The 173,343-nt window shown below is 46.7% G+C and carries 151 protein-coding genes and 1 tRNA gene; 96 read left to right on the forward strand and 56 right to left on the reverse strand.

Annotated features, from left to right (window positions below; genetic code table 11):
* The first annotated feature begins 82 nt into the window (after positions 1-82).
* Both coaD and KDM90_RS12175 read left to right on the forward strand, forming a co-directional pair.
* The gene (gene coaD / locus KDM90_RS12170; RefSeq protein ID WP_212675897.1) at positions 83-568 is read left to right on the forward strand and encodes a pantetheine-phosphate adenylyltransferase; all 486 of its coding nucleotides are present in this window, start codon (positions 83-85) and stop codon (positions 566-568) included.
* A 123-nt stretch (positions 569-691) separates the two neighbouring features.
* Positions 692-952, forward strand: coding sequence for a YfhL family 4Fe-4S dicluster ferredoxin (locus KDM90_RS12175; RefSeq protein ID WP_212675898.1), 261 nt, complete (start codon positions 692-694; stop codon positions 950-952).
* A 10-nt stretch (positions 953-962) separates the two neighbouring features.
* Here the strand turns inward: KDM90_RS12175 and KDM90_RS12180 are convergent, their stop codons facing one another.
* Positions 963-2,141, reverse strand: coding sequence for a GGDEF domain-containing protein (locus KDM90_RS12180; RefSeq protein WP_230409775.1), 1,179 nt, complete (start codon positions 2,139-2,141; stop codon positions 963-965).
* 175 nt (positions 2,142-2,316) lie between these two features.
* On the opposite strand from KDM90_RS12180, the gene KDM90_RS12185 reads away from it, so the two are divergent.
* Positions 2,317-3,102 (forward strand): hypothetical protein, encoded by a 786-nt coding sequence (locus KDM90_RS12185; protein ID WP_212675899.1) that lies wholly within the window; start codon positions 2,317-2,319, stop codon positions 3,100-3,102.
* Between the two features lie 138 nt (positions 3,103-3,240).
* Positions 3,241-5,946, forward strand: a complete 2,706-nt coding sequence (locus KDM90_RS12190; protein ID WP_212675900.1) for a DUF4214 domain-containing protein — start codon at positions 3,241-3,243, stop codon at positions 5,944-5,946.
* A 67-nt stretch (positions 5,947-6,013) separates the two neighbouring features.
* Here the strand turns inward: KDM90_RS12190 and ychF are convergent, their stop codons facing one another.
* Together ychF and KDM90_RS12200 are read right to left on the reverse strand one after the other, a co-directional pair.
* Positions 6,014-7,105, reverse strand: coding sequence for a redox-regulated ATPase YchF (gene ychF, locus KDM90_RS12195; protein ID WP_212675901.1), 1,092 nt, complete (start codon positions 7,103-7,105; stop codon positions 6,014-6,016).
* A gap of 138 nt (positions 7,106-7,243) precedes the next feature.
* A complete protein-coding gene (locus KDM90_RS12200; protein ID WP_212675902.1) occupies positions 7,244-8,641 on the reverse strand; it encodes an MATE family efflux transporter in 1,398 nt (465 codons plus the stop codon).
* A gap of 195 nt (positions 8,642-8,836) precedes the next feature.
* Between KDM90_RS12200 and KDM90_RS12205 the strand changes: the two genes are divergently transcribed.
* The 3 genes from KDM90_RS12205 to KDM90_RS12215 all read left to right on the forward strand — a co-directional run bounded on the left by KDM90_RS12205 (position 8,837) and on the right by KDM90_RS12215 (position 10,569).
* Positions 8,837-9,745, forward strand: a complete 909-nt coding sequence (locus KDM90_RS12205) for an SPFH domain-containing protein (RefSeq protein WP_212675903.1) — start codon at positions 8,837-8,839, stop codon at positions 9,743-9,745.
* Positions 9,746-9,891: 146 nt separating this feature from the next.
* A complete protein-coding gene (locus tag KDM90_RS12210; RefSeq protein ID WP_212675904.1) occupies positions 9,892-10,374 on the forward strand; it encodes an SH2 domain-containing protein in 483 nt (160 codons plus the stop codon).
* Between the two features lie 6 nt (positions 10,375-10,380).
* Positions 10,381-10,569, forward strand: coding sequence for a type II toxin-antitoxin system antitoxin (locus KDM90_RS12215; RefSeq protein ID WP_212675905.1), 189 nt, complete (start codon positions 10,381-10,383; stop codon positions 10,567-10,569).
* 50 nt (positions 10,570-10,619) lie between these two features.
* Here the strand turns inward: KDM90_RS12215 and pth are convergent, their stop codons facing one another.
* Complete coding sequence (pth, locus tag KDM90_RS12220; protein ID WP_212675906.1) at positions 10,620-11,198, reverse strand: aminoacyl-tRNA hydrolase; 579 nt, start codon at positions 11,196-11,198, stop codon at positions 10,620-10,622.
* Positions 11,199-11,414: 216 nt separating this feature from the next.
* Positions 11,415-14,282, reverse strand: coding sequence for an excinuclease ABC subunit UvrA (gene uvrA, locus KDM90_RS12225; RefSeq protein ID WP_212676183.1), 2,868 nt, complete (start codon positions 14,280-14,282; stop codon positions 11,415-11,417).
* 360 nt (positions 14,283-14,642) lie between these two features.
* On the opposite strand from uvrA, the gene KDM90_RS12230 reads away from it, so the two are divergent.
* Both KDM90_RS12230 and ssb read left to right on the forward strand, forming a co-directional pair.
* Positions 14,643-15,890 (forward strand): MFS transporter, encoded by a 1,248-nt coding sequence (locus tag KDM90_RS12230; RefSeq protein ID WP_438947435.1) that lies wholly within the window; start codon positions 14,643-14,645, stop codon positions 15,888-15,890.
* 118 nt (positions 15,891-16,008) lie between these two features.
* On the forward strand, positions 16,009-16,515 hold the full coding sequence (gene ssb / locus KDM90_RS12235; protein WP_212675907.1) for a single-stranded DNA-binding protein: 507 nt from the start codon (positions 16,009-16,011) through the stop codon (positions 16,513-16,515).
* A gap of 97 nt (positions 16,516-16,612) precedes the next feature.
* Here the strand turns inward: ssb and KDM90_RS12240 are convergent, their stop codons facing one another.
* Positions 16,613-17,032, reverse strand: coding sequence for a hypothetical protein (locus KDM90_RS12240; RefSeq protein WP_212675908.1), 420 nt, complete (start codon positions 17,030-17,032; stop codon positions 16,613-16,615).
* Positions 17,033-17,434: 402 nt separating this feature from the next.
* Complete coding sequence (locus KDM90_RS12245; protein WP_212675909.1) at positions 17,435-17,872, reverse strand: Lrp/AsnC family transcriptional regulator; 438 nt, start codon at positions 17,870-17,872, stop codon at positions 17,435-17,437.
* Between the two features lie 264 nt (positions 17,873-18,136).
* Here KDM90_RS12245 and KDM90_RS12250 point away from each other — a divergent pair, with 264 nt between their 5' ends.
* Both KDM90_RS12250 and KDM90_RS12255 read left to right on the forward strand, forming a co-directional pair.
* Complete coding sequence (locus tag KDM90_RS12250) at positions 18,137-19,249, forward strand: ornithine cyclodeaminase (protein ID WP_212675910.1); 1,113 nt, start codon at positions 18,137-18,139, stop codon at positions 19,247-19,249.
* A 218-nt stretch (positions 19,250-19,467) separates the two neighbouring features.
* Positions 19,468-19,794, forward strand: a complete 327-nt coding sequence (locus KDM90_RS12255) for a hypothetical protein (protein ID WP_212675911.1) — start codon at positions 19,468-19,470, stop codon at positions 19,792-19,794.
* A gap of 183 nt (positions 19,795-19,977) precedes the next feature.
* Here KDM90_RS12255 and KDM90_RS12260 read toward each other — a convergent pair whose 3' ends face one another.
* Complete coding sequence (locus tag KDM90_RS12260; RefSeq protein ID WP_212675912.1) at positions 19,978-21,171, reverse strand: tetratricopeptide repeat protein; 1,194 nt, start codon at positions 21,169-21,171, stop codon at positions 19,978-19,980.
* A gap of 209 nt (positions 21,172-21,380) precedes the next feature.
* Between KDM90_RS12260 and KDM90_RS12265 the strand changes: the two genes are divergently transcribed.
* Positions 21,381-23,450, forward strand: coding sequence for an esterase-like activity of phytase family protein (locus KDM90_RS12265; RefSeq protein WP_212675913.1), 2,070 nt, complete (start codon positions 21,381-21,383; stop codon positions 23,448-23,450).
* Positions 23,451-23,511: 61 nt separating this feature from the next.
* On the opposite strand, the gene KDM90_RS12270 is transcribed toward KDM90_RS12265, so the two are convergent.
* Entirely contained in the window at positions 23,512-24,150 is a 639-nt protein-coding gene (locus KDM90_RS12270) for an NAD(P)-dependent oxidoreductase (protein ID WP_212675914.1), read from the reverse strand.
* 184 nt (positions 24,151-24,334) lie between these two features.
* On the opposite strand from KDM90_RS12270, the gene KDM90_RS12275 reads away from it, so the two are divergent.
* Positions 24,335-25,243, forward strand: coding sequence for a LysR family transcriptional regulator (locus tag KDM90_RS12275; RefSeq protein ID WP_212675915.1), 909 nt, complete (start codon positions 24,335-24,337; stop codon positions 25,241-25,243).
* Between the two features lie 21 nt (positions 25,244-25,264).
* Here KDM90_RS12275 and KDM90_RS12280 read toward each other — a convergent pair whose 3' ends face one another.
* Positions 25,265-26,305 carry a DUF475 domain-containing protein gene (locus KDM90_RS12280; RefSeq protein ID WP_212675916.1) on the reverse strand — a complete coding sequence of 347 codons (1,041 nt, stop codon included), beginning with the start codon at positions 26,303-26,305 and terminating at the stop codon, positions 25,265-25,267.
* Between the two features lie 355 nt (positions 26,306-26,660).
* On the opposite strand from KDM90_RS12280, the gene KDM90_RS12285 reads away from it, so the two are divergent.
* The gene (locus KDM90_RS12285) at positions 26,661-27,014 is read left to right on the forward strand and encodes a hypothetical protein (protein ID WP_212675917.1); all 354 of its coding nucleotides are present in this window, start codon (positions 26,661-26,663) and stop codon (positions 27,012-27,014) included.
* 48 nt (positions 27,015-27,062) lie between these two features.
* On the opposite strand, the gene KDM90_RS12290 is transcribed toward KDM90_RS12285, so the two are convergent.
* Complete coding sequence (locus tag KDM90_RS12290) at positions 27,063-28,610, reverse strand: DUF4214 domain-containing protein (RefSeq protein WP_212675918.1); 1,548 nt, start codon at positions 28,608-28,610, stop codon at positions 27,063-27,065.
* Between the two features lie 179 nt (positions 28,611-28,789).
* Between KDM90_RS12290 and KDM90_RS12295 the strand changes: the two genes are divergently transcribed.
* The gene (locus KDM90_RS12295) at positions 28,790-29,488 is read left to right on the forward strand and encodes a transposase (RefSeq protein WP_212675919.1); all 699 of its coding nucleotides are present in this window, start codon (positions 28,790-28,792) and stop codon (positions 29,486-29,488) included.
* A 177-nt stretch (positions 29,489-29,665) separates the two neighbouring features.
* Here KDM90_RS12295 and KDM90_RS12300 read toward each other — a convergent pair whose 3' ends face one another.
* Both KDM90_RS12300 and KDM90_RS12305 read right to left on the reverse strand, forming a co-directional pair.
* The gene (locus KDM90_RS12300) at positions 29,666-30,241 is read right to left on the reverse strand and encodes a lipid-binding SYLF domain-containing protein (protein WP_212675920.1); all 576 of its coding nucleotides are present in this window, start codon (positions 30,239-30,241) and stop codon (positions 29,666-29,668) included.
* A gap of 218 nt (positions 30,242-30,459) precedes the next feature.
* Complete coding sequence (locus KDM90_RS12305; RefSeq protein WP_212675921.1) at positions 30,460-31,158, reverse strand: hypothetical protein; 699 nt, start codon at positions 31,156-31,158, stop codon at positions 30,460-30,462.
* A gap of 329 nt (positions 31,159-31,487) precedes the next feature.
* On the opposite strand from KDM90_RS12305, the gene KDM90_RS12310 reads away from it, so the two are divergent.
* Complete coding sequence (locus KDM90_RS12310; protein ID WP_212675922.1) at positions 31,488-31,907, forward strand: hypothetical protein; 420 nt, start codon at positions 31,488-31,490, stop codon at positions 31,905-31,907.
* Positions 31,908-31,961: 54 nt separating this feature from the next.
* On the opposite strand, the gene KDM90_RS12315 is transcribed toward KDM90_RS12310, so the two are convergent.
* On the reverse strand, positions 31,962-32,879 hold the full coding sequence (locus KDM90_RS12315) for a LysR family transcriptional regulator (protein ID WP_212675923.1): 918 nt from the start codon (positions 32,877-32,879) through the stop codon (positions 31,962-31,964).
* A gap of 170 nt (positions 32,880-33,049) precedes the next feature.
* On the opposite strand from KDM90_RS12315, the gene KDM90_RS12320 reads away from it, so the two are divergent.
* Complete coding sequence (locus KDM90_RS12320; protein ID WP_212675924.1) at positions 33,050-33,829, forward strand: SDR family NAD(P)-dependent oxidoreductase; 780 nt, start codon at positions 33,050-33,052, stop codon at positions 33,827-33,829.
* A gap of 62 nt (positions 33,830-33,891) precedes the next feature.
* Here KDM90_RS12320 and KDM90_RS12325 read toward each other — a convergent pair whose 3' ends face one another.
* The 8 genes from KDM90_RS12325 to KDM90_RS12360 all read right to left on the reverse strand — a co-directional run bounded on the left by KDM90_RS12325 (position 33,892) and on the right by KDM90_RS12360 (position 41,224).
* Positions 33,892-34,458: a YdeI/OmpD-associated family protein gene (locus tag KDM90_RS12325; RefSeq protein ID WP_212675925.1), complete on the reverse strand. Its 567-nt coding sequence runs from the start codon at positions 34,456-34,458 to the stop codon at positions 33,892-33,894.
* Positions 34,459-34,470: 12 nt separating this feature from the next.
* Positions 34,471-35,370, reverse strand: a complete 900-nt coding sequence (locus tag KDM90_RS12330) for a MipA/OmpV family protein (RefSeq protein ID WP_212675926.1) — start codon at positions 35,368-35,370, stop codon at positions 34,471-34,473.
* Between the two features lie 184 nt (positions 35,371-35,554).
* Positions 35,555-36,100 carry a DUF4256 domain-containing protein gene (locus tag KDM90_RS12335; protein WP_212675927.1) on the reverse strand — a complete coding sequence of 182 codons (546 nt, stop codon included), beginning with the start codon at positions 36,098-36,100 and terminating at the stop codon, positions 35,555-35,557.
* Between the two features lie 350 nt (positions 36,101-36,450).
* Entirely contained in the window at positions 36,451-37,572 is a 1,122-nt protein-coding gene (locus KDM90_RS12340; RefSeq protein ID WP_212675928.1) for a DUF4214 domain-containing protein, read from the reverse strand.
* Positions 37,573-37,852: 280 nt separating this feature from the next.
* Complete coding sequence (locus KDM90_RS12345) at positions 37,853-38,194, reverse strand: YciI family protein (protein ID WP_212675929.1); 342 nt, start codon at positions 38,192-38,194, stop codon at positions 37,853-37,855.
* A 115-nt stretch (positions 38,195-38,309) separates the two neighbouring features.
* Positions 38,310-39,125, reverse strand: a complete 816-nt coding sequence (locus KDM90_RS12350) for a carboxylesterase family protein (RefSeq protein WP_212675930.1) — start codon at positions 39,123-39,125, stop codon at positions 38,310-38,312.
* A 419-nt stretch (positions 39,126-39,544) separates the two neighbouring features.
* Entirely contained in the window at positions 39,545-40,192 is a 648-nt protein-coding gene (locus tag KDM90_RS12355; protein ID WP_212675931.1) for a hypothetical protein, read from the reverse strand.
* Positions 40,193-40,393: 201 nt separating this feature from the next.
* Positions 40,394-41,224: a hypothetical protein gene (locus tag KDM90_RS12360; protein WP_212675932.1), complete on the reverse strand. Its 831-nt coding sequence runs from the start codon at positions 41,222-41,224 to the stop codon at positions 40,394-40,396.
* Positions 41,225-41,781: 557 nt separating this feature from the next.
* Here KDM90_RS12360 and KDM90_RS12365 point away from each other — a divergent pair.
* From KDM90_RS12365 to KDM90_RS12375, 3 genes are all read left to right on the forward strand, one after another.
* Positions 41,782-46,464, forward strand: a complete 4,683-nt coding sequence (locus tag KDM90_RS12365) for a glutamate synthase-related protein (protein WP_212675933.1) — start codon at positions 41,782-41,784, stop codon at positions 46,462-46,464.
* 249 nt (positions 46,465-46,713) lie between these two features.
* Complete coding sequence (locus KDM90_RS12370; protein ID WP_212675934.1) at positions 46,714-48,177, forward strand: glutamate synthase subunit beta; 1,464 nt, start codon at positions 46,714-46,716, stop codon at positions 48,175-48,177.
* Between the two features lie 439 nt (positions 48,178-48,616).
* Positions 48,617-50,584 (forward strand): methyl-accepting chemotaxis protein, encoded by a 1,968-nt coding sequence (locus KDM90_RS12375; protein ID WP_212675935.1) that lies wholly within the window; start codon positions 48,617-48,619, stop codon positions 50,582-50,584.
* A gap of 153 nt (positions 50,585-50,737) precedes the next feature.
* Here the strand turns inward: KDM90_RS12375 and KDM90_RS12380 are convergent, their stop codons facing one another.
* A complete protein-coding gene (locus KDM90_RS12380) occupies positions 50,738-54,712 on the reverse strand; it encodes an ATP-binding protein (protein ID WP_212675936.1) in 3,975 nt (1,324 codons plus the stop codon).
* A gap of 452 nt (positions 54,713-55,164) precedes the next feature.
* Here KDM90_RS12380 and KDM90_RS12385 point away from each other — a divergent pair, with 452 nt between their 5' ends.
* A complete protein-coding gene (locus KDM90_RS12385) occupies positions 55,165-55,644 on the forward strand; it encodes a hypothetical protein (protein WP_212675937.1) in 480 nt (159 codons plus the stop codon).
* Positions 55,645-55,729: 85 nt separating this feature from the next.
* Here the strand turns inward: KDM90_RS12385 and lpdA are convergent, their stop codons facing one another.
* The 5 genes from lpdA to KDM90_RS12410 all read right to left on the reverse strand — a co-directional run bounded on the left by lpdA (position 55,730) and on the right by KDM90_RS12410 (position 62,232).
* Positions 55,730-57,139, reverse strand: coding sequence for a dihydrolipoyl dehydrogenase (gene lpdA / locus KDM90_RS12390; protein ID WP_212676185.1), 1,410 nt, complete (start codon positions 57,137-57,139; stop codon positions 55,730-55,732).
* 213 nt (positions 57,140-57,352) lie between these two features.
* Positions 57,353-58,654, reverse strand: a complete 1,302-nt coding sequence (locus KDM90_RS12395; RefSeq protein ID WP_212675938.1) for a dihydrolipoamide acetyltransferase family protein — start codon at positions 58,652-58,654, stop codon at positions 57,353-57,355.
* A 1-nt stretch (position 58,655) separates the two neighbouring features.
* Positions 58,656-59,693, reverse strand: coding sequence for an alpha-ketoacid dehydrogenase subunit beta (locus KDM90_RS12400; RefSeq protein WP_212675939.1), 1,038 nt, complete (start codon positions 59,691-59,693; stop codon positions 58,656-58,658).
* Positions 59,694-59,717: 24 nt separating this feature from the next.
* Entirely contained in the window at positions 59,718-60,950 is a 1,233-nt protein-coding gene (locus tag KDM90_RS12405; RefSeq protein ID WP_212675940.1) for a 3-methyl-2-oxobutanoate dehydrogenase (2-methylpropanoyl-transferring) subunit alpha, read from the reverse strand.
* A 490-nt stretch (positions 60,951-61,440) separates the two neighbouring features.
* Positions 61,441-62,232 carry a substrate-binding periplasmic protein gene (locus tag KDM90_RS12410; protein ID WP_212675941.1) on the reverse strand — a complete coding sequence of 264 codons (792 nt, stop codon included), beginning with the start codon at positions 62,230-62,232 and terminating at the stop codon, positions 61,441-61,443.
* 293 nt (positions 62,233-62,525) lie between these two features.
* On the opposite strand from KDM90_RS12410, the gene KDM90_RS12415 reads away from it, so the two are divergent.
* From KDM90_RS12415 to tatC, 25 genes are all read left to right on the forward strand, one after another.
* Positions 62,526-62,825 carry a helix-hairpin-helix domain-containing protein gene (locus tag KDM90_RS12415; RefSeq protein ID WP_212675942.1) on the forward strand — a complete coding sequence of 100 codons (300 nt, stop codon included), beginning with the start codon at positions 62,526-62,528 and terminating at the stop codon, positions 62,823-62,825.
* A 419-nt stretch (positions 62,826-63,244) separates the two neighbouring features.
* A complete protein-coding gene (locus tag KDM90_RS12420; protein ID WP_212675943.1) occupies positions 63,245-64,060 on the forward strand; it encodes an ABC transporter ATP-binding protein in 816 nt (271 codons plus the stop codon).
* A complete protein-coding gene (mlaE, locus tag KDM90_RS12425; RefSeq protein WP_212675944.1) occupies positions 64,057-64,836 on the forward strand; it encodes a lipid asymmetry maintenance ABC transporter permease subunit MlaE in 780 nt (259 codons plus the stop codon). Before KDM90_RS12420 ends, mlaE begins: the two co-directional genes overlap by 4 nt.
* 73 nt (positions 64,837-64,909) lie before the next feature.
* Complete coding sequence (mlaD, locus tag KDM90_RS12430) at positions 64,910-65,383, forward strand: outer membrane lipid asymmetry maintenance protein MlaD (protein ID WP_212676186.1); 474 nt, start codon at positions 64,910-64,912, stop codon at positions 65,381-65,383.
* Positions 65,380-66,171 carry an MlaA family lipoprotein gene (locus KDM90_RS12435; RefSeq protein ID WP_230409777.1) on the forward strand — a complete coding sequence of 264 codons (792 nt, stop codon included), beginning with the start codon at positions 65,380-65,382 and terminating at the stop codon, positions 66,169-66,171. Before mlaD ends, KDM90_RS12435 begins: the two co-directional genes overlap by 4 nt.
* A 171-nt stretch (positions 66,172-66,342) precedes the next feature.
* Complete coding sequence (locus KDM90_RS12440) at positions 66,343-66,969, forward strand: MlaC/ttg2D family ABC transporter substrate-binding protein (RefSeq protein ID WP_212675945.1); 627 nt, start codon at positions 66,343-66,345, stop codon at positions 66,967-66,969.
* 22 nt (positions 66,970-66,991) lie between these two features.
* Positions 66,992-67,276 carry an STAS domain-containing protein gene (locus tag KDM90_RS12445; protein WP_212675946.1) on the forward strand — a complete coding sequence of 95 codons (285 nt, stop codon included), beginning with the start codon at positions 66,992-66,994 and terminating at the stop codon, positions 67,274-67,276.
* Positions 67,277-67,455: 179 nt separating this feature from the next.
* Positions 67,456-68,385 carry an ABC transporter ATP-binding protein gene (locus KDM90_RS12450; RefSeq protein ID WP_212675947.1) on the forward strand — a complete coding sequence of 310 codons (930 nt, stop codon included), beginning with the start codon at positions 67,456-67,458 and terminating at the stop codon, positions 68,383-68,385.
* A complete protein-coding gene (locus KDM90_RS12455; RefSeq protein ID WP_212675948.1) occupies positions 68,382-69,134 on the forward strand; it encodes an ABC transporter permease in 753 nt (250 codons plus the stop codon). The genes KDM90_RS12450 and KDM90_RS12455 overlap by 4 nt, the downstream gene beginning before the upstream one ends.
* Positions 69,135-69,198: 64 nt before the next feature.
* Positions 69,199-69,432, forward strand: a complete 234-nt coding sequence (locus tag KDM90_RS12460) for a BolA family protein (protein WP_189346221.1) — start codon at positions 69,199-69,201, stop codon at positions 69,430-69,432.
* A 2-nt stretch (positions 69,433-69,434) separates the two neighbouring features.
* Positions 69,435-70,685: a UDP-N-acetylglucosamine 1-carboxyvinyltransferase gene (murA, locus tag KDM90_RS12465; RefSeq protein ID WP_212675949.1), complete on the forward strand. Its 1,251-nt coding sequence runs from the start codon at positions 69,435-69,437 to the stop codon at positions 70,683-70,685.
* A gap of 43 nt (positions 70,686-70,728) precedes the next feature.
* Entirely contained in the window at positions 70,729-71,382 is a 654-nt protein-coding gene (hisG, locus tag KDM90_RS12470; RefSeq protein ID WP_212675950.1) for an ATP phosphoribosyltransferase, read from the forward strand.
* The gene (gene hisD, locus KDM90_RS12475; RefSeq protein ID WP_212675951.1) at positions 71,382-72,704 is read left to right on the forward strand and encodes a histidinol dehydrogenase; all 1,323 of its coding nucleotides are present in this window, start codon (positions 71,382-71,384) and stop codon (positions 72,702-72,704) included. Before hisG ends, hisD begins: the two co-directional genes overlap by 1 nt.
* A gap of 130 nt (positions 72,705-72,834) precedes the next feature.
* A complete protein-coding gene (locus KDM90_RS12480) occupies positions 72,835-73,758 on the forward strand; it encodes a DNA-methyltransferase (RefSeq protein WP_212675952.1) in 924 nt (307 codons plus the stop codon).
* A 43-nt stretch (positions 73,759-73,801) separates the two neighbouring features.
* Positions 73,802-74,896, forward strand: coding sequence for a histidinol-phosphate transaminase (hisC, locus tag KDM90_RS12485; RefSeq protein WP_212675953.1), 1,095 nt, complete (start codon positions 73,802-73,804; stop codon positions 74,894-74,896).
* 91 nt (positions 74,897-74,987) lie between these two features.
* The gene (gene hisB / locus KDM90_RS12490; protein ID WP_189346215.1) at positions 74,988-75,578 is read left to right on the forward strand and encodes an imidazoleglycerol-phosphate dehydratase HisB; all 591 of its coding nucleotides are present in this window, start codon (positions 74,988-74,990) and stop codon (positions 75,576-75,578) included.
* Positions 75,579-75,656: 78 nt separating this feature from the next.
* Positions 75,657-76,295 carry an imidazole glycerol phosphate synthase subunit HisH gene (gene hisH / locus KDM90_RS12495; protein WP_212675954.1) on the forward strand — a complete coding sequence of 213 codons (639 nt, stop codon included), beginning with the start codon at positions 75,657-75,659 and terminating at the stop codon, positions 76,293-76,295.
* Positions 76,296-76,428: 133 nt separating this feature from the next.
* On the forward strand, positions 76,429-77,220 hold the full coding sequence (gene hisA / locus KDM90_RS12500; RefSeq protein WP_212675955.1) for a 1-(5-phosphoribosyl)-5-[(5-phosphoribosylamino)methylideneamino]imidazole-4-carboxamide isomerase: 792 nt from the start codon (positions 76,429-76,431) through the stop codon (positions 77,218-77,220).
* Positions 77,217-77,981, forward strand: a complete 765-nt coding sequence (hisF, locus tag KDM90_RS12505) for an imidazole glycerol phosphate synthase subunit HisF (protein ID WP_186921823.1) — start codon at positions 77,217-77,219, stop codon at positions 77,979-77,981. Before hisA ends, hisF begins: the two co-directional genes overlap by 4 nt.
* Positions 77,978-78,376 carry a phosphoribosyl-AMP cyclohydrolase gene (gene hisI, locus KDM90_RS12510; protein ID WP_212675956.1) on the forward strand — a complete coding sequence of 133 codons (399 nt, stop codon included), beginning with the start codon at positions 77,978-77,980 and terminating at the stop codon, positions 78,374-78,376. The genes hisF and hisI overlap by 4 nt, the downstream gene beginning before the upstream one ends.
* 12 nt (positions 78,377-78,388) lie before the next feature.
* Positions 78,389-78,736, forward strand: coding sequence for a phosphoribosyl-ATP diphosphatase (locus tag KDM90_RS12515; RefSeq protein ID WP_212675957.1), 348 nt, complete (start codon positions 78,389-78,391; stop codon positions 78,734-78,736).
* A gap of 44 nt (positions 78,737-78,780) precedes the next feature.
* Positions 78,781-79,137, forward strand: coding sequence for a histidine triad nucleotide-binding protein (locus tag KDM90_RS12520; RefSeq protein ID WP_212675958.1), 357 nt, complete (start codon positions 78,781-78,783; stop codon positions 79,135-79,137).
* Positions 79,138-79,184: 47 nt separating this feature from the next.
* Positions 79,185-79,394: a Sec-independent protein translocase subunit TatA gene (gene tatA / locus KDM90_RS12525; RefSeq protein ID WP_212676188.1), complete on the forward strand. Its 210-nt coding sequence runs from the start codon at positions 79,185-79,187 to the stop codon at positions 79,392-79,394.
* 26 nt (positions 79,395-79,420) lie between these two features.
* Positions 79,421-79,924 carry a Sec-independent protein translocase protein TatB gene (tatB, locus tag KDM90_RS12530; RefSeq protein ID WP_212675959.1) on the forward strand — a complete coding sequence of 168 codons (504 nt, stop codon included), beginning with the start codon at positions 79,421-79,423 and terminating at the stop codon, positions 79,922-79,924.
* Positions 79,925-79,966: 42 nt separating this feature from the next.
* The gene (tatC, locus tag KDM90_RS12535) at positions 79,967-80,722 is read left to right on the forward strand and encodes a twin-arginine translocase subunit TatC (protein ID WP_230409779.1); all 756 of its coding nucleotides are present in this window, start codon (positions 79,967-79,969) and stop codon (positions 80,720-80,722) included.
* An 8-nt stretch (positions 80,723-80,730) separates the two neighbouring features.
* Here the strand turns inward: tatC and KDM90_RS12540 are convergent, their stop codons facing one another.
* On the reverse strand, positions 80,731-81,408 hold the full coding sequence (locus KDM90_RS12540; RefSeq protein WP_212675960.1) for a DUF2461 domain-containing protein: 678 nt from the start codon (positions 81,406-81,408) through the stop codon (positions 80,731-80,733).
* A gap of 32 nt (positions 81,409-81,440) precedes the next feature.
* Positions 81,441-82,607, reverse strand: coding sequence for a S1C family serine protease (locus KDM90_RS12545; protein WP_329605328.1), 1,167 nt, complete (start codon positions 82,605-82,607; stop codon positions 81,441-81,443).
* A gap of 9 nt (positions 82,608-82,616) precedes the next feature.
* Between KDM90_RS12545 and KDM90_RS12550 the strand changes: the two genes are divergently transcribed.
* Positions 82,617-83,384 carry a Nif3-like dinuclear metal center hexameric protein gene (locus tag KDM90_RS12550; RefSeq protein WP_212675962.1) on the forward strand — a complete coding sequence of 256 codons (768 nt, stop codon included), beginning with the start codon at positions 82,617-82,619 and terminating at the stop codon, positions 83,382-83,384.
* A 59-nt stretch (positions 83,385-83,443) separates the two neighbouring features.
* Here the strand turns inward: KDM90_RS12550 and mscL are convergent, their stop codons facing one another.
* A complete protein-coding gene (mscL, locus tag KDM90_RS12555) occupies positions 83,444-83,875 on the reverse strand; it encodes a large conductance mechanosensitive channel protein MscL (protein WP_212675963.1) in 432 nt (143 codons plus the stop codon).
* Positions 83,876-84,266: 391 nt separating this feature from the next.
* On the opposite strand from mscL, the gene petA reads away from it, so the two are divergent.
* The 6 genes from petA to KDM90_RS12585 all read left to right on the forward strand — a co-directional run bounded on the left by petA (position 84,267) and on the right by KDM90_RS12585 (position 88,483).
* Positions 84,267-84,881 (forward strand): ubiquinol-cytochrome c reductase iron-sulfur subunit, encoded by a 615-nt coding sequence (gene petA, locus KDM90_RS12560; protein ID WP_212675964.1) that lies wholly within the window; start codon positions 84,267-84,269, stop codon positions 84,879-84,881.
* A complete protein-coding gene (locus KDM90_RS12565; RefSeq protein WP_212676190.1) occupies positions 84,881-86,293 on the forward strand; it encodes a cytochrome b in 1,413 nt (470 codons plus the stop codon). Before petA ends, KDM90_RS12565 begins: the two co-directional genes overlap by 1 nt.
* A gap of 25 nt (positions 86,294-86,318) precedes the next feature.
* Complete coding sequence (locus KDM90_RS12570; protein ID WP_212675965.1) at positions 86,319-87,083, forward strand: cytochrome c1; 765 nt, start codon at positions 86,319-86,321, stop codon at positions 87,081-87,083.
* 102 nt (positions 87,084-87,185) lie between these two features.
* On the forward strand, positions 87,186-87,797 hold the full coding sequence (locus KDM90_RS12575; RefSeq protein ID WP_212675966.1) for a glutathione S-transferase N-terminal domain-containing protein: 612 nt from the start codon (positions 87,186-87,188) through the stop codon (positions 87,795-87,797).
* 70 nt (positions 87,798-87,867) lie between these two features.
* Positions 87,868-88,338: a ClpXP protease specificity-enhancing factor gene (locus KDM90_RS12580; protein ID WP_212675967.1), complete on the forward strand. Its 471-nt coding sequence runs from the start codon at positions 87,868-87,870 to the stop codon at positions 88,336-88,338.
* Between the two features lie 69 nt (positions 88,339-88,407).
* Positions 88,408-88,483, forward strand: a tRNA-Thr gene (locus KDM90_RS12585).
* 125 nt (positions 88,484-88,608) lie between these two features.
* Here KDM90_RS12585 and KDM90_RS12590 read toward each other — a convergent pair.
* The 3 genes from KDM90_RS12590 to grxD all read right to left on the reverse strand — a co-directional run bounded on the left by KDM90_RS12590 (position 88,609) and on the right by grxD (position 90,725).
* A complete protein-coding gene (locus KDM90_RS12590) occupies positions 88,609-89,451 on the reverse strand; it encodes a PhzF family phenazine biosynthesis protein (RefSeq protein WP_212675968.1) in 843 nt (280 codons plus the stop codon).
* Between the two features lie 366 nt (positions 89,452-89,817).
* Positions 89,818-90,405, reverse strand: a complete 588-nt coding sequence (locus KDM90_RS12595) for a UbiX family flavin prenyltransferase (RefSeq protein ID WP_212675969.1) — start codon at positions 90,403-90,405, stop codon at positions 89,818-89,820.
* Positions 90,406-90,413: 8 nt separating this feature from the next.
* Positions 90,414-90,725 carry a Grx4 family monothiol glutaredoxin gene (gene grxD, locus KDM90_RS12600; RefSeq protein ID WP_212675970.1) on the reverse strand — a complete coding sequence of 104 codons (312 nt, stop codon included), beginning with the start codon at positions 90,723-90,725 and terminating at the stop codon, positions 90,414-90,416.
* Positions 90,726-90,984: 259 nt separating this feature from the next.
* Here grxD and KDM90_RS12605 point away from each other — a divergent pair, with 259 nt between their 5' ends.
* Both KDM90_RS12605 and KDM90_RS12610 read left to right on the forward strand, forming a co-directional pair.
* The gene (locus tag KDM90_RS12605) at positions 90,985-91,410 is read left to right on the forward strand and encodes a DUF2141 domain-containing protein (RefSeq protein WP_212675971.1); all 426 of its coding nucleotides are present in this window, start codon (positions 90,985-90,987) and stop codon (positions 91,408-91,410) included.
* 9 nt (positions 91,411-91,419) lie between these two features.
* On the forward strand, positions 91,420-92,928 hold the full coding sequence (locus KDM90_RS12610; RefSeq protein WP_212675972.1) for a carotenoid oxygenase family protein: 1,509 nt from the start codon (positions 91,420-91,422) through the stop codon (positions 92,926-92,928).
* A gap of 57 nt (positions 92,929-92,985) precedes the next feature.
* Here KDM90_RS12610 and KDM90_RS12615 read toward each other — a convergent pair whose 3' ends face one another.
* Positions 92,986-95,343: a Tex family protein gene (locus KDM90_RS12615; RefSeq protein WP_212675973.1), complete on the reverse strand. Its 2,358-nt coding sequence runs from the start codon at positions 95,341-95,343 to the stop codon at positions 92,986-92,988.
* Positions 95,344-95,618: 275 nt separating this feature from the next.
* Entirely contained in the window at positions 95,619-97,799 is a 2,181-nt protein-coding gene (locus KDM90_RS12620) for a coiled-coil domain-containing protein (RefSeq protein ID WP_212675974.1), read from the reverse strand.
* 683 nt (positions 97,800-98,482) lie between these two features.
* Between KDM90_RS12620 and KDM90_RS12625 the strand changes: the two genes are divergently transcribed.
* The 16 genes from KDM90_RS12625 to KDM90_RS12700 all read left to right on the forward strand — a co-directional run bounded on the left by KDM90_RS12625 (position 98,483) and on the right by KDM90_RS12700 (position 116,768).
* Positions 98,483-99,283, forward strand: coding sequence for a type II secretion system protein (locus KDM90_RS12625; protein ID WP_212675975.1), 801 nt, complete (start codon positions 98,483-98,485; stop codon positions 99,281-99,283).
* A gap of 18 nt (positions 99,284-99,301) precedes the next feature.
* Positions 99,302-100,153 carry a pilus assembly FimT family protein gene (locus tag KDM90_RS12630; RefSeq protein WP_212675976.1) on the forward strand — a complete coding sequence of 284 codons (852 nt, stop codon included), beginning with the start codon at positions 99,302-99,304 and terminating at the stop codon, positions 100,151-100,153.
* Positions 100,150-100,659: a hypothetical protein gene (locus tag KDM90_RS12635; RefSeq protein ID WP_212675977.1), complete on the forward strand. Its 510-nt coding sequence runs from the start codon at positions 100,150-100,152 to the stop codon at positions 100,657-100,659. Before KDM90_RS12630 ends, KDM90_RS12635 begins: the two co-directional genes overlap by 4 nt.
* On the forward strand, positions 100,656-101,960 hold the full coding sequence (locus KDM90_RS12640; protein WP_212675978.1) for a hypothetical protein: 1,305 nt from the start codon (positions 100,656-100,658) through the stop codon (positions 101,958-101,960). The genes KDM90_RS12635 and KDM90_RS12640 overlap by 4 nt, the downstream gene beginning before the upstream one ends.
* On the forward strand, positions 101,957-102,502 hold the full coding sequence (locus KDM90_RS12645; protein ID WP_212675979.1) for a hypothetical protein: 546 nt from the start codon (positions 101,957-101,959) through the stop codon (positions 102,500-102,502). Before KDM90_RS12640 ends, KDM90_RS12645 begins: the two co-directional genes overlap by 4 nt.
* A 19-nt stretch (positions 102,503-102,521) precedes the next feature.
* A complete protein-coding gene (locus KDM90_RS12650) occupies positions 102,522-103,142 on the forward strand; it encodes a hypothetical protein (RefSeq protein WP_212675980.1) in 621 nt (206 codons plus the stop codon).
* Positions 103,139-103,870 (forward strand): type II secretion system protein, encoded by a 732-nt coding sequence (locus KDM90_RS12655; protein ID WP_212675981.1) that lies wholly within the window; start codon positions 103,139-103,141, stop codon positions 103,868-103,870. The genes KDM90_RS12650 and KDM90_RS12655 overlap by 4 nt, the downstream gene beginning before the upstream one ends.
* A 108-nt stretch (positions 103,871-103,978) precedes the next feature.
* Positions 103,979-105,712, forward strand: a complete 1,734-nt coding sequence (mshL, locus tag KDM90_RS12660) for a pilus (MSHA type) biogenesis protein MshL (protein WP_212675982.1) — start codon at positions 103,979-103,981, stop codon at positions 105,710-105,712.
* Entirely contained in the window at positions 105,709-106,776 is a 1,068-nt protein-coding gene (locus KDM90_RS12665; RefSeq protein WP_212675983.1) for a tetratricopeptide repeat protein, read from the forward strand. Before mshL ends, KDM90_RS12665 begins: the two co-directional genes overlap by 4 nt.
* A complete protein-coding gene (locus KDM90_RS12670) occupies positions 106,773-108,317 on the forward strand; it encodes an ExeA family protein (protein ID WP_212675984.1) in 1,545 nt (514 codons plus the stop codon). Before KDM90_RS12665 ends, KDM90_RS12670 begins: the two co-directional genes overlap by 4 nt.
* A gap of 122 nt (positions 108,318-108,439) precedes the next feature.
* Positions 108,440-110,128 (forward strand): GspE/PulE family protein, encoded by a 1,689-nt coding sequence (locus KDM90_RS12675; RefSeq protein ID WP_230409781.1) that lies wholly within the window; start codon positions 108,440-108,442, stop codon positions 110,126-110,128.
* An 8-nt stretch (positions 110,129-110,136) separates the two neighbouring features.
* Positions 110,137-111,387, forward strand: a complete 1,251-nt coding sequence (locus tag KDM90_RS12680; protein ID WP_212675985.1) for a type II secretion system F family protein — start codon at positions 110,137-110,139, stop codon at positions 111,385-111,387.
* Between the two features lie 8 nt (positions 111,388-111,395).
* Positions 111,396-113,654 (forward strand): type II secretion system protein, encoded by a 2,259-nt coding sequence (locus KDM90_RS12685; RefSeq protein WP_212675986.1) that lies wholly within the window; start codon positions 111,396-111,398, stop codon positions 113,652-113,654.
* Positions 113,651-114,808 carry a type II secretion system protein gene (locus KDM90_RS12690; RefSeq protein WP_212675987.1) on the forward strand — a complete coding sequence of 386 codons (1,158 nt, stop codon included), beginning with the start codon at positions 113,651-113,653 and terminating at the stop codon, positions 114,806-114,808. The genes KDM90_RS12685 and KDM90_RS12690 overlap by 4 nt, the downstream gene beginning before the upstream one ends.
* The gene (locus KDM90_RS12695) at positions 114,805-116,022 is read left to right on the forward strand and encodes a type II secretion system protein (protein ID WP_212675988.1); all 1,218 of its coding nucleotides are present in this window, start codon (positions 114,805-114,807) and stop codon (positions 116,020-116,022) included. Before KDM90_RS12690 ends, KDM90_RS12695 begins: the two co-directional genes overlap by 4 nt.
* A gap of 11 nt (positions 116,023-116,033) precedes the next feature.
* On the forward strand, positions 116,034-116,768 hold the full coding sequence (locus KDM90_RS12700) for a type II secretion system protein (protein WP_230409782.1): 735 nt from the start codon (positions 116,034-116,036) through the stop codon (positions 116,766-116,768).
* A 45-nt stretch (positions 116,769-116,813) separates the two neighbouring features.
* On the opposite strand, the gene KDM90_RS12705 is transcribed toward KDM90_RS12700, so the two are convergent.
* The 3 genes from KDM90_RS12705 to KDM90_RS12715 are packed head-to-tail and all read right to left on the reverse strand — an operon-like array spanning position 116,814 to position 118,569.
* Positions 116,814-117,248 (reverse strand): GNAT family N-acetyltransferase, encoded by a 435-nt coding sequence (locus tag KDM90_RS12705; protein ID WP_212675989.1) that lies wholly within the window; start codon positions 117,246-117,248, stop codon positions 116,814-116,816.
* Positions 117,245-118,087 carry a peptide chain release factor N(5)-glutamine methyltransferase gene (prmC, locus tag KDM90_RS12710; protein WP_212675990.1) on the reverse strand — a complete coding sequence of 281 codons (843 nt, stop codon included), beginning with the start codon at positions 118,085-118,087 and terminating at the stop codon, positions 117,245-117,247. Before prmC ends, KDM90_RS12705 begins: the two co-directional genes overlap by 4 nt.
* On the reverse strand, positions 118,084-118,569 hold the full coding sequence (locus tag KDM90_RS12715) for a disulfide bond formation protein B (protein WP_212675991.1): 486 nt from the start codon (positions 118,567-118,569) through the stop codon (positions 118,084-118,086). The genes prmC and KDM90_RS12715 overlap by 4 nt, the downstream gene beginning before the upstream one ends.
* A gap of 411 nt (positions 118,570-118,980) precedes the next feature.
* On the opposite strand from KDM90_RS12715, the gene KDM90_RS12720 reads away from it, so the two are divergent.
* Together KDM90_RS12720 and KDM90_RS12725 are read left to right on the forward strand one after the other, a co-directional pair.
* On the forward strand, positions 118,981-121,062 hold the full coding sequence (locus tag KDM90_RS12720) for a molybdopterin-containing oxidoreductase family protein (protein ID WP_212675992.1): 2,082 nt from the start codon (positions 118,981-118,983) through the stop codon (positions 121,060-121,062).
* Between the two features lie 325 nt (positions 121,063-121,387).
* On the forward strand, positions 121,388-123,079 hold the full coding sequence (locus KDM90_RS12725) for a long-chain-fatty-acid--CoA ligase (protein WP_212675993.1): 1,692 nt from the start codon (positions 121,388-121,390) through the stop codon (positions 123,077-123,079).
* Positions 123,080-123,196: 117 nt separating this feature from the next.
* Here the strand turns inward: KDM90_RS12725 and KDM90_RS12730 are convergent, their stop codons facing one another.
* Together KDM90_RS12730 and KDM90_RS12735 are read right to left on the reverse strand one after the other, a co-directional pair.
* Positions 123,197-123,904 carry a substrate-binding periplasmic protein gene (locus KDM90_RS12730; RefSeq protein WP_212675994.1) on the reverse strand — a complete coding sequence of 236 codons (708 nt, stop codon included), beginning with the start codon at positions 123,902-123,904 and terminating at the stop codon, positions 123,197-123,199.
* A 189-nt stretch (positions 123,905-124,093) separates the two neighbouring features.
* The gene (locus KDM90_RS12735) at positions 124,094-124,522 is read right to left on the reverse strand and encodes an acyl-CoA thioesterase (protein WP_212675995.1); all 429 of its coding nucleotides are present in this window, start codon (positions 124,520-124,522) and stop codon (positions 124,094-124,096) included.
* 148 nt (positions 124,523-124,670) lie between these two features.
* Between KDM90_RS12735 and KDM90_RS12740 the strand changes: the two genes are divergently transcribed.
* The 3 genes from KDM90_RS12740 to KDM90_RS12750 all read left to right on the forward strand — a co-directional run bounded on the left by KDM90_RS12740 (position 124,671) and on the right by KDM90_RS12750 (position 128,060).
* Positions 124,671-126,539, forward strand: coding sequence for an ABCB family ABC transporter ATP-binding protein/permease (locus KDM90_RS12740; RefSeq protein WP_212675996.1), 1,869 nt, complete (start codon positions 124,671-124,673; stop codon positions 126,537-126,539).
* A 29-nt stretch (positions 126,540-126,568) separates the two neighbouring features.
* Positions 126,569-127,528 carry a LysR family transcriptional regulator gene (locus KDM90_RS12745; protein WP_212675997.1) on the forward strand — a complete coding sequence of 320 codons (960 nt, stop codon included), beginning with the start codon at positions 126,569-126,571 and terminating at the stop codon, positions 127,526-127,528.
* 178 nt (positions 127,529-127,706) lie between these two features.
* Positions 127,707-128,060: a CZB domain-containing protein gene (locus KDM90_RS12750; protein ID WP_212675998.1), complete on the forward strand. Its 354-nt coding sequence runs from the start codon at positions 127,707-127,709 to the stop codon at positions 128,058-128,060.
* A gap of 190 nt (positions 128,061-128,250) precedes the next feature.
* Here the strand turns inward: KDM90_RS12750 and KDM90_RS12755 are convergent, their stop codons facing one another.
* Entirely contained in the window at positions 128,251-129,153 is a 903-nt protein-coding gene (locus tag KDM90_RS12755) for a dienelactone hydrolase family protein (RefSeq protein ID WP_212675999.1), read from the reverse strand.
* A 393-nt stretch (positions 129,154-129,546) separates the two neighbouring features.
* On the opposite strand from KDM90_RS12755, the gene KDM90_RS12760 reads away from it, so the two are divergent.
* On the forward strand, positions 129,547-129,933 hold the full coding sequence (locus tag KDM90_RS12760) for a VOC family protein (RefSeq protein ID WP_212676000.1): 387 nt from the start codon (positions 129,547-129,549) through the stop codon (positions 129,931-129,933).
* A 134-nt stretch (positions 129,934-130,067) separates the two neighbouring features.
* Here KDM90_RS12760 and KDM90_RS12765 read toward each other — a convergent pair whose 3' ends face one another.
* The gene (locus tag KDM90_RS12765) at positions 130,068-131,978 is read right to left on the reverse strand and encodes a phytase (RefSeq protein ID WP_212676001.1); all 1,911 of its coding nucleotides are present in this window, start codon (positions 131,976-131,978) and stop codon (positions 130,068-130,070) included.
* An 83-nt stretch (positions 131,979-132,061) separates the two neighbouring features.
* The gene (locus tag KDM90_RS12770; RefSeq protein ID WP_212676002.1) at positions 132,062-134,647 is read right to left on the reverse strand and encodes a TonB-dependent receptor; all 2,586 of its coding nucleotides are present in this window, start codon (positions 134,645-134,647) and stop codon (positions 132,062-132,064) included.
* Positions 134,648-135,101: 454 nt separating this feature from the next.
* Here KDM90_RS12770 and KDM90_RS12775 point away from each other — a divergent pair, with 454 nt between their 5' ends.
* Entirely contained in the window at positions 135,102-136,025 is a 924-nt protein-coding gene (locus KDM90_RS12775; protein WP_212676003.1) for a GGDEF domain-containing protein, read from the forward strand.
* A gap of 15 nt (positions 136,026-136,040) precedes the next feature.
* Positions 136,041-137,060 carry an AraC family transcriptional regulator gene (locus KDM90_RS12780; protein WP_212676004.1) on the forward strand — a complete coding sequence of 340 codons (1,020 nt, stop codon included), beginning with the start codon at positions 136,041-136,043 and terminating at the stop codon, positions 137,058-137,060.
* Positions 137,061-137,085: 25 nt separating this feature from the next.
* Here KDM90_RS12780 and KDM90_RS12785 read toward each other — a convergent pair whose 3' ends face one another.
* Entirely contained in the window at positions 137,086-140,859 is a 3,774-nt protein-coding gene (locus KDM90_RS12785; protein WP_212676005.1) for a P-loop NTPase family protein, read from the reverse strand.
* A gap of 290 nt (positions 140,860-141,149) precedes the next feature.
* Here KDM90_RS12785 and KDM90_RS12790 point away from each other — a divergent pair, with 290 nt between their 5' ends.
* From KDM90_RS12790 to KDM90_RS12815, 6 genes are all read left to right on the forward strand, one after another.
* Complete coding sequence (locus tag KDM90_RS12790; protein WP_212676006.1) at positions 141,150-142,157, forward strand: sulfate ABC transporter substrate-binding protein; 1,008 nt, start codon at positions 141,150-141,152, stop codon at positions 142,155-142,157.
* A gap of 412 nt (positions 142,158-142,569) precedes the next feature.
* Positions 142,570-143,439, forward strand: a complete 870-nt coding sequence (locus tag KDM90_RS12795) for an EAL domain-containing protein (RefSeq protein ID WP_212676007.1) — start codon at positions 142,570-142,572, stop codon at positions 143,437-143,439.
* A gap of 140 nt (positions 143,440-143,579) precedes the next feature.
* Positions 143,580-144,434, forward strand: a complete 855-nt coding sequence (gene cysT / locus KDM90_RS12800; protein ID WP_212676008.1) for a sulfate ABC transporter permease subunit CysT — start codon at positions 143,580-143,582, stop codon at positions 144,432-144,434.
* Positions 144,434-145,330: a sulfate ABC transporter permease subunit CysW gene (gene cysW / locus KDM90_RS12805; RefSeq protein ID WP_212676009.1), complete on the forward strand. Its 897-nt coding sequence runs from the start codon at positions 144,434-144,436 to the stop codon at positions 145,328-145,330. The genes cysT and cysW overlap by 1 nt, the downstream gene beginning before the upstream one ends.
* 81 nt (positions 145,331-145,411) lie before the next feature.
* Positions 145,412-146,482, forward strand: a complete 1,071-nt coding sequence (locus KDM90_RS12810) for a sulfate/molybdate ABC transporter ATP-binding protein (protein WP_212676010.1) — start codon at positions 145,412-145,414, stop codon at positions 146,480-146,482.
* Positions 146,483-146,490: 8 nt separating this feature from the next.
* Positions 146,491-147,432 carry a CysB family HTH-type transcriptional regulator gene (locus KDM90_RS12815; RefSeq protein WP_212676011.1) on the forward strand — a complete coding sequence of 314 codons (942 nt, stop codon included), beginning with the start codon at positions 146,491-146,493 and terminating at the stop codon, positions 147,430-147,432.
* Between the two features lie 67 nt (positions 147,433-147,499).
* Here KDM90_RS12815 and dxs read toward each other — a convergent pair whose 3' ends face one another.
* Genes dxs through KDM90_RS12830 form a run of 3 tightly spaced genes read right to left on the reverse strand, consistent with a single transcriptional unit; the run spans position 147,500 to position 150,500 of the window.
* A complete protein-coding gene (gene dxs, locus KDM90_RS12820) occupies positions 147,500-149,353 on the reverse strand; it encodes a 1-deoxy-D-xylulose-5-phosphate synthase (RefSeq protein WP_212676012.1) in 1,854 nt (617 codons plus the stop codon).
* A 2-nt stretch (positions 149,354-149,355) separates the two neighbouring features.
* Positions 149,356-150,243: a polyprenyl synthetase family protein gene (locus KDM90_RS12825; protein WP_212676013.1), complete on the reverse strand. Its 888-nt coding sequence runs from the start codon at positions 150,241-150,243 to the stop codon at positions 149,356-149,358.
* Positions 150,240-150,500 carry an exodeoxyribonuclease VII small subunit gene (locus KDM90_RS12830; protein WP_212676014.1) on the reverse strand — a complete coding sequence of 87 codons (261 nt, stop codon included), beginning with the start codon at positions 150,498-150,500 and terminating at the stop codon, positions 150,240-150,242. The genes KDM90_RS12825 and KDM90_RS12830 overlap by 4 nt, the downstream gene beginning before the upstream one ends.
* Before the next feature lie 413 nt (positions 150,501-150,913).
* Here KDM90_RS12830 and KDM90_RS12835 point away from each other — a divergent pair, with 413 nt between their 5' ends.
* Positions 150,914-153,358 (forward strand): DUF1631 family protein, encoded by a 2,445-nt coding sequence (locus KDM90_RS12835; RefSeq protein ID WP_212676015.1) that lies wholly within the window; start codon positions 150,914-150,916, stop codon positions 153,356-153,358.
* Positions 153,359-153,446: 88 nt separating this feature from the next.
* Here KDM90_RS12835 and KDM90_RS12840 read toward each other — a convergent pair whose 3' ends face one another.
* A complete protein-coding gene (locus KDM90_RS12840; protein ID WP_212676016.1) occupies positions 153,447-156,077 on the reverse strand; it encodes a spermine/spermidine synthase domain-containing protein in 2,631 nt (876 codons plus the stop codon).
* A 526-nt stretch (positions 156,078-156,603) separates the two neighbouring features.
* Here KDM90_RS12840 and KDM90_RS12845 point away from each other — a divergent pair.
* The 4 genes from KDM90_RS12845 to KDM90_RS12860 all read left to right on the forward strand — a co-directional run bounded on the left by KDM90_RS12845 (position 156,604) and on the right by KDM90_RS12860 (position 161,017).
* Positions 156,604-157,890, forward strand: a complete 1,287-nt coding sequence (locus KDM90_RS12845) for a Glu/Leu/Phe/Val family dehydrogenase (protein WP_212676017.1) — start codon at positions 156,604-156,606, stop codon at positions 157,888-157,890.
* Positions 157,891-158,194: 304 nt separating this feature from the next.
* Positions 158,195-159,073 (forward strand): amino acid ABC transporter substrate-binding protein, encoded by an 879-nt coding sequence (locus KDM90_RS12850; RefSeq protein WP_212676018.1) that lies wholly within the window; start codon positions 158,195-158,197, stop codon positions 159,071-159,073.
* A 90-nt stretch (positions 159,074-159,163) separates the two neighbouring features.
* Complete coding sequence (gene pyrC, locus KDM90_RS12855) at positions 159,164-160,213, forward strand: dihydroorotase (protein ID WP_212676019.1); 1,050 nt, start codon at positions 159,164-159,166, stop codon at positions 160,211-160,213.
* 6 nt (positions 160,214-160,219) lie between these two features.
* Positions 160,220-161,017 (forward strand): DUF3025 domain-containing protein, encoded by a 798-nt coding sequence (locus tag KDM90_RS12860; RefSeq protein WP_212676020.1) that lies wholly within the window; start codon positions 160,220-160,222, stop codon positions 161,015-161,017.
* Between the two features lie 265 nt (positions 161,018-161,282).
* Here the strand turns inward: KDM90_RS12860 and KDM90_RS12865 are convergent, their stop codons facing one another.
* From KDM90_RS12865 to KDM90_RS12885, 5 genes are all read right to left on the reverse strand, one after another.
* Positions 161,283-161,528, reverse strand: coding sequence for a YdcH family protein (locus tag KDM90_RS12865; protein WP_212676021.1), 246 nt, complete (start codon positions 161,526-161,528; stop codon positions 161,283-161,285).
* A gap of 87 nt (positions 161,529-161,615) precedes the next feature.
* Complete coding sequence (locus tag KDM90_RS12870) at positions 161,616-162,494, reverse strand: MurR/RpiR family transcriptional regulator (RefSeq protein ID WP_212676022.1); 879 nt, start codon at positions 162,492-162,494, stop codon at positions 161,616-161,618.
* Between the two features lie 450 nt (positions 162,495-162,944).
* Positions 162,945-163,391 carry a DUF2147 domain-containing protein gene (locus tag KDM90_RS12875; protein WP_212676023.1) on the reverse strand — a complete coding sequence of 149 codons (447 nt, stop codon included), beginning with the start codon at positions 163,389-163,391 and terminating at the stop codon, positions 162,945-162,947.
* Positions 163,392-163,776: 385 nt separating this feature from the next.
* Entirely contained in the window at positions 163,777-164,730 is a 954-nt protein-coding gene (locus tag KDM90_RS12880) for an SRPBCC family protein (protein ID WP_212676024.1), read from the reverse strand.
* Positions 164,711-165,073 carry an ArsR/SmtB family transcription factor gene (locus KDM90_RS12885; RefSeq protein ID WP_230409784.1) on the reverse strand — a complete coding sequence of 121 codons (363 nt, stop codon included), beginning with the start codon at positions 165,071-165,073 and terminating at the stop codon, positions 164,711-164,713. The genes KDM90_RS12880 and KDM90_RS12885 overlap by 20 nt, the downstream gene beginning before the upstream one ends.
* A gap of 291 nt (positions 165,074-165,364) precedes the next feature.
* On the opposite strand from KDM90_RS12885, the gene KDM90_RS12890 reads away from it, so the two are divergent.
* Positions 165,365-165,844, forward strand: a complete 480-nt coding sequence (locus tag KDM90_RS12890; protein ID WP_212676025.1) for a VOC family protein — start codon at positions 165,365-165,367, stop codon at positions 165,842-165,844.
* A gap of 100 nt (positions 165,845-165,944) precedes the next feature.
* On the opposite strand, the gene KDM90_RS12895 is transcribed toward KDM90_RS12890, so the two are convergent.
* On the reverse strand, positions 165,945-167,501 hold the full coding sequence (locus tag KDM90_RS12895; protein WP_212676026.1) for a tetratricopeptide repeat protein: 1,557 nt from the start codon (positions 167,499-167,501) through the stop codon (positions 165,945-165,947).
* Between the two features lie 307 nt (positions 167,502-167,808).
* On the opposite strand from KDM90_RS12895, the gene KDM90_RS12900 reads away from it, so the two are divergent.
* Positions 167,809-168,888: a potassium channel family protein gene (locus tag KDM90_RS12900; protein WP_212676027.1), complete on the forward strand. Its 1,080-nt coding sequence runs from the start codon at positions 167,809-167,811 to the stop codon at positions 168,886-168,888.
* 222 nt (positions 168,889-169,110) lie between these two features.
* On the opposite strand, the gene KDM90_RS12905 is transcribed toward KDM90_RS12900, so the two are convergent.
* A complete protein-coding gene (locus tag KDM90_RS12905) occupies positions 169,111-169,647 on the reverse strand; it encodes a DUF2058 domain-containing protein (RefSeq protein ID WP_212676028.1) in 537 nt (178 codons plus the stop codon).
* Positions 169,648-169,920: 273 nt separating this feature from the next.
* Here KDM90_RS12905 and KDM90_RS12910 point away from each other — a divergent pair, with 273 nt between their 5' ends.
* The 4 genes from KDM90_RS12910 to KDM90_RS12925 form a co-directional block, all read left to right on the forward strand.
* The gene (locus tag KDM90_RS12910) at positions 169,921-170,157 is read left to right on the forward strand and encodes a type II toxin-antitoxin system Phd/YefM family antitoxin (RefSeq protein WP_212676029.1); all 237 of its coding nucleotides are present in this window, start codon (positions 169,921-169,923) and stop codon (positions 170,155-170,157) included.
* Positions 170,157-170,534 carry a type II toxin-antitoxin system VapC family toxin gene (locus tag KDM90_RS12915; protein WP_212676030.1) on the forward strand — a complete coding sequence of 126 codons (378 nt, stop codon included), beginning with the start codon at positions 170,157-170,159 and terminating at the stop codon, positions 170,532-170,534. The genes KDM90_RS12910 and KDM90_RS12915 overlap by 1 nt, the downstream gene beginning before the upstream one ends.
* Before the next feature lie 166 nt (positions 170,535-170,700).
* Entirely contained in the window at positions 170,701-171,666 is a 966-nt protein-coding gene (locus KDM90_RS12920) for an acyl-CoA desaturase (protein ID WP_212676031.1), read from the forward strand.
* A gap of 223 nt (positions 171,667-171,889) precedes the next feature.
* Positions 171,890-173,343, forward strand: a 1,454-nt coding sequence (locus KDM90_RS12925) for a hypothetical protein (RefSeq protein WP_438947436.1), incomplete at its 3' end; no start/stop codon positions are given.

Here is a 173,343-nt window from a genome sequence, read left to right on the forward strand (position 1 = left end):
ACTTGGCAATGAAAAGCCAAATTAAAATTGCTATTGTAATAATATAATAATCGCTAACCACTCCACACCAAGGGAAACGCAAATGGTCACAGCTGTCTATCCGGGAACCTTTGATCCGCTCACACGTGGCCATGAAGACTTAGTTCGCCGAGCTTCAGGCTTATTTGATACTTTAATTGTCGGTGTTGCTGACAGCAAAAACAAGAAACCTTTTTTTTCTTTAGAAGAGCGTTTGAGTATTGCTAACGAGGTGCTTGGACATTATCCGAACGTCAGAGTGGAGAGTTTTTCCGGTTTGTTGAAAGACTTTGTTAGGAAGAATGACGCCCGCGTAATCGTTCGAGGCTTGCGTGCAGTATCTGATTTTGAATATGAATTCCAGATGGCTGGTATGAATCGTTATTTGTTGCCGGATGTCGAAACAATGTTTTTGACACCTTCTGATCAGTACCAGTTTATTTCCGGTACGATTGTTCGTGAGATCGCACAATTTGGCGGTGATGTATCGAAGTTTGTTTTTCCCTCTGTCGACGCGTGGTTGAAAAAGAAAATCGCTGAACAACGATAATCGTGGCGAAAAGTGAAGAGCATTGATTGAAAGTTCTTCGAATCGACGAACGTCGGACTCTTAATTGTATTGAATCGCTGCGTCGATTAAACGCAAGCAACAAAGCTACAAGCAGACATAAATATGGCCTTATTGATTACAGATGACTGCATCAATTGTGATGTGTGTGAACCGGAATGCCCAAATGAAGCAATCTATATGGGGCCGGAGATTTACGAAATTGATCCGAATAAATGTACGGAGTGTGTGGGCCATTACGATGTGCCGCAATGTCAACAAGTTTGTCCAGTCAGTTGTATCCCGTTCAATCCAGCATGGCGTGAAAGCAAAGAGCAGTTAATGGCAAAATATGAAGCTTTACAAGCGGCCGCAAAGAAAAACTGATACCCAGTTTTTAGCCTGCAGATTCTCTGACGCAATTACGTCCTTGTTCTTTGGCCTCGTAAAGTGCTCGGTCTGCGCGCAGCAGTAATGCTTTTGCAGCACTCTCTATTTCTCCGAGATTATGGTCATCTGATAGTGTCGCCATACCAATTGAAATGGTGACATCACATGCTCCGCTTTGGTGCAGTAAGAATGGCTTACTTGCAATACTGTTGCGAATGCGCTCTGCTACCAGCACAGCGTTCCTATGTGTTGTGTTGACTAAGAGCACAACGAACTCTTCCCCACCAAAACGACCAATCGTATCGCTAAGGCGTAATTCTGCTTTGATCCGTTTCGCCACTTCTCTTAAGACATCGTCACCGCCTTGGTGTCCGTGCTGATCATTGATGTTCTTAAAGAAGTCGATATCGAGATACATGCATGCAATTCCATAATGCTGACGTCGTGCCCGACCAATTTCTTCGAGAATCCGATGTTCAACATGGCGTCGATTGCTTACGTTGGTGAGTGCGTCCGTAAGGCCAATTTGGGTTAGGCGTTCACTATTAATGACGTTCTCGAGACAAATTGCGATGATCGAAGCGAGCCGTTCAACGAAGTCAGTTGCCATGTCAACGGAAAATCGCAAGGGATCCTCGCTACCGAGATTGAGGCTCCCAAGTAATTTACTTTGTCGTATCAGGGGAATGATCGCCATGCTAGTTGGTGCTTCGAAACACACTTGAAACATGTCTCCATGTAAGGTCTGATCGTAGTGGCCAAGAACGGGTTTTTTCAACGGCTGTCCGTTAATCCGTAAATCTGCCTCAGACTCAGCGAAGAGCAGAAAGGGAAATTCGTCCCGGTCAATCTTCAAATCCGCCAACATTTCTTGCAAATTATGCTGCGTATTGACGAGGCATAACGTGACTTGATCCAGTTCACAAATATCGGCAAGCGTGACAAAGATGTGCTGGATTAACTCGCGAAAGCTATGAGAACCAATCAACTGTAAATCGAGAGATTGATGTCGATTGAGTATTTCTTGATTCTGTCGCGCCTCACTCAAGAGGTCGAGTAACTGCGCACGGACGCTTTGCAATTCTTGCTGCAAGGCCTCGACTGTGTGGCGATTGCCGGAGTTTGGTAGCTTATCCATAGCGTGATCGAGCGCGTGAGTAATGGGTGGATATTTTAATAATGTCATTACTGTATCATAGCGTTTGCGCTGCAAGCGTGAACTCACAGTGTTTAACAAGTGATGCATTATTGATTTTGCTGACTTAGTCAGCGACCTGTCGCAGACTTGCGACAAAAAATTAATATTGAGCATCAATTCGACTTAATAGGCTCAATCCTTTCTGCCTCTTGCGAGACTGCATATGAAGAAGTTTGCTTTAGTTGTTTGGTTCTCAGCTGTTTGTGTTTTTACCTCTGTTAAAGCACAAAGTACATCGACAGAAGTCGTGGATGTTGCTCCTCAATCGGTGGAAATCAATAGCGTCAAAGACCCAGATTGGAAATCCTATTCAGTCATGTTGAAGGGGCTTGATGCATTTGAAAAATATCATACGCTAGCGCCCGATGCCGTCGCAAAATTTGTTTTAAAGCCGCGAAAGGCTGAGTTAAATTTAGAAGGTTTACGCTTACGCCTCGCGAGTGACGAATACACGAGAGCGATCCCAATTCTTGCCGATGGAAGTTTTGTTTTGCCGCGCGACGAAATGGCATTGCAACAGAACGCCGAGTTAATGTTGAATCGCGGTAAAAATTTGTATCGATGGTGGCCAAGAGTCGAAACGCCCGGACTTAATACAAATCACCGCCGATTAGGCGATCTACGCCTAGAATGTGAAATGTTCTGGGCGATTCATTATGACGATCTCCCTTTTTTTGCGAGAAATGCTGTGCGCTTGCTTGGTGGTCCGTGTCGCACAAAAAAAATCACCTTTAGTTTTCCAGCGCAACTACGTGATTTAGAGTTTGCTGAACTAGTTGATGGTGAAAAACGCATCATTCTTCCAGTCGACTCAGAGAAGTCTACCTACACTTTATCTCTATTGAATCCAGACTTTAGCGATAACGCGATGATTGAATTGCGATATGCGCGAAAGAATGCAGAACTTAAGCGAAATGATCATGGACTCGATGTCCAGTTGAAATGGTAGTACCGGAGGGTATTCGTTTTAGTAGATGTTAAATGACTTTCTTGTTATCAGAAAGACGGCTCTGATACTCCTTTATAATGTAAATCAATTAATCAATTAATTAATCAATCGATAGCCTATCAAACCTAGAAAATTATTATGACCACTCATGTTTTGGATTCGAATCGAGCCGCGTTGACCCAGATCTCTTTTCAAAGAGGTGATGTATTTCAATTTAAAGGTCTAGCTTACTATCTTTATTTTAATTTCAATGACTTGAAAAATGGCGTCTTTAAAATTGACTACGGCCTCGCCATCGCTGGTGAAATAAAGTTTTTTGAATTGCAAATTCTAGGAAGCAATCTGAAATATGATGACCTAAGTGATTTGCATTGGATGACCGACGATGGTGCAAACTACGTGTTCGCAAAGACCAATCAAATTCTTGGTGGCGGGGATGGAATAGATTTTTTATATGCGAGTCAATCAGGAAACGTCTTGTCAGGTGGGACAGGCGATGATTGGATAAACGGCTCCAATGGCCCAGACGTTTTACATGGCGACGCTGGGAATGATGATTTGTTTGGAGGCAAAGGCGATGATCTTTTGTATGGTGACGTCGGCAACGATCACTTAATTGATGCTGAGGGAAACAACGCCTTGTACGGAGGTGACGGCGATGACATTTTGAGCATTTTCGGGGCGCACGGCGACAATCTACTTGAAGGGCAGGAGGGAAATGATCAGCTATTTGCTGGCGAAGGGAAAGACACACTTCGAGGTGGACTGGGCGATGACCTATTGAGTGGCAATGGCAACGATCGTTTAGAGGGCGAAGAGGGCAATGACAGTCTACGAGGCGGGTCATACCAGGATGGTGGCAGCGGTGATGATACTTTGGATGCACAAGGTTCCGAGGGTGCCGTCATCATGATCGGCGATCAGGGGAACGATACCGTGCGAGGCGGCTTTGGCGACGACACGTTGTTAGGCGGTAAGGGGGATGACTGGCTTGTTGGGCGTGCAGGCAATAATTCTATGGAAGGAGGGGAAGGAAATGATCTTATTCAGATTAATTTTTTCCCTATCTTTGGATCGTTACAAAACAAAGCTGGAAATAGCATAGGAAGTGGCGGCGAAGGCGACGATAATTTGATTTTTGCTGGCGGCGATGATCTGATTAGTGGCGATAACGGATCCGATGCACTGTTCGGGAATAGTGGACGGGATACCTTGGATGGTGGAACTGGCGAAGATTTTTTGTTTGGTGGTTTGGGCAACGATCAATTAAATGCTGGTGCCGATGATGACTTCATCGCGGGAAGCGCGAATCCTTTAATGCGGATCGTATTGGGAGAAGATCCACTTCAGTTCTTTGCGTTTGACTACGACCAAGATGGAAATCTAATAAGTGATTCTGTAGGTGCACAGACCTTGGGCGGCGGCGATGATGTGATTGATGGCGGCGCAGGGTTTGACACCCTGTTTTACTCTGGGGAACGCTCTCAATATGCAATTCAAATGGTTGGACGGGTTTTACACATTACCGATCAAAGTGGTAAGTCGGGGACTGATCAGATCACGAATGTCGAAATGTTTGTCTTTGGCGAGCAAGCATTTGTATTTGATCTCAATTCAGCGGCTGCAGACACATATCGACTTTATCAGGCTGCATTTGGTCGTACACCCGATACGGATGGTCTGAGTTATTGGTACAAGGAGATGCAGGAGCATCACGCAACACTGCACGATGTCGCGCAGAATTTTGTTAGCTCGTTAGAATTTCAACGAGTTTACGGCTCTGCACCCGTTATCGAGCGAGTCCTACAAGGATTTTATCAACACATTTTGGGACGAACCCCTGACCTTGAGGGTTACACGTATTGGCACGATGAATATGTCATGGGAAGAATTGATCTTGCTGGCATTTTGGCGAATTTTTCTGACAGTCCCGAGAACCGTGAACTGACTGCTTTTGCTATTCAGCAAGGTGTTCCATTGCATATTGACTTAGGTGAGCGGTATGACAAGACGAATCGTTTTGTCTACGGAGACGAAAACAGTAATAGCTTATCGGGAACGGTCGGAAATGACCATCTGTTTGGTTTGCAAGGGCAGGACCAATTGTTGGGTGGTGCTGGGGATGACATCTTGTTTGGTGCTGAGGGTAATGATGAATTATTCGGTGGAATGGGTAACGATTTTTTGTTTGGCGGTCTAGGGGAAAATCAAATTGATGGAGGGACTGGTATCGATACCGCCTACTTCGGGAGCGCGATATTTGAACAAAACCCTAGTCGAGATAATTTTGCATTTGAAAAGGTAAATGGCGTTCTGACAGTGACTAATATTCATAACGGCGAAAGTATCGATCATTTACTTAATGTTGAGCGCCTAGCCTTCATGACCTATATCGAAGCTGGCGATACTTCGCGTTGGGGGGCTCGTGTGATAGCTTTTGATTTTGACGGTAGCGCGGGGGAAATTTTTAAACTCTATGAAGCAGCGGCCGGTAATGACTTGGCCTCGGAAATAGAAGCATTTCGACTGGGTGAACTGATTGCGTTGCGCGATCAAGGGCAAAGTTTGCAGTCAATTGCGGAGCAATTATTAACTTCCTCTTTATTTAGTTCGACCTACTCGGATATTCATAATTCAGAATTATTTGTGCAGCAGTTGTATCAAAATTCTTTGGGGCGTGCCCCAGATCAAGAGGGATTGAATTATTGGAAAGGACAATTGAATAGTGGAAAAATGTCACCCGCAGATTTATTGGTCACGATTTCTCAGGGACAGGAGTTTCATTTGAAAATTGTTGGAAGTATGCTCAATGGGATTGAATATTGGGGCGTACTGCCAATTTGATGAATCCAAATAGAAAAAGGACACCGGCAGTGTCCTTTTTTCTCGAGAATTCTTGAGACGACTTGGTTTAGACGTTGAACAAGAAATTGAGTACATCACCGTCTTTGACGACATATTCCTTACCTTCGGCGCGCATCTTTCCAGCTTCTTTGGCCCCAGCTTCGCCTTTGTGAGCGATGTAGTCTTCAAAAGCGATTGTTTGTGCTCGAATAAAGCCGCGTTCGAAATCGGTGTGGATAACGCCTGCAGCTTGCGGCGCGGTATCGCCGATATGAATAGTCCACGCACGGACTTCTTTCACGCCCGCAGTGAAATATGTTTGTAGCCCTAGGAGCTTGAACGCTGCACGGATCAAGCGGTCTAGACCAGGCTCTTCCATGCCCATGTCTGCGAGGAAGTCCGCTTTGTCCGCGTCGTCTAAGTCTGCAATTTCAGACTCGATTGCGGCGCAAATGGCAACGATAGGTGCATTTTGTTTTGCAGCAAATTCTGTCAATTGATCTAGTAATGGATTATTGCTGAAACCATCGTCTGAGACGTTGGCGACATACATCGCTGGTTTCGCAGTGATCAGACACATAGGCTTGATTAATGCCATTTCTTCTTTGTCTAAACCCATAGCGCGAATTGGCACAGCGTCGTTTAAGCCCGGCATAATCTTCTCTAACAAGGTCACTAGCTTGAGTGCATCCTTGTCGCCTGAGCGGGCTTTTTTGTTTTCACGGTGAATTGCTTTTTCAACGGAACCCATATCCGCCAAGCAGAGCTCAGTTTGAATCACTTCAATATCATCCAAGGGACTAACTTTGCCGGCGACGTGAATCACATTGTCATCTTCAAAGCAGCGTACGACATTCACAATCGCGTCGGTTTCGCGGATATGTGCCAAAAATTGATTGCCTAATCCTTCACCTTTAGAGGCTCCAGCAACTAAGCCAGCGATATCGACAAATTCGACGATCGCATTTTGTACTCTCTCTGGTTTAACGATTTCAGACAATTGCTTCAAACGAGGATCTGGTACTTCGACGACGCCGACATTGGGTTCGATCGTACAAAATGGATAGTTTTCTGCCGGGATGCCTGCTTTGGTCAAGGCATTGAAAAGTGTAGATTTGCCGACGTTAGGCAGGCCGACGATACCGCATTGAAGACTCATGATGAACTTTGCTTAGAAATGAATGCACGCAAAACTGGCGTGAATAGGTAAAGATGATGCAGACGAAGTCGCTATTTTACACTATGTGATCTTAAAGTCGTTTTATTCTTGCTTAATTGGCACGATATCGCTATTTTTCTATGAGATGGATTTACGCTCTTGACTGAGATGATAAGCAATTCGGGTACTGGAAAGTCGATGTAAGAAAATACCTAGTAGAACAGCAGCGACGGTGAGTCCGAGCACCAGTCCTATCCAAAATCCGTTCGCTTCCATCGGTTGACTTGGATGCCAAGGCATCCACTCCGGTGCGAGTCCTAGTGCACAACCGATAGGAAGGGCAAAACCATAAAATGCCATGATATGGATGAACATGGGAACGCGAGTAACCTTGTAACCACGCAGCGCGCAGGAAAAAGTGACTTGCGCAGCGTCAGAAAGTTGGAAAATCGCCGCCAAAAGTAATAAGTCCGCTGCAACCTGCTGAACCGCAGGATCGGAGGTGTAGGCAGCAGCAACTTGGTATCTCAGCAGTGTCATTGCACTTGCAGAGATGACCGCAAAAACAAGGGAGATCCCAACACCAGTCCAAGAGACAAACCGCGCTCGAACTACATCGCCTTCGCCTAAAGTTTGGCTAACCCTAGTCGTTAGCGCAATCCCCAAGCTCATTGGGACCATAAAAATAAGCGATGAGAAATTCAATGCGATTTGATTGGCGGAGATCGCGACCACACCAAATCTGGCAACCAGTAGACCCACTGCGCAAAACGCAGAAACTTCAGCAAAATAGGTGACCCCAATCGGCAAGCCGATTTTTAACATCGCGCGGATTTCACTCCATTTTGGAGCTTCGCGGTGAGTGAACGGAAAAGTTTGCCGATAGACTGGTGCGCGATGTATCCACCATAGCATCGCACCGAGCATCAACCACATCGCAAAACCCGTCGCGAGCGCGCACCCAGTTGATCCCAGTTGCGGCAAACCGAATTTGCCATAAATGAATAGATAATTCACGATCACATTGAAAGCCAAGCCGAGAATGGCGATTACCATGACTGGCTTGGTCTCATTCAGGCTAGTGGTGTAACTATACAATGCCCGATACATGGCGAAAGCCGGCATGCCAATACTAATGATGCGCACAAATTCTGTGGCTTTCTGTTGTACATGGGACTCTAGTTGCAGATAGTTGAATACGATGGTGGAAAAATTAAGGAGTGCACAAGCAATCAGGCCTACTCCAAACGCCATCCACATGGACTGGCGCATGATATGCGGGATTTTATCAAATGCACCTGCTCCGACCTCGTGGGCGACGACCGCATTGATGGCAATCATCACCCCCATTACGGTGACTAAAATAATCGACCAAAGTGATGCCCCTAGTGCAACCGCTGCCAAGTCATCTGCACTGAGGTGACCTGTCATGGCAACATCGGCAACTGACATTCCCACTGTGGCTAATTGTCCTATTAATACCGGCCACGCAATTTGCCAGAGTTTTGCAAGCTCGCTTCGTATTTTTGTTTTCATGGAGTCGTGGGAATCGCGGTCTTTTTTACTTTGAGGCATCTTACCTGAACTGCCAAATTTGTTGGTTGTCGCTATTTGAAAAATTTTTATAAATGCACTTGACAATTGAAAGGAGTGATCCTAAAGTGATATCACTTTGATTTCATTTGTTTCACCCTTGTGCAGTCGACTTACAAAGTTATAAAGGAGAATTTGATGATTGTTGAAAATCAGGATTTAACGAAAAAGCGCATTCAGGAACGCCAGTTGAAATCGATGGACGGTTATCTGATGTTGGTGTGTGGCTTGGCATTGCATGCGCTGGGGATTATCTTATTGGTTACTGGAACTGAACCAAGTGTTTTGGGGGTGAGCGCAAAACTCATTTTAAATGTCATCGGTACGATGATTTTTGCGGGTCTCTACATGCTGCAGCCGAACGAGGCAGCATTACTCTCTCTATTTGGACAATACAAGGGCACGGATCGTAGTGAAGGCCTGCGTTGGGCAAATTTTCTATATACAAAAAGAAAGGTCAGTTTGCGCGCTCGTACGCTCAATACGCCACCTTTGAAGGTTAATGATAAAAGGGGAAATCCTGTCGAAATTGGGGCTGCTATTGTTTGGCGAGTTGAAGAGACTGCACTGGCAATTTTCAATGTGGATGATTTTGAGCGATTTGTGCATGTCCAAGCAGAGGCAGCGCTACGTCATTTAGCCGCTCAATATGCGTATGACGATGGTGAAGACTTAACTGAGGGCGAGACTACGCTACGATCGGGAATGGAAGTCGTTGCGAGTGCCATGCGTCAAGAGTTACATAATCGCTTTGTCGCCGCTGGAATTGATGTGGAGGACGCCAAATTAACTCACTTGGCTTATGCCCAAGAAATTGCGCAAGTGATGCTCCGCCGGCAACAAGCTGAAGCAATCATCAGTGCCCGTAAGAAAATTGTGCATGGCGCAGTCAGCATGGTCGAGGAAGCGCTGCAAGGCTTATCAGAACGGAAAATTGTTGAACTCGATGACGAAAGAAAAGCTGCTATGGTCAGCAATCTGTTGGTTGTTTTATGTTCCGACAAAGAGACGCAGCCTGTCGTCAACACAGGCACCTTGTACAATTAATCTTGATCTCGAAGAAGGGGGGATGCAATGGCGACAGTCATGGTAATGATTGCGATCGTTGTGATTGGGGCAAAGTCGCAGAGTAAACTTCGCAAGTTAGCGCGCATGAACGCTCAGGCAGCGTTGAAAATCGAGGAGAGTAAAAAATGACACGAGCCCACTTTCAATCACGTCAGTGGATGACAGTACTTTGGATTCTATTGCCGATGAGTACTCTAGCGGTTGCGCTGTTTGGAATAGGGGCGGATAAGGGGCAAAGTGCGCATACTTTTTGGAATGTGCTCGGTATTATGTTGGTCGTCAATTTGATAGTCTTATCAATGTTCGCACACTTGAGTATTGTTCTGAACGCGCGAGGCTTATATTGGCGCTTTGGAGTACTACCTTGGCCTAGGTGGGAGCTTGCTGGCGCGGAAATTGCCTTCGCGGAAGTTTGTCAAAGCAAATGGTATGAGGGGAAAGGCATACGGTTGACAGCCGAAGGTATGCTCTATAATGCTGCGGGAAACGGTGCTGTTAGAGTTCATAAGAAAGATGGCAAATCTTTTCGACTAGGCTGTAATAATCCACAGCAATTATCGACGCAAATTAATATTTTATGCGGTGCTCCTACCGCGAGCGCAAAGTAATACAACATGGCGAGCCCGGGTAAAAAATCTTTTCCACTGCGTATCGATCCAGTCTTATGGGCTGAGATTGAGCGTTTGGCAGCGCAGGAATTGCGTAGTGCCAATGCGCAGGTGGAATATTTGTTACGAGAGGCCTTGTTGCAACGAGGTCGAAAGCTCCCGCGTAGCGAAGATGAAAACTCAGATGTCAGGTGAGTCCAAGAACTAATTCAACAGATTGTTGGCGCGTTCTTTTAGTTTCTTAGTTATTTCGCAATGGTATGCAATTTCGTCATCGCATCGGCGAACTCGCCTTTAATCAGCATCGGAATGATGTCTACCCCACGCTCGATCGATTCATCAATCAAGGGCTGCTCTTCTTTGCGCGGCCTATGCAAAACAAAATCCGCAACCCCTTGCTGCAAATTCAAAGTACGTGGATGACCAATGCCGATCCGCATGCGCCAATAGTCCTGTGTGCCCAGCGCCGCCGTGATATCTTTCAGGCCATTATGTCCACCCGAGGAACCACCTTTTTTTAGTTTAGCTAAACCCGGTGCGATATCGAGTTCGTCATGCACGACTAAAACTTGTTCTGGCGTGATTTTATAAAAGCGACAGATTGCACCAACTGATTGTCCAGAGCGATTCATAAAAGTCTGTGGCTCTAATAGCCAAACCTCTTCACCCGCGATGCGAGTCTTAGCGATCAAGGCGTTGAAGTTTTTGTCGCGTTGCAAGCTACTACCCGCAAGTTGATCGATCAGCCAAAAACCTGCGTTGTGGCGGGTTTGTTCATATTCAGGGCCGGGATTTCCTAGGCCTACGATTAGTTTGATGCTCATAATAATTTGACTGAATTTTTATATTGGAACTCCCTTCTCCCGCAAGCGGGAGAAGGGGCGGGGATGAGGGTACTCGAATTACAGCAAACGCTGATCTCTTTCCTTATGCTGATTTTTTGATAGATACTTGGCATAGGCATTCGAACTATCTGAACTTCCCTCATCCCAACCCTCTCCCGCATACGGGAGAGGGAGTTTTATACATTGTTAGGGATTTTACTTCTTCTTCAACAGCGGCAACAAATAATGCCCAGTCACGCTATGCTCATTCGCCGCCACGTCTTCCGGTGTGCCACTCGCAATAATTCGTCCACCGCCAGCACCGCCTTCTGGTCCCATATCCACAATCCAATCCGCGGTTTTAATCACATCGAGATTGTGTTCAATGATCACCACGGTATTGCCCTGATCGCGCAGGCGATGAATGACTTTTAACAGCAGAGCGATATCGTGGAAATGCAAACCTGTGGTTGGCTCATCCAAAATGTACAAAGTGCGTCCTGTATCACGCTTCGATAGTTCTAAGGATAATTTCACGCGCTGTGCTTCACCGCCAGAGAGCGTCGTCGCACTTTGTCCGAGGCGGATATAGCCTAGGCCAACATCCAACAGGGTTTGCAATTTGCGGGCGATTAATGGCACTGGTTTGAAGAATTCATGTGCATCTTCCACTGTCATTTCTAAAATCTCGTGGATGTTTTTACCCTTGTATTGGACTTCTAAAGTTTCTCGGTTGTAGCGTTTACCATGACAGACATCGCAAGGCACATACACGTCAGGTAAGAAGTGCATTTCGACTTTGATCACGCCATCACCTTGGCAAGCTTCGCAGCGTCCACCTTTGACGTTGAACGAAAAACGTCCGGCGCTGTAGCCGCGTTCTTTGGCAACAGGTACGGTCGCAAACAAATCGCGTATCGGTGTGAATAGACCTGTATAAGTCGCAGGATTCGAGCGCGGTGTACGACCAATAGGCGCTTGGTCAACTGAGATGACTTTGTCGAAGTGTTCAAGACCGCTGATGCTTTCAAATGCTGCGGGTTCCGTTTGCGAACCATACAGATGGCGTGATGCTGCCAGATACAAAGTATCGTTGACCAAGGTCGATTTACCCGAGCCAGACACACCCGTCACACAAGTGAGCAGACCGACAGGCAATTTCATCGTGACTTTTTTCAGATTATTACCTGTGGCACCAGCGATTACGAATTGCTTTTCGTGATTAAACGCCGTGCGTTTCTTCGGGACTTCAATTGCTAAGTCGCCCGACAAATATTGCGCGGTTAAAGAGCGCTTACTTTGCATGATATCGTCAAGTGAACCTTGGGCGATCACTTCCCCGCCATGCACACCTGCACCAATTCCCATATCGACAATAAAGTCAGCACAACGAATCGCGTCTTCATCGTGTTCTACAACGAGCACACTATTGCCGATATCGCGCAAATGTTTGAGCGTGCCGATCAAGCGGTCATTGTCGCGTTGGTGCAGGCCAATGGATGGTTCGTCCAACACATACATCACACCGGTTAAGCCCGAGCCAATTTGTGAGGCAAGACGAATCCGTTGCGCTTCACCACCCGACAAAGTATCGGCACTGCGATCGAGCGACAAATAATCGAGACCGACGTTATTTAAGAAAGTGAGGCGAGAGCTGATTTCTTTAATGATGCGATCGGCGATGTCGCGTTTGGCGCCTGTTAATTTGAGCTTGCCAAAAAATTCCATACCCTCACGCAAAGGCATCGCACTGATTTCATAAATCGCACGCTCTTGTTTGCCCGTGCCAACTTTCACATAGCGCGCTTCCACGCGCAAACGTGCGCCGTGACAGGATGGACATTCTTTTTCATTGATGAACTTTGCCAATTCTTCTTTGACTGCCATCGAATCCGTTTCGCGATAGCGTCTTTGCAGATTGGTGACGACGCCTTCAAAGCTATGTTCTTTGATGACGGTGCGACCTTTTTCATTCACGTAAGTAAAAGGAATACTTTGTTTGCCAGAGCCATACAAGACCACTTGCTGCGCCGCTTCTGGTAATTGTTCAAACGGCAGATCAAGATCGAAATCATAGAAGGCCGCTAGATTCGACAACATCTGGAAATAAAATTGATTACGTCTATCCCAGCCTTTGACCGCACCACTCGCTAAAGACAAATTCGGAAAAGCGACGATGCGCTTAGGGTCAAAGAATTCGATGTGACCAAGACCATCACATTCAGGGCAAGCGCCCATAGGATTGTTGAAAGAGAACAGGCGAGGTTCTAGTTCTTGTAAGCTATAACCGCAAGTCGGGCAGGCAAATTTATTCGAGAATAATTGCTCGTGTCCGCTATCCATATCAACGACCAAGGCGCGTCCTTCGGCGATACGCAAGCAGGTTTCGAATGATTCGGCTAAACGTTGTTTGATTTCGGCTTTGACTTTGACGCGATCCACCACCACGTCAATCGTGTGCTTTTCTGTCTTCTTGAGTTTAGGTAAATCATCGACATCGTAGATCTTCGCAGCATGCGTGCCACTTTGCACACGGAAGCGCACAAAACCTTGCGCCTGCATTTGCTCAAATAAATCAACGTGTTCACCTTTCCGATTCGAGACTACGGGTGCCAAAATCATCAGCTTGCTGTCTTCTGGCATCGCCAACACTGCATCGACCATTTGCGATACAGATTGCGCTGCAAGAGGGTTTTCTGGATGATCGGGGCAATAGGGTGTACCAACGCGCGCATATAGCAAACGTAAGTAGTCGTGAATCTCTGTCACCGTGCCGACCGTCGAACGTGGATTATGTGAAGTCGCTTTTTGTTCAATCGAAATCGCGGGGGATAAACCTTCGATCAAATCGACATCGGGCTTCTCCATCAATTGCAAAAACTGACGTGCATAGGCGGATAAGGATTCCACATAACGGCGCTGACCTTCCGCATATAAAGTATCGAAAGCCAGTGAGGATTTGCCAGAGCCTGACAAGCCTGTGATCACCACCAGCTTATTACGTGGCAAATCGAGATTAATATTTTTCAGATTATGTGTACGCGCACCACGAACCCGGATCGCATCCTTTTTGGGGAGCGGCATGTCCGTTGCATCAAATTCGATTTCTGCTGGTGCGGACTGTAAGGATTTCTTAGTTTTGCTAGTGGTCATGAAACAGTTCCTGCGTATGAAGGGGTTCTAAGTGCAATAAAGAAAAGAATTTTGATTCAATTCACGATATTTTTCGTTTTTTAAATGAAATTTAATCTCGGTCAATTGAACTAATGTAATTCTGAGCCGCATTTCGAAATGAAAAGCGAGCAACCTGATACTATAGCGGGTTTTCAAAAATAAGCGCGAGTGTTGAATTAAATTGTCCCGAGAATCATTGTTGTGGGCGCAAACACTCAGTTTTTGCCGTAAAAATTTTGTTGTAAAAGTCTTATGAATAGCGCAACACGTATGAGCTCACAACCGCTCACCTCATCATCAGCGTCAAACAAGATGTTGCCTTCCGAAATCCGGGCGGGCACCTCTTTGGCATCGATTTTTGCGCTGCGCATGTTTGGTTTGTTTTTGATACTGCCAATTTTCGCGATTCATGCCAAAACCCTGCCGGATGGTGACAATGTTGCCTTGGTCGGTATGGCGATGGGAATTTATGGTTTAACTCAAGCTTGTCTACAGATTTTGTTCGGCATCGCTTCCGATAAATATGGTCGCAAACCTGTGATTGTTGTTGGCCTGATTTTATTTGCGCTAGGTGCTGTGATCGCTGCGATGTCGCATACGGTGATGGGCATCTTGATTGGACGCGCAGTTCAGGGCGCAGGTGCGATTTCTGCGGCGATTACCGCCTTGCTGGCAGACACAACGCGAGAAGAACACCGCACGAAAGCGATGGCGATGGTGGGCGGTTCTATCGGTATTAGTTTTGCCCTATCTTTAGTGTTGGCGCCAGTTTTGTATCAACGCATAGGCATGGATGGCATTTTTATTTTGACGGCGATCATGGCGATTGCCGCGATAGCCGTTGTGATATGGATTACGCCAGATGCACCTTCATTGCCTGTCGTGAAAGTGCCACTCATTGAAGTAGTGAAAAATCCGGAATTGATGCGTTTGAACTTAGGTGTATTCGTATTGCACTTAAGTCAGGTTGCCATGTTTGTCGTCGTTCCCTCGGCCTTGGTGCAATATGCACACTTACCGCTTGATAAGCATTGGGAAGTTTATTTGCCCGTGGTATTTGGCTCCTTCTTCGTCATGTTATTCGCGATTATGCGTGGCGAACGTAGTGGCAAAATGAAACAGGTTTTTGTCTGGTCGATCGCATTGTTGATGCTGGTGCAATTGGGTTTTTGGGGTTTCCTAGAAAACGCAACGATGCTGATTGCGATGCTATTTGTTTTCTTCCTTGCATTTAATATCTTGGAAGCAAGTCAGCCCTCTTTAGTTTCTCGTCTAGCGCCACCTTCCGCCAAAGGCGCCGCTCTGGGTGTATACAACACTTTGCAAGCGTTGGGCTTGGCCTGTGGCGGCTTTGTCGGCGGTTGGATGAAGCAGCACATCAGCGCTAGTTCCGTCTTCATATTTACTGCAGTTTTATCCCTGATCTGGCTTATAATCGCAAGCCGGATGCCGGAATTGCCGAAGCGCGCCAGCAAACCGAATTCTGCCAATGCGAATGATGCAGCCTCTGCCGCTTAATTAGCAAAGTCGGAAAAGCAGTAAGCAAAATTGTCCTCCTAAAAGGAAAGCATTTTTGATCTATTGAAACATGTGAGTTACGTTGATAAATTATTTTTGAGTGTAGGAGACATACAAAATGGCATCACTAAATAAAGTTCTGATTATTGGTAATCTTGGACGTGATCCAGAAACCCGCTACATGCCAAGTGGCGATGCAATGACTACCATTGCGGTAGCAACCACAGAATCGTGGAAAGACAAACAAACCGGTGAAAAGAAAGAAGCGACCGAATGGCATCGCGTCACTTTCTTTGGCAAATTAGCCGAGATCGCTGGTCAATACCTGAAAAAAGGTTCACAGGTTTACATTGAAGGTAGCTTGCGTACTCGCAAATACACCGACAAAGACGGTGTAGAAAAATACGCAACCGACATTCGTGCTGACGAAATGAAAATGCTAGGCAGTCGCCAGGGTATGGGCGGTGGTGGCGGCGCACCGATGGATGATGATGGCTACGGCGGCAGTGCTCCAGCTCCACGTCAACAGCAACAATACAGCGCACCAGTGCAGCAACCGCGTCAAGCACCAGCTCAGCGTCCTGCGCCGAATTTCTCTGATATGGATGATGATATTCCGTTCTGATGTTTCGAATCGAATACTCAACAAAAGAAAAAGCCCGCAATCTGCGGGCTTTTTCTTTTGTTGCATTGCATGCCATGCTATCGCGAACCCGTAGCGCTTAACTATTTCCAAATTTATTGGTCTCAACATTAAATACCGTATCAGGAATTCGCATCTCGGGCGCAATCGTATCCGGTGGTGCCTCGGGAGCGATAGTATTCATCCACATATCCATTTTGCTATTTGCCATGATGCCGCTATCTGCTTGTAAGCGGTCGTTGTGTGGTTGTAGTGCACGACGTTCGAGCCGACGCAATTCCTCGTCAGCGGAGACGGGGTGGCGAGTCACATCGCGCGCCGACGGTGTGTGTGGTTTCAGTAGGCGTTCACGCCTTTGTTTTTCGGCGAATTCTTTCAATTCCTTTTGTTTCCTTGCTTCAATACGGTCAAGACTCGCTTGGATTTCGGGCGTTCTTTTGATATTTCTTTTTGTGTCACTGGTGGCGCCGAAGCCGAATAATTTGAGTAGAAAATTCACAATGTTTCCCCAATTTGGTTTCGCTCGGATAGGAAAGGCCAATCGCTTACGATGCACATCTTCTTTCCAATGCCTAGCGTGTAAATATAAGTTTTGTTTTTACACGCAGCAATAAGTGTGCCCAATCCGAAATGGATTGGCGGTACGGTTTTGGGACGTCGAAAACGTCGCCATCTGACCAATTTGTTATTGTATAAATCGCAAATAGATTAATCGAGAAATTGTTTTTTTGATGATCTTCTTAGGCGGATGTATATGCAGACAGAGTACGTAATTTTTGAGAAAAGACAATTGCATTTTGTTATGAACCGACAAGCAACGCGGCTGTAGACAAAGAAAGCGCAATATTCGACAGCAAATTCGCCCAAGTCTTAGCGAACGGTTTTGGAAGTTTGTGAACCACTATGAGGTCTTGCTTGAGGTGCGGTAGGTTTGCAAATGAATGCTGGTCTCCGTATTTTGAATCGCTTTTATTAGGCGAATTCGCTCGAGCACGGAAGATAGTTCCGAAAGATTTGCGGCACGCAAACTTGCGAGTAAATCCCAACGCCCATTGGTGTCATGGATTTCTTCAATGCCCGGTTCGCCAAGCAGTGCGGCAATGACCGCGCGCGTCTCATTCCCCTCGACCGCAATGCTGATCCATGCATGAATTTCGTTTTGTTGTGCATCAGGGCGGAGACGCACGGTATAACCAACAATGATGCCCTCATCCTCTAATTTGGTAATGCGGTTATTCACCGTTCCGCGGGAGACTTTGAGTTTATGTGCCAGCGTTGCAATGCTCATGCGTGCATCGGTGCGCAGTAGGCTGATAAGTTGTTGATCTAGGGCATCCATTTGTACATTTCGGTAATTTAAGCTGTCATTTTGTCAGAAAATTGATGAATTTGGTACATTTTTGCTGATTCTGTTTAACATCGACATCACGTAAGATTCTCCCATCCACTTTTTAAAGAACTTACGCAAAGTTGTTACGGCGAGATTCATCTGGGTCGGAGCTTGCGATCCACAACAAGGATGAAATGCTTTTGTATGACTCAGCTGGTTGTAGAAATTTTACGCAAGTTCTCATGAATGAGCTCAAATCAATCGGAGACTATAATGAGTACCAATCAAATCAATTTGGCACCACGCAAAGCGGTGACCCAGTATTTAAGCGCAGAACGTGTTGCTGAAATTATTACGAAGCGTGGCATCGGTGCTTGTATTACCGGTGTTGCTTCGTATATCAATCAGGATTTTTTGCGTTGGAATTCATTCGATAAATGTGCCCGCGTCGCGAATCACTCTGACGTTGGTGTTATCGAGTTGATGCCGATTGCCGATGATAAGTCTTACGCGTTCAAATATGTCAACGGCCATCCAAGCAATTATCGTTTTAATTTGCCAACGGTGATGGCGTTTGGTGTTTTGGCTGACGTGGAAACAGGTATTCCAGAATTAGTCAGCGAATTAACTTTAACGACCGCAATTCGCACCGCCGCTATGTCTGCTGTTGCGGCTCGCGCTTTGGCTCGCGAAAATTGTAAAACAATGGCAATCATTGGCAATGGCGCTCAAAGTGAATTTCAAGCTTTGGCCTTCCACTTTTTGCTCGGTGTGGAATCCTTCCATTTGTATGATATCGATAGTGCCGCAACGGCCAAGTTGGAAGCAAATTTGGCGAAGTTTGGCCTCAAAACTAAGCGTTTCAGCAACACGAAAGATGCGGTGAAAGGCGTGGACATTATCACCACAGTGACAGCCGATAAAACCAATGCAACAATCATTACTCCAGACATGATTGAGCCTGGAATGCATATCAATGGCGTTGGCGGTGATTGTCCAGGGAAAACAGAATTGCACGCGGATGTGTTGCGTATGGGGCCGGTCTTCTGTGAATTTGAACCACAATCTCGGGTTGAAGGCGACATGCAACAAATGCCAGCCGAATTTCCAGTGACTGAGCTCTGGACCGTATTATCAGGAAAGGTTGTGGGACGTAGCAATGCTGAACAAGTGACCATTTTTGATTCAGTCGGTTTTGCATTGGAAGATTATTCGGCTCTGCGCTTTATGCGGGATGTTGCGGTGGAAATGGGAATGAGCGAAACTTTGTCTCTTATTCCAGCGATGGACAATCCAAAAAATCTGTTTGGGTTCATAGGTGAAAGTAGCGCATTGCCAACACCATCTCAGTCGGTCACACGAAGTAGCCCAGTCTTTGCTGCTTAAAAAATTAACTTAAATGAAATTGAATGGCCCGAAAGACAAAATTTCGGGCTATTTTTTTGGGAAAAAATAAAAAAGATTCTGATTTTTGTGAAAAAAACCTGAATTTGTAAGTATTTGTGTCAACCGGATTTGGCGTGCCCACGTTTTTTGCCTAACAGCATCTTTGTCGCCTTGAACTAGGCAAATAGAAAGACAAAGGCATTTAGGGAGTTATAAAAATGATCTACGAAATTTTAGTCCGCCCGTCTTACAATAAATTAATGACATCTGATCATCTGATTTGGATTGAAAGTAGTATGCCGACGCGATTCTTTGAACAATGGTTACGCGATCACGCTTTGCTGGACGGTTCAGGACGCTCCCCTATCGTACGTTGGGGCATCGTGCAAACACAACGTCCCGCACATTTTCAATTAGCAACCCAAGAGACAGCCATCACAGATCGCATCGCAGAATTGATGAGTGGTGCGACTCATCTGACTGATTTGCCTGTCGTGGCGCGGGATGTGAAATTGGCAAAAACACCCGTTTTCTTGGCTGCTTAATCTCAAGGCGATTAGCCAAAAGTGAACGCAAGGATCTTTTTGTGTTCGATGCTAGGAGATTAGGCGCTGCGTAGATTCTTGATAATGACGTAGCCAATTGAATCCGAAATGAATTAAAAAGGCTGCAGGCGTCATGCTTGCGGCTTTTTTTTTAGGCTCGTCGGATTCGCTGAGTGTTCGTACTTATAATTGCTTTCGTAACGAATGTAGTCGGTTCAATTTCGCTGTATAGAGGTCGCGGTCTAGTGAGCTTGTGCTAGTGTCACGTGCGATTTCGAATTCTCGATTTGCCGCGTCCCATTCGCCAGCACGTAGATATGTTACACCGAGCCAGAAATGAAATTCATGATAATCCGGTGCGCGATCGAGCTCTTGCCGAAAATAACGCTTTGCCGTTTCAAGATTACCCTCTTGCAGTGCCTTTTGTCCCAACTGAAAATACTGAAAAGGCGCGACGCTTTGGATCGAATCTAAACGCGTTTGTGTTTGACGAGCATCAGCGTCGCGCCCAAGTGACTGCAATGTGAGAACCAAATTAGCGAGAGCCCCCTGATGGTTGGGGACATGCATTAAAACATGGTCTAAGGTCTGTAACGCTAGCTCAAAGTGCAAAGTACGCATATAGACGACCGCAAGAGTGTTGTAGGCAGTGATAAAGCTCGGATCTGCAAGGATTGAAGCACGCGCGTACCAATAAGCCAGATCGTTTTGTCGTCGTGTAAGCGCCTCTGCTGCACGGTTATTGAAGAACATCGCAATCACCGTACTTTCACTAATTTCGACACTTTGGACTTTGGCGGCGGCCTCCTGCGGTAAGAAATCGATCACCATACTATCGAATGCATTGCTCTCGGATGTGGGACTGAGATGTTTGCGCCCAATCACGATGTTCACATGATCGCTCGCCACATAAAGGCCACCCGCTCGACTCCATTCTTGCTCGGTGAGTACCTTACGGTAACTGACCGAAAGTCCCATTTGTTTTGCGAATGCTGCGGTCATTACGACGAGCGAGAGGCAATTTCCGGATCGCGCCGCAAAGGTCTCGGCCGCATCCCTTGTATAGCTACCGTCATATTTCAGTTGCAATTTGCTCTCACTGTACAACGCAGCATAGAGGGCACGCTGATCACTGTGAATCTTCTGTTTTTGCCGAATCTCGTTTTGAACGTATTGTTGCATTGTTTTACTTGCCGCAAAAATCTGTTTTGCGTCGATCACTTCGTCATCTGATTGAAACCACGCATCTCGGAAAACGTGTTGATTCACCTTCACTTGATCGAGCGCTGCACATCCCACGAGTTGCCATAAGACGATAAGTAAAACGAGTCGGATTCGAGTTTTTTCCAGAATTGTCGTGGGAAACAGAGTTTGCATTCTTAGTTCCTCATTGCGCGCATGGATCAATTTTTCTCATCCATGCAATTCGTCGATGGCGAGGGTGAATTAATACATCGATTGGGAGTTTGCAGTCCCAAGACAGTCAAATGACTCGCACTTACGCTGTCATGTCTTCGTCATATTGGCTCGCTATATTTCGGGGCTACACAAGCCAAGCAGGACGTATCTTGAATATAGAGGGAAACATGAAACAATACAAAAGAATTTTGAAGGCGAGCGTCTGTAGTGCTGCGCTAATACTCACTGCATGTGGCGGGAGTGATCGTGTCGAACAAAAAAATGTGCCGACGCCAGTGAGTGGCGTTTTTCTTGACGCAGCGGTTGAAGGATTGGATTATTCCAGCGCCACAACTGCAAAACAGGTCACGGCTGCGAATGGTGGGTTTGCCTGTTATTCCAATGAATTAGTGAGCTTTAGCTTGGGCGGTATCCAATTTGGAAACGCGACTTGCGCAACTTTGATTACCCCTTTTAATCTCGCGGGAACAGAAGTGAGTAAAGATGACAAAGTCGTCAATCGATTGATTGCGCTACAAACTTTCGATTCGGATTACGATCCCTCCAATGGCATTCAATTGAATAGTGCATTGAAAACCGCTCTAGCTGGTCAGAGCTTGGATTTCTCTGCAAGTGCTGCGAACTTCAATTTAGCAATGAATAGCCTCCTCGCGAAACTGCCAGCACCCTATTCGACTCGTAGCGTCGATGCTGATCGTCGTACTTTAGCGAAAGAACATTTTGAAGATACGCTGGCGAGCAAGGCTGGTATTTCCGTCTCCGAATTATTTACACAAAACAATGCTCTTGGTGCGGTGACGGTGAGCGTGACACGCTATCAAATTCAAGCGGCAGATCAGTTTTATGTGCCTTACGAAGGGCTCTCCACTGCCATCAAAACTGACTTTCCTAAAGGATTCTTGCCATCTTATGGTTCGGGTTTGAGTTTTAAGGGAAAAGCAGCGGACGGCAGTCTCGAATTTTATGGTCTTACAGACCGTGGGCCGAATGGTGATGGACCTAAGGTTCCGAATGGGATGATGACGGCAGGCGCAACCGGAACAAGTGATGGCAAATTTTTTCCAGCACCAAGTTTTACCCCATCATTTGGAGTCATCAGCGTGGGGAAAAATGGGGCGATTTTGAAATCGAGTACCCCTATTAAGTTTAGCGCAACACAATTGGCATCGGGTTTATCGATCGCCCCTGGTAAAATCGGCTCTTCTGGTGAGGTTCCGTTAACCGATGCCGCCAAATTTGAGGCGAACTCAAAAACAATCTTTAGTGACTATGGTATCGATACTGAAGCCGTAGTTTGGGATGCCACACGCAATGTCCTGTGGGTTTCCGATGAGTACGGTCCCTTTATTTTGAAAATTGATCCAGCGACTGGGATTATTCAGAAAAAATATCAACCGGGCACAGGCGCTGCTGATTTGCCCGCAGTTCTCCTAAAACGACGTGCAAATCGAGGAATGGAGGGGCTCAGTATTGAGTTGGCCAGTGGAAAATTGCATGGTTTTATTCAGAGTCCTTTGGACGATGGTAAAGCACAATATGTTGTTCCGGGAGCGACCGTAGCGACCAGCGAAAGTATCAAAGATTATGCAAAATTTAATCGGTGGGTTGAATTTGATCCAAGCACAGAAAAGACCCGTCTATTTGCTTATCCCATCGATGCAGCGATGTACTCTGGTGGAAAAACTGGTGGTGCCAAATTGGGCGATGTCGTCTCTTTAGGGAACGATAAATTTATCGTGATCGAACAAGGTGCGGGTGTCGATGGTAAGGTATTCAATCGTCTCATGTTGGTACAAATCCCTGCCGATGTGACCGACATTGCAATGGTTGGTACTGATTTAGAAAAAAGTAGCATGACTGGTAGCGCAGTGAACGCTGCGAACTATGCGACCATTGTGCCGCTCAAAAAGACTGTGTTGTTCGATTTAAATAGTGCAGGTTGGTTGGCGGAAAAGGCGGAAGGCTTGGCCTTGGTTGATGAGAACACGCTGGCCTTAGTGAATGATGATGATTTTGGTTTAAAGACGATTGTGCAAACCAATACTGGTGCGGTTGTGGATGGTGCAGATATCACGAAATGCACAGTGGATCTGAATGGTGCAATCACGGCGACTTCAGGAACTGGATGCGCAGCGGGAAACACAGCGCGTGTCGCACGGGGCGCAGATACGGAGCGCCCTAATCGACTATGGCTAATCAAGTTTGCAAAAAAGCTAAATGATTTTCTTGTGCCTTAATTGTCGCATTGAAAGCCGCGTTCCACTATTTTGATGGAACGCGGTTGTGGGTCTTGCAGTATCAATTTGCGATAGAAAAGCGTTGGCAAATGTGCTGAGGTTGTTCCAACTCATCGACCATTGCTTGCGCATAGTCTTCAACGGAAATTCGGCTTTCTCCTTGAGCATCGCTGAGGAGTTGATCTTTACCTAGTCTAAATTTGCCTGTGTGTTGACCAGGTGCAATCACTGCTGCCGGGCTCAGCATGCTCCATTGAATGTTGGTCTCCTCCCTGAGCAAGTTCAATGCTTGTCGTGCACCTTCCGCCGTGGCTTTGTATTCAGCGGGAAAATGCGGCGTATCAATTAGCTGTAGACCAGGCGCGACTTCAAGTGAGCCCGCACCGCCAACGACGAGCAAACGTTGAACACCTGCCGCCTTACTCGCGGCAAGCACATTCTTAAAACCGTTGAGGTAGTAATGTAATGTGTCGCTTTGGGCATGGCCACTAAACGCGCTGATGATTGCATCGTGTCCAATAACTTGCGCACGGAGTTGTTCCAAATTCTGTACGTCGCTTGCGATCGCTAACAACTGTGGATGACTTGCCAGCTTTTCGGGGTGGCCAACCAAGGCTGATACTTGGTGTCCTCGCTTGAGTAATTCTTGACGAATTGCAGAGCCGATAAACCCTGAAGCGCCAATAAGTGCAATTTTCATAAAAATCCTTTGATATGGTTTGTTGAGTCAATACTAAATAAGAGAAATCTGACTGCTGTAATTTCTTGATTCGAAAAGGCAGTCACGCATTGCAGTATGCATGGGTTTATTGACTCAATAAATCGATGAATCTAGAATTCATTGTTCTGAATTTCTTAACAATTGCGTTGTCTGGAGTGTTGTCATGGCAAGCCTTGATCAAATCGACATGAACGCTTTGCGTATCTTCGACACTGTCGTGGCGGCCGGCAGTTTTACTGCTGCCGCGAATCGACTGGATGTCGCCAAAGCAAAAATTAGTGTGCAAATCGCACGTCTGGAACAGCAACTCGGAACCGCATTGTTTGTGCGGACAACTCGACGGATGAATTTAACTGAGAGCGGAAAGGCCCTGTACGCACATTGTCAGATTTATTTGCCGGCACTGGATGAAACTTTAAGTCAGCTTGCGAATCGTACTCAGCATGAGACTTTGCAAGGTGTTTTGCGCGTGTCGGCGAGCGTTAATCATGCGAGCCAATCAGTCGCCCCCGCTCTAGCAAAGTTTTCGATTCAACATCCGCAATTAAAAATTGATCTCCGTACCAATGACAGGATTAGCGATTTAGTCGCAGATGGAATCGATATAGCATTCAGAATGGGCTGGCTAAGAGACTCTTCACAACGTGCGATGAAACTTGGTGAGTTCCAACAATGGCTGATGGCTGCGCCATCTTATCTTGAGCGTTGCGGAACACCTAAATCACCACAGGAGTTGCGCGAGCACGAATGGATTGCCTTGTCGCTGTTACCGTCGGCTCTGACATGGAAATTCATCGATCAACAGGGGCAAAGCCAATTGGTGCACATGAAATCGCGCTTACAGGTGGATGCGCCAAGCACTTTATTGGCATTGCTCGTGCAAGGAGCCGGTGTTTCGGTCATGGACGAGATGAGTGCGCAGGCTGTGATCACCTCTGGAAAACTACAACGCTTATTGCCGGAATGGCGCCTAAACCCAGGTGGTATTTATGCTGTCTTGCCACCTGGACGTCATGTGCCAACTAATGTCAGAGCGTTCATCGATTTTTATCGGCAATTCCTCGGAATTTAGCGCGGGCTGTTTGAACGAAAGTCAATTTAAGTGGGTCGTAGCTTGCTTGTGTTTGATAGACGACCATAGAGAGGCTGCAATGAATGCAACACCAATTAAACCGGTGACGATTTCAGGAATATGAAATTGCATACTTGCGAACATGATGAGTGCCAAAATCCCAATTGCATAATGTGCACCGTGTTCGAGATAAACATATTCTTCCAACGTACCTTGGCGTACCAAATAGATAGTGAGCGAGCGTACAAATAGCGCGCCGATTGCTAAGCCTAACATGATGATGACAACGTCACTTGTAATCGCAAACGCACCGATCACACCATCGAATGAGAATGAAGCATCGAGTACTTCTAAATATAGAAAACCTCCTATGCCGCCACTTTTGACAATGGCACCGACATTCACATCGGTCGCTTCCTCTTTTTCTAAGAGCCCACTTATAAAATCGACTGCGACATAAGTGATCACTCCCCAAATACCAGAGAGCAGAACAGCATAGGCGCGCCCTTCTTCAACCAAGCGGGTACTCGCCACGACCACGAGTAATGCAATCAACACAGGAATAGAACTAATTGTTCCAAAGTGTGCAATGCGCTTTTCGATTCCGCCTAGCCAATGAAACTGCTTGTCCGCATCGAATAAAAAATTCAGAAAAACCAAGAGTAAAAATATGCCACCAAATGCAGCCACTTCGGCATGGTGGCGTATCAAGTGCGTCGAAAATTCTTGTGGTTTGTCGATTGCAAGTGTCCATACTTGCGTGACGTCGAGATCCGCCGCAAACGCGACGATAACCAGCGGGAAAATTAAGCGCATGCCAAATACGGCGACAATAATGCCGACCGTCAAAAACAGTTTTTGCCAAAAAGCATCCCAACTTTTTAGGACAGACGCGTTCACAACGGCATTATCGAAAGAAAGTGAAATCTCTAAGATCGCGAGAATCAAAGCAATGCCAGTCGCGCTCAGTGCAGCGTTGACCCCGCCATGACTAAATCCCCAATAGGCAGCGATGCAAAGGCAAATAAAGGAAATCAAAAAAGAAAAACGAAAATGCTGCATATTTAACCCAAAAAAATGCGAGAAGGCTGGAGGGTGCCATAGCTTCGCCTATGTAAGCAAGTGAGTTTGAACCTAGTATTGTCGCTGCGGCGCATCGATTGTACACAGTCGCTAGCAAAATATGAAAGTGCGACCACTCCTTATTTGGGGTTGAGTAAGGTTTGGGATTTGAACCATCCCTCTTTTACCGTGACTTTGCGGATGAAGGCAGCTAGTTAAGAGAGCCATCGCGTTTCACATGAATTTCACTGTCACCTCACGCTAACTTCACTGACGTAATTTACATTGACGGTTCTTTCTTTTTGTTATTCTGATACTTTCTTTTTGTTATTCTGATAGATAGGCTTTGTCAATTATGCAAACTCATTTTCTCTTAATTAACCCGCCTCAGACTTGCATTGGTCGTCGCTTCCCGCAAGAATCGATACTGCCCTTTGCGATGCAGGAGCTTAGTAAGGCCCTACTAAACGCAGGCTTTTCAGTTGAGTTATTGGATGCCGAGTCAGATCGTCTGTCTCTATTCAAGATAGTACAAGCGACTCGTCGATACGCGCCTCAATGCGTCTTGATTGGATATAAGGACGTGTCATCAGCGAACCCCATTGGTTCGATGCTATGCACGATGCTGCGGGCCATTTTGCCGCGTTTGCCTGTGATTGTGGACGTAGGCAATTGGCACAATCTAGATGTGTCATCGACCTCTTGCTGACAATCGGCGGTTTCCTAAAGAGCTTGTGTCCGCCGATTGTGGATGACCCTACTTAGTAATTGATACCTTTGTCGCTACGGTGAGGGCATCATCGGCCTCGATTTTGGCGATGAGTCCCCGTGCGCTACTATCGGCAATATGCCAAGTATAACTCACGGTATCGATACCATTACTGGTGTTGATGTGTTTAATTTTGCAAGTCGAAAAATTACCTGCTGGAACACTAATTGTCTCAGTGCCGAGAAAGACTAACGTTTCTGTAGAACTTGACTGCGAGACGTTGGTCGATCCTTCCATTTCCTGTTTTACCGTATAGGTTTGGGTGTACGCTTGGTTCAATGCTAAGGCAAATGGAAAGACTTCGGGCGGTGTCATGGTATTTGTTACGACATAGTTCATATTACCGAACTTGGTCGACAAAATACTTCCATAAGTAGTGACCGCTGCATCGCTCACTGAAATATAGCTTTTTACTTGACTCTTGATGCCTGCTGAGGGACCTGTCAGCATTAAGGTGTCCGCGACAAATTCTAGAGCGCTATATCCTTTAAAATTGGTTGTCCCATTGAGCGAATAGCTTACCGCATAACTTTCACTGAGCCCGCTTGGCCTCATGGTTGTCGTCATTTCGGTGTAATGTTTGACGCCTTGTTTGAACAGTTCGAGATTAAAACAGTTTCTTGAATCACCTTGGCCACTTCCTGTGTCGTCGATCGGAGGCGTCGTCGAAAGCAAGTTAAAACTGATGTCTTTCACGTTGATATACGATTTTGCAGCGGTCATATCATCGGGTTTGACCAAGGCGGCGATCGCTATTCCTTTGCTGACGGTGTCAGTTGGACTGACATATCCTAGTCCCTGTTCTACTGCGAAATACGTACCCACGGTTATCTTATTGTCGAGTAATTGCGGCACCCAGCCCCAAGTTGGATTGCCTGCAAAACTGTGCGCGGATTCCAACATGGTATTGACTAGGATACCTTTGCTCTTGCGACCTGAGTCCAGCTCAGCTGCCCAATAGTTGACTTCTTCATTCGAAGGGGCACTACTGCCGGTTCGACCTAATACATTCTTGTAGATAATTTTGACAAATTCTGAGCTACTCATATTGCTTGAGTAGCCAGTGAGGTCCGGGTATTGAACCGCCGCATTGTAAAAATTATTAGCGAGCTGATTGCTCGTCATGCCATTTTTGATTTCCGACATCCAGTAAACCATGCCATCCGCGTCTGGAACGCGATTGAAAAAGGCGACATACAATTCAATCAAATTGCGAGCACTCGTCGCGGGCATCGTACGATAAATATCAGCGACTTCTAAATTCAAAGTCATGTCGGTGAATTTCAAATGGGCATTTTTTGCGACAACCGTGCTATTTGCGCCACCATTGATTTCTTTGACTTCAAATCCTGAAGTGGTGCGCTTGACTGTGTAATTGTTTCTCGCACCAGCAAAGGTAATTGCCGTACTTGCTGGAGCGGCTTGCATCGCAGAGCTTGCATTTCCAGTGTCGGTTTGACCGCCGCATGCACAAAGTGTCGCAGCCAGGATGCTAAGGCTAATACTGTGGGTGAATTTGCGATGCGGTTTGAACATAGTGAGATTCCCGTAAAAGAGTGATGTTGTTTAAATTAAAACCATGATTGTAATGGAATGATGGTGTTAATATGTCAATTAATTGTACGAATTATATGTAAGAAAATGTAAGTAAAGCTCGGCCATGGATGCAACGCATCCACTACAATGTCCCTAATTTAAACATCATTGCTTTTATTATGGCCAGACTGCCTCGCCTTGTTATTCCTCAGCAAGTTCATCACATCACGCAAGCGGGTATCGATGGCAAGATTATTTTTGTCGATAATGCGGATTACATTGCTTTCACTGACTGGTTAAGAAGCGCAGCGAAACAGTTTGGCATTCAGATCCATGCCTATGTGATCTTGCCTGACAGGCTGCATTTGCTAGCCACTCCCAGTGATGAAGTGGGACTAGGAAAAATGATGCAGTGGCTGGGTCGTTACTATGTCCCGTATTTCAATGCGAAGTACAAGCGCAGCGGCTTACTTTGGCAAGGTCGGTTCAAAGCGACCGTATTGGAGGCTGAAAACTATTTTCTGCCCTGTTCTGTGATGATAGAAGAAATGCCTGTTCGCGCTGGTTTGGTGCACGAGGCATCAGCTTACTTGTGGTCCAGTTGCCAACATCATTTAGGTGCGCGAATTGATCCTATTGTTGCCGATCACGCGATGTATTGGGGAATGGGGAATACACCTTTTCAACGTGAGGCGGCCTATCGTCAATTACTAGACAAAGGATTGTCCGCAAATGAAATGACTACGATACAACAAGCCACCAACAAAGCTTGGGTTTTAGGTTCTGATTCGTATAAAAATCAAATGGCGAAATTAACAGAGAGACGGGTTGAGCCGATGCGGCGCGGGCGCCCACGGAAAGCTCTTCGTCCAGAGTAAAAAGAAGAATCGGTGAGTGGACTTTCCAATCTGGCTTGGGTTTGGTTAGCCGGGGTGAAATTTTAAGCATTCTCAGGATAAAAAAATCCCCGGCGAATTCGTCGGGGATCACTGAGCGTCACTTTATTATCCGTGGATTTTTTGCTGTGCTTGGCGCTTAGTCGAGCTTGATGGAGTTCAATTAAGCTCATCGTCTTTATAAAATTTTGTTCCTTTGACGGTTGCTTGCAAGGCCAATCCTGCTTCAGTAATTTGGTAAATGGTAATCCCCGCGATAGTGACTTCACCACCTACCGCAGCGCCTTTGTCGCCTGCTTTGGCAGCAGCATCTGCGTGCGCGCCAAATTCCCAGCCTGAATTCACAAATTGATCAAACGCTTCTTTAGTATGAAAAACGAAGATAGTTCGAACATCTTTGACCCCAGCACCCAAGCCCACGCCTGCTTCGGCCATACGCATATACACTTGTTTACCATTCTTATCTTTTGCCACGCCGTATCCACCGCTAAAACTCGCGATGAGAAGATTCACATTGGCTGTGCTAAAGACGGCGGTGCCGTATCCGGCGGCAACTTTGGCTTTGGCATCGGCACGCGTCTTATATAAGGTAGCAAGAGCATTGTCGCGCATGGATTGGACTGCTTGGCGTTTTTCGCTAGGTGTATTGCCTTGGGTGGTCGCGCAACCTGCGAGTAGCCCCCAACTTAGAACAGCGACAAACAAGGAACGATGAATTGTGGCGAATCGGCGCATAGATTTATTTCCAAGGTGAGGGTGGATTGATTTGAGTCCATCTGTATCAATGAAGTACAGGCTATTAAGTGTACACGAATAAATCTTGCATCAGCGCTTGTTCGATTGGCACTGCATCTTGGCGTAAAGAATGCGCCTTTAGATAACAACGCCTCTCATCAAGTCACTCGGTACAAAAGAAGAGATTTAGGTCGGACCCAAGTCTCATGACACGAGATTTATTCACCAACCAATTGAACCGCGTCAATCTCTTTGTATCCTCGTTGCAAATTGTTTGCCAAAGTGAGCTTCACTGCTTTTGCTTTGTAGGTCGTTTTTTCAAAACTACGCACAAACCAAGTACGGTTGCCGCGCCGATCTTGCTTCTGGTCGCTAATACCCTCCCAAACGGTATTCCATTTTCCGTCTGTACTCTGTAGCTCGATTTTGCTTATCGCTTCAACTCCAGCACCATTCTCAAAAATGATTCTCACTTCGCTTGCAGAGACCGGTTTTTCGTAGCTCAATTCTAGCCAATCAAACCCCATATCCTGACGATTGTTGGTCCACGTCTTACCATCTACGCTACCTTTGGTATTGACTACAGCGTTCGTTGAAGAGGGGCCTGAACGTTGATCGTCGCCAAAAGTAGAACTGGCTTTTGCGTCAATCGCCCATTGCGCCTTGGTATCATTTAAATACTGATCTTCCATACTGGCATAAGCCATCAACTGTTTTTTTCTTTCTAGTTCTTGCTCTGCTTCGCTAGGTTCAGGATTGGATGCTGCTGCTTGTGTTGCAGGCGCATTGGCTTGGGCTGCGGATGCTACTTCAGTGGACATCGATTGACTGGCGGCTGGCGTGTCCGCAGATTTTTTATGGCATGCTGAGACCAAAATACAGGTGAGAGTTAAAAGAAGATAGGAAATTTTTTTCATAGTGACGTTGAGTATTGATAGGTCGAAGGGGAAAATGACGAAAAAACATGTTTTAACGTTCGCCATTCTAGGGGAATCGTTTTGGAATTTGCGTAAGAATTTGTAAAGAACTCGTAATTTGCAGACAGAGGGTGAGCTATTTCCGATGGTCGGTTGTATGTCCTAGATGTATCTCATGTGTGGTTGATCGTTTGGGAATGCGGTTGACCTGTTTGTGGAATACAACAATCACCTTGTGAATCACTGTGACACTAGCCGATGCAGACATGGATTGCTTACAGTTGAAATGCGATTTGATAAGATGAACGCCCGTCCAAAGAGTGTTCATTATGCGCTTTACACCCAATCAGCATGGCTATTATCAACTCCGTTGGCAGGGCGATGTCATGATTGTGAACTACAGCGAAACTTGGAACGAAATCACGGTTCGCAAATTACATCAGGAAGCGCGCCAATCTTGGGAGGCTCGTGGGCTTCGATCTTGGGGATTTCTTAGTGATGCCAGTGAATGGACCGGTGCAACGCCGCAAGCGATAGAGGAATGGTGGCTGTTTTTTGAAGACGGCGTGCAACATGGGATGCGTGCTTTTACTGGCATCTTGTCGAATGAACTGCAGGCACTATTATTAAATCGACTCACTGAAAAAGCCCGTGCATTGGTTCCCTATCAACAGAGTGAAAATATTGACCAAGCACTGAACTGGCTGAACCAACAAGGCATCCTTGATCGACCTTTTGAAGAGAGCTGAATTTCATTTTTCTCCGTTTAGCCGGTCGATTTTAAAGTTAGAGCGCGAGGATATTCAGTGGCGTTGATCGGTTTGATGTAAGTAAGGACGCAGAGTCTCGCTTAGCCAATCAATAAATTTTTGCGTTCTTTTTGCCAAATGACGACGGTCTGGGTAGAGAATAGAGACTGGCATCGCTGGTGCGCAATAAGTCGGTAAAATCGGGACTAAGCTTTGTAAACTCGCCGCGTGCATTTGTCCGAATTGGGGGACTTGAATTATCCCAAATCCTGCGTTGCAGGCTGCATGATAGGCATCGCTATTATTGACTGTCATTCCACCTTTCATAGGTAAATAGTGTGTTTTATCTCCAACTTGGTATTCAAATCCGTTTGATTTATTCCCGAAATTACTAAGGTAGTGAATCAAAAAATGATCATGTAAATCGTCAATTGTCTTTGGTATACCCCATTCTTTCAAATAAGCAGCGCTGGCTAAATTTACCTGTTTTAAATAACCTAATGGGCGAGCAATCAAACTGCTATCGTGCAATACGCCGACTCGCATCACACAATCAAACCCTTCCCGTATTAGGTCAACGCGCCGATCTGTGCAGCTGAGCTCCAGTTCAATGCCGGGATGTTGGGCGAGAAAGTTCGGTAATGCCGGGATCACAATATTGCGCGCTGCAGCGACTGGCAGATCAACTCGGAGTCTGCCTTGTAAGGGAGTATCGTTGGAACGAAATAGATTCTCCAAATCGGAAAAATCGCTAAGTAGATCTTTGCTACGTTCATAGAACAGCAAGCCATCCTGTGTCATTTGCACACTACGTGTCGTTCTTTGCAGAAGGCGCGACCCTAATTGAACTTCAAGCTGTTTAATCGCTTCTGAAACGGTCGCTTTGGGCAGATTCAGGCTATCGGCAGCCTGTGTAAAACTGCATAAATCTGCGACCCTCAAATAAATACGCATTGCTTCAAGTTGATTCATCTTGGCTCCTCGACATCACGCAAAAACAGAACATTAAATTGTTCGAATAAATCGAACAGTTTAAACATATTATTAGTATTTATCACTCATTTTAAACAAACTACACTGACTCTATTCTTCGCTCAAATCGAGTCTAGAAACTTGTTTCACTTCACAAATAAAGGCTAATCATGAATCAAAATGTTACAGCATCATCGCCGACCATTGCACTAATCACAGGAGGAAGTCGCGGCTTAGGAAAAAATGCAGCACTCCATTTAGCGCGTCAAGGCGTGGACATTATTTTCACCTATCAACGCCAACAGGAGGCTGCGCAAGCGCTGGTTCAACAGCTGCAAGAGATGGGGCGTAAAGCCGTGGCATTGCAATTGGATGTTGGCAAAGTCGGTAGTTTTCCTGCTTTTGTTCAAGAATTGCGAACTGTTTTGCGTACTCACTGGCAAACCGAACAGATTGCTATGTTGTTGAATAATGCTGGAATGGGAATTCATCGACCCTTCATGGAGATCACAGAAGACGATTTCGACCAACTAATGAATGTGCATTTGAAAGCGGTCTTCTTTCTCACGCAACAGGTATTGCCTATCCTGCGTGATGGAGGACGCATCTTGAATATCTCATCAGGACTGACGCGTTTTGCCTTGCCAGGATACAGCGCTTATGCAGCGATGAAAGGAGCAGTTGAAGTCTTGACGCCTTATCTAGCGAAAGAGCTTGGCAGCCGTGGAATTAGTGTGAACGTGCTAGCACCGGGTGCGATTGAAACAGATTTTGGTCACGGGGCGGTTCGTGACAACGCGCAGCTCAATCAATTTGTCGCAAGTCAGACCGCCCTGGGTCGCGCTGGTCAGCCTGATGATATTGGTGCCGTTGTTGCCGCGTTATTGGCGCAGGATACACAATGGATCAATGGTCAAAGGATCGAAGCTTCTGGCGGCATGTTCCTATAACTCTCGCGAACTCGGTGGATTCGCTGGTCACGTGTTTTTCCACGATCAGCGAAGTGGGATAGTCAACGCAAACGTGTATGGGCTTCGCTTGCCTCGATGGTCTTCATGAGTCGATTCATTCGGGTTTCTGATTTTTTTGCTTGTGTAATCCAATGTAGAATTGTTTTTCGATAGCTAGGTGGGCATGTTTCAAAATATGCCCAAGCGACGGGCCTTTGTTGGAAAAGCACGGTTTCGTCTAGCGTGAGCTGGGCGATTTCTGCTTGCTCATAAGCATAGATCTTGGATTTCGTTTCTTGACGAAGCGCAAACGCAGCCCGCCCCAAATCAGTCATCGCCCCTATGCGTTCTAGTACTGCAAATTTCTCTATGTTGACCGCGCTCCAAATCGAATCCGATCGACGTCGACAAAATCGAATAGTGTAAGACTCGGCGTCAATACCTTTCCTAACACCATCAATCCAACCGAAACATAAAGCTTGATCGACCGACTCGGACCAGCTCATGCAAGCTTGTTGACTGCCGACTTTCCAAAAACCGACGAGCAACTCTGTTTCTTGATTGGCATGCAGCTCTAGCCAATTTCGGAACTGAAGTTGATTCTCAAAGAAGAGGATTGGACGCGCCATCGCAGACAAGGATTAATCAAATTCGGTACGATCCGAGCGCATCCAAGTGTAAGTCATGCCCAGCAAGAGAGATGGTGCGGTTTTGCGCTTCACTAATGGACTATCTTCGTTGGCCGCGCCGATGACACTATCGACGCGCACGCCAGCAAAGACGCGGAAATCGTTCGTGTAACTATGGGAAATGAAACCCGACAGGCGCCACGCAATCAATCCCTTTTTCGCTTGGTATGCAGGGCGATCAATCAGAACCTGATTGGGTTTGACTTGATAAAAAGTGTCGGCGAATTGTTGATTTCCCCATACTGCAGACAATCCTGTGCTGTAACGCCACCCGCCAAACGCGCGCCTTTCAAATTCGATTTCTGGCTCGATAGTGTAGCCGCGTCGTTTAAATTGATTGCTAATATCAAAAACTGCGCGAGCTGGCAATTCAAAACGCCAGCGACCGTTGGCCTCCGGATTGCTGATATTCCATTTGAAGCGAGGTCCAAATTCGATCAGACTCCCGAGCTTTTCCATTCCACGGCGTGCTTCGACTTTATCAGAGCTCGAACCAAACGCTCCGGCAAAACCAATGTCAAATTCAAATTGCGGGGTTTTGACTGCACGATAACCGGTATTCCCGCGATCCACTCTAAAGTGCTCTCCACGATATAAGAAGTAAGGGACAGCTAAGGCTCGATTGACGTAGGTATCCGATCCTGGATACGCTTGTTGAGTTAGCGCGAACGCCGACGCACCTAATTCCCAAAGTGGCAAAGGCTCGCGATCTTTCACCAAGCCTTGATTGTCAGACGGTGGGGCGACTTCAGAAGCTGGGGCAGTTTGTGCCTGCACATGACTATGCGTCAAAAATGTCAGGCACACTCCAATTTGAAGCGATCGCCGATGAAATGTTGTCAGTTTTAGCATGAGCTGTACCAATCAATAAAGTGAATATTCGTTGGGGAAGCGTGCAGTCTATCTGATTTTAACGCATCGTTTCCGATTACCAATTAAATTGAAAAGGAATGCGGATGAACAGCGGGACAAGATGTCTTCGGCGAATTCTACTTGTCCCGAAATAGGCTTGGATTGCGGCAGGAGTCACTGGAGATCACACCGCGAGCGACGCTCGAAATCCGCGAGCAGCGTAGTAAGATTGCGCGCCATTGTGGTAGACAAAAACGTGATCGTAGCGGCGGTCACAAAACAAAGCGCCACCTAGTTTGCGTATCGCTTTGGGCGTCATGATCCAACTTGAGGTTTTCTTGTCGAATTCACCAAGTTGTTTTAAGTAACGATAGTCCTCTTCTGTGAGGATGCTAACGCCCATGCTATTCGCCATATCGATAGCCGTATTAGCGGGCTGATTTTCTTTTCGAGATTCCAATCCTTCACGGTCGTAACATAAGCCACGCCGACCAATGGGACTCTCTGCGGCACAGTCAAAAAAGAGATAGGTTTGGCTGGCTTCGTCAAAGTCCACCACATCGGGTTCGCCGCCACTATCTTCCATCGCCTGCAGAATAGACAACTTCTGTGGATTGGATTGGAGCCTAGATTCCACATCAGCCCAGATGAGTGTTGGGTGCCGTTGGCTATTTTGTTGAAATCGGTTGCGTAAAGTTGCGAGCAAATCGAGCGGCAGTGATGGTGTCATTGCGATGTGTCCTTACTTTATGATGAATTCCTGTTGAGTTTCTGTGAAATTTCTGTCGATTTATAGTGCCAACGGCATCGAGTCGTGTCGTCCAAAATGCAAACCAGTCGGCTAGCTCAATGGTATTAAGTTTGCATTGATCGACTCAATGAGCCGAGGAAACACATGAATAGCTAGGTGAGTGTAGCGATTATGCTAGTCTCTTTGGGAAAAATCGAGACCTCGCAGATCTGTTTGAAGGAATTTGCAATGTTGGACAAGCAAAAAAACGCGCAACCAATTCATGGATACCCTCGAATTGGTTGCGCGTTTGTTGTTGTGGTCTAATCGATGGAGATCTCGCCTGATACTTAATTTCCCCATTCAATATAGGTCATACCGCCTTGTATCTGTCCTATGATTTGCGCCTGATTTTCCGCACTTTCGCTAAAACTCATCAATACCTCGGCGCGAGACATATCGCCACTATTCAGCTTGTAGTTCCAGTAGTCATATCCGCCTAGATCAGGTGCACGGTGTAAGACGTTTTGATACAAGGTTGTAATGAAAGTCGCATTGCTGGTGACGTTACCATATAGCGACCGAAATTCGTCTGAATGATAGAACTCTCCAGCAACTCGACTCAGACTCATTCCATCATCCAACTTCTCAATCCAGTATCCGAGTCCAGCAAGATCTGGTTGGCGATTGAACGCAGCTTGGTACAAACGATAAGCTTGTCCCGCAGCGCCGTTCACGTCAAACGCCAAAGCAAAGTCGTCGAAAAGCAAACGCTCAACTTGGGTAACATGATCAATCCCTTCTTCTCCCAGCGTGTCTTTGATCACCAAACCGCTCAGGGTACCACTTGTGCGGTACTCACTCATATCGCCCGCCATGATCAAAAAGTCGAGTCCCGTACCACCATTGATCGTGTCATTACCAGCACCGTTGACGATAGTATCGCTGCCACCGTAGGCATCAATATAGTCGTCTCCTGTACTGCCGCGCAAATAATCATGTGCATAACTGCCATAGACATTCAAACCGGCGACGCTGTTTGCCTCTAAACCGATCACGTAGTCAGTTGATCCGTAAGACAGATTGCTGACTTTAATAAAGAAATCGCCGCGTGAATAGTCCCCATGATAATCAAAACTAATTCGACCATCGGAAGTGAGATTCGCAAAGCTAGATTCCGTACCGCGAACGGGCACACCATTCCGATCGGTGATGGTCACAAGTATGCCACTGGCGTTTTCAGTCCAGAGGTGCGTATTGCTGTAGTTGTTAATAGGATCGGTCGATAAAAAAATCGTATAGCGTCCTGGTCCATCTAGATTCAGTTGGTACCAATCCGTTGCGTCATTGGCAGACAATGTGCCAAACGACACCATGTCGCGCTGCACCTTAAATGTTGAACTTAAACCATTCGAATCAAACCCTTTGGTTCTCTCATCGAAATAACTGCCATCACCATAGACGTATGCCATAACAACTCTCCATTGATTCTTTAAAAATGAAATACATCGCGCATCGCAAATTGGCGTCGGAGCCAGTCTGTTTGTGCAAGCTACATAATGTATTTAAAAAAGGAGAGACAATCCGCGGTTACCTCTTGGGGATTTAACGCGTGTGTTTTGAAATGCGATGACAGGATTGTTAAAAATGTTTAACCCGAGCTATTGCGGGCAAGGACTGAAAAGATAGGTAGCGAAGGAATATCGTTGCAAAATGCCGTCCCTATCTAGGGCTCTATCTGGAGAGAGATGTTCACAATTGTGTATCAAGACCAAATACTCGCAATTCCTGCTGGCAGCGACACGCTGTAGCGATTCGTGCCGCCCAAGCAATCGCTTCCTCGCGAGTCGTCAATTCCAACACCGTGAAACCACCATTGAGTGCAGGCGCCCAAGTATAGCCACCCGCCGTGACCTTGCCATCGGAAGCAACCAAAGCAGGGGCAATGCTCTCATCAATGCCACCGGCAAACACATACACACCAGCCGCTTTCGCATCTTCAATCACGGCATGCGCATCATGACCGACTTGCGCTAATTCATGTTCTGGTACTTGCATTGCGGCAGCTGGGAAGGAGATTAAGTATTTGGGCATGATGAAAGCTTTTAGAAGTGATCAAGTTAATGGTGAGTGCGTATCTGAGTTCGAATTTTAAAGCGACTATCCATCCACTCATGAAATAGTCTCACCATGAATATCTTGCGCAGACTTATTTGCGTCGCTGTTTAAAAAGCCAATCTCGCCACCAATATCCAGGATAGACATCAGCAGGTGGTAAATGAATCAGTCCTTGATATTCACGCAGCGTCGCTTTTTGACCGCCAAGTTGGGTGATCGTTGTGATGAATCGTTTGTCTGCGGTGATAGGATTCTCATTATCCGCGTTGCCGTGCATTGCTAGAATTGGTAGGTCGAAGTAACTCGTCGCATCAGAATCCGGTGGTGCAATTCCCGCAATCGGTACGATTGCTGCAAAGGTATTTGGACTCAGCTTAGGTAATAGCCAAGTCGCAGAACCGCCCATAGAAAACCCCGTTGCGTAAATACGCGAGGCATCGACTGCATGTTTGGACCTGAAGTCGGCTATCAATTCTCGTGCGTCTTCGAGCGCAGCAGACGCCACCGCATGTTGCGTAGGTGATGCGGGGCCGTAATTCGCGCTCCGAATCGGGAACTGAGGGATCAACACATAAGCCGGATAGCGCGCTCGAATGTCAGGCATCGCCCAACTTTTCGCCAAGCGATCCAACTGCGCAAGATTGTTGGTTCCAATTTCGCCAGAACCATGCAGTTGTACCACGAGAGGATACTGTTGCCCGGCAATCGGTTTCGATGGACACAAGACACGATAAGCCAACTGCGTACCGCGTGAAGAAGTAAATAGGCCGCTTTCAAATTGATCAGCAGAGATGTTCGCCGCCGTATCTTTGCTAATGGGTGTTGGGTTGGCGATTAGTTGGAAAGTGTCGGTGCTGGCGCAGCTTGTGAGGGATGCCAGTAGAAATAGAGTGAGGAGTGATTTCATTAGGAAGTTTTAAGGTGCTGTAACTGAGTAGTGAAAAGTGGTATCTCGCATCTACCTGACGGGAGTGCTAGGTGATGGCGACTCTTCCCCAGCCTCTGATTGAATTTAGTGTTGCAAGGCTGAGATCGGTAGTGTGCACACCATATCATGAATGCCCTCCAACGCTAGGAAGCCCTCATGCCGTGTGACAAAGGATTGCTCAAGGTCTGTTAGAGGTCGACCAAGTCTTTTGGTGGCTAGAGCAATGATTGAAGCTTGGAATTGGATCACTGTAGAGTCTAGATTCATGGGGTTGTTGGAAGCTGTCAATGTCATTCAAAAACTCGTCTAGCAAGTCTAATTGTCTTGTGACGTGTTGATTTGCATAGAGTTCAATGTCGAAGTTGTGCACAAAAAATCAGTACCAATGAATGGCGAGACTAGCCACTATAGAACTGGCATCCCACTTTTTTCACCAATGCTTTTTCTCCAGCCGTTCCTGACAGGAACAGGCAGTAAGTTGCGTTGTTTTCTGTCTCGGTTTCAATAATGAGATCGAGCTTATCATCTTTATCGAGGTCGCCTGCCCAAACCAGTGAGACGCCTGCACGAACTTCCTCTAAGGTCGTGCTCAACACGCCGTTATAAAGCGTAATCTTGCCGGATTTGTTCATGGTGAGCCCATATTCCATACCTTTGTAGTTCATTTTGATGGTGCCAGGATCGTCTCTAAATAAGCGTCTTCGCTCGCCAGAAAACTTCATATTTGGCGTGTCGACTTTCCCTGGCGTAAGGCTACGCTCGTGCAATAGCGCAATAGCCTTGTCATAGTTCGATGTGACCACTTGATTCTCAATGCTGACCTTGGTTGGCATCAATTCCCAACGCCCATCTTTGACGACCAGCGCCAGCCAGCCGTATGCTGGGAAATTAAATTTATCAAGATCTTCATCTTGGAAGTTTCCAGGGATCAGAATCGAAAATGCAATGCCGATATCTTGGGCGATTGCGCACGTTAGCGTAGAGGAAAGAATCAAGCTGGTGATCATCAATTTACGCATGTGTGAGAGTGATTGGCGAAGTTTCATATGAACTCGAAGGATAGTGAAAACGAGTGCGGGTACTTATTCGGTTCTTGCTGCGTTGATGGAAGTTGTAGGTTTGATCCGCAATGCGCCATAGGGTGGTTGAATTAGGCGAGGCGGAGGGGTGGCTTTAACGCCTGAATTCACCGGACTACGCGGCTTTTCGCGCGGGTCCGGTGGAATGATGGGTTAGCCACGTAGGCGCTACTGAACGGAAAACTCGCGCTCAAGGTCTTGCATCTTGAAGAGGCGAACCACCGTCTTAAATGAATATGCTTCTGAGTATGTGCGAATTTTTTCAATGGTTTTGTCCATCCGTTTCAGGCGAAATTCTTCATCTGTGTCAGTTGCTAAGGCAAATATGAATTCAATTTTATTCTTAAGCTCGTCTGGTAGCGTTTCAGAAAAACGTTTCACTCTTTCAAAGTACTCCGAAAGAATTGGATCTGGAACATTGCCTAGCCTAGTAAATCTAACTTCGGCAACAACGGCCCTATCTGATGAGGTTGAGACCGCATCGAATACCAACTTTGGCTGGCCCTTGACAGCCAAATTTCGATCGAATTTGAGGCCGAGATCTCTCGCCAATTTGGCAATTACAAGCTCTTCAGCAAGGAGGCCGTTTCCCTGAAATGACCGACGAAGCGTTTCGGCTGCGGAGATCGAGGGGTTCGTTGCGACTGTTGGCTGTTCCTGTCTTGCCTGAGTGTCAGCAGTTGGTTCTGCAATCGGATCCTCCTGCTCACTATTGATTTTCGCAAACTTTGCAGAACTTGTGGCGTTTTCAAAGAGGTCTGTGAAGGTTTTGTCATCTTTGAAATCGGTTGGGGCATAAAGAACATGGTGCTTTTTGTAGAGTACAAAAAAGAAGATTGCGACAAGCAAAATTGGAAAGCACATCAAAAACCAGACGTAGACGTGCTGTATTTCCTTATCCAGGAATGGCAAAACTACTGTGCCACTGACCTCGGCTAGTGCCGCAAATATAGCGATCACCGTAAGCGGGTTCTTAATATGTCCGATCTTTTCAACCATATTTTTTATTTCCTACCGTGAATGCTTCGAGTGTGGCTAACTTGTTTTAAAGTGAAAGAAACCGAAGTTAACACATGCATTCATTTAATACAATGATGTTCAAATGTCTGCGATAAGCAGATGGGGCTTGAGGCTTCATTGTTATGCTGCATATCAATCCAGTTGAACAAAGGGAATCTCTAAGTTGGACGAGTTTTGTTGTTTGCTCTTCGCCCTAAGGACCTTTTTGGGTGCAAAGCGCACACTAACTTTCCCAAGCTCCACATAACCACTTTCAAAGCGAAATACGACAAGGAATCACTATTGTTCGCCTGTTTCATAGCTGCCAATCCATATAGTAATATTGACTCCGTCCCCAATAAAAAATAATGAAAAATAAGACCAGTTTTTATAAACTCTGACCCTAATTTTTCTTGTTGTTTTTCCTGTTGCGCTGCACTATTCTTGAGCCCAAGTTTGATTTTTCATTGTCTGTTTGCGAGTTTTCAAAACTTTATTTGGAAGTTCTCGCAAAACATCAGTAGGTACTTCGGTATCACGCAAAGTAGGGGAATGTTATGCACGCACAAGGTTTATACGATCCAAGTAATGAAAAAGACGCCTGTGGTGTCGGTTTTGTTGCGCATATCAAGGGCAAGAAGTCGCATGCCATCGTTGAGCAAGGTTTGTTGATTCTGAAAAATTTGGATCACCGTGGCGCGGTCGGTGCCGATGCCTTGATGGGTGATGGTGCGGGTGTCTTGATTCAAATTCCTGATCAATACTATCGCGAAGAGATGGCGAAGCAAGGTGTGGAATTGCCGCCGCCAGGCGAATATGGCGTGGGCATGATTTTCCTGCCGAAGGAACATGCTTCCCGTTTGGCCTGCGAACAAGAAATCGAACGTGCGGTGCGCGCTGAAGGCCAAGTAGTCTTGGGTTGGCGTGATGTGCCGGTCGATCGTGAGATGCCGATGTCGCCGACAGTGCGCGAAAAAGAGCCAGTGATACGCCAGATCTTTATCGGTCGCGGCCCAGACATCATGGTGACCGATGCTTTGGAACGTAAGCTGTACGTGATTCGTAAATCGGCAGTGCATGCGATTGAGGCTTTGCACCTCTTGCATGGCAAAGAATACTTCGTGCCGTCGATGTCGGCACGTACCATCGTCTACAAAGGTTTGCTGTTGGCTGACCAAGTCGGCGTCTACTACAAAGACTTGCAAGACGAACGTTGCGTATCCGCTTTGGCTTTGGTGCATCAGCGTTTCTCGACAAATACTTTCCCAGAATGGCCATTGGCTCACCCATATCGCATGATTGCCCATAACGGCGAGATCAACACGGTGAAAGGTAACTTCAACTGGATGCGTGCACGTGAAGGCGTGATGAAGTCCGCTGTGCTCGGTGACGATCTGCAAAAACTCTATCCGCTGATTTTTGAAGGCCAATCCGATACCGCAAGTTTCGATAATGCGCTTGAATTGTTGGTGATGGCGGGCTATCCAATCGCCCAAGCGATGATGATGATGATTCCTGAAGCGTGGGAAAATCATACGATGATGGACGACAATCGTCGTGCTTTCTATGAATACCATGCAGCGATGATGGAACCATGGGATGGTCCAGCGGCGATGGCATTTACCGATGGTCGTCAAATTGGCGGTACTTTGGATCGCAATGGATTGCGTCCAGCGCGTTACATTATTACTGACGATGATTTAGTGGTGATGGCGTCGGAATCGGGTGTGTTACCCATTCCGGAAGCACGCATCATCAAAAAATGGCGTCTACAACCGGGTAAGATGTTCTTGATCGATTTGGAAGCAGGTCGCATCATCGACGATAAAGAAATCAAAGATACCTACGCCAACGCCAAGCCTTATAAGCAGTGGATTAATTCAGTGCGTATCAAGCTCAGTTCCTTGAAAGGCGAGCCAGACAATACGCCAGAAGCCGCGTCACTGTTGGATCGCCAGCAAGCCTTTGGTTACACTCAGGAAGATATCAAATTCTTGATGGAGCCAATGGCGGTATCGGGTGAAGAAGCGATTGGTTCTATGGGTAATGATGCTTCTTTGGCGGTGATGTCGAACAAGCTCAAACCTCTCTACAACTATTTCAAACAGTTGTTCGCGCAAGTGACGAATCCACCGATCGATCCAATCCGCGAAGCGATGGTGATGTCTTTGGTGTCTTTCATTGGCCCTAAACCGAATCTGCTCGACACCAACAACATCAATCCACCGATGCGTTTGGAAGTGTCGCAACCGATCTTGAACTTTGACGACATCGCCAAGCTGCGTAATATCAGTGCGAATACGGGCGGCAAGTTCAAATCTTACGAACTCGATATTTGCTATCCAGTCGCTTGGGGCAAAGATGGTATCGAAGCACGCTTAGCATCCATCTGCGCGGAAGTGGTTGATGCGGTGAAATCCGGTCACAACATCATGATCATCACTGATCGCAAAATGGATGCGAACTTTGTGGCGATACCAGCTTTGTTGGCGACTTCTACCGTGCATCAACATTTGGTGAGCAAAGGTTTGCGCACCACAACCGGTCTGGTGGTAGAAACAGGTTCTGCACGTGAAACGCATCACTTTGCCTTGCTGGCTGGCTATGGCGCAGAAGCGGTACATCCTTACCTGGCGATGCAAACGCTCGCGGATATGGCGAACAAGTTGAAAGACGTAGACGCAGAAAAAGCCATCTACAACTACACCAAAGCAGTTGGCAAAGGCTTGCATAAAGTCATGTCGAAAATGGGCATCTCGACCTACATGTCCTACTGCGGCGCGCAGATTTTTGAAGCCGTTGGTTTGAACAAATCCTTGGTCGACAAATACTTCAAAGGCACTGCATCGAATGTCGAAGGTATCGGTGTATTTGAAGTAGCAGAAGAGGCGTTGCGCTTGCACAAGGCTGCTTTTGGTAGCGACCCTGTGTTGACCAATGCCTTGGACGCGGGTGGCGAATATGCTTTCCGTATTCGCGGTGAAGATCATATGTGGACGCCAGATTCGATTGCGAAATTGCAGCATTCCACACGTTCGAATAACTTCAATTCCTACAAAGAATACGCACAGATCATCAATGATCAATCTAAACGTCATATGACTTTGCGTGGCTTGTTTGAATTTAAGATTGATCCTAGCAAAGCGATTCCTCTGGACCAAGTCGAGCCAGCCAAAGAAATCGTCAAACGTTTTGCCACGGGCGCGATGTCTATGGGCTCTATCAGCACCGAAGCCCATGCGACTTTGGCGATTGCCATGAACCGTATCGGTGGTAAATCGAATACAGGTGAGGGTGGTGAAGACCCAGCGCGTTACACACAAGAATTGAAAGGCATACCAATCAAGCAAGGCGCGACCATGGCCTCGGTGATTGGTGCGCAAAATGTGGAGGTTGATATTCCTTTGCAAGAAGGCGATTCCTTACGCTCACGTATCAAACAAGTTGCTTCTGGCCGTTTCGGTGTAACAGCAGAATACTTAAGCTCTGCTGATCAGATTCAGATCAAGATGGCACAAGGTGCGAAGCCAGGTGAAGGTGGTCAGTTGCCCGGTCATAAGGTATCTGATTACATCGCGAAATTGCGTTTCTCAGTACCAGGCGTTGGCTTGATTTCGCCTCCACCGCACCACGATATTTATTCCATCGAAGATTTGGCGCAGTTGATTCACGACTTGAAGAACGTCAATCCACGTGCATCGATCTCGGTGAAATTGGTATCTGAAGTGGGCGTCGGTACGATTGCGGCAGGTGTGACTAAAGCAAAATCAGATCACATCGTGATCGCTGGCCATGACGGTGGTACTGGTGCGTCACCTTTGTCATCGATTAAGCATGCCGGTACACCGTGGGAACTCGGTTTGTCTGAAGCGCAGCAAACTTTGGTCTTGAATGGCTTGCGCGGTCGTGTTCGTGTACAGGCTGATGGCCAAATGAAAACCGGTCGTGACGTGGTGATCGCAGCGATGTTGGGCGCAGATGAAATCGGTTTTGCGACAGCACCGTTGGTCGTAGAAGGTTGCATTATGATGCGCAAGTGCCATTTGAATACTTGCCCGGTCGGTGTCGCAACACAAGATCCAGAACTGCGTAAGAAATTCTCTGGTAAACCAGAATACGTGGTGAACTATTTCTTCTTTGTCGCAGAAGAAGCGCGTCAAATCATGGCGCAGTTGGGTATTCGCACTTACGACGAATTGATCGGCCGCGTTGATCTCTTAGATAAGTCAAAAGCGATCTCACATTGGAAAGCCAAGGGCTTAGATTTCAGCCGCATTTTCCATCAAGTGGATGCAGGCGCGGATGCTGCGGTTCGTCATGTGGAAGAACAAGACCATGGTCTGGATAAAGCGCTAGACAATAAGTTGATCGCCCAAGCGAAATTGGCCTTGGAAACCGGTGAGAAAGTTTCTTTCATCCAGCCGATCAAAAACTTGAACCGCACGGTTGGTGCCATGTTGTCGGGTGAGGTAGCGAAGCGTTATGGTCATGCTGGTTTGCCTGATGACACTATTCACGTGCAGTTGCAAGGTACAGCGGGCCAATCAGCGGGCGCGTTCTTGGCACGCGGCGTGACTTTGGATTTGGTTGGCGAAGGCAATGACTACGTCGGTAAAGGCTTGTCAGGTGGTCGCATCATTATCCGTCCAAATACGGAATTCCGTGGTTGGGCTGTCGATAACATCATTTGCGGCAATACGGTCTTGTACGGTGCGATTGCGGGTGAAGCTTTCATTAACGGTGTGGCGGGCGAGCGTTTTGCGGTACGTAATTCCGGCGCATTGGCGATCATCGAAGGTACCGGTGATCATGGTTGCGAATACATGACAGGCGGTACGGTGGTGGTGCTTGGTGCCACAGGGCGTAACTTCGCGGCGGGTATGTCAGGCGGTATCGCTTATGTGTATGACCCGGATGGTGAATTCGCAGCGAAATGCAATATGGCGATGGTCACCTTGGAATCGGTGTTAGCGGGTGACGAGCAAGAGAAGACTATCGACAAATCTCTGTGGCATGCAAAAACACGCGGGGGTGAGCGTGAAACGGATGAAGCGATTTTGCGTAGTTCAATAGAGCGCCATTTCAAACACACAGGCAGCACCCGCGCCCGCAATTTGTTGGACGACTGGGCACGTAGCCGCGCGAAGTTTGTGAAGGTATTCCCGAACGAATACAAGCGCGCTTTGGCTGAGATGTATGTGGCGGAACAGGCTGCTTTGAAATTGGAAAAAGCGGCTTAAGGGCTGAATAACATCGCCGCAGAGACGCAGAGTACGCAGAGGGAATGCAGGAAAGTGTAAAAGAGAGATGGCTGTGGAGCCGTCATTCCCGCGAAGGCGGGAATCCAGTGTCTTGTAGTTGATCAAAGAACGCCACTGGACTCCTGCCTGCGCAGGAGTGACAGTAAAAACTCTTTGAAGTCTCTGCGCCTTTTCGACAAAAGAAAGATTTGGGGCAGCTAGCCCGTTCAAAATATTAGAGGTTTTATCATGGGAAAAGTAACCGGTTTTATGGAATACCAGCGCTTGCAAGAAGCGAGCGAAGCGCCTAAAACACGTCTGAAGCATTACAAAGAATTTTTGATGCATTTGGATGATGGCCAAGCCAAAATTCAAGCTGCACGTTGTATGGATTGCGGCATTCCGTTTTGTAATAACGGCTGCCCTGTCAATAACATCATCCCTGACTGGAATGATCTGACTTATAACGGCAACTACCAACAAGCTTTGGAAGTGCTGCATTCAACGAATAACTTTCCAGAGTTCACCGGAAGAATTTGCCCAGCACCTTGCGAATCTGCTTGCACACTCGGTATCAATGAACTGCCAGTCGGCATCAAATCGATTGAACACTTCATCATCGACAAGGGTTGGGAAAACGGTTGGGTTACACCACAAATTCCTGCGCACAAGACTGGTAAGAAAGTGGCGATCGTCGGTTCGGGTCCAGCAGGTTTGGCGGCGGCGCAGCAATTGGCGCGTGCTGGTCATGATGTGACTGTGTTCGAGAAAAATGATCGCGTCGGTGGCTTGCTGCGTTATGGTATCCCTGATTTTAAAATGGAAAAATCCCACATCGACCGTCGTGTTGAACAAATGCAAGCTGAGGGTGTGACTTTCCGTACCGGCGTTTTAGTCGGTAAAGATTTTCCGAGCAATATTACAAACTGGTCGAAAGAGACAGTCTCTCCCGACGAGTTGAAAAAAGAATTTGATGCCGTGATCGTCGCAGGTGGCGCAGAAGTGCCGCGTGATTTACCTGTACCGGGTCGTGAACTCAAAGGTGTGCACTTCGCAATGGAATTTTTGCCCGTGCAAAATAAGGTGAATGCAGGAGACAAGTATAAAGATCAGATCATGGCAAGCGGTAAGCACGTGGTCGTGATCGGTGGTGGTGACACAGGTTCAGATTGCGTAGGAACCTCGAATCGTCATGGCGCAAAATCAGTCGCTCAATTTGAACTGATGCCACAGCCACCAGCGCAGGAAAATAAGCCCTTAGTCTGGCCTTACTGGCCTACCAAATTACGCACATCCTCTTCGCACGAAGAAGGCTGCGATCGTGATTGGGCAGTCGCTACCAAACGTCTAGAAGGCAAGGGCGGTAAAGTAGAAAAACTGATCGCATGCCGCGTCGAATGGAAAGACGGCAAGATGTCCGAAGTACCTGATTCCGAATTCGAAATGAAGGCAGATTTGGTATTGCTAGCCATGGGCTTTGTCTCACCAGTCGGGCAAGTCTTAGAAGCTTTCGGTGTCGATAAAGACGCTCGTGGCAACGCACGTGCGACGACTGATGGTGAAGGCTGCTACAAAACTAATGTTGAAAAAGTTTACGCAGCCGGCGATATGCGTCGTGGCCAATCGCTGGTAGTGTGGGCGATCCGTGAAGGCCGTCAATGCGCGCGTGAAGTGGATGCGTTCTTGATGGGGGCATCCGTGTTACCACGATAGTGGTCGTTGAAGTCTGCCAGTGCTGTCGATACAATGTATTTTTGTACCGTGTTTATTGAGTAGTACCATGTTGTATTAAGGCTTGCCTCCAATTCTCTCTTACCGAGCGAATTGGAGGTTTTTTTTTATCTAGAAGGACTGCATTGGATCGATCTTTTGATCAGCGAATAAACGTCCTAGATCGGCTGAGAATCTAGTTGACTGCTGATGCGTCAAATCTTCAATTCGCCTTGATTTCGCGCAAACAGAATTGTTTTCGCCTCTGAAAACAACGGCTTAACAATGTTTAACAAAATAGTGTCGCATTATCTCCTGTGAATTTCCCGATGGAAAGCTCACTTCCTATAATGGTGGCTTCAAAGTGGTCATATCGATTAAACAATCGAGATGGACTGAAGCGATTGGATTGAGTTTTCAATTTCTAATGGGAGAAGCGTAATTGGCATTTAATATTTTTGGCCCCGGCAAACTCATCATGCGCAGTTTGCGCATGCCCGCAAAGTTTTCAATTATTGTCGTTACTTTGCTCATCCCTCTCATGATGCTTTTGTATTTGTATGTGAATAAGGCGAATGCGGACATAGACTTCGCGGAGAACGAAGCCACTGGGGTGCATTTTCACAAGCGTGTGAATCCTTTAATGGATGCAGTTCTATTTCATCGTGGTCAAGCCTTGCTTCGTTTGCTGGAGATCGAGGACAAAGCGCTGACGAATGAAGCGGCGAATGCGGTCGAAAAGGGTTTTGCAGCGATGGAAAAAGCCTTAGCAGAGGCCGACCCTTATCAGCTAAAGCCCGTGTTAGCCAAAGCAAAAGAAGCTTGGATGGATGCGGAACGATCGACCTATGCTGAAACAGCACAAATTACTGCAAAGTATTCGAAAATTAATGAGGCATTACTTGAACTGCGGCGTCAGATTTCAGAATTGTCGAGCTTGGCTCTCGATCCTGATGTCGATAGTTACTATCTGATGGCAGCTTCAACCGAAAAATTACCGGAAGTGACGGCCAATTTAGCACCCCTACGCGGATTGGTTGCCTATGTTGCGGCTAAACCAGATAAAGCTGATTCGACGCGTACCCGCATCGCTGCTTTTATGGCGCTGATAAGGCGTGACGTGACGGATGCCAAAGATGCTTTGTCTCGGGTAAGCAAAGTTAATGGGCGTGCCCTAAAGGATGTTGACCAAACCGTCTTTGATCGCGCTGATGCCTATTTGAATTTAATTCAGACGACGATCATGGGGCCAGAGGTAAGTGGGCAAGCTAAAGCGATCTACAGTGCAGGAAGTGAAGTCATACTTGCCAATGAAGCGTTGACAGAGAAAACCTTAAAGGCATTGGGGAATGCTTTGGAATTGCGTATCCAAACCTTGAGGAATTATCGGAATCTTATGCTGATTGGTGTGATCATTGCGCTCAGCATTGCAATGTATGCGCTATACACGTTTTACCTCACTTCGATGAGTGGTTTTAAGAGCATGTCGAAACGTGTGAATATGCTCGGCGAGGGCGACTTAACCACATCGAATGCCGCGATCGGTCAGGACGAAATTTCAGAGTCAATTAATATTTTCCGCACCAGCGTGCAGGCTTTGTCGCGCATTGTTGCTGGGGTGCGCGAATCTGCCGAGTCGATCAGTTTGGCAACCACGGAAATTGCTGCTGGCAATAATGACTTAGCAGAACGAGGTGCAAAAATAGCTGGCACAGTTCAACATACTGCGGAAAATATGGAGTCGCTGGCGGCCAAGGTTTCGCATAATTTAGACAATGCTAAACAGGCAGATCAGTTGGCATCATCTGCTTTTCAGGTCGCGACAAAAGGCGGTGCGATTGTTTCGCAAGCAGTTGAAACGATGGAAAAAATCACGATCTCCTCGCGCAAAATTGGAGAAATCACCGAGGTCATTAATGGTATCGCGTTTCAAACCAATATTTTGGCTCTGAATGCGGCCGTCGAGGCGGCACGAGCTGGTGAGCAAGGAAGGGGGTTCGCAGTGGTTGCATCCGAAGTACGAAGTCTTGCCCAACGCAGTGCCAGTGCAGCAAAAGAAATTGGGGATTTGATTCGTGATTCGATTCAAGACATCGAGTCGGGTGCGCGTTATGTGAATGATGCTGGTACGACGATGAAAGAGATCGTGAACTCTGTACAAAATGTAACTGCTATCATGGATGAAATTACTCGCGAATCGAATGAGCAGTCCCATGAGATTAACGAGATGGCCGAAGCAGTGCGTGAAGTCGATTCTAGTACGCAGCAGAACGCTGCAATGGTCGAGGAGATCTCTGCTGCCGTCATGTCCCTAGAAGAGCGCGCGAATTTCTTGGCAGAGTCTGTCAAGACTTTTAAGATCGATGCGGCAAGAGCGACCGTAAAAGCGAATAAATTAATCGGGTATTGAGATTGTTCGCTTGCTATCGATTATCGCTTTTGTTTTCGTCATGAATGAAAAAAACTGACATCGCACTTTGCCCCGAAAGAAAAAATCCCATCAAGTTGGACTTCGATGGGATTTTTTTTATGCATGGATTGGAGCAGTTCCAATGTTCATTCTTTAGTGCAAAGACTCATTGTCATTGTTGCTCGCTGGTGCGACGATTGGCAGGATCAATTCAAAAATCGTGCCCCTATCGAGTTTGCTTTTGACTTTGATTGATCCCCCCAGAATCGCAGTGACGATGTTATAGCTAATATGGAGTCCAAGTCCGCTGCCACCTTGGCCCATTCTTGTGGTGAAAAAAGGATCGAAAATTCGCGTCAGGTTCTCTTCCGTAATGCCGTTACCATTGTCACTGATGACAATCTTGACCTGCGATTCATTGATTTGTTCTGCGCTGATACGCATTTCGCCGTTCTTGCGACCATCGAAGGCATGGATCAGCGCATTGATAATCATGTTTGTAATGACTTGACCGTATGGACCTGGGAAACTATCCATTTCAATATTGCCGGGGATGCGAATGCTCAATTCATGTTCATCGCGACGTATTCGTCCACCTAAAGTCGAAGCAATCTCGGTTGTAACGGTATTGAGATTGAATAGCCTGCGCTTATCTGAAGTTTGATCGACCGCGATTTGTTTAAAACTCGTAATTAAATTCGCTGCAGTCGCAAGATTGCGCATTAAGAGGGTGCAGGCTAGCTTGGCATTTTCGCCAAAAGCTTCAATACGCGAGCGCCTTACTGTGCCGTTACCAATTTCATTGACTAAGCTTACCGTCATTTCTTCAAGTGAACTGGCGGTGAGTAAGCTATTTCCTATGGGCGTATTTAATTCGTGTGCTACGCCAGCGACGAGTGACCCAAGTGCTGCGAGCTTTTCTTGTTCGACTAGTTTGCTTTGCGTTAATTGTAAGCGATGGTAGGAACTGGCGTTATCGAATGCGACAGCAGCGTAGGCGCCAAGCGAACGTAAGATCGCGACGTCGTTTTCCATATAAGTATTGGCATCTTCATGCTGTACGCACAAAACTCCCATTACTTTTTGTTTTAAAAGCATGGGCACATAAATCGCGGATCGCGGATGGGTGAGTTCTGGCAATTCTGCGATGGTGTTGCTTACCGATGGACGACTGTCAAGATCAAAGGGCATAAAACTATCGTGTTCTCGGGTGGTCGCCGACATATGGTTGATCAGCAGCTCTTTTGCTTGAACAATGCAGCGTATCGCAGGGTGGTCTTTGTTGTCGAGACTGCGTTGATAAGGCTTAAGCAATTGCTCCGCCTCCATCACGAAGTCAAAGCGAACGACTTGATGATCCCAATCGACTAAACCAATACTAAAGCTGTGGCATTCGATTAATTCTTGCACATAGGTGTAGAGACTTTTTTCTATTGAGTGGATTTCAAGTGAAGCGGTGATATGTCTTCCCATTTCGGCTAACAAAGCGATGTCGTGCCTCGCCTTGTCCGCAGCTTCACGTTGCGAAACCGCCTCTTTTGTACGGAGGACAATCTCATGTTCCAACTGTTTTTTATTATGTCTTAGTCTTTGTGTATAGAGATGCACTCCACCCATCAAACTGAGCATAGCGAGAATAATCCAAAGCAGATACGCCCAAGTGCTTCGATACCAAGGCGGTAAGATCGTCAACGCGAAACTCGCTTCATCGCCTAGCGTGCCGTAAATGTTTTTCGCACGTACTCGAAAGCGGTACTGACCCTCAGGAATGTTGGTGTATTCCTTTGAATTTACCTTGCTCCATTCGCTCCATTCTCGGTCAAATCCTTCAAGTTGATATTGAAATTGTAGTGACCCAGGCTTCTCAAAGAAGCTTGCCGAGAATTCAAACATCAGCGCATTTTGGGTGTACGGCAATTGTAGGATTTGTTTGGTGGATTGCTGTCGCTGAAAAACGGTGTGCTCCCCTTCCTTCATCTTGCTAGGGAGTCCGAATGTTCCATCAAAGATTGTTTCCTTGGTGTTCGCAGCGACTTTACGGATGAGTGCAGTGAAGCCTTCTTGGTAGTTCTTGTTCGTCTGCAAGTCGATGCGGAACAAATTTTCACCCGGTAGCCAAATACTGCCATGCGGATGAATGAAGAGCGGCTCTTCAATTGTGTCAAGACCACGGAAAGGCATTGCATTTGTAGTGAATCCACCATCGGGAAGGTGCGTCAGTGCACGAACACCGTCCGTGGTTTGCAGGTAATAAGTACCCATTCCATCGGGATGAATATCGAAAATGCCGATGTCGCCTTTGTTATAGATCTTTCCGAATTGTGGATCAGGGCTGAAGCGGGTGTATTCAACCGAATCATCCCATGGTGCGATTTTTGCGCTAAAAATTCCTTTGGCGTTCAATAAATAAAGCTTGTCGTCAAAAAATTTTGCACGATTGCCAGATAGGTCGGGAAGTCCGTGTTCTGTGCCGATTCTATGCATGCCGACTTGCAATGGTGTGGTGCCAGTGAAATGAAGTCTGAGTATGCCTTGTACTTCAGTTGAAAGCCAAAGGTCACCGCTGGCATCTGCTGTAATGCGTCGAATATTTTCGCGGACTTGATCGATTTTTCCTAGGAATTTCCACTCGCCTTTTTCTTTCTGGAATACTTCTATGCCGCCCATTTTTCCCATAAAGACCGTATTCGGCCAGCGATTCGAAACACCGAGCGCATATCCATCGCTGCTTGGGCCTTCGATTCGCTGAACTTTGTCACCCATGACTTTGAACAGTCCCCGCCCAGTGACGGCGAGCAAATCACCCGATGTTTCAATAAATTGCCAAGTTTCGCCAGGACTATCGAGAATGGCGGTAAATTGCGGGGTATCGAGACGCGTTGTATAGCGAAACGCTTGTTGTTTAAGGATGTGTTGATATGTGCCAACGTAAAAATTCCCCTGATGAAAATAGCTAGAAATAACAATTCCATCAATCCCATTCGAAGGGCCAAATGACGTTTGCGGAACACTTAGCTCGATGTGCGAAATGCCCGAATTCGTGCTTGCCCACAAATTGTTGGCGCGATCTAACATGATCCCAGCTACCGTGTTGTCGATTAAACCAGCGTTGCGATTAATTGCGCGTAACACTTGACCTTGTCGGTCAATTATTAAGATTCCTCCCTTAATCGTACTAAGTGCAAAGCCTTGTTCACCGATCGGTATCATCCGATATAAAAATAAGCTGTCATGGTGGGTGAGTTGATCGATTGCGGTTGGAAATGGTTTGATCCAACTTGTGTTTGTCTTGTTGCGTTGATTTTCAGATCGGTAAGTTCGAGAGCGGCTATCCCACAGGGACGACAGGTCGAGCAAGGCGAAACCGCCCGAAATTTTGCCTGCCAAAATTTGATGTTCAGCGAAGCGGGTTAAGACGATGCGTTTGCCATCTGCGAGGCTAGAAAATTCGGTTAATGGATGTATCGCACCGTTATGGATAACACTCAAGCCACGCACATTGTCGAGGTAAAATAAGTGGTCATTGAGGACGACTGCTTGAGATGAAGCGAGTTGACCATCCAAAGCGGTTACTTGGTTTTGGAAATACCGAAAGATGCGACTTCGCGTCAAAAAGTAGACACCATGCGAGGTCGTTTCGATCTGCCAGACGTCGTTGAATCCCAACTCATTCTTAGGTAAGCGATTGAGAAGCGAATACGCTTGCACCTTGCCGGTTGGGTTTGCTGCGAGATAGCCAAAATCACCAATGGAGCCGTAGTAAATGGTATCGTCTTGATCCTTCGCGAGCGCCCTAACCATCGGGTTGCCTTTGATGAAAACATTTTGCCAACGTTGCCCATCAAACTCTAGGATGCCAGACGAATTACCAAAGTAAATTACACCGCGTTGATCTTGAACGGAACTCCAGTTTTGGCTATGGGCTTTGTATATTTTTGAGCCGAAATTTTGAATAATCGGTGAACCCAAGGTTGCACTTAAGGGCATGGGGGAGCCAGCCGCAAATGTGCTGCTTTCTGCGGCTTGTTTTTGTGCGCTCGAAACATTGTGAGTCAGTAATGCAATGATGAAAAAACTGATCACCGCAATGAATCGTGAATGATGGAATTGTCGACTCCTGAACCACATAGCAATTTGCTTTCAGCGATACAATGTATAAAACTTAATAATGAGAAAAATGCTACTTTCCATATAAAGTTTTGATGATTTGCGTGTTTTCTGAATATATTAGTGCACACATTAATTTAACATCGAATCTCAAGTAATCGTCCAATGGCTGGCATCCTCACGAATCTTTCTTCTCCGCGACCCGAAAATATGTTCAAGATGCGACAGACTTCACATATTTGACATCATTTATTTGTTAAATAAATTCGACAAAAAGGCAAGTTTGATGATCTCCATGTCGTCTCGCTAAAACAGCATCGAATTCTTGTTTGATCTCTGTTCTAAGTGTGCTGCAATCCAGTATCATTTTTCGTGTGGTATTTCGAATTGCAGGTACGACTTTGCCTTGCGACTTAGTCGGGTCGTCGTCAAAATAACCAAAGACAATCAAACTAAGCGAATCCAGAGGATGTATGCAGAGAAAAACAATTCAAGCTATGGCGACATCGAGTGTCTTGTTGTTTGTGATGTGGTTCGCTGGCCTAGCTCAAGCTCAGCAGATAGTTGGGCCCTTGGGACCCTTGCAAGTTGCTGATATCGATCAGGGACGTGATGCATTTGTTTTGCGGATTGCTGAATTTTCTGAAAGCGAAACAAACGAGGGACATGGTGCGCCAATTCTTCTTTTGAGTGCTGATGCGCGACAAGTTGTCATCTATCTTAGAGGCCAACGTACTGAGATGAAGGCTTTGCAGCAGATTGCGGGCAATCTTTGCCAAGATGGTGGTGTGCGGCAGCTTGTATACGCTGCGGATAAGCTGCGCCTTATGGCTAAATTGAGTTTTACGGAACAGCGGTCAGTTTGTTCTGCACAAGGCCTTGTTTCAGTCCATTTAGACAAACATACCTATCGCTACCTCGTTAAAGCATCTCGGCACAATCGAACAAATTGATGTGTTTTGTATCGTAAAGAGAAAGGGGAAAAAGCATCTGCTCTTTCCCCCACATTGATTGCACTTCTTTTTCTCTTGAACTTCTTTAGATATGCAAAGCATGTCCCAATGCGCGCAATGCTGCTTCTTGCACGGCCTCGCCTAAAGTGGGGTGCGAATGAATCGTTCCTGCGACATCTTCCAAAGTTGCTCCCATTTCCAGTGATAATCCAAAAGCCGCGCTGAGTTCTGAGACGCCTTTACCAACTGCTTGCCAACCAAGGATCAGGTGATTGTCTTTACGAGCGACCACGCGTACGAAACCTTCGCTTGATTCTAAAGTCATGGAGCGACCATTTGCTGCAAATGGGAACATCGCGCTAATTGCTTCGATGCCCGCTGCTTGTGCTTCTTGCGGTGACTTGCCGACAACGACTAATTCTGGATCTGTAAAGCATACAGCTGGGATAGATGCTGGCATGAAATGACGACGCTTACCGGCGATAATTTCCGCGACCATTTCGCCTTGTGCCATGGCGCGATGTGCCAACATCGGTTCGCCAGCTACATCGCCAATTGCCCAGACATCACGCATCGAAGTGCGGCATTGATCGTCAATTTTGATGGCGCGTCCGTTCATGTCTAGCATTAAGCTTTCCAAGCCAAAGCCTTCAGTACGAGGACGACGTCCAACCGCGACTAAGACTTTATCGCAAGCGAGTTCAGATACTTCACCAGCCGCGTTTTTAACGCGCACGGCGCTATGATCGGCATTCATCCCTTGTACCGTGCAGCCCAAATGGACTTCGATACCCAATTGTTTGAGTGCTGTTTTGACGACCTTGGTGAGCTCTTCATCATAGGCAGGCAAGATGCGATCCAGTGATTCTACGACCGCGACTTCTGCACCGAGTTTGCGATACGCTATACCGAGCTCTAGGCCGATGTAACCGCCACCAACGACGACTAACTTCTTAGGAATTTCAGTGGGCGAGAGCGCTTCGGTCGAGCTAATGACTTTGCCATCGCTGGAACCAAAGGGCATGAAAGGCAATTCGACCGGTGATGAACCCGATGCGATCAGCAAGTGTTGGCAAGTAATGCGCTGAACTTCTTTGCCATCTTGCATCACGGCGACCGATTTGCCATCAATAATTTGTGCCCAGCCTTTGATAACTTGCGCACCGTTTTTCTTGAGTAGCGCACCGACGCCGCTAGTTAAGCGTTTGACGATGCCATCTTTCCAGCTAACAGTTTGCTCGATGTTGATGCTGGGATCGCTGACTTGGATGCCGATAGAAGAGCCGTGCGCATAATGCTTGGCTTTTTCAAATTCTTCAGCGGCATGGATCATCGCTTTGGATGGAATACAGCCGATGTTGAGGCAAGTACCGCCGAGCTGATCGCCTTCGATCAGGATGGTCGGAATCCTAAGTTGCGCGGCGCGAATTGCTGCGATGTAGCCGCCGGGGCCGCCGCCGATGACGACTAGGGTTGTGGATGTTGTTTGCATGATGTGTTCCGAATTAGTATTGTCTGAATTCTGTTATGTCACATTCCCTTCTCCCGCAGGCGGGAGAAGGGCTAGGGATGAGGGTGCTTGGACGTGCCGTAAACTGCGGAAAAATTTCTGGTCGTGCGACGACGTTTTTTACTGCCCTAAAGAGCGAAGTACTTTTCTGAATCACCCTCACCCCAACCCTCTCCCGCTCGCGGGAGAGGGAGCTTTTTACTCAATAAACAGCGTAGCAGGACATTCCAAATAACCACGTATCGTCTGAATAAACTGTGCCGCATCCATACCATCGACCACGCGATGATCAAACGACGACGACAAATTCATCATCTTGCGCGCCACAACTTGGCCATTGCGTATCATCGGACGTTCCACCATTTTATTCACACCAATGATGGCAACTTCGGGTGAATTGATCACTGGTGTTGATACGATGCCGCCCAAAGCACCCAAGCTAGAAATCGTAATGGTCGAGCCAGACAATTCTTCACGCGTTGCTTTGCCCGTACGCGCAGCTTCGGCAAGGCGTCCCATTTCATTGGCGTTACTCCAAAGGTCACGTGCTTCGGCATGACGTACGACAGGTACCATCAAACCTGCTGGTGTTTGTGCTGCAATGCCTAGATGAACTGCAGCAAATTGGGTAACGACACCGGCTTCATCGTCGTAACGCGCATTGATTTGTGGATAGTCACGTACGGCTAACACTACAGCGCGCATCAATAGAGGCAATAAACTGAGCTTGCCGCGTTCTTTGCCCCACTTTTGATTGAGTTGGTTCCGTAAAGCTTCAAGCTCAGTGACATCGACTTCTTCTACATAGGAGAAATGGGGAATGCGACGTTTTGCGTCTTGCATTTTTTGGGCAATCTTGCGACGCAGGCCGATAACAGGAATCGCTGTTTCTTCATGCAATTCGCGATAACTGCTGCCCCCCGAGTTTGCAGTAACTGGACCGCGCGCGACATAAGCTTCCAAATCTTCGTGTGTAATACGACCCGCTGTTCCTGAGCCCGGCACAAACTGCAATTCAATACCCAAGTCCCAGGCGCGACGACGCACGGCGGGGGAGGCGATTGGTTTTTCACCGTTACCGCGTGCTGCACTCGGAGTGCTGCTGGATTTAGCTGCGACTGGCGCAGTGCTTGCTGGAGCGGGAGCTGACGTAACTGGAGCTGGCTTTTCCACGGCAGCGGGCGCTGCTGGTGCAGGTGCAGCCGTGGTTGGTGCAGCCGCTACTGGCGCAGCTGCGTTGGCATCCACATTCCCCGCACCTTCGACTTCAATGCGAATCAACTCAGAGCCAACTGCCATCACTTGACCAGCAGCTCCACCCAGTGCCAACACCTTGCCATGCACAGGGCTAGGAATTTCAATGGTCGCTTTATCGGTCATGACATCCGCCATCACCTGATCTTCGACAATCATGTCACCTACTTTGACATTCCACGCGACTAACTCAACTTCTGCAATACCTTCACCGATATCCGGCATTTTAATAACATGAATACCCATCTTATTTCTCCATCGCACGTTTAAATGCCGCGGCAACGCGGGCTGGACCAGGGAAGTAATCCCATTCTTGCGCATGCGGGTAAGGCGTATCCCAACCTGTCACGCGTTCGATAGGTGCTTCGAGATGGTAGAAACAATGCTCTTGAACTAGTGCAGTGAGTTCGGCGCCGAAGCCGCTGGTGCGCGTCGCTTCATGCACGATCACGCAACGGCCAGTTTTTTTCACCGACTTCAAAATCGTGGGCAAATCGAGTGGCCATAAACTGCGCAGGTCGATGATTTCAGCATCGATACCGCTTTCTTGTGTCGCTGCTTCAGACACCCATACCATCGTTCCATAAGTCAGTACAGTTAAGTCCTTACCTTCGCGGAAAACGGCTGCCGATTCAAGCGGCACGGTGTAATAGCCTTCAGGCACATCACCCATAGGATGCTTAGACCATGGCACTACGGGTTGATCATGATGGCCATTGAAAGGGCCGTTATAAATGCGCTTAGGTTCCAAGAAAATGACAGGGTCATTGTTTTCGATGGAAGCAATCAACAAACCTTTTGCATCGTAAGGATTGGATGGCATCACGGTGCGCAAACCGCAGACGTGGGTGAATACCGCCTCTGGGCTTTGGCTATGGGTTTGTCCGCCATAGATACCGCCGCCGCATGGGGTACGTATCGTTAACGGTGCGGTGAAATCACCAGCAGAACGGAAACGTAGACGCGCTGCTTCGGAAACGATTTGATCGTAAGCAGGATAAATATAGTCAGCGAATTGAATCTCGATACAAGGGCGCAGACCGTAGGCGCCCATCCCAATTGCCGCACCCACGATACCGCTTTCGGAAATCGGTGCATCGAATACACGCGATTTGCCATATTTCTTTTGTAAACCTTCGGTGCAGCGGAATACGCCACCGAAGTAGCCGACGTCTTGTCCAAAGACGACGACGTTGTCATCACGCTCTAACATCACATCCATCGCTGATCGCAGCGCTTGGATCATGGTCATCGGCGTGGATTTGCCTTTTAGATCTTCACTCATTGCATGGTTCCCTTAGATTCCTGATTAGATGCCCAATTGTTGACGTTGTTGACGCAGATGCTCAGGCATATGCTCATAGATGTCTTCGAACATCTCCGCCGGACTAAACACATGGTTGTCTGCCAGACTGCCTAAAGTTTCGGCTTCTTTCTGGGCAGCGATCACCATCGCTTCTAGTTCTTTTTGGGTATCTTCATGTTCTTGTTCGGACCATGCTCCTTGATTGATTAAATACTGTTTGAGACGCGCAATCGGATCACCGAGTGGGAAATGGCTGGCGTCATCGAGTGGGCGATATTTGGACGGATCATCTGATGTGGAATGAGGGCCAGCACGATAAGTAACCCATTCAATCAAGGTAGGGCCAAGATTGTTACGCGCACGATCTGCTGCCCATTTCGACGCAGCGTACACCGCGAGGAAATCATTACCATCGACGCGAAGGGCGGCAATGCCGCAGCCTACGCCGCGCGCAGCAAAGGTCGTATTCTCACCACCCGCAATCGCTTGGAAAGTGGAAATCGCCCACTGATTATTCACCACATTCAAGATCACAGGAGCGTGATACACGTGCGCAAAAGTGAGTGCTGTATCGAAGTCTGCTTCCGCCGTAGCGCCGTCACCTATCCATGCCGAGGCGATTTTAGTGTCGCCTTTGATTGCAGAAGCCATCGCCCAACCAACAGCTTGAATGTATTGGGTAGCGAGGTTGCCAGAAATCGAGAAGAAGCCCGCTTCTTTAATCGAATACATGACGGGCAATTGACGACCCTTGAGTGGATCACCTTCGTTAGATAGCAATTGGCAAATCAGGCCTTTGAGTGGTACGTCTCGCACCATCAAAATACTTTGCTGACGGTAGGTCGGGAAACACATGTCATCGCGATTCAAAGCCATCGCTTGCGCTGCGCCAATCGCTTCTTCACCCAGACTTTGCATGTAGAAAGACATTTTCTTTTGACGTTGTGCGATCAGCATGCGCGAATCAAAAATGCGTGTCTTCATCATCGCCCGCATTCCGGCGCGTAAGGTCTCAAGACTAATATCAGGAACCCAAGGTCCAACCGCGTTTCCTTGTTCGTCGAGTACGCGGATGAGCGAGTAAGCCATATCGCGAGTATCGACCGGCGTCACGTCAATATCTGGGCGGCGTATTTCACCCGCGGCGGATAAGCGTAGATAGGAAAAGTCAGTTTTTTGGCCAGGACGACCAGTGGGTTCCGGTACGTGCAAACGTAACGGTTCTGTGTGTGGCATAGTTTTGTCTCCTTGCTCAATTGTGTCGAGCAAAAGTGGTGATATGTCGTTGCACCGTTGTTGTGGTGCAGCATTTTTTTTGGTTTGTGGCGTTTCATTCTTATGGAGTAAAACGCCGAGAAAGCCTTCAATCTTTCTGGCGCAAAGTATCCACAAATCGTTTGATATTGGCAAGTAAAGTTAGTTGGTTTCTTGACCTAATCGAATAAATTTTAGATTGGAGCTTTTGCCGTCATTAGGGATTGGTTCAAATACGCTCCAAATGCATGGTATATCGCTTCGTTTCTCGATGTCGGTGCATGTGGTGGTTTCGAGCTCATGCCTAATTTGTTACGTGACAGAGCAATGCCGATAGGATTTCTAGAAAAGATCAACGGCCCTTAAGGTACGTTATGCGGATGTGGTTCGCATGTGCACATCTCGGATGAAAGTCGGATTGGTGGAGTGAGGATGCAGATCGTCGAGCGCGATCTGAGAATTATTTGATGCGTTATGGCGAGGGCAATTTGTACTCGACTTGCCATTGCTGGTGAATTTTCTGCATTGTTTTGTCTTTGTACATCAATGCAAGTTCAGCGTTAAGTTGATCGACCAAGCTTTTCGGGGTAGTTTTTCCGATGGCAATATAGAGTGCGGTGTCACGTGGAAGGTGCAAGGTCTTTTCAATTTGTTCCATTTTTAAGTCGCAGGCATGCAAAAATATTTTGATTCCGTTGGGATCAAATGGCACTAAATCGACTCGGCCAGTCTTGAGCTTCCGGCAATTTGAGATATTACTCGGCGCGGTATCTATTTTTGTTCCATATTGTTTGAGGAGTGCGATGGTTGAACTACTTGCGATATCGCCGACAGTGTATTGGCGCAGGTCTTCCAGAGCTTTTAGGTGTATGTCGGTGCGATCTTTTAGCTTGAACAACCATACTTCACTATGCGCCACTGGGCCGATCCAATAGTAAGCATTCTCACGCTCAGGGTTCCTCGCGAGGCTAAAAATCATGATGGAAGAATTGTCACGCGCAGTTTGGAGTGCCCTTGTCCAAGGTTGAGTTTGAATATCGAGCGCATAGCCGATACGCGCACTGAGTATTTTCGCGATGTCGTAAACTAAGCCGTTTATTCGGCTATTGAATTTGTAATTATATGGATAAGCATCTTCGTGCGTGACGCCTCTGAGCACAGGTCTTTCCAATGCCAGTGCTTGACTTGAAACAAGCGCGGAAAAGAGCGTTAGTATGAGATACCGTCGATTTGGGTTCACCACATTGTGGAAAAAATCGGTCATAGGTCGCATGTTTTTTTGTCTCGGCGATGGATGTGGGGCAGTGTTGAAGTGGGACGATTTGTCCCGTTCGGCTATGGATTCTATGAGATTTTTGGTATAACTGCGATGACTATTTGGTATGGTATGAGGGCCATTCAAAACGAGCGTGGTTCCTCATGCCAAACAACATCAAATTAGGCGATGAGTCTTGGTGCGTCGATTGACGTCTTTGACTGTATGCCTATGGAATTAGAATGTAAATTGTTCGTCCAGCGAAACTCAGCGTATAGCAGGGTATAAATAAGGGCAGAAAAATGCATCCCACTAAAGTTGACCGTGCAAAACTGAAGAAACTAACTGATTTGCCTAATATCGGGCCCGCTGGTGCCGCCGATCTCGAATTGCTCGGGATCTTGCGTCCAGATCAGCTCCTCGAGCGCGATCCCTATCAAATGTACCAAGAGCTTTGCCAAATTACACAGCAACAACACGATCCTTGTGTGATTGATGTGTTTATTTCCGTTGTGCGCTACATGCAAGGTGAGCCGGCTCGCGTCTGGTGGGATTTTTCTCTTGAGCGGCGCAATGCATTGCGACAAAATCAAGAATCGTAGTTCGTCAGCGTTGACGGCTATGTCGTCGATCCAAATAAGAGGAGGGCGACGTAGAGTACTGCGAATTAATACTTTTCGTCCTATTAGATAATCCTCGTGAAAAATCACTCTTGCCCGACTAAACTTAACCCACACTTCCCAGTCTAAACGGGGTGATTCACTTAAAAAATGCGTCCAATCGGAAGATTTTTGAAGTGCATTTCAAAAATTGCTGACTTTGGATTCATTTATTTGTCATAAAATTGTGCGTTGCAGAAGTTTGAAATTCTGCGATTTCATTATTTTTAAGAATTTAATTTTTCAATATTTCAAAGCATCAATATTTTATATTTTCATTGTAATTTTTGCAGTGTTGAGCGCCAACTCGATTTTCGGTTCTGGTTTACAATCTCATATCTTTAATTAAGAAATCAATCGACGTGTCTAATTTAGTTGAAATTCGTGATTTGCAGTTTGGCTATGGCAACCGACAGATTTTGTCTGGCCTGAGCATGGATTTCCCGCGCGGCAAAGTCATTGCTGTGATGGGAGGATCTGGTTCGGGAAAAACGACAATTTTGCGCTTGATTGGTGGTCAGATAGTGCCGCAACGTGGACACGTAAAAGTCGATGGTGAGGTAGTGCATACTCTGAAGGCGCATGGCATGTATGCTTTGCGACGTAAAATGGGCATGCTTTTTCAGCACGGCGCTTTATTTACTGATCTTAGTGTATTTGAAAATGTTGCTTTTCCCTTGAGGGAGCACACTGAATTGTCAGAGTCGATGATTCAAGATTTGGTGTTGATGAAACTTAATGCGGTCGGTCTGCGAAATGCTGCGCGCTTAAAACCCTCTGAAATCTCAGGCGGTATGGCTAGACGGGTTGCCTTAGCCCGTGCGGTTGCATTAGACCCGCAATTGATTATGTACGATGAGCCATTTGCTGGCCTTGATCCAATTTCTATGGGTGTCACGGCCACTTTGATTCGAAATCTGAATGATGCCTTGGGATCTACTAGTATTTTGGTTTCGCACGATGTGCACGAAACCTTTGTGATTGCCGACTATGTTTACTTTTTGTCGCAAGGTAAGATCGTTGCACAGGGTACACCGCAAGAGATGCTAGCCTCAACCGATCCGTACGTGAAGCAATTCGTTCACGCTGAAAGCGATGGCCCAGTGCCATTCCATTATCCCGGGAGGAGCTTAGCGCAAGAGCTTGGCCTGAAAGCCGTAAGTGGAGAACAGTCATGATGGCGCAGTTGATCAGCCGAATCGGGCAAGTCACGCGTGAGTCCATCACGAATTTAGGGCATGCCAGTCGCAGTTTTATAAGTATTGTTCTTAATTCCCCGAGCCTTTGGCGTCGACCACAGTTGATTGCGGATCAAGTGCATTTCATTGGGAATTATTCCTTAGTCATTATCGCGATATCCGGTCTTTTTGTGGGATTTGTGCTTGGCTATCAAGGTTACTACACACTTAATCGTTATGGCTCGGAAGAGGCGTTAGGCCTATTGGTTGCCCTATCATTAGTGCGTGAGCTGGGTCCTGTGGTCACTGCATTGCTTTTTGCGGGTCGAGCAGGGACCTCGTTGACCGCCGAGATTGGTTTAATGAAAGCCGGCGAGCAATTGGCGGCGATGGAAATGATGGCGGTCAATCCCTTGCAACGCGTTGTTGCCCCAAGGTTTATCGCGGGAATTATTGCCTTGCCGATTTTGACCCTGATTTTTAATGCGATGGGAATCATCGGTGGATACTTGGTTGGTGTGTCATTGATCGGTGTCGATAGTGGTTCATTTTGGTCACAAATGCAGGCAGGTGTCGATATTTGGAAAGACCTTGGGAATGGCGTGATCAAGAGCATCGTTTTTGGCTTTGCCGTCACATTTGTAGCTCTTTATCAAGGTTACGAAGCCGATCCAACGCCTGAAGGTGTGTCGCGAGCGACAACGCGCACTGTAGTGATTTCATCCCTACTCGTTTTATGGTTGGATTTCCTATTGACCGCATGGATGTTTCAATAACTGATGCGGTTTCGATGGAAACCGTAGTCTCGATCCGACGAGCTAAGAAACAGAATTTTATTTGAGGTAAATGATGCAAAAAAAATCGATAGACTTTTGGGTGGGCGTGTTTGTGCTACTAGGTGCTGCGTCCCTGCTTTTTCTCGCTTTAAAAGCAGGCAATATGAGTAGTCTCTCTTTTGAGCAAACCTACGATGTCATCACAAAGTTTGACAATATTGGCGGATTAAAACCAAATGCAGCCGTAAAGAGTGCTGGCGTGGTCGTTGGCCGCGTTAGTTCAATTACTTTTGATGATAAGAGTTTTCAAGCCACCGTCATTTTGAAGATGGAGAAGCGCTATAGCTTTCCGAAGGACAGTTCTGCCAAAATCTTGACCGCTGGATTGCTTGGCGAACAGTACATTGGACTAGAGGCGGGCGGTGACACCAAAAATCTGGCTGCTGGCGACAAGATCACAATGACGCAGTCAGCAGTTGTTCTTGAGAACTTGATTAGTCAATTTTTATTTAGTAAAGCAGCGGAAGGTAAGGAAGATCAAAAATGAGAAGCCCAGCGTTGCAAGAAAGAACCCTAGCTTCAAGTCTGCTAAGCCGCGTCCTTTTGCTCTGTTTGTTGGCGTTGAGTATGAGCGCATGTACGACAGTGACAAAAGTGAAAACCAAAGCTTTAGCGACTTTAGAAAAAGTCAGCGAGACAACAGGGATTGGCAATAATCCAGATGATCCCCTTGAAGGTTTTAATCGTTCAATGTTCAGTTTCAATGAAAGCTTGGACGAATCTGTATTAAAACCATCGGCAAAGGCCTATCAAGCTGTGACGCCAGATTTTGTGCAGACAGCTGTCGCCAATTTTTTTAGTAATATCGGTGATGCGTGGACCGCTGTGAATAATGTTTTGCAAGGCAATGTTGGCGACGGCGTAAATGATATTTTAAGATTTGGGATCAACACGACCATGGGTCTCGGAGGGTTGATTGATGTTGCTAGTGCGGGCGGAATGCCCAAGCATCGCGCCGATTTTGGGCAAACCTTGGGTGTTTGGGGCGTCCCAGCTGGTCCGTACGTTGTTTTACCGATTCTTGGGGCGTCGACTTTGCGTGATACAGTCGCGACACCAGTTGATTTGAAAGGTGATTTGCTCAGGTCGCAAAGCACGACTGCTGTCAATAATTCGGCAACCGTTTTGAAAGTCTTGGACAAGCGCGCCGCGGCATTGGATGCCGTGAGTTTGATTGACGAAGCCGCCTTAGATAAGTATGTTTTTATTCGGGGCGCGTATTTGCAGCGTCGTGAAAGTCAAATCAGTGCGGGTAAAAAGGAAGATCAAGAATAAGTCCATTTGGTGACTTGGTGTCAACCCAACAGCGATATCCGTGGTTAATAGAGAAATGCTCAGATGCATTCGCTGTTGACAGAGTTGATTGAAAAATTAAACAAATAGTTTGCGTAACAATGCGAAACGAAACGTATTCATTGTGAGTTAAAGTTATCAAGAGAGAAAAAGATGAAAAAATTTAGCCAAATATTCGTGAGTTTGATCGCTGGATTGAGTTTCTTTGCTGCTGCACAAGCACAAGAAGCACCTGATCAACTCGTCAAACGTTTAAGCACAGAGATCATTGACGCAGCCAAAACTGATAAAGATATTCAAGCAGGGAATCGTCAACGTATCAACGATTTAGTTGAAACAAAAGTATTGCCACATATTAATTTTGAACGCATGACATCGCTCGCTGTAAGTAAGAATTGGCGTACTGCGACACCGGAACAGCAAAAACAGTTAGTGAATGAATTTCGTACTTTGTTAATACACACTTATTCTGGTGCTATTACGCAAATTCGGGACCAACGTGTTGAGTTTAAGCCGTTTCGTTCCGCACCAGACGATACCGAAGTCGAAGTGAAAAGTCTTGTGATTCAGACGCGGGGCGAGCCATTGCAATTGAGTTATAGATTGGAAAAAACGCCCGCAGGCTGGAAGATCTTCGACATCAATGTATTGGGTGCTTGGTTAGTGGAGACCTACAAAGGGAGTTTCTCGGCGGAAGTAAATAAGACGGGGATCGATGGCTTAATCAAGACATTGGTTGAGAAAAATAAAAAATTGGCTGCTGCGCCAGTCAAAAAATAAATAACAAATTTTGGAGTACAGCATGGTCTTACAAGATCAAGAATTGAATTTGCGTAACGCGGTATCCGTTTCTGAGGCGGGTTTGCGGGCGATCCATGCTGGGGACGATATCATCGACATGACGGCATTAGAATCGGTTGATTCTTCTGCCGTTGCTGTCATGTTGGCATGGCAACGCCGAGCACAAGCCACAAATAGGAAGTTGCGGTTTGTTGGCGTTTCGAGCAGTTTATTTAGTCTTATTTCCCTCTATGGCCTCACGGATTTCTTTCATTTGAGCGCCTCCATCCAAGCAGAGCGACATTGATACGCAAGCTATTTGTAGTCAATTGTCTATACAAGAAGCACGATCAAGTGCGACCCTTAATCGGCTAAAATCCCCTATAATCATGGGCTTTGACGGCAATTGCCGTGATTTTTTCCCGATTCTTGTTTAGAGTTTTTTCACCCAGATTCTCATTCATAGCGCGTAAGCGCGAACGCCACATGGCTGCCATACAAATTAGTAATGTACAAAAATCCTATCAGTCTGCTGGCAAAAAGCTACAGGCTCTAGGTGGTGTCTCACTCGCGATCGAAGAAGGCGAGTTTTTTGGTTTACTGGGCCCGAATGGCGCAGGTAAGACAACCTTAATTTCGATTATTGCAGGTTTGAATCGTGCTGATTCTGGCCAAGTTTTGGTGCAAGGACATGATGTGGTGCGCGACTACCGCGCGGCACGCAGCAAGCTTGGTGTGGTTCCGCAAGAATTGGTGTTTGATCCATTCTTCACCGTGCGTGAAACCCTGCGTTTGCAATCCGGTTATTTCGGCATTAAAAACAATGATGCGTGGATTGATGAGGTCATGGAAAACCTTGATCTAACGAATAAAGCCGATGCGAATATGCGGGCTTTATCGGGTGGTATGAAGCGCCGTGTTTTAGTCGCACAAGCATTGGTGCATAAACCACCAGTGATTATTTTAGATGAGCCGACTGCGGGTGTTGATGTGGAGTTGCGTCAGACTTTGTGGAAGTTCATTTCGCGTCTAAATCGTGAAGGGCATACCATCGTCTTGACCACGCACTATTTGGAAGAAGCACAAGCTTTGTGTAATCGGGTCGCGATGTTGAAATTTGGAAAAGTCGTTGCGCTCGATACGATGTCTGCGCTGATCAAGCGCATTTCCGGTTCACAGATGAAAGTGCAACTCGCGCATGGCGAATTGCCTGCTTCATTGCACAATCTGATTATCCCTGCGGATACGCAAGCCGAGGCGAATAGTTTTGCATTACGGATTACGAATTACGCTGAGGTTGAACCGATATTGGCGAATCTGCGTCAAGCGGGTTGCGTGATTGAGGATCTGCAATTGCAACAAGCCGATCTAGAAGATGTGTTCTTACAAATTATGGGTGGAGGAAATCCGCAATGATAGGCTTCCGCACCTTATTGTATAAAGAAGTTTTGCGCTTCTGGAAAGTCGCAACGCAGACCATCACCGCACCGATTATGACGGCGATGATGTACTTGCTGATTTTTGGTCAAGCGCTGGAAGGTCATGTCAAAGTGCATGGTGTGACGTACATGGCATTTTTGATTCCCGGATTGGTGATGATGAGCGTTTTGCAGAACGCGTTTGCGAATGCATCCTCATCTTTGATTCAATCAAAAATTACCGGTAATTTGGTGTTCATCATGTTGCCACCGTTGTCGCATTGGGAAATGTTTTTTGCCTATGTGTTGGCAGCGGTTGTGCGCGGTCTTGCCGTTGGTTTAGGTGTGTTTGTGGTGACGGCATGGTTTGCACACTTGAGTTTTAGTGCGCCTTTGTGGATCGCATTATTCGCCTTGATGAGCGCCTTCGTGCTCGGTACGATGGGCTTAATCGTTGGTATTTGGGCGGAAAAATTCGATCAGCTCGCTGGTTTTCAAAATTTTGTAATCGTGCCAGCGACCTTTTTGTCGGGCGTGTTTTATTCGATCAATTCTTTGCCGCCGATTTGGCAAACTATTTCGCATTTCAATCCCTTCTTCTATATGATTGACGGCTTCCGTTATGGCTTTACTGGCCAGTCGGATGTCGACCCTGTACGTAGTCTTGTGATTGTGACGATTTTCTTGCTGGCGTTGACGGCAGTTGCGATGCAAATGCTGCGCAGTGGTTATAAGTTGCGGCATTGAGTATGAGATGGTGCATAGTCGCCATCCTGAAAAATTATTTGAAAATATTTTAGAAAGACCTATCGTGTTTCCTACACCAGAACAAATTAAAAATTACATCGCTGCCGGTTTGGAATGTACACATCTTGAAGTGGAAGGTGACGGTCAGCATTTCACTGCGGTGATCGTGTCCCCAGCATTCGCTGGCAAACGTTTGATTCAACGTCATCAAATCGTATACGCCGCTTTGGGCGATCGCATGCGTGAAGAAATTCATGCTCTGTCGATGAAAACTTTAACTCCGGAAGAATTTCAATAAGCATGGATAAGTTACTGATCACAGGCGGCAATCGCCTGAATGGCGATGTCATTATTTCTGGCGCTAAGAATGCGGCTTTGCCGATTTTGTGCGCGGGATTGTTGAGTGCTGGCGATGTGGTTTTACACAATGTGCCGCATTTGCAAGACGTTGCTACGATGTTGAAATTACTCAAGCAAATGGGTTTGCGCGTCACCGAAGAAAGCGGCGTAGTGACTTTGAATGGCGCAGCGATTGATAAGTTGGAAGCGCCTTACGATTTGGTGAAAACCATGCGCGCTTCGATCTTGGTGCTCGGTCCCTTGTTAGCGCGATTTGGTGAAGCGAAAGTCTCTTTGCCTGGTGGTTGCGCAATCGGCTCTCGTCCAGTTGATCAGCACATCAAAGGTTTACAAGCGATGGGTGCGGAGATCACGATTGAGGCAGGTTACATCCATGCTAAAGCGAAACGTTTGCGTGGTGCGCGTATCGTGACCGATATGATTACTGTGACAGGTACAGAAAACCTGTTGATGGCAGCGACTTTAGCTGACGGCGAAACTGTTTTAGAAAACGCAGCGCGCGAGCCTGAAGTCACTGACCTTGCGAATTTGTTGGTGGCGATGGGCGCTAAGATTACGGGCATCGGTACCGATCGTTTGGTGATTCAAGGTGTTGATGCCTTACACGGTGCAACGCATACTGTGATCGCAGATCGTATCGAGACGGCGACTTTCTTGTGCGCGGTCGCCGCGACAGGTGGTGATTTGACGGTGAAAAATACACGTAGCGATATTTTGGATGTGGCATTGGATAAATTGCGTGAAGCGGGCGTGATCATTACTACTGGCTCAGATTGGATACGTGCGCAGATGAGTGGACGTCCTAAATCGGTGAGTTTTCGCACTACCGAATACCCAGGTTTTCCAACTGATATGCAAGCCCAATTTATGGCGCTCGACTGCTTAGCGAACGGTACTGCACGCGTGACGGAAACGATTTTTGAAAATCGTTTCATGCATGTGCAAGAAATGAATCGTCTCGGTGCGCATATTGAAATAGATGGTCACACAGCGATTGTAAATGGCGTAGAAAAATTGGTGGGTGCGCCAGTAATGGCGACTGACTTGCGCGCATCGGCATCTTTGGTGATTGCAGGTTTGGCGGCACAGGGTGAGACTTTGATTGATCGTATTTATCACCTCGATCGTGGTTACGATCGTATGGAAGTGAAGCTATCAGCGGTTGGTGCGCAGATTCAGCGCGTCAAATGATTTCCTGTCTAACATCAATAAGCAAACGAGCGAAATAATTGATATGAGTTCTCAGCAACTAACTTTGGCTTTGTCCAAAGGGCGTATTTTTGAAGAAACCTTACCGCTGTTGGAAGCGGCAGGTATCCACGTGACTGAAGATCCAGAAAAATCGCGTAAGTTGATTTTGGCGACCAATGATCCTGATGTGCGCGTGATTATTGTGCGTGCTTCAGACGTGCCAACTTATGTGCAATACGGCGCGGCAGATTTTGGCGTGGCAGGTAAAGATGTGTTGTTTGAACATGGTGGTGCTGGCTTGTATCAACCTATTGATTTAGGCATCGCAAAATGCCGCATGTCAGTCGCGGTGTCGGTTGGATTTGATTACGCAACTGCTGTGCGTCAAGGTGCGCGTTTGCGTGTCGCAACCAAATACACGGAAACCGCCCGTCAGCATTTCGCTAGCAAAGGTGTGCATATCGATTTGATTAAGCTGTATGGCTCGATGGAATTGGCGCCGTTGGTTGGCTTGTCTGATGTGATTGTCGATTTGGTCAGCACCGGCAATACCTTGCGAGCGAATAATTTAGTCGAAGTGGAAGAGATCATGGATATCTCTTCACGCTTAGTTGTGAATCAAGCTGCATTGAAATTGAAGCGCGAACGTTTGCAACCCATTCTCCAAGCATTCGAGCGCGCGTCGGAGGGGAAGTAATGAGCTTCACCACAGCATTGACTCGCTTAGATTCTACACAGTCAGGTTTCGCGCAAACCTTACGTCAATTATTGGCATTCGAAGCGAGTGAAGACGCGGCGATTGATCAGAGTGTCGTGCAGATCTTGCAGGCAGTTAAAACGCGCGGTGACACCGCAGTGCTAGAGTACACTCAACGTTTTGATCGTTTGTCAGGCATCAGCTCGATGCAAGCTTTGGAAATTCCGCAAGAGGATTTGCATGCAGCACTCGCTAGTATTTCGAATGAGCGTCGTAGTGCATTAGAGGCTGCAGCGCAACGTGTGCGCGCCTATCATGAAGTGCAAAAGCGTGAATGTGGTTCTGCAGGATTTTCGTACACCGAAGCAGATGGTACGGTACTCGGACAAAAAGTTACTCCCCTAGATCGCGTCGGCATTTACGTGCCTGGTGGCAAAGCGGCTTACCCTTCTTCCGTACTGATGAACGCGATTCCAGCGAAGGTCGCTGGCGTGCGTGAAATTATTATGGTGGTACCGACACCAGATGGCGTGCGTAATCCTTTGGTATTAGCTGCCGCGGCCATCGCAGGTGTCGATCGTGTGTTCACCATCGGTGGCGCGCAGGCGGTTGCTGCTTTGGCGTATGGTACGGAGAGCATTCCGCAAGTCGATAAAATTGTGGGGCCAGGCAATGCCTATGTTGCGAACGCCAAGCGTCGTGTATTTGGCACTGTTGGTATCGACATGATCGCCGGGCCTTCTGAGATTTTAGTTTTATGCGATGGCACGACCGATCCCGATTGGGTTGCGATGGATTTGTTCTCGCAAGCGGAACATGATGAACTTGCGCAATCGATTTTGCTATGCCCTGATGCGGCGTACATTGATGCCGTACATGCCAGCATTGATAAATTGATTGCAACGATGCCACGTGCCGAGATTATTCGAACTTCCCTGAAAGATCGCGGTGCTTTGATCAAAGTGCGTGACATGCAAGAAGCTTGCGACATCGCGAATGAGATCGCGGCAGAACATTTAGAAATTTCTGCAGAAAACCCGCAGCAATGGGCAGATCAAATTCGTCATGCGGGGGCGATGTTCCTTGGACGTTTTTCTTCCGAATCCTTGGGCGATTATTGCGCTGGGCCGAATCACGTTTTGCCGACTTCACGCACCGCGCGTTTCTCATCGCCTTTGGGTGTGTATGATTTCCAGAAGCGTTCATCGATGATACAAGTCAGTGAGCAAGGCGCGCAGACTTTAGGCAAGATCGCGGCAGAACTCGCGTATGGTGAAGGATTGCCTGCACATGCTCGTAGTGCTGAGTTGCGTTTGAAATGAAATACCCAATGAAAAACAAAATCGTTAACCGTAAAGGTGCAAAGTACGCAGAGGAAAGTATAGAAAACTTCTCTTCTTTTGCTGCTTTCGTTACACCTTTGCGGCTAAGTTTTTTTCTTCGTTCAATCATATGAACAGTTTCATTAATCAGATTTTTAATGAAGATGCTATCACTGGTTTGCAGCGCATTCCTGATGGCAGTATTGATCTGATTTTGACCGATCCACCTTATGGTTTGGGTAAGGATTACGGCAATGATTCTGATAAGCAGGAAGCGGCGGATTACTTAGCATGGACTGAGCGTTGGATCGACGCTGCTTTGCCGAAACTCAAGCCGACTGGCTCGCTGTATATTTTTCTGACATGGCGCTATTCGCCAGAAATTTTCGTGATGCTCAAGCAGCGCATGACGATGATTAATGAAATTATTTGGGATCGACGTGTGCCGTCTATGGGGGGTAGCACCCGTAGCTTTTCTTCAGTGCACGACACGATAGGCTTATTCGTGAAATCGAAAAATTACTATTTCGATTTAGATGCGGTGCGCATTCCTTATGATGCAGCGACCAAAAAAGCCCGTTCGCGCTCGATTTTTGTTGGTGCTAAGTGGTTAGAACTCGGTTACAACCCAAAAGATTTGTGGAGTGTGTCACGTCTGCATAAAGAAGATGTAGAACGTGTTGAACACCCAACCCAAAAGCCTTTAGAAATTATTCAACGTATGGTGCTCGCATCTTGTCCAGAGAATGGTGTGGTACTTGACCCGTTTATGGGCAGTGGTACCACTGCGATTGCGGCACGACGTTGTGGTCGACAATTTGTCGGCTTTGAACTCAATCCAGATTACTGCGCCATCGTCGAGGCGCGTCTACAATCGGCAGAGGCAGAATTACAAGTTCTGAATAATCAACCGACAGAACCAGTGCGGGCTAAACCTGTGCTTGCTAAAGTAAGTAAACGAATCAGTAAAGCGAAAACGGTAGTGACCAAGGCGAAAGCTGAACCTGCGAAATCAACGGGGCGAAAAAAGAGTGTAGCGTCACTTGAAACTTGATTCTTAAGAATTATTCATTGAACTTAAAACGAGCAACTGTCTCATGTCTTTAGTAGAAAATATTATTCGCGCCGATGTGCGCGCTTTGTCGGCGTATCACGTGCCTGACGCAACGGGTCTTTTGAAACTCGACGCAATGGAAAATCCGTACACCTTGACGCCAGCCTTGCAGCAAGCATTGGCGAAACGTTTATCGGAAACCGCCTTAAATCGTTATCCTGTGCCAAATTATTTGGCTATAAAAGAAGCGTTGAAAACGAACTTCGGCGTGCCTGATGGCTATGACTTGGTGTTGGGCAATGGTTCCGACGAATTGATTGCGATGATCAGTATTGCTTGTGCCAAACCGGGCGCAAAAGTATTGGCGCCAATGCCGGGATTTGTGATGTATGCGATGTCTGCACAATTTGCGGGGATGGAATTTGTTGGCGTACCGCTGAACGCAGATTTCACACTCGATAAAGCGGCGATGTTGGCAGCGATTGCGGAGCATCGTCCGGCGGTGACCTATTTGGCTTATCCAAACAATCCGACTGGTACTTTGTTTAATGCTGCCGATATGGAAGAAATTATTTCGGCAGTGGGTGATAGCGGTGTGGTGATTGTCGATGAGGCATATCAACCATTTGCGCAAACAAGTTTTATCTCGCGTTTGCCAGAATTTTCAAATCTAGTTGTGATGCGTACGGTATCCAAATTAGGTTTGGCAGGAATACGCCTAGGATACATGTCGGCGTCTGCCGCTTTACTGCAAGAATTTGATAAAGTCCGTCCACCTTATAACGTGAATGTATTGACCGAAGCGGCGATACTTTGTTTGCTAGAACACGCTGATGTGTTCGAGCAGCAAGCGGCGCAATTGCGCACGCAGCGTAGTCAGTTGTCTAGTCAACTTACTAGCTTGCCAGGCGTGGAAGTATTTCCGTCTGCCGCCAATTTTTTGCTAATTCGCGTGTCAAATTCAAAGAAAAGTGAGACATATGGCAATGAAGTCTTCACAAAATTGTTGGAACAAAAAATTTTGGTGAAAAATGTGGGTAAAATGCATGCACTATTGCAGAATTGTTTGCGTATCACGGTTAGCACACCGGAAGAAAACGCCCAATTTCTAAATGCGTTTAAACTGGCTTTAGAATAAGCTTTTTTGAAATTTTTATTAAAATTTTTCTGTCGAATTTCACTCAACAACATAATAGCTAACCAGCTAACCACAATTAGCTAATCTCATCATGCAACGTACAGCGCAAGTTACACGCAATACCAATGAAACCAAGATTCGCGTCGCGATTAATCTTGATGGTACTGGCAAACAATCTTTAAAGACGGGTGTACCGTTTTTGGATCACATGCTCGATCAAATCGCACGTCATGGATTAATCGATTTGGATATCGAAGCCGATGGCGATTTACATATAGATGCGCATCACACGGTGGAAGATGTTGGTATCACTTTGGGACAAGCATTTGCACAAGCGATCGGCGACAAAAAAGGCATACGTCGCTATGGTCACGCCTATGTGCCACTCGATGAAGCTTTGTCGCGCGTCGTAATTGATTTCTCAGGTCGTCCAGGTCTGGAATATCATGTTGATTTTAAACGAGCGATGATCGGTTCATTTGACGTCGATTTGACCCATGAATTTTTCCAAGGTTTTGTGAATCATGCTTTGGTCTCTCTACATATTGATAATCTGCGCGGCGAAAATGCACACCATCAATGTGAAACCATTTTTAAAGCCTTTGGTCGTGCGCTGCGTATGGCAGCCGAATTAGATGAACGCGCCTTAGGTACCATTCCATCCACAAAAGGTAGTCTATAAAAAAGCGATAGCGATGGCATAAAGCTTGCATATTTATGCTATTCGCGAATACTTCACTATGCCTACTCCCTCATTGTTATGAATAAGATTGTTGTCGTTGATTACGGCATGGGTAATGTGCGCTCTGTTGCGCAAGCATTACGTGCTGTTGCCCCTGAAGCCGAGGTCCTGATTTCAGGTTTGATTGCGGATATTCAATCGGCTGATCGTTTAGTCTTGCCAGGCCAAGGAGCGATGCCCGATTGCATGCGTAGTTTGCAAGAATCGGGCGTGCAAGAGGCCTTGTTACAAGCAGCACGCGAAAAGCCTTTGTTTGGCGTCTGCGTCGGCGAGCAGATGTTGTTTGACATCAGCGCGGAAGGGAATACACCATGCTTAGGCTTACTTCCAGGTAAGGTTGTACGCTTTGATTTAAGCGGACAATTGCAAGAAGATGGTTCCCGTTATAAAGTGCCACAAATGGGGTGGAATCGCGTGCATCAAGCGCAAGCGCATCCGCTCTGGGATGGCATTGCGGACGATAGTTATTTTTACTTTGTGCATAGTTATTTTGTGCAAGCTGAACATGAGCAAGACGTGGTCGGCACGACTGAATATGGGCAAGTATTTACTTCGGCTGTGGCGCGCGAGAATATTTTTGCAACGCAATTCCATCCCGAGAAAAGCGCCGCTGCGGGACTGCAACTATATAAAAACTTTGTACACTGGAATCCCTAACACTTGAATTATTGAACGACTTATCAACATTATTGTCTGTTTGCTGTAATTGCACATGAACAAGTTATGTTGCTGCGGTAACGAATATTGTGTTTTACCTCTTTTTAAATTTTAATCATCTTATACATTCATCATGCTGCTCATTCCTGCTATCGACCTGAAAGATGGTCACTGCGTACGCCTCAAACAAGGCGATATGGATCAAGCCACAGTATTCTCAGAAGAACCTGCACAGATGGCTCGCCATTGGTTAGAACAGGGCGCACGTCGCTTGCATTTGGTGGATCTGAATGGCGCCTTCGCAGGTAAGCCAAAAAATGAAGCTGCGATTAAAGCCATCATCAAAACCGTGCGTGAATACGCAGAAGAGACCGATACTGAAGAAGTGCCAGTGCAACTGGGTGGCGGTATCCGCGACCTTGATACCATCGAGCGTTATTTAAATGCCGGCATTTCTTACATTATCATCGGCACGGCCGCTGTGAAAAGCCCTGGCTTTTTGGCTGACGCTTGTAGTGCCTTTCCTGGACAGATCATCGTCGGTATTGATGCCAAAGATGGCAAAGTAGCGACCGATGGTTGGAGCAAAATGTCTGGGCATGATGTGATTGATCTTGCGCAAAAATTCGAAGGCTATGGGGTTGAGGCAATCATTTATACCGACATCGGCCGCGATGGCATGATGGGTGGCGTGAATATTGATGCCACAGTGAAGTTAGCGCAAGCTGTGACGGTTCCTGTGATTGCATCGGGTGGTGTACATGTGCTGGCAGATGTCGAAGCCCTCTGTGATGTGCAAGACGAAGGTATTGAAGGCGTTATTTGTGGCCGCTCAATTTACGAAGGCACATTAGATTTAGCAAGTGCACAAGATCGCGCTGATGAACTCAGTGGCGACTTGATTTACGAAGAAGACGAAGAATGACTTTAGCCAAAAGGATAATCCCTTGTTTGGATGTGAATGCCGGACGAGTCGTCAAAGGCGTCAATTTTCTTGAATTACGTGACGCAGGTGACCCTGTCGAAGTCGCGCGTCGTTACGACTTGCAAGGCGCGGATGAAATCACGTTTTTGGATATCACAGCGTCCTCTGATGATCGTGATTTGATTTTGCCGGTAATTGAGGCCGTTGCATCCCAAGTATTTATTCCTTTAACGGTTGGTGGCGGGGTGCGCACGGTGGCCGATGTGCGGCGTTTATTAAATGCGGGTGCGGATAAAGTCGGTATGAATACTTCTGCAGTGACTAATCCGCAATTAGTCGCCGACGCAGCGCATAAGTATGGATCGCAATGTATCGTGGTCGCAATTGATGCCAAAGCGGTCGCGCCAGGAAAGTGGGAAGTGTATACACACGGCGGGCGTAACGCGACGGGTTTGGACGCGGTCGAATGGGCGCGCAAAATGGCGGAATTGGGTGCAGGTGAAATTCTGCTCACAAGTATGGATAAAGACGGTACCCGTTCCGGTTTTGATTTGGCACTAACGCGCGCGGTTTCGGACGCGATTGATATTCCGGTCATCGCTTCCGGAGGAGTCGGCGGCCTGCAAGATTTGGCCGATGGCATCAAATTGGGTGGTGCAGATGCCGTTTTGGCCGCCAGTATTTTTCATTTTGGACAGCACACAGTGCAGGAAGCAAAACAGTTTATGGCAGCACAACACATACCAATGAGGTTAGCATGAGTTTTCGTTGGTTAAACAAAGTGAAATGGGATGAAGTTGGTTTAGTCCCTGTGATAGCGCAAGAAGTGGGCAGCAATGATGTCGTCATGTTTGCATGGATGAATCGCGAAGCACTGAGTCGCACTGTAGAAACGGGTGAAGCGGTGTACTGGAGTCGTTCACGCAAAAAATTATGGCACAAAGGTGAAGAGTCTGGTCACGTTCAAAAAGTCAAAGAAATCCGTTTAGATTGTGATGAGGACGTGATTTTACTGAAGATTGAACAAGTAGAAGGCATCGCTTGTCATACCGGACGTCATTCGTGTTTCTTCCAAAAATTTGAAGGCAATGTCGATGAGGGCGAGTGGGTCACCGTCGATCCTGTGCTGAAAGATCCCGAATCGATTTACAAATAAGTTGAGCACAAGATGAGTCAAGAATCGATACTGCATCAATTGGCTGCGGTGATAGAAAGTCGTAAGGCGGTCAATGGTGGCAATCCTGAAACCTCTTATGTCGCGAAACTGTTTCATAAAGGCGATGATGCGATTTTAAAAAAAATCGGCGAAGAAGCGACCGAAACCGTGATGGCAGCAAAAGATGCGCGTGTTTCTGGCGATACCTCGGATTTGCTGTATGAATGTGCGGATCTTTGGTTTCATTCGCTTGTCATGTTGGCGCAGTATAATTTGCACCCGCAACAAGTGCTAGATGAATTAGCTCGTCGTGAAGGCATTTCTGGGATAGTAGAAAAAGCGTCTCGTGCTGATAATTAAAGATCTTCTTGCGTGGATTTTGTAACAAATTTTGAGTGAACAGCATGGATAACTGTATTTTTTGTAAAATTGTCGCCAAGCAGATTCCCGCGACTGTTTTGTATGAAGATGATGAATTGCTAGCATTTAATGATATCAATCCAGCAGCTCCCGTACATTTTTTGATTATCCCCAAAAAGCATTTGTCGAGTTTGGCCGACGCAAAAGCCGAAGATGCCGTATTGTTGGGTAAAATGTTGGAATTGGCACCGAAACTAGCTGCCCAACAAGGCTGTGCTTATGTCGAGCATGCGGATGGTTCGAAGTCTGGTGGATTTAAAACCGTTGTGAATACGGGACCTAACGGTGGTCAGGTCGTCTATCACTTGCACATGCATGTGATCGGTGGCGCTAAACTGTAATTATTTTATTGATCGATATTTAGGGCTTGCCCCTTGAAGGAAGCATGATGGGTTCATTTAGTATTTGGCATTGGTTGATCGTCTTGATCGTCGTGGTCTTGGTGTTTGGCACAAAGAAGTTGGGTAATGTCGGTAGCGATCTGGGTAAAGCCGTAAAAGGTTTTAAAGATGGTGTCAAAGGTGAGGATGAGAAGTCACCGAAAGCCGACGAGCAAAAGACCATCGATGTCGAGACAAAGGATAAATCGACACACTAATCTTCGGATGGTGTTAGAGCAGATTTATGATAGATCTCGGACTGACCAAACTTGCGCTGATCGGTGCGGTAGCATTGATTGTTATTGGGCCTAAAGATTTACCCAAAGTTGCGCGTATGGCAGGCACACTGTTCGGACGAGCGCAGCGTTATATCAGTCAAGTGAAGTCCGAAGTCAGTCGCGAAATCGAGATGGAAGAATTGCGTAAAATGCAAAAAGAAGTCGAGTCTGCTGCGCAAAATTTTGAACAAGATGTGCATCAACACATTACTGATGCAGAACACGAATTAAACCGGTTCGTCCAGCCAGAATCAACGTCCTCTTATTCCGCTTACGATTTTGATCCACCTCCGTCTGATGAAGCCATGCTAGCCAAGGCGAAAATTTTCCGTCGTCGAAAAGTTGCAAAAAATTCTAACATTCCAAGTTGGTATAAGAACCGCCACGGTCAACGTAAGCAGGTGATTTCTGGCGCTGCACGGATGGCTCGACATCGGGTAACGCCACGTTCTAGCTCCAGTTTTTTCTGATGTCCCAATTGACTCCTTCCCTTACACGAAAGAATGCCAGCCATGAGTAATGACAATTTCATGGGGATGCAAGAGAGTTTTATCTCCCATTTGGTTGAGCTCCGTGATCGACTCGTAAAAGCTTGCGCTGGTATTGCCGTTGTGTGCGCGGCTTTATTTGCATGGCCGGGTCCGTCAGCGATCTATGATTACTTAGCACAACCTATGGTGGCTGCTTTGCCTGTCGGAGCAAAGATGATTGCGACGGGCGTGATTTCTCCTTTTTTGGTGCCAATGAAGGTTACCTTGCTCTTGGCTTTTCTATTGGCTTTGCCTTGGGTTTTATATCAGGCATGGGCATTCATTGCGCCAGGTTTGTATGCCCATGAGAAACGTCTAATCGCACCCTTAGTCATTTCTTCGTCGATTCTTTTTGCAGCTGGGGTCGCTTTTTGCTATTTCTTCGTGTTCGGTCGAGTATTTAAATTCATTTCTGAATTCGCACCAACGTCGATTACGGTTTCTCCAGACATAGAAAATTATCTCGATTTCGTCATGTCCATGTGCCTCGCATTTGGCCTGACCTTTGAAGTCCCAATCGTAGTGATTGTCTTAGTCCGCACAGGGATTCTGACAGTGGAAAAATTAAAGGCGATCCGTTCGTACGTGATCGTTGGTGCATTTGTGATTGCGGCGGTAGTCACTCCGCCGGATGTCGTGAGTCAATTAGCACTCGCAGTACCGATGTGGATGTTGTTTGAATTAGGTCTATTTGTTGCACCAATTTTTGTTAAAGCAACACAGGCACCACCTGATTGATGAGTCGGCTAGCTGAAGCTAGCGCCACGCAGCCAGCGCACTAAAGGCAGTGCAGTCTTAAATCCATTGACTAGTTTTTGATGCACGTCTTCATATAGCATCCCTTCGAGCGAGCATTCGGTCCAAACCATCATGCTTTTCAGTTTTAAGTACTCGATTAAGGCATGATCAGGATCATAGCCTTTTGGTGGACGTTGTAATTTTCCTTCTTCCTGCAGCTCGCCGAAGCAATCTTTGAGCGCTCTATTCTTCAGCACTTTCTTAAAGCCAGCTTCGTCTTCGAGTAAATGTGTGCGTATGTTTCTCAGCCGATCGGCCGGAGGCATATATTCTCCGACCGCGAAAAGTAAGCGATTGTCTTGGCTAATTTGGAAGTAGTATGCTGGCCCGCCGCCTTCACTTGGTTTCTTGCGCCCGCTAGGAAGTATGGACGCAGAAAAGTAGGTTTTATACGGTGATTTATCCTTGCCAAAACGGACATCGCGATTGATGCGAAACAAGGCTTTTTTGGGATCGCATTGCGCAATCAAAAGATCATGTTTGCTGAGATCTTGAATTAAGCGTGTCACCATATGTAAAAATTCGGCACGCAAAATATCGTAGCGCGGCTTGTTCATGACAAACCACGCACGGTTATTGTTTTCTGACAGTTCGAATAAAAAACGACTGAGTTCGGCAATATGCATCTTTTTCTCTTTGTCTCTAATTTTCGTCTGACTTATTCTTCGGGCTTGAATGGGGGACGTTTACCAACGACGATATCGAGTTGGATTTCATTTGACTGCCGTACTACTTTTAATTTCGCTTTGGAATTGGGTTTGAGTTGCGCAATCTGATTCATCATTTCTCGACTATTCAAAAATGGTTTGCCGTCGATGGCGACACAAATATCGCCAGGTTTCACACCCGCTTGATCGGCAGGCCCACCGCGTACGACTGCTGCGACGATCGAGCCTTTGGTTTGTTTGATGTTAAAGCTTTCAGCCATTTCAGCCGTGATATCCTCTGGGCTGATTCCAAGGTATCCTCGAACCACTTGTCCATCGGTAATAATCGCTTCCATCACCATCTTAATTGTCGAAACTGGTATCGCGAAACCGATTCCAAGGGAGCCACCATTCTGCGAATAGATGGCTGAATTAATTCCCAGTAAATTGCCATTCGCATCGATCAAAGCACCGCCCGAGTTTCCGGGGTTGACCGCCGCATCGGTTTGAATGAAGTTCTCATAAGTATTGATGCCTACACTATTTCTACCTAGTGCAGAGACGATGCCCATAGTGACGGTTTGCCCTACACCAAATGGATTGCCAATCGCTAATACAACATCACCAACATTGGCTTCCTCCGAGTGGCCTAAGGTGATCGCTGGTAAGTCCTTCAAATCAATTTGTAAAACAGCGAGGTCTGTATCTGGATCCGTACCGATAATTTTTGCACTGGCTTGTCTTCCATCAGCTAATGCAACTTCAATCGCATTCGCGCCTTGTATCACGTGATTATTCGTCAGGATATGTCCTTGTGGGCTCATAATAACGCCAGAGCCGCTACTTGATGGACGCTCGGATTTTGGGCGAGCCTGTTCGCCGAAAAATCGTTTGAAAAAAGGATCACTCAAAAGTGGGTTTGTGTTGTTCGAATTTCGCGATGCACTGATATTCACAACCGAAGGCATCGCTCGCTTCGCCGCCAAATTGTAGGAATTCGGCGAGGTTTTCTTGGTGCTAGGTGCCTCGATGAGTGTCGCCGTAGAGCTTAGACTCAAACTTTTATTGATGCCAAAGCCTTGCTGTACCCATTGGGGCTTTAAGGTAGTTACAATAAACCAAAGTGCCAAACCCACGGTGATGGTTTGTGCAAATAATAGCCATAGACGACGCATAATGAGGTTGGTATGTTAAATAAATCGGTAGAGAGAAAAGCACTGGCGCAATTTCTCGATAAAGAACTACAAGTGGCACGTTTTCGTGATTATTGCCCAAATGGGCTACAGGTGGAAGGGCGCGATGAAATTAAGCGTATTGTTAGTGGTGTTACTGCTTGCCAAACTTTGCTCGATCGGGCAGTGGAACTCCGTGCTGATGCAGTACTGGTTCACCATGGTTACTTTTGGCGAGGCGAAGATACGCGTATAGTCGGTCAAAAATTAAAACGCCTAAAAACTTTGATTGATCATAGCATGTCTCTATTTGCTTACCATTTGCCCTTGGACTCTCATCCTAGTTTGGGGAATAATGCGCAGCTTGCGCAACTATTCGGATTTGATGTTTCTGCTCGCTTTGGTGAGGACGAACTTGGCTGGCTTGGGCATGTTCAATCTGAGTCTATTAGCAAGCTATCGGATTTATGCACCCATCTTTCAAGTCGACTTGGACGAGAAGTATTGGCAATCGGCAATCCTGATCAAGTGATTGAGACAATTGCCTGGTGTTCGGGTGCAGCACAAAATATGCTCAGCGCGGCGATTGAATCTGGTGCTAGCGTATTTATTAGCGGCGAGATTTCGGAACCCACAGTACATTTGGCTCGTGAATCCGGCGTTGCCTATATTTCCGCGGGCCATCATGCAACTGAACGATATGGGGTGAAGGCGTTGGGCCAGCGCATTGCCGAAGAGTTTGGTATCGAACATTATTTCGTTGATGTCGATAATCCGGTTTAAGTGAGGTAAAAAGTAAAAAAAGCCGCATAAATTGCGGCTTTTTTATCGTCTGCGCAGTGTTATTTTTTTAATGCATCGCGAATTTCACGCAATAGGGCGATGTCTTCAGGTGTTGGGGCTGGTTCAGCAGGGACGGCTGCCGCCGCAGCTGCGTCTTTCTTTTTCATTAAGTTTACCAAGCGCACCATTTGAAAAATAATGAAAGCGAGAATAATGAAATTGAGAGAAATTGTTAAAAAATTCCCGTATGCTAAAACCGCACCTGCTTTCTTTGCTTCCGCAAGGGCCAAGTTCGTACCTTGACCATTCAAAGGGAGATAATAGTTTGCAAAATCCAAGCCACCAAATATCTTGCCAACGACTGGCATGACAACGTCGCCGACCAATGAATCGACTATTTTTCCGAAAGCGGCGCCGATGATGACACCGACAGCTAAGTCGATTACGTTGCCTTGCGCGGCAAAGCTCTTAAATTCTTGCATCATGCCCATAAAATTCCCCTAAAAACGATAATTTTCAAAAACAAGTCAGGTGCAAAGAGTGAATGATGTTCTCTTTGCAAAGCGAGTTCACAGTATGTGGTAAAACGGCAATATCATAAGCTGCAAAATTCAGAAGCTTGAAGATTTATTGTCAATTTTTGTGAATCTTTGGCGTAAATGTTGTTATTCCTGACTTGATTTAATAGTCTAGTCGTTTTTAAACCAGTGTTTTCGGTTCATTTGAAGATAATTCTGCCTAAAAATGCCGCAAATCGTCCTGCAGAGCATCTTTTTCTTTAAATCACCACTCAGCTCCTTTATAATTTAAGGTTGTAAGAAGTGTAGGGTTATTGGAGCCATATACTTCGTCAAGTTTGATTTTTGATAGATTGGGGTTTGTATGAGTATCGAAAAGCAGGTCGATTCAGGCCGTCGCGGCTTACTCGTTGCAACGTGCGCGGCAGGTGGCGCGGCAGGTTTGGCAACAGCTGGTGCGCTGGTGAGTACTTTTCAACCGTCCGAGCGCGCAAAAGCGGCGGGCGCGCCAGTCGAGGTGGATATTTCCAGCTTGAAACCTGGTGAAATGAGTACAACAGAGTGGCGCGGTAAGCCAGTCTGGATTTTGAAGCGTACGCCAGAAATGATGGAAAGTCTGAAGAAGACGGAAGATAAAGTCGCAGATCCAAAATCTGAAAAGCCGTACACGATGGCGATGCCAGAATACTGCGATAAACAAACGCGTTCGCGTAAAGAACATAGCGACATTTTAGTGACTGTTGGCATTTGTTCACACTTAGGTTGCTCTCCAAGCTCCAAGTTTGCTGCCGGCGCACAACCGTCTTTGCCAGATGATTGGCAAGGTGGCTTTTTGTGCCCATGCCATGGTTCGACGTTTGATTTGGCTGGTCGCGTTTATAAAAATAAACCAGCTCCACAGAATCTGGACGTACCACCTCACATGTTTTTATCAGATACCAAAATCATCATCGGTAAAGATGAGAAAGGCGAGGCTTAATCATGGCATTTGTTGAGAAAAAACTTCCAGACGACGCTCCAGCGCTGGATAAGGCTTTGAATTGGGTCGACTCTCGTTTTCCATTAACTAAACTGTGGAATGATCAGTGGGGTAAGTATTACGCTCCAAAGAATTTCAACTTCTGGTATATCTTTGGCTCTCTCGCGATGTTGGTGTTGGTCATCCAAATTGTGACCGGTATCTTCTTGGTGATGCACTATAAACCAGACGCGAATTTGGCGTTTGCTTCGGTTGAATACATCATGCGTGAAGTTCCGTCAGGTTGGTTAGTGCGTTACATGCACTCAACTGGCGCTTCTGCTTTCTTTATCATCGTGTACTTACACATGACCCGTGGCTTGCTCTACGGCTCTTATCGTAAGCCACGGGAATTGATTTGGTTGTTTGGCTTTGCAATCTTCTTGTGCTTGATGGCTGAAGCTTTCTTCGGTTACCTCTTGCCATGGGGCCAAATGTCATACTGGGGTGCTCAAGTTATTGTTAACTTGTTTGGCGCTATCCCATTCATCGGCCCAGATTTGTCTTTGTGGATTCGCGGTGACTATGTGGTGTCTGACGCGACATTGAATCGTTTCTTCTCCTTCCACGTGATTGCCATTCCATTGGTATTGTTGGGCTTGGTTGTTGCTCACTTGATCGCATTGCATGAAGTGGGTTCAAATAACCCAGATGGTATCGAAATCAAAGAAAACTTAGATGCCGATGGTCACCCGGTTGATGGCGTACCTTCACATCCATATTACACATTCCACGATATTTTCGGCGTGACTGTGTTCTTGACGATTTTCAGTGCCGTGGTTTTTTTCGCTCCAGAAATGGGCGGCTACTTCCTTGAGTACAACAACTTTATCCCTGCGGATTCTTTGAAAACGCCTCCGCATATTGCACCTACATGGTATTTCACTCCGTTCTACTCGATCTTGCGTGCAACAACTTCTGAGTTCTTGTATGTGGTGCAGTTTGGTACAGCCGCTTTTGTTGCTTTGATTTGGTTGAAATCTGGTTTAGGTTTCATCACTAAGGCAGCGATTGCTGGTATTGCCTTAGTTGCGATCGTTGGCATGATGCCTTTCGGCTTAGATGCGAAATTCTGGGGCGTTGTATTGTTTGGTGGCTCTGTTGTGATCTTGGCGTTCTTGCCATGGTTGGACAAATCTCCAGTGAAATCAATTCGCTACCGTCCAGATTGGCACAAATATGTGTACATCGTGTTTGGTATCGCTTTCGTTACTTTGGGTTACCTCGGCGTGCAAGCACCATCACCAACGGGTGAACGTGTTTCCCAAGTTTGTGCATTGATTTATTACGGCTTCTTCTTATTGATGCCATGGTGGAGTGCAATGGGAACTTTCAAACCAGTGCCAAAACGCGTGACGTTTGCTGCGCATTGATCAGATTAAGCGAGGAATATTTAGCATGAAATTACTTAAAAAACTGATCGTCTCTTTGGCATTCGTACCAGCGTTAGCGCTTGCTAACAGTGGTGGTTTCCCATTGGACCGTGCGCCAGATCGTTCAACAGATTTGGCGGCCTTGCAAAATGGCGCAAAATTGTTCGTTAATTACTGTCTGAATTGCCACTCAGCAGTGTCGATGCGTTACAACCGTTTGCGTGATCTGGGTTTGACTGAAGATCAAATCAAGAGCAATTTGCTGTTCACTGGCGAAAAAGTCGGTGAACTGATGAAGACCAGCTTGAGTGCGAAAGATGCAAAGGAATGGTTTGGTGCGGTGCCGCCAGATCTGTCTGTTATCGCTCGTGCTAAGGCGTCCGGTGAAGGCACCGGTGCTGATTGGTTATACACCTATCTGCGCACATACTACAAAGACGATAGTCGACCAACGGGTTGGAACAATATGTTGTTCCCGAATGTTGGTATGCCGCACGCATTGTGGGAGTTGCAAGGTGTTCGTGCAGCGAAATTTGAAACAGTGGAAGACGCTCATGATAAGTCAAAAACTGAGCACAAATTCGTTGGTTTCGAAACTTTGTCAGCTGGGAAATTGAGCGCAGTTGAATACGATAATGCAGTCGGTGATTTGGTTGCGTATTTGCAATGGATGGGTGAGCCCGCACAAAACAATCGTAAGCGCTTAGGCGTTTGGGTTGTGATGTTTATGGGTCTGCTGGCGACATTAGCATGGCGCTTGAATGCCTCCTACTGGAAAGAAGTAAAATAAGTGTAAATTAGTCGTCCGCCAAGCTGCTTGGCGGATGTGTCATCCCAGGGTGAGGTACGCTAAATTGCGCCTCGCCCTAATCGTTTTTAAGGAACTATAAAAATGATGGTTCTCTACTCAGGTACAACCTGCCCATTTTCACAACGCTGCCGCTTGGTCTTGTTCGAAAAAGGCATGGATTTTGAGATTCGCGACGTTGATTTGTTCAACAAGCCTGAAGATATTTCGACCATGAATCCTTATGGCCAGGTTCCGATCTTGGTCGAGCGTGAATTGATTCTATATGAATCTAATATCATCAATGAATACATTGATGAACGTTTTCCGCACCCGCAATTGATGCCAGCTGACCCATTGCAACGTGCGCGCGCACGCCTGATGTTGTTTAACTTTGAAAAAGAATTATTCGTGCATGTACATACATTGGAAAATGAAAAGAATAATTCAACTTCCAAAGTATTAGACAAGGCTCGTGCGGAAATTCGTGACCGTTTGACGCAGTTAGCTCCTTTATTTGTTAAAAATAAATATATGCTAGGCGAAGAATTTTCGATGTTAGATGTTGCAGTCGCGCCTTTGCTATGGCGTCTTGATCATTATGGTATCGATCTTTCTAAAACAGCAGCGCCACTGCTGAAATACGCTGAACGTATTTTCTCTCGTCCAGCTTATATTGAAGCTTTGACACCGTCAGAAAAGGTCATGCGTCGTTAATCTTATCTCGCGGTCGTCCGTCATACGAATGACCGCGAATTTTGAATCTCATTGAAAGCTTTGTAGACTCATGTCTGGAATCTCAACAAAACCTTATTTATTGCGCGCGATATATGAATGGTGCACGGATAACGGCTTTACTCCTTATTTATCGGTAAAAGTCGGTAGTGGGGTGCAGGTTCCAATGGAATTTGTGCGTAAAGGTGAGATCGTTTTGAATGTGAGTTTTACCGCGACCAGCGGATTGAAAATGGATAATGAGGCTGTAACATTCAAAGCAAGATTTGGCGGAGTCTCGCGGGACATTTATGTTCCGGTTCGCAACGTGCAGGCAATCTTTGCGAGTGAAAACGGACAAGGTATGGTGTTTGACCATGTTGATGATGAGGATGTGACGCCAATTGAAACAAATAAGCCATCGATTGGTTTGGCCTCAGTCGGAAGCAGAGACGAGATCTTCGCTGCAACAGAGGAAAATCCTGATTCGAATAAAGAAACTCAAAAAAAATCAGAAAAACCTTCCCTAAAAATCATAAAGTAGTCTATAATTTTGTTCTTCAAGATTCGTTGCAAAACAAAACGTAATGCAGCAAAAATTGAAACGATTTTCGCCGGCTTAGCTCACTTGGTAGAGCAGTTGACTTGTAATCATCAGGTAGCCAGTTCGATTCCGGCAGCCGGCACCAATTAAAAAGCCAAAACATGAAAATGTTTTGGCTTTTTTTCATTTCCGTTTTCGATTTACTTACGTTTATTTGCCCTACTAAGGTAGAAGTGGTCAATTCTTTCGTCTGCTGACCAATGCATTCCATCAAGTTGTTAGTAAGCGTGCAGTGCCGTAAATGCGAATGGAGGTGCCAGGTTCTTCGCTGAACTCAGCATGGATCACGGAGCGCATCCCCATGTCTTCTCCTTGTATTAATGTAATGTTCCCTTGATGTGGCCAATGTATGTCGCGTAAATAGCCAGCAAATGCAGCGGAAGCTGCACCAGTTGCGGGGTCTTCATAGACACCCCCATATGCAAAGGCATTACGACTATGGAATAACTGCTGATTGTCCACAACCACGAGCATAATTGTCACAAGACCGTGTCTTTGCATGAAGTCCCGACCCAAATCAAAGTTATATTTCATGTCGCGGAGCGTCTGGCGCGACTGAAGACATAACAATAAGTGATCTGCACCGCCATGAATCAAGGCTGATGGTATTCTGAGATCCAAATCGTTAGGGCGTAAGCCGAACAATTCCATTGCGGAAGCAAGGACATTATTCTCGAGTGTCGTACTCTTTGTCGGTGGTGATTGAAGACTGGCACTGATTGTGTTCTCATCTACTTGTCCGCTAACACTGATTTGCCCAGCGCTCAATTGCAACTCGTATTGGTCGTCTCCAAACTCCTGTGCGAGGATGGCGCCGAGAGCGATCGTTGCATGACCGCAGAATGGAACCTCCGATTCTGGAGAGAAAAATCTTACCTGCCAATGGTCGCCTAATCGGCAAGCGAAAACGGTCTCAGAATAGCCTACGTCCTTTGCAATAGCCTGCATTTGGTGAGGTTCGGGTAGCGCCTCACCTAACCAAACGCCTGCCGGATTCCCACCTTGGTCTTTATCAGAAAAAGCGGCAACGCGAAAAATCGATGTTGTATTCATAGTCACTTGTAGTTGAAACTGGCTTGAAAGAAATTAAACGAGGTACTAGAGGTAAGTCGACTCATACTAATCACTCTGGGCAAATTACGCTACTGAGCGATCATAAAAGCTGGGATAGGGAACAACTCGAACAGGCCAAGCTCACAGTGTAGCGGGCATAGGAAGTAGGCCGAAATCAGTGCGCGATTGACTATATTGATCGCAAACTTTGCCTTATCCCTCGGGAGCATTGATGCAGTGATAGGCTTGCTTGCGGAAATTGACAATCGGCCGGTCCGCAATCAGAGCGCCATACTTGCCGCAATGATTTCGCCTATCCTCTAGTCTTACGTAGTCGTTAGAGGAAGCGATAGAATTAATGCAAGTTTACTCGCTTGTATCCTTGAGTCCATTCCAACGTGGTGCAAGTTGGTGCTCAATTTGAAATAGATCAAGTACGCGGGCCACACTATGATCAACCATTTCCTCAATCGTTGATGGACGATGATAGAAATTGGGAAGCGGTGGAAATACAATGCCACCCATCTCAGTGACAGCTGTCATATTACGCAAGTGTGCTAAATTAAATGGTGTTTCTCGCACCATCAATACTAAACGGCGACGTTCTTTCAAAACCACATCGGCGGCGCGAGTAATCAGATTGTCCGCAAAGCCATGGGCTACGGCTGCCAGGGTCTTCATCGAACAAGGTGCAATGATCATGCCGTCCGATTGAAAAGATCCGCTGGCAATACTGGCGCCGACGTCACGCACGGAGTGCACCACGTGCGCTAAAGCCTCTACATCTTTACGCTTTCGATCAAGTTCTTGATGAATATTGAGAACACCCGCATCGGAGATCATCAAATGTGTTTCGATGTTGGGAATGGCGTGCAAATGTTGGAGTAGACGCACGCCGTAAATTGCTCCTGTGGCACCGGTAATCGCGACGATGATGCGCACTGGTTTGTTCATCGATTTACTTAGCCCTTGATCAATGCTTGCAATTCACCATTCTCAAACATCTCGTTCATGATGTCTGAACCACCAATAAATTCACCCTTGATATATAACTGAGGAATAGTTGGCCAATTGGAAAAATCCTTGATACCTTGGCGTACCACTGGGTCATCTAACACGTTGATCGTCACGAGATTTTCCACGCCACTCGCTTTCAACAACTGAATAGCGCGCCCTGAAAAGCCGCATTGTGGAAATTGCGCTGTGCCCTTCATGAACAAAACCACGGGGTTTTGTGTGACAGTTTCTTTGATCCAGACTTGTACGTCGCTCATGTTGCATCCTTCATTGATAAATATACGATTTCCGCATTATAAAGGAAAAGCGAAAAACACTTTGATGCCGATAGGATTAGTTCCTTTGCCATCAATCATTCTAAAAATATAAGCTTTTCTCTCCTTGTCTTACCTGTCATGTCAGTTCGCGCCCTGAATCGACGGTTCGCGTCGCGCTCTTGCAATTGATCGCATTTTTTTCCTCCAGCTTGACAAGCTCTCTAAGATTCAAGGCAGTACATACTTGATTGGAGGTCTTATGAACAACATGAAATACATTGCGCAGTCTTTGATACTCGTCTCGACTTTGTTGGCCGCACAGGTTTGGGCGGCTGATCTAACAGTTGAAGTCATTGGTATTAGTCAAGCGAAGGGCGATATTCAGATCGCTATTTTTGACCAACAGAACCAATGGCTACGCAAAGCGAAGGCTAGCAAAAAACTTATTGCATCAGAAGGCAAGGTGCAAATCGTCTTCGAGAATCTTGCAGATGGTGAATATGGACTCTCCGCCTTTCATGATCTCAACAGTGACGGCAAGCTTGACACTAACGTGATCGGTATTCCAACTGAACCCTATGGATTCAGCAATGATGCTGTAGGTAATTTCGGACCGCCTTCCTTCACAGATGCGAAAATAAAAATTGAGGGAGCGCACAAACTAATTTCTATTCGTCTAAATTAGGAGTCTTCCATGAACCGTCGTTATTTCTTACAAGGTATGGGAGGCATTCTCGCTGGAGGCGTCGTCCCTAACCTAACGCAGGCACAGTCATCCCATCGCCTTGGTATCGCTAAGGATTTATTCCACGCGAATGCGCGTTTGACACCTTTGCGAGGTTACCAGGGACAAGACGTTTCTTGCGATCAGGCGTGGATTGAGGGCACGATACCGACCGATCTTCGCGGCGATTTCTTTCGCAACGGCCCCGGCTTGTTTGAGCGTGGAGGACAACGATATCATCATTGGTTTGACGGTGATGGCATGGTTCACGCATGGCGCTTTTCTGAGCGCAGCGTATCGCATCAAGCGCGCTTTGTACGAACTAAGAAATTCATCGCCGAACAGCAGGCCGGGGAATTTTTGGTGCCAGCATTTGGAACCGCGATTCGGCCGAAGATACCTTTACGGTCGTCGGATACCATGAATACCGCGAATACCAATGTCATTAAATTGGACGGGCGATTGTATGCGTTGTGGGAAGGTGGTTCAGCGCATGCGATGGACTCCCAAAATTTAGAGACAAGAGAACTGGTCACTTGGGCGCCTGAATTGGCGGGTATGCCATTTTCAGCACATCCTAAAGTCGAACCAGACGGAACGATGTGGAACTTTGGGACGATGATGGGGAAACTCATTCTGTATAAGATTTCTAAGCAAGGAAAACTATTACAACACCACGTCATGAATGCGCCGAGTTCCGCCATGGTCCACGATTTTGTGATTTCGCAAAATCATTTAATTTTTATGTTCTCGCCGATTAGCTTGAATATCGATGCCGTGCGCTCTGGGCAAAGCATGGTTGATTCGATGGAATGGAAAGGGCAAGAATCCACCAAGGTTTTGCTAATTGAAAAAGACGATTTCAGTCGTACGACAATGTTGGAATTGCCAGCGATGATGCTATTTCATTTTGGAAATGCATGGGAAGAAGATCAAACTATTCGTCTCGATTTTGTGAAAAGTACTGACCTCGGCAATTTTAAAGAGTGGATGCCGAAAATGATGCAAGGGCAAGATATACAACACGGGGAATCGACCCCCGCATTTCTGCACATCGATCTGCGAACTAAGCGCGTCCGTATTACGCAGCGCACAGAAGTAGTGGAGTTTCCGCGCGTTGATCCACGCTATGTTGGGCGCAGAAACCGATTTTTGTTCTATCCCGTAGCAACTGAGTCAGCGGAATACCGAACCCTGAACGGCGTTATGCGCTTGGACTTGCAAACCGGTAAAACGGAACAATTTGATTTTGCCGATCGTATGCGTTTAGAAGAACATGTTGTGGTGCCAAAAGCTGGTGCAGCCCGAGAAGGTGAAGCTTGGCTAGTCGGCGTGGGTTTTGACGTGCAAAGGCAAACTAGTTTTGCGAGTGTTTTTGATGCGGAAAATTTGTCAGCAGGGCCAGTAGCATTGGCCCATTTACCATACTGGACACCGCATTGTTTTCACGGAAATTTCTACCCAACTTCGTCAATTTAGTATCAGCGTGAAAATCGTTGTGAGGTCATCAACGACGACCTCACAACGATTTATTCACTAGCGTTTCAATTTGGCAAAAGCCGATGCCATTGCACTATTCATTGGACTTGTCACTTGGGTGTGTTGGGTTTGATTGCGATGCTGGTTGAGCCGTTTAGCATCATCTCGATCACTACGTTGTTCAGGTTTGCTTCCTGCCTGCGGTGCCGAGTCAGTCAGTCGCATAGTCAATGCGATGCGTTTGCGTTTTTCATCCACCTCTAGTACTTTTACTTTTACGACTTGCCCCGCTTTCACCACACTGTGTGGATCTTTAACGAAGGTGTTCGATAAGGCGGAGATATGCACTAGACCATCTTGATGTACACCAATATCCACAAATGCACCAAATGCAGCGACATTGGTGATGACGCCTTCCAAGATCATATCTGGGCGCAGATCTTTGATCTCTTCGATACCATCTTTGAAAGTCGCAGTCGTAAATTCAGGACGCGGATCGCGGCCCGGTTTTTCTAGCTCTTTCAAAATGTCCGTGATGGTGGGAACGCCAAATTTCTCGTCCGCATACTTCGCTGGCGTTATCGATTTGAGCGCATTGCCGTCACCAATAATGGACCTCACATCTTTTTTGATGTCGGCTAAGATTTTCTCAACTAAAGGATAAGATTCTGGGTGGACTGCAGAACGATCAAGTGGGTTATCGCCGTTCATAATACGTAAGAAACCAGCGGCCTGTTCAAACGTTTTGTCGCCGAGGCGCGGGACTGAACGGAGATCTGCTCGTGACTTAAACATACCTTTGGCATCGCGGTAATTCACGATACTTTGCGCCACACTACTCGACAAACCAGAGACACGCGCAAGCAAAGGTGCGGAGGCGGTGTTGACATCAACGCCAACCGCATTTACGCAATCCTCAACGACCGCATCGAGTGACCTAGCGAGTTGGGTTTGGCTGACATCGTGTTGATACTGCCCGACACCAATCGATTTTGGATCGATCTTGACCAATTCAGCCAGAGGATCCTGCAAGCGACGCGCAATCGAAACGGCGCCGCGAATGGTGACATCCAGATCAGGCAGTTCTTTGGAAGCAAATTCAGAAGCCGAATAGACCGAGGCACCCGCCTCAGAAACCACAATTTTGGTTAATTTTAATTCTGGCCTGAGCTTAATGAGGTCCTGGGCTAGTTTATCGGTCTCGCGTGAAGCTGTGCCGTTACCAATGGAAATTAAAGATACATTGTGTTTTGCTGCCAACTGCGCCAGAGTATGAAGTGCACCATCCCAATCATTCCGCGGCTGATGTGGATAGATCGTTGTGTACTCCAAAACTTTGCCAGTCGCATCGACTACCGCGACTTTAACGCCAGTACGTAAGCCAGGATCGAGGCCCATGGTCGCATGGGGGCCTGCAGGAGCCGCGAGTAACAGATCTTTTAAGTTACGCGCAAAAACGTTGATCGCTTCGAGTTCCGCTTTTTCACGTAAATTCGTCATTAACTCCGTTTCAAGATGCATGAATACCTTGACTCGCCATGCCCAGCGGACGGTGTCGCTCAGCCATTTGTCAGCAGAACGACCTTTGTTACTGACCCCAAAATGGGCTGCGATGCGGCTTTCGCACGGATTCAGCGGTGCATCCCACTTCGGTTTTTCTTCTTCACTATCGAGCCGCAACGCAACGCTCAAGAACTCTTCTCGACGCCCTCGGAAGATCGCCAAGGCGCGATGTGATGGGATTGTGCCTAAGGTTTCCGTATAGTCGAAGTAGTCGGCAAACTTTGCACCTGCATCTTCTTTGCCCGCCACGACTTTGGTTTCGACAATACCGTGATCGATTAAATATTCGCGAATACTGTGCAACAAAGTCGCATCCTCAGCAAATCGCTCCATTAAGATTTGACGCGCGCCATCAAGTGCAGCCTTGACATCGACCACTCCTGGATTGTCACCATTGGCGGTGGAGAAAGCCGGTCTCAAATAAGGTTCGGCGGCGGTTTCTGGAACTAAGTTTGGATCTGCGAGCAAAGCATCCGCCAAAGGCTGTAGTCCCGCCTCAACCGCGATTTGCGCCTTAGTGCGCCGTTTTTGTTTATACGGCAAATAGAGATCCTCTAGCCGAGTTTTGTCTTCGGCAAGATGAATCGATGTAAGCAATTCGGGCGTCATCTTATTTTGCTCCTCGATCGAAGCGATGATTGCCGCACGACGTTCTTCTAATTCACGTAAATAGCGAAGACGCTCCTCAAGTAATCGCAATTGGGTGTCATCCAGACCACCAGTGACTTCCTTACGATAGCGGGAGATAAAAGGTACCGTAGCGCCTTCATCTAATAGAGCGACGGCAGCAGCGATTTGTACGGGTTTGGCGGCAAGTTCAGCAGCCAAACGTTGTTCGATAGAAGGCAACATAAATAAACTTAGGAAATTTCAAAATTGAATCAAGGTCGAGATCATACGCAATTTGCGTAATTGCGCCAGTCTTGACAGATTCCAATTGATGTTAAACGCGAAATCTGCATTTCCGAGTTTATTTCAAAGCTAGATAAAATCGCCAAAAAAATTCGAGCCGCTGTCATGATCCCTAGATAAATCGCGAATCAACGGCGGGCAAATCACGTGAATAGGGCAACATTTGACCTAGGCTTTTACGATTGCCTCTTGCATCGTCATTTCTGTTGCATCAATTACGGGCTTGGTCGACGCTTCCGTAGCGCAAACTGCTCAAAATTCTTGTCCAACTTTAATTGATTGGCGCTAAAGCTCGAAGCGGGCGTTTCCTTGATTGGCGAGGTGTCGTTTGTATGTTCCGGTTTCAGCAGGGCTGCTTGCTTAGCTTTTACCTCATTTTCCACTCTGTATTCTAATCCTTCACCCATAGAGAGCGTTTGCGTTCTGATTATGAGGCCGATTGCTATCCCCATGACCACAAATGCGAGATATTTTGTGCCGTTAACAATGTGAATCCAGAACTCGTCGCTTCCAAGTTGGCGCAAACCTAATTTGGAGCGCAATGCATGGATAGCTTGGGTGATTTTAAGTTGGCGTGCGCGTTTTGCATTTTGTTGAGCGATGCGACGCGATTCTATTTCGATTGCACGCGCTTCAATTTCAGCCTGTTCAATCGCATTCAGTTGCGCTACGCGCTCCGACTGTAATTTCTCTAGTTCCTGTTCTTGTTGCAAACGGAGTTGTGCTTGGTGCTCTTTTTGTTTTGCACGCGCTAGTATTTGCGCGCTTACTTTTGATTGTTGATTTTCAAGTTCGACTATTTTTTGTAATCGGGTCAAGTGCTCCTGATCTGCCTGTTTTTCTCGTTCACTTTCGTCTAGATTGGCCTGTCGGATCAGCTCAAGTTCGGTGAGTTGTTGAAGGTGTCGAGATTGATCTTGCCGTAGCTGTTGGGTTTGCGCTGCGAGCTCTGACTGTTGTATTGCACGTTGCTTTTCGGCGTCCATAAGCAATGTGTTCTGAATCATTTGTTCTTCTATTTGTCGCCTTTCAACTTCAATCTGCGCTTGGTTTTTGGCAATCTGATTGAGGAGTATGTGCTCTTCGCTGAGTTTTTTCTCGGTTAAAGTACGGGCCTGTTCGAGCGCATCAATGCGGGCTGCAATCGCATTGGCAAGGTCGGATTCCAATCGCTTTTTATGCTCGATCTCGACCAACAAGGTCTCCGCTTGTTGTGCATTCTGATTGGCTAGGTCGACCGCCGTCTGCTCATTTTCTAATTTCTTTTGCAATTCTGTTCGAAGCATGATTTCGGTCGCTAGGGTGCTCTCGTGTTGTAGAGCTAATTCTCTTTCGGCGGCTATTTTTTCCTCGAGCGCGACTTGATGTAGATGCGTTTGTCTTTGCATCTCGGTTTGTTGGAGCATGGATTGACGTTCTTGTTCCAATGCGTTTCTTGCCTGTTGCTCGGCGATTTCTTCGGCCTTTGTAAGCTGCTGTAGCTCGGCTATTTTTTGCTGCTGTAGCTGCTGGCGTTCAAGCTCGAGCGACATTGCATGTTGCCGTTGCTGATTGTTTGCTTCGATAACTTGATTGAGTTCTTGTGTCTGTTGGATCTCTGCCTGTGCGGCCTGTATTGCAAGTTGTTCGGCGTGAATTCTGGCCTCAATCGCAAGTGCCTCCGCAGCTTCTGTCTCCTTGCGTGCTTCGATGGCGGCAATTGCATTTTGCCGTTTGCTAAGCAATTCGCGGAATTCAATTTCGGCTAATTTTTCTGCCGCGAGACGTTCTTGTGCAAGTTGCTCAGCTTGTCTTTCTTGTAGATGACGCTCGTTCTCTGTCTGTATCAACAGGTTTTGGGCGTCTCGATTGATTTGTGCTTGTTTAAGTAAATCTTGCTCTGTCTGTAGGCGCGCCTCGATTGCTTGTTGTGCGCTCTGTTCGACGAGTAGTTTTTCTGAGATTGCCTGCTTGTTTAATTCTTCGAATTGAATCTTCTCAAGCGCGATACGTTGCAGCTCTTTTTCAAGACTTTCTCGTTCTCGTGCGACGGCAATGGATGCTTGTGTTTGTTCTGCAAGTTCTTGCTCAGCACGATGCGCTGCTCGTTCAGCGTTGAGACGTAGTTGAATCGCGTTGCTAAGCTGGATTTCCTCCGTGTGTTTTTTTATTTCTCGTTGACGGAGTTCTTCCAAATCGTGCTGCGCAAGTGTGAGTTCGCGAGATTTCTTTTGTTGTTGCACCTGTTCTGATTTTAGCTCGCCTATCTCCGCCTCGATTTTGTCTAGTAAAAAAGGCTGGTTGGCATCAATCTGAATAGCTTGCGAAATGGAGGTTTCGGTTTTGCTTGGTGCATTTAACGTTGACTGTTGCCGTTTTGATTCGGCTAATTTGAGTGCATTAAGTAACTTGCTCATAAAAATTTCAAAGTGAATTGGCCAAATGTGAAGTGCATTTGCTTGTATCGCTTAAGACTCATAAGGAATGTCGGATAGATAACACATTGGAGCACAATTCAAGCAAGCAAAGTATAGCGAATCCAGCAATTGTATAGTTTGTCATTTGCGTGCCGAGTAGATAAAGCTTCATTCTTGTGGATTAACTTAGCGAAAAATAGACATGTAAAATTAATCCATTGAAATTAGATTTACACGTTAATTTAACGCCATTTTTACGTGCAAACATCTAATTTTTACATGTATTTGTCACATTATTCGTGTAATATTCGCCGTTTTTTAAATTGGCACGCTTGTTGCTAGCTACTGCTTTGCGATCCAAATTGATTTTTAGATATTGTGGAAAAAGCATGAAAAAGGCGAGATATTGTTAATAATATTGCCTTGTGGAAATTTTAAGATTATCTATTTGTTAAATGGTTTTTTTGTATAGATTTTATGGCGTCATTTTAATGAGACAGAGCAACTAAAACTGTTCTGGGTCAAATTTTTTTTAGAGTACGATTGCCAAGCTGCTGCGTTGTGTGCTCTTTTTTTTGGCATGGGTTTGGTAAGAATTGTGTATTAAGTTGGATTTTTTCGGCCGTTTTAAAAGAGCCGGCGACGGACCGAAGAGTCTTTGTATATTTATTTAGGGGGTAGGAATGAAACGCAAACTTCAACAAGGTTTTACTTTGGTCGAAATGGCCATCGTTCTCGTGATCATTGGTTTGATTTTGGGCGCGATTACGATCGGTAAAGATGTACAGCGCAATGCTGAATACACCAAAGTTAAGCAGAAATTTATTGATCAATGGGTTGTTGCCTATAACGCTCATACGCAACGTACTGGTGTTGTGCCTGGCGATAGCCAAGTCGCACCTAATTTGATGGTGAATGGTAGCTTGTATACGGCAGTTGGTTCTGGTGGTGATATGACTGGCGTTACGCCACCGGATGCTATGTGCCGTGGCGCCGTAGGCCGTGACATGACTCGTTCAAACGTGACGACGGATTTGCGTGATGTGATGTTGCGTGCTGGTGTGCGTATGCCACCTGGCCGTGCTGAGGGAGCGGAAGATCGTTACGTTTACCTCGATTCCAATGGTAACCCACAAGAAATTCAAGTTTGCTTTCAGTGGAATAATCCACAATTGCCTGAAGGTTCCGGTAACGTGATGGTGATCAGTGGTTTGACCCCAGATTTGGCACGTGCCTTAGATCAAATGATCGACGGCAAACCTGATGCGCAAGAAGGTGCATTCCGCCAACAAGGTGTGTTAGCTGGTAATGGCGGTGCAAATGCGCCGGGTGTTGAATGGTCAACCAATAACCAAGCGAAATACTCTGATCGTGCAACAGTGGTGACTGCTGCGGCTTCAGCTGGTTCTAGTGCTGGCGCGGTGTCGAATCGCGATGAAGACCAAGTTGCTACAGTGGTTGCGATCTATAAGATGAACCAATAATTTCGAGGAGCAAACAAAATGACTAAGCAAAAAATGCAGTCTAAAGTAGCTCGTCAAACGGGTTTCACTTTGGTTGAGATCGCGATTGTTTTGGTGATTATTGGCTTGATTTTGGGCGCTTTGGCAGTCGGTAAAGATGTACAACGTAATGCCGAATACCAAAAGATTGGCAATAAATTCGTGTATGAGTGGAAGCGTAGTTATGATGGCTTCTATCAACGTGCGGGTGTCGTACTAGGCGATAGCCAAATTGCACCGACCAATATGGTTGATGGAAACTTGGTGACGATAGGCGGACAACCTGCAGCGACAGCCAATCTGAACGGCGCCGTAGCTGGCGTGCCTGCGAGCTATGGCAATACAGGCCACCGTATTTGCAATGGACAAGGTTTTGCAAAGGATAGTGTTGGCGTGGGTGATCCTGAAATTTCGACACAGAACTTGCGTACTTTGATGCAACAAATCGGTAATCGTATGCCGCCAGGTCGTGGTGAAGGAAAAGAAGATCGTTACGTTTACACAGATACCAATGGTAACCCAGCCGAAATTCAAATCTGCTTCCAATGGAATCCAGCCGCGCAAATTCAAGGTGCTGGCAATGTCATGGTCATTCGCGGTTTGACACCTGATTTGGCGCGTTTCCTTGATCAAATGGTCGACGGTAAACCTGATGCACAAGAAGGTCGTTTCCGTCAGCAAAATGTCGCTGCTAATACAACCAACACCAGCAATCAAGCTGCTGCCCAATGGGGTGCGAACAATACCTATAACCAAGGCAATCCAGCGATCGCTTCGGCTACGGGCATTGGCCAACGGTTGGACGAAGATCAAGTGATCTTGGTCACGGCGATTTGGGTTATGGATCAATGAGTACGGGCGCCCTTGAAAAAGGCGCTTCTCAAGGCATTCCTGTGAAGTTGGTGATGCTGGGGGGCGCTGTCCTGATCTTATTGGCGGGTGTGTTCGCATTTGATCGTTCGCGAGCAGCGCAGCGTACGGCGGACAGCCGCGTTGCTGAAGCGGAAGTATCTTTGGCGCAAGCCAAAGATAGGCAGCAGTTGGCGCAGCGTAACCGCGCCTTGATCGAAGGGGCGCAAAAACTTCAAAAACTGGCAGATGAAACAGCGTATCTACCAGGAGGTTGGGGTGAGCGTCAGATCAATATGCGTCAAACCAATTTGTTGCGTAGCCAAGTCAATCCTTTACTCATGTCGAGCGCTAGAAATAAGGATCAACTTTTGAAGTTGGAAGAATTTGATTTGGCGGTAACACACTCGCAAGAAGGTTTGTTCGAAGTGTTGCCCGATTCGCGTCAACCCTTAATGCTGACATTTCGCGGCTCACTTTACTTCAGACTATCTGAAAGGTCTTTATGAAGTCGTCTTTGCTTCTGGCATTGCAAGGCAGTTGGTTAAGCTGCCGCGACGGTGTGTGGGCGGAAACTACAGAGTTTCCGCGCCTGCCGGCGAATACTAATATTTTATGTGACTTTGACAGCGCGCCATTTGGCGTCATGCCAGTCGATACTCGGCCTGATTTCGCTGCAGCGGTGATCGAAAAGACCCTGCGCAGTGAAGGCTTGGTCGACGGCGAAGTTCACATGCTGCCGCATCGTATTTTCGCTGTTGGTGGTGGATCTAAGGTTTTGTACACAGCGGTTCCGCTGACTTTTTGGCAAAGTGTGTTTGCCTGGTTGGGTACACAAACGGATATCCATTTGTTGTTCTCGGTTGAGACCGCGATGTTGGCTTTATCGCAAAAACACGATGCTGTTTTATGCCGTGTTGGCCGTCAATTTCGTTTGCTCGTTTCTAATCCAACGACCTTGGTTTCGATCTCTGTCAATGCCTATTCCGATGATATTGATGATATTGAAACGGCGTTAAACAATCTTTGCGATCAGGCTAGACCACAATGGTCGCCGCGCAATGAAAAAATGAACATTCTCTGGGTTGACCTATTAGCTCCTGGTAAGAATGTCGAAGCCGCGCACACAGCGCACGTTGCAAAGCGCTTGGGGGTGCAAGTCGTCGTCGCACCTACTGTTGCATTTGGAAATGCAGAGAAAACCTTGCATAGTGCAGCGGACACTTTCATGGACGTGTTAAGTTGGCGCAATGCATTGAATCCTACTTTAGATCGCGTTGCCTCTGCTTCTGATCGTTTCGGTTTGCCAATTGCTGCATTGACTGCAGCTTGTGGTGCGGGCTTGCTCGCAGTTTCCGCTTTCTGGGGAATTCAAACGGCACAAATGAAATCTCGCGAACAGGACATCACGCAAGAGATCGCAAAAATCGATGCGCAAAACGGTCAATATGCAGTTTCACCGAACACATTGCTCGAGCCGTTTAAACCGACCACGCAGTTTTTGGGTAAATTGCAAGAGGCAGTCAATAGCCCAGATCCGCTTGATTTCTTAGCGCATTTACGCAAAGCATCCGAGCAACGGGTGCGCGTGATGCGAGTTCGCCTTAACCCCCTTGATGGCAGTTTCCGCGTGGATGGCGTGCCATACACGGATGTCGCGAGCGCGAATAGTTTGTCTGGATTTATCGCCGAAATGCAAGTGTTGGGATACGAATTGAAATCTGAAGATCCTGGTTCACAAGGGCAACAGACTGGCTACTTCTCGTATTCCGTCACTAAATCCAAGAACAGTGCTGGAGGGAAGTTATGAAAAAATATACAGCGCTTGCACTGACTCTGATTAGTGTGCTCGGACTCATTTGGGTTGGAGTGGTTTTAACAAAAATGCAGTTTGGTGGTTCTGTTTATCGTCCAGAGGCGATTTCAAATCAGCAGTTGGTTAAAGAGGGCGATACTGCGAAGAAGAATCTTCAAAGTTTGAGCTCCATGTTGGTTTTGTTAGATCAAATGAAGACGAATCCTAGCATTGCGTTTGCACCTGTGGCGCAGGGGCCGGAACTGAAAGCTGGGAAACCGAGTTATGTGAGCAACCCAGCGGCGGTCGCTGCTGCAGCGGCTGCGGCAGCGAAAAAAGCTATCCCAGCTATTTCGATGATTTACGTATCCTCTGATATGCAGAAAGTCGTGATAAACGGACGTGCTTATGAAGTCGGTGATGTTTTACCAAACGGTGGAAAAATTCTTGAAATAAATTTGGATCAGGTTGCTTATGAACAAGGCAAACGCCGCCTCATTATGAAAGCACCGCAATCCCAAGTGTTGGGAACCACCGTTAAGCCAGTGCTGGAATAAAGAAGTAAGGGGAAATGAGATGAACTCAAAATGGATGTTGACTGGTGGGGTGATTGCGGTGGCTGCAGGCGTTGCTTATTTCGCGACACGCCCCGATACGAATAAAGATGCAAGTCGTGTTCAACCTGCTTCAGCATCTGTTACGGGAACATCCCCTACCTCAGCGGTCAAGCCGAAGGTGGAAGAAGCGCCACCTTGGGCGAATAGTTCAGCAGGTGGCATGCGCGATCAGAGTGTTTCCAACACGACTGCGCTCCCAACTCCAGAGATGGGGGTACCGAAGGCGAACGCGAAAAGCATGAATCCTGCTGAGCTGCAAAAAATGCAGAGTGAACTATTGACCGCAGTGCAGTCCGGAAATCCTGATCCTAAACGTTTGAAAGAAATCCTCCTGCATTTGAAACAAACTCAGGGAAATAACGTAGGCGGAGTGAATGTTGATGTGTTGATCGGTAATCTGGATGCCTCGCAGCAGCTGCAAACGATCGCTGCTGAAGTGCAAAAAGAAGCGCAAAAGCCTGGTGGCCCCGATCAACGCAAGATGCAAGAGTTAACTGACAAAATGAAAAGAGTACAAGGGCAAATGCGTACCGATGTCATGATTGCGAGTCCTACTTCGCCAGTGCAAGCATCGAAATGAAACGAATAGAAAAAATTGCGAGATACCAGATAAGTAGGGATCGCACGCAATCCGGATTTAGCTTGCTAGAAGTGGCAGTGGCCATTGCCGTCATCGGTTTAATAGCAGCGGTTTCGTCCATGAGTTACTGGGGACTGTGGCGCGAACTGGGTGGCAAAAGCGGTGTGGATGCGCAATTAGTTTCTTTGTCGGGAAGTGTCGTGACCTTTGTTAAAACCAATCACCGTCTACCATGTCCAGACCGTGATGGGACAGGCTACGAAACTTTAGATACAGATGGAAAATGTGTTGCGGGATTGGAAGTGGGTTGGTTGCCGTATGTTAGTTTGGGCTTAAGTCCTCCAGCGGCTATACATCGAGCTTACTACGGGGTTTATCGCAATGGTGGTACCACGCCGTCGGCAGATTTGGCGGTGAATGCGGACATGAATAATTTGACTGCAGCGGCTCAAGCACCACATAGTGCATCGTACATTTATGCGACAGGTGATGGCACCACAACAAATGGGGTCGAAGATTGTTCGGCGACTGTTTTAAATAACCCTGCATTCTTGGTTTTGTTGGCAGGTGAGGATCGTGATAACGATACTTCACCACTAGATGGAGTGAATAGCGGTTTGCCTAGCGGGAAATGTTTTAGTGCGCCTTCACGCGGCATTGACGCACGGTTTGACGATAGAAGTCTTGCAGTAAGTTTTTATGCGGTGATGGCAGAGTTAAACAAATAAATGGAACAAAGACTGTTTGATTTCGGCGAGAGCAATGCTTGAAATCAATCAAATCTTAAAAGATAAAAAAGCAGATAAATAATTATTAGTGAAAAGGCGAGTGAAGCAATGAAGAAATCTCCGTTTTTCCCAAAAACTGGCGCAGCGCACTTTGTTCAGTCAAAGATGGTCGTTGCTTTGGTGGGTGCGTCCCTATTGGTTAGTTGTGCATCGCCGACCCCACGTAGTTTGTCTACTCTGCCTGAAGTAGAGAAAAAGTCGATCAGTGCGGTGACAAAAAACCTTGCTGAGGAATCGGCGAAACTCGCTGCTGCGCAAGAAGAATTGCGTAAGCTGATGGAGCGCAAAGATTCACAGGATTTGCCTGAACCGGTCGCACCAAAACATGATCCATTGAATGATATTGTGGTTTCAGTAAAGCTACAAAACGCGACACTGAGTTCAATTTTGCAAGTGTTCTCCGAACAGGCAAAAATGAATATGTTGGTGGATCCAGAAGTTCTACGTATCGATCGTCGTGCCAGCCTTTACCTAAATCGTGTTACCGCACGTGAACTATATCGCCACATTCTCGACGTGTTCGATTTGTCTGGAAGCGTCGACGGCAATACCATTAAGATTGGGATATTTGACGAAAAGTTCTACAACATCGATTTTCTCAATTCACGCATGAATCTTGATTTAACTGCTGGGGGTAACGTCTTTGGCGCGAATTCCGGCGGAGGTGGCGGTGGAAGCGGTGGTAGTGGCGGTGGTGGCGGCGGAAGCTCAGGTGGTGACCAAATTCGCGGCAATATTTCCCTCACTGGCGGTAGTGGAAAACAGGTTGAACCGTACGACCAGCTCGAAGCCAATTTGAAGCGGATGATTGGTGGTGAAATCAGCGAAAATGCGCAGAACGATAAAGAGAATGAGTTAAAACGCAATGTGTATAGTCTGAATAAGAACTCGGGTACTTTGTTTGTTCGTGCACGCCCATCTCAAATGAAGATGGTCGACAAAATGATTGAACGCTATAAATTGGTGATGCGCCGTCAAGTTTTGATCGAAGCCCAATTGATGGACGTTCAATTGAATGATCAATTCCAATATGGTGTGGACTGGAATCTTTTGCGTGACAACGTCGCTGGGATGGTAGGCGGCGCTCCTATTGGTATCGGCGCAGCTGCAGCTGTATTGCCCAATGCTAGTGCGGGTTTGCCTATTCGTACTTTGAGCTTCCCATCTTCAAGTCTTGGGTATTCAGAAGGTCGCTCGACGGGTCTTGGTTATAGCAATGGTAGCTTTTCTGCAGCCTTGAATTTGTTACGCGGATTTGGGAATGTCAAAGTCTTGTCCAATCCTAGTATTCGTGTCAGGAATAATGTTCCAGCGCTGCTGAGTGTGGGTAGCGCCAATCGTTATGTTGCCAAATCAACGGTCACAATTAGTAATCCAGGCGGCGGTGCATCGACTACCTCAACTGACGTTCAAACGGACTCTGTATTCAGTGGCGTCATTATTGGCGTAGTCCCGTTCATCGGCGAGCAAGGCAATGTGGAATTGATGATTAATCCTATGCAAACGGAAGTTGATCAGTCTAGTCTGCAATTGCAGGACGTCGGTGGTGGTGGCCGCGTCACACTACCAAAAATTAGTTTCAAAGGTATGACGACAACCTTGAATATCAAAGATGGCGATACGGTGATTATCGGTGGTTTGATTGATCAAAGCAGTTCGGGTAACGATCGCGGTACTCCAGGCCTATCCGATGTGCCACTCTTTGGAAAGCTATTTGGCAATGAGTCGACCAGCCAACATACTCGTGAATTAGTCATTGTTTTGAAAGTGAAATTGCTGTGAGTCTGATCTACAACGCACTCAATAAGCTCGAGAAAAAATTGGAAAATGGCACGCCGAATCCAATCGGCAGTGTCAGCGCCGACCAATACGTGCTCGTGACGAAACCGGCTGGAATGCCAGGTTGGGTGAAGTTTTTATTAGCGTTGTGTGTGTTGGGCGTTGTCGCTGGATGGTTAGCGATGACCGTATTACGCGATCAAATCCAAGCTTTGAAACAGGGCTTGGATGCAAGTTCAGTTGCAGCAAAGAAATCGGATTCGACACCTGCGCCGAAACAGCCCCAAGAGATGGCGGTTCCAAATGGGAATGCCGATACTTCGCCAACCGCCAATGTGGATAAAAATCTTGAACAAGATTTGAAAGCCATGTTGAACGCGGCCGCGAATGAGAATGTGAAGACCGAGGGGAAATCCGACCCCACTTCGCCTGAACTCAAACCGGCTGCAATTGGCGCGCAAATTGCGAAAATACAGCAAGAGGCAGTTGCCAATGTCGCTGCAGCGGCGGCAGCAAACGAACAAGAAACACAAGTTGTTCCTGAGCGAGAAATTTCTCATGTTGAGATTCGAGTCGAAACACCGAATTCCTCCAATTCTATGCAAGGGACGAAAGCACGCGCTGAAAAATCAAGTGCCTCTAAGGTTGCCAAGTTAGAGAAAAATGCGAAGCCAGCTGCAGCGCCGAGTGCGGAAGAGTTGAATTCTCAGGATGTCGCACGTTTGACTTTAGCAATCAAATCTGCAATTCAAGTGGGTAAAAAAACGGAGGCCGATGAGCTCATCGCACAACTTCAAACTAAGCTTGATCCAGAAAGTTTGACTTTGCTGCACCTGAAGGCATGGCGTCAAATGCAAGGTGGCGATCAACAGCAGGCGATTCATTGGTATCAACAAATTGTTGGACGCAATCCTGAAGATGAAATTGCAGCGGTCAATTTAAGTTTGTTGTACTGGCGCGCAGGGCAAAAAAACGAGGCACGTAAGGTGATTGTCGATATTGCTGAGCGTAAGCCTGATTCAGAAATCGTTCAAACATATAGTCGTCAGTTCGGAGTGCAAAAATGACAGAGCAGGGATTGCTTCCGAATCATTTGCGCGCATTAGGATTTAATCGAAACCCCTTTCCGCAAACACCTGATGCGGATTGCTATTTTCGAACCGAGCAGATTGCACAATATAGTCTGGAAGCATTTCATTGCTTAAAAGCTGGAAAAGGGTTTGTTTTATTGACAGGTGAAGTCGGTACTGGAAAAAGTACTTTCTTACGTTGCCTGATGGACGAATTACATACGGCAGATTGTGCTGTTTCGTTTGTGTTCAATACCTTTTTGCAAGGACGGAATTTATTACTGGCGCTGAACCGCGATTTTGGTATCGAAGCTGGGGCGGATTTCGCAGAAGACATCGAATTGTTGAATCAATATTTGATTGAACAATACGCCCAAGGGCGTTGCTGTGTGCTGGTGATCGATGATGCACAGAATCTGGATAAGGAAAGTCTTGAGCTGTTGCGTTTGCTGTCGAATTTAGAAACACGCCAAAATAAGTTGTTGCAAATCGTTTTGTCAGGCCAACCTGAATTGCTTGATATTTTGGAAAAGAAGGAAATTCGACAATTGACTAGCCGCATTATGCAACACATTCAGTTGTGGCCATTCGATCGATCTGAGTGTGCGCGTTATGTGAATTTTCGTATTTCTAAAGCAGGTGCAGATGGCAGAATTAGTTTGTCACCATGGGCGAATTTAGCGCTGCATTGGTATTCGAAGGGGAATCCTCGTCGCATTCACACGATTATGGATCGATGTTTATATGGGATAGCACCGGATACTCAACAAGAGATTAGCGTCGGTTTGATACGAGCTGGAGTTCGTGAAGGTGGTGTCGCTCATCGATTTCCCTATCGGACCGCATTCGCAAGTTTTGCGCTGTTGAGTTTAGGGATTGTTTCTTTTTCTTGGTGGTTGGCGACTGGTCAAAGTTCACAAGCGAACGCCAATCAGGTTGCCCAAGCTAGCCAAGCGACCCCCAAATTGAATTCGCCAGCGAAAGCGAACGCGGTTGTGCATCCATCGTCTTCTCAGGGATCGACGGTAGAATCAACCGATGCAAAGGTTGCCCTTGCAGCGACGGTGAATGCGGAAGAGAACAAAGTCAAGTTGTGTTTAAAGCAGTACGCAGCGGAGTTTTTGTATGCGGAATTGAATGACGGACTTGATGTAGTGAAACGTCAAACAGTGATGAGTGGCTTAGCAAAGCGTGGACTGGCACTTGCATTTTTACCAGCAGGTCTGCGCTTGCCAGAGACGAGTGCATCACAGAATCATTGCACTGCGATCGGTAAAACGGGGAGCTGGGTCTTATGGAAACCGAAATATTTACCGTTTGAATTAACTAGAAATACTGATGCCGCTAGGATCGAATGGTTGCAAACAAGGCTCGCTTCAAATCGCCTTTACAGTGCAGATATTGATGGATTGTTTGGGCCGAAGACGACCAATGCATTGCACCAGTTTCAACGTTGGCATGGATTGACTGCAGATAATTTGATTGATCCTTGGGCATTGTTTTTGCTAGAACACGATCTGGGTAATGTGACAAGCTGAGACTTCTCAGTGAGGAATGAATTAGGTATTGCGAGGTGCCTAGATTGCCTGCAAGTATGAACAGAAATAGAAAACGACATTGAAGAAATCGCAAACGCACAATTCAAATCATGGATGAACAAATGATTGTAGAAGATAAAAATAATTTGATCGGGGCAGAAGCAGAATTAGGCTTTCTCGGAGAACGTCTGATATCGGCCGGTGTATTAACGCCAGTGCAATTAGAGTATGCGTTGCAGAAACAATCGGTTGAAGGTGGCCGTTTAGGACAAGTCTTGGTTCAGCATGGTTTACTTACTGAGCGTGACTTGGCGAAGAATCTATCGGAACAACGTGGCTTTCCATTTGTCGAGATTGATCATGTACCAGAGCCAGATCCTCAACTGTTGAGCTTGTTTAATCGTGAATTGTGTTTGACTCGCGGATTCATGCCTTTACAAAGAAAAGGCGACCAAGTCGAAATTTTGCTCGGTGATGGCGATCCTGAAAAATTGGTTGAACTGATTCAGCGGCGCAGTGGCCATTTACCCATTTTTTATCAAGCAGAATTTACGCATGTTTTGCAACGTGTGCGGCAAGTTTATTACTTTGCACAAAATCCAGCAGAGGCGCTCATCCAGCGTGAAATCGATCTGTTAGCAGACGATGTAGATCATTCACGTAGCCCAGAGAAATTGTTGGAGTACATTTTGCATTTGGCGGTGCGTGAGCGCGCCACAGATATTCACATTGCGCCCTCTGCGACAAGCTATCATATGTTGTTCAGGATTGACGGTGTTTTACGCCCGATGTTCGCACTTCCGAATTCGTTGTCGCGTTTGGTGGTATATGTAAAACTCGGTGCCGAAATGGATATTTCGGAACAGCGTCGGCCACAGGATGGTAGTTTCCAAACGACGATTTTGGACACGCCATTTACCGTTCGTGTTTCCATATTAGTGACGGAATACGGCGAACGCATGGTGTTGCGCTTGTTGCCTGAGAGTTCCGATTTATCACGTCTTGAGCAGCTTGGATTCCGTGATAAAGATATCCAGCAATTGCAAAGGATTTTTGCAAAACCTTCTGGCATGGTCTTACTGACGGGGCCGACTGGTTCGGGTAAAAGTACGACTCTACATGCCGCATTGCGCCTACAAACATTGATCGAACGAAATGTTTTGACGGTTGAAGATCCGATTGAATATCGCTTGGCGACCATTGGTCAAACCCAAGTAAATCGACGTGCGGGTTATGAATTTAGTACCGCATTACGCCATTTCTTGCGCCACGACCCAGATGTGATTTTGGTCGGTGAGATTCGCGATGCTGAAACTGCGCAAGCGACGGTTACCGCTTCTGCGACAGGTCACTTGGTTTTGTCAACATTGCACGTTGCTAGTGCTTTTGGTGTGATTACTCGTTTGGTTCCGCTGGGTTTGCAACCACAAACGATTGCTGAAAATCTTGTTGCAGTGATCAATCAACGATTGGTTCGAACAAATTGCCCACATTGTGCAAAGCCAGCAGCGTTGAATGATGCGCAGAAAAAGTGGCTGGGTAAATTCAATTGTGAACATAGCATGGCAAGCGAAGGTTGTGCACGTTGTGGTCATACTGGTTTCCATGGTCGTCTGCCAATTTACGAAATTCTCCATGTCGATGATCACATGGCAAACGCGATCGCAGAGGGTGATGGTCGTAGCGCGCTTCGAAAAGTCGCAATTGATTCCGGATTTGAGCCCATGGTTGAAATGGCGAAGTGGCGAATATCACAAGGTCAAACAACCTTTGATGAAGTATGGCGTGTTATCGGTGAAAGTCCGGAGTAAAGCGAACCATGAATACTTACTTTTATCGTGTTTTGTTGGCCAATGGACGCACACGTTATGGCATGTTGCGTTTGATGGTTGAGCGTGATCTTTCCGCTAAGGTTTGGTTAGAGCGGCATTACGAAGCAGTGGTGCTGCAGCTATATCGTTTGCCGTATTGGTTGGCGAGTCTGATCGGTGCTGGTGGCACAATCGGACAGAAATTACCACCAATTGAATTGAGTGGTTTGTTGCGCGATTTGGCGGTCATGACGAAGGCCGGTGTCCCCATTATTGAATCGTTAAAAGCGATTTCAGAGGAAACTGACACTTCACAAAAACGGATCGCGTCTACGGCGAGATTATTAATTTCTGCCTTGGATGCAGGGGCACCAATCAGCGAGGCATTTAACCGTCACCCGAATATTTTTCCCGAGTCCGTTCGCAATTTGATGGAAATTGGTGAGGAGTCTGGTACGGTCGACAAAATGTTGCTTGAGGCCGCTGAGCATATAGAACGCATGACCGCATTGAGCCGGAATATGCGACAAGCCTTGATTTATCCAGCATTTGTCTTTGCGACGATGTTAGGTGCGGCCTTGTTCTGGATCTACTATGTGATTCCGAATTTGGCGGGTTTGTTCTTGCAAATGCGTGTGAAGTTACCAAAAATCACCTTGATGGTGCTTGAAATGTCGAAATGGATGGAGGGACATGCCAATACCTCGTTGTACATCTTCCTTGGCGTGATCTTTCTATTTTGGGCACTACTGAAATTAAGTCGAGGTACGCGTAAGCTGACCTTTGGTATTGCGCATAAATTGCCTATATTTAAGACACTTGTCACCGCTTCTGGCATGGCGTTTATTACTGAACATTTGGCAATTATGATCGCGTCCGGTGTCGATATTATGCGCAGCTTAGGTGTGCTAGAACGTGCTTTGACGGATGAGTACTACAAAGAACGTATTAAGAATGTCAGAACAGCAGTGGAACGCGGCGAATTGTTGGCGTCTGCGATGCGTCAGGTTGGTGGATTCCCTCCAATGGCATTGCGCATGATTGCGGTCGGTGAAGAGACGGGATCGTTGGACAAGCAATTGAAGCAACTCGCTCAGGAATACCGGATGCGACTCGCGCATTTGATTGCGTCGTTATCGGAAATTATCAAACCAGTCATTATTTTGCTAGCAGGTCTATTCTTTGTCTTGATGATTGTTGCCCTGTTACTGCCGATCTATGACTTGGTCAGACAAGCCTCATTGATGAATATGGGCTAGGAGGAAATATGTCGAACAGGATGGATAGTCGGTTGCAAGCTGAACGTAGTCAAAGACTGCGCGATAGCCGTAAGCAACAAGGTTTCTCACTTTGGGAATTGGCCGTTATGGTCGGTTTGCTGGTGATAGGCATCGTCGCTGGAACGATTTTCTTGAAATCCGGTGAGACGAGTCAACGAGAAACCGATCGTACTCGATTGCTGCAAGCCGCGGACTTTGCCATTGCTGCTTTTATTTCAGAGCATGGACGGCTACCATGCCCAGCTTCGAATGTAGAAACAGGGGTCGAAGACTGCGGAACAGGTCAAAAAGGGTGGTTGCCGATTGCTACTTTAGGTCTTGATGCAAGTGTACCTGCACGGGGCGCGCAACAAATTCGTTATGTTGTCTACCGCAGTAACGATTCCGATCTGGCGCAGCTTACTGATCAGTTCAACCCAAGTGGTTGGGAGAAGTACTCAGTCCCTTCCGCGGGGGATCCACTCAGTACGGGGCAATTCAATGCCTTGGATTTCTGCGAAGGCCTGACCTTGGCGATCAAAGCGGGGCCAAGTCAAAGCAATGCGCACATATTACTTCCCTCATCAGGATTTATTAACGTTGCCTATGCCTTAGCGGAAGCGGGTACCGACCGCGATAGTGACGGCAATATTTTTGACGGCACTAAGAATTTCGACGCAAGTTACAAGGGGTTTGAATCACCATTGCGTGGCGCGGACGGCGATTATGATGACCGTGTGTTGGCTCGCAGCTTTTTGGATGTCGCGAATCACTTGAGTTGTCCTCAAGGTACTCGGAGTATGGACGCGCTGGCGCAAGCGGTGGAAACTGCAAATGAGGTCGCGGAACAAAAACAAGATAATGCTGATGCAGCCCGAATTGCGACGATAGTCGAAAGTGTTAAGGCTTTGTTATCTGCTGCAGATATCGCTGGTGGCGTACTAACCATGGTAGCCGCGGTTACCGCTTTGTCGGTGGCTTCAGCAGGTGTCGCCACCAACGCAGCCTTGTGTGCTGCGATTATTACGGCACCAGTTGGTTGTCCCTTGCTCGCCACGTTTAGTGCCGCGCTCGCGGTGGCCATTGCCGCCGTTGTCGCTGCTGGGGTGGCGATCGCGGCGAGTACGGCAGCCTTAGCTTTACAAATAGTGACGGCGGTCAAAACTTCCATCGTCGCCAAAAAAGCAGCAGCGCTAGCGGAACAAGGGAATCCAACAGACTTGGCAGGGATGATCGAGCAAATGCGTTTAGCGTATGAAGACGCAAAAGCACGTGCTGCGACGGATCTCGCCAAATCGAATGCGGATAGGACTGCGGCAAATAATGCCTTAACCGCGTACAACAATAGTGTTGATAGCGTCTATGCGACCGCGCATCTTTGGGATCCCGCGAAGGCAAATGATCCTGAGTTGGCAATCGTGTTGCAGAACTACAAAGACTACAATGCGGCATTTTTTGAAAGTAAAACTGCTGAATCGAACGCAGACTCTGCTAAGAAAAAAGCGGATGCATTGGAAGGGAATGTGAATACCGCGAAGGCTGAATGGGATACTGCTGCAGCGATTACGCCTTCTACTCCTGAAAATATCATCGCGACTACGAAAGCGGTCGCCGATGCCGCAGCGGCGGCTGAAACAGCAGCGAAAGCAGCTGCGGCAGCGGATCCAGGCAATGCAACACTCGCAAAAGCGGCTGCTGATGCAAGTATGAAAGCAGCGATGGCTTCGATCGATGCAGGGAATGCTCGTCTTGATCCTACCAATTATGTCGCAAACAAGAAAAAGGCTTGGGAAGATAGGAAAAAAGATTGGGAAGATGCCAAACTGGAAGCCACCAATTTAGCGGCGACAGCGGCAACGAAGAAAGCGATTGAAGATAGTAAGGCAGCCACCTATAACAACAGCGTCGATTACGCGACGACGAAGAAAGATGGAAATGGGAACTACTATTACGATCAGGCTTGGAACAATCCTTTCGGCTGTCTCTTCGACAGTGGAGATCACCCAGAAAATTGTTATTCCTACGTTAAATTGCGTTTGTATGAATCGAAAATCAAATATAACGATTGGGTCGCAAAAGAAGGTATAGCGGTGAATAGTAAGAAACTATCTGACGAATCTGCGAAGGCAGAAGCGGATGCGCTGAAATCCTATAATGATATTAAAAACACACCGTCCGGTGGAGATCCAACTGCGACAGGTATTTCCTTACTGTCTGGTGCCGCGGCGATCTTAGAAGGGGCTGATACGAAAGGAACAGTAAAATGAAACGTTTTCCTTTCGCCTCTGCGCGTGGTTTTAGCTTACTTGAATTATCGGTGGGAATCGTTGTCATCGGCATATTGACTGTTTCTCTCGTCTTATTCATTCCAAAGATCAAGTCTTTGCCAGCCTTTTCGCAACATTCAGGCAATCCTTTGGATCAGGCGAATAAAGCGATAGAAGGTTTTGTGATCGCGAATAGTCGCCTGCCTTGTCCAGATACGTCTCCAAACAATATCGGCGATGAGGATTGCAGTGGGGCGGCGGTGACCGGCTGGTTGCCGACGCGAACACTAGGCATCACCCTGAGTGAGCCAGTACGTTATGGTGTCTATCGGCAGAGCACCGCGCTTGCATCGAATGACTATGATTTGGCGGTATTAAAAGATCGCTATGTGCCCTTGCTGCCGTCAACGTATGCATCAAGTTACAGCGTCAAAAAAAATGGGCTAGATTTTTGTATTGGTTTGTTGAATTTGACCGGCAACGGGGGAATCGTCTTAACCGCGGGCGATGCAATCCCCATCGCGTATGGCTTGGCGACGGCAGGCGCGGCGAATGCCGATCAGCGTGATGATGGTGTGTATTCAAAATTTGATGGTTTGAACGTCAAGCCCGGACAATTTGAATTGTCGGGTGCGCAAAAAACCAATGTCTACGATGATGATACCCGCACAGTCGGAAGTGCCGAATTTTTTGAACGTTTGGCTTGTACGCAAAAATTGGCAGCGGTGAATTCGGTCGGACGCGCTGCTTATGTCGCCTACGACGTCGATGAAGTTGCCAAGTTTTATGTCAAGTTCAGAACTTTTCAAGTAAAGGTTGCTGAATTGAATAATGCGATGGTCGGAACGGCTAAAGATTTGGCGATTGCTGACTTAGCGATTTCGATCGCCGGAATGGGCGTTGCGGTGGCAGGGATGTTTGAAAGCCCTGGCCCAGCCGGTGCATTTGGTATCGCGACGGCTGGTGCTGCGATAGCGATGGCGGGCTATTCGATGGCAGAAGCTCTGAAAGAGGTTCCCAAAGCCGCTGAAGACCTGACGACAGCACGTCAACAGAAGATTGCTTCTGACAATTTTAAAGTACAAACGGGCATTGATTTGACGACTGCAATGACAACAATCAATACCTTGGATGGAAAGGGCATACGACCATGAGAAAGCAGAATAGTGGTTATACCCTGCTTGAGTTAGCGGTAGGGATGGTGGTACTTGGTGTGATCACAATTGCTGTGGTCTACTTTGGAAAGTTTGCCAATCAAAGAGTTGAGCAAATCGCAGTTCCACAGATTTTAAAAATTGCCGACGACGCGATCGTGGGTTTTATCGCTGCGAAGCATCGCTTGCCTTGCCCTGATACCAATAGCGATGGACTTGAAAACTGCGGTAGCGATTTAGTTGGTAAGTTGCCATATAAGACACTTGGCTTAGCACGCGCGGACATGACGTCGATACGCTACGGCGCTTTTGTTAAGAAGGATGCGGTCGCAGCAAATGATATCGACTTGACTGATGCGAAAGATCGGTTCGCCCCCTTGTTGACAAATATTCCGGTCGGACCAGGCATTGCTCCAATGGCGGTGAGTACGGTCTTGAATGAAGTCAACGGTATTGATTTTTGTCACGCACTAAGGTTGGGAAATGCGTTACCACGAAATCGCACGGGCGCTACAGCGGCAGATGTCACGGCGATCGAAGAAAATTTGCATATCCGAAATGCCGCTGGATTAACGTTGAAAAACGTTGCATACGCTTTGTCATTGCCATCGAACAGTAGTGATCCTGCCACGAATATCAATAATATAACGAATGCATTTGCCGCACCGAATAACCCTATTGCATCGGGGTCACAGGACACCGTGATTGCAATGGATTTCGCACAAATTTCTGATCGTCTTTCTTGCTCAGGTGTGTTGGCATCAGCTAGTCACTCGCATCCGAACGTCGCTAGTGCTGCGGCGATTATGCGTGGCGCGATGTTGGATTACAAAGTACAACTTGATTTGGAATTGGAGATGGCAGAACTGGGCGTCTTGTCTGCCGGCGTCGGTGTGGCTGGCGCGATTGGCGCGACAACCGGTGCAGCATCAGAGGTTTTAACCGCAGTCTCTGAGACTATCTCTAGTTTTGGCGGCATGTCCGCTGCGATTGGTATCGCAGCTGTGGCAACTGCTCTCAGCGTCGCAGCAACGGTGGTGGCGGGACTAGGATTAGATAGTGCGATGACGACGCGTGATCAAGCGCAAGATAGGGTGAATGAATTTTCCGGAAATCATGCCACTAGTAAAAAAATAATGGAAGAATCAGGCACCTTGGCGAACGCTATTCGGGCGCACGCGATTGCTTCTGATGCTGCTGGAATTTATCGTTAATGAGGACAATTATGACGTATAGTGCGCGGGCAAAAAATCAAATGACGCAGCAAGTGAAAAAGCCTAGGCAGTCTGGATTTACTGTGTTGGAAATGGCGGTTGTGCTGGTGATTATTGGATTAGTGATTGGTGCCGTGACGATAGGAACAAACGTTCAACGTGGTGCCTCCTATCAGCGTATGTCCAGCGATTTCGTGCAAGCTTGGGTGACCGCCTATGACCGTTTTTATGAAGGTACGGGTCGGCCGCCGGGTGATGTGGTGGCTGCACCAACGGGATTAGTGAATGGTGCAGTCAGTAGTGATTTGTGTGGTGCAAACTTACGTAATGCGATGCAAGCGGCCGGGATTGAAATGCCCGCTGGACGTGCCGAAGGTTTTGAAGATCGGTATGTTTACTTGGATGGTAATGGTAATCCGCAAGAAGCCACCGTGTGTTTTTTGGCAGTTCCATGGAGTGAGCCAGGTGCCACCGCGGGTACGCATGTAACGCGCAATCGGAATGTGATGCGAATTGAAGGCATCACGCCTGCCATCGCCAATTTGTTGGATAACATGTTTGATGCGCGTTCCAATGCGTCGTTCGGCAAAATGCGTCAAGTTGGTCAGCACAATATTACGACGACAGGTCGCACCGCTGTGAATTGGAGCAATACGGAGATCGACCGTTACTCAGATGCCGCAAGCCGAGCACGGGATGAAGATCAAGTCGTCGTGTTAAATGCGTATATCAAAATGAGTCGCTAAGACAAAATCGACACAAGGATGGCGTTCATTGGGGTTCCTTGTGTTCTAGACAGCTAGATTATTCTGGTAGATACCGGGCTGATTGATTTCCATCATGATTTCCGGTTTTGCTAATTGTTGAAATCCAAATTGTTGATACAAACCACGGGCATTGGAACTCGCTAGCATGAAGCGGCGAAGTCCCTGCAAATCAGGATGTGCGAAGACTGCTTGCGGTAGTTGACGGCTATAACCTTTAGCGCGATACGCAGGCAAAATGAAAACATCCATCAAATAAGCAAATGTCGAAAAGTCACTCACGACTCTGGCAAAGCCAATTTGCTGGTCGTCAATGTATGCACCGAAGCACAGTGATTGATCAATGGATTTTTTGACCAACTCGAGCGGGATGCCGATTGCCCAAGTGCTCTCATGGGTTAAGAATTGATGGATTAAACCGACGTCGAGGCGCGCCTTTTCCGTACTGATCTGTAGTCTCATGATTGCCCTTTCCAACGTCCTCCGGTGACCCTTAAGATGCCTGCGAGATCAGGCCAACTTTGAATCTCTTGAAAACAAGCGCTGGCCAATAATGCTTGTACTGATTCCGACTGATCGTAGCCATGTTCCATGAGTAGCATGCCGTCATTCAATAAAAATTCCTTGGCGTTTCCTATGATGGTTCGGTAGGCGGATAAACCGTCCGCATGGTCAGTCAGCGCATTGATTGGTTCGAAACGCAAATCGCCTTGACTGAGATGGTGGTCATCTTTGACTATATAGGGAGGATTGCTCACTATCGTATGAAAGCGGATTGCCGGTAGTTGTTGAAACCAATCGCTTTGGTAGAAACTGATCCGAGCAGGCGTCAATAGACGAGCCGCATTCATTGTTGCGATTTCCAGTGCGGCAGGGCTCAGGTCCGACGCGCAAATATGAAGATCAGGTCTTTCAGACGCAATACTGATCGCGATGGCGCCAGATCCCGTGCCCATATCAATTAAGCTTCCATGCTCGGGAGTGAATTGCAAGGCAAGCTCAACCAAGAGTTCAGTATCTGGACGCGGTATGAGAACCGCTGGAGTAACGTGAAAATTCAATCCAAAAAATTCACGTTCGCCCACGAGATATGCGAGGGGCTCACCCGCGACTCGTTTGGCTGTCAATTGATTCAGAGCCTCTATCTGCGTCGGATTCAGCAAGGAAGTGCTTTGTGTGATCAGCTGGATTCTGCTTAAACCTGACACGTGACTAAGCAATATCCGTGCTTCCAGCCCATCAAGAGGTGACTTTCTTTGGCAGTCAGCAACACTGTCAGTCGAAGTAAACCATGGTGTCATGACTGTACCGGTGCGGCGTGTCGACGTATTGCGTAAACACTTGCGATGGAGAGTGCGATCAACCAAATCAAGGCCCAAGTTGGAATGGATAAGCCGAGAATAGGATCGTAAGGCGTCTCACAAAGACCATTTGCGCGATACAAAACTGGGATGAGCTTTGCAGGAAACAGGCTGTTGATTGGACCCGATATCGTATCTGCGCCACAAGAACCTAGTGGCTGGGCAATAGACCAAAGTTGATATCCAGCAACGCCTGCACCTGCGACACCAGAGAGTACCCCGACCGAGATTGCGAAGGACTCGAACCTGGGGAAGAATAATGCGCAAGCGCATCCGAGCGCAATGAATGTAAATGCATAGCGCTGCATGACACAAAGCGGACAAGGCAGCATATCCAAAACCAATTGCAAATACAGCGCAAAACCGAGCAAGCCAACACAAGCGACGATAATGGAAGTGAGGAGCATTTTGGACCGTTGCATAGTAACTCTCGTTAAAGTTCTGTTAGATAATTTTGACAATGAGGCGACCGGTTGGCGATTGCCCAGTATCCGAATTTGAAATTCGCGTAAGGATACTTGATTTTGTACAACGTGTTGACGAAATTAAGATCTTGCACGAGTCCCGCTAGAGGAGGAAGTGAGTATCTTGCTGTAATTGTTTGTGTAGACAGCAACTTTTTATGGAAGTTCCATTTGTGTGCAGCTCGGGAGATTTCCGCTTATCACGCGTTGCTGGCAGAACTTCGGGAAGCAGTCTATTATTTCGCCTCATCGAATGAACCACCGAATAAATCCTTGAATCGCTATTAATGATAGTTACCAATCTATGCTAGTTTGCTTAGATAAGGTGATTAGAAATAGGGCGCTTCAAGTTTGCAACTAAGGAATCTTATGTCCAGCACTACCATAGTCCGCGCCGTTTGTCCCCACGACTGTCCCGATACTTGTGCCTTGTTGGTGACTGTCAAAGACGGCGTCGCCACGGAAGTTAAAGGTGATCCAACCCATCCGACGACGGGTGGAGTGCTATGCACCAAAGTTGCACGCTATACCGAGCGCACTTACCATCCAGATCGTCTCCTTTATCCCCAAAAGCGTGTAGGTAAAAAGGGCGAGGGACAGTTTGAGCGTATCAGCTGGGAGGAGGCGATACGTGCGATTGCCGCACGCCTAAAAGAAATCGCTGCGCGTGAACCGCTTGCAATTCTACCCTACAGCTATGCGGGTACGATGGGATTGGTGCAAGGGGAAAGTATGTCCGCTCGAGTGTTGAATAAACTCGGTGCATCGTTTCTGGATCGGACAATTTGTGCTTCTGCCGGTGGGCGTGGCTATCAATACACCTTGGGTGATCGGATTGGAACCGATGTAGAGCAAACGCAAAATGCTCGATTAATTATTATTTGGGGTGGTAATCCAATTGCTTCAAATCTACATTTTTGGACACGTGTTCAAGAGGCAAAGCGAAATGGCGCGAGAATCATTGCGATTGATCCTTATCGCTCATTGACGGCCGAAAAATGTCATCAGCATATTGCGATTTCACCCGGAACAGACTCCGCGCTTGCGTTGGGGATGATGCATGTATTGATCCGCGATGACTTGTTAGATCACGACTATATTGAGCGATACACTTTAGGTTTTGCCGCTTTACGCGAGAGGGTCGCTGAATGGACCCCAGAGCGAGTCGCAAAGACCTGCGGCATTAGTGTGGAGGAAGTCGTTGAGCTGAGCCGCGCCTATGGTGAGGGGGCGCAACGTGGTGAGCCGAGTCTGATTCGTATGAACTACGGCGTGCAACGATCACATGGCGGCGGGATGGCGGTCAGAAATATCGCCTGTTTGCCAGCATTGGTTGGTGCATGGCGCCATGCGGCAGGTGGCGTATTGCTATCGGCCTCAGGCAGCTTTGTGAAAAATACCGCGCTGCTAGAAAGGCTGGATTTGTTCCCGCAACAGCAAGCACGTCGCACCATTAATATGAGCGATATTGGTAACAGCTTGCTGCACCCAGGCTCGTTGGAATTTGGTCCAAAGATAGAAGCGCTGATTGTATATAATTCGAATCCGGTTGCGATCGCACCAGAGTCTGCAAAAGTCGCTCAAGGTTTTGCTCGTGACGATTTATTTACGGTCGTGCTCGAACACTTCCAAACGGATACCGCTGACTATGCGGATATTTTATTGCCAGCAACCACACAATTAGAACACGTCGATGCCCATGCTTCGTATGGACATCGCTACATGATGGCGAACAACGCTGCGATTGCTCCGATGGGCGAGGCAAAGTCAAACGCTGAAATTTTTCGATTGCTAGCAAAAGAACTTGGTTTTACTGACGCCTGTTTTTCTGAATCGGATGATGCGTTGGGTGCGCAAGCGTTTAATTATGAGCATGAAAGAAGCGCCCATACCAATTGGCGTGCACTCAAAGAGCAAGGTTGGTCAAAATTGCGGCTACCAGAAATTCCATTCGCGCAGGGGGGCTTTACCACTCCTTCAGGTAAATGTGAGTTTTACAGTGAACAAATGTTGGCAGCAGGATTGGATCCTTTGCCTACCTACATTCCTCCTTACGAATCTCCAGCCAGCAATCCAGAATTGGCAGCAAAATATCCACTTGCAATGATTTCGCCACCTGCCCGTAATTTCTTGAATTCGACTTTTGTGAACGTGCAAAGTTTACGCGATACAGAAGGAGAGCCGCATCTTGATTTGCATCCACAGGATGCTGCGCAACGCCAAATTCAAGCGGGTGACATGGTTCGAATCTTCAATGATCGGGGCAGTTTTGTTGCAAAGGCACGGATCACCGATAAAGCGCGACAAGGCCTGGTTGTTGGTCTATCGATCTGGTGGAAAAAACTAGCGTCTGATCATAAAAATGCGAATGAAGTCACGAGTCAACGTCTCACTGATATGGGTGGTGGCCCGACTTTTTACGATCTATTGGTACAAGTAGAGAAGACCTAGCGCAGGGTTCAAAGCGAACGCGATTCGCACATAGTGGGCTTCGGCCCACAAAAAACAAAGCCAATTTGTCGACGGATGTCTTCATTCATCTGTGCTTTGTTTCTGTTTGCATTGCACGCGCTATCCATGTTGCGACGCAATAAATCCTAGAGAGTTTGCTCAGTTTTGCTTTATTTTGCGCGGCATATTTGCACCATGCATGGTCATTGCACGCGTCATCGTGTATCGTGTTGGTGCATGTTATATTTGAAAATCGTTCGCTGATTTTGGATTGTCAGTTGATGACCATCAGTATCAAAAGCTCACTATAAAAACGGAGACAATAATGACCACAGACAAATTTTGGTTGAAATCTTATCCCCCTGGCGTACCAGCCGAAATCGATGTCACGCAGTATAAATCTCTTGTGCATTTGCTAGATGAAGCGTTTAAGACTTTTGCAGAACGCAATGCCTATGTCTGCATGGATAAGTTCATGACATACGGTGAAGTCGATGTTATGTCGAAAAAAGTTGCAGCTTGGTTGCAAAGTCGGGGGTTAAAGAAGGGCGCGCGCGTGGCCGTCATGATGCCCAATGTTCTTCAGTACCCAGTCGCACTGGCTGCCATTTTACGCGCTGGCTATATCGTCGTGAACGTCAATCCTTTGTATACCCATCGTGAATTAGAACACCAATTGAAAGACTCTGGTGCAGAAGCAATTTTCGTCCTTGAGAATTTTGCGATTACTTTGGAGCAAGCCATTGCGCATACCGACGTGAAGCATGTCGTTGTTTGCTCTATGGGGGACTTGTTGGGTGGCTTGAAAGGCACGATTGTCAATTTGGTCGTTCGGCACGTCAAAAAATTGGTCCCCGCTTTTAATCTGCCAGGGTCATTCCGTTTCAAGGATATCGTCGCACAAGGTGCGTCGATGAAGTTTCAACCATCCGAAGCAAAACTGGACGATGTCGCCTTCCTGCAATACACAGGTGGTACCACTGGCGTGTCTAAAGGCGCTGTTTTGAGTCACCGCAACGTGGTTGCCAATGTTCTACAAAATCATGCTTGGTTGAAGCCAAGTATGGATGCGCATAAAGATACGCCACAACTTACTTTTGTGTGTGCTTTGCCGCTGTATCACATTTTTGCACTGACCGTTTGTAATATGGTGGGGACGCGGATTGGTGGCTTAAATATCTTGATTCCTAACCCGCGAGACATTCCAGGCTTTGTGAAAGAACTCAAAAAGTACAAAGTCAATATTTTCCCAGCGGTGAATACCTTGTATAACGCTTTGCTACACAACCCAGAATTCGCGAACACGGATTTTTCTGGCTACTTGTGTTGCACGGGTGGTGGCATGGCCGTGCAAAAAGCAGTTGCTGAAAAATGGAAAGAGGTAACTGGTTGCGCGATTGCTGAAGGGTATGGATTATCTGAGACGTCACCAGTGGCGACAGCGAACTATGCCGATTCCAAGGAATTCACGGGCAGCATAGGTCTACCAATTTCTTCGACGGAAATCGCGATTTTGGATGATGATGGCAAGCCAGTTCCCTTGGGTGAGAGTGGTGAGATTGCGATTCGTGGGCCGCAAGTGATGTTAGGTTATTGGAATCGTCCAGACGAAACAGCCAATTCGTTTACATCGGATGGATTCTTTAAGTCAGGTGATATCGGCGTGATGGATGAGCGCGGCTTTACAAAAATTGTTGATCGCAAAAAAGATATGATTTTGGTGTCAGGGTTTAATGTTTACCCAACTGAAATCGAAGGCGTGATTGCTGGTCATCCTGGTGTTTTAGAATGTGCTTGTGTAGGCGTTCCCGACGAAAACTCTGGGGAAGCAGTGAAACTCTACGTGGTTCGTAAAGATCCATCCCTGACCAAAGAAGCTTTGATGGCTTTCTGTAAAGAAGAATTTACTGGGTACAAAAAACCGAAGTATATTGAATTCCGTACAGAGCTACCGAAAACGAATGTCGGAAAAATTTTACGCCGTGCTCTACGCGATGAGGTCAAAGCGGCCAAGTAAATCAGCCAAGTAAGTTAGCGTCAAGAATCGAAATGCGCAGCAGATTGGTTCGAAAAGTAGGATAAAAAAAGAGAGCGGTTGCTCTCTTTTTTTGCGTCAAAAAATAGAAGGAAGCTGCTATTTTTTTGATTTGATTAAGGCTTCTTCGGGAAGATATTTTTTCTGTATGCGTGCAAAGGTTTTGTCTTTTTTAATCGCTTCTAATGCCTGATTCCAACGCTCGACGATCGCACGATCCGTTTTTAATGAGACGGCGATATACAATTCACTCTTGAATAATTCAAAGACTAGTTTGACATCCTTCGCGTTATATCCTGACGCCACAGCAAGACTTTCCACCCCGAGACGGGAATCTGTATACACAGAAATGCGCCCCATCATGAGTTTCTTGAAGCTTGACATGTTTGAGCCAGCGCGATCGAGATTGGTAAAACCCATACGGGTTAAGGTTTGGTCACGAATGTCATTTCTGTATACGCCAATTAAAGGGATTTTCTTTGCTTCTTCCAAATTATGTATTTCAAGATCGGTATCCGACTTTGCATACAGCCCATAAACATTTGCCATAATCGGACCTATCCATTGATAGCTGTGTTCACGCTCAGGTGTTCTCGCCATGCTGAATAGAATGGTATTGGGATTGTTATTAATTTTGTCGAGGCCGCGCGACCAAGGAACGACCTGAATTAAATCCGTATTCCCGATGCGCTTTTGAATTTCTCGCACAATTTCGATACTTAAGCCAGTCAGTTGGCGATTGGCGTCATAAAACTGAAGTGGCCTATCTTCTTCACAATAAATGGATAGTTGCTGAGCAGATGCCATGCTTGCGTGCAAGCATGCACACAACACCAGCAAGGAAGAAAACAGTGTCAATCGTCTTGCCATTTTCTACACCGCCCTTATTGATTGAATCGGACTTCACGACTCGATTAACTTCGACTAAACATCCTGAATCGTCTCGTTAGTATCAACGACGAATCGACCCCACACAAAGCTTGTTCGATTCGTTTTCTACAACTGCGCGTGTGGGCGATCAATCGCATCCAAAGGCGGAATCTGGCGCGGTTTCCGATGTTCGTCAGTTGCAACATACGTCAACGTTGCCTCGGTTACTTTGACTGTATCTGCTTGGAGTCGATTGCGTTCTGCATAAACTTCAACGGATACCGTAATGGAAGTATTGCCGACTTTGACTACCTCTGCATAAAAAGAAAGCAGGTCGCCGACAAAGACAGGCTGTTTGAACAGGAAGGAATTCACCGCGATCGTCGCGACTCGTCCATTCGCTCGTCGTGCCGCGGGCACTGCTCCGGCAATATCGACTTGCGCCATGATCCACCCACCAAACACGTCGCCGTGAATGTTGGCATCTGATGGCATAGGCATCATGCGTATCGTTGGCATGCCAGCAGGAAGGGATGTTTTATGATGATCTGACATGGCATTTCCTCTTGAATTGTCTGAAAAGCGTACAATCACCAGTTCGTGCGACGAAAAGCATGTGAAATCGAGTCTATCGCCCGATTTGATCTTTTTGTCGATTACGTAATTGTTTTCCCTTGAATGATATAACAAATTGAGTCAAATTATGCGCGGTCGCTCAAGTTCTCGACATGATAGTCTTGCTCCCTCAACTTCTGTGGCACGAGGAGACTGGTCGACGGTCAAGACTTTATTGCCCTATTTATGGGCCTACAAATGGCGAGTGATGCTGGCCTTAGGTTTTTTGGTCGGCGCAAAGCTTGCTAATGTTGGCGTGCCTTTGGTACTGAAAGACTTAGTCGATCGTTTAAGCTACACGCCTTCCAATCCGCATGCGATGTTGGTACTGCCCTTGAGCGCACTTTTGGCTTATGGCGCCTTGCGCTTATCGACCACCTTATTTACGGAATTACGTGAATTTGTTTTCGCGAGAGTAACGCAGAGAGCTGTTCGAACCATCGCTTTGAAAGTGTTTCGACATTTGCATGCTCTTTCTCTACGCTTTCATCTAAATCGTCAAACAGGCGGGATGACCCGCGATATTGAGCGTGGAACGCGAGCTGTTTCGTCATTGGTGTCATTTGCTTTGTTTAGCATCGTACCAACCCTATTAGAAATTACCTTGGTATTGACCTATCTGTTTTTACATTACGACAAATGGTTTGCATTGATCACCATCGTTGCCCTAGTAACGTATATTGTTTTTACGATCGCTGTGACGGAATGGCGTACCCATTTTAGACGCACGATGAATGAATTAGATTCCAAAGCCAGTACGAAAGCAATCGACTCGTTATTGAATTATGAGACGGTAAAGTATTTTGGTAATGAGGAATATGAAGCGCAACGTTACGACAAGGGTTTGCAAAGTTACGAGCATGCCGCGATCAAATCGCAATCAAGCTTATCGATGTTGAACGCCGGACAATCCCTGATCATTGCGACGGCGGTGACCTGTATTTTGTGGCGCGCAGCAGAAGGTGTGATCGCAGGGAGTATGACGATTGGTGATTTGGTGTTGGTCAATGCTTTTATGATACAGCTCTATATTCCTTTGAATTTTTTGGGCGTTTTGTACCGAGAAATTAAACAGAGTTTAGCTGATATGGAAAAGCTGTTTTCCTTGCTAGACCAAAGTAAAGAAATTGCTGATAAAGAACACGCACCGTCCTTGCTACTCAGTGCTCATGGATCGCCCGAAGTGAGATTTCAGCACGTGAATTTTAGCTACGAAGCGAAACGTCAGATCTTATTTGACGTTGATTTTACGATTGCTGCTGGTAGCACGACCGCAGTTGTCGGGCATAGTGGTTCGGGTAAATCGACCTTATCAAGATTACTGTTCCGTTTTTATGATATTCAAGCTGGTGCTATCTTAATTGATGGCCAAAACATCTTGGACGTAACGCAGCAATCCTTGCGTCAAGCCATTGGTATTGTTCCGCAGGATACCGTGCTATTTAACGATACGATCGCTTATAACATTGCATATGGCAAACCGGGAGCAAGTGAAGAAGAAGTGATTGCCGTTGCTAAAGCAGCCTACATCCATGATTTTATTGTGAGTTTGCCGGATGGATATCAAACCATGGTGGGGGAGCGTGGTTTGAAGCTGTCTGGCGGTGAAAAGCAAAGAGTCGCGATTGCGCGCACCTTGTTGAAGAATCCTGTGATTATGATCTTTGATGAGGCAACCTCGGCGCTGGATTCAAAGTCAGAGCAAATGATCCAAACCCAGCTAAAACAAATCGCAAAGAGTCGAACCAGTTTGGTCATTGCCCATCGTTTGTCAACCATTGTCGATGCGCAGCAGATCTTGGTCATGGATAAAGGGACAATCATCGAACGTGGCACGCACCACCAATTGATGGCACTGGCTGGCGCCTACGCGCAAATGTGGGAGCGTCAGCAGCACAGTAATTCAGGCACATCACCGGACGCATTTGATGGGATTCAAACTGAGATTCAGAATTAAATTTAATTTATTTTTTTGCGGTAATTGTTATGGAAACAAAGTGGCTGGAAGATTTCGTTTCGCTTGCAGAAACCAATAGCTTTAGTCGTTCTGCGGAGTTGCGGCACGTCACTCAACCTGCATTCTCGCGTCGAATTCAATCGCTTGAAGCTTGGTTGGGCGCAGATCTCATTGATCGTACTTCCTACCCCACCCGTTTGACGCATGCTGGGGAAATTTTCTTTGAACAGGCAATCGCGATGCTTGGGCAGATCAATAATGCGCGCGCCTTGTTGCGAGGGAAGCGAACCTCGATACAAACGACGGTTGATTTTGCTGTTCCCCACACGTTATCACTTACATTTGTACCTAAATGGCTAAGTGAGTTGCAAACCAATTTTGGTGATATTAACAGTCGCTTGTTAGCATTAAACGTGCATGATGCAGTGATGAGTCTTGCCGAAGGTGGATGTGATCTGATGCTGTGTTATCACCATCCTCAACAGCCTTTGCTCTTGGATCCTGCACAGTACGACATGATTAGCATGGGTACAGAAACCGTCCGTGCCTATGCGAGGTGTGATAAATCTGGACAGCCTGATTTTATTTTGCCAGGAACGATCGACGCGCCTTTACCGTTTTTAGCCTACGCGAACAATGCCTATCTCGATCGCATGGTCGATCTCATTTTGAATCAACCAAAACAAGCCCTGCATTTGGATAAATGCTATGAAACTGATATGGCCGAAGGACTCAAAATGATGGCATTGGAGGGACGGGGTATTGCCTTCTTGCCCGAATCTGCGGTGATACGTGAACTGAAACAAAAGCAGCTCGCGCGTGCGGATGGCGGAGTCGATACATGGGAAGTGAAAATGGAAATTCGTCTCTATCGAGAGCGACCTTCTGAACAAAAGCCGGGTAAACAGATTGTGGCGAAATTGTGGGACTACCTCTTGCAAAAATCGCAGTTGGCTAGCCGTTCGAGGACAGTGCGTTCACAACGTTAGAGCAGTAGGCCTGATCAACTCAATGTGAACAAATGTTAATCCGTTCAATAATTGCGATATCGCAACGATTGTCAGAATGTGCTCTGCACTGGCTTGTGTATCAATCTCCGATATTTTAAGATCAAGCGATGAGGGATGTACCTCAACGATAGTTCTAACGAATTTTTTGGAGTCAAATATGGATTTAACACAAGCCGTTGCTAAACACGTTGAATGGAAAACAAAGTTGCGGGCGGCGATCGCAAAAAAAGAGCAATTAGATGAAAAAACTATTAGTGCGGATAATTGTTGTGATTTAGGGAAATGGCTGCACGGTGCAGCGAAACCTAGCGTTGGAACTTTGCCAGCGTATAAAGATACGGTACTTAAACACGCGGCTTTTCATAAAGAAGCGGGTAAGGTAGCAAGTGCCATCAATGCTAAAAAATTCACAGAAGCAGAAGCAATGTTGGGAAACGGAACGGCGTATGCGAGCGCATCAACTGCGGTCGGCATTGCGATTGCTAATCTGAAAAAAGAAGCGGGGATGTAGTAGCGATCAATAGGCTTTATCAGATGTAAAGAAGTCGTGATGCGATATTGATAATCTAGTGCCGATAGCGAAGATGCCTAGCTGTGAAGTTAGGCATCTTTTTTTATGGCAATCTAATCGATCGCAACAAGCAACTAATCAAACTTTAGCTTGTATACATTCGCATGCAGACTAAAGGAACTTAGCGTGTTTAGGTTCGCAAGCTACGATTGAATAATTCGATAGTCCGTGACCACGCGAGTTTTGCAGCGGACTGATCAAAGCGCGGTGTCGTGTCATTATTGAAGCCGTGTTCAACCCCTTCATAGACAAATCCTTGATATTTCACACCAGCGGTTTTGAGTGCTTCTTCATACTTTGGCCAAGCTGCTACCAAACGTTCGTCTTTGCTCGCATGATGCACCAGCATTTCTGCTTTGATATTCGGGACGAGATCTAGAGCTGGCGCACCGCCATAAAACGGAACTGCGGCAGCCAAAGTCGGAATCTTGGTCGCCAAGAAATTGGCGATCGCACCGCCGTAGCAAAAACCCACCACGCCGACTTTGCCATTTCCACCCGCTATTGTTTTTAAGATGCCCGCGGCAGTGATGAAGTCCTCGCGCGTTTTTGTTTGATCGAGTTTCGGGAATAACTCGCGTGCTTTATCTTCCGTCCCTGGATAACCACCAAGTGGAAACAAGGCATCGGGAGCGAAAGCGATAAAATTATCGAGCGCGACGCGACGCGCAACATCTTCAATATGCGGATTCAAGCCGCGATTTTCATGTACCACTAACACAGCGGGGAGTGGACCTTTGGCATTGGCAGGTTTAACCAAATAGCCGCGTAATGTGCCGTAACCATTGGGGGAGGGATACTCAACATAGCTCGCAACGATGCGCGCATCATCTGGAGTAATTTGCTGAGCCTGCGCGAAGTTGGGACTTAATGCAAGCAACAAGCCTTCGGCGGTCATCGCACCTGCTGCATACTTCCCAGCAGAGCTTAAAAAGCCGCGGCGACTGAGTCCACCATGGACGTATTGATCAAATAGTTTTAACACTTCTGGGTGAAAATCTTTGGCACTTTGTTGTGGAAATTTTTGTGACATTCTTACTCTCCTCGTCGTTGTTCGGATTGTTCGGATTGTACGCATGAGTTGTTGAAAGTGATGATTTGCTCACGCACATTACGATACACATAAACGAAAAACTTTGCATGGGAGCGCGTTGTTGATACATTGGAGCGATTTCTGAGTAAAAGCACGCAATCGGTTTGCCATGGGGGCTGGAACCTAGACTGTCGTCTTTTAGTGGCTAATTGGTACACTACCTGATCGACTCTTTACTTGCCTTTGCAGTGTTTTTTGTGGCACATTTGCTTTGCAATTTTTCTTTTTTTAGATGTATGGATTTGAGGCATTGCCGATGTCCTCGTTAGACCCTGATGTTTCCTCCGCTGTTCCTTAGCCGCATTCACTGTCAAATAAGATAGGAGCTTTACTATGAAAAATAATCCAGTCGGTTGGTTCGAGATTTATGTTCAGGACATGCCACGTGCGAAACGCTTTTATGAAGCGGTATTTCAAACGGAATTGACACTCCTTCCTAATCCTGATCCCGAGGGCTTTTCAGAGATGGAAATGTTGACATTTCCGATGTCGATGGAAGATTACGGCGCATCTGGTGCTTTGGTGAAAATGCCTGATTGCCCATCAGGAGGAAGCACCTTAATTTATTTTTCGTGCGATGATTGCGCAATCGAAGCCGAGCGCGCCGCCCAAAATGGAGGGGCGATTTTTAAAGGCAAGATGGCGATCGGTGAGCATGGGTTTATTGCTATGGTGGTGGATACCGAAGGCAATATGGTAGGTCTGCATTCTATGCAATGAGGTCGCGAAGCTAAGAGCCTCGTTCAACTGCTTAGCTGATTCGCATGCTTTCTAGCATCGCTAGGTTTGCAAGGTCACAACAGAGATTTTTTGCCCCCGAACTTGAGCGGGGGCAAAATACAGTGAAAGACAAATTAGTCGACAAGTTTAAGCGCCAAGGTAATTTGCTGCCAATCTATGTATTTGAAGTTTTGCGCTCCATCTGGCAGGTGCTTATGACCATCTTGTACGATCATAATGCCCTTGTTGTATCCCGCACCGAAGCTGGCTGAACTGACTTCCAGCCCATCCGTCTCGGAACTGCCATCGATGCCTTTTGCAAGGTTAAAGCCGATACGAAATTTACCTCGATAAGAAAATGGTGCTTGTGCGTCATAGATCACATAACTATTATCACCTTGGCTGGATACGACAAGATAAGTCTCTTGCTTACCGTGATACAGAGCCAGTCCTTCGACATCCGCACGTAAATGTTGTCCGACTTTGGCAATGAGTTTAAACGCGCTAGCTTGCGCCGCGTCGGCATTGGTCAACCATACACCACGCTTTTCTTCACCGATAAACAGATGCGCAGTTTTGTCGTCCACAACGCAACCTTCGGGTTGTGTTGCAAGCTTCAATTGACGTAGTTGCGTGCCTTGATATTTGCCGTTTTTTCTCTCGATGCGCCAGTGTTGGACTACACCGCCTTTATCATTCACAAAGGCTTCGAGACCACCACGACTAGGTTGATATAAACAAGTGCCATAAATATCCTTCAAACCCGTCGCAATGCGACTAGCTTCTTGCAATGTGCCATTGCCATCGATGTCAAAAAGAATCAAGCTGTAGTCGTCGCGTTGGGTGGCGATGGCGATATCACTGACACCATCTTGCCACTGGATATGCTGACGCACATCGACGTTGTTCAGACGACCGACTTCCAATAGTTGGGTTTGCTTGCCCTGCATATCGTAGACCAGCAATCCTTGCTTTTTATTCGTGCCAAGAATTCGGCTCAGTTGGCTATCTGTTGGATGATTCCAGATTGCCGGATCATCGGCTGCGTCGCCGAATCGACTCATTTCTTCGGTTTGTACTTGTGGAATCAATACAGGAATCGACTCTTGTGGAGTGTCTTTTTTGCGCGGCAGGCTAGCTATCTGCATCCAAGCATTTTTGCTGTCATCGCGTAGATAAAAGTTTGTTTTGGTGTCTGTATCCAAGGTGCGCAAGGAGCCTGTTTGTTGCGGCCAAGCTGCATTCGTTTTATTAGAAAATTGCTTTGTAATCTTCCAATCTTGTTTGGTAACTGTAGACAAGAAAATGTTCTTTCCTGCTTCATCCAAGACGGCGACTCCACTTGAGGAAACATGCATCGCTTGGGCGCCTTGCTGCAATCGACCAAAAGGCTGGCGCAATTGTACGGCTTGGCGTGCGGCACTGCTCTCGGATTGTGCGGAGTAAGCCCAGACACCAAAATCTTCTTCGTTGACATACAAAGTCTCGGTTTTGTCGTCGACCTCACAGGATTTGGCATTTGCTGGGAGTGCTAGATTACGTACTAAGCGCGGCTGATTTCCTTCTAGCACCCACTGCTGTGTATGACCACTTTTTGCGATCAAGAATAGATGCATGAGTTGTTGTTGGTCGCGAAATAAGCAGCTGGCATCGAGCGCAGTCGTGGCAGGGGGCAGTTTTGCATGCAATTGGAATTGACCTTCCTGAATGCGAATCGGCAAGGCATTTTGTGTATTGCTATCGATCAGAACGGCAAATGCAGAATCTGTATTTTCACGTACGTCAAACTGTTTGGCGCGCACTTTCATGGTAGTGCGTTCGACACCCGTTGGAGATACTAAGCGTAAGGCTTTCTTGTCTAGGATTAACCAATCACCGTTGCTGAGTGGCCGAAAATCGACAGCGGATTTAACAAATTCTGGTAGCTGTTTTAGCTGTGGGGCCGCGCCCGCGCTTGCGTTATTGCTAGCTAGAGCTAGTCCAAGCAAGACACTGGCTTGCGCAGCCCGCCGCCATTGGGTGTGAAGAATATTTAAGTTTTGCATAGATGTACGATATTCGAAAAATAGGTTAATGGCCTATCCCCAATAAATTTGTGAATAGGCCGTTTCTCACTTGCGATTGCAGTTTAAAAATTGATTTTTAAACTTGCCTTGTAAGTGCGTCCGTACTGTTCATATTGTGCATTCAAAGCTTTCGTTCCCAAGTACACATAGTAGATTTCATTGTTCAAATTGTTTGCTTCAAACACGAGTTGATAGCGACGATTGATTTGGTAAGATAAGGAAAAATCGAGTTGCTTTTGTGTGTCAACCATACGATCCTGATCGACTGCTAAGATGTCTGATCCGACTTCTAACAAGTACGGTGATTTATAGTTGAGAGCCAAGCGTGTGCTGATAGCGCCATCCTCGTAACCCAACATCAAATTGCCAACGCGATCCGATTGGCCTGGCAATTGTATGCTGCGGGTTTTGTAGTTATTGCTGGCTTTGTCGAAACGTCCAATGCTGGCGTCAGACTTACTCAAGCTCAGATTAGCAGAGAAAATCAAATGATTGAACGGTGCTGGTAACATGCGTAAAGATTGGTTATACCCAAGTTCTAAGCCATGTACTTTCGCTTTATCGCCGTTGGCATAACTAATCGCTGTGGTGTAGCTCGTCCATGGTGCTGTGCCCGCTAGATTGGTGGTGTAGGTAAAGTTCTTAATATCTTTATGGAAGAGATAGGCTGATACACTGCCATCGTCGTGCAAGCGACGTTCGATGCCAAAGTCGAGGTTGCTCGCTTTCATAGGATTGAGCAATGGATTACCAATTTGTGCTTCGGTACTACTGATTAAATTGACACCTGGTGCCAGTTGGCTAAAATTGGCACGTACCACGGCATTTGTCCACGCTGCACGCAAACTAGTTTTAGCATCGACATCGTAACGGCCTTGTAGCGTCGGCAACCAATTATTGTAAGAACGTGAACTTTGATTTTGCGTGGCGACACCAGCGACAATTTTATTTCCCGAAGCATCGAATTGCGTGCGTTCTAATCGTGTTCCAACCAACAAGCTAAAGTTCTCCGAATGAAAACCGTTTTGAATATAGGCTGCATCGATGTTTTCATCCATAGAAAAATCATTGATCGCCGATTCTACAGTCGAACGGGCGGCGGCGCGATTCGCATCCGCGACGCGAGCACGTAATGCCACAGGATCTAATCCTAAACCGATACGTCCGAGTGGATAGGCTAATTCTTTTCCAACAAAAGACGACATCGAAGTTGCACCTGCACCCCAGTAATTCGCTGCGCTTGCACTACTACTGTAGGCAAATTGCTCCGTATCATTTTTCTTATTGCGCTGACTAGTTTTGAGTCCGAATTTCAATTTCGCATCCCAATCTCCAAGATCGAAAGTTTTGCCGAGATCAACTCGGGCATGATGTTCTTTGTCATCAGAAAAACGCGTTTGAAAAGTCAGTGCATTCAAAGCGAATTTGCTAGGGTCGTATGCGCTGGCAGGTGCATTGAGCTTAGGTAAATTCGTTTGTGTAAAGCTGATGTCATTGAAATTGGATGTGCCGCGGAAGCGTGCATCGTTCAGCGCATCTGGCGTGTCATCAGAAGCGGTGCTTTGCACAATATTCGCTTCAAGTTTCCAACCTTGTATGCGTTGTTCAGTGCCCAATAAGAACGATGTGATTTCTTGTGTGTATTTGCGTTGACGCAGACGACGTTCTAATCGCGCCGTGGCAGGGATATCTTCTGTTAACGCGCCACCATTGATATTACTCACGGTCAGGCGATCACGTACTTCGTCATCACTAAATTTGCTTATGAAACTGCGCATGAAATAACTACTATCAGCATCTGGTCGCCAATCTAAATTGAGTGCAAATGCTTGACGCTCACGCACAGGCAAATAGTCGCGTAACTCGAGGCCAGACAAACGGCCATTGCTCCATGCGCCGCCAGTCTCCAAATTGTCGGAGCCGAATTCGCGCTTCTCCATGCTCAAACCAGCAGCAATACCAAACTTGCCATCAATCAGACGATCTGCAAATAGAAGGCCGACGTTGGGGCTAGCTTTTTTGATGTTTTCGTCGTAGCTGACACCCGCATTCAAGGACATCACTTGCTGTGGTAAGTCGAAGCCGGTGAGTGCTTTCACTTCTACAGTCGCTCCCAGCGAATTGCCATCCATATCTGGGCGCAAAGTTTTGATGACTTCTAAAGTACGGATTATCCCCGAAGGAAGCACGTCGAGCGCAACCGCGCGGCGGCTCGCTTCTGGTGAAGGCACTAGAGCACCATTGATCGTGATGGCATTTAAATCTGGCCCTAAGCCGCGCACGGTGATGTAGCGTCCTTCGCCTTGATCACGTTGCACCGACACACCTGGTAAACGCGCTAGTGCCTCTGCGGCGTTTTTGTCAGGCAAGGCACCGATATCGTCGCTGCTGATGACGCTAACGATGTTGTCTGCTTTTTCTTGTATCTCTAAGGCTTTGCGCATACTTGCTCGCTGTCCTGTGATGGTCACACTCTGTGGTTCATTTGCTGAGCTGCCACTCACGCTTGGTTGGGTCTGTGCTTGCGCATGCATCATGCATAAGACGCCAAAGGTGATAGCGCTGAGTTTGTATAAATTGGTAGCGTTGATAGTGGCCTTCACGTTCTGAAGTTGCGTGTTGCGAGCTTGGTGCGATGTGTGTGTCATGGTGTATCGGGCTGGTTTAGCGTTGGAAAAGCCCACAGTCTAGGAATCAAATATTTCAGATCGGTTACAGAGTTTTTTTGCTGCTCTTAGAGCGGCTCGTTTTGCTATCTTTTATAAGTAATCGATGTAGAAGTTGAGCTTAATTGACCGCAGGGCACGATGCATGTCACCTTGCACATTGCATGCGCACTCACTTTTCTAGGTACTAGTCAGTTCTACTAGGCCCTGCACTCCCACACCTTGTTGTCTTTCAAGCGATTGATTACAATCCGTGTAGTTCCAGCCTTGTACACAAGATTTTTAACTTTCTGTGAGCTGTTTGCACCTGTGTTGTTTTTCATGCTTCGCATTTCCAGTTTTTGGGAAATAGCGGTGATTGTCATTTTCTTGTCATGTAAGCCGTATAGTCTCGCGCGCAATGTCCAATCTGGATCCATTAATAGCGCGGGCCATCATGCTTTCACTTCACAAAACACCACTTTCAATTTTTGCGTTTGCGCTCTTACTTACCTTGGCTGCGTTTAGCACGATCGGCCTAGCAAAGCCATTTGAGTCAATTCAATGGCTGGACGTGATTGCCGAGGGTGGAACGGCGGTGATGGCAGGTTTGTGGTTACTGATGACGCTTAGCAGCAGACCGCGTGGCAAAGTCACATATCTGCTCGCAGCTGGTATGGGCTTGATCATGCTTGGTGCGTGGGTTGATTGTATGGATGAGTTTTATCGCGTCGGCAAAGAACAATTGTGGGATCATTGGCTAGAAGCCGGATTTACTTTGGGTGGTATGTTGGTCTTAACGGCTGGTTTGTACTTTTGGCGTCATGAACAGTTTTCGCTCAATCAGCATTTGAAAAAGCGCGAACGCTTGTTTCGTGATCATTTGGCTTTTGATCGTGTGACACAATTGGTCGATGCGACTTATCTTCGTCGCTTAATTGCGATGGAGCAGGGACGCCATTCTGATGTCTCGAATTGTGTTGCGCTGTTGGATATCAATTCCTTCCATCTCCTAAATCGTGATTGTGGCGTAGAAGAAGGTGACAGAGCATTGCAAGCGGTGGCGCATATGCTGTTACTGAATTTATCAAATCAAGATGTGTTATGCCGCTACGCTGGCGATCGATTTGCGATTTACATGCCATCAACCACGTTGGATTCTGCACAGAAAAAAGTCAATCATTTATGTGCGATGGTAGCGCAGATGCACTTTTACACGCAGACCCGTCAAGTGCCAATCACATTACGTGCTGTTTGTAGTGAGGCGGTCGTGCAACTTGACGATTTGTTAGTGCGACTTGATCCACTCGATTCGCTCGCACAGCACAGCGAAGAAACAGAAGCGCTTGCAGGTATGCCGCGAACAGCGGTGTTTAGCTGAAACGCCCCTTATCTGATGGCTTATTTTTCTAGTAGTGATCCCTGTTTTTTAGTCCAGCATCATGCCGTGTTGGCGTGGCAGAGTGCTCAGCGTTTAGAAGTGGACTTAGTCGGAGCGCGCAAGGCATGTAAGCTAGATGGGGAAGACTTCACACGGCCAGAGCGCAAAATCAGTCCCGAGCAATATTTAAAGTTGCTGCAGTACCTAGCTCGGCAGTCGCAAAGCAAAGACACGAGTTTTATACTCGGTCAACACATGCTGCCGGGTCATTATGGGAGTGCCAGTCAAGCGCTGCTATATGCGCAGACTCTACGTCAGGCTTTGCGAATTCTGGTGCAGTTTCGGACTAGCTTGTGCCCGCTTTTGACGCCGCGATTGAAAGAAGAAAATGGGCAAGTGATCTTGTACTGGATGGATCATTGGGGTGCACCAGAGATGCTGCCTTTTTTGGTAGAAATGCATATGACTGCCGTAACTGCAATGTGCCGCTGGCTCAGTGAACAACGTCTGCCTTGGCGCTATTGTTTCAATCGCAGCCGCGCTCAACACATAGAACAACATCAAGTCCATCTAGGTCGCGATTTACGTTTCAATTGTTATCTTGATGCGATGATGATTCCTGCTGAATATTTGGATGTGCCGTGGCCACGAGCAAATGCTGTCAGCGCCGATATCGCGATTAAGCAAGCGTCTACCGCAGCATTAAATCAGCCACCAGCGCAAAGCATCATTCCGCAATTGTATGATTACCTAGCCCTCAATATACGCTGCGCGCCGAGCTTAGAAAAAGCGGCGCAACATTTTGACTGTAGCATCGCCACCTTCAAACGGCACCTTGCAAGACACGGTACGCACTTTCAAGCAGAGCTAGATCAGGTTCGCACGCACATGGCGCTCTACCTTTTCCATTTTCAAGAAATGGATAACGAAGGGGTCGCTGCCTATCTTGGGTTCCACGATGCGACGAATTTCCGCCGCTCGTTCAAGCGCTGGACTGGGCAGACTCCTAGTTTGTTGCGTTTGGCTTTGGAATGACTCTTAACTGATTTCATTGACTTTGTTAGTCATATTGTGACCGTTCTTCTTCGATTTCGCTTCTGGTGATCTGCCGATTGAGATATTCGATCTCATCTTCTATCCATTGGATAACTTCCTGTTCGAAACCAGCAGCCAACCAATGCCTGAATTTTTCCCTTTTCTGTTTGAAGTACATGCTTTCTAAACCAACCCAGCCACCAGAATGCATAGTCGCGCTAATGCCGTTTTTGACGCCATCCAGATGGCCATATTGTGTTATTAGTCTCCTCGTCAATTGACCACCATTTTCGTCGTCTAGTGAATTTGGCGCAGCATTTGCTATCAATGCAGATCGTTCTTTTGGATCGATGCTGATCCAATTAAATATCTCTTCGATAGGTAAATATTTAATTGCCCCTGCTGTTGCCTCTTGATCGAAGGCATTATTGCCATTCTTTAACCAGTGCAAAATATCAAAGCGCCAACTTGGTAATGATTCTTCGATGTGCTGACAGATTAACTGCCAAGCTTGATATGGCTGCATTTTGATCAATTCGATTGTAACTGCATTAACATCTGTGTCATAACTTAATCGATCTTCATCTTTCATTTCAGTTAATATGGCATCGAGTAATTTCATGGAATGCGCTTGATTCCAAGTAAGTAGTTTTAAACATACGTTTTTCCAATGATAGCGGTACATTTCGCGATTGCCATGACCTCTTGCTATCAATCTACTTACAATACTCAAAACGAAATCGGCGTCGAACGCAGATTGTTCGTTAAAGTCAAGATCGTCAAGTAACTCAATCAGTAGAAGTTGAATATCGAATGTGTCATACCTCGCTAGTAAATTAAACAGAGTGGTAAGTTGTTTATGGGAGATTGTTTTTGCAACATTGCCGTATCTCAGGCGAAAAAATAGACTAGGCTCTATCAATCCACGCTCGAGCGCATCGATACAAAGTGAAAATTGCTGTTCATCGTACTCCCCTGCAAGTACGACTGATGTGCCAATTGACATCGTCTCTTGATTGAGAAAGAAAGTCCGAATCGTTAAGTGGAATTTGTTCAAGTCTTTGGCCTTGACTATCGATAGATAGCCATCGAGACAGGTTTGTTGATTTGTCTTTCTGGTGACTCCAATTAAAGATTCTAATAGATCGAAAGATGAATCGTTTAGTGCAAGTTGCTCGCCAAAATGAAATAGAGCGACACTATGTTTTACGTGTTCTAAAAGACTGTTTATCATCGAAATTTTCTCGGGTGCCCTGGATATTCGACGTGCTAGTGCATTGACTAAAGCTTTCGATCTCGTTTTTGGTTTTCCACTGCGTTCTCGATATCCTTCATCCCACTCAGAATATCCGACATCAATCACATATTTTTGAAATCTATTGCTTAGACTCATCTTTGCATGGGATCGTTCTATCAATTTTATTTGCCTGAAAATATCCTCATGATCCCTATGTCTGTAATTTCTCCATTGACTGAAGAAACGATTTAATCTTGTAGTTGCCATTTCTTTGTCACGAGCTAACTCTTTCAAAATTTGGAAAGCGAGTTCAGTGCATGGAGCGAGGATGATGAGTTGCTCGACAGCTTCAAGCATACTCAAACAAACTTCAGGGCGTAAAGATTGATCCCAACTGCGTGTTTCTTGAATCAAATTCTGAAAGTAGAGTAATTTAGCCTCCCACCAATCGCCATATGTCTCAGGCGCCCATAGTTTTGCCCTTTCTCTTAGCCCTTGGTTTTCTACGCCAACGATGCGAAATCCCATACCGTTTGTCATAAGGGCTGCATTCATGGCTCGTAGCCCTAAACGACGTTCTCTGCTATCCATTGAGCGTAGTAAGCTGAGCATCGCTGTGAGTCTGACTTGCGGGGACGCTTCCGTATTTGCTGCTTCGGGCCCGATTCTGAATAAACCAATTAAGGTTCCAGTTGCGTTATTTGAATTGTCAGCGTTTTCATTAATTGCAAGTCTCGCTAGTAAGCGCAATGCTCTTAAAGTAAATCTATCCCAGACAGCGATTTTCTCAATTGTCCAGACTAGTTGTTGGCGATTATCTTTGAAATTAAGAAGTTCTTGATCGGACCATGTGCCAACGGTGGCCTCTAGCAAACGTAGTACTGCTAGAGGATTTGCTTCGGCAAGTATAGACAGAAATTGGCCACCCTTCGAAGATGTCAGTGCCGCGTATTCGGAAAAAATGCCATTGACGTTCAAAATGTCTTCGATCACAGAAGAGTTTGCAGAAGCGTCGGCATATTTGAACATTTTCAGAAACCAGATATGCAGTGATTCAGGCATCTCGCTAAACAACTGTGTAAAGTTAAATCCGCGCCCGTATCGCTCCCAGAATTGCTTCCACAAGTAGATGTGTAGAGCCTTGGGCACAAAGAATAGAGTGCGGTGCCCTTGTAATACACGGCGTGCACGAAGGCCTTGGATGATTTCTTGAAATTGTGTCCAGCCTATACTTGGGTCACTTTTTTGTATTAGTTGTGCGATGTATTTTGCCTCTTCACCCACAGGCGCTTCGTAACCGAAACGACTGAACAGTGAGAGATGGTGTGCGACACAATCTATTTGACGAGCGGAAAGATCGCTAGTTCTTTGATATCCATGTAAGTATCTCGTCCAGATTGCGATTGTTGAAGGAGGTCTGAGTAAATCTGTAGGGTTTGCAAATAGATTATCAGCTACCGCTTGGGCAACTCGAGGTGAACCTTCGCAGATGCTTACCCATCTATTTAATTCATTTGAATCGCCAATTCGACGTGCCAAGATGCTCTTAATTGTTGCGTCGTTCAGTAATGGTGCATGTAATCTAAGAATTTCGTCGTCATATGTTTCATCTCGACCATGATCCAAGGTGATTATTTTTAGGTTGCCGCAGCGAGGTTTTAAGTGTTGCCAGATGGCGATCATTTCCTGTTCTGGAAGTTCGTCAATTACAACTACGAGAGGCTTGATGCCAGTGGCTTTAATTAAATGAAGAAAGAAGTTCGACTGTCCGAATTTCGAACCGTCTTGAAAATAAAGTACAAATGGCGCTAAGTCTTTCTCCTTCAGCGCTTCCAGCACAATGCGCGTTTTGCCAAGGCCTGGCTCTCCAAGAATTCGTATGTGTTTTTGTTCTTCAGATAATGCAGTTCTAATTTCATTGATGAGACTCGTTTGTTCATCTGAGACCTCAAAAATATTCGACATGTGCGCATTTATCTGCCATTCGCTAATTGTCCACGTCTCTTGAATAGTGTTGGGTACCAAAAGTGATGCAGTACCAGGGTATCGTTCGATAAATTCCGCAATTTGGCTTGCGCCTAGAATGTCAATTTTATCCTCGTAGCTTGAGAACCCCTCAGTTGCAAAATAGCTCGCAATCAATTTTCGTGCATCATGTCTCTGTTTTGGTGTGAAGTCTATTCCCGTAGAAATGACGACATATCGGCCATTTCTTTCTAGTAAACGCTGTATCTCGGAGAATAATTCTCCACTGGTACTAAACAGCTCTCCACGCATTGAGCTTTTAGTCCAAGGCTTGAACGAGCTACCTGATTTGATTTGGAATCCTGTGATTCCAGAACAGAATAGACAGTCGTTAGGAGTATCGAAATCATCTGGCGTACAGATTTCCGCATCAATTCCACCATCGGGAGTATTGAGGCGACTTGATATCGTTAGGACGGATGGACTTAGTTTCGCATATGCGCATTCTGCTCGGAAAACTTGGCGCAACACATCAACTGCCATCTCAGCACTCAGTGAAATAACTGCTTGTAATGGTATTTTCTGGAGAAAAGTCATTTGCGCCTGTCGATGTAAGTGTTCGATTTAAGTATGAGTTTGATTCAGATCTCGCTGTCTCAGATAGATGTTCCAATATCAATATGATGAATTGTCCATCAGTTAATTCACAAGGACAATACGATTATTTGATATTTTGAGTTCGAAAATAAATAATCTGGGCGGATGCCTGAAATATATTCCTCAGAAACTGCATAAGCAAACACGAAATCATTCGTTTTCATTTAATAACCTAGTCTTTAGTCTACGCACATCGATTAACTAATTATCTGTGTGGAGTTGAAATAGAAATGAAACTACTAAAAAAAATCGTATTAGCGTTGGCGTTAGCTTCGGCTACTGTTACACCTATCGTACATGCAGCAGACGTCACATTGCTCAATGTCTCCTATGACCCAACCCGTGAGTTATACCAAGATGTGAATGCGGTGTTCGCTAAGTTTTGGCAAACCAGGACCGGAGATAAACTCACGATTAAGCAATCGCACGGTGGTTCGGGTAAGCAGGCACGTGCGGTGATTGATGGCTTGGACGCCGATGTGCTGACTTTGGCCTTGGCGTATGACATTGATGCCGTTGCCGAAAAAGGTTTGTTGGATAAAGCGTGGCAGAAGCGTCTTGCGCATAATGCCTCGCCTTATACCTCGATCATCGTTTTCTTGGTGCGTAAAGGGAATCCCAAAGCGATTAAAGATTGGAATGATTTGGTCAAACCTGGGGTGGCGGTCATAACGCCGAATCCGAAAACGTCTGGTGGTGCACGTTGGAATTATTTGGCGGCATGGGGTTATGCTTTAAAACAAAAAGCAGGCAGCAATGTAACGGCTAAAGATTTTGTACAAAAGCTCTACAAAAACGTACCAGTTTTGGATTCTGGTGCACGCGGTTCGACCGTAACGTTTTCTGAGCGCGGCATTGGCGATGTATTGATCACTTGGGAAAATGAAGCCTATCTCGCATTGAAAGAATTTGGCGCCGATAAGTTGCAGATCGTCACGCCGAGTTTAAGTATTTTGGCCGAGCCACCGGTGACGGTAGTTGATAAAACCGTGGATAAACGCGGAACAAGAAAAGTGGCGGAAGCGTATCTGAATTATCTCTACACAGATGAAGCGCAAGACTTGATCGGCAAACATTTTTATCGCCCAACTTCTGAACGCGCAGCAAAGAAGTACGCAGGACAATTTGCGAAAGTGAATTTATTCAAGATTGATGAGGTATTTGGTGGTTGGAGTAAAGCGCAAAAAGAACATTTTTCTGATGGAGGTGTATTCGATCAAATTTATCAGGCAAAGTAAGGGTAGTGGTTCGATTCAACGGTCATTCTCAATAATCGTCTAGCGCATCGATGTGTCGTTGTGGAAGTTGTTGAGCATGTTTTGCTTCATTGTGATCCCCAAGTCATGGTGATACGGAATCGGCAATCAGATGCTTATTGAACGTAGTTGAAATTTTTAGTTTTCATCAAAACTCTCCCCCCTCGGTTTTGATAACATAACTAAGTTAGTCTGATCTTGGTGTTGCGCGACATAGCGATATTTTCTAGAGATGTTTTCTCTTGCGAATGTTTGTATGTCGCGCTTTTTTTATTTTCTATGCTGACGAAATGCGGATGTACACAAATCATCTAAGCAAGTGCAAATTACTTCGTTGGTTTTTCTCAAGTGGTGTTTTAAGCTGGTTTTATACGATTAACTGAAAGGAATGAGAATGACATACACCGGTTTAAGACATTATTTAAATAGTTTACCAACACAAACTACTAGTCAATTATTTCCAGGAAAAGATGGCCGTATTTCGGCGCGGTTTTTTAATGCGCGCTTAAGTAGCGTATTTCAGCCTATACGGTCTGGCGAAGATTTAAGTTTGCTTGCCTATGAGGCCTTTGTTCGTAGTTTTTCGGTCAATGATCAAGGGCTTAGTATCTGGAAATTATTAGAGCATGCTAGTTCTGATGATGAGTCGGTCGAGCTAGATCGTTTGTGCCGCTTACTGCATGCAATTAACTTTTTCCGTCAAGCGACTGCCGACAATCTCGACTTATATTTGAGTGTACATAATCGCCTATTAACGGCGGTTGCGGGTAATCATGGTGCTGCTTTTCAGCGGGTACTTGCCAGGTTAGATATCCCGCAGAAAAGAATTGTTTTGCAATTGCCAGCGATTGTTCCAAGTCAACGTTGGGCAATTACGCATGTTGCCGATAACTATCGTCGCAATGGATTCCGACTGGCACTTCATGCACAAAATATCGAACAAGCTTTTGACTTACTTGAACGTGTGCAGCCGGATGTGTTGAAGCTCACTTTCGAACAAAGTCTGGCGGATAAGAATGCTTGGCTGTTTGAAGATTTACTCAGACAGGCGGCGCGACAATCTTGCTTAATTATTTTGCGTAAAGTCGATCAATTGACCGTGTTTGAGAAATTGCGAGAATTTTCCGATTATCGGCTTGCTTTTGCGATGCAAGGTAATGCGATTGATATTGCGCGTTCTCATCTGATCAATCCTGAAGGAACGCCATCTCACCTGCGCCAGCAAACGGATTCGAATGCTTCGCCTCGGCAAGCTTGTTGCTGAGCGATTAGGCTTTTGAGCCTCAGACATTACGCCAGCTTATGCAGAAATCGACTATAGAAATATGAAAAAAATCGTTTTCCATATAACTTGATCATGCAATCATCTGTCATCTAAAGCTTATCTGGTAATAAGGGCTGTGCATGACATTTCTATCAAAAAATCGGGCGAAGGCACGACGGGTCATTCCCGGTTTTCACTTATCGGTGGGATTTACCTTGTTTTATTTGGGCCTAATCGTCCTGATTCCTTTGTCCGCGGTCTTCATTAAAACCTTTAGCATGACTTGGGATGCGTTTTGGCATACCGTCACTTCTGAGCGCGTGATGGCTTCGTATCGCTTGACCTTTGGTGCGTCTTTGCTCGCAGCCTTTATTAATGTGATTTTTGGCGGTATCTTGGCTTGGGTGTTGGTTCGTTATCAATTCCCAGGAAAACGCTTGATTGATGCGTTTGTGGATTTGCCTTTTGCCTTGCCAACTGCGGTGGCTGGCATCACTTTAGCGACCCTGTATGCGCCGAATGGATGGCTAGGCAAGTTGTTAGCGCCGTTTGACATTAAAGTCGCTTATACCCCGCTCGGCGTATTAGTGGCGTTGATCTTTATCGGTTTACCTTTCGTTGTACGCACCGTACAACCCGTGTTGGAAGAAGCAGAAAAAGAACTTGAAGAGGCTGCCATTAGCTTGGGGGCTAGCCATTGGCAAACTTTTGTGCGGGTGATTTTCCCCACCATTTTGCCCGCCGTATTGACCGGCTTTGCTTTAGCTTTTGCCCGTGCTACTGGCGAATATGGTTCAGTGATTTTCATTGCTGGCAACATGCCGATGATTTCTGAGATCACACCACTTTTCATGATCACGAAACTCGAACAGTATGATTACGCGGGTGCGACCGCCATTGCTGTGGTGATGTTGATTATTTCCTTTATTTTGTTGTTGGCGATTAATGCGCTGCAAGCATGGACGCGCCGTCGTCAGACAGCAGGGAGAGAATAATGAGTACACAAATTTCAACGACGAAACACCTAGAACCGCGCACAGAGCCGCCGCTGCAATTGCAAGCGACATTAGAACCTGTATGGGTAAGAATTTTGTTACTTACCGTCGCATTGGCGTTCGTGACCTTGTTTTTGTTTATTCCATTGGTGGCTGTATTCACTGAAGCTTTACGTAAGGGGTGGGATGTTTATCTCACGTCGATTCAAGAGCCCGATGCGGTGTCAGCAATTAAACTCACTTTGATTGCTGCGGGAATTGCGGTGCCTTTGAATTTAGTATTTGGGGTTGCTGCAGCTTGGGCGATCGCGAAATTTGAATTCCGTGGTAAGAACGTTTTACTGACTCTCATTGATCTCCCGTTTTCTGTCTCGCCCGTGATTTCGGGTCTGATCTATGTGCTGTTGTTTGGAGCGCAAGGTTGGTTTGGCGAATGGTTGCGCGAGCACGATATCAAGATCTTGTTTGCGGTACCGGGCATCGTGTTGGCCACGATTTTTGTGACTTTCCCTTTCGTTGCACGTGAATTGATTCCCTTGATGCAGGCGCAAGGTAGTGAGGAAGAAGAGGCCGCATTGGTATTGGGCGCTTCTGGTTGGAAAACTTTCTGGCATGTGACTTTGCCGAATATCAAGTGGGGTTTGCTATACGGTGTGATCTTGTGTAATGCGCGGGCGATGGGTGAATTTGGTGCGGTATCGGTGGTGTCCGGTCATATACGCGGCGAGACCAATACCATGCCCTTGCAGATTGAAATTTTGTACAACGAATATAACTTCACTGCAGCATTTGCAGTGGCCTCTTTGTTGACATTATTAGCGCTGGTGACATTGGCATTGAAAACCATCGTGGAATGGAAAACCGACGAATCGCGTCAAGGTATTCCACAGGAATAAAGAGCTTGGTGTAGCGCCCCTTCTCCCGCTAGCGGGGAATAGGGAGTAAGAATGTAAATATTTGAAAGATCGGAAAAAAACATGAGCATTGCTGTCAATCAATTGCAAAAACGCTTTGGTAGTTTTACTGCCCTCGATAATGTGTCTTTAGATTTTCCGAATGGTGAATTAACTGCATTATTGGGACCATCTGGCTGCGGTAAGACGACCTTGCTGCGCATCATTGCTGGCTTGGAATATGCTGATAGCGGTCAGGTCTTGTTGGACGGTGAAGACGCTTCCAATCAGCATGTGCGTGAACGTCAAGTCGGCTTTGTGTTTCAGCATTACGCCTTATTCAAGCACATGACGATCTTTGAAAATATTGCATTCGGCTTGCGTGTAAAACCGCGTCATTTGCGTCCAAGCGAAGCGCAAATCAAGGAAAAAGTCACCAAGTTGTTGGAATTGGTACAACTTGATTGGTTGGCAGATCGTTACCCGCCGCAACTCTCTGGTGGACAGCGCCAAAGGATAGCCTTGGCGCGTGCATTGGCGGTTGAACCTCGTGTTCTTTTACTTGACGAACCTTTCGGTGCGCTTGATGCCAAGGTACGCAAAGAGCTGCGCCGTTGGTTACGTCGCTTGCACGATGAATTGCATGTGACGAGTATTTTCGTCACGCACGATCAAGAGGAAGCGCTCGAAGTGGCTGATCAAATTGTGGTGATGAATCACGGCAAAGTTGAGCAAGTCGGGGCGCCGAATGAAGTGTACCAACATCCTGCCACTCCCTTTGTCTATGGGTTCTTAGGCAATGTGAACTTGTTTCATGGACGTGTTCACGAAGGCATCTTGGATGCGGATGGTGTTGCGTTTGATGCGCCAGGGCATGCTGACACAAAAGATGCAGTCGGCACTGGTTATGTGCGTCCTCATGAACTGGATATCGATCGATATACACCAGACGCAAAAGGTTTGATCGTCAAACTGCGTCGTGTACATGGAATCGGCCCATTAGCGCAATTGGAGTTGGTCCGCGAAGATAATGGTCAAATTGTGGAGGCGATGATTAGTACAGAGCGCGCAGTGCATTTGAATCTGCAAGTAGGAGAAGCTTTGGTGGTGAAGCCAAAACGCCTGCATGTATTTGTCGATAATGTGAATGCCTAGGAACGACGATGAACTTCCAACAATTACGCTCCATTCGTGAAGCCTGCCGTTGCGGTTATAACTTAACCGAAGTGGCGAATGTCTTATACACTTCTCAACCCGGTGTCAGTCGTCAGATTCGCGAAGTGGAAGAAGAGCTCGGCGTGGATATCTTCGAACGCAATGGCAAACGCTTGACTGGTTTGACCGAGCCCGGCAAAGGTATTTTGCCGATCATCGAACGCTTGCTATTAGAGGCTGAGAATTTACGCCAAGCTGGTAACGATTATTCCGATCAAGCGCGTGGGACATTAGCAATCGCAACCACACATACACAAGCACGTTATGTTTTACCAAAGGTCGTGCAACAATTTCGCTTGGCGTTCCCAGAAGTTCGTATCGCCTTACAACAGAGTGCACCGGAACATATAGCGGAATGGGTTCTGTCCGGTAAAGCCGATATTGGGATCGCGACTGAAGGTTTGTCGGCGTTTAAAGATCTTGTTTCCTTTCCTTGCTATGAATGGAATCATGTGGTGGTCGTGCCAGATGGACATTCTTTGCTGACACATGCTGAATTAAGCTTGGCTGATCTCGCCAAGTATCCTTTGATTACTTATGATGTTGGGTTCACGGGTCGAGGGCATATCGACGATGCATTTAGACAAGCAGGTCTACGCACCGACATTGTATTGACTGCGATGGATTCTGACGTGATTCAGCAGTATGTAGCCTTAGGACTTGGCGTTGGACTTGTTGCCTCGATGGCGATTGAGACAGGCAATGAAAATCAACGAGCACAAGGTCTAAGGACCATTTCAGCTTCGCATTTATTTCAATCGAATGTGACTCGACTGGCTGTACGTCGCGGCGCTTATTTACGTGCCTACACCTACGATTTTATACAAAAATTTGCGCCAGATTTAAGCCGCGAAGATATTCGAGCTGCATTGGCTGAGAATGAGGTTTAGCGAAATAAGTTTGGGAAATTGAGAATCGCTCAGCATCCATTCGGGTGCTGAGCGTTGTTGTACAGGATTAAACGGATGGTTCGATTCCAAAGCGTTGCTGGATAGAAGTAAGTATGCCTTCTGGATTCAGGCCGCTTTCTGCGAGGAGTAAACTGGGATCGCCGTGATCAATGAATTGATCAGGCAATCCAAGAATTAACAAAGGTTTGTTCAAATTTGCAGAAGCAAGAAATTCAGCAACAGCGGAACCGGCGCCGCCCATTATGCAACCTTCTTCCACTGTGACCAGTGCGTCGTGGCTTGCTGCCATCGCGCGTATCATCTCTTGGTCAATTGGTTTGATGAAGCGCATGTTCACTACCGTGGCATCAATACTCGTTGCAGCTAAGATAGCTGGATGTACCATCGAGCCAAACGCCAAGATTGCGATTTTCTTGCCCTGGCGCTTGAGCTCCGCCTTACCAATGGGAAGTTGGCTTAGGTCGTTTTCGATCGCAGCACCAATCCCTGCACCACGCGGATAACGAATCGCGGCTGGGCCTGGATAGTGGTAGCCAGTGGTCAACATTTGGCGACATTCGTTTTCATCGCTTGCCGCCATCACGACCATATTCGGAATACAACGCAAATACGCGAGATCATAGTTGCCAGCGTGGGTTGCACCGTCTGCACCGACTAAGCCCGCACGGTCTAAGGCAAACGTTACATCTAAATTTTGCAATGCGACATCATGGATTAATTGATCGTAAGCGCGTTGTAAGAAAGTCGAATAGATCGCTACCACCGGCTTGAGACCTTCCGTCGCCAAGCCACCGGCAAAGGTCACGGAATGTTGCTCTGCGATCCCGACATCGTAGTAGCGCTGAGGGAAGCGTTGTTCAAATTCCACCATGCCAGAGCCTTCTCGCATCGCAGGAGTGATACCGATCAATTTGTCGTCGGCGCTTGCCATATCACATAACCAATCGCCAAAAACCTGTGTATAGGTTTTTTTTGCGGCAGTGGTGGCGGGTTTAATTCCTTCGGCGGGATTAAACTTGCCCGGACCGTGATACAAAATAGGGTCGGCTTCGGCGAGTTTGTAGCCCTGTCCCTTTTTAGTCACCACGTGCAAAAATTGTGGGCCTTTCAGATTTTTGATATTTTGCAGGGTAGGAATGAGCGATTCGAGGTCATGGCCATCAATCGGACCAATGTAATTGAAACCAAATTCTTCGAACATGGTTGCAGGCACGACCATACCTTTTGCATGCTCTTCAAATCGGCGCGCAAGCTCTAACATCGGTGTTGGTAAAACAGATTTGCCAACGTTTCTCGCTGCGGCATAAAATTTACCGGACATCAAGCGTGCTAAATAGCGGTTCAACGCACCGACAGGCGGAGAAATGGACATATCGTTGTCATTTAAGACCACCAGCATATTGATATCGTCGTAGACACCCGCATTGTTCATTGCTTCGAATGCCATGCCAGCGGTCATCGAGCCATCACCAATAATCGCTACCGCATGCCGCGATTCACCCTTGGTTTTGGCCGCTAATGCCATTCCAAGTGCGGCGGAAATTGAAGTCGAAGAGTGCGCTGTCCCGAAGGTATCGTATTCGCTCTCGACTCTGCGAGGAAATCCCGAAATACCGCCATGTTGACGTAGGCTATGCATCTGATCACGACGACCTGTCAAAATCTTGTGGGGATAGGTTTGATGACCTACGTCCCAGACTAAGCGATCTTCTGGTGTATTGAAAACATAATGCAAGGCGATGGTCAGTTCCACCGTGCCGAGATTGGAGGATAAATGGCCACCTGTTTTCGATACAGACTCAATCACATATTGGCGCAATTCATCGGCCAATGCACTTAATTGATGGCGATTGAGCGCACGTAAATCAGCTGGCGAGTTAATCGTATTGAGTAGGGACATTATTATGCTTTCCGCTGAACGATGAGGTCTGCAAGATCATGCAGATACTGGGCGGATTCTCCAAAAGGTAAAAGAGCTTGGTGTGCATCGTGGCACAATTGATCTGCGAGTTGACGCGAAGCTTCTAGTCCAAGCAAGGACACATAGGTTGGTTTATTGTCGGCGGCGTCCTTGCCCGCTGTTTTGCCTAATGTGGCGGAATCCGCAGTCGCATCTAGGACATCATCAACTACCTGGAATGCCAAGCCAATCGCCCCCGCATAGATGTTCAACGCATCGACTTCTTTCGCTTCGAGTGGTTTGCCGCTCATCGCACCAAGCAGCACCGACGCTCTTAACAAAGCGCCCGTTTTTAATCTGTGCATTTGCTCCAGCTCGGCGCGATTCAATGCCTTGCCAACACTCGCCAAATCGATGGCCTGCCCGCCACACATACCGACTGAGCCTGAGGCTTGCGCTAACAGTTGCAACATGGGTAGCTTGTGCTCAGCGCAGGCTTGTGATTCGCTCAAAACTAAAAATGCTTGCGCTTGTAGCGCGTCACCGACGAGTAAGGCGGTTGCTTCATCATATTTCTTATGAACGGTCGGTTTGCCGCGACGAAGTGCATCATCATCCATACACGGCATGTCATCATGTACTAATGAATAGGCATGTATCATTTCGACTGCACAAGCCGCACGCGATAAGAGTTCTGCCGGCGCTTGAAACAATTCACCTGCCGCAAAAACCAGCAATGGGCGCACACGTTTTCCGCCATCCAAAACGGCATAGGCCATCGCTTCGTGTAAAGTCTTTGGTGCTAGTGTGACCGGAGGGAGATACTTTTCTAAAGCAATTTCGACATCAGCTTGAATCTGCTTCATCCATGTTTGAAATGCTGCGCTCATGCTTGGCCCTTGTTGTCTTCGACCTGATCGGAGGAAAAGGGTTTAAGCATACCAGCATCCAAAATTTTGACTTGTTGTTCAACTTTTTCTAATTGTGAGGCACAAAATTTGATCAGCTCTGAGCCACGTTGATATGCACTGACTGACGCTTCGAGTGGAAGTTGGCCTGTTTCCATTTGCGCTACCAATTCACTCAGTTCCGCCATAGCGCTTTCGAATGAAACTGGTGTGGCCTGCGATGGTAATTTCTTTGACATAGATTTGTTTGCAAGGTAGATTGCAGGAGCGGCAAGGCGAGAATGCCAAGTTTTCTCAAAACCCTGTATTTTAGTGCAAAGGGGCTCGCCGTGTGGAGATATCCAAGGCAGTCTTCTAGAGGAAAGACTTAATATAAAAATATTAAATTGGCAAAAAAGACTGCGATGTGCAAAAAAATGCTTAAAAAATGAGCGAAATTGCGTTTCAAACATTTCCATGTGGAAATAAATTGAATATAGTTGAGCTATGGCGAATGAGAAAGGACGATATTTGTGTCACCTCGTTCATACCAATTGTCGCAAAGCAAAAAACCTATTCATAAAAAGCGTAAAGTGGTCGTAATACCCTAAATCGGGTGTTTAATTTGATGGTTGAGTGAAGCTTATAAGGTTGGTGTGGTAAAAATTCTTTTATGTCCATAAATCAAGTACATCCAAAGCAAGCAGCTAGCAATGCCAAACTGGAACAACCTGTTCCGTTGGATAAGCTTGATACATGGCAAGCGCTGATCCAACATGCCTACCAATTGTTGACGCCACAAATCGATGCGTTTTCCGCACGCTTATCGCATGCACTTTTTGTAAAGTCTGAAGAAACCAGCGATTCGAAACTCGCGACGCTGTATTTTCATGGTGCGCAATTACTGAAAAACAGTACCTATACCTATTACTATTTGTGCTCGGGAAATATTGAGAAAATATTAAGAAGCGAGACACAAGTCTTGCGCAACCCTGAAAAGAAATCCCCCGCTGCTGTGGCCGACGTGGCGATGAGTCTCGTGTCCTATGAAGAAATGGATTTAAAACTGAGTATCAGCCGAGCTAGTCGTTCGCTCGAATTGAGCCATGCTGAAAGCCTCGCTGCATTGAATATGCGACTCGCAAGTTTATTGGGCGTAGAGACGCTAAATTTGGCGCAAAATCCTTTCCGACCAGAAGTATTTTTAAGAGCGGCGAATACTGCTTGGTGTGAATTTAATCCAGAAAAAGCGGCGCATGAATTCGTATTGCCGCTACTTAGTGATCTCCTTTTTGACCTCACACCCGTCTACCTCGGTTTGAATGAGTTGCTCGTGGTGCGCGGCGTTTTACCGGATTTGCAGGAGACTTATCGTCTCAAGCGCAAACAAGCAAGTGTCGACGCTGCGCGCTTGGGTGAAGCAGTAAAGAATGAAGTAACAAAAAAATTAGAGCAATACTTTACTCAACAATCTGGTACGCAGACGACGCTCGTCCAAGGTGGCTTGCAGTCAGGCGGACAAAGCGGTGCTCATCTGAATACCGGTTTGTCCTATCCTCAGGATGCTGCCAATTTTCAGACGACAAATTCCGAGTTATTTCAATACCTCGCTGGAATGCAAAAAAATATGGCATTCCAGCAACTTGTGTCAGGCGCCAATCAAGCGGTGCGTTTGTCGCAACTACGTCATGAGATGCCAGCGATGTTGCACACTGGTGTTGAGAAACATACGTTTGATTTGCTGTCGCATGTCTTTGATGGTGTGCTCAATAATCAGGACATCGTTGATCCAATCAAAGATTTGATTAGCGCCTTACAAGTCCCTGTGTTAAAGGCCGCTTTGATCGATAAAGATTTTTTCTTTCAAGATACTCATCCTGCGCGGCGTTTGATTGATCTGCTCTCCAAATATAGTGCTGCGCTCGATCCCGCTAAAGGAGTCGATGATCCGCTCTTTCAAGAGATGCAGAGAAATGTATTGCGGGTTCAAAAAGAATTTGATCAGCAACTTAGCTTGTTTGATGAGGTCGTCACCGATCTCGAGAAGTTTATTCAACAAGAAGAAGCTGCCACCATCGAAGCATTGCAAGCGCCGATTAATCGTGCCTTACAAAGAGAGCGTTTTAAGCAAGCGAGTGAAGCAGCAAACAATGATGTGTCGATGCGAATCGGTACTGGGGAAGTCGTCGCGTTTGTTGAGACTTTTTTAGAGAATCGTTGGACCAAAGTGTTGACCTTGGCGTATAGCGTACAAGAACAAAAACCCCATGCTGTAGAAGATGCCATCAAGACGATGGATGACTTAATTTGGAGCATTAAGCCTAAGATCACCTTGGCGCAACGTCAGGACTTAATTAATCGATTACCGGGAATTTTGGCTCGCCTGAATAAGTGGCTAAGCCTCATTAAGTGGGAAGACGCCGACAGGGTTCAGTTTTTCGCTGACTTGGCTGAATGCCATGCTTCTATCGTACGGGCACCTCTAGAACTTTCGCCTGAGCGGCAAATGGAAATCGCCGTCGAGGCCGCGCAAATCGCAACGCAGCGTCGCCTCGAAAAACGCGCAAAAGCGGAGGCTGAAGCCAAAGCCAAGCAACAGGCAGAGGAGGAAGAGAAAGCACGCTTGTTGCAAGTGGCAATCGACAAAGCGAGGGCTGAAGCGAAAGCGCAAGCTGAAGCTGAAGCCGCGAGTAAAGAAATTCTGCGCGCTGAGCAAGCCGCGAATCAGGTCGATGCGGAAGTGGCAGTGCCACTCGCTACACCTAAACTTTTGCCGCAAATTGATGAAGCCGAAGTGGTCGCTAAAATTGAACAGGCTATTCAAGATGCGACGACGACGGTCGCCAACTTGGAGCGCGGTGTTTGGATCGAGTTCCAAGCGCACGATCAAGCTTGGATGAAACTACGATTGGCTTGGGTAAGTCCTATGCGCAGCTTGTTTATTTTCACCTCCAGCCATAAAGAAAAATCCTTCTCGATGCCTGTGGATGAATTGGAAAAGCGCTTCCGTGAAGCCACGGTCAAGTTGATATCAACGGATCATGTTGTCGATCGCGCCTTATTGGCTGCACTCGATCAAAAACCCGTCATGGCTGCAGAAGAAGCGGTTGCCAGTTAAATTGTCTACGCTAACAATGGCGTAGACAATTTCGGCGCTCTGCTGGGTGCGCAGCGGTGTAAAAAAATAGAAAAATCCCCCTTGGTTGTCAGTGCTTTAGCTGCCGTACCGCCTGTTTGAATTCAACTACCATATTGTCATCCGTGATGTTGAGACGCGCGTTGTCGCGCAAAATGGCCTCGCGTTGATCGAGAAGTTCCCACTGGCTTAACTTGTCTAATTCTTCTAATAGTGCCGGGCTTTGCGTGAAGATAGAACGATTTTCTGCATCTTTAAATTTCAGCAAAGATGCACGTCGTTCTTCTTGGCTAATATTAAATGGGGTATCGCTTGCAGCGACAAAATTCTGTACTCTTAAGATATATTTGAACTGACGCGCAGCGGTATAGACGACATCTTCATTGCCAGTTGTGTTGTAGTAAATCACTCCGCCCGGTTGGAGTCGTGTCTTTGCCAATTTTAAGAAATCTTCAGATAGCAAGTTGGTTGCATTGCTTCGCCAAAAGAAAGTGGTGTTCATCACGATAAGATCGAATTTCTCATCGGGATGATTGCGTATCCAACGCCGCCCATCGTCGAAAAACAAGCGAAACTTTGGAGAAGCGAAGATCGAAGCGATTGCTGGATAGTGAGAAATGATTTCCACATAGGCACGATTGATTTCAATCGCTGTCAGATTTTCAATGTCAGCATGATTCAATAATACGCGAGTCCAGGAGCCAGAACTGAGGCCGATTTCAAGAACGCGTTTGGGTTGGCGATGCAAAGCAGAAATGAGATAGGTGCGTTCTATCATATTATCGTTGAGTACCGGATCTGTATTGAATTTTCCATCGTAAATTCCACCCCCGTAAATGATATCGGACCCTGACTTGTTTGCCGCGACTGTGACAATGCCGGAGCGACTCTCTTTGACATACTTAAAGCTTTGCGCCTGATGATCCGCGAATTGAAGTTTCTCTAGATAGTTTTGAAATCCCGTTGGGTGAAGTGCGACCATGCACAGACTAGCGATAGCGAGGCTGGCTAAGGTGAGGCGCTTGAAATTCATTTTGGGGATGCGTAATGGTTGTCTCGCATCGTGATTTTTGGATGGAATAAACCAGAGGAAGACAAAAATAGCCAGCATTGAAATTGTGCTCAATATGGCTATATTTTCACGCAAAGTATAAAAGTCGAGCAATAAGAAGCCAGTGATGACGGGCCCTGTACTGGCACCGATAATGTTCGCAAAATATAGCCAACTCATGCGCATGGTCGAGTCCTGCTCATCAGAACGTAAACCTGCATGAATCAATAAGGGCAGCAAACTTCCGGCATAAAACGCGATCAAAGTGATCAATACATATGCGATGCCCAAGCCAGCGTCTTTACCTGCAATAGCGGTGATATGGGCGACGATAGGTAAAGCGAGATAAAACAGCAAAGTCGCATAGATCATGTAGCTGACAGTTTTGCGAATAATATTTGTATTCGACTCACACAGTGACTTTGCTCTCAATGATCCCAAGGTAATTCCAAGTAAGAACGTGGCCAATAGTTGACCAAAAATCTGTGGTGAGCCACCACTAAGAAAACCCAAAATTCGATACCACAAGATTTCTTGACTTAGCGAGACGTACCCGACAATGGTGAGGCTAACGAAGACAAGCGGAAAAGGCAGAGTGGGTGATGCCGTCGCGCCGATGCGAGCGGAAGTCGAAGCCAGGTCGGCGGCGACAGGTTTTTTTAGGTGTCGACTCGGGTGAAGAACCAATGCTGCAGTGACGAAATTGCACATTGCTGCCACCAGAATAGAGGTTTTTAGACCAGTGATAACAAACAAAATTTCGACCGTTGCAAATGCGGCGATCGCTGAACCCAAGGTGTTTAATGCATATAAGAGGCCCAACGTCTGGCCGAAATTATGAAAGTATTTCTGCAAATGGGCGACCAAAATGGGCAAAGTCGCACCCATCAGTAAAGTTGGAATGCCGAGAATTGCATAGGTTGAAAGTGCTAAGGTCGTTAACGAATGGGTGTCTATTTGATGGCTGATCCAGCTGATCACGTCTAAGCTGAAAAAACCGAAGATGCCTATTCCCAATTCAAGCACAAGAAAAATGCGCAGAGCGTGTCGACCAAAATGCTGCTGCGCGAAGCCGCCAATTAAGGCACCAATACCTAATCCAAACATGAAAATCGAAACAATAATGGTGACGGATTCGCTATTGATACCAAAAGATGTAAATAAGACGCGCTGCCAAATTACTTGGTAGATCAGTGCGGAAAATCCTGAAACGAGAAAAAGCAGCGCAACATATTTCTCAGAACTAAAAATGGCCGTTCTGCCTTTTGCGCCAGTGAGGATTAGGTACATCACGCTGGTCCAGATCGCCATGCCCACCACTAAGAAACTTGTGTAGAGAAAGTACGAGCCTTGTCCGAGTATCGCCTGTGGTGGCAGCAGGAATGCTAGATAGGGTAACAGGCATACAAATCGAAATGTTTTGCGACGAGTCTGTTCTGGTATTGTCCCAACTAAATTTTTCTCGATGTAGTTGTCGAGGAGACGCAGTCCAAATGGTAGTCCGAGCAAGATGAGTAGATGCCAGTGATTTTGTATTGACCCAAGTTGCGCATCCAAAAGTCGAGCAGAAAAATTGGGATAGGTACAAGCCAATCCATAAAATATACCAACAAGGTAAGGCAGTAAGTGTAGAAAAATCGTGCTAGGCATGAGTTGATTTCCTGTTTCATTCGACGATGATTAAATTGACTTCGACATCGAGTGGGTGGGGCTAAACGCTTATTATGCTTGTCTTACTCGAGACGTTTCGAATTTTTTTTGCATGAAAGTCGCGTTCAATACACAAACGTATCTGGCGCAATCGTTTGCGTCGTCTTGCGGGGAGATGAGAGATCAAATGTTGATCGTGATGATTGGTGTGAGCGAGGTTTCTTCTTGCGTCTCGACTGACTCGTCTCTCGTCGTGGAAATGCCGCAATGGGCGGACTTTTTTTCTCTCTATTTTGTTTTTTTGATTGGCGCCCACCTCGATTTTGATCAGGACTCGCTCCGATAAAGTTTATGCATTTCATGCATAGTTAGATGCAAACAAAGCATTGGAACGCTGGATGTGACTTGCCTTAAGATGCGCTGCCTGCGATGCAATCAGTTGGATTTAACAAGAATCCGTAGGCAAGAATAGCGAAAACTAAAGATCAAAACCAAGAAATTTTATTCAAGAAGAGCGAGCCTTATCATGTCGAGTAATCACCAAATTCCTTCTTATTTAACCCCACACGCGACGGGGCCGTGGAATGTCTATTTGGAACAAATTGATCGCGTCACACCCTATCTAGGTAGTCTTTCACGTTGGGTCGAAACTCTAAAACGTCCTAAGCGTATTTTGATCGTTGACGTTCCGATTGAACGCGATGACGGCACGATCGCGCACTTTGAAGGCTATCGCGTGCAACACAATACTTCGCGTGGCCCTGGTAAAGGTGGCGTGCGTTTCCATCAAGATGTGACATTGTCTGAAGTGATGGCATTGTCTGCTTGGATGACGATTAAGAACTCGGCGGTCAACGTTCCTTACGGCGGTGCTAAAGGAGGTATTCGCGTTGATCCTAAAACTTTGTCACGCGGTGAATTGATGCGTATGACGCGTCGCTACACATCCGAAATCGGGATCATCATCGGCCCAGATAAAGATATTCCAGCACCAGACGTCAATACCAACGAGCAAACCATGGCGTGGATGATGGATACCTATTCCATGAATGAAGGTCGCACCGCGACAGGTGTGGTTACTGGTAAGCCTATTTCTTTAGGCGGTAGCTTGGGGCGCCGAGAAGCGACAGGTCGTGGTGTTTTCGTAGTAGGTTGCGAAGCTGCCGCGAAAAAAGGTGTGACGATTGCTGGCGCAAAAATCGCAGTACAAGGTTTTGGTAATGTGGGCGGGATCGCAGCGCGTTTATTCGCGGATGCTGGCTCCAAAGTGGTGGCGGTACAAGATCATGGCGGTACGATATTCCACTCAAATGGTTTGGATGTGCATAAGTTGTTAGATCACGTCGCGGCGAATGGCAGTGTTGCTGGTTTCCCTGGTGCTGAAGCGGTATTGCCGAACGAAGAATTCTGGAAAGTGCAATGCGATATCTTGATTCCAGCCGCTTTGGAACAACAAATCACAGAAGCGAATGCCAATCAAATTACGGCAAAAATTATACTCGAAGGTGCGAATGGTCCAACTACGCCAGAGGCTGACGATATTTTGCGTGACCGCGGTGTTTTGGTGGTGCCTGACGTCATTGCAAACGCCGGTGGCGTAACGGTTTCCTACTTTGAATGGGTACAAGATTTCTCTAGCTATTTCTGGACTGAAGATGAAATCAACAATCGCTTAACCCGTATTATGAAAGAAGCATTCCATTCAGTATGGCAAGTGACCGAGGATAAGAATGTTTCCTTGCGTACAGCGGCGTTTATTATTGCTTGTACTCGTGTATTGCAAGCGCGAGAAGTCCGAGGTCTCTACCCATAATTGAGCGCGGCGATAAATTCGATTCTCGGGCGCATAGCGGCGTTGTCTTTCCTCGCAATATTGACATATTGCTGCGATAGACGCCTTGCTCTGCATCCCGAGTATCAAATTTCTCTTGGCTCAATAGTGTTTGAAATTCGATAGAAAAAAGATTTGTAAGGTGGGAAAAGCCCGCGCCGCCAGACCATGCAGTAACTGCGTGTCTTCAGTTTTTTCAACTTACTCCAAACTTCTTCCAACCAAACACACAAATTCCGCAAAGTGTAAAATAGCATGGCAAATGTTTCCGCTTCAAAGGAATACCGTGTTTAAGTATTTATGCTTTAGCCTCACTCTGCTGTTCGCTATACAAGTTCACGCCGCAGATACCTTAGCGCGTATCAAAGAACGCAAGACTATCGTCATTGCGCATCGTGAAGCGAGTGTTCCCATCTCCTATTTATCTGAAGACAGTAAGCCCATAGGCTACGCCATGGATATTTGCAGCAAAGTGGTTGAACGCATTAAACGTGATTTAAAGCAGCCGCAAATAACGCTCAGCTATTTACTGGTTAACTCATCAAATCGGTTTTCCGCGATACAAGACGCAAGCGCGGATTTGGAATGCGGCACGACGGCCAATACCGCCGAACGTCGTAAGCAAGTAGCGTTTTCCATACCTTATTTTTTTTCAGCAACCAGATTTTTAATCAAAGCCGATTCCAGTATCAAGAATTGGTCAGACTTAACGCAAAAACGGGTGGCCATCGTGCGCGGCAGCACGGCGAGTGGTTTGCTACGTCAGCTAACGCAATTGAAAATCTCCGAGCTCAAGTTAATGGAAGTCAGTCACTCGCGTGCGGGATTTGAATTGCTACAAGAAGGACAGGTAGACGCCTTAGTTGCCGAAGAGGTGGTTTTGGCCGGATTGCGGGCGAGCATGGACTCGACACAACAATGGAAGATCGTCGGTGAGGGTATCGGTATTGAAGCGCAAACTGTCATGTTTGCAAAAGATGATCCCGTCTTGAAAGTGCTCGTAGATAAAGAGATCGCCAGAATGATCAATGAAGGCGAGTTGGTAAAAATTTATGATAAGTGGTTTACGCAGGCCTTGCCAGGATCGGGCGTGAATCTCGCGTTGCCTATGAGTTTTTTATTGCGTGATAGTTTGCGTTTTCCGTCAGACAAAGTGCTTAACTAAGCTCGCATACCCTCGCCAAAACGGTAAAATAGCGGATGTTTTGATATTCCTTGAATTATCATCGCCTCTTCTTTGATTTTGCGAGCCCTTATGACAACTAGCGCCCCCCAACAATTCACCATCACCCGCCCAGACGACTGGCATTTACATTTACGCGATGGCGAAGCCTTAAAAACCGTATTGCCACATACCGCCGCCCAATTTGCTCGCGCAATTGTGATGCCAAATTTGAAGCCGCCAGTGACGACGACGGCTTTGGCGAGTGCATATCGTGAACGGATCGTGGCAGCTTTGCCAGAAGGGATGTTGTTTGAACCTTTGATGACATTGTATTTGACGGATAACACACCACCCGATGAAATCCGACGTGCTAAAGAGAGTGGCTTTGTTCATGCGGTGAAGTTATATCCAGCTGGTGCGACGACCAATTCAGATGCGGGTGTGACCGATTTGCGTAAATGCTATAAAACTTTAGAAGTCATGCAAGAAGTTGGCATGCCGTTCTTAGTGCACGGTGAAGTGACAAGTCCCGAGATCGATTTGTTTGATCGTGAAGCGGTGTTTATTGACACCGTCATGAAGCCTTTGCGTGCCGATATGCCAGAACTGAAAGTCGTATTTGAGCACATCACGACTAGCGATGCGGCAGCCTATGTCGCGGAAGCGAGCGGTCCGATTGCCGCAACGATCACTGCGCATCATTTGCTGTACAACCGCAATGAGATTTTCAAGGGTGGGATTCGCCCTCACTATTATTGCTTGCCTGTCTTGAAGCGCGAAACGCATCGTCAGGCTTTGGTGCAAGCCGCAACCTCAGGTAACCCTCGATTCTTCCTTGGCACCGATTCTGCGCCGCACGCAAAAGGCGTGAAAGAACATGCTTGTGGTTGCGCAGGTTGCTATACCGCTTTGCATGCGATGGAGCTGTATGCACAGGCCTTTGATCAAGTTGGCGCTTTGGATAAGTTGGAAGGCTTTGCGAGTTTCTTCGGACCAGACTTTTATCAATTGCCACGAAACGCTGGCAGCATCACATTAAAACGTGAAAGTTGGACTTTGCCAAACGAACTCAGTTATCTCGACGGTAGCTTAGTGCCACTGAATGGTGGTGAGACTATCAACTGGAAAGTTTCTGCGTAATTGTCGATGACAAAGTTTTACTCGGTCATCGATTGGTCACGCCCTTGGCTAGCCTCGATTCTTCCTGCTGCTGAAGCAATTCTGGCGCAGGAAGAATGGCGTGCTGCCTTGAATCAAGCTGCGTGCGCAGCAGGTTTATCGAATCATCGTGATCTACCTTTGCAATTTATTCCACAAGAAGAATTGCCAGAAGGTGTTGCCTACGAAAGCCACATCAGCGCGGCGGGTAAAGTGCCGACGCGAGAAAACCTGCATGATTTTTTTAATGCGCTGGTTTGGCTAAGTTTTCCGCAAATCAAACGTCAACTCAACGCATTACAAGCCGCGCAAATTGAGACGCTGGGGATTGGCAAATCACGCGGTCCAGCGCGTGACGCGGCAACGATTTTTGATGAAAATGCAGCACTTTTGGTGTTAGAGAACTCTGAACGAGGACATCGACTGTTAAGTTGTTTGCGTGCGCATCAATGGCAACAGGCATTCGTTGAACATCGTAACGATTTCGCTGTAGCTGCGCAGGTCTGGAGCTTTGGTCATGCTTTGATGGAAAAATTGGTGCAGCCATACAAAGGCATCACGGCGCATGCTTGGGTGGTGTGGGTGACGCCCGAGTTTTTTTCACAAAATTTGACGCGACAAGCACAGCAATTGGATGCACAAGTGAGCGAACAATTACAATCCCATGCGTTGACGACCGCGGACTATACGCCGTTGCCTGTGCTCGGCGTACCAGATTGGTGGAGCGGACAAGATGAATCTTTCTATGCGGATCAAACCGTGTTTCGTCCGAAGCGTCGTACTTAAATTGATGCGACAGACCGCTCAAAAAAAGATTTGTTCGATTCTTTGGTCTCTCCAGTTTCTCATCACTTTATTGAGTCCACTCGTGAATAGTAACGAGGGCAGCGACTTTAAAATTTGAGAGAAAACAAAAAAGGTGATCGTAAAAACACGACAAAAAAAGGCGAACCGTAGTTCGCCTTAAACTTGCCTTGCTAAACATAAACTGTGTCGTGCGAATGTTTTGCGTGTGGTGTTTTTATGGAGTCTTGAGTTTGCTTCAGTGTGCTTATGCAGCGTGCGTTTGCAAAATTTGAAACAATTGATCTTTCAAATTGATTCGTACTTTTTTTAATGTTTCTAAAGCAGCATCCGCCAAATGTTCAACTTCGTTTTCCGCGCGATTGATCGCTTTGTCAGTTTCTGTGTACTCATCAAACAGTTTGGCAAAATGGGCGTTTGATAGTTTTAGATTGTGAATCTGTTCTTTGAATTCTGGAAATTCTGCTGCTAATGGATGATGTTCAACTTGCATTATTTAACTCCTCAATGGGTAGATGTGTTACGCCCTGATGATAGAGTGAATCCTGAAAGTTGAACTGATCTAGATCAAGTGTCCCAATTATTTTTTACCATGATGCAACCAAGGTAACATCAATTCCGTTGTCTCTGCCGCGATATCGACGGAAGCTTCAGACTGATGGGCAACTGCCGCGCAGATCGCTTCAATAAGGCACAACACGATGCCCTCGGAATTGAATTGCGGTTTGGTTTGGACGTATAAATTCACATCCGCAAGTGATGCAACGGGAGAGGTTGGGCGATCAGTCAGCGCAATCATGGGAATTCGGCGTTTTTGTGCTTGGCCCATCAGCGTGACAATATCGGACGAATAGCGTGGGAAGGAAATAGCGATCACCAAATCACGCTCGGTAAACTTATACAAGGTCCTTGAAACTTGGGCCGGACCTCCCGTCCCCATATTGGTTTGTACACTATCACAATAATTCGTCAGTGCATGACACATGATGCCGCCGAGATACGCACTAGCACCATAACCAATGATATAAATGCGTTCCGCTACCAATATCATTTTGACCGCGCGTTCATATAAAGCAGGACGAAACTCGCGGCGCGCAATCTCCAAGTTGGCAATATCGTCGGAAATCGATCTGTGTATGACTTCCTGCGCACTGGATGCAAGATTGATGTCCGACTTGAGTCCTTCGATCGGCGCCAACATGGTTTCAAAACTAGAGACCAACTCAGCCCGAAATTGTGGGTAGCCGTCAAACCCTAATGCGCGTGCAAAGCGATTCGCGGTCGCGTTCGAAATACCAACGGCGTCAGCGAGTTCATCGATGGACATCGTCGCTGCGCGGAATGAATTGGCAACAACGTAATCGGCAGTAATTTTATGTGACTTCGACAGTGCGCTATAGATGTGACCTATGCGCTCATTGATCGACCCTCCCTGGGTCTTGCTCTTTTTTGGGCTCATTATAATTTTTAATTATTTCTGTGAACTACCTGCGGTGAATGACGTTGCAGGCACAAGACAAACTATAATTCTTTAGATCGCAGAACGCTCGGCAATCTTTGATTATTTTATAAGCAGCAAAATACCACATGAGCAACTTGCTATCAATCTTTTCTATGACCTAAGTACGAACTGAGGCCGGTTTGATGTCGGAAATGTCGTAGGGATGTAGGCAGACAGAGCTTTATGTCGGCTGCTAATCGTCGGCTTCGATCTGCACGTTGCGTTGCAATTGTTTGTATTCATTGCTTGAGATGGAAGATGGATGTTGCAGCGTGCTTGAAGAGGGCGATAATCGATTTTTGCGAGATAACAATATCCAGTAACAATGGCGGAATCAACTTAAGGTTTATCCGCCATACGCGATCTCATTCCTGTAACCGCGAGATGCATCTTGGCTTGTGCATCGGATTATTCTTCGCGTTGCCAAACTTGTGTTCTACCGAACATGGGCATACCGATATAGCCACGCACTTCGAGCTTTTTATTGTTCTCAATGAGTTTGAGCTTGCTGCTGTAGAGTTTGCCGTTAGCAGGATCGAGGATCTTGCCGCCGCTATATTCGTCACCATCTTTCTTAATATTGAATAAGATAGTCAAACCAATTAAGGGCTGGTCTTTATTACTGCCTTCGCATTTATCACATTTGGGATTTTGATCTTGATCGGCATCGCGGAATAGTTTTTCAATTTTTCCTTGAAATTCACCGCCTGATTCTTGTATGCGAACCAGTGATTTCACTTTGCCTGTTTTGTCATCAATTGTTTTCCAAAGACCGGCAGGTGAGGATTGCGCAGCAGCAAATTGTGCGATTAAAAGTGCGAATGCTGCGATGCTGTATTTCAGTGTCTGTTTCATAGTGTCTCCAATTTTTTCTAAGAATAGGGTCAGTATTAAGTTGGTAGGCATGTGCTGAAAAATTCAAGCCAATCGATTGTACGTGCGGTTTTTTATTCGCCAAACCAAATTACTAGAGTAAGAACTTTAAAAGACCTATTTACAACAATTCGCGTCTAAAGTTTTCCTAGAGACTTTCTTTCTCTTGAGATTTTTTGACGCGTGTTTGGAGATACTCTAGTCAGGTAGAAAACTAGATAGAGGAGGGGGGGACTTTCCCCCTCCCATAATCGGAAGAGGGGATAGTCGCGCAAGTTAGAAAGGGAAATAGTGGGTAACTTTGATATGGCAAGCACCAAAAACCTTTACCGCGTTTGATTTTGGAACGTTTGAGGAATATCTTCGATTACTTTTTTAACTGTGCTTCCAACTGATCAAACGAGCCTGTCCAGCCCATGGTCATGCCACCGCGCGCACTGATAAATGTTGCCATTTCTTCCGCCGTGACGGTGCCATACGGTTCCCACATTAGGGTGACGCGGGTCTGATTTTCTGTCTCCGCCGTAAACTGTATCGTCGTTAGCATCGTTTCAGGCCAAGTCGGCGCCATCGGATGACGTGTAATATTCTCGTGTTCATCACAGAATTGTTGGGTATAGACCAGACGATTTGGCTTATTCAGTTCCAGATACGCAGCGCGGCCGTACATCCGGACTGCATTCTCAGCATCGCCATTCGACATCATGTAAAACGAACTGCCGCCAACCCGAATATCGGTGTGAATGAACTTCATAGTGAATCCAGTCGGTGGCGACCACTTCGCAAGATGGTCGGGTTGAGTCCACATGTCGTACAAGACATCGATCGGAGCGGCAAAACTACGGTTGATGAAAAAACGCTCTTTGTGTTCGACTTGCGCACAAAGGTATTCTGCGAAGCGATCCCATGTCGCATCGCCACCAGCCTGTTTGATGAATCGGCGTGTTTCGGCAGCGGCTTCGGCGCTCGCTAGTGCCATCGTCATTTCCATTTGCGTTTTCTTACCAAGTTTTGAAAACAACACAGTGACGCGAAATAAGGGCGGGCTAATTTCCGTTGCACCATGGTCATACACGAGTCTCTGATAGAGCTCGATCTCATGATATGTGGCGATATTCGGATAGTCGGTGCCATCAGGACCATGCATGGTGTAACGCCATGTTCCACCGACGCGTAGGTCTTTACTATGTGTGGTGAGAGTAAATCCACGTGGTCCCCACCATTGCGCTGCTTGCAAAGGATCGGTCCACGCATCCCAAACCAGCTCGACCGGAGCGTCGTACACGCGCACTAAATGGATTTCATTTGCTTTTGCGGACATGCTTTTTACCTTTCTTTTCAGCAGTGATAGATTGTAGATAGAGATCAAGACGATCAAAACTCTGTTCCCAAAAAATGCGATATTGATCGACCCAATCGGCTGCCAATTTGAGATTCTCGCCATTCAGCTTACAAGGGCGACACTGTGCCTCGCGCGTCTTTGTAATTAAACCCGCAGTCTCAAGAACCTTGAGATGTTTCGTCACTGCCGGCAGGCTCATTTCATTTAAAAATGGTCGAGCCAAATCAGAGACGTTCGCGTCACCTTGAGCAAGTTGAGCCAAAATTGCTCGACGCGTAGGATCAGCGAGTGCCGAAAAGGTTAAGCTCAGTCGATCTTGCATAATGTACCAATTGGTTAATTAACTCTTTGGTTAAATACTAGATTGAATTGTTTTTGACGTCAAGTGAAATGTATATCGTGCTGATACGAGGGACTAGGGCATTGTTCGTGGATTGGTTTTCGCATTCCTTCTCACTCGACATGTTCGGTCAGACGGTGCGTAGATCGGGTGGTAGCGATGGATTTTTTTGTGGGAAGGAACGTGACATTCGGCTATGATGTCTCTTGATATAACGGCGAAGTTAAACTGATCAAAATCACTTTTTCGATGGAATTTTTGAGGAGTCAAGCTATGAGTCATACTATTCGCACTTGTCTTTGGTTCCGAGATGGTCGCGGCCAAGAAGCCGCATCCTTCTATTGTTCCTTGATTCCCAACAGCAAAATTGAAAATGTCTTCGTCGGGGATAATGGCTATGGTGTCTTCTCGGTGATTGACTTTTCACTTGGCGGCGTACCGTATCAAATTCTCGATGCGGGCCCTATGTTCACCTTGAGTGAAGCAGTTTCTATTTCGGTTGCCACAGAAGACCAAGCAGAATCCGATCGACTTTGGCAGGCTTTGACCTGCCAAGGCGGTGAGGAGAGCGTTTGCGGTTGGCTGAAGGATCGCTTTGGGGTTTCATGGCAGATTTTTCCAAAACGATTGGGCGAGTTGACGATGAGTGCCGACAAAGAAGTATCGCGTAAAGCGATGGCTGCGATGATGAAGCAAAAGAAAATCAATATCGCAGAAATCGAAGCAGCCGTGCGAAGCGAGTATTCTGAGTGATGTAAAGTTTTTCAGCGCGATACGACCATCAGCCAATGACGATAGCTGTCGAGCGATGCGGTTTGATTGCCACGTTGGCTGTTGAGCGGCGTCATCGACCCTACTGATTTAAATTCCATTTTAAATTCCATTTATCGAGCATTGGCTTTAGTCTATCGATCACGCCCGTCCAGTCTCTACTAGCACTTTGCCGTACCAAGCGCAAGGAAGGATACCAAGGACTGTCGTCTCGACTGAGCAACCAACGCCAATCGGGTGAATAGGGTAATAGTAAGAAAGTTTCTTTGCCTAAGGCGCCGCTCAAATGGGCAACGCTGGTATCAACACTGATAACAAGATCCATCAGATCGATCAACGCAGCGGTGTCTGCGTAATCACGTATTGCGACTTGGCGCACCTGTCCGTGACGGTCTAGATCGATTTGATCCAATTCGCGCACCTCCTTTTGCAGGCAGATGAATTCATATTGTGGAGACAGCAAAGTCTCGAGCATCGCAAAACGAAGACTGCGATTGTGGTCGTTTTGGTGGGCAGCGCGCCCACTCCAGACGAGTCCCACTCTGGGTTTTGTCTTATTACCCAAGATGCTTTGCCACGCTTCGCGTCGATTCACATCGCTCTTCAAATATCGATCAAAACGCGGGATCGTGGCGAGCTCTGTTTTTAATACATGCGCCAAACTCATCACGGGGCAATGAAAGTCAAAACGAGGCACGACCTCACCCTCGACAAGCAATTGATCCACCCCGTTTAAACTACGAAATACCTCGAACAGGCTTGCTGGAATTTGTAGCAAGACCTTCGCTCCGAAATTACGTAAAGATTCAATAAATCTCGCGAATTGAATTAAGTCCCCGTGACCTTGCTCGTTATAAAGGTAGATGGTCTTTCCTTGAAGGGGCTCACCACGCCAGAGTGGTGCCGGGAAGGCGTTGAGTTTGCCTTTGAGATCACCTATATGCCAACGTGTTTCATACAGACTCAATCCTTGCGCTAAATCGCCCGAGAGCAGCAATGCTAACGACTTGTAAAAATAGACCTCAGGAAAATTAGGTGCGAGGCGAATTGCGTGATCGAAGTAGTTTAGCGCCTGTTCCGTGTCGTTGAGGGCGAGATAAGACGTGCCGTTATTGGAATGCGCTTCTAAATGATGCGGATTGAGTGCGATCGCTTGTCGATAGCACTTCAGTGCGTCTTGCGTGCGCATCATGCCTTGCAATACGCTACCAAGATTGGAGTGCGTATCTGCATTGTTGGGATCAAGCGTGAGCGCAAATTCATAGCTGGTTTTCGCTTCGTCAAGACGTTGCAGGCGATGCAGTACTTCGCCTCGATTTTTGTGCGGATCGTGATAATTGGGCGCGTATTGAATCGCTAAGTCGAAGCTCACTAGCGCATCCGAATAATGTTGGAGCGATTTTTGTGCACAGCCAAGATTATTCAGAGCAATTGCATTATCCGGACGAATGTGTAAGGCCTGTTGAATGAATCCAATCGCCTCGGCGAATTGTTGTGTTTGTGCAGCGATCACTCCCAAAAGATGGAGTGCGTCAAAGTGCAATGGTTCATCCAGCAAAATTGCTTGATAGAGTTGTTTGGCGCTGTCGAATTGTCCTTGTTGATGAAGTTCGACAGCTTGCTTGAGTAGAGCATGCATGATTCTGAGTGTGGCGATCGTTTTTCCTCTGCAAGTATAGTAGATCCCCAAACAGGATTGGTATTATTGTGATCCAACTTAAGATTCTCTCAAACGATGTGGTGGGTCGAATTGAATAAAGTGTCAAAGCCGAAACGCGATGGTCGACATCGCTTGTGCGACAAGCTTTGATGCATATCAAAGGCGCAGCGCGCGAGACGCAATTCGATTCACGAAAAAACGACAAAATGTATTTGTGTGCATAAATAGTGTCTACGAGAAATGGCGCACGGCTACAATATGAGTTACAAAAAAATCCGCGCACGCTATGCAAATTCCAGAAGAAAATAATCCTTCATCGATGTCGAGTCATCTGCCAGTGGCAGAGAGTGACAATGCGCAGCTCATGCGCATACTCGCGCGTATTGGATGGGCAACCCTGATTCTTCTGACCTTGATTTTGTTTGGGACGATAGGTTTCTATCTTTTCAGTGACCGAAGCAGTTGGGAAAACGCGATCTATATGACTTTGATCACGATCTCGACGGTGGGTTATGGAGAAGGCGTGCCACTTACCTCGTTTGGTGCCAAAGTCTTTGCGGGTGTGATGAGTATTGCCGGCTTAGGTGTGCTGACATTTTTATTTACTAGCTTGACGGTATTTTTTCTTGAAAAAGATTTAGATTATTCTCTGCGGAGACGGCGAATGGAAAAACGTATTAGAAAATTGCGGCAGCATTTTATTGTTTGCGGCTTTGGGCGAGTCGGACGTAATGTGGCCCATGAGTTGCAAAAGACCGGACGCCAGTTTGTGGCAATTGACCCTGAGCAAAATAACTTCGACGAATATTTAGATAAGTTTCCTGACCTGCTGTATCTAGCTGGTGATGCTTCTGACGACGATCTTCTCATTGATGCGGATATCGGCGATGCACGTGGCTTGTTTGCCGTCACGGGTGATGATTCACGTAACTTGATGATCATCATCACGGCCAAGCAATTAAATCCACGTTTACGTATTGTGGCGCGCGCGCATGAACTACGGAATGTAGAAAAAATGCGTAAGGCTGGTGCCGATGAAGTGATTAGCCCAGACTTCACCGGTGGCATGCGCATGGCCTCGGCAATGGTTCGTCCGCATGTGGTCAGTTTCTTGGATGAGATGTTGAAGTCTGAGAAAAATTTGCGAGTTGAAGAGGTCGTGACACCATCAGATTTTCCTGCCACTGCGATGGGCAAACTAAGGCTGCGTAGCCCAGACTATATTTTGATCGCAGTCCGTGCAAGGAACGATTGGACCTTTAACCCTGATGATCAATATCTACTGCGTGCAGGTGATGTGATTGTAGCGATGACTAGCGCTGAAGGACGTGCTGAGATTGAACGGCATTTGTTGGATATGATTTAAGAATGCCAACTACTTGATCGTGATTGCCAGAAAAATGTAGGGCGGGTGCAAACCGCGCGCTTCAAAATTCGATCTACCAAGACCAACATTGAGGCGGCGCGGGTTACACCCGCCTTTCAAAAATTCGTAAAGTAAATTCGAAACAACTGAGCAGTAGCACGAACACTTCATCAGTTTCAGTCACATCCGCGCTAGGATTTTTCCACATCAAGTTTCAGCGATCTACCAAGTAAAATCATCTGGAATTTTGTAGTCAGCATACGGATCATCCGCATCAACTTCGTCGGATGTTTTCTTGACACGTATCACGATAGACTCATCGCGTTCAGCGATTTTATCGGCGACAACGCGTGGCACTAACTCGACCTTTCCATCGATACACACAATCACGAGTCGTCCTGCGGTCAGGTGCCCTTGCACCTCAGCCGATACATAGATTTTGTCGATCTTAGTACCATGGGTGTAGTAATACGTGATGTCGCCATTCCCTTTGCTTTGGCGATTGGCTTGCACCATCTGCACGATTTGCGCAAACACCGCTTTTTGTGCTGCGGCTGCATCACGTTGTGCATTCAATTCACGTGCACGTTCAGCATTCTTTTGTTGCGCTTCCAGCGCAGCGACCCGCGCGTCATCGACCGTCTCAGCGCCGGTACGACGTTCCACTTTTTTCTGATTGACTTTGTCGTGATGCAGTTGCTTGGCCTTACCTTTATTGATTAAGCCGGCTTTGAGGAGTTGATCTTGCAATGAGGCCATAATAGATTTCCATGAAGTGCGTGCTAGCGAACTTAGCAAGACTGCCGATCCGCTGAAGGGCGCTAGGATAGCAAAGTTTTGGGTTCTGTGGCGTTTCGCGAGGGTGGCGCAAGCGATAACAATCGTATGCTTAGCTAGGTTTAATTTGAATTTTGCTAGCGTGGGCGATAGGCACATGATGTGGGTTTGTTCGAATTTACATATGTTTTCACTTGCTTAAACAATTTGCATGGACTAACATGGACTAATGTCGGAAATTTGAGGATAAAAACCATGCAAATCATTAATATCCACGATGCTAAGACACAGTTTTCTAAGTTAGTCGAAGCGGTTTCTCAAGGCGATGAAATTGTGATCGCGCGCGCTGGGACACCCGCGGCGAGGCTGGTGCCAATTGCCACAACAAAAACAGTTCGCCAACCGGGTGCCTTGAAGGGCAAATTGCAAATTGCGGACGACTTCGACGCGCCGCTGCCAAGTGAACTTCAATCGGCATTCGAGGGTGATTAATGAAATTTCTCATCGATACGCATATCTATCTTTGGTGGCTACAAGACAGCCCCAAACTCTCTGAAAAAGCACGCAAGCAAATTCAAGATGCAACCGAAGTCTACGTCAGCAGCGCAAGCATTTGGGAAGCCACCATCAAGATGTCGATTGGTAAGCTCAGTGTGGACATTGATCAGCTCGTGGCAGAAATCAGCAAGAGCGGTTTTCAAGAGTTACCCATCACAGCAGCCCATGCTGCGACGGTCGCGCGTTTGCCTGACATTCACAAAGATCCCTTTGATCGTATGTTGATTGCACAGGCAATGTCTGAACCGCTTCGATTTTTGACGGCGGATGGGTTGTTGAAGCCGTATTCGGAATTAGTGGAAATTGTTTGATGCTTCAAGTCTGAACTTTACACACAAAGCATTGCAGCGTATTTGTTTAGATGTTGGATTGTTATAGCTGGACCCCGATTCTTGCGATATTTGGTGTCAGTTTTTAGTTGCGCGTATCACCTGGAAGCATCGACATCATTGTTCAGCATTTACAGCGAGCGTGAATATGAAAAATACAGAACGAGTTTTTTCCGATCACCCTGACAGCGCTTGGGATGGCGAAGTTGTGTGGAAGCCCGTCAAGTCCATTTGGTTTCTCTCGAATCTGTTGTTGAGCCTGTTCGTCGCACCGTTTTATTTTTCAGCATCGGGCTTCGCAGTGTTTCTCGGCCTGACCGCGATAACACTATGTTTCGGTCATTCTTTAGGGATGCACAGGCTTTTAATTCATCGTTCTTATACATGCCCACTGTGGATGGAGTATGTATTTGTCTATCTGGGCGCCCTTGTGGGAATGGCAGGACCGATTGGTATGCTCAAGCAACACGATTTGCGTGACTGGGCTCAGCGTCAACAGCGATGCCATGATTTCCTGCTGCATGGATCGAGCATCGCGAAAGACGCTTGGTGGCAGCTCAATTGCGATTTGCAGCTCAAGCACGCGCCGACTTTCAGCATCGAGTCACGAGTACTTGGGAGTCGCTTCTATCGTTTTTTAGAAGCAACTTGGTTGCTGCAAGCGATGCTACCGGCTATTCCACTTTATCTATTGGGTGGTGTCAGTTGGGTGCTATGGGGTGTTTGTGTACGTGTGGTGATTTCGGTCGGTGGTCATTGGTTTATAGGCTATTTTGCGCACAATCGTGGAGAGCGCACATGGAAAGTCGATGGCGCCGCCGTGCAAGGCCACAATATCCGCTTAGCGGGGATTTTGTCGATGGGCGAAGCGTGGCACAACAACCATCACGCCTTCCCCGGTTCTGCCATGCTGGGTTTGTATAAGGATGAACCTGATCCAGGCTGGTGGGTGCTCAACGCCTTGCACAATCTGGGCATCGTCAAAAACATTCGCCTGCCCGAACATTTACCAGCGCGAGAAGAATTGGTGATCGAAGCGCGCAACCTGGAACACCGTGTCAAGCGCGTGCCCGAAGAATGTGAGATCGCGAATTTTATTCGACGGGTTGGGTAGGCAAATTGCCACCATCTAATATAGTCATTTGTGTGATAGATTTAACCCTAATATTCAGAACCTCTAAGGCTTGTTGCTGCGGGAAGAAAGGCGACTTGTTGGTTTAAATTTCCAATGTTTTGAATTGTTTCGAGATTGTGTTATCGCTTGAATTGTCTTCTTCTCTCGCGTAAATGATTGACGATGATCGTTTGTGATCGCATATTGCTTAAGGATTAATTTGATGAGTGAACATTGGGCCAAGAAAAATATAAAAAATCTCGTGGAAGCGATACGCAACGGCGAGGGGAAATGTGTTTTCCTCGTTGGGGCTGGGTGCTCAAAAAGCGCCGGCATACCGCTGGCTCGTGAAATAATTTCGGAAATCGAGAAAAAATTTCCTGAGGCGTATTCACAAGCGGAAAAAAGAAATGATTATAACGATGTGATGTCTCAACTCACATCACAACAACGACGCATACTTTTAAACAAGCACATTGAGAAAGCGAAAGTAAATTGGGCACATTTAGCTTTGGCCCAACTTTTTAAATCAGAGCTTATCGATAGAGTTTTGACGACAAATTTTGACCCACTAATTGTTAAAGCGACAGCACTAAATGGTTTTTTTCCGGCTATTTATGATTTGGCGACAAGCGATCAGTTTAGGGCGAATCGAATTTCTCCAAAATCGGTTTTTTATCTAAACGGGCAACACACAGGATTTGTCACCTTAAACGCTACTGAAGAGTTGGCAAAGCACAAGGCGCAGCTTTCTGAGATTGTTAGGAATACTGGCGTCGATCGTATATGGGTCGTGATTGGCTACAGTGGAGCTTGCGATCCCTTACTCGAAGTGTTAGCCGAAGTTGATGACTTTGAAGCGGGTTTATATTGGATCGGATTCGACGAGTCGCCCTCAGAGGACTTGAAAGTAAAACTGCTTCGAACTAGGGAGAAGCAAGTGTTCTATATTGGGAAGCAAGACGCCGATCAATTCATGACTGAATTAGCGCAAAAACTCCAGTGTTTTCCACCAAAATTGCTGTCTGAACCGTTTCAGCACGTAAATCATTTAATTGAGCACATCGATTTTAATACAGGTGGTGCGCCTGGTATGGCATTGAAAGAACGTCTGGATAAGCAGTTAACTGACGCACACAAAAATCAGTTAGATTTGGCGCGCTCCGAAAATTTCATGCAGTTGTTGTTGGCTGGAAAAAATGAGGAAGTTCTTAGTCTATTTGCGAGTGTGAATGAACCTAACGAAGAGGATAAAGACTTGGCTGCTTGGGCGTATATTGGTATTGGAAGTGCTTTAAGTGAGCAAGCGAGTGAATTGGCGCAGCAAGATGCACAGGCAGCAGAAGCGGTTTGGCAACTCGCTGGAGAGAAATACGCAGAAGCGTTGCGCATTAAACCCGACATGTATGAAGCACTAAACAATTGGGGAAGTGCTTTAGGTGATCAAGCGAGGGCATTAGTGCAGCAAGATGCACAGGCAGCAGAAGCGGTTTGGCAACTCGCTGGAGAGAAATACGCAGAAGCGTTGCGCATTAAACCCGACATGCATGAAGCACTAAACAATTGGGGAAGTGCTTTAGGTGATCAAGCGAGGGCATTAGTGCAGCAAGATGCACAGGCAGCAGAAGCGGTTTGGCAACTCGCTGGAGAGAAATACGCAGAAGCGTTGCGCATTAA

Origin of the sequence: Affinundibacterium fentianense (genome assembly GCF_018139545.1) — a bacterium.
Classification (GTDB): Bacteria; Pseudomonadota; Gammaproteobacteria; order Burkholderiales; family Burkholderiaceae_D; genus Undibacterium; species Undibacterium fentianense.

Coding starts and splice junctions, on each gene's coding strand:
- coaD (WP_212675897.1), top strand. CDS start 83: ATGGTCACAGCTGTCTATCCGGGAACCTTTGATCCGCTCACACGTGGC.
- KDM90_RS12175 (WP_212675898.1), top strand. CDS start 692: ATGGCCTTATTGATTACAGATGACTGCATCAATTGTGATGTGTGTGAA.
- KDM90_RS12180 (WP_230409775.1), bottom strand. CDS start 2,141: ATGACATTATTAAAATATCCACCCATTACTCACGCGCTCGATCACGCT.
- KDM90_RS12185 (WP_212675899.1), top strand. CDS start 2,317: ATGAAGAAGTTTGCTTTAGTTGTTTGGTTCTCAGCTGTTTGTGTTTTT.
- KDM90_RS12190 (WP_212675900.1), top strand. CDS start 3,241: ATGACCACTCATGTTTTGGATTCGAATCGAGCCGCGTTGACCCAGATC.
- ychF (WP_212675901.1), bottom strand. CDS start 7,105: ATGAGTCTTCAATGCGGTATCGTCGGCCTGCCTAACGTCGGCAAATCT.
- KDM90_RS12200 (WP_212675902.1), bottom strand. CDS start 8,641: ATGAAAACAAAAATACGAAGCGAGCTTGCAAAACTCTGGCAAATTGCG.
- KDM90_RS12205 (WP_212675903.1), top strand. CDS start 8,837: ATGATTGTTGAAAATCAGGATTTAACGAAAAAGCGCATTCAGGAACGC.
- KDM90_RS12210 (WP_212675904.1), top strand. CDS start 9,892: ATGACACGAGCCCACTTTCAATCACGTCAGTGGATGACAGTACTTTGG.
- KDM90_RS12215 (WP_212675905.1), top strand. CDS start 10,381: ATGGCGAGCCCGGGTAAAAAATCTTTTCCACTGCGTATCGATCCAGTC.
- pth (WP_212675906.1), bottom strand. CDS start 11,198: ATGAGCATCAAACTAATCGTAGGCCTAGGAAATCCCGGCCCTGAATAT.
- uvrA (WP_212676183.1), bottom strand. CDS start 14,282: ATGCCGCTCCCCAAAAAGGATGCGATCCGGGTTCGTGGTGCGCGTACA.
- KDM90_RS12230 (WP_438947435.1), top strand. CDS start 14,643: ATGAGCTCACAACCGCTCACCTCATCATCAGCGTCAAACAAGATGTTG.
- ssb (WP_212675907.1), top strand. CDS start 16,009: ATGGCATCACTAAATAAAGTTCTGATTATTGGTAATCTTGGACGTGAT.
- KDM90_RS12245 (WP_212675909.1), bottom strand. CDS start 17,872: ATGGATGCCCTAGATCAACAACTTATCAGCCTACTGCGCACCGATGCA.
- KDM90_RS12250 (WP_212675910.1), top strand. CDS start 18,137: ATGAGTACCAATCAAATCAATTTGGCACCACGCAAAGCGGTGACCCAG.
- KDM90_RS12255 (WP_212675911.1), top strand. CDS start 19,468: ATGATCTACGAAATTTTAGTCCGCCCGTCTTACAATAAATTAATGACA.
- KDM90_RS12260 (WP_212675912.1), bottom strand. CDS start 21,171: ATGCAAACTCTGTTTCCCACGACAATTCTGGAAAAAACTCGAATCCGA.
- KDM90_RS12265 (WP_212675913.1), top strand. CDS start 21,381: ATGAAACAATACAAAAGAATTTTGAAGGCGAGCGTCTGTAGTGCTGCG.
- KDM90_RS12270 (WP_212675914.1), bottom strand. CDS start 24,150: ATGAAAATTGCACTTATTGGCGCTTCAGGGTTTATCGGCTCTGCAATT.
- KDM90_RS12275 (WP_212675915.1), top strand. CDS start 24,335: ATGGCAAGCCTTGATCAAATCGACATGAACGCTTTGCGTATCTTCGAC.
- KDM90_RS12280 (WP_212675916.1), bottom strand. CDS start 26,305: ATGCAGCATTTTCGTTTTTCTTTTTTGATTTCCTTTATTTGCCTTTGC.
- KDM90_RS12285 (WP_212675917.1), top strand. CDS start 26,661: ATGCAAACTCATTTTCTCTTAATTAACCCGCCTCAGACTTGCATTGGT.
- KDM90_RS12290 (WP_212675918.1), bottom strand. CDS start 28,610: ATGTTCAAACCGCATCGCAAATTCACCCACAGTATTAGCCTTAGCATC.
- KDM90_RS12295 (WP_212675919.1), top strand. CDS start 28,790: ATGGCCAGACTGCCTCGCCTTGTTATTCCTCAGCAAGTTCATCACATC.
- KDM90_RS12300 (WP_212675920.1), bottom strand. CDS start 30,241: ATGCGCCGATTCGCCACAATTCATCGTTCCTTGTTTGTCGCTGTTCTA.
- KDM90_RS12305 (WP_212675921.1), bottom strand. CDS start 31,158: ATGAAAAAAATTTCCTATCTTCTTTTAACTCTCACCTGTATTTTGGTC.
- KDM90_RS12310 (WP_212675922.1), top strand. CDS start 31,488: ATGCGCTTTACACCCAATCAGCATGGCTATTATCAACTCCGTTGGCAG.
- KDM90_RS12315 (WP_212675923.1), bottom strand. CDS start 32,879: ATGAATCAACTTGAAGCAATGCGTATTTATTTGAGGGTCGCAGATTTA.
- KDM90_RS12320 (WP_212675924.1), top strand. CDS start 33,050: ATGAATCAAAATGTTACAGCATCATCGCCGACCATTGCACTAATCACA.
- KDM90_RS12325 (WP_212675925.1), bottom strand. CDS start 34,458: ATGGCGCGTCCAATCCTCTTCTTTGAGAATCAACTTCAGTTCCGAAAT.
- KDM90_RS12330 (WP_212675926.1), bottom strand. CDS start 35,370: ATGCTAAAACTGACAACATTTCATCGGCGATCGCTTCAAATTGGAGTG.
- KDM90_RS12335 (WP_212675927.1), bottom strand. CDS start 36,100: ATGACACCATCACTGCCGCTCGATTTGCTCGCAACTTTACGCAACCGA.
- KDM90_RS12340 (WP_212675928.1), bottom strand. CDS start 37,572: ATGGCATACGTCTATGGTGATGGCAGTTATTTCGATGAGAGAACCAAA.
- KDM90_RS12345 (WP_212675929.1), bottom strand. CDS start 38,194: ATGCCCAAATACTTAATCTCCTTCCCAGCTGCCGCAATGCAAGTACCA.
- KDM90_RS12350 (WP_212675930.1), bottom strand. CDS start 39,125: ATGAAATCACTCCTCACTCTATTTCTACTGGCATCCCTCACAAGCTGC.
- KDM90_RS12355 (WP_212675931.1), bottom strand. CDS start 40,192: ATGAAACTTCGCCAATCACTCTCACACATGCGTAAATTGATGATCACC.
- KDM90_RS12360 (WP_212675932.1), bottom strand. CDS start 41,224: ATGGTTGAAAAGATCGGACATATTAAGAACCCGCTTACGGTGATCGCT.
- KDM90_RS12365 (WP_212675933.1), top strand. CDS start 41,782: ATGCACGCACAAGGTTTATACGATCCAAGTAATGAAAAAGACGCCTGT.
- KDM90_RS12370 (WP_212675934.1), top strand. CDS start 46,714: ATGGGAAAAGTAACCGGTTTTATGGAATACCAGCGCTTGCAAGAAGCG.
- KDM90_RS12380 (WP_212675936.1), bottom strand. CDS start 54,712: ATGTGGTTCAGGAGTCGACAATTCCATCATTCACGATTCATTGCGGTG.
- KDM90_RS12385 (WP_212675937.1), top strand. CDS start 55,165: ATGCAGAGAAAAACAATTCAAGCTATGGCGACATCGAGTGTCTTGTTG.
- KDM90_RS12395 (WP_212675938.1), bottom strand. CDS start 58,654: ATGGGTATTCATGTTATTAAAATGCCGGATATCGGTGAAGGTATTGCA.
- KDM90_RS12400 (WP_212675939.1), bottom strand. CDS start 59,693: ATGAGTGAAGATCTAAAAGGCAAATCCACGCCGATGACCATGATCCAA.
- KDM90_RS12405 (WP_212675940.1), bottom strand. CDS start 60,950: ATGCCACACACAGAACCGTTACGTTTGCACGTACCGGAACCCACTGGT.
- KDM90_RS12410 (WP_212675941.1), bottom strand. CDS start 62,232: ATGACCGATTTTTTCCACAATGTGGTGAACCCAAATCGACGGTATCTC.
- KDM90_RS12415 (WP_212675942.1), top strand. CDS start 62,526: ATGCATCCCACTAAAGTTGACCGTGCAAAACTGAAGAAACTAACTGAT.
- mlaE (WP_212675944.1), top strand. CDS start 64,057: ATGATGGCGCAGTTGATCAGCCGAATCGGGCAAGTCACGCGTGAGTCC.
- mlaD (WP_212676186.1), top strand. CDS start 64,910: ATGCAAAAAAAATCGATAGACTTTTGGGTGGGCGTGTTTGTGCTACTA.
- KDM90_RS12435 (WP_230409777.1), top strand. CDS start 65,380: ATGAGAAGCCCAGCGTTGCAAGAAAGAACCCTAGCTTCAAGTCTGCTA.
- KDM90_RS12440 (WP_212675945.1), top strand. CDS start 66,343: ATGAAAAAATTTAGCCAAATATTCGTGAGTTTGATCGCTGGATTGAGT.
- KDM90_RS12445 (WP_212675946.1), top strand. CDS start 66,992: ATGGTCTTACAAGATCAAGAATTGAATTTGCGTAACGCGGTATCCGTT.
- KDM90_RS12450 (WP_212675947.1), top strand. CDS start 67,456: ATGGCTGCCATACAAATTAGTAATGTACAAAAATCCTATCAGTCTGCT.
- KDM90_RS12455 (WP_212675948.1), top strand. CDS start 68,382: ATGATAGGCTTCCGCACCTTATTGTATAAAGAAGTTTTGCGCTTCTGG.
- murA (WP_212675949.1), top strand. CDS start 69,435: ATGGATAAGTTACTGATCACAGGCGGCAATCGCCTGAATGGCGATGTC.
- hisG (WP_212675950.1), top strand. CDS start 70,729: ATGAGTTCTCAGCAACTAACTTTGGCTTTGTCCAAAGGGCGTATTTTT.
- hisD (WP_212675951.1), top strand. CDS start 71,382: ATGAGCTTCACCACAGCATTGACTCGCTTAGATTCTACACAGTCAGGT.
- KDM90_RS12480 (WP_212675952.1), top strand. CDS start 72,835: ATGAACAGTTTCATTAATCAGATTTTTAATGAAGATGCTATCACTGGT.
- hisC (WP_212675953.1), top strand. CDS start 73,802: ATGTCTTTAGTAGAAAATATTATTCGCGCCGATGTGCGCGCTTTGTCG.
- hisB (WP_189346215.1), top strand. CDS start 74,988: ATGCAACGTACAGCGCAAGTTACACGCAATACCAATGAAACCAAGATT.
- hisH (WP_212675954.1), top strand. CDS start 75,657: ATGAATAAGATTGTTGTCGTTGATTACGGCATGGGTAATGTGCGCTCT.
- hisA (WP_212675955.1), top strand. CDS start 76,429: ATGCTGCTCATTCCTGCTATCGACCTGAAAGATGGTCACTGCGTACGC.
- hisF (WP_186921823.1), top strand. CDS start 77,217: ATGACTTTAGCCAAAAGGATAATCCCTTGTTTGGATGTGAATGCCGGA.
- hisI (WP_212675956.1), top strand. CDS start 77,978: ATGAGTTTTCGTTGGTTAAACAAAGTGAAATGGGATGAAGTTGGTTTA.
- KDM90_RS12515 (WP_212675957.1), top strand. CDS start 78,389: ATGAGTCAAGAATCGATACTGCATCAATTGGCTGCGGTGATAGAAAGT.
- KDM90_RS12520 (WP_212675958.1), top strand. CDS start 78,781: ATGGATAACTGTATTTTTTGTAAAATTGTCGCCAAGCAGATTCCCGCG.
- tatA (WP_212676188.1), top strand. CDS start 79,185: ATGGGTTCATTTAGTATTTGGCATTGGTTGATCGTCTTGATCGTCGTG.
- tatB (WP_212675959.1), top strand. CDS start 79,421: ATGATAGATCTCGGACTGACCAAACTTGCGCTGATCGGTGCGGTAGCA.
- tatC (WP_230409779.1), top strand. CDS start 79,967: ATGAGTAATGACAATTTCATGGGGATGCAAGAGAGTTTTATCTCCCAT.
- KDM90_RS12540 (WP_212675960.1), bottom strand. CDS start 81,408: ATGCATATTGCCGAACTCAGTCGTTTTTTATTCGAACTGTCAGAAAAC.
- KDM90_RS12550 (WP_212675962.1), top strand. CDS start 82,617: ATGTTAAATAAATCGGTAGAGAGAAAAGCACTGGCGCAATTTCTCGAT.
- mscL (WP_212675963.1), bottom strand. CDS start 83,875: ATGGGCATGATGCAAGAATTTAAGAGCTTTGCCGCGCAAGGCAACGTA.
- petA (WP_212675964.1), top strand. CDS start 84,267: ATGAGTATCGAAAAGCAGGTCGATTCAGGCCGTCGCGGCTTACTCGTT.
- KDM90_RS12570 (WP_212675965.1), top strand. CDS start 86,319: ATGAAATTACTTAAAAAACTGATCGTCTCTTTGGCATTCGTACCAGCG.
- KDM90_RS12575 (WP_212675966.1), top strand. CDS start 87,186: ATGATGGTTCTCTACTCAGGTACAACCTGCCCATTTTCACAACGCTGC.
- KDM90_RS12580 (WP_212675967.1), top strand. CDS start 87,868: ATGTCTGGAATCTCAACAAAACCTTATTTATTGCGCGCGATATATGAA.
- KDM90_RS12590 (WP_212675968.1), bottom strand. CDS start 89,451: ATGAATACAACATCGATTTTTCGCGTTGCCGCTTTTTCTGATAAAGAC.
- KDM90_RS12595 (WP_212675969.1), bottom strand. CDS start 90,405: ATGAACAAACCAGTGCGCATCATCGTCGCGATTACCGGTGCCACAGGA.
- grxD (WP_212675970.1), bottom strand. CDS start 90,725: ATGAGCGACGTACAAGTCTGGATCAAAGAAACTGTCACACAAAACCCC.
- KDM90_RS12605 (WP_212675971.1), top strand. CDS start 90,985: ATGAACAACATGAAATACATTGCGCAGTCTTTGATACTCGTCTCGACT.
- KDM90_RS12610 (WP_212675972.1), top strand. CDS start 91,420: ATGAACCGTCGTTATTTCTTACAAGGTATGGGAGGCATTCTCGCTGGA.
- KDM90_RS12615 (WP_212675973.1), bottom strand. CDS start 95,343: ATGTTGCCTTCTATCGAACAACGTTTGGCTGCTGAACTTGCCGCCAAA.
- KDM90_RS12620 (WP_212675974.1), bottom strand. CDS start 97,799: ATGAGCAAGTTACTTAATGCACTCAAATTAGCCGAATCAAAACGGCAA.
- KDM90_RS12625 (WP_212675975.1), top strand. CDS start 98,483: ATGAAACGCAAACTTCAACAAGGTTTTACTTTGGTCGAAATGGCCATC.
- KDM90_RS12630 (WP_212675976.1), top strand. CDS start 99,302: ATGACTAAGCAAAAAATGCAGTCTAAAGTAGCTCGTCAAACGGGTTTC.
- KDM90_RS12635 (WP_212675977.1), top strand. CDS start 100,150: ATGAGTACGGGCGCCCTTGAAAAAGGCGCTTCTCAAGGCATTCCTGTG.
- KDM90_RS12640 (WP_212675978.1), top strand. CDS start 100,656: ATGAAGTCGTCTTTGCTTCTGGCATTGCAAGGCAGTTGGTTAAGCTGC.
- KDM90_RS12645 (WP_212675979.1), top strand. CDS start 101,957: ATGAAAAAATATACAGCGCTTGCACTGACTCTGATTAGTGTGCTCGGA.
- KDM90_RS12650 (WP_212675980.1), top strand. CDS start 102,522: ATGAACTCAAAATGGATGTTGACTGGTGGGGTGATTGCGGTGGCTGCA.
- KDM90_RS12655 (WP_212675981.1), top strand. CDS start 103,139: ATGAAACGAATAGAAAAAATTGCGAGATACCAGATAAGTAGGGATCGC.
- mshL (WP_212675982.1), top strand. CDS start 103,979: ATGAAGAAATCTCCGTTTTTCCCAAAAACTGGCGCAGCGCACTTTGTT.
- KDM90_RS12670 (WP_212675984.1), top strand. CDS start 106,773: ATGACAGAGCAGGGATTGCTTCCGAATCATTTGCGCGCATTAGGATTT.
- KDM90_RS12675 (WP_230409781.1), top strand. CDS start 108,440: ATGATTGTAGAAGATAAAAATAATTTGATCGGGGCAGAAGCAGAATTA.
- KDM90_RS12680 (WP_212675985.1), top strand. CDS start 110,137: ATGAATACTTACTTTTATCGTGTTTTGTTGGCCAATGGACGCACACGT.
- KDM90_RS12685 (WP_212675986.1), top strand. CDS start 111,396: ATGTCGAACAGGATGGATAGTCGGTTGCAAGCTGAACGTAGTCAAAGA.
- KDM90_RS12690 (WP_212675987.1), top strand. CDS start 113,651: ATGAAACGTTTTCCTTTCGCCTCTGCGCGTGGTTTTAGCTTACTTGAA.
- KDM90_RS12695 (WP_212675988.1), top strand. CDS start 114,805: ATGAGAAAGCAGAATAGTGGTTATACCCTGCTTGAGTTAGCGGTAGGG.
- KDM90_RS12700 (WP_230409782.1), top strand. CDS start 116,034: ATGACGTATAGTGCGCGGGCAAAAAATCAAATGACGCAGCAAGTGAAA.
- KDM90_RS12705 (WP_212675989.1), bottom strand. CDS start 117,248: ATGAGACTACAGATCAGTACGGAAAAGGCGCGCCTCGACGTCGGTTTA.
- prmC (WP_212675990.1), bottom strand. CDS start 118,087: ATGACACCATGGTTTACTTCGACTGACAGTGTTGCTGACTGCCAAAGA.
- KDM90_RS12715 (WP_212675991.1), bottom strand. CDS start 118,569: ATGCAACGGTCCAAAATGCTCCTCACTTCCATTATCGTCGCTTGTGTT.
- KDM90_RS12720 (WP_212675992.1), top strand. CDS start 118,981: ATGTCCAGCACTACCATAGTCCGCGCCGTTTGTCCCCACGACTGTCCC.
- KDM90_RS12725 (WP_212675993.1), top strand. CDS start 121,388: ATGACCACAGACAAATTTTGGTTGAAATCTTATCCCCCTGGCGTACCA.
- KDM90_RS12730 (WP_212675994.1), bottom strand. CDS start 123,904: ATGGCATCTGCTCAGCAACTATCCATTTATTGTGAAGAAGATAGGCCA.
- KDM90_RS12735 (WP_212675995.1), bottom strand. CDS start 124,522: ATGTCAGATCATCATAAAACATCCCTTCCTGCTGGCATGCCAACGATA.
- KDM90_RS12740 (WP_212675996.1), top strand. CDS start 124,671: ATGCGCGGTCGCTCAAGTTCTCGACATGATAGTCTTGCTCCCTCAACT.
- KDM90_RS12745 (WP_212675997.1), top strand. CDS start 126,569: ATGGAAACAAAGTGGCTGGAAGATTTCGTTTCGCTTGCAGAAACCAAT.
- KDM90_RS12750 (WP_212675998.1), top strand. CDS start 127,707: ATGGATTTAACACAAGCCGTTGCTAAACACGTTGAATGGAAAACAAAG.
- KDM90_RS12755 (WP_212675999.1), bottom strand. CDS start 129,153: ATGTCACAAAAATTTCCACAACAAAGTGCCAAAGATTTTCACCCAGAA.
- KDM90_RS12760 (WP_212676000.1), top strand. CDS start 129,547: ATGAAAAATAATCCAGTCGGTTGGTTCGAGATTTATGTTCAGGACATG.
- KDM90_RS12765 (WP_212676001.1), bottom strand. CDS start 131,978: ATGCAAAACTTAAATATTCTTCACACCCAATGGCGGCGGGCTGCGCAA.
- KDM90_RS12770 (WP_212676002.1), bottom strand. CDS start 134,647: ATGACACACACATCGCACCAAGCTCGCAACACGCAACTTCAGAACGTG.
- KDM90_RS12775 (WP_212676003.1), top strand. CDS start 135,102: ATGCTTTCACTTCACAAAACACCACTTTCAATTTTTGCGTTTGCGCTC.
- KDM90_RS12780 (WP_212676004.1), top strand. CDS start 136,041: ATGGCTTATTTTTCTAGTAGTGATCCCTGTTTTTTAGTCCAGCATCAT.
- KDM90_RS12785 (WP_212676005.1), bottom strand. CDS start 140,859: ATGACTTTTCTCCAGAAAATACCATTACAAGCAGTTATTTCACTGAGT.
- KDM90_RS12790 (WP_212676006.1), top strand. CDS start 141,150: ATGAAACTACTAAAAAAAATCGTATTAGCGTTGGCGTTAGCTTCGGCT.
- KDM90_RS12795 (WP_212676007.1), top strand. CDS start 142,570: ATGACATACACCGGTTTAAGACATTATTTAAATAGTTTACCAACACAA.
- cysT (WP_212676008.1), top strand. CDS start 143,580: ATGACATTTCTATCAAAAAATCGGGCGAAGGCACGACGGGTCATTCCC.
- cysW (WP_212676009.1), top strand. CDS start 144,434: ATGAGTACACAAATTTCAACGACGAAACACCTAGAACCGCGCACAGAG.
- KDM90_RS12810 (WP_212676010.1), top strand. CDS start 145,412: ATGAGCATTGCTGTCAATCAATTGCAAAAACGCTTTGGTAGTTTTACT.
- KDM90_RS12815 (WP_212676011.1), top strand. CDS start 146,491: ATGAACTTCCAACAATTACGCTCCATTCGTGAAGCCTGCCGTTGCGGT.
- dxs (WP_212676012.1), bottom strand. CDS start 149,353: ATGTCCCTACTCAATACGATTAACTCGCCAGCTGATTTACGTGCGCTC.
- KDM90_RS12825 (WP_212676013.1), bottom strand. CDS start 150,243: ATGAGCGCAGCATTTCAAACATGGATGAAGCAGATTCAAGCTGATGTC.
- KDM90_RS12830 (WP_212676014.1), bottom strand. CDS start 150,500: ATGTCAAAGAAATTACCATCGCAGGCCACACCAGTTTCATTCGAAAGC.
- KDM90_RS12835 (WP_212676015.1), top strand. CDS start 150,914: ATGTCCATAAATCAAGTACATCCAAAGCAAGCAGCTAGCAATGCCAAA.
- KDM90_RS12840 (WP_212676016.1), bottom strand. CDS start 156,077: ATGCCTAGCACGATTTTTCTACACTTACTGCCTTACCTTGTTGGTATA.
- KDM90_RS12845 (WP_212676017.1), top strand. CDS start 156,604: ATGTCGAGTAATCACCAAATTCCTTCTTATTTAACCCCACACGCGACG.
- pyrC (WP_212676019.1), top strand. CDS start 159,164: ATGACAACTAGCGCCCCCCAACAATTCACCATCACCCGCCCAGACGAC.
- KDM90_RS12860 (WP_212676020.1), top strand. CDS start 160,220: ATGACAAAGTTTTACTCGGTCATCGATTGGTCACGCCCTTGGCTAGCC.
- KDM90_RS12865 (WP_212676021.1), bottom strand. CDS start 161,528: ATGCAAGTTGAACATCATCCATTAGCAGCAGAATTTCCAGAATTCAAA.
- KDM90_RS12870 (WP_212676022.1), bottom strand. CDS start 162,494: ATGAGCCCAAAAAAGAGCAAGACCCAGGGAGGGTCGATCAATGAGCGC.
- KDM90_RS12875 (WP_212676023.1), bottom strand. CDS start 163,391: ATGAAACAGACACTGAAATACAGCATCGCAGCATTCGCACTTTTAATC.
- KDM90_RS12880 (WP_212676024.1), bottom strand. CDS start 164,730: ATGTCCGCAAAAGCAAATGAAATCCATTTAGTGCGCGTGTACGACGCT.
- KDM90_RS12885 (WP_230409784.1), bottom strand. CDS start 165,073: ATGCAAGATCGACTGAGCTTAACCTTTTCGGCACTCGCTGATCCTACG.
- KDM90_RS12890 (WP_212676025.1), top strand. CDS start 165,365: ATGAGTCATACTATTCGCACTTGTCTTTGGTTCCGAGATGGTCGCGGC.
- KDM90_RS12895 (WP_212676026.1), bottom strand. CDS start 167,501: ATGCATGCTCTACTCAAGCAAGCTGTCGAACTTCATCAACAAGGACAA.
- KDM90_RS12900 (WP_212676027.1), top strand. CDS start 167,809: ATGCAAATTCCAGAAGAAAATAATCCTTCATCGATGTCGAGTCATCTG.
- KDM90_RS12905 (WP_212676028.1), bottom strand. CDS start 169,647: ATGGCCTCATTGCAAGATCAACTCCTCAAAGCCGGCTTAATCAATAAA.
- KDM90_RS12910 (WP_212676029.1), top strand. CDS start 169,921: ATGCAAATCATTAATATCCACGATGCTAAGACACAGTTTTCTAAGTTA.
- KDM90_RS12915 (WP_212676030.1), top strand. CDS start 170,157: ATGAAATTTCTCATCGATACGCATATCTATCTTTGGTGGCTACAAGAC.
- KDM90_RS12920 (WP_212676031.1), top strand. CDS start 170,701: ATGAAAAATACAGAACGAGTTTTTTCCGATCACCCTGACAGCGCTTGG.